This is a genomic window from Bernardetia sp. MNP-M8 (assembly GCF_037126285.1).
GTDB lineage: Bacteria > Bacteroidota > Bacteroidia > Cytophagales > Bernardetiaceae > Bernardetia.
The window spans coordinates 4664631-4895316 of sequence record NZ_CP147012.1; the positions used below are offsets into that span (position 1 = coordinate 4664631).

The 230686-nt window shown below is 31.2% G+C and carries 182 protein-coding genes and 2 tRNA genes (1 of these 184 running past the window's edge); 78 read left to right on the forward strand and 106 right to left on the reverse strand.

From position 1 onward, the window contains the following. The first annotated feature begins 202 nt into the window (after positions 1-202). On the forward strand, positions 203-952 hold the full coding sequence (locus V9L04_RS18875) for a TIGR00730 family Rossman fold protein (RefSeq protein WP_338794214.1): 750 nt from the start codon (positions 203-205) through the stop codon (positions 950-952). Positions 953-1055: 103 nt separating this feature from the next. On the opposite strand, the gene panD is transcribed toward V9L04_RS18875, so the two are convergent. Together panD and panC are read right to left on the reverse strand one after the other, a co-directional pair. Beyond that, positions 1056-1403: an aspartate 1-decarboxylase gene (gene panD, locus V9L04_RS18880; protein WP_338791479.1), complete on the reverse strand. Its 348-nt coding sequence runs from the start codon at positions 1401-1403 to the stop codon at positions 1056-1058. Positions 1404-1580: 177 nt separating this feature from the next. Then, on the reverse strand, positions 1581-2444 hold the full coding sequence (gene panC / locus V9L04_RS18885) for a pantoate--beta-alanine ligase (protein WP_338791480.1): 864 nt from the start codon (positions 2442-2444) through the stop codon (positions 1581-1583). Positions 2445-2856: 412 nt separating this feature from the next. On the opposite strand from panC, the gene V9L04_RS18890 reads away from it, so the two are divergent. The 3 genes from V9L04_RS18890 (at position 2857) to V9L04_RS18900 (ending at position 5338) form a co-directional block, all read left to right on the forward strand. After that, on the forward strand, positions 2857-3963 hold the full coding sequence (locus V9L04_RS18890) for an LptF/LptG family permease (protein WP_338791481.1): 1107 nt from the start codon (positions 2857-2859) through the stop codon (positions 3961-3963). Between the two features lie 17 nt (positions 3964-3980). Beyond that, positions 3981-4682 (forward strand): metallophosphoesterase family protein, encoded by a 702-nt coding sequence (locus V9L04_RS18895; protein WP_338791482.1) that lies wholly within the window; start codon positions 3981-3983, stop codon positions 4680-4682. A 107-nt stretch (positions 4683-4789) separates the two neighbouring features. Beyond that, positions 4790-5338, forward strand: coding sequence for a cyclic nucleotide-binding domain-containing protein (locus V9L04_RS18900; RefSeq protein ID WP_338791483.1), 549 nt, complete (start codon positions 4790-4792; stop codon positions 5336-5338). A 63-nt stretch (positions 5339-5401) separates the two neighbouring features. Here the strand turns inward: V9L04_RS18900 and dnaA are convergent, their stop codons facing one another. Together dnaA and V9L04_RS18910 are read right to left on the reverse strand one after the other, a co-directional pair. Next, the gene (gene dnaA / locus V9L04_RS18905; protein WP_338791485.1) at positions 5402-7321 is read right to left on the reverse strand and encodes a chromosomal replication initiator protein DnaA; all 1920 of its coding nucleotides are present in this window, start codon (positions 7319-7321) and stop codon (positions 5402-5404) included. 1181 nt (positions 7322-8502) lie between these two features. Continuing rightward, positions 8503-9591, reverse strand: coding sequence for an IS4 family transposase (locus tag V9L04_RS18910; RefSeq protein ID WP_338791486.1), 1089 nt, complete (start codon positions 9589-9591; stop codon positions 8503-8505). Positions 9592-9635: 44 nt separating this feature from the next. Between V9L04_RS18910 and V9L04_RS18915 the strand changes: the two genes are divergently transcribed. Together V9L04_RS18915 and V9L04_RS18920 are read left to right on the forward strand one after the other, a co-directional pair. Then, the gene (locus V9L04_RS18915) at positions 9636-10124 is read left to right on the forward strand and encodes a hypothetical protein (protein ID WP_338791487.1); all 489 of its coding nucleotides are present in this window, start codon (positions 9636-9638) and stop codon (positions 10122-10124) included. A 12-nt stretch (positions 10125-10136) separates the two neighbouring features. After that, positions 10137-11192 (forward strand): hypothetical protein, encoded by a 1056-nt coding sequence (locus tag V9L04_RS18920; RefSeq protein WP_338791488.1) that lies wholly within the window; start codon positions 10137-10139, stop codon positions 11190-11192. 83 nt (positions 11193-11275) lie between these two features. Here the strand turns inward: V9L04_RS18920 and V9L04_RS18925 are convergent, their stop codons facing one another. The 4 genes from V9L04_RS18925 to V9L04_RS18940 all read right to left on the reverse strand — a co-directional run bounded on the left by V9L04_RS18925 (position 11276) and on the right by V9L04_RS18940 (position 18326). Beyond that, positions 11276-14134, reverse strand: coding sequence for a T9SS type A sorting domain-containing protein (locus V9L04_RS18925; protein ID WP_338791489.1), 2859 nt, complete (start codon positions 14132-14134; stop codon positions 11276-11278). Positions 14135-14334: 200 nt separating this feature from the next. Further along, positions 14335-15267 (reverse strand): GYDIA family GHMP kinase, encoded by a 933-nt coding sequence (locus tag V9L04_RS18930; RefSeq protein ID WP_338791490.1) that lies wholly within the window; start codon positions 15265-15267, stop codon positions 14335-14337. Between the two features lie 120 nt (positions 15268-15387). Continuing rightward, on the reverse strand, positions 15388-16719 hold the full coding sequence (locus V9L04_RS18935; RefSeq protein ID WP_338791491.1) for a hydroxymethylglutaryl-CoA reductase: 1332 nt from the start codon (positions 16717-16719) through the stop codon (positions 15388-15390). 428 nt (positions 16720-17147) lie between these two features. Next, on the reverse strand, positions 17148-18326 hold the full coding sequence (locus tag V9L04_RS18940; RefSeq protein ID WP_338791492.1) for an acyl-CoA desaturase: 1179 nt from the start codon (positions 18324-18326) through the stop codon (positions 17148-17150). 754 nt (positions 18327-19080) lie between these two features. On the opposite strand from V9L04_RS18940, the gene V9L04_RS18945 reads away from it, so the two are divergent. Further along, a tRNA-Pro gene (locus V9L04_RS18945) sits at positions 19081-19155 on the forward strand. A gap of 92 nt (positions 19156-19247) precedes the next feature. On the opposite strand, the gene V9L04_RS18950 is transcribed toward V9L04_RS18945, so the two are convergent. Continuing rightward, positions 19248-22595, reverse strand: coding sequence for a PAS domain S-box protein (locus V9L04_RS18950; RefSeq protein ID WP_338791493.1), 3348 nt, complete (start codon positions 22593-22595; stop codon positions 19248-19250). 427 nt (positions 22596-23022) lie between these two features. Then, on the reverse strand, positions 23023-25422 hold the full coding sequence (locus V9L04_RS18955) for a hypothetical protein (protein ID WP_338791494.1): 2400 nt from the start codon (positions 25420-25422) through the stop codon (positions 23023-23025). Positions 25423-25643: 221 nt separating this feature from the next. Here V9L04_RS18955 and V9L04_RS18960 point away from each other — a divergent pair, with 221 nt between their 5' ends. After that, entirely contained in the window at positions 25644-25901 is a 258-nt protein-coding gene (locus V9L04_RS18960; protein WP_338791495.1) for a GlsB/YeaQ/YmgE family stress response membrane protein, read from the forward strand. Positions 25902-26555: 654 nt separating this feature from the next. On the opposite strand, the gene V9L04_RS18965 is transcribed toward V9L04_RS18960, so the two are convergent. Beyond that, entirely contained in the window at positions 26556-30329 is a 3774-nt protein-coding gene (locus V9L04_RS18965; RefSeq protein WP_338791496.1) for an AAA domain-containing protein, read from the reverse strand. Between the two features lie 402 nt (positions 30330-30731). Here V9L04_RS18965 and V9L04_RS18970 point away from each other — a divergent pair, with 402 nt between their 5' ends. Continuing rightward, positions 30732-36209 (forward strand): MG2 domain-containing protein, encoded by a 5478-nt coding sequence (locus V9L04_RS18970; protein ID WP_338791497.1) that lies wholly within the window; start codon positions 30732-30734, stop codon positions 36207-36209. Positions 36210-36301: 92 nt separating this feature from the next. Here V9L04_RS18970 and V9L04_RS18975 read toward each other — a convergent pair whose 3' ends face one another. After that, entirely contained in the window at positions 36302-36505 is a 204-nt protein-coding gene (locus tag V9L04_RS18975; RefSeq protein WP_338791499.1) for a hypothetical protein, read from the reverse strand. Positions 36506-37274: 769 nt separating this feature from the next. Between V9L04_RS18975 and V9L04_RS18980 the strand changes: the two genes are divergently transcribed. Further along, the gene (locus V9L04_RS18980) at positions 37275-38498 is read left to right on the forward strand and encodes a BspA family leucine-rich repeat surface protein (protein ID WP_338791500.1); all 1224 of its coding nucleotides are present in this window, start codon (positions 37275-37277) and stop codon (positions 38496-38498) included. Here the strand turns inward: V9L04_RS18980 and V9L04_RS18985 are convergent. Next, positions 38429-39496: a transposase gene (locus V9L04_RS18985; protein ID WP_338791501.1), complete on the reverse strand. Its 1068-nt coding sequence runs from the start codon at positions 39494-39496 to the stop codon at positions 38429-38431. The two genes, V9L04_RS18980 and V9L04_RS18985, sit on opposite strands and share 70 nt — an antisense overlap. A 70-nt stretch (positions 39497-39566) precedes the next feature. Between V9L04_RS18985 and V9L04_RS18990 the strand changes: the two genes are divergently transcribed. After that, positions 39567-43322, forward strand: coding sequence for a T9SS type A sorting domain-containing protein (locus V9L04_RS18990; protein ID WP_338791502.1), 3756 nt, complete (start codon positions 39567-39569; stop codon positions 43320-43322). Between the two features lie 304 nt (positions 43323-43626). On the opposite strand, the gene V9L04_RS18995 is transcribed toward V9L04_RS18990, so the two are convergent. Beyond that, the gene (locus V9L04_RS18995; RefSeq protein ID WP_338791503.1) at positions 43627-46914 is read right to left on the reverse strand and encodes a glycosyl hydrolase; all 3288 of its coding nucleotides are present in this window, start codon (positions 46912-46914) and stop codon (positions 43627-43629) included. Between the two features lie 379 nt (positions 46915-47293). Here V9L04_RS18995 and V9L04_RS19000 point away from each other — a divergent pair, with 379 nt between their 5' ends. From V9L04_RS19000 to V9L04_RS19010, 3 genes are all read left to right on the forward strand, one after another. After that, positions 47294-50362, forward strand: a complete 3069-nt coding sequence (locus V9L04_RS19000) for an amidohydrolase family protein (RefSeq protein WP_338791504.1) — start codon at positions 47294-47296, stop codon at positions 50360-50362. Positions 50363-50584: 222 nt separating this feature from the next. Continuing rightward, complete coding sequence (locus V9L04_RS19005; RefSeq protein ID WP_338791505.1) at positions 50585-50731, forward strand: hypothetical protein; 147 nt, start codon at positions 50585-50587, stop codon at positions 50729-50731. Positions 50732-51063: 332 nt separating this feature from the next. Then, on the forward strand, positions 51064-51972 hold the full coding sequence (locus V9L04_RS19010; RefSeq protein WP_338790429.1) for an IS982 family transposase: 909 nt from the start codon (positions 51064-51066) through the stop codon (positions 51970-51972). A 40-nt stretch (positions 51973-52012) separates the two neighbouring features. On the opposite strand, the gene V9L04_RS19015 is transcribed toward V9L04_RS19010, so the two are convergent. The 3 genes from V9L04_RS19015 to V9L04_RS19025 all read right to left on the reverse strand — a co-directional run bounded on the left by V9L04_RS19015 (position 52013) and on the right by V9L04_RS19025 (position 54650). Beyond that, the gene (locus V9L04_RS19015) at positions 52013-53116 is read right to left on the reverse strand and encodes a type III polyketide synthase (protein WP_338791506.1); all 1104 of its coding nucleotides are present in this window, start codon (positions 53114-53116) and stop codon (positions 52013-52015) included. Positions 53117-53228: 112 nt separating this feature from the next. After that, positions 53229-53609: a CoA-binding protein gene (locus tag V9L04_RS19020; RefSeq protein WP_338791507.1), complete on the reverse strand. Its 381-nt coding sequence runs from the start codon at positions 53607-53609 to the stop codon at positions 53229-53231. Between the two features lie 93 nt (positions 53610-53702). Beyond that, on the reverse strand, positions 53703-54650 hold the full coding sequence (locus V9L04_RS19025) for a DUF697 domain-containing protein (protein WP_338791508.1): 948 nt from the start codon (positions 54648-54650) through the stop codon (positions 53703-53705). Between the two features lie 404 nt (positions 54651-55054). Here V9L04_RS19025 and V9L04_RS19030 point away from each other — a divergent pair, with 404 nt between their 5' ends. From V9L04_RS19030 to V9L04_RS19045, 4 genes are all read left to right on the forward strand, one after another. Next, positions 55055-55264, forward strand: coding sequence for a hypothetical protein (locus V9L04_RS19030; RefSeq protein WP_338791509.1), 210 nt, complete (start codon positions 55055-55057; stop codon positions 55262-55264). 163 nt (positions 55265-55427) lie between these two features. Next, positions 55428-55922: a Dps family protein gene (locus V9L04_RS19035; RefSeq protein ID WP_338791510.1), complete on the forward strand. Its 495-nt coding sequence runs from the start codon at positions 55428-55430 to the stop codon at positions 55920-55922. 305 nt (positions 55923-56227) lie between these two features. After that, entirely contained in the window at positions 56228-56626 is a 399-nt protein-coding gene (locus V9L04_RS19040) for a hypothetical protein (RefSeq protein ID WP_338791511.1), read from the forward strand. 72 nt (positions 56627-56698) lie between these two features. Then, positions 56699-57106 carry a septal ring lytic transglycosylase RlpA family protein gene (locus tag V9L04_RS19045; protein ID WP_338791512.1) on the forward strand — a complete coding sequence of 136 codons (408 nt, stop codon included), beginning with the start codon at positions 56699-56701 and terminating at the stop codon, positions 57104-57106. Positions 57107-57210: 104 nt separating this feature from the next. Here V9L04_RS19045 and V9L04_RS19050 read toward each other — a convergent pair whose 3' ends face one another. The 3 genes from V9L04_RS19050 to V9L04_RS19060 form a co-directional block, all read right to left on the reverse strand. Next, the gene (locus V9L04_RS19050; protein ID WP_338791513.1) at positions 57211-57795 is read right to left on the reverse strand and encodes a hypothetical protein; all 585 of its coding nucleotides are present in this window, start codon (positions 57793-57795) and stop codon (positions 57211-57213) included. 336 nt (positions 57796-58131) lie between these two features. Next, the gene (locus V9L04_RS19055; RefSeq protein ID WP_338791514.1) at positions 58132-58473 is read right to left on the reverse strand and encodes a hypothetical protein; all 342 of its coding nucleotides are present in this window, start codon (positions 58471-58473) and stop codon (positions 58132-58134) included. Positions 58474-58611: 138 nt separating this feature from the next. Further along, positions 58612-59808, reverse strand: coding sequence for an NADH-quinone oxidoreductase subunit D (locus tag V9L04_RS19060; protein ID WP_338791515.1), 1197 nt, complete (start codon positions 59806-59808; stop codon positions 58612-58614). Between the two features lie 396 nt (positions 59809-60204). On the opposite strand from V9L04_RS19060, the gene nuoK reads away from it, so the two are divergent. Further along, a complete protein-coding gene (gene nuoK, locus V9L04_RS19065) occupies positions 60205-60483 on the forward strand; it encodes an NADH-quinone oxidoreductase subunit NuoK (protein ID WP_338791516.1) in 279 nt (92 codons plus the stop codon). A 165-nt stretch (positions 60484-60648) separates the two neighbouring features. Continuing rightward, positions 60649-61911 (forward strand): SAM-dependent methyltransferase, encoded by a 1263-nt coding sequence (locus V9L04_RS19070; RefSeq protein ID WP_338791517.1) that lies wholly within the window; start codon positions 60649-60651, stop codon positions 61909-61911. A gap of 182 nt (positions 61912-62093) precedes the next feature. Here V9L04_RS19070 and V9L04_RS19075 read toward each other — a convergent pair whose 3' ends face one another. Then, on the reverse strand, positions 62094-64319 hold the full coding sequence (locus tag V9L04_RS19075; protein WP_338791518.1) for an OmpA family protein: 2226 nt from the start codon (positions 64317-64319) through the stop codon (positions 62094-62096). 237 nt (positions 64320-64556) lie between these two features. On the opposite strand from V9L04_RS19075, the gene V9L04_RS19080 reads away from it, so the two are divergent. The 5 genes from V9L04_RS19080 (at position 64557) to V9L04_RS19100 (ending at position 70283) form a co-directional block, all read left to right on the forward strand. After that, positions 64557-65999: a DUF2851 family protein gene (locus tag V9L04_RS19080; RefSeq protein WP_338791519.1), complete on the forward strand. Its 1443-nt coding sequence runs from the start codon at positions 64557-64559 to the stop codon at positions 65997-65999. A 105-nt stretch (positions 66000-66104) separates the two neighbouring features. Beyond that, complete coding sequence (locus tag V9L04_RS19085) at positions 66105-67403, forward strand: aspartate aminotransferase family protein (RefSeq protein ID WP_338791520.1); 1299 nt, start codon at positions 66105-66107, stop codon at positions 67401-67403. Between the two features lie 77 nt (positions 67404-67480). Continuing rightward, entirely contained in the window at positions 67481-68422 is a 942-nt protein-coding gene (locus tag V9L04_RS19090) for a DNA adenine methylase (protein ID WP_338791521.1), read from the forward strand. Then, the gene (locus tag V9L04_RS19095) at positions 68419-68970 is read left to right on the forward strand and encodes a PD-(D/E)XK nuclease superfamily protein (RefSeq protein WP_338791522.1); all 552 of its coding nucleotides are present in this window, start codon (positions 68419-68421) and stop codon (positions 68968-68970) included. Before V9L04_RS19090 ends, V9L04_RS19095 begins: the two co-directional genes overlap by 4 nt. A 5-nt stretch (positions 68971-68975) precedes the next feature. Then, the gene (locus tag V9L04_RS19100) at positions 68976-70283 is read left to right on the forward strand and encodes a site-specific DNA-methyltransferase (RefSeq protein WP_338791523.1); all 1308 of its coding nucleotides are present in this window, start codon (positions 68976-68978) and stop codon (positions 70281-70283) included. Positions 70284-70386: 103 nt separating this feature from the next. Here the strand turns inward: V9L04_RS19100 and V9L04_RS19105 are convergent, their stop codons facing one another. Then, entirely contained in the window at positions 70387-70713 is a 327-nt protein-coding gene (locus tag V9L04_RS19105) for an ATP-dependent Clp protease adaptor ClpS (RefSeq protein WP_338791524.1), read from the reverse strand. A 187-nt stretch (positions 70714-70900) separates the two neighbouring features. After that, positions 70901-72088 (reverse strand): histidinol-phosphate transaminase, encoded by a 1188-nt coding sequence (gene hisC, locus V9L04_RS19110; protein ID WP_338791525.1) that lies wholly within the window; start codon positions 72086-72088, stop codon positions 70901-70903. 147 nt (positions 72089-72235) lie between these two features. Between hisC and V9L04_RS19115 the strand changes: the two genes are divergently transcribed. Continuing rightward, positions 72236-72847, forward strand: coding sequence for a ribonuclease HII (locus tag V9L04_RS19115; RefSeq protein ID WP_338791526.1), 612 nt, complete (start codon positions 72236-72238; stop codon positions 72845-72847). A 32-nt stretch (positions 72848-72879) separates the two neighbouring features. On the opposite strand, the gene V9L04_RS19120 is transcribed toward V9L04_RS19115, so the two are convergent. From V9L04_RS19120 to V9L04_RS19135, 4 genes are all read right to left on the reverse strand, one after another. After that, positions 72880-74259: a TolC family protein gene (locus tag V9L04_RS19120; RefSeq protein WP_338791527.1), complete on the reverse strand. Its 1380-nt coding sequence runs from the start codon at positions 74257-74259 to the stop codon at positions 72880-72882. Between the two features lie 198 nt (positions 74260-74457). After that, complete coding sequence (locus tag V9L04_RS19125) at positions 74458-75207, reverse strand: hypothetical protein (protein WP_338791528.1); 750 nt, start codon at positions 75205-75207, stop codon at positions 74458-74460. 155 nt (positions 75208-75362) lie between these two features. Beyond that, positions 75363-77003 carry a transporter substrate-binding domain-containing protein gene (locus tag V9L04_RS19130; protein ID WP_338791529.1) on the reverse strand — a complete coding sequence of 547 codons (1641 nt, stop codon included), beginning with the start codon at positions 77001-77003 and terminating at the stop codon, positions 75363-75365. 126 nt (positions 77004-77129) lie between these two features. Then, positions 77130-77618 carry a hypothetical protein gene (locus V9L04_RS19135; RefSeq protein WP_338791530.1) on the reverse strand — a complete coding sequence of 163 codons (489 nt, stop codon included), beginning with the start codon at positions 77616-77618 and terminating at the stop codon, positions 77130-77132. A 184-nt stretch (positions 77619-77802) separates the two neighbouring features. Between V9L04_RS19135 and V9L04_RS19140 the strand changes: the two genes are divergently transcribed. The 3 genes from V9L04_RS19140 (at position 77803) to V9L04_RS19150 (ending at position 79813) form a co-directional block, all read left to right on the forward strand. Continuing rightward, the gene (locus V9L04_RS19140) at positions 77803-78480 is read left to right on the forward strand and encodes a heme exporter protein CcmB (protein WP_338791531.1); all 678 of its coding nucleotides are present in this window, start codon (positions 77803-77805) and stop codon (positions 78478-78480) included. Positions 78481-78882: 402 nt separating this feature from the next. Then, positions 78883-79437, forward strand: a complete 555-nt coding sequence (locus V9L04_RS19145) for a prephenate dehydratase domain-containing protein (RefSeq protein ID WP_338791532.1) — start codon at positions 78883-78885, stop codon at positions 79435-79437. A gap of 64 nt (positions 79438-79501) precedes the next feature. After that, the gene (locus V9L04_RS19150; protein WP_338791533.1) at positions 79502-79813 is read left to right on the forward strand and encodes a chorismate mutase; all 312 of its coding nucleotides are present in this window, start codon (positions 79502-79504) and stop codon (positions 79811-79813) included. A gap of 95 nt (positions 79814-79908) precedes the next feature. Here V9L04_RS19150 and V9L04_RS19155 read toward each other — a convergent pair whose 3' ends face one another. Beyond that, positions 79909-80652: a DUF4197 domain-containing protein gene (locus V9L04_RS19155; protein WP_338791534.1), complete on the reverse strand. Its 744-nt coding sequence runs from the start codon at positions 80650-80652 to the stop codon at positions 79909-79911. 159 nt (positions 80653-80811) lie between these two features. Between V9L04_RS19155 and V9L04_RS19160 the strand changes: the two genes are divergently transcribed. Continuing rightward, complete coding sequence (locus tag V9L04_RS19160) at positions 80812-83445, forward strand: serine/threonine-protein kinase (RefSeq protein ID WP_338791535.1); 2634 nt, start codon at positions 80812-80814, stop codon at positions 83443-83445. A 16-nt stretch (positions 83446-83461) separates the two neighbouring features. Here the strand turns inward: V9L04_RS19160 and V9L04_RS19165 are convergent, their stop codons facing one another. Next, positions 83462-84034, reverse strand: a complete 573-nt coding sequence (locus V9L04_RS19165) for a DUF3109 family protein (protein ID WP_338791536.1) — start codon at positions 84032-84034, stop codon at positions 83462-83464. Positions 84035-84545: 511 nt separating this feature from the next. Between V9L04_RS19165 and V9L04_RS19170 the strand changes: the two genes are divergently transcribed. Next, on the forward strand, positions 84546-85127 hold the full coding sequence (locus tag V9L04_RS19170; RefSeq protein WP_338791537.1) for a C40 family peptidase: 582 nt from the start codon (positions 84546-84548) through the stop codon (positions 85125-85127). Between the two features lie 65 nt (positions 85128-85192). Here V9L04_RS19170 and V9L04_RS19175 read toward each other — a convergent pair whose 3' ends face one another. From V9L04_RS19175 to V9L04_RS19200, 6 genes are all read right to left on the reverse strand, one after another. Further along, a complete protein-coding gene (locus V9L04_RS19175; protein WP_338791538.1) occupies positions 85193-86410 on the reverse strand; it encodes an OprD family outer membrane porin in 1218 nt (405 codons plus the stop codon). A gap of 19 nt (positions 86411-86429) precedes the next feature. After that, entirely contained in the window at positions 86430-86588 is a 159-nt protein-coding gene (locus V9L04_RS19180) for a hypothetical protein (RefSeq protein ID WP_338791539.1), read from the reverse strand. Between the two features lie 110 nt (positions 86589-86698). After that, on the reverse strand, positions 86699-86884 hold the full coding sequence (locus tag V9L04_RS19185) for a hypothetical protein (protein ID WP_338791540.1): 186 nt from the start codon (positions 86882-86884) through the stop codon (positions 86699-86701). Between the two features lie 239 nt (positions 86885-87123). Next, positions 87124-87945: a purine-nucleoside phosphorylase gene (locus V9L04_RS19190; RefSeq protein ID WP_338791541.1), complete on the reverse strand. Its 822-nt coding sequence runs from the start codon at positions 87943-87945 to the stop codon at positions 87124-87126. A 75-nt stretch (positions 87946-88020) separates the two neighbouring features. Further along, entirely contained in the window at positions 88021-88782 is a 762-nt protein-coding gene (locus V9L04_RS19195) for a SprT-like domain-containing protein (RefSeq protein WP_338791542.1), read from the reverse strand. A 52-nt stretch (positions 88783-88834) separates the two neighbouring features. Next, positions 88835-90652 carry a hypothetical protein gene (locus tag V9L04_RS19200; protein ID WP_338791543.1) on the reverse strand — a complete coding sequence of 606 codons (1818 nt, stop codon included), beginning with the start codon at positions 90650-90652 and terminating at the stop codon, positions 88835-88837. A gap of 386 nt (positions 90653-91038) precedes the next feature. On the opposite strand from V9L04_RS19200, the gene V9L04_RS19205 reads away from it, so the two are divergent. Further along, the gene (locus tag V9L04_RS19205; protein ID WP_338791544.1) at positions 91039-92607 is read left to right on the forward strand and encodes a carbon-nitrogen hydrolase family protein; all 1569 of its coding nucleotides are present in this window, start codon (positions 91039-91041) and stop codon (positions 92605-92607) included. 310 nt (positions 92608-92917) lie between these two features. Here V9L04_RS19205 and V9L04_RS19210 read toward each other — a convergent pair whose 3' ends face one another. From V9L04_RS19210 to V9L04_RS19240, 7 genes are all read right to left on the reverse strand, one after another. After that, positions 92918-93253 (reverse strand): YbaB/EbfC family nucleoid-associated protein, encoded by a 336-nt coding sequence (locus V9L04_RS19210; protein ID WP_338791545.1) that lies wholly within the window; start codon positions 93251-93253, stop codon positions 92918-92920. Positions 93254-93429: 176 nt separating this feature from the next. Next, positions 93430-94416: a lipoate--protein ligase gene (locus V9L04_RS19215; protein ID WP_338791546.1), complete on the reverse strand. Its 987-nt coding sequence runs from the start codon at positions 94414-94416 to the stop codon at positions 93430-93432. Between the two features lie 105 nt (positions 94417-94521). Beyond that, on the reverse strand, positions 94522-96045 hold the full coding sequence (locus tag V9L04_RS19220; RefSeq protein WP_338791547.1) for an HTTM domain-containing protein: 1524 nt from the start codon (positions 96043-96045) through the stop codon (positions 94522-94524). A 453-nt stretch (positions 96046-96498) separates the two neighbouring features. Further along, positions 96499-97104 (reverse strand): imidazole glycerol phosphate synthase subunit HisH, encoded by a 606-nt coding sequence (hisH, locus tag V9L04_RS19225; RefSeq protein WP_338791548.1) that lies wholly within the window; start codon positions 97102-97104, stop codon positions 96499-96501. 57 nt (positions 97105-97161) lie between these two features. Then, positions 97162-99711, reverse strand: coding sequence for an endopeptidase La (lon, locus tag V9L04_RS19230; protein WP_338791549.1), 2550 nt, complete (start codon positions 99709-99711; stop codon positions 97162-97164). A 551-nt stretch (positions 99712-100262) separates the two neighbouring features. Then, a complete protein-coding gene (locus tag V9L04_RS19235; protein WP_338791550.1) occupies positions 100263-102155 on the reverse strand; it encodes an ABC-F family ATP-binding cassette domain-containing protein in 1893 nt (630 codons plus the stop codon). A gap of 404 nt (positions 102156-102559) precedes the next feature. Beyond that, positions 102560-103942: a folylpolyglutamate synthase/dihydrofolate synthase family protein gene (locus tag V9L04_RS19240; RefSeq protein WP_338791551.1), complete on the reverse strand. Its 1383-nt coding sequence runs from the start codon at positions 103940-103942 to the stop codon at positions 102560-102562. 258 nt (positions 103943-104200) lie between these two features. On the opposite strand from V9L04_RS19240, the gene V9L04_RS19245 reads away from it, so the two are divergent. Continuing rightward, the gene (locus tag V9L04_RS19245; protein WP_338791552.1) at positions 104201-105160 is read left to right on the forward strand and encodes a sterol desaturase family protein; all 960 of its coding nucleotides are present in this window, start codon (positions 104201-104203) and stop codon (positions 105158-105160) included. 32 nt (positions 105161-105192) lie between these two features. After that, positions 105193-105852, forward strand: a complete 660-nt coding sequence (pdxH, locus tag V9L04_RS19250) for a pyridoxamine 5'-phosphate oxidase (RefSeq protein WP_338791553.1) — start codon at positions 105193-105195, stop codon at positions 105850-105852. Positions 105853-105930: 78 nt separating this feature from the next. On the opposite strand, the gene V9L04_RS19255 is transcribed toward pdxH, so the two are convergent. The 6 genes from V9L04_RS19255 to mnmD all read right to left on the reverse strand — a co-directional run bounded on the left by V9L04_RS19255 (position 105931) and on the right by mnmD (position 111949). Further along, entirely contained in the window at positions 105931-106317 is a 387-nt protein-coding gene (locus V9L04_RS19255) for a hypothetical protein (protein WP_338791554.1), read from the reverse strand. Between the two features lie 169 nt (positions 106318-106486). Further along, complete coding sequence (sucC, locus tag V9L04_RS19260; RefSeq protein ID WP_338791555.1) at positions 106487-107701, reverse strand: ADP-forming succinate--CoA ligase subunit beta; 1215 nt, start codon at positions 107699-107701, stop codon at positions 106487-106489. A gap of 234 nt (positions 107702-107935) precedes the next feature. Continuing rightward, the gene (locus V9L04_RS19265) at positions 107936-108352 is read right to left on the reverse strand and encodes a thioesterase family protein (protein ID WP_338791556.1); all 417 of its coding nucleotides are present in this window, start codon (positions 108350-108352) and stop codon (positions 107936-107938) included. A 68-nt stretch (positions 108353-108420) separates the two neighbouring features. Beyond that, positions 108421-109176, reverse strand: a complete 756-nt coding sequence (locus V9L04_RS19270; RefSeq protein WP_338791558.1) for a hypothetical protein — start codon at positions 109174-109176, stop codon at positions 108421-108423. Between the two features lie 156 nt (positions 109177-109332). Next, positions 109333-111033 (reverse strand): M28 family peptidase, encoded by a 1701-nt coding sequence (locus V9L04_RS19275; protein WP_338791559.1) that lies wholly within the window; start codon positions 111031-111033, stop codon positions 109333-109335. Between the two features lie 220 nt (positions 111034-111253). Continuing rightward, on the reverse strand, positions 111254-111949 hold the full coding sequence (mnmD, locus tag V9L04_RS19280; protein WP_338791560.1) for a tRNA (5-methylaminomethyl-2-thiouridine)(34)-methyltransferase MnmD: 696 nt from the start codon (positions 111947-111949) through the stop codon (positions 111254-111256). A gap of 341 nt (positions 111950-112290) precedes the next feature. On the opposite strand from mnmD, the gene V9L04_RS19285 reads away from it, so the two are divergent. Together V9L04_RS19285 and V9L04_RS19290 are read left to right on the forward strand one after the other, a co-directional pair. Then, on the forward strand, positions 112291-113073 hold the full coding sequence (locus V9L04_RS19285; RefSeq protein ID WP_338791561.1) for a LexA family transcriptional regulator: 783 nt from the start codon (positions 112291-112293) through the stop codon (positions 113071-113073). A 188-nt stretch (positions 113074-113261) separates the two neighbouring features. Beyond that, complete coding sequence (locus V9L04_RS19290; protein ID WP_338791562.1) at positions 113262-113711, forward strand: hypothetical protein; 450 nt, start codon at positions 113262-113264, stop codon at positions 113709-113711. Between the two features lie 10 nt (positions 113712-113721). On the opposite strand, the gene V9L04_RS19295 is transcribed toward V9L04_RS19290, so the two are convergent. Next, a complete protein-coding gene (locus V9L04_RS19295; protein WP_338791563.1) occupies positions 113722-114648 on the reverse strand; it encodes a DUF2279 domain-containing protein in 927 nt (308 codons plus the stop codon). Positions 114649-114791: 143 nt separating this feature from the next. On the opposite strand from V9L04_RS19295, the gene V9L04_RS19300 reads away from it, so the two are divergent. From V9L04_RS19300 to V9L04_RS19315, 4 genes are all read left to right on the forward strand, one after another. Then, positions 114792-115496: an NUDIX domain-containing protein gene (locus V9L04_RS19300; protein ID WP_338791564.1), complete on the forward strand. Its 705-nt coding sequence runs from the start codon at positions 114792-114794 to the stop codon at positions 115494-115496. A 133-nt stretch (positions 115497-115629) separates the two neighbouring features. Next, positions 115630-116004: a diacylglycerol kinase family protein gene (locus V9L04_RS19305; RefSeq protein ID WP_338791565.1), complete on the forward strand. Its 375-nt coding sequence runs from the start codon at positions 115630-115632 to the stop codon at positions 116002-116004. A 164-nt stretch (positions 116005-116168) separates the two neighbouring features. Next, on the forward strand, positions 116169-117518 hold the full coding sequence (locus V9L04_RS19310) for a UDP-glucose/GDP-mannose dehydrogenase family protein (protein ID WP_338791567.1): 1350 nt from the start codon (positions 116169-116171) through the stop codon (positions 117516-117518). A 213-nt stretch (positions 117519-117731) separates the two neighbouring features. Then, on the forward strand, positions 117732-118040 hold the full coding sequence (locus V9L04_RS19315; protein ID WP_338791569.1) for a hypothetical protein: 309 nt from the start codon (positions 117732-117734) through the stop codon (positions 118038-118040). Positions 118041-118415: 375 nt separating this feature from the next. On the opposite strand, the gene V9L04_RS19320 is transcribed toward V9L04_RS19315, so the two are convergent. The 4 genes from V9L04_RS19320 to V9L04_RS19335 all read right to left on the reverse strand — a co-directional run bounded on the left by V9L04_RS19320 (position 118416) and on the right by V9L04_RS19335 (position 122684). Further along, positions 118416-118739 (reverse strand): hypothetical protein, encoded by a 324-nt coding sequence (locus V9L04_RS19320; protein WP_338791570.1) that lies wholly within the window; start codon positions 118737-118739, stop codon positions 118416-118418. Positions 118740-118838: 99 nt separating this feature from the next. Continuing rightward, on the reverse strand, positions 118839-120098 hold the full coding sequence (locus V9L04_RS19325) for a class I SAM-dependent rRNA methyltransferase (protein ID WP_338791571.1): 1260 nt from the start codon (positions 120096-120098) through the stop codon (positions 118839-118841). Between the two features lie 51 nt (positions 120099-120149). Next, positions 120150-120983: a retron system putative HNH endonuclease gene (locus V9L04_RS19330; RefSeq protein ID WP_338791572.1), complete on the reverse strand. Its 834-nt coding sequence runs from the start codon at positions 120981-120983 to the stop codon at positions 120150-120152. A gap of 99 nt (positions 120984-121082) precedes the next feature. Beyond that, a complete protein-coding gene (locus tag V9L04_RS19335; RefSeq protein WP_338791573.1) occupies positions 121083-122684 on the reverse strand; it encodes an AAA family ATPase in 1602 nt (533 codons plus the stop codon). Positions 122685-123042: 358 nt separating this feature from the next. Between V9L04_RS19335 and V9L04_RS19340 the strand changes: the two genes are divergently transcribed. Further along, complete coding sequence (locus V9L04_RS19340) at positions 123043-123636, forward strand: MarR family transcriptional regulator (RefSeq protein WP_338791574.1); 594 nt, start codon at positions 123043-123045, stop codon at positions 123634-123636. 199 nt (positions 123637-123835) lie between these two features. After that, positions 123836-124900, forward strand: coding sequence for a M42 family metallopeptidase (locus V9L04_RS19345; RefSeq protein WP_338791576.1), 1065 nt, complete (start codon positions 123836-123838; stop codon positions 124898-124900). Between the two features lie 150 nt (positions 124901-125050). On the opposite strand, the gene V9L04_RS19350 is transcribed toward V9L04_RS19345, so the two are convergent. From V9L04_RS19350 to V9L04_RS19370, 5 genes are all read right to left on the reverse strand, one after another. Continuing rightward, positions 125051-126475, reverse strand: a complete 1425-nt coding sequence (locus V9L04_RS19350; protein WP_338791578.1) for a trigger factor — start codon at positions 126473-126475, stop codon at positions 125051-125053. 357 nt (positions 126476-126832) lie between these two features. Continuing rightward, positions 126833-126914: transfer RNA gene (locus V9L04_RS19355), tRNA-Leu, on the reverse strand. A gap of 216 nt (positions 126915-127130) precedes the next feature. Next, positions 127131-128024: a hypothetical protein gene (locus V9L04_RS19360; RefSeq protein ID WP_338791579.1), complete on the reverse strand. Its 894-nt coding sequence runs from the start codon at positions 128022-128024 to the stop codon at positions 127131-127133. 108 nt (positions 128025-128132) lie between these two features. After that, positions 128133-128744: a hypothetical protein gene (locus V9L04_RS19365; protein ID WP_338791581.1), complete on the reverse strand. Its 612-nt coding sequence runs from the start codon at positions 128742-128744 to the stop codon at positions 128133-128135. 110 nt (positions 128745-128854) lie between these two features. After that, positions 128855-129823, reverse strand: a complete 969-nt coding sequence (locus V9L04_RS19370) for an MlaD family protein (RefSeq protein ID WP_338791583.1) — start codon at positions 129821-129823, stop codon at positions 128855-128857. 267 nt (positions 129824-130090) lie between these two features. On the opposite strand from V9L04_RS19370, the gene tsaB reads away from it, so the two are divergent. Together tsaB and V9L04_RS19380 are read left to right on the forward strand one after the other, a co-directional pair. Further along, on the forward strand, positions 130091-130840 hold the full coding sequence (tsaB, locus tag V9L04_RS19375; RefSeq protein ID WP_338791584.1) for a tRNA (adenosine(37)-N6)-threonylcarbamoyltransferase complex dimerization subunit type 1 TsaB: 750 nt from the start codon (positions 130091-130093) through the stop codon (positions 130838-130840). 72 nt (positions 130841-130912) lie between these two features. Continuing rightward, positions 130913-133393: a BamA/TamA family outer membrane protein gene (locus V9L04_RS19380; RefSeq protein ID WP_338791585.1), complete on the forward strand. Its 2481-nt coding sequence runs from the start codon at positions 130913-130915 to the stop codon at positions 133391-133393. A 49-nt stretch (positions 133394-133442) separates the two neighbouring features. Here V9L04_RS19380 and rfaE2 read toward each other — a convergent pair whose 3' ends face one another. Next, entirely contained in the window at positions 133443-133931 is a 489-nt protein-coding gene (gene rfaE2, locus V9L04_RS19385; protein ID WP_338791586.1) for a D-glycero-beta-D-manno-heptose 1-phosphate adenylyltransferase, read from the reverse strand. Positions 133932-134040: 109 nt separating this feature from the next. Beyond that, positions 134041-134556 (reverse strand): hypothetical protein, encoded by a 516-nt coding sequence (locus tag V9L04_RS19390; RefSeq protein WP_338791587.1) that lies wholly within the window; start codon positions 134554-134556, stop codon positions 134041-134043. 297 nt (positions 134557-134853) lie between these two features. Here V9L04_RS19390 and V9L04_RS19395 point away from each other — a divergent pair, with 297 nt between their 5' ends. Continuing rightward, positions 134854-135492, forward strand: a complete 639-nt coding sequence (locus V9L04_RS19395) for a trimeric intracellular cation channel family protein (protein ID WP_338791588.1) — start codon at positions 134854-134856, stop codon at positions 135490-135492. Positions 135493-135611: 119 nt separating this feature from the next. Here V9L04_RS19395 and V9L04_RS19400 read toward each other — a convergent pair whose 3' ends face one another. Beyond that, a complete protein-coding gene (locus V9L04_RS19400; RefSeq protein ID WP_338791589.1) occupies positions 135612-136688 on the reverse strand; it encodes an isopentenyl-diphosphate delta-isomerase in 1077 nt (358 codons plus the stop codon). Positions 136689-137090: 402 nt separating this feature from the next. Here V9L04_RS19400 and V9L04_RS19405 point away from each other — a divergent pair, with 402 nt between their 5' ends. Both V9L04_RS19405 and V9L04_RS19410 read left to right on the forward strand, forming a co-directional pair. Further along, positions 137091-138113 carry an NAD(P)H-dependent glycerol-3-phosphate dehydrogenase gene (locus V9L04_RS19405; RefSeq protein ID WP_338791590.1) on the forward strand — a complete coding sequence of 341 codons (1023 nt, stop codon included), beginning with the start codon at positions 137091-137093 and terminating at the stop codon, positions 138111-138113. Positions 138114-138334: 221 nt separating this feature from the next. Then, entirely contained in the window at positions 138335-138934 is a 600-nt protein-coding gene (locus V9L04_RS19410; protein WP_338791591.1) for a hypothetical protein, read from the forward strand. A 121-nt stretch (positions 138935-139055) separates the two neighbouring features. Here the strand turns inward: V9L04_RS19410 and V9L04_RS19415 are convergent, their stop codons facing one another. Continuing rightward, the gene (locus V9L04_RS19415; protein ID WP_338791592.1) at positions 139056-140012 is read right to left on the reverse strand and encodes a zinc ABC transporter substrate-binding protein; all 957 of its coding nucleotides are present in this window, start codon (positions 140010-140012) and stop codon (positions 139056-139058) included. A gap of 237 nt (positions 140013-140249) precedes the next feature. Between V9L04_RS19415 and V9L04_RS19420 the strand changes: the two genes are divergently transcribed. The 4 genes from V9L04_RS19420 (at position 140250) to V9L04_RS19435 (ending at position 145317) form a co-directional block, all read left to right on the forward strand. Then, complete coding sequence (locus tag V9L04_RS19420; protein ID WP_338791593.1) at positions 140250-141113, forward strand: glycerophosphodiester phosphodiesterase family protein; 864 nt, start codon at positions 140250-140252, stop codon at positions 141111-141113. Positions 141114-141237: 124 nt separating this feature from the next. Beyond that, a complete protein-coding gene (locus V9L04_RS19425) occupies positions 141238-142410 on the forward strand; it encodes a FecR family protein (protein ID WP_338791594.1) in 1173 nt (390 codons plus the stop codon). Positions 142411-142476: 66 nt separating this feature from the next. Further along, positions 142477-144288 (forward strand): FecR domain-containing protein, encoded by a 1812-nt coding sequence (locus V9L04_RS19430; RefSeq protein ID WP_338791595.1) that lies wholly within the window; start codon positions 142477-142479, stop codon positions 144286-144288. A gap of 24 nt (positions 144289-144312) precedes the next feature. Further along, positions 144313-145317, forward strand: coding sequence for an ADP-ribosylglycohydrolase family protein (locus V9L04_RS19435; RefSeq protein WP_338791596.1), 1005 nt, complete (start codon positions 144313-144315; stop codon positions 145315-145317). Between the two features lie 395 nt (positions 145318-145712). On the opposite strand, the gene V9L04_RS19440 is transcribed toward V9L04_RS19435, so the two are convergent. Next, a complete protein-coding gene (locus V9L04_RS19440; RefSeq protein ID WP_338791597.1) occupies positions 145713-146357 on the reverse strand; it encodes a HupE/UreJ family protein in 645 nt (214 codons plus the stop codon). A gap of 200 nt (positions 146358-146557) precedes the next feature. Here V9L04_RS19440 and elbB point away from each other — a divergent pair, with 200 nt between their 5' ends. From elbB to tatC, 4 genes are all read left to right on the forward strand, one after another. Continuing rightward, positions 146558-147256, forward strand: coding sequence for an isoprenoid biosynthesis glyoxalase ElbB (gene elbB, locus V9L04_RS19445; protein WP_338791598.1), 699 nt, complete (start codon positions 146558-146560; stop codon positions 147254-147256). Positions 147257-147442: 186 nt separating this feature from the next. Then, the gene (locus V9L04_RS19450; protein ID WP_338791599.1) at positions 147443-148021 is read left to right on the forward strand and encodes a DUF4178 domain-containing protein; all 579 of its coding nucleotides are present in this window, start codon (positions 147443-147445) and stop codon (positions 148019-148021) included. 69 nt (positions 148022-148090) lie between these two features. Continuing rightward, positions 148091-148888, forward strand: a complete 798-nt coding sequence (locus V9L04_RS19455; protein WP_338791600.1) for a hypothetical protein — start codon at positions 148091-148093, stop codon at positions 148886-148888. 136 nt (positions 148889-149024) lie between these two features. Then, complete coding sequence (gene tatC, locus V9L04_RS19460) at positions 149025-149909, forward strand: twin-arginine translocase subunit TatC (RefSeq protein ID WP_338791601.1); 885 nt, start codon at positions 149025-149027, stop codon at positions 149907-149909. 325 nt (positions 149910-150234) lie between these two features. Here tatC and V9L04_RS19465 read toward each other — a convergent pair whose 3' ends face one another. The 6 genes from V9L04_RS19465 to V9L04_RS19490 form a co-directional block, all read right to left on the reverse strand. Then, entirely contained in the window at positions 150235-150792 is a 558-nt protein-coding gene (locus tag V9L04_RS19465; RefSeq protein WP_338791602.1) for a PAS domain-containing protein, read from the reverse strand. A 56-nt stretch (positions 150793-150848) separates the two neighbouring features. Continuing rightward, positions 150849-151259 (reverse strand): hypothetical protein, encoded by a 411-nt coding sequence (locus V9L04_RS19470; RefSeq protein WP_338791603.1) that lies wholly within the window; start codon positions 151257-151259, stop codon positions 150849-150851. Positions 151260-151289: 30 nt separating this feature from the next. Then, positions 151290-152201 carry a DUF2911 domain-containing protein gene (locus V9L04_RS19475; RefSeq protein WP_338791604.1) on the reverse strand — a complete coding sequence of 304 codons (912 nt, stop codon included), beginning with the start codon at positions 152199-152201 and terminating at the stop codon, positions 151290-151292. Positions 152202-152561: 360 nt separating this feature from the next. After that, positions 152562-153113, reverse strand: coding sequence for a YfiT family bacillithiol transferase (locus V9L04_RS19480; RefSeq protein ID WP_338791605.1), 552 nt, complete (start codon positions 153111-153113; stop codon positions 152562-152564). A gap of 136 nt (positions 153114-153249) precedes the next feature. After that, entirely contained in the window at positions 153250-153858 is a 609-nt protein-coding gene (locus V9L04_RS19485; protein ID WP_338791606.1) for a hypothetical protein, read from the reverse strand. Between the two features lie 169 nt (positions 153859-154027). Then, entirely contained in the window at positions 154028-154282 is a 255-nt protein-coding gene (locus V9L04_RS19490) for a ubiquitin-like domain-containing protein (protein ID WP_338791607.1), read from the reverse strand. Positions 154283-155186: 904 nt separating this feature from the next. On the opposite strand from V9L04_RS19490, the gene V9L04_RS19495 reads away from it, so the two are divergent. The 3 genes from V9L04_RS19495 to V9L04_RS19505 all read left to right on the forward strand — a co-directional run bounded on the left by V9L04_RS19495 (position 155187) and on the right by V9L04_RS19505 (position 158321). Further along, positions 155187-156320, forward strand: a complete 1134-nt coding sequence (locus V9L04_RS19495) for an SPFH domain-containing protein (RefSeq protein ID WP_338791608.1) — start codon at positions 155187-155189, stop codon at positions 156318-156320. Between the two features lie 176 nt (positions 156321-156496). Continuing rightward, positions 156497-157912 carry a CHASE3 domain-containing protein gene (locus V9L04_RS19500; protein WP_338791609.1) on the forward strand — a complete coding sequence of 472 codons (1416 nt, stop codon included), beginning with the start codon at positions 156497-156499 and terminating at the stop codon, positions 157910-157912. Continuing rightward, entirely contained in the window at positions 157902-158321 is a 420-nt protein-coding gene (locus V9L04_RS19505; protein ID WP_338791610.1) for a response regulator, read from the forward strand. The genes V9L04_RS19500 and V9L04_RS19505 overlap by 11 nt, the downstream gene beginning before the upstream one ends. Before the next feature lie 84 nt (positions 158322-158405). Here V9L04_RS19505 and V9L04_RS19510 read toward each other — a convergent pair whose 3' ends face one another. From V9L04_RS19510 to queA, 3 genes are all read right to left on the reverse strand, one after another. Next, positions 158406-159266 (reverse strand): DUF1570 domain-containing protein, encoded by an 861-nt coding sequence (locus tag V9L04_RS19510; RefSeq protein ID WP_338791611.1) that lies wholly within the window; start codon positions 159264-159266, stop codon positions 158406-158408. Positions 159267-159286: 20 nt separating this feature from the next. Further along, positions 159287-159664, reverse strand: coding sequence for a TerB family tellurite resistance protein (locus tag V9L04_RS19515; RefSeq protein WP_338791612.1), 378 nt, complete (start codon positions 159662-159664; stop codon positions 159287-159289). A gap of 146 nt (positions 159665-159810) precedes the next feature. Next, on the reverse strand, positions 159811-160818 hold the full coding sequence (queA, locus tag V9L04_RS19520; RefSeq protein ID WP_338791613.1) for a tRNA preQ1(34) S-adenosylmethionine ribosyltransferase-isomerase QueA: 1008 nt from the start codon (positions 160816-160818) through the stop codon (positions 159811-159813). Positions 160819-161283: 465 nt separating this feature from the next. Here queA and pyrE point away from each other — a divergent pair, with 465 nt between their 5' ends. Further along, entirely contained in the window at positions 161284-161967 is a 684-nt protein-coding gene (gene pyrE / locus V9L04_RS19525; RefSeq protein WP_338791614.1) for an orotate phosphoribosyltransferase, read from the forward strand. A 253-nt stretch (positions 161968-162220) separates the two neighbouring features. Here pyrE and V9L04_RS19530 read toward each other — a convergent pair whose 3' ends face one another. Next, positions 162221-162763, reverse strand: a complete 543-nt coding sequence (locus V9L04_RS19530; RefSeq protein WP_338791615.1) for a hypothetical protein — start codon at positions 162761-162763, stop codon at positions 162221-162223. Between the two features lie 52 nt (positions 162764-162815). Beyond that, the gene (locus tag V9L04_RS19535) at positions 162816-163529 is read right to left on the reverse strand and encodes a hypothetical protein (protein WP_338791616.1); all 714 of its coding nucleotides are present in this window, start codon (positions 163527-163529) and stop codon (positions 162816-162818) included. Positions 163530-163938: 409 nt separating this feature from the next. Between V9L04_RS19535 and V9L04_RS19540 the strand changes: the two genes are divergently transcribed. From V9L04_RS19540 to V9L04_RS19565, 6 genes are all read left to right on the forward strand, one after another. Then, positions 163939-164514: a hypothetical protein gene (locus tag V9L04_RS19540; RefSeq protein WP_338791617.1), complete on the forward strand. Its 576-nt coding sequence runs from the start codon at positions 163939-163941 to the stop codon at positions 164512-164514. Positions 164515-164630: 116 nt separating this feature from the next. Next, complete coding sequence (locus tag V9L04_RS19545; protein WP_338791618.1) at positions 164631-164984, forward strand: PadR family transcriptional regulator; 354 nt, start codon at positions 164631-164633, stop codon at positions 164982-164984. Beyond that, positions 164971-165588: a hypothetical protein gene (locus V9L04_RS19550; protein WP_338791619.1), complete on the forward strand. Its 618-nt coding sequence runs from the start codon at positions 164971-164973 to the stop codon at positions 165586-165588. The genes V9L04_RS19545 and V9L04_RS19550 overlap by 14 nt, the downstream gene beginning before the upstream one ends. 150 nt (positions 165589-165738) lie before the next feature. Beyond that, the gene (locus V9L04_RS19555) at positions 165739-167433 is read left to right on the forward strand and encodes a serine hydrolase domain-containing protein (protein WP_338791621.1); all 1695 of its coding nucleotides are present in this window, start codon (positions 165739-165741) and stop codon (positions 167431-167433) included. A gap of 264 nt (positions 167434-167697) precedes the next feature. Continuing rightward, positions 167698-168780 carry an Ldh family oxidoreductase gene (locus V9L04_RS19560; protein WP_338791622.1) on the forward strand — a complete coding sequence of 361 codons (1083 nt, stop codon included), beginning with the start codon at positions 167698-167700 and terminating at the stop codon, positions 168778-168780. 167 nt (positions 168781-168947) lie between these two features. Beyond that, the gene (locus V9L04_RS19565) at positions 168948-170789 is read left to right on the forward strand and encodes an AAA family ATPase (protein ID WP_338791623.1); all 1842 of its coding nucleotides are present in this window, start codon (positions 168948-168950) and stop codon (positions 170787-170789) included. A gap of 37 nt (positions 170790-170826) precedes the next feature. Here V9L04_RS19565 and V9L04_RS19570 read toward each other — a convergent pair whose 3' ends face one another. The 3 genes from V9L04_RS19570 to V9L04_RS19580 form a co-directional block, all read right to left on the reverse strand. Then, entirely contained in the window at positions 170827-171249 is a 423-nt protein-coding gene (locus V9L04_RS19570) for a hypothetical protein (RefSeq protein ID WP_338791624.1), read from the reverse strand. A gap of 82 nt (positions 171250-171331) precedes the next feature. Continuing rightward, positions 171332-172546: an MFS transporter gene (locus V9L04_RS19575; protein ID WP_338791625.1), complete on the reverse strand. Its 1215-nt coding sequence runs from the start codon at positions 172544-172546 to the stop codon at positions 171332-171334. Positions 172547-172692: 146 nt separating this feature from the next. Further along, a complete protein-coding gene (locus tag V9L04_RS19580; RefSeq protein ID WP_338791626.1) occupies positions 172693-173937 on the reverse strand; it encodes a sodium:proton antiporter in 1245 nt (414 codons plus the stop codon). Positions 173938-174155: 218 nt separating this feature from the next. On the opposite strand from V9L04_RS19580, the gene V9L04_RS19585 reads away from it, so the two are divergent. Then, positions 174156-175052 carry a cyclase family protein gene (locus tag V9L04_RS19585; RefSeq protein ID WP_338791627.1) on the forward strand — a complete coding sequence of 299 codons (897 nt, stop codon included), beginning with the start codon at positions 174156-174158 and terminating at the stop codon, positions 175050-175052. Between the two features lie 2 nt (positions 175053-175054). Here V9L04_RS19585 and V9L04_RS19590 read toward each other — a convergent pair whose 3' ends face one another. The 3 genes from V9L04_RS19590 to V9L04_RS19600 form a co-directional block, all read right to left on the reverse strand. Beyond that, the gene (locus tag V9L04_RS19590) at positions 175055-176185 is read right to left on the reverse strand and encodes an amidohydrolase family protein (RefSeq protein ID WP_338791628.1); all 1131 of its coding nucleotides are present in this window, start codon (positions 176183-176185) and stop codon (positions 175055-175057) included. Between the two features lie 241 nt (positions 176186-176426). Next, positions 176427-177359 carry a hypothetical protein gene (locus V9L04_RS19595; RefSeq protein ID WP_338791629.1) on the reverse strand — a complete coding sequence of 311 codons (933 nt, stop codon included), beginning with the start codon at positions 177357-177359 and terminating at the stop codon, positions 176427-176429. Positions 177360-177642: 283 nt separating this feature from the next. Then, positions 177643-179589 carry an ATP-binding protein gene (locus V9L04_RS19600; RefSeq protein ID WP_338791630.1) on the reverse strand — a complete coding sequence of 649 codons (1947 nt, stop codon included), beginning with the start codon at positions 179587-179589 and terminating at the stop codon, positions 177643-177645. Positions 179590-180021: 432 nt separating this feature from the next. Here V9L04_RS19600 and V9L04_RS19605 point away from each other — a divergent pair, with 432 nt between their 5' ends. From V9L04_RS19605 to V9L04_RS19615, 3 genes are all read left to right on the forward strand, one after another. Beyond that, on the forward strand, positions 180022-180801 hold the full coding sequence (locus tag V9L04_RS19605) for a Stp1/IreP family PP2C-type Ser/Thr phosphatase (protein ID WP_338791631.1): 780 nt from the start codon (positions 180022-180024) through the stop codon (positions 180799-180801). Positions 180802-181257: 456 nt separating this feature from the next. Next, positions 181258-182388 carry an RluA family pseudouridine synthase gene (locus V9L04_RS19610; RefSeq protein ID WP_338791632.1) on the forward strand — a complete coding sequence of 377 codons (1131 nt, stop codon included), beginning with the start codon at positions 181258-181260 and terminating at the stop codon, positions 182386-182388. 243 nt (positions 182389-182631) lie between these two features. Further along, positions 182632-184587, forward strand: a complete 1956-nt coding sequence (locus V9L04_RS19615; protein ID WP_338794215.1) for a SpoIIE family protein phosphatase — start codon at positions 182632-182634, stop codon at positions 184585-184587. Between the two features lie 156 nt (positions 184588-184743). Here the strand turns inward: V9L04_RS19615 and V9L04_RS19620 are convergent, their stop codons facing one another. The 4 genes from V9L04_RS19620 to V9L04_RS19635 all read right to left on the reverse strand — a co-directional run bounded on the left by V9L04_RS19620 (position 184744) and on the right by V9L04_RS19635 (position 189134). After that, positions 184744-186306, reverse strand: a complete 1563-nt coding sequence (locus V9L04_RS19620) for a proton-conducting transporter membrane subunit (protein ID WP_338791633.1) — start codon at positions 186304-186306, stop codon at positions 184744-184746. Between the two features lie 99 nt (positions 186307-186405). Further along, positions 186406-186834 (reverse strand): DUF5684 domain-containing protein, encoded by a 429-nt coding sequence (locus tag V9L04_RS19625; protein WP_338791634.1) that lies wholly within the window; start codon positions 186832-186834, stop codon positions 186406-186408. 281 nt (positions 186835-187115) lie between these two features. Beyond that, positions 187116-187532, reverse strand: coding sequence for a DUF5684 domain-containing protein (locus V9L04_RS19630; RefSeq protein WP_338791635.1), 417 nt, complete (start codon positions 187530-187532; stop codon positions 187116-187118). A gap of 144 nt (positions 187533-187676) precedes the next feature. Beyond that, on the reverse strand, positions 187677-189134 hold the full coding sequence (locus tag V9L04_RS19635) for an FAD-linked oxidase C-terminal domain-containing protein (protein WP_338791637.1): 1458 nt from the start codon (positions 189132-189134) through the stop codon (positions 187677-187679). 281 nt (positions 189135-189415) lie between these two features. Between V9L04_RS19635 and V9L04_RS19640 the strand changes: the two genes are divergently transcribed. Together V9L04_RS19640 and V9L04_RS19645 are read left to right on the forward strand one after the other, a co-directional pair. Next, positions 189416-190225, forward strand: coding sequence for a hypothetical protein (locus V9L04_RS19640; RefSeq protein ID WP_338791638.1), 810 nt, complete (start codon positions 189416-189418; stop codon positions 190223-190225). Positions 190226-190616: 391 nt separating this feature from the next. After that, the gene (locus tag V9L04_RS19645) at positions 190617-191084 is read left to right on the forward strand and encodes a hypothetical protein (protein WP_338791639.1); all 468 of its coding nucleotides are present in this window, start codon (positions 190617-190619) and stop codon (positions 191082-191084) included. A 13-nt stretch (positions 191085-191097) separates the two neighbouring features. Here V9L04_RS19645 and V9L04_RS19650 read toward each other — a convergent pair whose 3' ends face one another. The 7 genes from V9L04_RS19650 to V9L04_RS19680 form a co-directional block, all read right to left on the reverse strand. Next, complete coding sequence (locus V9L04_RS19650) at positions 191098-191931, reverse strand: hypothetical protein (RefSeq protein ID WP_338791640.1); 834 nt, start codon at positions 191929-191931, stop codon at positions 191098-191100. 260 nt (positions 191932-192191) lie between these two features. After that, the gene (locus tag V9L04_RS19655; protein WP_338791641.1) at positions 192192-196166 is read right to left on the reverse strand and encodes a two-component regulator propeller domain-containing protein; all 3975 of its coding nucleotides are present in this window, start codon (positions 196164-196166) and stop codon (positions 192192-192194) included. Between the two features lie 62 nt (positions 196167-196228). After that, a complete protein-coding gene (locus V9L04_RS19660; RefSeq protein WP_338791642.1) occupies positions 196229-200203 on the reverse strand; it encodes a two-component regulator propeller domain-containing protein in 3975 nt (1324 codons plus the stop codon). A gap of 105 nt (positions 200204-200308) precedes the next feature. Next, the gene (locus V9L04_RS19665; protein ID WP_338791643.1) at positions 200309-200899 is read right to left on the reverse strand and encodes a YigZ family protein; all 591 of its coding nucleotides are present in this window, start codon (positions 200897-200899) and stop codon (positions 200309-200311) included. Positions 200900-200956: 57 nt separating this feature from the next. Next, positions 200957-201880, reverse strand: coding sequence for an Rpn family recombination-promoting nuclease/putative transposase (locus V9L04_RS19670; RefSeq protein ID WP_338791644.1), 924 nt, complete (start codon positions 201878-201880; stop codon positions 200957-200959). A gap of 162 nt (positions 201881-202042) precedes the next feature. Then, a complete protein-coding gene (gene hutI / locus V9L04_RS19675) occupies positions 202043-203323 on the reverse strand; it encodes an imidazolonepropionase (protein ID WP_338791645.1) in 1281 nt (426 codons plus the stop codon). 298 nt (positions 203324-203621) lie between these two features. After that, positions 203622-204665, reverse strand: a complete 1044-nt coding sequence (locus tag V9L04_RS19680; RefSeq protein WP_338790635.1) for an IS630 family transposase — start codon at positions 204663-204665, stop codon at positions 203622-203624. A gap of 404 nt (positions 204666-205069) precedes the next feature. Here V9L04_RS19680 and V9L04_RS19685 point away from each other — a divergent pair, with 404 nt between their 5' ends. Beyond that, positions 205070-205579 carry a hypothetical protein gene (locus V9L04_RS19685; protein WP_338791646.1) on the forward strand — a complete coding sequence of 170 codons (510 nt, stop codon included), beginning with the start codon at positions 205070-205072 and terminating at the stop codon, positions 205577-205579. A 7-nt stretch (positions 205580-205586) separates the two neighbouring features. On the opposite strand, the gene V9L04_RS19690 is transcribed toward V9L04_RS19685, so the two are convergent. From V9L04_RS19690 to V9L04_RS19700, 3 genes are all read right to left on the reverse strand, one after another. After that, positions 205587-206549, reverse strand: coding sequence for a DMT family transporter (locus V9L04_RS19690; RefSeq protein WP_338791647.1), 963 nt, complete (start codon positions 206547-206549; stop codon positions 205587-205589). 240 nt (positions 206550-206789) lie between these two features. Continuing rightward, entirely contained in the window at positions 206790-207695 is a 906-nt protein-coding gene (locus tag V9L04_RS19695) for a J domain-containing protein (protein ID WP_338791648.1), read from the reverse strand. Between the two features lie 162 nt (positions 207696-207857). Next, entirely contained in the window at positions 207858-208271 is a 414-nt protein-coding gene (locus tag V9L04_RS19700; protein ID WP_338791649.1) for an Hsp20/alpha crystallin family protein, read from the reverse strand. 155 nt (positions 208272-208426) lie between these two features. Here V9L04_RS19700 and V9L04_RS19705 point away from each other — a divergent pair, with 155 nt between their 5' ends. Next, positions 208427-210013, forward strand: a complete 1587-nt coding sequence (locus V9L04_RS19705; protein WP_338791650.1) for a family 10 glycosylhydrolase — start codon at positions 208427-208429, stop codon at positions 210011-210013. A gap of 261 nt (positions 210014-210274) precedes the next feature. Here the strand turns inward: V9L04_RS19705 and V9L04_RS19710 are convergent, their stop codons facing one another. Then, on the reverse strand, positions 210275-210829 hold the full coding sequence (locus tag V9L04_RS19710) for an acyl-CoA thioesterase (protein ID WP_338791651.1): 555 nt from the start codon (positions 210827-210829) through the stop codon (positions 210275-210277). Between the two features lie 226 nt (positions 210830-211055). Beyond that, positions 211056-211919 carry a phosphatidate cytidylyltransferase gene (locus tag V9L04_RS19715; protein WP_338791652.1) on the reverse strand — a complete coding sequence of 288 codons (864 nt, stop codon included), beginning with the start codon at positions 211917-211919 and terminating at the stop codon, positions 211056-211058. Between the two features lie 395 nt (positions 211920-212314). On the opposite strand from V9L04_RS19715, the gene V9L04_RS19720 reads away from it, so the two are divergent. Then, complete coding sequence (locus tag V9L04_RS19720) at positions 212315-213442, forward strand: DUF4856 domain-containing protein (RefSeq protein ID WP_338791653.1); 1128 nt, start codon at positions 212315-212317, stop codon at positions 213440-213442. Between the two features lie 129 nt (positions 213443-213571). Here V9L04_RS19720 and phbB read toward each other — a convergent pair whose 3' ends face one another. Next, the gene (gene phbB, locus V9L04_RS19725; RefSeq protein WP_338791654.1) at positions 213572-214318 is read right to left on the reverse strand and encodes an acetoacetyl-CoA reductase; all 747 of its coding nucleotides are present in this window, start codon (positions 214316-214318) and stop codon (positions 213572-213574) included. Positions 214319-214896: 578 nt separating this feature from the next. Here phbB and V9L04_RS19730 point away from each other — a divergent pair. Further along, positions 214897-217272 (forward strand): N-acetylmuramoyl-L-alanine amidase, encoded by a 2376-nt coding sequence (locus V9L04_RS19730; protein WP_338791655.1) that lies wholly within the window; start codon positions 214897-214899, stop codon positions 217270-217272. 138 nt (positions 217273-217410) lie between these two features. On the opposite strand, the gene V9L04_RS19735 is transcribed toward V9L04_RS19730, so the two are convergent. Next, entirely contained in the window at positions 217411-218163 is a 753-nt protein-coding gene (locus tag V9L04_RS19735; RefSeq protein WP_338791656.1) for a geranylgeranylglyceryl/heptaprenylglyceryl phosphate synthase, read from the reverse strand. Positions 218164-218452: 289 nt separating this feature from the next. On the opposite strand from V9L04_RS19735, the gene pyk reads away from it, so the two are divergent. After that, positions 218453-219886, forward strand: a complete 1434-nt coding sequence (pyk, locus tag V9L04_RS19740) for a pyruvate kinase (RefSeq protein ID WP_338791657.1) — start codon at positions 218453-218455, stop codon at positions 219884-219886. Positions 219887-220035: 149 nt separating this feature from the next. On the opposite strand, the gene V9L04_RS19745 is transcribed toward pyk, so the two are convergent. Next, positions 220036-221769: a hypothetical protein gene (locus tag V9L04_RS19745; protein WP_338791658.1), complete on the reverse strand. Its 1734-nt coding sequence runs from the start codon at positions 221767-221769 to the stop codon at positions 220036-220038. A gap of 259 nt (positions 221770-222028) precedes the next feature. Here V9L04_RS19745 and V9L04_RS19750 point away from each other — a divergent pair, with 259 nt between their 5' ends. Then, positions 222029-222565 (forward strand): hypothetical protein, encoded by a 537-nt coding sequence (locus tag V9L04_RS19750; protein ID WP_338791659.1) that lies wholly within the window; start codon positions 222029-222031, stop codon positions 222563-222565. A gap of 84 nt (positions 222566-222649) precedes the next feature. Continuing rightward, on the forward strand, positions 222650-223684 hold the full coding sequence (locus V9L04_RS19755; RefSeq protein ID WP_338791660.1) for an iron ABC transporter permease: 1035 nt from the start codon (positions 222650-222652) through the stop codon (positions 223682-223684). A 132-nt stretch (positions 223685-223816) separates the two neighbouring features. On the opposite strand, the gene V9L04_RS19760 is transcribed toward V9L04_RS19755, so the two are convergent. The 7 genes from V9L04_RS19760 to V9L04_RS19790 all read right to left on the reverse strand — a co-directional run. Further along, positions 223817-224197 carry a hypothetical protein gene (locus tag V9L04_RS19760; protein ID WP_338791661.1) on the reverse strand — a complete coding sequence of 127 codons (381 nt, stop codon included), beginning with the start codon at positions 224195-224197 and terminating at the stop codon, positions 223817-223819. Positions 224198-224474: 277 nt separating this feature from the next. Next, on the reverse strand, positions 224475-225767 hold the full coding sequence (locus V9L04_RS19765; RefSeq protein WP_338791662.1) for a hypothetical protein: 1293 nt from the start codon (positions 225765-225767) through the stop codon (positions 224475-224477). A gap of 304 nt (positions 225768-226071) precedes the next feature. Further along, on the reverse strand, positions 226072-226416 hold the full coding sequence (rplT, locus tag V9L04_RS19770) for a 50S ribosomal protein L20 (RefSeq protein ID WP_338764352.1): 345 nt from the start codon (positions 226414-226416) through the stop codon (positions 226072-226074). A 395-nt stretch (positions 226417-226811) separates the two neighbouring features. Beyond that, on the reverse strand, positions 226812-227012 hold the full coding sequence (rpmI, locus tag V9L04_RS19775; RefSeq protein WP_014796322.1) for a 50S ribosomal protein L35: 201 nt from the start codon (positions 227010-227012) through the stop codon (positions 226812-226814). A gap of 409 nt (positions 227013-227421) precedes the next feature. Next, a complete protein-coding gene (locus V9L04_RS19780) occupies positions 227422-228117 on the reverse strand; it encodes a TetR/AcrR family transcriptional regulator (protein ID WP_338791663.1) in 696 nt (231 codons plus the stop codon). A gap of 245 nt (positions 228118-228362) precedes the next feature. After that, positions 228363-229016 carry a carbonate dehydratase gene (gene can / locus V9L04_RS19785; protein ID WP_338791664.1) on the reverse strand — a complete coding sequence of 218 codons (654 nt, stop codon included), beginning with the start codon at positions 229014-229016 and terminating at the stop codon, positions 228363-228365. A 45-nt stretch (positions 229017-229061) separates the two neighbouring features. Then, positions 229062-230686, reverse strand: partial view of a SulP family inorganic anion transporter gene (locus V9L04_RS19790; protein ID WP_338791665.1) — the 3' portion only. 127 nt of this gene lie beyond the right edge of the window; 1625 of the gene's 1752 nt are visible here — the last part of the coding sequence; its start codon lies off the right edge, out of view; it ends in the stop codon at positions 229062-229064.

Here is a 230686-nt window from a genome sequence, read left to right on the forward strand (position 1 = left end):
TATAAATCAAAATAAAAAAGCAGTATTGCAGAGTATTTAATCATTAAAACTACTCATTTAACAAAACTATTTAATTAAACGAATTATTAAAATGCCTTACGAAGAAAATCAAAACGAACCAATAAAAAAACAAAAACTTACTTCTGAATCTATTTCAAACGAAGGAAAATCTGAAAAGCCATATCAACCAGATTTGAATGATATGGATGGAAATACGAATGCAAAAGATATATTAGAAGGTAAAACAGAAGAAGAAAAACGATTAGTTAGAGCTTTTCAGAAACGAGATTGGAGTGAAATAAAATCAGCAAACTCTTGGGTTATCTTTAAAGTAATGGCAGAATTTGTAGAAGGGTTTGAAAAACTAGCTCGTATAGGACCTTGTGTTTCTATTTTTGGTTCTGCTCGTACTTCTCCAGACCATAAATATTACAAATTAACTGAAGAAATTGCAGCTAAATTAGTACGCCATGGTTATGGTGTAATTACAGGTGGTGGCCCTGGTATTATGGAAGCTGGTAATAAAGGCGCAAGAGCAGAAAAAGGTAAATCTGTTGGTTTGAATATTGTTTTGCCTTTTGAACAAGGTGCAAATGCGTATATTGACTTAGACAAACTTATCAACTTTGATTATTTCTTTGTGCGCAAAGTTATGTTTGTAAAATATTCTCAAGGCTTTATCGTAATGCCTGGTGGTTTGGGAACATTAGATGAGCTTTTTGAAGCCTACACACTTATTCAAACAAAAAAAATAGCTCGTTTTCCTATTGTTTTGGTAGGTAAAGATTTTTGGTCTGGATTAATGGACTGGATAAAAACGACTGTTCTTGAAAAAGAGAAAAACGTAAGTGCAGTAGACTTAGATCTAATCAGCATTGTAGATACTGCAGATGAAGCTGTAAAAGTAATTGATGATTTTTATTCTCAATATTTACTTTCTCCAAACTTCTAAAAAAAACATACTCTATTTTATAATGCTCGTGTTGCTTTGTTCAAAAACTAACAATGACATTATAAAATAGAGTGTATATATAAAAAATCAGTTTTGTATTATTCTAATTCAAACGATTATTTTCGTTTGGAAATATAATCGTTGGTTTGTGAGCCTTTGCTTCATCGTGTGTCATGAGAGCGTATGAAATAATAATTACAACATCTCCAACTTGTGCTCTACGAGCAGCAGCACCATTTAAACAAATTGTACCTGTTCCACGCTCACCACGAATGACATAAGTTTCGATGCGTTCTCCGTTATTATTATTTACAATTTGTACACGCTCACCTTCATATAAATTAGCAGCTTCCATCAATTCTTCATCTATGGTAATGCTGCCTACATAATTTAGTTCGGCTTGTGTAATCTTAACGCAATGTATCTTTGATTTGAATATTTGTAATAACATAGTTGTTTTTTGATTAAAATAACAAAAAAAGAAATCTTTTTTTGAAAGGATTTTAATAGTTTCTGCTTAATTATACGAATTTATTAATGTTTAAGTTGTAATTTCTTAATGATTTGGTACTATTCTGATTTTGATAAAAAAATGATTTGCTCTTGTGGGCGAACAATAACTTTCAAATCAATCAATAATAATATTATCAATCAGTCGTATTTCTCCTAGTTTTGCAGCGACACAAATTGCAATTTTTGTGCTAGTATCTAATTTTTTTAATTTTAATTTAGAATCTAAAGGTTGTAGAGTAGTTGCATCTATAATTTCCAAATATTCAGTTTCGAACTCTTTGTATTTATCTAAATGAGAAATGCCTGCTCGCTGTGATTTTTCTACAGATTCTCCTTTTTTAAGCATTTTTTTGGTCAAAATAAGACTTTCATATATTTTAGGAGCAATAACCCTTTGATCTTCGTCTAACCTTCTATTTCTTGAAGACATCGCCAGTCCGTCTTCTTCTCTTTTGATAGGACAGCAATAAAGCTTGATAGGAAACGATAAATCAGTTACCATTTGCTGAATAATAGCAAATTGTTGGAGGTCTTTTTGTCCGAAAAAGGCGTGATTAGGTTGTACTAAATTAAATAATTTTGCCACCACAATTCCTACTCCATTAAAATGTCCTTGTCGATGTTTTCCTTCCATTACATTATCTAATCCATCAAAATTCATCTTTGTACGGACAGGACTCTGATACATAGTATCAGAATTTGGCAAGAAAAGCAAATCGCAGCCTGCTTTTTCTAACATTTTTATATCTTTCTCTAAAGAAATAGGATAATTTGTAAAATCGCCTGTGTTATTAAATTGAAGAGGATTCACAAAAATACTACACACTACAAAGTCTGATTTCTTTTTTGCTGTTTTGATAAGCGAAATATGTCCTTTGTGAAGTGCACCCATAGTAGGCACAAAACCAATCGTTTTTTCTGATTTTGAATACGATGTTAAAGATGTTCTAAGCTCATCAATTTTTTCAACAACTTTCATAGCAAGTAATAACAATTAATAATCCATGATAAACTATAAAAAAACGACTACAACAATAAATACAAGAGGAGAGGTAGCTATTTGCCTGCAAAGGTCGTAATTTTTTTTTGATTCTTAATTCCTTATTTCAAAAGAATATAATTATTTTTATTTATCAAGGTCGTATTCCAATCAAGAGCTTTTGTGCAAAATAACATAACAATTATTTATTAGACATAAAAAAACGAGTCTTATTGAAAATGCTATCAGTATAAATAGAGCTATAAAAACATCATTTATTTTTAAAATATCTTTAAAACTGTTAGAAAATTAGATTTTGATTAAATTGTTATCTTTCAAAATTGTAAGTTTGTAGTAAAATTATAATACAAATATTTTATCCAAAGCTAAGATACTTAAAAATGCTTAGGATTTGGATTCTAAAAATCAAACAACTAGAGTGAAAATACTAGACAAATATATTCTTAAAAAATTTCTTACCACTTACGTTTTTGTCGTTTTGGTAATCTTAGCAGTTATTTGTGCGATTGATTATAGCGAAAAAAGTGACGATTTTATCAAACATTCTTTAACCTTTAAGCAGATTGTGGTAGAATATTATTCTAACTTCATTATGCACATCATCGGACTTATTACGCCTTTGATGGTCTTTATTACAACTGTGTTTGTAACTTCTCGTATGGCAGGACGTACCGAAATTATAGCTATGCTGAGTGGTGGAATGAGTTATTTGAGATTGTTTGTGCCTTATATGATTGGAGCGAGTATTATCGCAATTTTTTCATTTTATTTGAATGGTTGGGTTATTCCTCGTGCTAATAAAATAAAGATAGCCTTCGAAACGGCTTATGTCAAAAAACCTTTTTCTTTTGATGAGCGAAATGTACATTCAAAGATAGATTCGAATACCTATGTATATCTTCAAAGTTATAATAATAATACCTTTAATGGACGAAAATTTACAATAGAACGTATAGAAAATAGAAAATTAGTAGAAAAACTATCTGCTGAAAATATTACTTGGGATACCTTAAAACAAACATGGCACATAGACGATTACAAAATACATACTTTTTTTGCAGAACGAGAGTTAATTCTTAGAGGAAAAGATATGGACACTCTTATGGGACTTCTACCAAAAGATTTTGAGAGTAAATATAGATACAATGAAACCCTAACTTTGCCAGAAATAGATGAATATATTGCAGAACAAAAAGCAAGAGGCACAGCTCTTGAGCTAGGAATCTATTATGTAGAAAAATATCAGCGTTATGCATCTCCTTTTGCTATTATTATTCTTACCTTGATGGGGGTGGTAGTTTCTTCTAAAAAAACAAGACAAGGAACAAGTTTTAATATTGCACTTGGCTTTGTGTTGGCTTTTGTGTTTATTTTGTTTGTAGTAGTAGCTAGAAGTTTGGGACAAAGTGGAGCATTAGACCCTCGTGTGGGAGCTTGGATTCCAAATATTATCTTTGGTATAGTTGCTATTTATCTCTACTGGCGTGCGCCCAAATAAAGGAAGAATTTAGATAAATGAAATTAGAACATACAAAATATTCAAAGTTTATTTCTAAAAACCCAGATGGAAGACAGTTAGTTATTCCTGATATTCATGGTTGTTTGGCTACTTTCAAAACCTTATTAAATCAAATAAAATTAACTAAAAATGACCAACTTTTTTTGTTAGGAGATTATATTAATAAAGGAAAGGATAGCAAAGGAGTTTTAGATTTGATTATAAAACTGCAAGAAAATCAAGATGAAAATGGCTATCAAGTTTTTCCTTTACGTGGAAATCATGAGCAAATGTTTATTGAAGATTACGAAGGAATAAAGACAAGTCAGTTTTTGGATAAAACTGCTGAATTCTCACAATTAGAATATGATTTTGTTTCTACTTTGCCTTATTTCTATGAGTTAGATAATTTCTTTTTAGTTCATGCTGGCTTCAATTTAGAAACTAATAATCCATTTTCAGATTTTGAAACAATGCTTTGGAAAAGAGATTTTGTAATTACTGATAAAGAAAAAGAAAATCATTTTTATGATAAAACTATTATTATTGGACATAACCCTACTTTTTTGGATTATATTTTACAAGACATTAATTTAAAAGCTCCTTCAATTTGTTTAGATAATGGATGTGTTTATACTAAAAAATGGTTTTTAGGAAATTTACTATGTCTTAATTTGACTTCAAATGAAATTTTTATACAAGAAAATACTGAAAATTAACTTCGTATTTTTAGTTAATTTTGACTTTAGAAATAATAATTTCGTAATCTTCACTCCTATTTATCTATTTGAACTCTCACCTCTAAATTTTAACTTCATACTTTACTATGTGGAATCCATTTGCTCGTAAATATTCTTCTCAAGACAAAAAATTAATGGATTTTCTTAGAAAAATGTTGATTTTTTCTTGCCTTACTGATGAGGAATTAATGGTTTTTCTACCTAATCTTTATTTAAGAAATTATTCAAAAGATGAAATTGTTTTTTTTAGAAATGATCCAAGCCAAGCACTTTATATGGTCAAATCAGGTCAAATACGACTAGACTTAGATGTTGGAGAACGATTTGAAGAGTTAGGAAAGGTTACAAAAGGAGAGTTTTTTGGAGAAAATTGTTTAGTGCAAGGAACTCATCGATTATATAATGCAATTTGTTGTGATGCTGTAACAGAATTATATATTCTTCCTCTTGCTAATATATTAGAAATTTTTGAAGAATATCCACGCATCAAATCAAAAATATATGAAATGATGTCTCAAAATCAACAGGAATATATTCAAAATATATTTAATGCTTACCGAGATTCATTTGGTATTTTTGAATTAAGCCATTCCTATTTCAAAGGAGAGAATAAAAATAACCATATAATAGAATAAAATAAAAAAGCCAATAAGAACGAAAAGAACTTATTGGCTTTTTTATGTATTAAAACTTTGTTTTTAAAGTTGTTCTATTCGCTTGATAATCTCATCAAAAGTCTTTTTATAAGATTCTTCCTGTTCCATCTTGATAGGAACAACTTTACAAGCATGAATAACTGTGCTGTGGTCTCTTTTTCCAAAGTGCCAACCGATTGCTTTTAAAGGCAAATCAGTATATTCTTTTGTTAGATACATCGCAAACTGACGAGCTACTGCAATTTCTTTTTTTCTTGTTTTTCCTTTGAGTTGCTCTAAAGTAACTTGAAAAAAAGCTGCTACAATTTCTTCAATTGCATCAATAGAAAGTTCGTGAGTTTCGTTTTGATGTGCCACAACTGCGCCAAGTGCTTGACGAGCGAGGTCTAGTGTAATACTCATATCAGCCAAAGAAGATTTAGCTAAAAGAGAAGTAATTACACCTTCTAGTTCTCTAACATTAGTTGTTACACTTTTTGCTAGAAAATCAATCACATCTTGAGAAACTTGCGATTCGTATCCTTGTAATTTCGTATAAATAATTGCCTTTCTTGTTTCTACATCAGGAACTTTCAAATCTAGGATTGCTCCCCATTTGAAACGAGAAAGTAGTCGTTCTTGCAAACCTCTCATCTGAGCAGGCGCACAATCGCTAGTCATTATCATCTGTTTGCCTGCACTATGCAAGTGATTGAAGATATGGAAAAAACTCTCTTGAGTCTTTACCTTATCACACAAAAACTGAATATCATCAACAATCAAGACATCTAAATGATAATACTGTTCGGTAAACTGCGTAATTTCGTTTTCACGTACAGAAGCTACAAAATCATTGGCAAACTGGTCGGCAGATACATAAACTACTCGCTTTTCTGGATAATGTTCTAAGATTTTGTTGCCAATCGCATGTGCTAAGTGCGTTTTGCCCAAACCTACACCTCCATATAAAACTAAAGGGTGAAAACTCGTTCTTCCTGGATTTTTAGCAATTGCTCTACCTGCTGCAAAAGCAACACTATTACACTCACCTTCTACAAAAGTATCGAAGGTATATCTTGGATTAAGATTGTGAGGTAGTGCTTGTGTTGTCTTGACAGGACGAAAATTAGACTGTTGTTGAACATCTCTTGTTCGATTTTGAGTCTGATTTTGATAATATTGTTGAGAAGACTGTGAAGTAGAAGACTGAAAATTAGACGACTTCTGAACCTGTGGTGCAAACTGATTAGTAGTACTAGTTTGTTGGGTTCTATTATTTTCTTGTCTAATTGGTTGTCTTGCTTCTACTCTATTTTCTAGCTCTTTTTTATATTCTGGTTTATATTCCTGTCTAGTAGATTGCTGAGTTGAGTTATTTAATTGGCTTCTAGAAGTAGCCGTTTCATAATTCGAATTGCCATTTAAAACTATTGGATTGTCTGAATCTATATCCTTTTGATTATTATTTTGCTGAGTTGAATTCTGATTTTGAAACAAACTTGTTTGAATAGAAGTCGTTTCAGAATTATCTCCTTCATGACCATAACTCTCGGAAACATGAGAAGAAGAATTAAAATTATTTTTTTGTTTTGCTTGACCTTGCTGATTCTGATTTGTTGATTCTATCCTTTCGTCAAACGAATTATCAAATAAAGGTGTTTGTTTTTTTTCTGGAAGAAGAGAGTATTCTAATTTTCCATTTGTTCCTAATTGTTCGATAATCGCTTTTCTGAGTACAAGAACATAATGTTCTTCTAAAAATTCGTAAAAATAGAGGCTCGGTACTTGAATCGTCAAAATATTTTGGCGCAACCGCAAAGGTCGGACAGGTATAAACCAAGTTTTGAAACTCTGCTCTGGAATTTCAGACTTTATTACCTCCAAACATTGCTGCCAAACTGTCTGACAATCTTTGTAGCCACCACTATTTGTTGAGTGTGGGTTCAATGAGATAGCCGTATTTTGTTGAGAAAGTGATACCATAATTAATTAAAAAAACTAAATTTCCACACACTATCCAAATTTCTTTAGTATCAATAAGATTAGAAAAGGCAATCTGATTAAAGATTTTACTAGTAGTACTGCCTCTCGTTTCTATTTACTGATATTGATTTATTCTTTTAGTTGTCTTTACTTTTTTACTATTTATTTTCTGTTTATCGTTTTTGATTTGATAACTAACCACAAAATTTAATTTGTAGCTCTACTATTATAAAATCTATAACTTAAATTTCTTTTTCTTTACCTGAGTTTGGAAGCAAAATTTTCACTTCATCTCATAAAGGTTTTTTTTATATAAAGACAAAAATTCCTTAACCCATTTTTTATTAAAAACTTAATTTTACCAAAAACTGGGGGTGCAAAAACTACCCTCTTTTTAAATTATTTTTTTTGAAAATCAATAAAGTTTGTTATGCTTGCTGATTTTTTTAAAAAGACAGAGAGGCTAGTAGTTATCTTTCCGTGTATGTGGATTGTGATAACAAAATTGAGAAAAAAAACTGAGAAAAAAAATCGGTTTTTTGTATAAGAATACGCTACCCTTTGAATAGCAATGTAAGTGTTTTAAAGGCATAATCGCTGTTTTTGATAGTGTAAGTGGGTTCGTGTAGATTTCGGTATTACTTAATCTTTACCAAAATGTTACGTAAGGCAAAAAAAATTTTGTTTTTTGCCTTAGATTACTTCTAACTCTGAAATCCGTAGCTATTAAAAATAATTTGCGTTTCTGCAAGATAAATTTTGAATTTGACATTGTTAAGAATGATTTCTTTTAAGAAAAAAAATGAAGTTTTTTTAAACAATTTGGTATTTTTTTTATAGTAAAAAAAGAGTTTTTTAGAGGACGATTAATCGTAAAGCAGGTATAGAGATTATACAAAAAAATCTTTCAATTTGCTATGAATAAAGATAGTAAAAATGAAGAAAAATTTCTATTATAGAAGGGGTTTCTGAAAGGAGAGTCTCATTTTTTAAGAAATAACAAGAATAAAAATATACACAACTACTAATCTTTCAAGAGTATGAAAAAAATACTGTTTCTTATCGTGGTTTTGGGTTCTATGCTGACTTGCTTGTTTTATGCCTTTAATAGTTCATTGTTTCAAAATAAAAATATTTACAATCAAACAAAAAAGAAAGCAATAAATAGAATAGGAGATTCCTCACTCCATTGACAAAACTTTAATTTTCTGATTGAATTTAGTTTCTTTACTCATTGGATTATTGAGTATTTTTTTGATTTCTAGTAATCCATATCGGAAAAAAGAGTATTCATTATATCCATTTGAACAGACTCTTATTTTCGTTTTTTTATGTTTCCACTCCCCTACTTTGTAACACCAAACAAATGCAATAGAACAAAGAGCAAGTAATTTAGCTATTTTCTCTGGTTCTGTCAATTTTGTATTTTCTAGCTTAAAACCTTGTGTTTTTAGTGCTTTAAACAGCGTTTCTATTTCCCAACGTTGTTTATAAATTTCAAAAGCGTTTTCTAAAAAAACAGGTGAAGCTAGATAAATATATCCTTTTTGTGTTCTGCTTACAGATAAATATACTTCTACACCATTGACTATAAAAACACCCTCTAAATGATACGTTTCTGAAATAGCCAGTCCTCTACACCATGCTGCAATTGACTTTGTTTTACCTTTTCTAGTCGCTTTAAAATTAGACTTTAGTCGCATTACAAAATCAAAGTTTTTTCCTGATAAATAAGTAAACCATTTTTGACCTACAAACTCTCTATCTGCTACAATAGAAGAAATAGATAGGTTAGGAAAAATAGATAAAAAACGTTCTATTAATTCGATGCGTTCTTCAGTAGAAGAGTTTCCTTTTTTTGGAAAAACAGACCAAATAAGAGGCACTGAAACATTCTTATAAGCTGCTGAAAGTAACAAAATATTTATATTTTTTTTACCCACTTTCCAATTGGAACGGTCAAGACATAAAACAATATCCTTCCACTTATCAATACCTTGTAAAGAAACAATTAAACGAGTAATTGCCTTAAAATCAAGGTTATAGTGATTTAAAAAGCGTTCAATACGACGTAAAGAGGAGCTGCATTCTACATTCCGTTCAAAAGCTGTAGCAATTTGAATCAACCCTCCTAATCCTACTTTTATAACAGCTATTACAAAAAGACCTATAAATTGAACTCGTGCAAAATGAAACTCTGTTAAATGAGAAGATAAAACAGTAACTAATTTTGTAACTTTACCACTAGAAGCATACTTTGCTTTTGCCATAATTGAGAAAATTTTGTGAGAAAAATTTTGTAAGAAACTCAATTATGGCTTTTTTTTATCTCGTTTCAAAATCTTTTGTCAGAGGACTGAGAGGAGATTCAACCCATTTTCTTGTTTTTGATACAACATATAATACTGGAATTATTTCAGAAACATCATTAGTAGCTGAACATATCACAGAAATTTTGCCCAATATATTTCATCGTGGTACAACAGACTTAAATAAAAATTATGCTACTTATAAAAATGATTCTTTGAAATTGGTAGCGTATGCAATAGTTGGAGCATCAGTAGAAATAGTAATTACGAAAGATAATGTAGAAAGTACAGCAAAAGTATCTGATTGCACATATAATCATAGTTATAAACCTCTAAAAAGTAAAATTATAATCAATTCAAAAACACTAGATTTTTCAGATAGCTTAGACGTTTATTTTGATATGAGTTTTGTCTATGCAGAAGAAAATGGGAAATATATTGATACAATGGTCGTTAAAGGAACAACGAGAATGGGTAAAAGAAATCACAACTAAACTTCTAAGATTATGAAAAAAATACTGTTTCTTATTGTGGCTTTGGCTTCTATGCTGACATGTCTGTTTTATGCTTTTGATAACTCATTGTTTCAAAAAAAAGAAATTGAAGAAGAAAAAATAGAAGAACCAAAACATCAGCTTATTTATGATGCTGATTATGATTTTAGTGAGCCTTTGGTAGTGGAATTTATGAAAGGAGAGTTAGAAGGAAAAGATACAATAGTAAATAGTTCTTTTATATGTAATTTATGGAAAGATTCTTTGTTTATTTCTATTGGTCAAGGTTTTATGACAGGTATTAATATTGATTTTAAGATGGCACAAGATTCCGTTTTAAGCAGGGCATACATGTACAGTTGTACCTATTCCCATGATTATCAAAACATATACAGTAGGGTTGTAGCAGAGAAAAAAAACTGGAAAGTAGGAGATAGTTTGAATATCTTTATGGATTTGATTTTTACTTGCTATGAAGAAGACAGGGATTTTAGAGATACAGTAAACCTAAAAGGCTCTCTAAAAATGAAAATAAGAGCGAACAATGATATAAGTGTAAAGTGGAGAGAACAACATGTATATGATTTCTTTCAACTCGTTAAAAATAGACCTGATACAGTAACAAATATCAGTTTGCGTGGCTTAGAATTAGATACAATACCAAATGAATTGAAGTTATTCAAAAATTTAAAGAAATTAGATTTACAAGGAAATTCTATTTCGGTAGAAGAATTGTATAAAATTAGAGGGTTGAAAAAATTGAAAGAGTTAAGAATCTCTGGAGAATATTTAGAGACCTTTCCTAATGTTTTAATACAACTAACAGAACTTAAATCACTTATGATAGATGATATTAAGTTTTCTACTCTACCTTCAAAATTTAAAAGATTACAAAAATTAGAAGAGCTTTGGATAAGAAGTAATAAACTAACTAAATTTCCTAAAGCATTCTCTCAAATGCCTAATTTGAAAAAACTCTATATGTGGACGACTGAGATCAAAGACTGTAAAAGCAAAATCAAAGAATTAAAGCAATTAGAAGATTATGATTTTATGTACAAAGATTAATTTATTTTTCTAACTAAAAAACTCCATTCTTTCAAAAAAAAATTGAAAGAATGAAGTTTTACTTGTAGTTCTAAATAAAGTGATTATTTTACTATAAATCGTTTTGTAATTATTCCTTTGTTTGTCATAAAACGAATAAAATACAGACCTTTATTAAATTTACTTATATCAATAGTATTTTGCTCTGATAAATTGCCATCTTTAATAGTTACTCCCAAGGTATTAACAATAGAGTATTTGTTTAATGAGATTTCAGAAGATTTTATTTCTATAAAATCAGAAGCTGGATTAGGAAATAACTCTATTGAATAAGAAAATAGATTATTCTCTTCTGAAGAGAGTATTTTATGACGAGTTGTAATAGGATATATAGCATGAGAAGCAGAGCTAAACGTATTTATTATTTCTTGTAGTTGCCAAGTGCCATCTTTGAGTTGAATCCATGCTGTAGCTTGATTTAAGTCTTCATTTGATTTACCATAAGGAATTGCATATTTCAAATCAGTAGCATATTTTATATCAACAACAATAAAAAAATCAGAAGGAAGAGGTATAGCTTTTTTCCATTTGAACCTTATGAACCCTTGATTTTCAATTGCCTTTTCGATGTAATCAAAAGGCACAGACATCGAATCAATTATTTGATAAGGCTTTTTGTCTATACTATCAACAGACATCAAATATACGGGCAGTGTTCTCTCCCAATTACCATAACTAGGAACACGTAAATAAGATAATTTGACTTCTACTCCTTGCAAATAATCATCTTCTTCATTGCTTATAAAATACTCTCCTTTTGCCTTATACTTTTGCTGTCCATCTTCATATTCTTGATCTCTCTCTTTTGCATAAAGCTGTGTATATGTATTCTTTCTTATAGAGTAATTTTCCAAAACTTTAATATAATTTGGCTTCGAAAGACTATCAGTTCCTGATATATTGCTTGTTTTCAAGGAAACATCATATTCTCCTTTTTGGGAATAAGTAGCTGTAGGATTTGCTATTGAATCAGTGCTGGTACTAGCTCCTGCAAATGTCCAGTCATATGTTTCTGGGTCAGCTTCAGAAATATCAAAGAACGTAACTTCCTCATATTGATATGCCAAATCAAAACTGGCAACAAAATTAGTTTTTGGTTTAGTATGAAATATTGGATTGACTACATAAGAAGTAGCAAACTCAAGCCCTCCAGACGAAATAGGAGCTGACAATGGAATCCACGAACCGTCTAGTTTTCTTTCCCAAGCTCTGTTTTGAGCTATATTACATCTTGCAGACATATAAATAGAATTGCTATTGGCATTTATACTTATATAAAATTGTCTAGGAACTCGCAAAGGCTCATCAAAAATAAAAATATCATCATTATTGAGAATAAACAAACTACTAAACTCACTTGCTTCCATTTCAAACGATTTAATTACGCTACTGGGGGAAGAGTTTGTACCATCAGCATTAAGGATAGAAATTACAACAGGAGTTCTGTCATAGCTATTAATAGAAAAGCCAGATAGCTTGACTTCAATGCCTTTTAAAAGAGAAGACTCTTGGTCTGTACTGACAAATTCTGCTTTTGGAAGTAAATTTCTAGTATTAGGAATTCTGAATAGATTTTCATTTCCGTTTTCTTTCTCAATAAATACAGGTTCACTCTCAACAACACATCCTCTTCCATCTATAACTAGTGTCTTTAACCACTGAACTTTCTCCTCACTAGAGCTATATGTTAAGTAAGATCCACCTATCATAGTTTTTTTGCTCTTATAAACTTTCATTACCTCCCAATCAGTTGATTCATTTGGTAAGTCTGTTTTTGAATTTGTTGTTGTCTTGTACCAAGTCATGCTACTATTCACAACGCCTCCATCATTACTAGAAGAAAGGTAGATTTCAAGGTTAGGACAATAAGAGTCAGAATTTATATAGATTCTGTTTTTAAGTTCAGAGATATTAAATTTTATAGGCACTTCATACGTATCACCTGTACTTGAAGTCATTTTCATAAGGTACTTCTTATTGGGAGTACATATTGGATTAAAATTCAAACTGTACCAACTTGTTCCGATACTTTGTCTTAATGTTGTTTTTCCAACTTGACAGCCATCTTCCAAAAAAACAGTTACATCTAAATCTTTATTTCTATATCTTTCTTCTAAACGAAAATTAAAAACTCCACTCTCATCAGTAGAAATATAATATCTTCCACGACCAGGTTTTATATAAACATAAGTACGACCCTGACTAAGATCAAGTCCTAAATTTTCAATAGGATAAGAAGGCATACAGACATCTCTAATAACTAAATGTATTGTGGAAACAGTAGCACAGGTTTTGTTTTCGTTCCATACTGTTAGTTCATATATTCCTGCATCTGCTTCTTGTAATGAAGCTTTGGAAAATATTTTTTCTGTACTGATTATACTTGGAGATGCTATAGTATCAAGTAATTTATTTTGTATTTTTCTCCACTCGTAGGTATATTCTGCTTTATCAACAGACAAAATTGGAAATAAATTTACGTTATCTCCTCTATAAAGCATACATTTGTCTGAGCCTATTCCCAAAACAACAGCAGCAGAACGCACATTTATTGGAACTTCTACTCCTTCACTTCTATTTCCATTAGATATAGCTACTGCATATATTTTTGTTGTACCGACAGGTAATGGAATTTTATTATCTAAAATCAAATCAGCACCATCTTTTGATGTGGCAAACGGTGAGTGCGATCGTATATCTGAATATATATACCATTCAATACTAGATCCAAAAGTAGGTGAACTAGCTGAAACAACAATTGGACTACCTTCACAATATACATCTGAATAAGTTGCTATTGGAGGACGAGTTTGCCCAAATGATAAAGAAAGGAATAAAAATAAGAATAAAAATGTAAGTAAGAATATGTGTACTTTACTATGTTGGAGTAATTTTGAATTCATCTTATAAGTTTGATTATAATTGTAATAAGACTACAAAATTACATTTTATATTTTGATATTGAAAGTAATAAAATTCAATAAAAAAATACTTATGCTCATTTAAAAGTATTTTCGAAACCCTAAGAACATTGGAGTCCTTAGGGTTAAATACAAATCTGTTTTACAAACTGTTTCCGAAATTCAATTATGAAGTAATATAACTATCCCTTCACCATTTCATCATAAGTAAGAAAAGTATCCATTCCTTTTTCTAAGAAATAGGCTTGTGTTTCTTCTTTTGATTTTTGGCTTGTAACCAAAACAAAATCTCCTCCCCACGCACCGAGAGATTTTACTTCGCCCCAGTAATCAGAAAAATAAGTTTGTTTTACTCTTTCCATTGCCATATTATTAGCAATAATTTCTTCGTGCTTGGCAATTAGCTTTTCAAATTCTTCTAGTTTTGTGGCTGTTACGATTTTGTGTGTAATACCTGAAAGTTCTTTTACTAATTTGTCTTTCTTACTTTTTATATTTTTGAGTTTTTCGTAATACGAAATTCCTTCTGCCGAATTTTGTTTTTTACCTAAATAGACAAAATAAATTTGATTTTTGAAAGGAGGATTAAAATCAACTGGAATAGTACGTGGAATTCCGTCGTGTCTTTCGTACAAAATAGGCGTTTCAGATTCGGCACAAGCCACATCGTAACCCGAACCTCCCATAGTTTTGGCAAGTAAATCAAAAGCATTTATTCCTGCCCATTTTGCAATGGTATGAATAAGCGTTGAGCTACTTCCCAATCCCCAAAGACGAGGAAATTCTAAAAAAGTTTCTACTAAAACAGATTCTTTTCCTACTAAAAAATTCTTTGAAATTTTGCGTGTCGTTTGCAAAATTTTCTGTAAAACCATTGATTTTTGAGAAACATATCCTTCTAAGGCTTCAAAAGTTTCGATATCAAAACGAGCCTCAAACCAAATTTGCCCATTACTATCATAACTTTTCCAATGCAACACACGATGTTCTGAAGGAGCATAAGTCACTTGTAATAACTGTCCTTTTTGGGTAGGAACGGCAAGTGCAATCGCACCATCAAGCACATAATACTCCCCACTGAGGAGCAGTTTTCCATTTCCGTGAAAACGATTCATAAATTAAAAAGGGATTTTGGAAGAGTAAAAAAGTTGTTCAATTTTATTGAAATATTTTGTGTGTTGTTTATCTGATTGAACCCTAAAAATCTAATAAATAAGACTTTTAGGGTTTTTATTTTAGACATGTGTTCTTACAGTTGCCAAAAATTCTCTTACAGCATTAAAAGAAACTGTATTGTTTTTGAAATACTCAACTGCTTGTTTTACTTCTTTTTCTGTTGCTTCAAAGTTACGCAAGATATTCAAAAGGTGCATTTTCATGTGTCCTTTCTGAATTCCTGTTGTTGTAAGTGATTTTATTGCACCAAAGTTTTGAGCCAAGCCCAAAGTTGAAATAATTTGCATGAGTTTTGGTGCTGAGGGATTACCAAGCATTTCTAATGAGCGTTTTGAAAGTGGATGAAGTGAAGTAAGTCCTCCGACAGTTCCGACAGCAATCGGCATCTCTAACCAAAACTTAAAAACGCCATTTTCTATACTACAATCCGACAAACTTCTATACTGTCCAGAACGAGAAGCATACGTATGTCCACAGGCTTCGACAGCTCTAAAATCGTTTCCAGTTGCCAAAACTACGGCATCAATACCATTAAAAATTCCTTTATTATGTGTTGTGGCACGATAAACATCATTTTTAGCTATTTCAATTGCTTTATGAAACTTAAAAGCAAATGTGTTTGGATCTAATCCATCAATGAGTCCATCAGCTCCTCCCAATTTTTCAATTGGACATTCTACCCATGTTTTGACCAAACATTCAGGGGTATAATTAGAAAGAATACACATAATTATTGTAGCGTCTCTTTCTGCGTCGGTAAACATTTCTTTTGAAGCAACCCAGTTTTGAAGCGTTTTGGCAAATTGTTCTAAACAAGAATTAATGAAATTTGCGCCCATCGAATCACAAGTATCAAAAGTAGCCTTGATTTGATAGTAATTATCATCCAAATGACGCATATCCAAAAGCTCAATATCCAAAATCCCTCCTCCACGCTGGCGCATGTTTTTGGTAATATCGGCTGTATCTTTTAGCATTTGTTCTTTGGCCTCATCAAAAACGCAATACATTTTATTGTAATCGCCTTTCCAAAGAAAATGAACTTGTCCTATTTTTTTTGTAGAAATAATTTCAGAGTGAAACCCTCCTCTTGATTGCCAAAACTTGGCTGCCTTTGAAGCTGCTGCCACTACCGAACTCTCCTCAATCGTCATTGGAACAGCAAACGTTTCACCATTCAAAATAACATTTGGAACTACACCAAAAGGCATGTAGTAATTGGTTAGTGTATTTTCGCTAAATTCATCAAAAACTTTTTGCTGGTGTGGGTCGTTGTGCCAAAAACTACTAAATTGGTCTAGTAATTCATCAGATGACTGCCCTAACTGTTCTGCAATCCATTTAATTTTTTCTTCTTTGGAGAGTTTTGAAAAACCTGAAATTAATTCCATACTTGTTTTTTTATTAAAATAAAGCTGTCTTTATGAGCTTAGAAAATCAAATTATCAAGGTAAAGACAGTCAATTAAGTAGTAAGAAATATTTGCAATAAATTCAAAATACTGCTTACTAACTTAAATAGAAAAGATATGTTTTGACAAATTTACTACTAATATCCTTAATTTAAGGAATTTGCCATAAATAAAACGTTTACATTATCTTATACTTTCAAAACTTTCAAAAAGTTTTGAAAATTTGAAAATAATCCATAAAAAAAGGGACTTGATTTATCAAATCCCTCTATTTTTTCTTGAAATTTCATTTCTGCTGTTTTTGCTAAGCTAAAATGCTAAAAAGGCAGATTTATATTTTTATAAAAAATTGATAATAAGTTGTTTGTATTCATTTACCATTTACAACTAATAATTTATCATTTCTATTTAGTGCATTATAGGTCTTTCTTCTCTACCCATTTTCTTTAAGAAACGAACATGAGAAGCTACTGCTGTTGGGAAATCTGCTGTCAAATAAGGATGTCCGTATTCTGCTGCTGTTTGCTTTACAATCTTTGAAAGAGCAGGATAATGAATGCTACATATATTTGGAAACAAATGGTGTTCTACTTGTTGATTAAGTCCACCTGTAATAAATGCCATAAACTCACTTTTTTCTGAAAAATTAGCAGTTGTGTAAAGTTGATGAACTGCCCAAGAATTCTCCATATTTCCTTCTTCATTAGGTAAAAAGAAATGTGCTTCTTCTACAACATGAGCCAACATAAAAATAACTGCTAAGAAAAAACCACTTACTGCGTGCATCAATAAAAATCCCAAAACTGTATTTACCCAACCGTGAGGCAACATAATAAGAGGAATAATAATAAAAAGAGTGTAATTGATAAATTTATAGAAGAATAATAAAAAATATTCTTTCTTAGGATGTTTTGCTCCTGTATAATTTCCAACTTCATTAGCAAAAAACTTCTTATAATCTTTCATTAAAACCCAAGAAAGTGTACTTAAGCAGTATAAGGCAAACGAATAAATGTGTTGGTAACGATGAATAGACCATAAAGGAGCTTCAGAAGAAAGACGAACTATCGGAACAGGCGCAATGTCTTCGTCATGTCCGTCTATATTTGTATAAGTGTGGTGAGCCTGATTGTGCATTCTATTCCACATATAAGCACTAGCACCATTGAAATTAAAAGTGTGAGAAAGCAAATCATTTACCCACTTGTGTTTTGAATACGCTCCATGAATAGCGTCGTGTGCAATATTTACAGAAACCATAGCAATAGAAAAACCAAGAATTGCCCAAAGCAAGTAATTGATTTCTACACTAAATCCACCAAAAATAAGCATACAATACGAACCAATCCAAAGTGTAGCATGAAAAAGGCTTTTCAAGACCATTTTTGTATTGGCATTACGTGAAATATTATTGTCTTTAAAATAACTGTTTACTCTCATGTTGAGTGTCTTAGAAAAATCTCTTTGTTCTTGATTGTCGAAGCGAGGTGGTTTTTTTGTTGCGAGAGGTTTTTCTTTAAATGTATTTTTTGACTGTCTGTTATCAGCTGTTTTTTGAATAGCTTTTTCAGTTATTAGGTTTTCCATAAATAGGGAGATGAGGATTATCTGTAAGGTGAGTTTGTATTAATTGTTTTACAAGCTGTTTATCCTAATTGTTATATTGAGAAGAGTGTAATTTTTATTTGGTCTAAATTAATTATATAAAGTACACAAATTTAGCCTTAAATTGAAAAACAAATTATGATTTTAGTCATATTCTATAAATTTATACAAAAAAAAGGTATTTTAAGTTTATTTTCAAAATAAATTGAAAGTTAATTTAGATTTTTTGAATTTAGGATTTATTAATTAGACGCAAAAGATAGTTTCTACCACTACTTGACATGTTCGAATTAGCTGTTTTTTTTAAATTTAGAAAAATTTATATCTAAAAAATCAAAGAAAAAGTAGCATTTTTATCTCTTTTATTCAATGCCGTTGTTAGTGTTTTAATGAAGCGACACCAACAAATACACTCAAACCTATTCTTAAATAATTTCTTTGTTGTTTTTTATAGATTTATTTGCTTTTTAATATTTAAGTACCTACCTTTGTATTCCCATTTTAAGGAGTGCCAAAAGGAGTCTTTTGCATTTTTATAGAGATTAGAGATTAACAAATAAAAAATAATTCAGCTTATTTTTATAGATTTATTTGCTTTTAGATTTTAAAACACTTACCTTTGGATTTCTATTTTTTAGACACCTCATTATAATATGAGATAATATAAAAAGAGTAGAATGAAACTCATTTGAAGTAGACAATAAGTTACATAATTTAACTTGTAATACATATAAATCGGGATGTAGCGTAGTCCGGTCATCGCGCCACTTTTGGGAAGTGGAGGTCGCAGGTTCGAATCCTGCTATCCCGACAAATACATATACATAAAAAATTGTTAGTCATAAAATTAATTTTATCTTGAATAATATTACTTTTATCTAACAATTTTTTTTTGTTTTAATTTTATAAATCAATGGAAGGTAATCGCACTGTAAAAATAGAACCTGCATATTCTTCACTTTCCAATCTAATTGTTCCTTGTAGTTTTTTGATAGCATTATGAACAATATATAAACCAAGTCCACTTCCTTTTGCTTGATCGCTGGCACGAATAAACATATCAAAAATAGTGGATTGATACTTTTCTGGAATTCCAATTCCATTATCCAAAAATTCCATTTCAATTCCTTTTGCTGTATCTTTTACTGTAATCTGTACTAATGAATTATCGAAAGATCGTTTTGAATATTTGATGCCATTTTCTACAAAATTCTGGATGATAGTATAAAGTAGACTCTCATCAGTATAAAATTCTTTTTTACAATTTACATGTATTCTAAAATCAATATTTTGATAATTTTCATAAAAAGAAAAAGTGGATGTAATGCTGTGGATAAGTTGTTCAAAATCAATGGCTTTTACATTCAATTTTCCTTGTTTGATAGAAGAAACTTTAGTTAGATCTTTAATCAGTTCACTTAATTTTTTGACAGATGTCTCTATCATATTTGTATATTGTTGAACAGTTGGATCTTGCTTTTTCTCTATTCTAAAAAGATTTAGAACGCCCTCTACTGAGCTTATAGGACCTTTTAAGTCATGAGAAGCACGATAAAGTAGTTGTTCCATTTCCTTATTGACTGAAACAATTTCATTTTGAGCAATTTTAAGGGAATTTACATCTGCAACAGCCAAAATAGTTCCTAAAGATTCTATATCTGCTTTTATTGGGTTACTACTTATCCAAGCCCACAGACTATCTCCTGATTTCCTACGCAATTGAAGTTCATACTGCTCTGGTTTTATTTTTATACGATTTTGAATTGCAATATGTGATTCTTCATCTATCTCTTTTGAGAAAAGAAGTTTGTCAATTGTTTTTCCTACAAGTTCTCCCTGTACATGACCTAAAAGCTCCAAAACTCGTTCGTTTACATATACTATTTCATCTTTACTATTTAAGACAATAATCCCCTCACGCATTGTATCGATGAGAGTTCTGTATTTTTGTTCACTTTGTTTTATTTTTCTTTCCGAACGTTTACGCTCACTAATATCACGCATCACCACAGCAATAGAAGTAGCTTCATGGGTTTCATTGAGTTTAATGGGAAAGAAAGAAACGGCAACATCTAAGGGCATGTATTTTCGTCTGTTAATAATTCGGAGTTCGGTTTCCCAAGACTCATGTCTAGGAAACTGAAATACTTCCATTCGGACTTTTTCCTGTGAGGAACGAGTAAAATAATCTAAAATGCTTTTTCCTATTGCTTTATCTTCTTGTTGATTTTTTATAATAGCTTTATCTTCAATCCCTAAAAGATTTTTGCCAGCTTCATTTATAAATTTTATAATTCCGTCTTTGTCAGTCAGACCAATAAACTCATGGCTACTTCCAATAAGAGAAATAAGTCTTTGATTTTCTTCTTTTGCAATTTTTTCATGAGTTATATCTCTAGCTACTCCTAAAAAACCAATTAAATTACCAAGATTATCTACCTGTGGATTAATGCGTTCTTCAAGCCATAAATATTTTTTTTCTGTATGATGCAAAATCCTGAAAATACGTGAAACTTTGGTTTGTCTTAAAATTGCTTGTTGCATAGTTTCTAAGACTTTTCTTCTGTCTTCTGGATGTATAACACGCATCCAAGGAATAAAACCTTTATCAAAAAAATCAAGGGGATAGTTGAGAACAGATTGTAAGTGTTCACTCACAAAAGTAAGTTGATAAGTACCTGTATTTGGATTTATTCCAACAGCATACACAATCTCATCAATATTATTGAGTAATTGTTTGTATTCTTGCTTATTCTTTACAACAGCTTCTTCATTTCGTTTTTGCTCTGTAATATTTCTTACAATCATGAGTACCTCACCTTGTGTACTAAGGTTCATGCGAGCTTCCAAATGAAGTAACTCATTGTTATTTGTTAGATGATTATACTGTATTGATTGTGGTTTTTGTGTCAATAAAGTTTTTTGAATTGTCTGTTCAACTTTATCAGAAACCATCAATAAAAATACATCTCCTATTTTTTTGTCAATAGGATTTTCAAGTTTGTAATAATCTTGTTGATCAGCTTTATAGTCTAGAATAGTTCCATCTTCGGCAAGTAAAAACATTTGGTCTGGAATGGTATCTAATAAGGCTTTATTTTTAGATTCACTCTGACTAAGTTGTTCTTGATTTTGTTTTGCTTTTGTAATATCTGATGCAATGAGAGCAAATCCAGTAACTTCATCATCGGTTACCATAGGAGCAATTCTTATACTAAGCCATGTAGTGCGAGATTTGGTAACATAATTGTAAAAAAGGCTCTCAAAACGTCCTATATCTTTGCTTTCAAAAACATATTTGAATATTTCTCTCAATTTTTCTCTTTCATTGGTCGTAATGAGGTCATAGACATTTCTGCCCATCATTTCTGAAATTGAGGTTTGGTTCGGAGTACGATTGATATATTGAATGTTGCCATCCAAATCTACATGTAAGACATAATCTGGTGCGAACTTAATAAGTGAACGCCATTTATCTTCATTCTGACGGCTTTTTGTAATATCTGCAAATTGAAGTAAAAAATGTTTCTTATCAGCAATTTGCATCATCTGAACAGCCATTTTGACCCAAAAGAATTTACCTTTTTCTTTCCTTCTCATTTTTATCTCAAAAGTTCTTACTATTCCTCTTCTACGTGTACGGCTACGAATTTGAGATAAATCAATATTACTGATAAGGATATTAATAGAGTTGTTTAAAATCTTTTCTTTATCATATTTAAAAGATTTTAAAAAAGGCTCATTTGCTACTTGTATTTTATTATCAATTGCTGAAAAAATAAGAGTAGGGGAAGGCAATAACTCAGCACATTTGTAAATCAAAGCATCGTTAGTAGAGTCAGAGCTAGAATCAATGGCTTTTTCATGAGGTTGTCCTAAATTAATTTGTGTTAGCATTCCTGCTGTTCCTACCAATTTATTTCCTTCTTTTAGAGCTGTAATTTGAAGACGATAAAAATGATTATTATAATTAACAATAGAATAAAAATCATCTCCTAAAAGAACATCTGCATGAGATTGAGCCGAAAAAATCCATTGGTTGTCTTTTTCTTCTAACTCCCAAACAGTTTTTTGAATAATTTGGGAAGTATCTATCTCAAATTCGTTTAGCAAAGCACCAATAATGTTTTCTACTACAAGTTCAGCATTAGTTTGCCAAACTAGCACAGGCAAATGAGCCAGCCAAGCAGTTTGACTAGTATTTGATGTGTTTGGGTTTGTTGAAAGTGGATTGAATTCTGGTCTTTCCATGTTTAAAGAGTGCCTGTTCTACTAAAATTCTAAATTCTATCTAAAATTTTTTACTCTAATACCGTGTAACATAAATTACTTTGCATTTCTTTGTATGTAAAACTGGGTTAAAACCCTGTTCAATTTATATTCAATTTATAATTCTGCCATTGTCGGTGTCCCCACTGACGATAGTAAAATACAAACAAATTTATGTTACAACGTACTAATTTCTCTACTATTTAAATTTTTATCAAGTAGGTTTTAAATTTACTTTTCTAGCTAGAAAGATAAATTAGTCTTACTATTTTATCATAATCATTCTATTAAAAACGAGTTGATAGAAAATACAGACATACAAATTACGTAATTTTTTTTATTATTTTTGTTTTTAAAATTCATAAAATATTTTTTTATAAAAATGAGTTAGTTTATTTGTCTGAATTTATCAAAACTTCACTCTCATTTGAATACGAATATCATTTCTCAAATCTCCATCAATTCGCTCTAATCCAGAGCCAATACTTTCTTGATTTCTATATTTTGTGTATGCCCACTTTGCCCAAATATCAATTTTCTTTCCTGCCTTGAATTGAATCATATAAAAATTGCGAAAACCACGTCCATAATAAGCAGGAATAAAGAAATAATATAAAACATCTTTTTCATATACATACTGACGGTTTTCATAATCATCGGTATCAAAAAGAGCAAAACGAGTAGAAAAACGAATTTTTCCAAAATCTAAGTTTACATCCTGCACCACTACATAACCTTGTGTTGGTGCTGCTTCATGTTCATAGGAACTGAACTGAACTTTGGCACGTAGAGAAACTATTTCCTCTGCTTTATAATCGCAATTTAATTGATAGTTTCTTCGTGTATAAGGTGTAATTCTATTAAAATTTGAAGGATTTGTATCATCATCATTGCTATAATTTTTCTCTCTTACTTCTTGTCTAAACTGTCCATAAATCTGAATTGAACGAGAAGGACGGTAAGTAAGACGAGCCAAATATTCGTGTCCACCTGAAGGTGCATCTACCAAAAAACGCATCCAAGGAAAGCGAAAACGGTCGTAATAGGCTGCAAGTTGCCATTTTTTGGAAGGTGAATATTTCATTCCCCAATAAAATCCTTGTTCGTTTATCGGACGAGACCCTTCTCCAAAAGCTGCTCCATAAAAAGTATGAAAATCTCTATCATATTTACGAAACAACATAGACATTTCTAAAGGACGAGCAAGCGACAAGATTACACCTGAAATAAGTCCCATTCCCCCACTTTTTGAGCGTGCAGCCTCTCCAAAAAAACTCATGTTTCGCCATGCATACGAATAGTTTATACCAAAATTATAATTGTCTTTTCCATTAAATTCGAAGCGATTATAGACTCTATCTGTTCGCTGCAATGTTTTGTCATAAGAAGTATATGCTAAAGTAGCTCCTAATTCTAAGTTATTTTGTTTGTCTCTATAAGTAATATTTCCTCCTGCATCCTGACGAATAAAGTTATCTTTTTTTGCTATTTCGTTAGGTGTTCTGTGAAAACCTGTGGCAATAAGGGAGCTTATAAAATCCCCTTCTTGTCCTTGATTGAGTGAATCTGCAATAACGGCACTTGAAGCTCCTCCATCTTCTCCTACTCTTGAATAATATCCTGTAAAGTCAAATTGTCCGTTAGAATAAGTTGCTGCTGCTCCACGTTGAAAAGCTGTTTCTAAAACGGATGTGTATGGTCTAATTCCTTGTGTACTTCTACGAACTGTATTGATAGTTTCAGAGCCTTTTCCTGCTGCAAAACCTGCTCCCATAATTAATCCTTGTCCAAATTGAAGTTGATAATCGCCTATTGCAATCGCTTTAAATTTTCCTTGATTATACAAAACAGCATGCGCTGAAAGAAAATCAAAACCATATCTATTTGTTTTTGAATCCCAAATAAACTGTTCACCTGCATCTTTTTCAAGTGTAAAACCGATACTAAAGTCATTGAGATGCGAAATACGCATACGTGTATAAATTCTGTCTGGTGAACCCAAATAACGAGTTGCGCCTGTTGTATCACTAGTATAACCTCGTTGAGTTTCTAAAGTACGGCTATAACGAACCAAGAGAGTTTTGTTTTTTTCTGCCAAAATTCGATCAAAAAGACTTCGTGTATCTTGCTGGATGGTGCTTTCTGTAATAGTAATAAATGGCAAAACTCTTTCGATAGTATTGGCATCCCACGATGGAATAGACTGAATTTCATAAATGCTGAGCAGTTTTCCATAATTTTCTCTGTGCTTCAAAAAATCTTCAATTTGTCGTTCAGAAAGTAAAAATGTACTTATCAAATCATTTCGGGTGGCTTGGTTCAAATCCAAAGGCTGAATAAAAAATTGAAATAATGATTCGTATAAATCACTATAATCTAGATCATCTTCTGGAACTGGAAAAAGTTCTTGTACTAAAAGGTCAAAATCAGCTTTCTCTGAACTATATCTTTTCGGAACTTCAAAATCTAATGGTTTATTTATTGGAGGAGCATTGCTAATTGTTGTGTCTTGTGCAGTGGTGTTATTATCTATATTATTTTGAGCAAAAACAGTATTGCCAAAAAGATTAAAAACTAATATAAGCAAGACAATTACAAAAAGAGCCACTCGTATCCAAATTCCTAGTGAAATTTTTGTTGATTGTTCTTCTTTATATTTAGAGATAAACTGTTCGTTGTAGCCATGAAAGCGACTAAAATGATCATCTTGAAAACGCACTTTTTTTCTTTGTTCTGCTTGTCTTTCGCCTGAAATAGAATGGGGTGCAGAGCTTAAATCTTTACGTGGTTGTCCTGCTTGTTCGCTCATTTTGTTTCTATAAAATTGAATCTAAAACTAATACTAAAATCTAAGATAGAATAAATTAAGCTAATTTTTGAAAAACAAAAACAAGAATATTCATTTTGAGCTAATTTTTATTAAATTATTTTTTAAATTAATCTTAATTGATTTTTTTACGTTCAATATTTTATACAGTCATTACTTCAACTAACATTTTACTTATTTTTATACTTCAAATTTTTTAAATTATGGGACTTCTTTGGTCAATTATTATCGGTATTTTGGCTGGCTTTATTGCTGGTAAACTCATGCGTGGAAAGGGCTTAGGTTTGATTGTCAATCTGATTGTCGGAATTATAGGAGCTTCTATTGGAGGGTGGCTTTTTACAAAACTCAATATTATGGTAGAAGCAGGATTTGTAGGAAGTCTTATTACTTCAACAGTAGGTGCAATAGTCTTACTTTTTATAATCGGAATTTTTACTGGAGGAAATAAAAAAAGATAGTTTTACTATTCATAAATTATATTCTCAAAAGCCTTTGTATGGATTTACAAAGGCTTTTTTTAGTAACTTAGAACACTGTTTCATAAAGTGGGTAAGTTTAAAACGAGCTATTTTAGCTTTAGCTCAAATCTATTTATATTTTAAGTAAATAGTTGGACATAATTAGCGAGTGATTTATATGATAATTACAGGATAATACAATAAAAATTAAATATGTGTTAAATAACAATTACTTGTATTTAGCTTCACTGACTTTCAACATTTATTAACCAAAGCTAGGTGAAGCCAACTATGAAGTACTCAGCGAAGCTAAATCACTCGCTAATCAATTATATGAATTATTAATTTTGTATAGGTACTTAAGTGAGCAAAATAAAACATATCTAAGAAAAGAATTAGATTTAAACTGTCAAGACACCTTTGAGGTGTCAGACAGATTCCATTTGCATATAAATGATTTTGCTCAGTTACTTAGTTAATACCTTGTAACAAAAGTAATTTAATGTTTGTTTTGTGTGTTCAACTCCTCAGAGTTGAATATAATGCGTCCTCAGAAGTGTTTCGTTCGTTTTTGAAAACACGAACATACATCATTTTATAATTTCCTTAAATTGTCGGAAGAGCCATAGTTTTTATAAGAAAACCCTAGGGTAATTAGAGTTTTTCTTGTTCTCCATGTGGTTTTATTTTAGAAAGATTTTCTCCAATAGATTCCAAATTTAATGGTCTGTCTAAAAACTCTTCCATAGCTGTCATGGTAGATAAAGATTTTTTTGGCAATTTGTCTTCATCAATAGAATTGACAAAATCAACCAAATTTTTCATTTCTTTTTTCGCATTAATCCACCAGTTTGTAGTCCAGATACGATAGTAATGAATTTTCATTCTTTCAGTAATAATTTTTCCTCTATATATATCATGAATATACGCTTCTTCAGTATTATGATGCATAGCTCCATCACATTCAATAGCTAAAATAGGTTTTCCTGCTTTATGGGCTTTTATTACAAAATCTAATTTCAAACTTCCAAATTGATATTCAGCTTCGACACATTCTTCTCCAAACTGTTCGGAAAGACGATGATATAACTCTTCTTTAAATGGAGAAAACTGGTTTTGTACTTTATCAAAACGTTCTCCTTCCAAGCAGTATTTTTCTAGAAGCTCCAAAATAGCTCTTCTTTTTTTAGATTCATTTTCTTCTATTGCTTGTGCATAAGCTAAGTAAGCATATAAAATAGCTCTTCCTGTATTTCCTCTAAGTGCAAGTTCTTTTGCATAACGATTATAATAAGAAGAAGGAATAGAAGTACAGACATACACCTGATATTTTGCTCTAGTAACCAGAACATTAAGTAATTTGTATCCTTTTGACAGATTTAGAGGTCCAAAATATTGTTTAAATACTCCTTCTTCATTTTTACCAAATGTTGTAGAAATTAAAATAATATCTCGTTCATCGCCTTGCATATTCTCTAAATTTTTGACAAAAAATCCATCTTCTTTTATTTTTTCATAACGTTTGAGAAGTTCTTTATTTCCTTGACAAGTTTTTTGAATTAATTCTATAATCAAATTACGTTGTTCTATATTAAAAGTAGCTATTCCTATTGTTGGACAATCTCCATAGCTATTCTCACAAATATGTCCAAACAGAATATCTACAATCATTTTGGCTTCTGTCATATTGGTTCTGTTTTTATCATAAATACCATCAGCTTGCAGAAAACGGATAGGCTTATACGCAAAACGTTCAGGCATAAGCATAAGCCTTGAACCATAGAAAGCAGAGTTTGAAAACTCAATTAGGAACGGATGACGAGAACGATAATGAAAATCTAAATAAGATTTCTCATAGCCTGCATCTAAAGCAAATTGTAACAATGATTCTTTATCAGCCAATTCTCTTGAGTCAGGTTTTATTACTAAAGGAGCTTCTTCGTGTGTTTCTTTGTCTTCTAAATCAATATCTAATAAAATATCTCTTCCAAAATAATTGGTAGGAGGAGTTTGATGTACATCTCCTGAAATAATTCTATAATTTCCACGCAAATAAGATGAAAAAGTATCTTCTAATCTCAACTGACTCGCTTCATCAAAGATAACAACTTCAAAGAGTCCTTCTTTCATTGGCAGAATCGAACTAGCTACTGTAGGACTAACTAAAATTACAGGGAAGAAACTACTAAATAACTGAAAATCAGTATGGATTATCTTACGAAGTGAATTTTTGCGTTTGTTTTGTTTGTTTTTTTTATAATTATAAAGTGTATTTATATTTCCTCCCTTTAACTTAAATTTTTCTAAAGCCGTTTTTTGTATACTAAGCCAGTGTGCAATTATCTTATCGACTTGCATCTTTTTTAGCTTTTCAGTTAATTGGTTAAGTTCTTCTATTAAATGGTCATCTTGTTGGAAAGGACCTATTTCTTGTTCGTATTTAAAGAGAACATTATCCAAATACCAGCTCTCAAAGGTATTTGCCCAATCATTGGATTTTGCTTTTATGAGCGCAGTAAAAACATTTCTTTGTGGTGTTTTTAATGAAATAAAAAAATGTTTCCACTTATAATACTCTTGAAAATCATCTATTCCTACCAAAATAGATTTCATTTTTTCTTGGTAAGCAAGTATAGATTTGTAAAGTGTTTCAAAATTTTCTACACCTTCTTTATTTGGAAACTCTACATCAAAATATTTTATTTCTTGTTGCTTATCTACAAACTCTTGATATTGTTTGAGAAATTCTTGTTTGAAGTTTTTGACTTTATCATGTTTGCGAGAAACAAAAGAAAAAATCATGATAGAATTATTTCTAAATACTCTATTGTCTTTAAATTCTTCTCCATAAATAGTTTTATGAGTAGTATAGGTATCAATAACTTCTTGAGACTCTCTAATTACACGATTTAAACTTTCTTCTATTTCTATGCGCTGTGTATGCAAAAATGTTCCTTGAAATAGTTGGTCATTTAACTGCTCTAAAGGATGATTTTCGGCAGCAACTTGTTTAAAGAGATAATATCCTTCTTTTATTTTTTTTGTATATAATTCAAACTCTTCATAATCGAATGAATATTCGCTTCTATCTAACAAATGTTTTAAAGAAATATTTTCTCCTATACGTTGGCTGTGCATGTATTTTCCTACAACATCTTTCCAACAATCATCTCCAAATATCTTCTTTAAAACAGCTTTATGTCTTCTATTAATATCTCTTTTGAGTTGATTATAATTATTGAGTGCAATTTCATACTCTTTTTCTCTAAAATTATGACGATATTCTTCTATTTGCTCAGCTGCATTTCTGACCTTTGCAATAACTGTTCGTCTATCTTTAGTAGTATCTTCAATAGAAATACAAAACTCTCCACAGCCTAAATCTTCTAAATTTTGACGAATAACATCCAATGCTGTTTTTTTCTCACAGACAACCAAACACTTAGCACCACTTTCAATGGTATTGGTAATAATGGCTGTCAGTGCCTGACTTTTTCCTGTTCCAGGAGGACCTTGTATGACACGAACAGTTTTTTTTGCAAGCGAATGTAATATTTTTTCTTGGCTAGGGTCAGTAGCTATACTAGATAAAGTAGAAGTCTGATAAGGGTCTGGAATTAGATTTTCGAATCTAAAATTATTAAAATGTGACATCACATAGTCTACATCTTGTATAATTCCTTCTTTCTGAATTCTATAAAGTCCAAAAACACCTGACCAAATTATTTTTGGAAAATGTGTAAAAGCATCTTCATCAATAGTAGGAATAGCATCAATATGTGGCTCTTGAAAATCTTCTACATTTTCAAGATTGAAACGTTCCATTATTGTATTACAAATATTTTTTAGTTGTGTAAAAGTGAGAATGTCTTCATTTAGATATTCTTCTACTGCAGCTTTAAAAACTATCTTTTCCTCTTGTTCCAAATGATTGATTAGAACTTCGTTGAGCAAAATAGGGTCTTCTTCTGTACGAACTATTTTCCATTCATTAATCTGATGAATAGATTTTTCTAAATACATACGCCAAATAATAAGAGGAGCTTTTATTACTTTATTTGGATTATGTTTACTTCTACGAATAACAAGAGGATAACCAAAACCAAATGTACGTACACCATATTCTTGATAATCATCATTGTTTTGATGATTTATGGTATCTAACCTTTTAGCTATCTTATCAAAATTAGATTTTATTTCTGAAGAAGAGTCATCTTGCAAAGAAGTAAGCGAAAGGGTAAATCGCATCCCTTGTTTTTCAAACAACTCTTGTATAAATTTATCTGCCAAACCTTCCTCTATTTGATTAAATTGATAAGCATCAAGACGAGTAGCATGATTTTTAGGTAACGCATTTAGATGAATATATTCTAAATTGCCTGTTTTTAGTTTACGATTAACGTAGCTGAGAAAATTTGGAGTAATCATAGGATTGCAGAAAAACACATGTTTGAATACACTTTTACGCTGCAATTAATCTAGATTTGAATCAAAAAACAACCACTTATCGATAGGTTTGAATGAATACTAGATAAATATAAGTTATTGATAGATAAAGAAATAAATTATTAAAATTTCATTTCTTTATTTATTCATATTTTCTTACTAATTTTAGTTTTTCTTAATTTTATCCTCTTGAATATCAATATATTTTATAAACTATAAAATAAAATTTGAAAGAATCTAAAAAAACACTAACTTTTCGTATGCAATTTTTTGTTAAAAAGCATCGTAGTATTAACAAAGAAGTGAAATAAGATTTTCTACTACTAATTTACCTAAATCATAGCCGTTGTTGATGTCTTACCAACAACATTATACACCAAATTTATGAATCCATCATTTAACAAATCCTACAAATCTATTCTTCCAATAATGGGAATAGTTTTTCTGCTTTGGCTTGTTTCCTGTGCCACAACAGAAAAATTACAAGTAATTGACCAAAATTTTGGAGAGCAAATCGCACTTCAACAAAACCTTACTTTTACATTCAATCAAGCTATTGCAAAACCTGAGCAATTAGATGTTTGGCAAGAAATTGAATATTTGGATATTAATCCGAAAGTAAAAGGGAAATTCAAATGGACAAGTCCTACAATGCTTATTTTTTCTCCTGATGAAGGATTTGCTCCAAATACAAAATATCAAGTTAAGCTCACTCAAAATATAATTGCCGAACTGACAAAAAAGAATATTGAGATTGATAAAGACAAAAAGTTTGAATTTCATACTCCTTATCTTGACCTTTCGACAGCACAAGCCTATTGGAGTGCAGATGCAAATGGTTCACCAGAGCTTCTTCTGAATTTACTTTTCAACTACGACATCAATCCTAGTGCTTTAAATAGCTTACTTTCACTTTCTACTTTAGGAGTTTCTGAAACAGGAAATGGAACAGTAGCAAATTATACATTGAAAAGTAATGAAGTAGGAAAAAATGTTCGTTTGGTTATAAAACCAAATACAAGCGACAGCAAAGAACTAGCAGGAAAAACAATTTCTATCAACATTAAAGAAGGCTTGAAAATGACAAAAGGGGATGGAATTGCTCCTCAAATGTCATTCAAAACAGATATTCCAGATCCACAGACTTTCGAAGTAACCCAAGTAACTTCATATAAAATGAATGGCAAAACGATTGTTAGAGTTTTGACGAATCAAAGTGTGACACAGAATGAAGCACAGATTAAAGACCTTATTTCTATTAATCCACAGTTACGTACAGAAATAGAAAAAACCGATGCAGGATTCTTAGTAAAAGCAGACTTTAAAGACGAAACAAATTATCAACTTACTATCGATCAAGAGTTAAAAGGTGTTTTTGGTACAAAACTAACAGCCGAATATCAACATGTTTTACTTTTTGGAGGAGCAGAAAAAACAATTTCTTTTTCAGATGGAAAAGCAGCTTATCTGACTTCAAAAGGAGAGCGAAATATTGGTGTAAATATTTATGGTTTTGAGAAGGTAGAACTAGAAGTATATAAAATCTATGAAAATAATATTCAACATTTTTTGAGAGAGATGGTCGGATCATATAATTACGACCAAATGGATGAGTATTATTATGGAAATGGAGAAAACGATTATGGAGATGTTATTTTGAAAAAAGAAATGAAAATGACTGATTTCAAAAAAGCAGGAAGTAGTTATGCAATTGATATGCGTGAGATAGTAGCTGCTGATAACCGTCCGTTTGAAGGAATTTATTATGTGGTTGTGCGCTCGCCTGATGACCGTTGGATAAAAGACCGTCAGATTGTTTGTGTATCTGATTTGGGTTTTATTGTTCGTAGAAGTGAAGATGAAATTATGGTTTTTGCTAATTCAATTATGAATGCAACAGCAGAAGAAGGAACTCAAATTCGTTTAATCAGTACAAGTAATCAAACTATTCAAACTACAAGAACTGATGCAAACGGAGTTGCAAGACTAACAGGATTGAAGAAGTTAGGCGAAAAATATAATTTTCAATTTATCACAGCACAAAAAAATGATGATTTTAGTTATATTCATTTAGCTCAAAATGGAATTTCTACCTACGGTTTTGATACAGATGGAATTTATCCAACAGCAGGAAATTATCAATCCTTTATCTATCCTGAAAGAAATTTATATCGTCCAGATGAGAAAATCAGCTTTAAAGCCATTATCAGAAATTGGGAAGACTGGCAAAGTGTCGGACAAATTCCTGTAAAATGGAAAATCATTATGCCAAATGGTAGAAGTTTGGTAGAAAAACAAAATCGTCTTTCAGAAGAAGGAACTTTTGCAGCTACGATTCCACTTCCTAGCACAAGTGTAACGGGAAGTTATACAATTGAAGTTTATACCTCAAATGATGTTTTGTTAGCTTCAAGAAATATAAATGTAGAAGAGTTTATGCCACAGCGCATAAAAGTAGAATCCAAACTAAATGAAGAATCTGTAAAAAGTGGACAAGCTATCAACTTAGAAGCAACGGCAACAAATCTTTTTGGTCCTCCAGCAGCAGACCGAAATTATGAAGTGCGTTTGACGTATGATAAAAAAGCCTTTCAATCTAAAGATGCTAAATATCAAGATTATAATTTCTTCTTAAACATTGGAGATAATCAAATGCCATCTTATGAAGATTATGAAAATACTGGTGAAACTGATTTACAAGGAAAAATAAGTGAAAGTGTAAAAGTTCCAGAAACTTTCCAAAATATTGGATTGATGCAAGGAACATTTTACACAACTGTTTTCGATGAAACAGGTCGCCCTGTTGGCTCTAGAAAAAGTTTTGATATTATTACGCAGCCTTACTTCTTAGGTGTAAAAGGCTTAGATTATTATTGGATTGGTCTAAACCAACCTCTTAATTTTCCTTTGATTGCTCTTGATTATGATGGAAAAGCTATTCCTGCAAATGCCAAAGTACAAGTGATTCGTTACCAATGGTATACAGCTTTAGAGAGAAGATACGACGACCATTATAGCTATGTTTCGAAGTATAAAGAAATAGTTGAGTATGATAATGAAATGAAAATCAATCCTTCTGGCACTTCTATAACTTTTACTCCAAAACATTCGGCTCGTTATGAAGTGCGTGTTTCTCTTCCAAATGCTGAAACTTATGTTTCTACTAGTTTTTATGCTTATTATTATGGTTCTACTTCAAACTCTTCTTTCCAAGTTGATAAAGCAGGACAAATTGATATTACACTTAATAAGAAAAAATACAATGCAGGAGAAACAGCAAAAGTGCTTTTCAAAGCTCCTTTTTCAGGTAGAATGTTAGTTACTTTAGAAAAAGACAATGTAATTACTCACAAATATATTGATGTTCAAAACCGTTCGGCTTCAATGGACATTCCAATTACAGACGAGCATTTGCCAAATGTTTATGTTAGTGCGACACTGATTCGTCCACTTACTAATAATGATGTTCCTCTGACAGTTGCTCACGGTTACATTCCTATTGCAGTAGAAAATGAATCAAAACACAAAATTGAGTTAGAAATTACTGCGCCTGAGCGTATTCGTTCTTCTCAAAAACAAATGATTACGGTCAAGACAGGAAAGCCAATGCAAGATGTAGAAGTTACGATTGCAGCCGTTGATGAAGGAATTTTATTAATTAAAAACTTCCAAACTCCTGACCCTTACAATTATTTCTTCCAAAAAAGAGCATTAGGTGTACAGGCATTTGATATGTACGAACGTTTGTATCCAGAATTTAAAGCAAATATTCAGAACTTTGGTGCAGATGGTTATGATTTGGCAAACCGTACTAATCCGATGGCAAACAAACGAGTAAAACCTGTTTCTTTTTGGTCTGGAACATTAAAAACCAACTCAAAAGGTGAAGTCAATTATGAAATTGATGTACCTCAATTTTCAGGAGATTTGAGAATTATGGCTGTCGCTGTACAAGGTTCAAAATTTGGTTCTGCAACAGCAAATATGAAAGTGGCTGACCCAATTGTAATTTCGGCAGGTTTACCAAGGTTTTTGAGTCCAAAAGATAAAATTACAATGCCTGTTACGATGAGCAACACGACCGATAAAGTAGCACAAGCAACTGTTACTCTCAAAACAAAGGGAGCAGTTTCACCAAACGGAAATACTACACAAACCGTTACTATTCAACCAAACAGTGAAGCAAAGGTAAACTTCAAAATCAATGCAATTGAAGCAGTAGGTACAGCAGAAATTGATGTAGAGGTAGCAGCTTTAGGCGAAAAATTCAATCAAACTACAGATATTACTGTTCGTCCATTTACGTCTCTCTTGAAAGAATCAGATGCAGGAAGTGTAGAAGGTGGAAAAAGCAAAACACTTAGTTTCAAACACGAATATGTACCAACTTCGGCAGATGCAAAATTGGTCGTTAGTAAATCTCCGATGGTTCAATTTGTTAAGTCTTTGGATTATTTGGTGCGTTATCCGTATGGTTGTGTTGAGCAAACGACTTCTAGTGCATTCCCTCAACTTTATGTAAAAGATGTGGCTGAATCTATAGGAAAATCTCTTAGTTACGACCTTAAGCCTGAAGAAAATATCCGTTTTGCGATTGCAAAATTACAGTCTATGCAACTTTATGAAGGAGGCTTAAGCTACTGGCAAGGTGGACATGAAGCAAGTTGGTGGGGAACTGTCTATGCTGTTCATTTCTTGACAGAAGCCAAAAAAGCAGGTTATGAAGTAAGTGATGATGTTTTAGATAAGGCTTATGATTATCTAATGACAAAAATCAAAAGTAAGGATACTGAGCGTCTGTATTATTATAATATAAACGGACAGCTCACTTCAAGACCAATTGCCAACAAATCTATTTTCTATTCTATGTATATTTTGGCTTCGGCAGGAAAACAAGATGTAGCAACAATGAATTATTACAAAGCAAATAAGCATTTATTAGCGATTGATTCTCGTTATTTGTTAGCTTCTACCTATAAATTATTGGGTGATAAGGCGAGTTATGATGCTGTTTTGCCTCCCTCTTTTTCGGGTGAAAAATCACAACAATCTCTAGGTGGAAATTTCTATTCGTATATACGTGACCAAGCTATTTCTTTGAATGTTATGTTAGAACAAGACCCAAAAAACCCACAAATTGGGACACTTGCCAAACAGCTTTCAGAACAGTATAGAGCTGCAAAATACTTAAATACACAAGAACATGCATTTACATTTTTAGCTTTAGGAAAATTAGCACGTAAAGCAAATAATAGTAATATTACAGCACAAATTTCGGCTGGTGGTTCGAATCTTTCTGCTTATGAAAATGGTACAGTTATTCTTACTAAGAATCAGGTTTTGAATAAAGAAATTACTATTCAAACTTCTGGAGAAGGTGATCTGTATTATTTCTGGGAAAAAGAAGGAATCAGCCTAAAAGGCGACTATATACAAGAAGATAAAAATATTCGTGTTCGTCGTACTTATTTGGATAAAAAAGGAAATGAAATTACTGGAAAAGTTAAGCAAAATCAACTTGTTGTTGTTCGTATTGAAGTAATTTCTACTTCGGTAGATGTTATCGAAAATGTAGTTATTACAGATATGCTTCCTGCTGGTTTGGAAATTGAAAATCCAAGATTAGGAGGAGCACAACAATTTGATTGGATAAAAAATGCTTCTTCACCAGAACATTTTGATTTCAGAGATGATAGAGTAAATATTTTTACTGATGTTAGAAAGAAGAAAACGCAATACTATTATTATCAAACTCGTGCCGTTTCGGAAGGAACATATAAAGTCGGTTTAATCAGTGCTGATGCAATGTATGATGCTTCTTATCATTCGTATCATGGAGTTGGTACTTTGGTAGTAGAGTAGATTATATCGGTGTTGGGACTCAACCAACAGTAATTTATTGATTTTATTCGAAGTTTGAATATTGATGATCATCGTTGAGACACCAACAAAGGCTATAACCTGCCGTTGTTGGTGTCCCCAACGACATCACGTTTTTCTAAATACCCTATGTATTCTGTGTCACAATCACAATTATTAACTTTAATTCCTTGAGTATATTCCTTTCCTATCAAAGAAGGTTCGTTTTGAAAAACCTTTCTTAAACTTCTCCAATTATCATAAGCCAATTTTGACCATTTTATATCCTTTTGCTTCATTATTTGTATGATATTCTTGCTGTTTTGGCATTTCTTTTACCAAATACCCAAGCCACAATTTCCCCAGTTTCTCTATGATAAACATAGATAAGTCATAACTTATTAGATTTTTTACTTATAAAAGTCCAAAATTCATCTATCTCTAAACAGCCATAATAAATCTGTTTACAACTTAAAATGGTACAATAATTTAATAAAATGGACAGTATTAAAAAAAACTAATTTCTCCTAATACTGCTATGTCATAAACTTCCAAACCAAGAACGAACATGTTTTATTACATGTTGATTAATAGAAAAATGGTAACCTCTATAATCTAAGCAATAATCACTAATAAATTGACTATAGCAGTATTTAAAAAGATAATTTTGCTTACTTTTATACGTTTTCTTGCCATTTTTCACCAAAAAACTCTCTATCTGCCACAAGTGAAGACATAGATAAATTAGAAAATTGAGTTAATAAAGAGGAATGACAACTCTTTTACATACTACTGAAAGAAGTAAACTATTGATATGTTTACTTTGCTTTTGCCATAATTGAGAAAATTTTGTAAGAGGACTGAACTGATATTCATACTAGATAAAAATTCTTTTTTTTTATAAAAAAGCATGTGTTTCCATAAATAAAAATGTACCTTTGTGTCTACAAATCACCTCTATTATTATTTATTCTATTTCTACACAGAATTATTCAGAATTTATAAATTACATTCTCACTCCCAAGAAAGGTAGTTTTTAATTTTATAATTCGCAATTGAATTTCTTTGATGACAAAATCATATTCTACTTTTAGAAACCAAATCAAAACTATACTATTTGGTTTTTCTCTGCTTTTTACATTATTCTTTTTTAGTACAACAACAGCAAATGCACAGGCTTTTCGTACCACATGGATACCTATTGATGGTACAATCACTATTCCTACAAAGTCCTCTAGTGGAACATATAATTATGATATTACTTGGACAAATCTTACCAATACAGGTAATGGTAATGGCTCAATTACAGGACAAACAGGAAATTATACTATTACAGGTTTACAAAATGGTAGTACTTATGAGATAGCTATTACTGGAATTTTTCCTCACTTTTATATGAATGATGGTAACCAAAAACGAAGACTTCAAAGCATAGAAGCGTGGGGTAGCATTGCTTGGACGAGTATGGAAAGTGCTTTTTTTGGTTGCTATAATCTTACCGACAATGCTATTGATGTGCCAAACCTTTCTGGGGTTAATAGTATGAGTAATATGTTTAGAAATTGTGATGTTTTTAACGGAAACATCGGAAGTTGGAATACTATAAATGTAACAGATATGAGTTATATGTTTTATCTTGCTTTTTCTTTCAATCAACCTATTGGGAATTGGGATGTTAGTAATGTTACAAATATGCGTGCTATGTTTAGTAGTGCTCCTTATTTTAATCAACCTATTGGGAATTGGGATGTTAGTAATGTTACAGATATGCGTGCTATGTTTAGTAGTGCTTCTTCTTTTAATCAACCTATTGGAAATTGGGATGTTAGTAATGTTACAAATATGAGTTATATGTTTTATGTTGCTTTTTCTTTCAATCAACCTATTGGGAATTGGGATGTTAGTAATGTTACAACTATGAGTAACATGTTTAGTTATGCAACTTCTTTTAATCAAGATATTGGAAATTGGAATACAGCTTCTGTAACAAGTATGGGGGGGATGTTTAATTCTGCTACCTCCTTTAATCAAGATATTCGAAACTGGGATGTTAACAATGTTACAAATATGCGTAGCATGTTTAGTTCTGCAACTTCTTTTAATCAAGATATTAGAAATTGGAACACAGCTTCTGTAACAAGTATGCGTAACATGTTTAATTCTGCTACCTCTTTCAATCAAAATATCGGAGATTGGGATATAAGTAATGTTAATAACTGTAGTTACGCAGGAATATATTTTTGTTTGAGTTTTTGCACATTGTCAAAAGCTACTTTTATAGCCTTGATATAAATTTTTTGTTTTAGAGCTGTTTGATTTGTTTTGATGGTTTTAGCAATACATTCCCATTCATAAAACGCAAATAAGCACATAATACAATGATTTTGTTGTGTGTTAGCTTTATGAGCAGGAGATTTTGCATAATTCAAATTAGATTTTATAGAACGATGATGCTCCTCTACTTTCCACCTTCTTTTGTAGATTGTAGTGATTTGAGAAAAATCAAGCCCTTCTTTACTACATACTAGATATAAACAACCTTCACTTTCATCTTTGTTTTTAAAGACTTGTTTCACTAAAGAGAGTGGAAAATCTACTCCTTTTAGATACACCGTTTGGGTAGTCTTATCTTCTATAATGAGTTCAGATAAGGCTTGATAATGACCTTTTTGCTTCTCTGCTAGGCTTAAAGCTACTTTTCTATTTTTTTTGATAGCAAATATGAAATTCTTTTTGTGGGTCTGTTTTACCCACTTCATATTTTCAGCAGAACAAAACCAAGAATCGGCTAATACAAACTCAAAGTTGATTTGATTATACATCGCTTGACTTACCAACTTACGAAACTTAGAATTTTTATTCTCTGGACTTCTTCTTTTTACTACGCCTTTATTTTCATAATATTCTGTTTTGTGAACAAAATCAAATCCTACTGGAATAGAAAAACCACCACATTCAAATAAGACACTTAGCTGATTAATCCCTTTTACACTACGTTTTAAACTATGATCATAATGCCAGCTAATCAAAGCGTTTTCTTGCATATACTGTTTTTCTTCAATGTGGTCATCTAAAATCAGAACACCGTCTGAATGACAAGTGGACAAAGAACGAACAGTAGGTTTTACCTTTAACCAAAGCTCATGAGAGCCGATAGAATCATTTAAAAAACGAGTAAACTCGTCATGACTAATTTCATTATCTAAAATAGACGATAAACCTGTACAAGTAATCTGACCACTACTAGCTAATAAATAGCTACTATACAAATTGCCTAAATAGTTGTTCATAACGTTTTTTTTGCTAATTTAAACCTAATTAGACAAAACAAAAAATAGCTGCGTAACTCCAGTTAATAATATGGAATATATGCTTGATAGTTCTAGAATGGATGTATCTAGATATGATTCTACACTGATAGGTTGGGCATTACAAAATGTCCAACCAAACATATCTTTAGGAGCTAGTGGATTAAATTATTGTAGTAGCGAATTCGCACGAAATATCCTTACTTCAGCTCCTAATAACTGGATTATTACAGGAGACACATTTGGAGGAGCATCAATAAATAACATTACTTCAACACAAAATCAATATGACTTATGCCCAAATGCACAAACTACTCTTGAGGTAAATGGTAATGGAGTTGTTTCATGGTATGATTCTCCTACAAGTAATACAGCTATTCATATAGGAACTAGTTTTACTACTCCAAATCTAACAGCAGACTCTACTTATTTTTATGCTCAAAATTCAGTTGCTGGTTGTGGAGTTAGTAATAGATTAGCCATATTGGTTACTACTTCATCCATGGAAAATATTACTCCACCTCAAAATCAGTTTGGAGTGTGTCTGAATGATACTACCGTTTTAGAAGTTAGTGGAAACGGAACAGTTTATTGGTACGATTCGCCTACAAATACGACACCTGTACACATAGGAAATATTTTTACAACCCCAATTCTTACACAAGATTCTACTTATTTCTATGCTTTTGATTCTATTGCAGGTTGTAATAATGAGAGGGTAGAAATGTTAGTAACTACTTCTCAAATTCTTAGTGCAATAAGCAAAACTAATTATATTGCTTATTTAGATAATACAGGACAAATTGAGGTAGATGCAGTTCTACTAGATAGTGCTAGTTCAGCAGGTTGTGGTAATACGATTGCTTCTTATCTTTTTGATGATACAGGACTTTCTACTCGTTCTTTTTCGTGTGCTAATATAGGAATAAATCAGAATGTAGTTTTAAGAGTTACAGATAACAATGGAAATGTAGAAATTTCTCCTACCATTATTCATCTAAGAGATACAATTAATCCAGTTGTAGTAACAAGAACACTTCCTGTACTTTTTAATTATACTAACCAAGCGAATATTTTAGCAAGAGATTTTATCACTTCTTTGAGTGATAATTGTACAGATTCAGTAGATATAAATGTAGTATTTAATCATACAGGATTAGATAGCTTGCGACTTTATTGTGGGAATAGTTTTACAAGAAACTTTAATTTGCGAATTACAGACCAAGCAGGAAATCAAACTATTCAGCCAGTAATTATCAACCCTTCGGCTACAAACTATGATTTTAATGTAAATATAATTGGTGGAATATTTCGTCCTGCAATACCTACAACGATTACAGTCTTAGCAAATAATTATTCTTGCGCCCCTAAATCTGGCGAGCTAAAAGTTACTTTACCTTCTACCGTAACTTATAATTCTGCTTCCATTGCACCAGATAGAATTGTAGGAAATGATTTATTTTGGAATGTAGTCGATTTGAGTTATGATAGAAATTTTGTAGTTAGAATTAATGTAACCCCAAATATTAGTTTAAATATTGGAGATGAAGTTTGTTTTACAGGACATATTACACCTGAAACAAATGATATTTCTCGTTTGAATAACCAAAAGTTTTATTGCTTCCCAGTAGTAAACTCCTACGACCCGAACGACAAACAAGTCTATCCACAAGGAATCTGTGATGATAAATTCACAAAGCGTTCAGATTTGCCTTTGACTTATACGATTCGCTTCCAAAATACAGGAAATGCACCTGCTTTGAATGTAAATATTGTGGATTCATTGAGTAATTTATTAGATAGAAGCTCTTTGAGAATTGTTGGAAGTAGCCATCCGATGGTGGTTGATACGACAGCAAATAATAATAATATTAATTTTGTTTTCAGTAACATAAATTTACCTGATAGCACTTCTAGCCCAGAACTTAGTCAAGGGTATGTTATTTTTGAACTTGATGAAATTGCAGCACATACAGATACTTCAAGAATTGAAAATAAATCCTACATTTATTTTGATACGAATGCTCCGATTATCACAAATACAGTCAAAAATACAATTTTGGATGTCTTGCCAAACTGTGATCCTGCTGGTGGTTCAAATCCACCAATTGCAGATTGTCAGTTGCCAACGAATTTGACAGCAGAAGCACTTTCTGCAACAAGAGTAAAATTATCTTGGGCAACTCCAACAAATTCAAATGCTATCAATTATGAAATTTGGAGAAATAATCAGTTATTAGAAACAGTTGTTTCCTCTCAATTATCATTTATTGATTCATTAGTTAGTTCAAGCACACAATATACTTATTCTATAAAAGCAATTTGTGGAAATAATACAGCAACTTCAAACTTTGTTCAAGTACGTACAATTCCATCAACGCCAACTTTATTCTCTTTAGAAGCTGCTTGTAAAGGAGAAAGTGGTACGATTGAAGTTCGCAGCAATGGAGCTGTTTATCGTGTTTATGCTTCTCAAAATGCTGCAAGTCCACTTTTTGAAACATCTAATGCAACTATCCAAACGCCTGCTCTGAATAATACAACTACTTTTTATATTTCTGTTATTATAAATAACCTAGAAAGTGAACGATTAGAAGTTGTTGTTCCAATAAAAGAAGTTTTTGAGGCAATTGTTGAGCAAGGAAGTTTGTTCGAATCGTGTACCAATACCTTTACACTTTCAGCCAACGAAGTAGAAAATGCTTCTTATCTTTGGTTTAGAGATAATATTCAGGTAGGAAATACAAGAGCATTAGTTGTTTCTTTTGAAGGAAATTATACTGTAAGAATTTCAAAAGAAGGTTGTTTTGCTGTTTCTGAAGCTACAAAAGTGGTTTTTGTAGATGCTCCAACTGCCAAAATTGAACAAGGAAGTGAAGTTACTTTCTGTGGAAATGGAATGCTAAATGCTCAAGATACAAGCTCAAACGTAATATATACTTGGTCTTTAAATGGAACAGATGTAGGAACAGGAACATCAATTTCAGTTTCAGAATCTGGAAATTATACTCTAACAGCAAGTCAGCCTTCGTGTTTGGATAGCGTGAGTATTGCTGTTACAATTATAGATTTGCCTGTTGTGGTTCTTTCTGCTGATAAAACAGAAATTTGTTCAAGTGAAGAAACAACGCTATCTGTAACAACTGGCACAGGTTTTACTTACAAGTGGTTTAGAAATGATACAGCAATTTCAAATGATTCATCTACTTTAGTTACTTCTGAAATTGGAACTTACAAAGTAGAAATTACAACAACAGAAGGTTGTCAAGTAGAAACAAATGACGTAGAAATCACAGAAACACAAGCTACAAATGCAGTGATTACTATAAACAAAGAGAATTCTTTTGACAAAACAATTACTGTTTCGTCTTCTGATTCTATTGTTTCAGTAGTTTGGTTTAAAGATGGAACTGAAGTAGCTAGTTTCAATAATCAAAAAACGATTGAACCAACTGAGAGTGGAAGCTACAAAGCAAAAGTAACTTACCTTTCAGGCTGTGAATTTGAAACCGAAGAAAAAGTATTTACTTTCGATATAGAAACTGGAATTGAAGAAGAATCTGCAAAAATCTTTACGGTTTATCCAAATCCAAATACTGGGACGTTTAAAGTAGAATTTGCTACCACAACAAATCAAAAGACAAATCTTGTTGTAGTGGATGCACTAGGTAGAACAATTTACAGTAAAGAAATTTCTAGAAACGAAAAAACTACTACCATTACACTTCCAAGAATAAGTGCAGGCGTTTATGTTGTTCAGATTGTTTCGCAAGGAAAAGTATATACAAAACAACTGATTATTCAATAAAAAAGAGTTGTCTAATCCTGAAAAAAGAAAAATCAGGCAATCTATAAGACTGCCTGATTTTTCTTTTTTAGAGATTCTTGAATGTTTTCTTAAAAATATTGGTTCTTCCAACTTTTTAGCGACACATCATATGTTCAGTTTAGCTTCGCTGAGGACTGCGTCGTTCTCAGAACTGAAAAGAACGCTTCTGAGGAAGCATTTCGTTTGTTTTTGAAAAGACGAAAACACAACATTTTATAATTTCACTAAATTGTCGGAAGAGCCAATATTTTTTAGTTTTTTCAATTCTAGTGGCTGTATAAAATTAATCAAGAAAATGAATATTCCCTGGTGTGTAGGGAGCTCCAAACTCTTTTAACTTTTTGCGAAACGCATTAAACTCATTATTAATCAAATCCTTCACCTGCTCATACACAGGATCAAACTCTTCTTTTGCTATAGAAAGCGTACTTTTGTGCGTTTCTGTTGGAGTGCCTGTAGAATGTGATTGCTCATACATCAAATAACCTACACGATTTGCAATTGACGGTGAGGTTTCTTGATCCAATTGATTGGCAATTTGGTCGCCATTTAGTTTGATTCGGATAGCTTCCATCTCTTTCTCTAATCCTTTCAATTCTTTCATCAAATCTACATGTTTGATGGGCGTACGTTTTATAGCTTCTTTCATGTAACGCAATTCATTAGAGAGTTCTGAAAGGGAATTTTGTACACTACTCACTTTTCCAGATAAGTCATTTACTTCTTGCTGAAATTTGGCTAAAGCTTGACGATCATCTGCTGGCATCACAGCATTATTTAATGGGATTACTTCAAATGAAACTGGCTCTGATAATTGTGTTTCTTCATAGTTCACTAGCTTAGAAAGCGTTACTGTATACTTTCCTGACGCAACAAATGCACCTAAACTTTCGCCTCCAAATGGATTGTAAAACGCTGGCTCACGGAAACTAATTGGTTCTCGTGAAGCATAACGTAAATCCCAGTGCATACGATGCAAACCATCTGTTGGAGAACTGAACAGTTTACGAACAATTTTGCCTTGGTTGTTGGTAATAGTAAATACCAATTGTGGACTCATCTCTTCAGCTTCTTCTTTTAGTGTTTTATACGATGGATACGGATTGTTTTTTCCTTCGTCTGTTAACTTTTTTGCAGTGGCTTTGCGTTGCTCTTCTCTACTTTCGATATCTTCTTTTAAATACCAAGTAAAAATTGCTTCAGAGCCTAAGTTATCACCAATATAGAAATTATCACCTTGAAAAGATTTACCTGGTAGACCCAACGGATAGGAAGTTTCGAATTGAAGAGCATCCCGTACACTGAACAAAGTTGCTTCTTTATCTAATTTTTGACTAAAATTTCTCAAGCTTGAATAATCATCCAACACATAAACACCTCTTCCAAAAGTTCCTAAAACTAAGTCATTGTGTTCTTCTTGAATGGCAATATCACGCACTGCAATTGTAGGTAAACCACCTTTTAACTGCTTCCACTCTTTTCCTTGAGTATCTGAGAAGAACACACCAAATTCAGTTCCTATAAATAGTAAATTTTTATCGACATGATCTTCTTCAATCGCATATACCGAACCTCTTTTAGGTAAGTTCCCACTGATTGAAGCCCATGTAACACCCTTATCTCGGCTGATGTACACATAGGGTTTAAAATCTCCGTATTTATGATGATTAAAACAGGCATAAACTATGTTTTCATCGTGCTTAGAAGCAAAAATTGCATTTACATAGGTTCGGTCAGGAACACCTGAAAAGTTTGCGGCTTTGCGCCAGTTTTTACCACCATCTTCTGTAATTTGAATCAATCCGTCATCGGTACCTACATACAATAAATTTTCATTTTTTGGCGATTCTGAAAAAGCTACAATTGTTCCATAGGGCGAAGTTGATTGATTTTTCATTACTGCATCAATTCCCCAAATTCTACCCATCACTGGTAATTCATTTCGATTCAAGTTACGTGTAAGTTCTTCGCTAATTACTTCCCAACTGTTACCTCGGTCATCACTTTTAAATAGTTTATTGGCAGCAAAATATATACGTGTTGATTTATGTCGGCTTACAGCCAAGGGAGCATCCCAGTTCCAACGGTAAGTGTCTTCTCCTTTTCTTTCTTTTGGTTGTATTCCTTTTTCTTCACCACTTATTTTGTCATAACGAACCAGATTTCCATACTGTGATTGTGCATACACAATATTTGGATTCTTTGGATCGACTTGTGATTCGAAGCCATCCCCCCCATGTGTAATAAACCAATCAAAGTTATTCGGTCCATTTCCACTTATAGTACGAGAAGGCCCTCCTAAACTGAAGTTATCTTGTGTTCCACCATAAATATTATAAAATGGCTTTGCATTATCGACAGCCACTTTATAAAATTGAGTAACAGGTAAATTAGGTTTGAAAGTCCAGTGTTTTCCACTATCCCAAGACTCATATACTCCTCCATCATTTCCAGAGATAAGATGTTTGTTATTGTTGGGGTTAATCCAAATTACGTGATTATCAATATGTTTGAAGTCTTCTCCGACATAATCCATAGTCTTTCCACCATCACTGGTTACACGCATCCAGTTATTCATCACATAAACTTTATCAGGATTGACTGGATCAGCAATAATTTCTTGATAGTAGTTTCCACTCGTTGCGTAGCTATTTCGTTTTTCCCAAGAAGTCCCTCGGTTCATCGAAATGAAAAATCCTCCTTTATCTTCGGCTGCTTCTACAATAGCATACAAATATTCTGGATTTGCTGGTGATATTGCTAAACCAATGCGCCCTAACATTACATTAGGTAAACCTTTCTGAATTTTTGTCCAAGTCTTACCACCGTCTTCGGATTTGTGAACTCCAGAACCAGAACCACCACCAATATAAGTAAATACATGTCTTCTTCTTTGGAAAGTTGTTGCGTATAAAACATCTGGATTTCTTGGGTCTATTACTACATCATTCACTCCTGTATGTTCATCAATGGTTAATACAGCATTCCAAGTTTTGCCACCATCTTCAGATTTATACAAGCCTCTTTCACCTCCAGCACTCCAAAGAGGTCCAATTGCAGCTACATAAATAACATTTGAATTCTTTGGATGAACAATAATTTTTCCAATGTGTTCAGAAGTTTTTAAGCCCATGTGTTCCCAACTATCTCCACCATCCAGCGACTTATAGACACCATCACCATACGATACACTACGCTGATTATTATTTTCGCCAGTGCCTACCCAAACGATATGGGAATTATTTGGGTCAAGTGTGACACAACCAATGGAGTAACTGCCTTGTTCATCAAAAACAGGTTGAAATGTATTTCCAGAATTGATCGTTTTCCAAACACCTCCAGCAGCAGTTGCTACATAGTACTCATCAAAATTATTAGGATTTACAGCAAGATCTGAAATTCGTCCAGAAGTAAGTGCAGGCCCTAGACTTCTAAATTTTAAGCCAGAAAGGTTTGTTTTTTCTAATACTGATTTGTTCGCAGTTTCGTCTTGTTTATTTTTTCGCCCCTGTCCTTGGGCAATAACTTGTAATGATAAAAATGTAAATAGTAGTAAGAGAACATGTTTCATAATTAATGTGTGTTTGGATTTAATTTATAAGAAAACTGTAGGATGTTAAAGGTAATAAAAAATATTATTAACAGGCTAAATTTCCATATCTACCTCTAATTCCAAAATACTAGGTTTTCAGCGAGTTGTAAAACAAATCCATTTTTTTTATGATGTATTATTTTTGATAGATGAATTAGGTTTCTACATTCAGTATGCTATTTAAGACATTTAATCCCATGCAAAATCACCAAACAATTTACCCTTATAAAATTTTACAACTTACACACTTTTGCAGACACTCCCTTGATTTATCATTTTTTAAGAAAAATAAAACAATAGGTTTCCATAAATTGCCTGTAAGAATTTTTCAAATTATATTATACTCACTTTATTCCCTATGCAAAACTCTAAAAATCAATTTTTTATAGTCTTTTTAGTTTTGTTTGCGTCTGTTTTTTCTCTACAAAAAACACTTGCACAACAAACATTTTATACTAACGGCATTACTGATGAGCGAAACACTACTGTTTATGCTTTTACAAATGCTACCATTTATACAGATTATCAAACCAAAATTTCTGATGCGACTTTAGTCATTAAAGATGGCAAAATTTTAGAAGTTGGAACAAATATAACTATTCCTAAAGGTGCAGTTGTGGAAGATTTAAAAGGAAAAATAATCTACCCTTCTTTCATTGATTTGTATTCAGATTATGGAATGCCAGCTATTGAAAAGTCAAAGGGACGTGCATGGTTTCAACTACAACTTACTCCTCAAACGCCGTATGCTTTTGGAAATAATGAAGCTGTAAAAGCACATCACAAAGCAAGTGAAATGTTTAACCCAGAAGATAAAACAGCAGAAAAAGAAGCTGAAAATCTAAGAAAATTAGGTTTTGGAACACTTCTTTCTAATCAACAAGACGGAATTGTAAGAGGAACATCAGCTCTCGTCTTTTTGGGTAATGGAAAATCACATGAGCAGCTTTACAAAACTGATGTAGCAGCAGGTTTGTCATTTAATAAAGGTTCATCTTCACAGTCTTATCCTTCTTCTTTAATGGGTTCAATGGCTCTTTTGCGCCAAACTTATCTTGATGGAAAATGGTATTCAACTGGAGCTGCAAAAGATAAAAACCTTACTCTTTCTGCTTGGAATACATTACAAAACCTCCCTCAAATTTTTGAAGTAGATGATAAAATGAATGCTCTTCGTGCTGATAAATTAGGTGATGAGTTTGGAAAACAATATATTTTGAAAGGAAATGGAGATGAGTATCAAGCTGTTGATTTAATCAAAAATACAGGAGCTTCTTTTATTATTCCTCTTAATTTTCCTGATGCTTTTGATGTAAATGACCCTTTAGATGCTCAATTTATTTCTTTTACAGCTTTAAAGCATTGGGAGTATGCAGCTTCAAATGCAGCTATTTTAGAGAAAGCAGGAATCAACTTTGCTTTTACAACAGACGGACTAAAAGATAAATCTAAATTTTTGGAGCATCTTAGAAAAGCAGTGGGTGCAGGTCTTTCAAAAACAGCTGCTCTAAAAGCTCTTACCTATACGCCAGCCAATCTAATTGGAGAAGGAAATAATTTAGGGATTTTGAAAAAAGGTGCAATTGCTAATTTTATTATTACTTCAGGCGATTTATTTTTATCAAAAACAAAAGTTCATCAAAACTGGGTAAAAGGACAAAAAAATGAAATCGTTCCTTTTTCTAACTCTTCTTATGCAGGAATTTATGATTTAACGTTGGAAGAAGATGGAAAACCAAAATTGTATAAATTGGAAGTTTCTGGAGAAGAAGACAATTTAGATTATAAAATTATTGATGGAAAAGATACCCTGAAAGCAAAAGCAACGTATGAAAAGGGAATTTTTGCACTTCAATTTTCTCCTCAAAACCAAACAGAAGCAACTCGCTTAACAGGTTGGTACGATTCAGAAGGTAAATACTGGTCAGGTTCTACACGTACATCTGGTGGAAAATGGGTTACTTGGAATGCCAAAAACTCTGATTCTAATATGAAAATCAATCAAAATATTGGAGATGCACCAAAAATAGATTCTACATTACAAGCCTTCAAACCTATCTTTCCATTTGCACCTTATGCTTTCCAAGCACAACCAAAAGCTGAAACTGTTTTGATAAAAAATGCAACAGTTTGGACAAATGAATCTGATGGTGAAGCAAAAGGAATACTAGAAAATACAGATGTTTTGATTGTTGATGGAAAAATAAGTAAAGTTGGAAAAAATCTTTCTGCGCCAAATGGAGCAAAAACTGTTGACGGAACAGGAAAACACCTAACAAGTGGAATTATTGACGAGCATTCTCATATTGCTATTTCAGGAGGAGTAAATGAAGGCGTTTATGCTAATAGTTCGGAAGTTAGAATTGCTGATGTAATCAATTCAGAAGATGTAAATATTTACCGTCATTTGGCTGGTGGTGTTGTGGCTCTACAACAGTTACATGGCTCTGCAAATCCGATTGGTGGACAATCTGCTGTAATAAAATTGCGTTGGGGAAAAACTGCCGAAGAAATGAAAATCAAAGGCGCACCTGAAAGAATTAAGTTTGCATTAGGAGAAAATGTAAAACACTCAAACTGGGCAGAATATGGTCGTTATCCTCAATCAAGAATGGGAGTTGAGCAGTTTTTAACAGATGCATTTACGAGAGCAAAAGAATACGAAGCAGCTAAAAAATCAAATCCAGCTACTACAAGAACCGATTTGCAGATGGAAGCACTTTTAGAAATCATCAATGGCAAACGTCTTATTTCTTGTCACTCATATATTGCTTCTGAGATTCTTGCTACTATGCGTGTTGCTGAAAAATTTGGTTTCAAAGTAAATGTATTTACACATATTTTAGAAGGCTATAAAGTTGCTCCTGAAATGGCAAAACATGGCGTTGCAGGTTCTACTTTTTCAGATTGGTGGGCGTACAAATATGAAGTAAAAGATGCCATTCCATACAATGCAGCACTTATGAATCAAGCAGGAGTTTTGACTTCAATCAATTCTGATGATGCCGAAATGGGCAGAAGATTAAACCAAGAAGCTGCCAAAACTGTAAAATATGGTGGTGTAACACCAGAAGAAGCATGGAAATTTGTTACACTCAATCCTGCAAAAATGTTGGGAATTGATAACCGTACAGGAAGTATCAAAGTAGGAAAAGATGCTGATGTTGTTTTGTGGTCTGCAAATCCATTGTCTATTTATGCAAAAGCTGAAAAAACGTATGTTGATGGAATTCTTTATTTTGATAGAGAAAATGATGAAAAACTTCGTCAAGATTTAGCAGCCGAGCGTGAAAGAATTATTCAAAAAATGATTGCAGCTAAAAACGGTGGCGCACCAACAATCGGCGTAAAATTTAAAAAAGAACATTTATGGGATTGTGAAGAAACAGATTTTGACTATTGGAATACTGTAAATGATGGAGAATAGTAGCTCAGGAACAATTACGAATTGTTAATTACCATTCCTTATACTTTAGTTTTCGTCTAAAAAAACAAAACACAGATTGAAATTTTATTTTTTCAGTCTGTGTTTTTTAAATTTAGAACTGTCTTGTTTTTAAATGGCTTGAAAAATATGGGAATTTTGATTCTCATATCCTCATTATAAAGTAAAAAAGAAGGTTATGAAAACAGCAAAACAACATTAGAGTTGGAGCAAGAAAATCGCTTACTCAAAAAACAAAAAACAGTCTTAGAAAAAGAATTATCTAATTCAGATAAAAAAGTAATTTTGTTTGATATTTGGAAAGACGTAAAGACTCTTTACAAAGCAGGACTACGTCGTTCTCAGAACTGAAAAAAATACTTCCTTTAGTTTTTTAGTATATTCAAATAGATGTAATTTCTTATCTTGTATTTAAGAATTCATTTATCAGATAAAGAACCTAAGACGCTTATAGATTTATAAATCTATCCTCAAATTTAGTCTTTATCTGCCTTTATTCAATCTCAAACTTAGATAGTTTTCGGAGTATTTTTATTAATTTAAAATAAACTAATTAACGTGAACTCGGTTTTTAACTAATTGACTTTCAGTGTTTTGTTTACTTATTTCAGTTATTTTTGTCAAAAAAGGCTAAAAAAGGTTATTTTTGAATAGCTCTACTCAACTTTAACCTCTTTAGCCTTATGTTTGACAAAACTATAAAATTCGACGAAGACCACCTAATCGGTATTTTTTATTTAGTAGATGAGTTCTGTTTACAAGCTCAATCTTATGTATCTAGTAAATGGGTGGGAACAAAAAGCAGTTCCACTTTCACCCCTTCTCCTACTCGTGTTCCCCAGTTATCAGCTAGTGAAATAATGACTATTTTAGTATATTATAATTACTCAGGTTATAAGAATTTTCAATACTATTATCAACGTTTTGTGTGTAACGATTTAGTCCCTTATTTTCCTAAACTTTGCTCCTATAACCGATTTTTAGAATTAATAGAAAGGGTAAGTTTACCTATGTATGTACTCGCCAAACTCCTGTGTGCTAAAAGTGAAGAAACAGGTACTTACTTCATTGATTCTAAGAAAATAGTTGTTTCTGATAATCGTCGTATTCACTCTCATAAAGTGTTCAAAGACATTGCAAAACGAGGAAAAGGGTCAATGGGGTGGTTTTTTGGATTTAAACTTCACTTAGTCATCAATCATTTAGGAGAGGTAATGGCTTTTGAAATTACAGCAGCAAATAAGGCTGATAATAACCACAATCTACTCAAAAATTTATTGAAAAATTTGAAAGGAAATTGCTTTGGTGATAAAGGATATTTGACAAAACTTTGGGAACAACTCTATGAAAAGGGACTTAAAATGATAACTAAAACAAAAAAAAATATGAAGAATCAACTCATCACATTGAAAGAAAAATACACACTTAGAAAAAGAGCCATTATTGAATCTGTAAATGATATTTTAATTTCCGTTTTTGACGTAGAACATTCTAGACATAGGAAGCCTATAAACGCATTTACGCATATGGCAGCTACAATAGTAGCTTATCATTTCTACCCAGAAAAACCTAGAATATTTGTACCTAAATAATACCGAGTTCACGTTAATTAATAAACTAATTATTTCAAAATTACTTTTCTAGTAATTCAAATAAAGCTGATTCGACAGTCAAACCAGGACCAAAGGCTAGACAAGGAATAAGTTGACTATTTTTGAGGTGATATTTTTCTTTATTATGTAGCAATTCTTTCAAAACAAAAAGGACTGTTACAGAAGACATATTTCCATATTCTTCCCAAATTTTGAAAGGAACATCTAGTTTTGATTTGTCCATAGATAGCTTTTTGGCAAGTGTTTCCAAAATCTTTTTTCCTCCTGGATGAACAGCCCAATTAGAAATGGAATCCGAATTTTTATCTACTTCTAAACCTTTCATTAGTTTATCTAAAATCCCTTCAATTTCGTCTCCCAAAATATCGGCTACATAGGAAGACAAACGCATCTCAAAACCTGTATCTCGTATATACCATGCCATATCTCGTTTTCCTTTTGGAACAAGATCACAATAAAAGTTTTTCAAAAACAAGTTTGTGTTGTTTTCTTTTGGTTTAGATTCTACCAAAACAGCAGCAGCTCCATCAGCAAAAATAGAATTGGCAAGCAAATTATCATCATCAGATTGTTTTTGGAAATGCAATGTGCAAAGTTCTACTCCTACAATCAATACTTTTGCATCAAAAGCCTTACAAAATGCATCAGCTACTTTGAAAGCATTAAAAGAGGCATAACAACCCATAAAATTAATTGCTGTTCGCTGTACAGAAGAATTTAATCCTAAGTTTTCTAGTAGTTCAATATCAATTCCAGGTGCGTACATTCCTGTACAACTAACTGTAATCAGATGAGTAATTTCTTGTTCTCTTCCTTCTATAATTGGTTTTGCAGCTTCCATACCTAATTTTGTAGCCCATTTTTCATACATTTTCATACGCTCAGAAGTAGTAGGAAATGGTTCTAAATCTTCAGAGTTGGGATAAAAATCAAAGTTTTCTTTTTTTGTATAGTCTTCTAAAACAGTATGACGGTTTTTTATTCCTGTTGCACGCTGTAAGATTCTAATTTTTCTTTTTTCATCTTTAGTTTTTCCCATAAAGTGAGCAGAAAAATCAGCACTTTGCTCTTGGGAAATAGTAAAAGGAGGATTTGCAGTATTGATAGCAGTAATATAACTCATTAAGATAGGGAAAGATAAAATAAAGCAGATAGAAAGATAGAAGCCAAAAAATTAACTATCTTTTAGCAAAGATAGTTAAAGAAAAATTTTAGATAATAAATTTTGTTTAAAATTAGTACTGTCCAGAACCAAGCATTACTAAAGTACAAGCTACTTCTACCTCTATTCCTTCTTCTCTAGCCATCTTCATAAGTTCAGGATTTTCAGTACCTGGATTAAAAATGATTCGTTTGGGTTTTGTTTGCAGAATATAATTGTACCACTCAGGTTGATTTCTCACTCCTACGTAGAGTGTTATTGTATCAATATCATTATGAATGGTAAGGTCGTCAGTTTGTGTTTGTACTTCTATAGGTTGTCCAAAAAGTTCTCCTTCTTTTATTCCTACAGGAACAATTTCATGGTTTCTATTGGTAAGTCTCTCTGCTGCTAAATAGGCATAACGAGTAGGATTTGGAGTTGCTCCAAGAATGAGTGTCTTTTTACTTTGCATGTATATAAAATGGTTTGAATTGATTTTCTAGATTAAAAGATTAAAAAATATATCTAGTAAAATCAATTCAAAGCCTATTTTGTTATAATTTTATTATAACTTCTCCATTAACTTGGTTTTAAGACGTTGAAATTCTTCTTCTGTCAAGATTCCTTTGTCTCTCAGACTAGCAAGCTGACGAAGTTCGGCAAGTGCATTTGCTGATTCTTTTGCAGACTGATAAGAAGATGGGTTTGTAGTATTTTGATTTGAAGTTTTGTTTGTAGCACTATCTGGAGGAGTGTCTTCGGTTTTTGGAGCTTTTTGAGCAGAATGTTTGTTTGGATTTGCTTGGTGAGGAGGTTCTTCCGAAAAAGTAGTTTTTGTATTCTGATTGCTAGATTGATTCGAACTTGAAGTAGTTGTGTTAGTCTGTTTTTTATTTTCTTCTTTTTGAAATTTTTCATCAACCACTTCTTCAAAATCCATTACTTCTTCAAAATCAAAGTCTTTTTCTTCTTTTTTAACCTCTTCGCCTGAAAATTCTGCATAAGCTGCCTTTGCACGTTTTTCTACTTCATCTTTCATTTGTTTGGCAAAATCTCGTCCTTTAATAAGCTGCTCATCATAAAATCCTTTTACAGCTTCTGTATCAAAGTTTTCTAAATCGCCTCCTTCTCTAAAGTGCTTAGCAAAAGTTTTTCCTGCTGCATAGGTTGATGCCCCTGACAAAACTGCCATTCCAACACCTCCAGCAATACTTCCCCACCCTGGTATAAGTTTTAGGGCTTGCGCTCCTAGTTTTGATAAAACACCACCTGAAAGCGTTCCAAGCCAAGATTCTATATTTGCATTGTTTGCTTCTACACCATTTATTTCTGCCAATCTTCTGACCATATCAGCCTGTATGACCGTAACAGCAATCATATCAGCTAAAGGAATTGGAATAAGAGAAGCTGCCATTGCCCAAATAACAGAGTTTTCGATGACTTTATCAGCACGCTCATTGTCATCATCAAGGCGCATTTTGTCTTTTAATTTATAAAGAAGATAGTCCCACATAGGTAATTTTTGGTTTTGTTTTTCAAGATATTTGCTCGTAAAAATACAAGCACTATTTTTTTAAATTATAGCTACTTGGTTATACACAGTACGCAAAATTAGTAGATATAGTTTTTAAATATAAATTTATTAACGCTAAGATACTAAAATGGTTCTGTTTTGAATATACGATAAGATTATAATGATAATAGAAGTTCCATTTAATGATTTGGCAATCCAGTCAGTGTTTGGCAGTAATTTATTCATTCTAAATTTATTCAAAGATAATATCTATTGTTTTCTTATTAAAACACAAAATTGCATCTTGCACTTATAAAGTCAAAAGGTCTTTATCTCATTCTTTACCTCATTTTTGATTTCATTCAATTTCTATCAATTTATCTATCTTAAACGACAATTTGATTATGAACAGAGAAAATTTCGAAGAATTATTAGAACAAGCAGCTTACTTTTTTCAGTCTTCTAAGCAAGATGTAGTATATTCTGCTCCAGATGGAAAGTTTTATCGTGAAAAAGATTTATACAGAATAGAAACTAAATTTGGTGCAGCTAGTCTTATCAGAATACATAGGCACGAAACGCTTTCATACATAGAAGAAGCACTCTATTTTTAAATAATAAAATAGAAAAGGAGTATTTCATCAATTTTCAAATTTATCTAACAAAAGGTGAGTTTGAGTGTTAATACTACATAGAAACGCAGGATTTAAAAAAATAAAAAAATCCAGCTATCTCATTTTTTAATTTATAACTCACTTTTAAAAACATATTATTTTTATGGAAACTGCTATGATAGAACTCAATCGAATTGCTTTAGATAAAGACAAATCGGATAAAACTGTCAACCACCTCAACGAAATCCTTTCAAATTATCAAGTATTTTATCAAAATCTAAGAGGTTTTCACTGGAATTTATTGGGTCATCATTTCTTTTCTCTTCATGTAAAATTTGAAGAACTATATAATGAAGCGCAATTAAATATTGATGAAATTGCAGAGCGAATCCTTACTTTAGGACATACACCTCTTCATACTTACGAAGATTATCTCAAAAACTCAACAGTGAAAGTTCACAAAAATATAAGTGATGAGAAAAAATCAGTAGAATCAATTATTACTGATTATTCTATTCTTATCAAGAAAGAACGTGAAACGCTTTCTGTTGCTGGTGATGCTCAAGACGAAGGAACAACAGATATGTTGGCAGGATTTATCAAAGTACAAGAAAAAACAGTTTGGATGCTTTCTGCTTGGTTGGGAAGTAACAAATAACAAACTTATTGGCTCTTCCGACTTTTTACGAAATATTGTGTGTTCAGTTCCTCAGAACTGAAAAAAAACGCTTCCTCAGAAGCGTGATTTAAGCAATATCATGTTTCTGAGGAAGCGTTTCGTTCGTTTTTGAGAACGGTGTAACCCTCAGCGAAGCTAAAACGAACGCACACCCTTTTATAATTTCGCTTATGAACACATTTTAAATGCAAATTTAGAGTGTGTTTTTTTTGTTATTTTCTTTTTACCTTTACATAAAAATATAGATTTCAACACTTCTCCTTCAATACATTTATTTTATAGAAATGCCAAAGCAATTTGTGAGCAATAATTATTATAGTTTAACTATAAATACAGAAAAAAATAGAGCATATTCTATAATAAAAGGTAGTTGTAAAAACTTATCAGCAGTTTTGGAATATAAGAAAGGTTGGGAAAAAGCTATTGAAAGTGGTTTTTTGCTAGAAAGTTTTACCGTTTTGGCAGATGCAAGACTTATGGGGCATATGAGCTTAGAAATAGAACAAGTTCATCAAAAAATACAGGCTTACTTATTAGAAAATGGAATGAAAGCTGTTGCACAATTAGCCTCTCTAAATGATATTGCTAATATGCAGGTAGCTAGAGCTACTACTCGTTCGAAGACTCCTATTACTGCTTTTGCTACATTAGAAGAAGCAGAAAATTACTTAGATACTATTTAAAATTATATTTTCAATAAGTTAGCTTAAAATACCAACACACCTATTTTAAAATAACTTCAATACTATTTTGATATGAAACAAGGAATAAAAATAATTTGCCTATCTCTCTTTTTAGTTTTTTCTTTTTCTTCTTGTACTTCTTTGTTTGGTTCGAAGAAAGATAATTCTAACAGTTCTATTAAAGCTGGAAAACATAGTGAAACAGGAATTGCATCTTATTATGGAGATAAGTATGAAGGAAGACCAACAGCAAGTGGTGAAAAATTCAGACAAAAACTAATGACTGCAGCACACAGAACCCTTCCTTTCGGTACAATGGTAACTGTTACTAATTTAAAAAATGGAAAACAAATTAGAGTCAGAATAAACGATAGAGGACCTTTTAAAAAAGGGAGAGTTATTGATGTTACCCGAAAAGGTGCAGAAAAATTAGATTTTATTCGTGACGGACTAACTAAAGTAAAAATAGAATATGATTGATAGAACAAAAAATGAGGCAACAAAAAAAGCTATTTACCGAATTTGTAAATAGCTTTTTTGAGAAATGAACTTATTATTAAATAACATCAATAAAAAAGAACAAATTATTTGTTGCTTCTAGTTAAAATAAATGAATCATTTTGATCATTTACAATAACTAATCTATTATCTGAATATTCAGTAATTTTAAATTTATTTCTAGTAGATGGTTCTGCTATAATATTTTTATTATCATTATAGTCATAAAGACCACCAAGATATAAGTATAATTCATCTCCTGTTCCATCTACATTCCAATTTCCTGTAGTTCTTCCTCTAGTATAAATTTCATCAGGTGATGCTTGATATGTTCCATCTTTATAGAGTTCTAAATTATAATCAACATTTTGTTCGTTGGTAGAGGTCATATCCCAACTACCAGCTATTTCAATAGCAGCATTATTCGTGTTCTTCTTATTATCTTTATCATCATCAACTAAAGGATCTATTGGATACAATACAGTATCAAAATCGGTAGGAGTTGGGTCAATATTTATTTTGGCAAGATTTTCTGATTGAGCTGATTCTTCCACAAATACTTCTTGACGAGTTTCTTCTACTGCTTCACTAGCACAACTAGATAAACCACCTACGATAATACTAGCTGAAAGAATAAATTTGATTGCGTTTGATTTGATTGGAGTAAACATATTAAAAAAATTTAGGTTAAAAAATAAGTTCTAATTAAATTAATAGAACTATATACATATAAATTACAGAATGATAAAAATAAATTATTTCAAAAAAAAATGAAATAATACATCTGTTATGTATTTTGACAATATAAGTAAATATTAAAAACTTATTGAATATAAAGTATTTAATAAAAATTTATACTCTTATAACGGAACTTAATAAAATTTTGTTTCAAAAAATTTGTATTTTGTTGAAAAAAAACCATGTAAAGTTCAACAAAGGGCAGTTAAAAAGCCCATATCAGTTAAGATTATGGGCTTTTAAAAGACAACTAAGCAGCATCTTTTATATTAGTTAGAGTGGTTATCTCCTCCTAAACTATAATAATTATTTTCTTCATCTTCTGAGCCAATGCTTTCTTGTTGATCATCCAATTCAGCACCAGGAACATCAATAGTTTCTCCTTCAAAATTTGATTTTGCATTATGCAAAGGAGCTTCTTCATAAAGTTCATTTCTATGATTTGGAGTAGGAATTCCTTTATCCACTACTAATTCATCATCATTGTCAATACTGGCTACTTTTTTTCCTTGATTATAAATATCCTCCTTTGGATCATAATCAAATTTGTCTTTAAAGAATTCTTCTGGAGAATCGGTATTTTTATTTTGTTTTTTATCTGGCGTTTTCATAAAAAAAAGTTTTAGTTTAAAAAATAAGAGGTGTGAAAATAAAAGTTATTCACTCTCTTTAAAAATATAAACACTAAAACTTATCTAAATGTTGAAAATAATTTGAAAGAAATAAATCTGAGTTAAAATGAGTTTTGGCTACCTATCGACTTCTCCCAAATTAATATCTAAAGAACCAACAATAGCAATCAAATCAGAAAGTAGAGTATTTTGGGCTAAATAAGGCAACACAGAAAGATTACAAAAGGAAGGCGCACGAACTTTCAAACGAAAAGGAATATCTCCTTTTTTATATTTTGGATTTTGTCTAAAGAAAAAGCCAAGTTCACCTTTCGGACTTTCGCCTCTAAAATAAAAATCAGTTTGAGGTGGTTTTATACGTTTTGGAACAAGTGCTTGTGGGTCAAAATCTCGTGTTCGTTTATGTTCTTTAGTAAGTTTCTCAATACATTGTTCAATTATTTTTGAAGATTCTTTGCACTCTTGAAAGCGAACAAAATTTCTATCCCAACAGTCACCTGTTGTTCCCATTTTTCCCTCTCCAATCGGAATGTCAAAATCTACTTCTTCATAAATTGAATATTTATCTACTTTTCTCAAATCCCATTTCAAACCCGAAGCCCGAAGCATTGCACCTGTAACTCCATAGTTAATAGCTGTTTGCATTGGCAAAACTCCTACATTTGCTGTTCTTGAAACAAATATTCTATTATTGATAAGTAAGTTTTCCAAGTCATCTAATTTAGGTTTCAAATGATTTAGATATTCACTACATTTTTCTTCAAAATCTAAAGGTAAATCATAATATAAGCCACCAATCCAAATATAATTGTATAAAAGACGTGCGCCACTTATCCATTCTAACAATCGTAAAATATATTCTCGCTCTTTCATTAGCCACAAAAAAGGTGTAGTTGCTCCCACATCAACAGCATACGTTCCGATAGCAATAAAATGAGAAGCAATTCGATTGAGTTCTGCCACCAAAACACGAATATATTCTACTCGTTTTGGTATTTTGTCTGTCATTCCTAACATTTTTTCTACTCCCAGTGCATAAATATGTTCCGAGTTCATGGAAGCAACATAATCCATTCTATCTATGTAGGGAATAATTTGGGCGTAATTCAGACTTTCAGCATGCTTTTCAAAACAGCGATGCAGATAACCAATATGTGGAACAACTTCTCTTACAACTTCACCATCTGTAATAACTTCCAAACGCAAAACACCATGCATAGAAGGATGTTGAGGTCCTAAATTAAAAAGCATTTCCTCACTTTTGAGAGTATCAGAAGTGTATTTTGTGGGTTCAGATTGTTGGTGAAAGGACATAGGAATGATTAAAATTACGAATTTAATGTGTTGAATACTAAAGGTTAAAGGTTATCACGGTTATTTTTGTATAACAGTCTTCCAGACTGTTGGATAGGATAAAATACTGCTTTTTATGTTCAGACAAGATGTCTGAACTATCTTAACACAAACCGTGATAAGGTTTACTAATGACTTATAAAAAAAAAATATTTTAATTAATTTCTATTTATTATGAAAAAGTTTCGAATTAAATTTTTAGGAAAACGAATTAAAATTACGATTCAAAAATAAATTGTATTTGGTGAGTTTAGTTGCTAATTTTACAAAAATATGCAATCAAGTTTAATAAACAGATTATAATAAATAATTTTTATAGAATTTGACAGTAATTTATCAGAGTTTAATCCATCATAAATGATACTTTTTGTAGCTGCAATTTTGTTCGGAATTGGAATTTTGATTGTCTTGACACGTAAAAATGCAATGCTTGTCTTGATGGGAATCGAACTAATGCTAACAGCTTCTATGCTCAATTTTATTGCTTTTTCGAAAGGAATGGAAGCGCATTTATTTGTCCTTTTGATTATTGTGGTGGCTGCTGCCGAAATTACGATTGCACTAGCTTTGATTCTGAAAATCTATAACTATTTTGGACACATTGAAATAGATGAAATTTTAGAAAAAGAAGAATAAAGACACTATTTTTGTGTGTTCAACTTCTTAGAATTGAACGAAATGCTTTCTCAGAAGCATAATTTAAGCTAATAAATCACGCTTCTGAGGAAGCGAAACATTCGTTTTTGGGAAAACGAATGCACGAAAGTCTCAATATTAAGAAACAAAAATATAAAAATTAAGATGATAAATCAATTTATAGAAAAAATAGAAGAAAGTTTAGAAAAAAATACGTTTATCAAAATTACCTTATCAAACTTTACTTCAAATCAAGAAAAATCTACACTCAAAAAAATATTGATTCGCAAAACGATTATCAAAAGAGAAGAAAAACTAACTTTTGTTTATCGTCATAAAACGAATGATATTACTAAAAACTATTCTGTCGAAGAAGGAATGAAAGAAATTATAACATTTCTCACAAAAGAAGATAGTAATGAAAATAATGAAGGATTTTTTAATCAAGCTATTTTGTTTACCAATCAGTTTGATTTACATCTTAAAAATATAAATAAAAATCCCACTATTCACTCACAAAAGCCAACTCAAAAACAAGCTCTTTCTACTTCGCACGACAAACAAAAAAAACGAGCTATCCAGACTAAAGACCAAGAAGGAAACTCAAAAAATTATCTGCAAGCTCTCAAAATAACAGACCATACAGGAAAAGTGTATAAGAATGCACAAGATAAATACAAACAAATCAATCAATATATTGAAATTCTGAGTGTTTTGTTGAAGCAATTACCAACAGAAAAAGAATTGCAAATTACAGACATGGGCGCAGGAAAAGGGTATCTGACTTTTGCTCTATACGATTATTTGGAAAATAATTTGAAACTCAAAATAAAATCGGTTGGTGTTGAATTTAGAAACGATTTGGTAGAACTCTGTAACCAAATTGCAGAAGAGTCAGACTTTGAGAATCTTAGTTTTGTAGAAGGAACGATAGAAGAATATAAAATCACACAAGAAAATATAGAAGAAAAAACACACGTTTTGATTGCTTTACATGCTTGTGATACTGCGACAGACGATGCAATTTTCAAAGGAATTGAAGCTGATGCAGAGCTGATAGTTGTTGCGCCTTGTTGTCATAAGCAAATTCGTAGAGAAATGGAAAATGCTTTTAAATCAGACAAATCAGATAAAAAGTCTGAAAATGAACTTTCTCCACTCACAAATTATGGTGTTTTTCTAGAGCGACAAGCCGAAATGCTGACTGATACCATGCGTTGTTTGCTTCTCAATTATTGTGGCTATCAAACAAAGGCAGTCGAATTTATCTCTGATGCACACACACCAAAAAATGTATTGCTCATTGCTACCAAAAAAGAAAGTTTTTCAGATTCAACTAAAAAAGCAGAGAAGTTGAAGGAATTTAAAGATTTAAAATCATTTTTTGGAATTGAAACACATTATCTAGAAAGTTTGATTTTGAAGTAATATGTATTTTTTTAAAAAGGAGGAATATAATTTTTTCTCCATTCTTCAATTTCTGGATAATATTCATTATCAAAACAAACTAGTCTTTCGTTATATATTATTTCGTATTGACTCTCCGAGAGAACTAAAAATGTAATATCTGTATTTTATTTTTACTTCTAAAATCTGACTTCTAACTTTATTTACCAATCTCCATTTTCATTATCCTTAATTTCTTCTTCTACATTTTGTAAGCGTTCTTGTTCTAATTCTTCATTGCTTTTTTCATTTTCTTTATTTGGATTTGTAAGCATCATACCTTTCTTGAATAGTCTAAATTCTACTCTACGATTTACTCGTTTGTCTTCTTCTGTGATTTCTGGAAAAACTAAAGGCTTTTCAGAACCTAAGCCAAATGGTTTTATTCGGTCAGCTTCCAAGCGTCCATAAGACAAAATATAATTTCGAATAGATTCAGCTCTTTTGAGTGACAGTTCTTTATTTTTTTCTTTATTTCCATCGCTATCTGTATGACCAAAAATATCTAAATTGAAATCAGGATGTTCTACCAAAAAATCAATAATTAGATGCAAATCATTTTCCATTTTTGGCAAAATTCCTGTGCTGTTAGGTGCAAACTCAATAGATTTAAATTGTATTGTTTCTATCTGTGAAGCTGGCGAAGAAGCCATTTTTTGACGAACTCCTTGTACTTCAACCTCTCTATACGTATCACCATTTACTTCAAAAAGTTCTTCCAAACGAAAGAAGTTTTCACCACTTACAATCAATAAATATTTCTTTTTATCAATCAGTTCAAACTCAAAATTACCCTCTTCATCGATATATTTTGGTGCAATCGGAATTTTATCAGCAACATCATACACGACTACCACACCACCAAAAATTTCTCCCGTTTGGCTTTCTTTTACTTTTCCTGAGAAACGAACAATTGCTTTAGGCTGTGCTTCCATAGGCAGAGGAAAAGAATACAAATCAGAGTTGGTATAAGGGTCTTGAACAACTGGCTCATTTCGCATCAGACGAACCTCTTTTTCGGCTCGTGCATAATATAAAAGGCGTGCAGAAGCATCAATGGTAAAATAATATTCACTACTTTTTGTATTTACAAAAGGACCTAAGTTTTTGGGTTCGCACCACGTATCACGACTTGTTTTGTAAGACTTGAAAATATCATAACTTCCAAAGGAAAACAAATGACCATTCGAACTAAAATATAAAATATTATCGCTAGGGTGTAAAAACGGACTTAGTTCATTGGCTTGTGTATTGATAATAGGTCCTATGTTTTGAGCTACTGACCAACGTTTTCGTCCTTGTCTGACTGTAAAATAAATATCTGTTCCTCCAAAACCTGTTTTTCTATCTGAAGCAAAAAAAAGTGTATCGCCCGTTACCGAAAAACTAGGATGAGAATCCCAAGTGGTAGAATTTACGGAAACACCAAAGTTTTGAACCTCATCCCAAATTCCATCTCCTTCATTCCATTTAGCAATATATAAATCACAATCTCCAAAACCATCAGGAGCATCACAACGAGAAAAAGCCATATATTTTCCATCTCTACTAATACAAGGTGAGCCTTCATTATAACGAGTATTTAAGCCTTTTAAAGGCAAAGGATAATCCCAACCAAACTCTCCCAAACGAACCGATTTATAAATATTTTCATCAAACTTATCAGCAGGTAAATATTTACGAACAGGGTCATTTACAGTGTCCATTAAAAGTCTTTTTGAAGTAAAATAAATGATAGAATCTGTCTGCCCAATCGCCAAACCATATTCTTCATAAGGTGAATTTATTTCCTCTCCCATACTTGTTCCCATTTGGTCAGGAGGACGCAGCGTATCAACTAATTGCCATTTATCAATCAGTTCATAATAATATTTTAAAGGGACATATTTTGGTTTTTCAGAAGGAGAAGCCAACGAATCAAAAGCCAACTGACTTTTTACAGATGAACCTCTATGATGTTTTAATAATAATCTATATAGTTCTAAAGCTAAAGGCTGATTTCCTGTTTTTTCGGCTGCTTGTGCATACGCCCAAATCAAATCCAAATCTTTTTTGAAATTTTCTATACCAAAATAACGAATATAGGTATCTAGTGCTTTTTTGAGTTCTGGAAGATTATTTTCTTGTTGAAGTCTCTTGATTTCTTTTAGTTGACGAGGGTCATAATAATATCTATAACTTTCAATATTCAAAAATGTAATTTGTGGACAATAAACTGCTCCTGATTTATTGATAGGACGAAATTCTTCTAATTTTATCTTAGAATCTTTATTGCGCTGAGCATAAGTAGGAGTGAAAAAAACAATTAAAATAAAAATACATAGATAGCTAATTTTATATTTATTTTGGTCTAAATTTTTTTTTATTAAAAATAATATTTTATTTTTCATTTTGTTTTTATATAAATCATCAAAAATTTCAAGTTATTTCTTGTTACAAAGTAGCCAAAAAGTATGCAATTTATAGAAATCAAGTGTTTGATTTTCGTTTTATTCTACAAAATTTAACTTTTTGACTGCCAACTCTTATTTTGAAGAGGTAAATTTAATTATCTTGAATCTTGAATTATCTTTTTGTAATACAACGCTAAAATTTTCTGAATCCTTATATTAAATCTTATAAAAAACATGAACGAGCAATTTTTACATTATATATGGAAATTTCAATATTTTGATAAGAATAATTTACTGACAGAAGAAGGAGAAGAATTACAAATTATTTCAGCAGGAATTCATAACCACGATGCAGGAGCAGATTTTGAAGATGCTGTTTTAAAGATAGGAAGTAAGCAAAAACAGACAAAATGGCAAGGAACAATAGAAATCGATACGTATGGGTTTAATTGGGAAAGTCATCATCATGCTACAAATGAAGCCTACGAAAATGTAGTTTTGCATGTTGTATGGAAGAATCCAAAGGAGGTTTTTAGAAAAAACGGTTCGAAAGTTTCTGTTTTGGTCTTAGAAAACAGAATTGATGAGCGTTTGTGGTTGAAATATCAAGAGTTTTTGAGAAATGAACACAAAATTCCATGTCAAGGTTATTGGAATGAAGGTACTATAAGCAATAATAATATAGAGTTAATTGCATCTTTTGAAAAAATGATGAGCCGAACACTTGATGAGCGATTGATTAGAAAATCTCAACATATTCTTTCACTTCTAGAGCGAAATGGTTATGATTGGGAAGAAACAAGTTATCAGGTTTTGTTAGAACATTTTGGATTTAAAAAGAATAATGCTCCTTTTTTACAATTAGCTAAAGAACTACCATTCAAAATTATAAAAAAACATGCGAATCAAATTTCTCAGATAGAAGCTCTATTGTATGGAATGGCTGGGTTTCTATTAGAGGAGAATAAAGACAAAATTAAACTCTTAGTTGAAAATAATTTTGATTGTCAAAGTAAAAACTTAAATTTAGAACAAGATTTATTGCAAAATCAATTAGATAAAGAATTACATTATTTTGAAGGATTACAAAAAGAGTTTCGTTTTTTATCTCATAAATATTCTTTACAAGACAAAGAAGTCAATTTAGCACAATGGAAATTTTTACGATTGCGTCCTTCCAATTTTCCAACAGTCAGAATAGCGCAGGTTATCGGACTTGTATCTCAGCAAAATCATCTGTTTTCTATTATTCTGAATGCAAAGAAACTAAAAGAATTTTATGAGTTTTTCAAAACAGAGCTACCAACCTACTGGAAAACACATTATAATTTTGGAAAGTTAAACAAACAGGAGGAAGATGGGACGTTTAAAGAAAACTCTACATTGGGAAAAGATGCACAGCAAAATTTGATTATCAATGTTGTCATTCCTATCCGTGTAGCGCATAGTTTATACAGGCAAAAAGAAGATGTTTTGCCTAAAATATGGCTTAATGAGTTAAAAACAGAGAAGAATAGCGTCATAAGTCTGTACAAACCTTTAGAAAAAATAAATAATTCTGCTTTCAAAATTAAAACGGCTGCACAATCACAGTCTTTGCTAGAATTGTATAGCCAATATTGTAATCCTAAAAAATGTCTTTCATGTGAAGTGGGACGAGAAGTTTTAAAGAAGTAAGGAAAAATAAAAAAACTATCAGAACTTCTGCTATCAATAAGGTTCTAAAAAAAATAGTAGCTTTGTACATCATTTCATTCGTAATTTTTAATTTGTAATTGATATATGCTTTCATCTCGCCAACTTTTCCTAAATCATGTCGCTCAAACATCTCCTTTTCCTCTTGCCTTAGAAGTTCATAATGCAAAAGGAATTTATATGTTTGGTAGTAAAAACCGTAAATGGATTGATATTATTTCAGGAATTGGAGTGAGTAATGTGGGACATCGCCATCCAAAAGTAATAAAAGCAATTCAAAGACAACTAAGAAAATATATGCACTTGATGGTTTACGGAGAATTTATCCAAACGCCACAAGTTCAGCTCGCCACAGCTATTTCAAAGACTTTTAAGACTACTTTAGGGCAAGACTTTTTAGATAAAGAAGATAAAAGTAATGAAGAAAATAATAATGATAATCTATCTATAACAAATCACGAAAATACGCCTCAAAATGCTGTTTATTTTGTAAATTCTGGAAGTGAAGCTGTTGAGGGAGCTATAAAATTAGCCAAACGATTTACAGGAAGAACTCAATTAATAGGTTGTCACAATGCTTATCATGGTTCTACGCATGCTGCCCTTTCATTAGGAACAAGCAAAGAATGGAAAGAACCTTTTTTACCTTTACTTCCTGATGTAGACCATATTTGTTTTGATAGTAAATCTTGTCTTTCCAAAATCACAGAAAAAACAGCAGCCGTAATTATAGAAACTGTGCAAGGAGAAGCAGGAATCAGAATACCACAAAAAACCTATTTAAAAGCACTTAGAAAAAAATGCAGCGAAACAGGAACACTTCTGATTTGTGATGAAATTCAATGTGGCTTTGGTAGAACGGGTAAACTTTGGGCTTTCGAACATTTTGATATAATCCCTGATATTGTTGTGGCTGCAAAGGGAATGGGTGGAGGAATGCCGATTGGTGCTTTTATGGCTTCTCAAAAAATGATGTCGTGTCTTTCTGATAATCCAATTTTGGGACATATTTCTACTTTTGGAGGACATCCTGTGAGTTGTGTGGCTTCTTTGGCAACACTAAAAGTAATTCAAGAAGAGAATTTATTAGATGCTGTTGAAGAAAAACATGAATTGTTCAAGCAGTTATTAAATCCAGAAAGTACAAAAGCAATAAAAGAATTTCGTGGAATAGGTTTAATGTTGGCAGTAGAATTTGAGAGTTTTGATTTCTTACAAAAGGTAATTGCTCACTGTTTGGAGCTTGGTTTGCTTTCTGATTGGTTTTTGTATTGTGATAATTCGATGCGAATTGCTCCTCCTCTTATTATCACAAAAAAGGAAATAAAAAAGGCTTGCCAAATTATTTTGGAAGCCATTCGATTGACGGAAGAGAGTAAAGTTTAATTTTATTAGAAGAAAATACCGTTTTTTAATTCACTTTTAGCTAAATTTGTTATCAATTCAATCAAAAATTAATAATAATGACACGAAAATTAGCAAAACCCTTTTTGAAGTGGGCAGGAGGAAAGACGCAATTAATAGAACCAATTAATAGTTCATTACCTAAAAACTTTACAGATTCTAACTTTACCTATATTGAACCTTTTGTAGGAAGTGGGGCAATACTTTTTTGGGTCTTGAATAATTTTCCTTCTCTCAAAAAAGCTGTTATTAATGATGTAAACGAAGATTTGATAAATGTTTATAAAACGATTGCAACCCGACCAAAAGAGCTTATTTCTATTTTAGAAATTTTTGAAAATGAGTTTCATTTGTTAGAAGATATAGAAGATTCAGAAGAAAGTAAAAAAGAATATTATTACAAAAAAAGAGAACTTTACAACACTCGTAGTACAGAAAAAAGCATTCAAGCAGCCTTATTTATTTTTTTAAATCGAACTTGTTTTAATGGTTTGTATCGTGTCAATAAAAAAAATGGTTTTAATGTTCCAGCAGGTCGCTATAAAAAACCTACTATTTGTAATGTAGAAAATATTTTTGCTGTACATGAAGCCTTACAAAAAGTTGAGATACTTTGTGGTGACTATGAAAAAACCGTTTCTTTAGCAAGTGAGAATACTTTTTTTTATCTTGATCCTCCCTACAAACCTCTGACAGAAACCTCAAATTTTAATTCTTACGCCAAGGATGAATTTGGAGACGAGGAGCAAATTCGTTTATATGACTTTTGTAAAAAATTAGATAATTTAGGCTATAATTGGATTTTGAGCAATTCTGATGTAAAAGGAAAAGCTGAAAATGAAGATTTTTTTGATGAATTGTATAGTGATTTTTTAATTACACGAGTAGAAGCAAAACGAAGTATCAATTCAAAATCTGAGAAAAGAGGAAAAATAAATGAACTTTTGATTTCTAATTTTACTCAAGCAAAACAACAATCACAACAAATAAAATTAGTATGATTTTAGGTGGAATAGGTGGCGCAAATACACAAACAGGTTTAGTTTTCGAAGGAGATACAGACTTAACTACATTTCTAAATTCTAAAAATGGCTATGAAGTCAAAAATGGAGATGTATTTTATGAAGGCGACCCAGTAGCTAGGATTTTTAAAAAACATGGTTTTTATAAATTTTTAGAAGAATTAGGTATTGACTGGAAAGGCTTAATTTCGAAGAAATTACTCCCAGATGATAGTATTTTTGTAAAAATAGCCAATACATTTTTTGTTATAGAGTGTAAATCTCAACGAGTTGCTGGGTCGGTAGATGAAAAATTACAAACTTGTGATTTTAAAAGAAAACAGTATCAAAAACTTCTTGCTAAAGCAAATATTGAAGTTGAATATATTTATCTTTTGAATGATTGGTTTAGGAAACCTGAATATAAAGATGTTTTAGATTATATTCATAGTGTTCATTGTTATTATTTTTTCAATTATATCCCATTAGCAAAATTAGGTTTGCCCATTCCAAAAGAAGAAGATAAACAAGACAAAAATAAATCTTAAAAATAATGATAGAACCTTTTTACAAATCAGAAGACAAGAATTTTTATCTCTTGAAAGGAGATACTTTTGATTTATTAGAAAGTTTCGAACATAAATTTGATATGGTTTTTGCTGATCCACCTTATTTTTTATCAAATGATGGATTGACGTTTCAAAACGGAAAAATAACGAGCGTAAATAAAGGATCGTGGGATAAATCAGAAGGATTTGAATATGTAAATGAATTTAATCGAAAATGGCTTTCTTTGATTCGTAAAAAAATGAAAGAAAATGCAACTATTTGGATTAGTGGTACTATGCACAATATTTTTTCAATCGGACAGCTTCTGACTGAACTAGATTTTAAGATCTTAAATATTATTACTTGGGAAAAGACGAATCCTCCTCCTAATTTTTCGTGTAAATCATTTACACATTCTACTGAACATATTATTTGGGCAAGAAAAAATGAAAAAGTTTCTCATTATTTCAATTATGAACTAATGAAAAAACTTAATGATAACAAACAAATGAAAGATGTTTGGAAACTTCCTGCAATAGCTTCTTGGGAAAAATCATGTGGAAAACACCCAACTCAAAAACCTCTTTCTTTACTAACAAGAATAATTTTAGCTTCTACAAAACCCAATGCTTGGATTTTAGATCCTTTTGCAGGAAGTAGTACGACAGGAATTGCAGCAAATTTAGCAAATAGACGTTTTCTAGGAATTGATAAGGAAGAAGAGTTTTTAAGAATTAGTAAAAACAGAAAGTTAGAAATTGAAAATATAGAAGCAATAGCAATTTATCAAAAGAAGATAGCAGGATTTATTGATAAACAACAGTTTACAGAATATTTAAAAACAGAAAACATTCAACAAGAAAGTAAAGTAGCATTAGGATTCTGTCGTAAAAAAGACATTGATAATTTGAAAAACTTAAATAAATTTTATTTCCATGCTATTGAAAATCAGAACGTTGTAAAAGATTTTCCTGTTGGATTAGTTGATGCAAAAAGATTGTTGATTTACTCAACTGCAAGAGCAAAACCAATAGTATTGACAGGATATTCAGCCATAATTAAAGATGTTACTCTAAAACATAAATCTAAAATTGAGGGAAAACAAAATTCCAAAACAGAATTTTATTATGAAGTAGTTTTAGAAGAACCCTTTACCAAAAATGATCAACTAGAATTTCAAATAGATACGAAAAAACTATTTACAGATAAAGAAGATAAAAATAAGAAACTTTTAGCTCAATTTTTACCTGCTCTGACTACTTTAAACAGATTGATGGATTCAAAAATTGTTGTTAATGAGGATAAAATATAAAATAAGGCTCACAAAATAATTTTGAAAGCCATCCAATCAACAGAAAAATAGTAAAGTATTGTATTTCCATTCACAACTCACCATTAATAATTCATAATTTCTTTTAATCTACTTCTGCCGAAATTCCACGTTCGCAAATTGCGTTACGCATCGGAACGAGGTCATTCCAAGAACCTTCTTTTACAGAACATTTGCCCTTAAAATGAATAATAAGTGTACATTGTTCTGCTTGTGGTGCTGAATGCTGACAAACCTCAACTAAAGTATCGATAACGTGGTCAAACGTATTTACTTCATCATTAAAAACAATTAAACGATGACCTTCCTCTGTTTTTGTGTCTACTTCTTCTAAAACTTCTGTTTCTGTATTAGAATAAAAATTAGTAGATAAATTATTGGAAAATTTAGAAGAATTTGAAAATTGATTCATAATTGAAATAAGATTGATATAAAAACTTAAAATGAAATATATAGCCGTTTTTGGTGTACTCACCGACGACTTTACTATACAAAAATACGATATTATCAAAAAAATAACTAAATTTTTAAAGGAATAGTTTACAAACCTACCAAATTTTTAAAAATCTGATAGGTTTTAACATTTTACTTCTATTTTTTTATTTATATCTTCCTAATGTGCTTAAAAGCAATTCATTTTCTTCAGGTGTTCCGATGGTTATTCTCAAACAACCTTCACAAAGTGGTTCTTTTGAGCGATTTCTGACCACAATTTCATTTTGCTTTATCAAGAAATTATACACTTCTTCTACTTTAGAAGCATCTTTTAGTTTTACCAAAATGAAATTTGTATCTGATGGATAGACTTTTTCAATAAAACTAAACTTACTTTCCTTATTATTTTCACTTCTGAGTTCTTCAATCAGTTTGTCACGCTCAAAATTCAAAACTTGAATAGCTTGTTCCACATTTTGAGAAAGACTTAAAGCCTTTAAAGCAATTTTTTGAGTAAGCATATTTACATTGTAAGGTGGCTTTGTACGCTTATAATATTCCATTATTTCAGCAGAAGAAAATGCCATTCCCAAACGAACTCCTGCCATTCCCCACGCCTTAGAAAGTGTTTGCAAGACTACAATATTTGGAAAATTCTCTAATTCATTTATAAAACTAGCTTCTTTTGCATTTTCAGCAAAATCAATATATGCCTCATCCACTACAACAATTCCATCAAAAAATTGACATAATTCTTTTATATCATTTTTATCAATCAAATTTCCTGTTGGATTATTGGGGCTACAAACAAAAATAAGTTTTGTATTGGCATCAATTTGCTTTTTTATTCCTTCCAAATCCAATTGAAAATCAGTTGTAAGCAATGTTTTTCTGATTTCTACATCGTTTATTGTTGCCGAAACTGAATACATTCCATACGTCGGAGGACAAACAATAATATTATCTTTTTGAGGAATACAGAAAATTCTGAAAAGTAAATCAATGGCTTCATCGCTTCCATTTCCTACAAAAATCTGATTTTCATTTACATTTTTCAGTTTCGAAAGCTGTGCTTTTATATCTCGTTGGTGTGGGTCAGGATAACGATTGTAGTCCGTCTGAACCATTTCTGAAAGTGGAGAACCAAGTGCATTTTCATTGGCATCTAAAAAGATAGGTGCAGGAGTTTCAAAATTTTCATCTATTTTTGTAACTTCTATATCGCTTTTTTTATATTCATCTCTTGCCGAAGAATAAGCTTTAAGTGTCAGAATATTCGGACGAATGAGTTTTTGTAAATCAAAATTTGTTTTTGATTGTGTATTTTTTGAAGTAATTATATCTTGATTCATAAAGCCGTGTAACTGATTTGCGAGTGATTTATATGATTTATAAGATGAAATACAGGATAATACAACTGAAAGTCAGCTTAGCTAATTTCTTTTTTTTTTACAAATTTAATTCATTTCTCATTAATCACTAACAATTAATCATTATTTATGCAGACTCCTCTTTCTTTCTATTTTTCAGATGTTGCCTTCGAAGCTGGTGTCGATGAAGTAGGGCGTGGTTGTTTGGCTGGAAGTGTGGTAGCTGCTGCCGTTATTTTCCCAAAAGGCTATCGAAACTCATTTTTGAACGATTCGAAAAAGTTATCTAAAAAAGATAGAGAAGAGTTGGATATAGAAATACGAGAAAGTGCGCTTTCTTTTGCTATTGCAGAAGCAAGTCCTGCCGAAATTGATAAAATTAATATTTTGAATGCTTCTTTTTTGGCAATGCAACGAGCTATTATCCAACTAAATCCTGTTCCTGAATTTTTAATTATTGATGGAAATCGTTTCAAAACTGATCTTAAAATTCCTTATGAGTGTATCATAAAAGGAGATTCGAAATACTTATCAATTGCAGCAGCTTCTATTTTAGCCAAAAATTATAGAGATGACTTTATGATAAAGTTAGCTGAAAAATATCCTTATTATGGTTGGGAAACAAATGTTGGTTATCCTACCAAAAAGCACAAACTAGGAATTGCAGAACACGGTTTAACAGAGTTTCATAGAAAAACGTTTAACAGCAGTCTGCAATTGGATTTGAGGTTTCAGAAATAGTTGTAACAAATAAATTAGCTGATTTTGAATTTTTATTCTGTCAAACCTCCTGTAAGTCGTATCAATGTTGTATTTGCATCAATCAAATTGTAAGTGGCTTGTAATTCATTAAAAGCTGCATTTTGAAAAGCATTTTGAATTTGGCGATAATCAAATGAATTTATCAAACCAGAATTATAACGCTCTTCCAAAATCTGTAAATTTTGTTCAGAGACATTTTTACTTTCTGTAGATAAAGCTAATAATTGTCTTCTGACATTATACAAATCAAAAGCTCTTGCCAAATCTCTTGAGAGCGTGAGTTTGTTTTGGTCAATAGTAAGATTGCCTATGTTTTCAGAAATTTTGGCTCTCTGAACAGCTCTTTTTAATTGTCCTCCATTAAAAAGTGTAAAAGATAAATTAAAATTTAGAAAATAATTAGTTGTTTTTGCATTAATAGGCTCACTAGGCGATTCTTGATTTCCTGAAAAAGTAGCCTGACTCAAATCTTGTCTGTTATAATTATATGAGTTTCCTGCTGAAACTGAAAGCTGTGGTATAGTAGCAGCTTGATTTAAGAGTGTTGCATCGTGTAAAATGGCTTGAGAAATTAAAAGACGATTCAAATCTGGGTTGGCTTCAAACATTTGTTTTTCTAGGTCTGCAAACTGATAAGTTTCTGCTGGAGCTTGTAGTTTTTCATTTATTTCATATACTTTTTCTACTTCTTTTTCTCCCATCAAAACATTCAAATCACGTACAGCATTTCGATATACTAATTCTTGATTGATTAAATTAATAGAATCTGTCAGGAAATTAGTTTTGGTAAGAAGTGTTTCGGCAGTTGTGGCAGTTCCTAAATCTACTTGTACTTCTGAATAACGATTTCTATCTCTTGAGTAATTCAATACTTTTTTCAAGACCTCAATGCGTTCTTTTTCCAAAACTACTCTATAATATCCCAAAATAACAGCTTGAATGGCATTTTGAATCACAATTTCTGCATTTCCTTCTGATTCTTCTTGCAATTGTTCCAAACGATGCTTGGCAATTTTGGTTCTGAATCCATTAAAAACTACCCAACTTACATTAAGCGCAGGTTGAATACTATTATTAATCGTGATTCCAGATAAAAATGAGGCAGGGTTATCTACATTATTTACACCATTGTTTTGTTGTAAAAGAAGATTGATAGTTGGATAACGTCCAGTTTCTCCCCAATTATTATTGAGGGTAGCTTGGTTGATGCGTTCTCTTTCTATCAAAATTCCGTAGTTGTTTTTGAGACTTTGAGCTATTGCTTCTTGAAGGGTAAGAGTAGAGTTTGTAGTCTTGAAAACTTGATTGCTCTGAGCAAAAGAAGAAGAGAAAATAAAAACAAGTACGAAAGTAAAGTAAAATTTATAAACAGAAGAGGAAATACTTTTCATAAAATGAGGAGTTGATAAAATGTAAAATCAATAGAAAATGAGAAAAATCAATATAATTTTCTAAGCAGTTACAAAACAACTCAATTCCTTACAAAAGGATAACAAAATAAGAATAGATTAAGAATTTTTAAAATTACATTAACTTATTTTTGCAGCAAATTATTATTTAACTCGCCAATACATTTATAAAAAAGTAATTTACTTGCTCAGCAAAATCTCTTCATATTCTTTTCGTGCTTCTTTATCTATTAGTGGTGTAGATATTTGTGTGGAGTCTTTCATACTTTTAGCCTCTCTAAGCTGTTTTAAATCTAATTTATTGATATAAACAGGGTCTTTCAAATCAAAAACACGATTAGAGTCACTATCAGCAATATATCTAAAGTAAATTTGTCCTTTTTCTCTCTCTACTGTCCAGTCGATAGTTCTTGTATTTTTTGGTGTTACAGCTCTGAAATAACGTCCTCTATTATCTGATACATACATTACAACAGCATCTTTCCAATCATAGAAACCATCTTGATTAGAATCTTCTTGAAGAGTTTTGTATAAAATGATAGTAGAAGACTCTTTATATGTTCCTACCTCTTCGAAAGAAAAAGCTATACGTTTAAATTTTTGTGTAGTCAGAAGATGAGTTTCTTTCGTTTTTTCATCAAAGAAAATTAGATTGTGAGCATTCTGTGAAATATCTTCGGCTGTTTTTCCGTCATCTGTATAACGAGCTTCTGCAATATCTCGCTCATTAACAATTTGCATTGGAATAACTGTAAAATCTGTATTTTTTATAGAAACAGGCTGCCCATAAATTACTCTCCTTGTATCTTTATCAGTTGAGTTGTCTGAAATAGGCTGACGAGAGTTGCAACTACCAAATGACACTGAAAGAATAAATAGAAAGAAATAGCTAAATTTTGAAATAGGAATAAAAGAGTATTTTTTTTTCATCTGTAAAACAGGGAATTATTTTAAATAGAATAATATATAAAGGGAATAAACACACAGTATATTTATTTGAACTATTTTTTCAAACAAATATATTGCACAATTTAGCTAAAAATATAAATAAAGAAAACTATAACTCATCAAAATTTATATTACCCTTACTGTAATATTAAATTATCTTTACTCTCTTTTCCTGAGTTTGGAATTTGTAATGTGAAAATAGAACCTGTCTTATAATTAGATTGTAATTGGAGAGTTCCTTCCAGTTGGTCAACGGTTTGTTTGACTACATAAAGTCCTAAGCCTGCTCCCTGTGAACGTTCATTTCCTCTATAAAACATTTCAAACACTTTGTCTAATTGTTCTTCTTCAATTCCCTGACCATTATCCTCAATTATAATTGAAGCATGCATTCTGGTAACTCGTACCGAAATTTTGACAAAAGATTTTTTTTCTCTTTGTGTTTTATATTCTATTGAATTTGCAATCAGACATTCCAAAATTATATAAAGGCGTTCTGTATCAGAATAAAAATTTATTTCTTGAGTAATTTCTTTTTTAAATTCTACTCCTTCTGCTCCCTCTACAAATTTAGCTTCTTCTATAAGTTGAGAAATAAATCCATCAAAATGAATACGTTCTTTTTTTACTTTAAAATTTTTATTGGCTACATATGCCAAAATTTTATTTACATAATAATCTAATTTGTGCAGACTTTTTCCAATATTTGACACATAAAAGGACAGATTAGTATTTTCTTCAAATTCTATCTGAATAACATTTATCAATCCTAAAGCAGAAGCTATTGGAGAACGTACGTTATGAGAAACGCTATATACAAACTTATCTAATTCATAATTTCTTTTCTCTAACTCTGCATTTTTATCAAATAATAGTTTTTGTATTTTCTGACGTTCTTCTACTTCATTTCTCAATGTTTTTGTTTTTATTCTAACTTGTTTGCGTAGTGTAAAAACCCAACTTCCTACCACAACAATTACTAATAGAAGAATAGCAGCTATCCATTTTAGACGTTTTAATAAAATCGTATAGGCTTCTTTTTCATTGTCAAACCATTTTACATAAAGCTCTGAATAAATTCTGTTTTCTTTTATTCTATTCATTCCCTCTTCAATGTCTTTGGCTAATTTTTTATTTCCTTTCTTAACAACAAAAGAAAGGTTTTTTGAAAAAACAAACTCTTCACTTACAGCCAAATTATCGAAATTATGTTCTTCTATAAACTTATGAGCTGTATATTGGTTAATAATTGCGTAATTACATCTTCCAGAAGCTATTATTTTAAGTGCATGCAACTCAGTTACAGCCTGAATCATTTTTATTGTAGAGTCTTCTTTTTTTATATATTCTTCTGCTATTGCATTAGCAGTTACTACAATAGTCTGATTTTTTAATTGAGAAATTGATTTTACGGTAGGACTTTTTTTATTTCTGACAATGATATAAGAAACTACATCATGATGAGGTAAATAATCTATTTTTGCGACTCGTTCTTCAGAATAAAACATATCAGCTACATTTATTCGTCCCTTTGGCTGTTCTAGTTCTTCTCTAATATTTGTCCAGTCTCCGAGTTGAATCTCTACCTCATATCCCATTTCTTTTCCAATTGCTCTCATTATATCAACATGAAAACCATCATATTCGCCTTTTTTATTAATAAATTCATACGGTGGATAATCATAATCTGAACCAAAAATGATTTTTTTAGTAGAATCATTTTGTCCAAATAGTGAAATAGTATAAAAAATAAAAAAGAGTAAAAATGCGTATCTCATCAAGAATTACAATAATTAAAGGAATAACAATTATTTCTAACTTGTAATAAATCGTAATAAGATACGTATTTTTTTTAAAATTATGGACTTTATAAAACTGATTTTTAAGAGAGACAGTCTAAAGGCTTAAAAAAGGTCTACTATTTTTATCATTTTTCCTCTAAATTCAAAACTTTCACCTTTCTTTTTTCCACTCATTACTTCATAAATAGGAGCAGCAGTAGAAATAGCAAAATAACCACTTGGTTTATCATTAATTTTAAGTTCTGCCAAACTGATAGAAATATAAAATTTTTGATTTGCATCTGTAATAACGACAGCTCCCAAATCTACCGAAGTATTGATTTTTTGAGTAGAAATTCTAGACAAAATTTCTAATTTATCTTTTGCTTCTACAAATTGTTTTGCATACATATCTCTATCTTGTTGCAACTGAGTTCGAAATGATTCAAACTTTTCTTCCATACTTCCTTTTTCTTCGTTAGCACTTTCTTGAGCTTCGTTCATAGCATCTTTAGCATCATTTGCTATTTCGCTCTGTTTCTTGCGAGCAGCTTCCAAAAGCTGTTTTTTCAATAAGATATTAGATTCGGTGTTTGTTGAAGGTGTAGCCATATTTCTAAAAAATAATGCGATTTTAAATAAATAATATAGAAATTCAGAATATCAAAAACAGATTGAATAATAAGATAAATAAAGGATTGATAAAATGACTTTTGATAACGTAAATTTGTTCTAATAGTTTGATTTTACAGAAAAACTAAACAAAAATTTTATAAAAAATAGTCATCTTTGTACTATGAACAAAAAGACAAATGCAGTTTCTCAAATTCTGACTCTACTACAAAAAGAATTTCGCCTAGAATGGCGACAACGAATAGCCTTAAATAGTATTTTGCTTTATCTAGCAGCTACTATTTTTGTGTGTTATTTGAGTTTTCCATTGCAAAAACTTCCTCCGTTGGTTTGGAATGCTCTCTTTTGGATAATCTTGATTTTTGCTAGTATTAATGCTATTGCAAAAAGTTTTGTGCAAGAAAGTGAAGGGAGATATATGTATTTTTATACACTCTTTAAGCCCGAAGTATTGATTATCGCCAAGATGATTTATAATACTTTTTTGATGCTTCTGATTTCATTTTTAGGAATTACAGGTTATATTTTCGTAATGGGTTCGCCTATACAAGACTGGAATTTATTTTTACTTATTGTTTTGCTTGGTTCAATCGGATTTGCCACTTCTCTGACACTTATTTCTAGCATTTCGGCACAAACTCAAAATAGTAGTATGCTGATGGCAATTCTTAGTTTTCCTGTTATTTTGCCTTTAGTATTACTTCTGATTGATGCTTCCAAAAATGCCATTGACGGATTGGCGTGGAGTGTTAGTAAAGATGAAATTATGCTTTTGGTAGGAATGGATTTGGTTTTGGCAGCATTGGCTTATATTCTTTTTCCTTTTTTGTGGAGGAGTTAGAACTAAATTTAGAAGTTTGATTTTAGAAGGTAGAATAAAAAATCAATTTATCTCAATTTTCTAAAAATAATTCTTGCATTATCCAAAATAAGTGTTTATCATTGTGCATTGGTAGTCGCTTAAAAATGGGCAGACTACAAAAAAAACATTCAACTTTGTAAAAAACAGATGACTCTTAACATTTTCTCTTTCAACTTTTATTATTTCTACTTTTTTAGCCCTCTAGTCAGGACAAAGAAGCAGACTAAAAGTTGATTGCCAAAATTTAAGCTACAACTCTAACCCTACAAACTTCTAAACCCTGACTTTAAACAGTCAGGGTTTTTTTTATGCTTTTTTTTAAGAATTGATAAAAAAAACTCTACAACGTTATCCTTAATGATGACATAAATCTAAAACAAAATGAAAAATATCGCTATTCAAGGAAAACTCTTCTCATTCCATCATCTGGCAGCTCAAAAACAATTCGGAGAGAAAAATAACTGGTTGCATTGCCAAAATTTTGATGAGCTATTACATTCAGTGGCTACAAAAAGCGTAAACATGGGAATGATTGCCGTCGAAAACTCACTTATTGGAAATGTCTCTGATAATTATGAAAGAATTGAAGCTATGAATCTCAAAGTGATAGGGGAAATTGATTTGCCTATTCAGCTTCATTTGGCTGCAAAAAAAGGAACGCAACTTTCAGATTTGCAGAAAGTCTATTCTCATCCTGTGGCACTTGCTGAATGTGGAATTTTTCTGTCTAAAAATAAAAAGATTATTGCAAATGATTTTAGTGATACGGCTGGCGCAATTCGTTGGATAGCAGAACAGCAAAAAGAACTCAAATCTTTGAATTCGGCTGCTATTGGAGGTATTGAAGCTATTCGTTATTATGGACTTCAAGCCATTCAAAAAAATATTCATGACCATCATAACAATGTAACTAAATTCTTGGCGATAAGTCTTTAATCAGTTATCACGAAATTGCTTTTAAGTTCTAATTTCTAAAATCTTATTTCTAAATTTATTATCTATGAATGCTACTCAAAAACCACCTATTACTAATACGAATACTTCTTCTTCAATTTGTTTGAATGAATGTCGTCAGCAAATTGACCAAATTGATACTGAACTAATCCAAATTATAGCTCAACGAATGGAAGTTGTCAAAAAAATAGGAGAACACAAACGACAAAATAAATTACAAACTCTTCAACCTAGTCGATGGCAAGCTATTTTAGATTCTCGTCAGAAAATAGCTGAAGAATTAGATTTACCTTCTGATTTGGTTTTAGATATTTTCGAAGTCATTCATCAAATGGCAATTCAAACACAATCAAAATAATAATGTGTATTTTTTATATAAAAAATGTTCTATCAGAAACTAATAAATAACTTTTGATAGAACATTGTATAAAAACTAGGCTTTTAATTTACTTACTATTGTGCTTGTGGAGCTTGAGCAAATACTTTTTTCATAAGATCAGTCGAACGAGCCGAAATATTACTACGAATATTACTTTCTTCTTCTGCTACTAATTTAAAAAGACCTTCAATAGCTAATTCAGTTGCATAATCATCTAAATCTGGATTGACATTTTTTACGAAGGGAATCTGATTATATCTACCTACCAAATCACCATAATAACGAGTTGCATTTACTTTTGATAAATTTCTAGAAACAACAGGCTTAAATTTTGCTTTTAGTTGTTCTGTCGTTGTACGAATAAGGTATTGTGTAGCTGCATCTTTATCACCTTTCAAAATTCCATAAGCATCTTGAATAGACATAGACGTAATGGCAGATTTGAAAATTGGAGCTGCTTCTTTGGCTGCTTCTTCTGCTCCTCGGTTAAGAGTTTTGACAAATCTATCTACTTCTGATCCCAAACCTAAATCACGTAACGTAGTAGCTACTTTTTCAGCATCTTTTGGAAAAGGAATTTTGATAAGAGCATTGTTGAAATAACCTCCATCTTTTGAAGCTAATCCAGTTCCTTTCATAACTCCCTGTACAAGAGCATCTTTTAGAGCCTTTGCAATTTCTTCTTTTGTAAGAGGAACACCTCCAATACTTCCCAAAACACCAGCGATTTGTTGAGAAGTACAACTAGTAGAAAAACCTACTAAGCTAATAATGATAAATAATGATAAAATACGAATAGTTCTACTTGTTTTTTTCATAAAAATGAGTTTTTAAAAATAATATAAAGTTTGTTATTAGGGTAAAGTTGGCATTTTTTGAGCCAAAAAACCTAAAAAAAGATTCAAAAAATAATAAAATTCTTAATTTTAAAAATGCTATTCGTAAATTGACATCAAAAAAAACTACTACTAATTGATATGGACGCAAATCGTTGGCAACTTATTCAAGACATTTTTTCAGAAGCATTAGAGCTAGAAGAACAAGAAAGAGCATCTTATGTTTTGGCTAAGACAGAAGGTGATAAAGAACTCAAGGAAGAAGTTGAGAAACTTTTAGAAGGAGCAGAAAAAGCAAACAGTTTTTTTGGAAACTTAGAAGATAGAGTTTCGGATGCATGGCAAAAAGCAGCTGAAACAACTCTTCTTTCAGAAGGCGAAAAAGTAGGTGTTTATCAAATTGAAAAAGAAATTGGACGTGGAGGAATGGCAGTCGTCTATTTAGCAAAGCGTATTGATGGCGAATTTGAACAAAAAGTAGCTATCAAAGTGATTAAGCGAGGAATGGATTCAGATGAAGTTTTAAGGCGTTTTATGGCTGAAAAACAAATTTTGGCATCACTTAATCATCCTAATATTTCTAAAATATTGAATAGTGGACTTGCGCCAAATGGTCTTCCTTATTTTGTGATGGAATATGTAGAAGGAATGGATTTAATAGAATATTGCAACCACAATAAACTTTCTATAAAAGAGCGTTTAGAAATTTTTATTCAGATTTGTCGCACTTTACAACATGCTCATAGAAATCTAGTCATTCATAGAGATTTAAAACCTTCAAATATTTTATTAGAAAATACTCAAAATATAAATCAATCATTAAAATTATTAGATTTTGGAATTGCTAAATTATTAGGAGAAGAAAATGATTTGAGAACCAAGACAGCTATGCGCCTTCTGACTCCTGAATATGCAAGTCCAGAACAAATCCAAGGAGCAGTTATAAGTACATCAAGTGATATTTATCAATTAGGAATTTTGCTTTTTGAATTACTTAGTGGTAGAAGACCATTTATTTTTAATAAAAATGAATCTGTTTTGGAATGGGAAAAGAAACTTACCACTTCACAAACACCAACACCTTCCAAAATCTATGAAGAGTTTTCAGAAAAAGAAGCTCAAAAAATAGCCAAGGAGCGAAAAACAGATAAAAAACAACTTAAGAAAGTTTTGAAATCTGAATTACAATCTATTGTCTTGATGGCTCTTCGAACCGAACCCGAAAGGCGTTATCAATCAGCTGAACAGCTTGCTGAAGATATTGAACGTTATTTGCAAAAACGCCCTATTATAGCAAAACCTAACTCGTGGGGATACAAAACACGCAAAGCATTCGAACGAAATAAGTCAGCTTGGATAGGTTTCACTTTACTATTTTTAGCTCTCATTGGTGGAATACTTGGAACAACCTATCAAGCCTATAAAACAAAACAAGAAAAACAGAGAGCTGAACAAACATTAGCTTTTATAACAGATTTATTTAAAAGTCCTGACCCAAGGCTTTCAGATTCAGAAGGAAAAGATATAAAAGTAAGTGAGTTTTTGAAAGCAAGTGAAAAGAAAGTATTTAGAAATTTAGAAAATCAACCCACACTTCAAACAGAACTTCTTACTATTCTATCTGATTTGTATGATAATATGAATTTGGCAAAAGAAGGAACTGAGCTAGAAGAAAAGCTATTACCAAAATTTATTAAAGAATATGGTAGAAACTCACCACAAACAGCCGAAAGTATTAGAAAAATAGCTGCGTGGTCTTTTGAAACAAATAAAAATGTGGATAAAACAGATTCTATATTTAGAGAAGCCTTTGATATTTTTGAAAAAACATATACAAAGGAACATAATAGATATGCCGTTTTACTCAATGAATATGGCTTGTTTTTACAAATATCACGTGCTGATTTGGAAAAAGCAGATTCTGTTTTACAACAAGCAGGAAAAATTTTAGTAAAAAATGATACACTTACAGCTGATTATGGAAATAATTTATCGTTTCGTGGACTTATTGCCAATCAAATGGGAAGACTAGATGAGGCTCTTTCTTTATATGAACGAGAATTATTTATCAAACAAAAAATAAATCAAGATTCAGTTGGATTAGCATTAGTAAAAGTAAATATAGCCTCTGTTTATTTCAAAAAACAAAATCTTATTCGTGCTGAAACTGTAAACAAAGAAGCTCTAAAAGTGATGGAGACAGAATTAGGAATGGAACACAAACATACACTGACTGCTCTCAATAATTTAGCTGCTGTTTATGCAGCACAGGGAAGACACGATTTGGGAAAACCAATTGCACTTCGTGCTTATAATGGCTTTTTAAATAAATATGGAGAAAAAAATGATAAAACAGCAGCAGCAGCATTAAATGTAGGTTTTTATTATATCAAATTAAAAGAATTTGATTCGGCATTGGTTTTTATCAATCAAGCAAATCAAACCTATAAACAGCTTTTTGGAGAAAATCATTATGTTACAGGCGTTCCTCTTTTATCAAGAGTAGAAATTTGGCTAGGAAAAAATGAAATTCAAAAAGCGATGAAAGATGCTCAAAATGCAGATGAATTACTTTCTTCCCCTCCTATTCCGACTATTCACTATTATAGAGGAATGGTTAATTTCCGTCTAGGAAGTTGTTATATAGCTATGAAAGACAAAGTGAAAGGTAGAGAATATCTTCAAAAAGGTATAGATATTTTGATACAAAGTAATGGAGAAACACATTATGCAACTCAAGCAGCTATGAAACAGCTTGCAGAAATTGAAAATTAATAAAAATATGTAAATCTTATAATAATTCTTTTTCAATAAAATTAGTTAATTCATTGTACCAATCCGTTCCATATTTTCTTATTAAAGGTATTTTTAAGAATTTATAAACAGGTACTTTTAACTCTTTTCCTAAGCTACAAGCAGGTGTGCAAATTTCCCATTCATCATAATTTATAGCATCAAAACTAGCGTATTTTGTTATACGAATAGGATATAAATGACAGGAAATAGGTTTCTGATAATTTATTTTTCCAGCTTCGTATGCTTTTTCTATGCCACATTTTGTAATTCCTTTTTCATCATAGGTAACATAAGCACAAGCTGTATTTCTTTCTATCAGTGTTGTTGAAAATTCATTATCTTCATCTAAAACGTATTTTCCTTGTTTTTCTATGGCTTCAATGCCTTCTTTAGTCAAAAACGGCTTTACATCTTCATAAATATCTTCTAAAATATGTCGTTCATCGTCTTCTAAAGGTGCGCCCATTTCGCCTTCTACGCAACACGCCCCTTTACATTTGCTTAGATTGCACACAAATTGAGTAAAGGCTAAATTATCACTAACTAGAGTATTTTTTATAGGAATCATTTGTTCAATTATAAGTTAAAACAGCATAATTATAAATTATCTTGTTTTAAACATTTTTGCATAGTTGGTTATATAATCAAGCAAAAATACGATGATTTATTCTATTATAAAATCTTTTCTGTAAAGTTTTGAGATTGGACTCAATTAAAATTAATTCTAATTAAATAATACTTTTTGTTTCAAAGTTAATAAATAGCTAGTATCTTCTTCTCTCTTCTTTTTCTTGGAGCAATACTAAAATGTATAATTGTAAAAATGCGCTCTAATACTACTTAATTCAATAAAATTTGATAAGCAAAGTAAAAACACATAAAATTATATTTATTTCATTTAAAGAGGGTTTTGAAAAATGAGGAGTGAAAAAAAATAAAAATTATAACTTCTTGTAAATTATTATTTGTGAGATTTGTTATAAACTGATTTTAATCAGTTTGGAATAGTTTTAGAATAGTATTTTGTAGATTTATAACCAAATAATTTATTAAAAGAATACTCTAAAACAATTATTCTAATGAAAATATTAAAATTTACTTTTTTACTTCTTATTTCTGTTATCTTGTTCTCTAGTTGTGGAAAATTCAAAATTGTTACAATTAATGATATTAACAAGAACGAAAATAATGATAAAACTTTGAATTCCAAAGTTGAAGCATCAAATCAAGGTTCAGAATCTGTTTCAAAAGCAGAAAAATACAGAGAATCTCTATTGAAGGCTGAAAAAGTTGTGGATGCAGCTCGTGAGCAGCTCGGCACTCCTCATTTACTCAAAAATCCTAAGAAAAAAACGGCTGTTGATTGTTCTGGAATGACTTGTAAATCGTATGCTGCTGTCGATGTAAAATTACCTCCTACTACTACTGGTCAAGCAGAAATGGGTAAGTTTGTGCCTAAAAAAGCTCTTCAAAAAGGAGATTTAGTGTTTTTCTCGTCTAAAAAAAATAATGGCAGAATTTCTCATGTAGGTCTTATTAGCCGTGTAGAGGATGGAAAAACTTATTTTATTCATACGTCTACATCTAGGGGTGTGGTGGAAGATGATTTTTATATGCAGCACTGGCAAGATAATTTTGTTACTGCTCGTAGAGTTTTATAAAAAAAATATAATATATTAAAAATAAGTTATGTTTTTATACTTTTAGGATATAAATATAACTTATTTTATTTACCAAAATGATAATTTATAACAAAATTGTAATTTGTAAGATTGTTTTTATTAAAAATATACTTTTCACCTTCTTGATGTGCTGTACTTTCTTTTCTGACAATTAAGCATTGCATTTCTAATCCTTCAAAATATCCTTCAAATTTATATCTTATGTCAATATTAAATTGATAATAGGACGGCAGTTCGTATTTATTTAATCTATATTCTGTAACGCTTGGTAAATTATAATAGCCATATCCAAGCGTAAAAGAAATTTTATGATGCAACCAAAACGAATGATACTGTGTACTAAATGCATGTAACTCGCCTGTCCCTTCATTGCGTTCACGAGGCATAAAAGTAAAAAACGGTTCTCTGCCCCATTCTCTAGGCAACAAAAAACGACCATCTTTATTAATTCGTGTATAATTTAGAGTAAACCAATGCTTATAATTTGCAATTCCCAAACGAACACTAAAAGCCTGTGCCTGTTTTTGAGATTCATAATAAGCCAATTCTGAAGAAGGATTTCCTCCGTTATTTAATTTGTGTTGATAATGATATTGCATACCAAATAAAGGCGAAAAGGCGACACTATCCAAATCAATATATTCTACACTCAATAGCGAAGTATTAAAAATATTTTCAACATATTGATTATGTAAATGAAATTTGACTTTGTCAAAATCAAATAAAATATCTGACGAAAAGATTCCTTTTGTGTGTTGATGTTCAAAATAATCAGCTTCTGAGCCATCTGTACGAATTCCTTGCGAATAAATTCCTAACGAGTGTCCCACAGATAAAAAATCAATCGTACTACGTGGCGAAACTGCCCAAACCCAAGCTCCTTCAAACTGTAATTTTTTAACAGGATTCCATTGTAGATGCAACCCTTCCTGTACTGCTGGACGCATACGTCCGTCTTGAGGATTTATATAAGGAGTATGAATACTAAAACGACCGATTCTTGCAGCAAAATGTTTGGAGTCATATGCCAAATACAATTCTTCTAGTCGGTCTAAGTCGTGATGATTATCTGGGTCTTCAATATCAAATAAATCAAGTTCGTATCTGCTATTTCCTAAATGATTTGAAAGTAAATTGAATTTAAAAAAACCTCCTACACCCATGTGCAGACCGTGCCAATTTTTACTTTTGTAGTGCAGACCCATTCCAAAACCGTTGGCATAGTAATCATTCAACCCTCTTTGATTATCTGTAAACATCATGAAATTACGGAGCTTTGCACTAAAAAATCCTTTTAAAAGAAAAATGAGGATCAGGTGCTTGTTCTCTTTTTAGTGTATGATGATTTTTTTCTTCTTTAGTATTATGCTCTTGTCCGTAAACTGTCGCAGAAGAAAACAAAAAAGCATGTAAAATAAGTGTGTAAAAAGTGAATTTCATTCTCTGTCTTTTATGTAAACTGACTGGATAAAAATAATAAAACAAAATTAGTTCTTCTGTTTATCTATGTCAGTTACAAAAGTTACAGTCTTAGCAAAATGAGTTCACTTTTAATTCTCTTTTGGAGAATAGTCTTCACAGTAATAAAGGTTTCTCAAATTAATTGATGAATCTCTATCATTATTCTTAACTCTCAAAATGAGAGATTTAAGTTCTTTATTTAATGTGTCTCCAACATTTATGTAAGAAGCTGGGTCTTTTTGCTTCAAAAAGTAAAAAGAAATTTTTTTTTGCATTGTCTAGTATTAAAATATCACCTCTTACCTCAACTCTGTGTGGACGCTTTGCAATTACCACTTGGTTATCTATTGTTCTATTGTACCATTCATCTAAATTGACACAGGCAGGTAAAACAGGAAATCCATACTTCTCTATGTAATACCAATTTTCATATATGTGATAAGAAAAAATAAATATTGGAATGAATATAAATAAAATAATAATGGTATTCATTATTTTTTGCATCAATTATTAGTTATTTTAATTTATTAATCATTTTTTTAAACAAAAAAGCCATTTTAGGTTCTGCAACAGCAGCAGCAGTTAATACTTCTTCTAACGTAATTGGCTTTACATTTTCGGGCTGACACAAATCTGTCAGAACAGAAACAGCAAAAACAGGCAGATTCATATGTACGGCTGCAATCACTTCTGGAACAGTCGACATTCCGACAGCATCTGCGCCTATCGTTCTGAGATAACGATATTCTGCTCTCGTTTCAAGATTAGGACCCGAAACGCTAACATAAACTCCTTTATGAAACTTTATATGATGATTTTCTTTTATAATTTCGTCAGCTAACTGAATCAATTTGCTACAATACGGCTCAAACATATCTGGAAAGCGAATACCCAAGGCAGGAATATTTTTTCCAATCAAAGGATTTGAAGGCAAAAGATTGATGTGGTCTTCCAAAACCATCAGTTCACTCAATCCATAAGCAGGATTCAGCGCACCAGATGCATTCGAAACAAAAAGATAATCAATTCCCAGCATTTTCATAACACGAACAGGGAATACAATTTGTTTCATCGAATAGCCTTCATAATAATGAAAACGTCCTTGCATAACGATTACATTCTGACCAGAGAGTTTTCCAAAAATAAGTTTTCCTGCATGACTCTCTACTGTTGAGAGTGGAAAATGGGGAATGTCTTGGTATGAAATAGTAAGTTCAATTTCTACCTCATCTACCAATGCACCCAAACCAGTTCCCAAAATAATTCCTACTTTTGGCTTTTCTTTATAAAAAGAACGAATAAAAGTAAGTGCTTCATTGAGTTTTTCGAATTCCATAGGTTTTTAGGTTTTAGGGATTAGTTGTAAATGATAAATTAAATACTATTTATACTTTGACTTTCAAATATTAATCTAAATCGGCTTTTTATCCAATTTCTTCAAATATTTCAGTAAGATATAATATTTTTTAAATCGATTTCCTTTGTTGTCTTTATATTCTCCGTTTTTATCTAATGCCATTACGGTTGCTCGTTTTGTGATTCGGTGTATCACTCCTGTATAAGTCTTTCCGTCAAAAGTAAACTTTACCCAATCGTTAACTCTCAAATCATATTCTTTTAGAGCTTCCATTTTCCCAGTCAGAAGTTGGTGAGTAAAAGCTGTATGTCCGAAAATAGAATTAGCTAATTTCTTAAAATTATCCTTCTTACAACTAGAATCATTAAAGGCTATGAATTCTATCAAATGAATAATTTCGTGTTCGATGACATGCATGAGGGCTTCTAAACGATTTTTGGTTTCAAAACCTGCTAGATTAATAGTTTTATTACTTGTTTGATCTTTGAAAGAATTAAAAATTAAATATGCAGAAATACGCATTCGAAACTGAATCGGGTTTTGCTTTGTAACTTTATAATACATTAGCTTTCCACCTGCCGAAGTCATTTTTTTAGAAAAATCAAAAGCCATTCTGTCAATTACTTTGTTCTCTTTAAAGTAATTATCAAAAAAATAAGTATCGTACAATTCAAAAATCAGTTTTATATCATTATTCGAAACGACTTGAAAATTATCCGTTTTTATTTGTTTGGATTGAATAAAAACTTGCTGACGGACTTTTTCAAATCGTTCGTTTATTTCCTTTTTTGAATAGTTGTAGGTTAGAAGTTTCATAATAGTTTAAATCCTCAACGACGGTTAAACCTCGTTGAGGATTAGATAAAATTTACATTTCAATTCCCATTTTTTGCATCAAAAATACAGCATTTGTATTCTGACAAACGCCTTTTTTAATTTTATAAGGATAATGCAGACCTGTTTCCATATTTTCTACTTCAAAGGCGTAGTTTGTAATTTTGTCTGGAAACTCAGCTTCTAATTTTGAAAGTTCGATGTCGTGAGAAGCAATAAAAGCAGTGGCAGGAAGTTTTAAAAGCTGTTTGATAATTGCTACTGAACCCAAATAACGGTCTTTTGAATTTGTTCCTCTCAAAATTTCATCTAAAAGAACTAAATTATATTCTCCTTTTTTATCTGCTTCTTCCAAAATATCAAGAATTTGTTTTAGTCGTTTTAGTTCTGCAAAGAATGAAGATTCTCCTTTTTCTAGTGAATCAATAATACGCATACTACTACTAATAAGCATAGGAACAAAATCAAATTTTGTAGCACAAACAGGCGCACCAGCGCATGCCAAAACCATATTTATTCCCAATGCTCTCAAAAATGTACTTTTTCCTGCCATATTTGAGCCTGTAATAAGTGCAATTTCACGTATATTTTTAGCTGTAAAATCATTTGCTATTCTAACTTCTTGTTTTAGAAGTGGATGCGACATTTCTACAATCTCAAAAGCATTTTCTGTTACTTTTTGTTCGCTTCCATTCATATTCAAAACAGAAATGGTAGGAAAAATATATTCTTTATGATTGAATGAAAAAGAAGCCAAACTAAATAAAGCCTCAAATTCTGCCAGCGTTTCTACCCATTTTGGCGTATCGTTTTTATGTTCTTTTCGCCATTTTTCTAGTTTTATAGCAAAATGAATATCCCATAAAAAAAGTCCATTTAAAAACATAAAAGCAACTCCATTCATACGGTATTCAAACAATTCTAATGTTTTGGCTAATTCTTGAGCTGCCTTCGAACTTCCTTTTAGGTCATTTTGTAAAGTCTTGGTCTCCTCTTTTTGAAAAGTAGCATTTTCTATAATTTCCCATAAAGAAGCGTACTTTTGCAGAAAAGGAATGTTTTTTCCTACGGTGTCATACGTCATTTGTAGTTTAGGAAACATACTTCCCACAATTCCGAGTTGAGCTAAAGAAAGAAAAACAGGTAAAATATAAGTAACAAATCCCATAAATGTAGCTACCCAACTCAAAACAGTAATAAGAGGCAAAACAAAACGAATAATATTTAATACTTTGCTTTCCAAAAATGAATCTTCTGATTGAAGCCATTTTTTAAGTTGAGCATATTCTTTTGGTGTTTCTTCGCTTAAATGCGCTGTTGTTTGTAAGTCAAGACGTAATTCTGTGCTTTTTTTTGAATCTTGTGCTAGTTCTTTTACAATTTCTTGTCTTTTCGTAATTGTCTTTTCATCTGTTTTTTCTGAAAGCCAATTTGCTAAAAAACTTCTTCCTACACTTGTGTGGGTGCGTGATATATAAGAGAAAAGACTTGTTTGTCCGAAAATATCCAAATCTTTGATGTAAGCGTGCAGAACATCATAAAATTCCATTCCATCATCTAGATTTTCGAAATTATACTCTAATCTTTCATTTTCTTTTTCTAAAAGAGTAATTCTTGTTTTCCAATAATTTCTTTTTTGTTCGGATTTTTGATATAATTTTACTAAAAAAATAAATCCAAAAAACAAGAGGAAACTAGAACCAGTTACGATTTGCCAGCCTTCATTAAGCAAAAAATAAAGAACTACTAGAGCAGCAAAAAAATAAACCAGTCTAATTGTTGCAATCAAACGAGATTGATTTTTAAATTTTGAAAAGATCTGATTAGCTTCTGAAAGATAAGATTGATACATATTAGAGTAGATAATTGTCAGTTAATAACTATTTGTATTATAAAACATTGTTTAAAAAATGTAATATTAAAAGTAATAATTTGTATTTTAATCACTTAATAATTATTGAAAACAATCTGAAATAATAAAGGTTTTATTTTAAATAAAGTGTACTTTTGCGTGCTTTTATGACTGCACTTAATCGCTCAATTACTCATTAATCTATATTTTCTTTGGAGAAAACGAGTCTAAAAAATGAGATTGCAAATATACATAATACTCTACAAACAGACTTCAAAAAAGCACTTGTTTGTAGAGTGATTTTACAGAACAATTCTTAGTTCTGTGTTTTTTAACCTAAATTAGTAGCTTTTACTAATTAAAAATTTAATTTTTAACTTACTTTTATGTCAATAGATAAAAAAGAAAATGTTATATCGACTTTCGAAACTGAACAACACGTATTAAAACTTCGTACTGTTGAGCCAACCGATGCAGCCGATATTGAAGAAATATCAAAACTGATTTATGCAAAAGATCAAGCGTGGACGAAAGAGTCAATTATGAAATTGCTTGAAATGTTTCCAGAAGGACAGATTTGTATAGAAGACAAAGGAAAAGTAATTGCTTATGCGCTTAGTATGGTAATTGATTATTCCAAATTTGGAGATAATCATACTTATCATGATATTGTAAGAGATAATTTTATAAATCACGACGACGATGGAGATGTTATTTACGGAATTGAGGTAAGTGTAAATCCAAATAGCCGTAATATGCGTTTGGGAAGACGTCTTTATGATGCTCGTAAAGAATTATGTGAAAATCTAAACCTAAAAGGGATTATTGCTGGAGGACGTATGCCAAACTTTAGTAAATATTCTGATTCGGTAACACCTAGACAATATCTAGAGAAAGTACGCCAAAAAGAAATTTACGATCCTGTTTTGACATTTCAATTGAGTAATGGTTTTCACGTAAAAAAAGTATTGCGCAATTATTTACCTGATGATATAGAATCAGAAGCATACGCAAGTCTTTTAAAGTGGGATAATATTTATTATGAAGAAAAACCTGCTCTTGTAAACCAACCAAAAGAAGTTATACGTATTGGTGTGGTTCAGTGGCAGATGCGTAATGTAAAATCAGTAGAATCGTTTTTTGAGAATGTTGAGTTTTTCGTAGATGCGCTTAGCTCATACCGTGCTGATTTTGTTCTCTTCCCTGAATTTTTCAATGTTCCTTTGATGGCAGAGTTTAATGAAGAAGATACAGCAAAGGCAATTCGAAAACTAGCAGAATATACCGAAGAAGTTAGAGATAAACTTGTGGGTTATGCTGTTTCTTATAATGTAAATATTATTGGAGGAAGTCTTCCTTTATATGAGAATGGAAAGCTCTATAATGTTTCTTATTTGTGCCGTCGTGATGGAACGTGGGATGTTCAATACAAAATTCATATTACACCAAGTGAAGTAAATGATTACGGAATGGTTGGTGGAAACAAAGTAAAAGTTTTTGAAACTGATGTAGCAAAAATTGGTATTTTAATTTGTTATGACTCAGAATTTCCAGAGCTTTCTCGTATGATGGCAGAAGAAGGAATGCAAATTTTGTTTGTTCCTTTCTCTACTGACATGCAGAATGGTTATATGCGTGTACGTGTTTGTTCTCAAGCTCGTGCTGTTGAGAATGAATGTTATGTAGCCATTGCAGGTAGTGTAGGAAATCTTCCAAAGGTAAAAAATATGGATATTCAGTTTGCTCAGTCGGCTGTTTTCTCACCTTCAGATTATTCTTTTCCTAATAATGCCATTATTGCAGAAGCAACTCCAAATACAGAAATGACAATGATTGCTGATGTAAATCTTGATTTATTGAAAGAATTACATAGTCATGGTAGCGTTCGTAACTTAAAAGACCGACGCACTGATATTTATTCTTTGAAATGGAAGAAGAAAAGTGAAGATAAGTAAATAAAATAGTTATTAGTGATAAATTGTAAGTGATAAGAAATAGTACATTTATAATATTCAATAACTTTTCTTTTTCTATTATCATTTTTTCATCAACATAAAAAAGTCTATTTCAAAATATTTTGAAATAGACTTTTTTAGTTTTAATAAAATAAGGAGAGAAAACACAGGTACAAGCCCGTCAATGAATGACATCCCTGCCCTGATCACTTCTCCTTTTGCCTTTGTATAAAAAACAGGGTTAAAACCCTGTCCAATTGAATGTAGTTGCTAATAATTTAATTTACAATTTAGCATTTACAATTCAATACTACATTCCCATTCCACCTAAATCCATACCAGGGATATTAGGCATCATTCCTTCTGTGCTTTTTTGCATGTGTTCTTTACTTTTTTCTTCTGCGCCTTCTAATGCCTTGTTTACTGCTGCTACAATTAAATCTTGTAACATTTCTTTATCATCTGCTTTTATAATATCAGCATCGATATCTAGTTTAATGACTTGTTTTTTTCCGTTAGCTACTGCTTTTACCATTCCACCACCTGCTTCTCCTTCGGCTGTAATATTTACGAGTTGTTCTTGCACTTCTTGAAGTTTGGCTTGCATTTCACGCACTTTACCAAACATTTTCATCATGTCTTTCATATCGAATAGGTTTGTTAGTTAATTCTTATCAATTTTTATAATTCGTTTGAATGAAAGTAAAATTACAAAAATTATTGTTTAAATTTTATTTTTTCACTTTGACTTTCAAATTTTCAATTCAGTTTTATCTTAATGGAACGTTTAGTTTATTAAAAAGTTTAAAATATACGCTACATTTAAAACCATAGTTCTAAATCTTGTTCTATAAAACCAATTGGTAAGAGAATTTTTTCTAACTCTTCTTTTTTATAGATTTGATTTACCAACTGTTGCAAGCTATCATTTAAGAAATTATCTTCTATACTAATTTCTTGAATAATTGCGCCTCTGCTTAATTTTATTTTGATTCTATATTCTTGATTTTTGAACGTAATTTTTCTAGTAACTTCACTCGCTGGCGAACGTCCCCAAATCCACTCAAAAGATTTATACTTTTCTTGTGCTAATTTTTCTATTTCAATTATCTCATCTTCTGTTAGTCTATGCAAATGAAAAGGTATATTAAAATACAATAGAATAAAATGAGCCAACTTTTCTTCAAACTCTTCTATTGTTAGAATATCTTCATTATCATTCTGTTTTAAAATATCTTTGATATTCATTACTTTACTTCTTACTGATTTAAGACTTTTTGAATTAACTTCGATATTTGTAGGAATTGTTATAGCTTTTTCTAGTTTTTCTAAATCTGTATCAAAAAGAAGTGTTCCGTGTGTGATAAAACGGTGTTTGTTGGTATACTGAGCTGTACCTGTGATTTTTCGTTTTTCTCCTTTTTCATTTTCTAGCCAAATGTCTGAACGCTTACCAATAGAAGCATTTAGATTTACTGTTTTCAAAAACTCTACAATAGGAACTAGCAGTGAATCATAATTAGCTACCATTTTTGTGTCTAATGGCTTTATAAAGCTAAAGTTTAGATTATTCAAATCGTGATATACAGTTCCACCACCCGAAATACGACGAGAAAGAAAAATATCTTGAGCATTGAGATAATTAAAATTCATTTCTTCCCAAGCATTCTGATTTTTTCCCATGACTAAGGAAGGTTCATTTCTGTAAAAAAGTAAATACTCACTTTCTTTATCAGTAAAATTAGATAGATATTCTTCTAAAGCGAGATTAAAAAATGGATAGTGAGAGGGTGAAAAGATTAGTTTCAAAATGAGTTAAATTTTATATAGGATGGTAAATAAGCTCAAAAATAGTTTTGCAAAAATACTCTAAAAATTTATTTCTTTATTTTCTTTTAAAAAGAATAAATAGTGTCACTTCAGTTTATTAATCCAATCTTTCTCTAAAAAACCATCCTCAATTTCACTCAAATCAAGGTTTGGGTCAAAAAATAATTGACTTCTACGTCCATTCAAAGTTACATAAACTTCTGCTCTAATTATCGGATTTGGATTTTCTTTTGTGGTATATTTCTCCTCCAAAAAATGAGCATATTGTAAAATCATATCAGACTGAAAAGCCATTTGTTTTTCTTGATGTTTATTCAAAAATTCACTATTATCCACAACTCCTTCTTTTCCTGTTTTCGGATTTTTGACATAGAATGTAGCACTTCCAAACTTTTCCATAAGCATTACTCGCCACGAAAAACGATAGCCTTCTTCTTTCCAAAAAAGTGTTTCATTATAGGGCTGACTTGCATATAGCATAAAACGAAAAGGAAATAAAAACTGAAAGATGAAATAAATAGTTAAAACATACAGCCATTTCTTAGAAATGAATTGAAAATTTTTGAGTGGATTTAAAAGTAAATGAGAAGATTGTTTTTTGTTAGAAGAATGAAAAGTAAAATATTTGGAAGTTGTCAGTGAGGACACCGACAACGGTAAGAGTTTATTAAAAAATAAAGAAATAAAATTTAATACTGCTTCGTGATACTTTGCTTCGAAGAAAATCAAAGTTAATGCAATCATAACTACTGGAAAAACGCCAATTTGAAATAAATATCCTGTCATAGCGTGAAAACCAACTACTGCAAAATAAGCAAATAGGCGAGTTTTTCTATAAAATAACGCAAAAGGAATTAATAAATCATACAACATTCCTGTCCACGAAAAAATATAAGCTGTAATTTCATACGGCATCAAAAAACCAAAAATCGGCATATCATAATGAGGAGGAAGCCAAATTTTGAGGGGCATTGCATCAAAAAGCCATTCAGAATTAAGTTTTGCTAATCCTGCATAAAAATAAGTAATGGAAAGTTGAAGCTGAAAAATTAAAATCCAAGCACGAGAAATAGAGAGTGAAGGCAAAACATAAAAAAGATTGAATAAAAAACTTTTTAGATTATACTTACTTTGTCTTTCAAACTTAACTTTCTTTTTGCTTTTGTACCTACCAACGCCAAAAAGTAAACAATCCAATGAATAAAAACGATTCGCAGGAGCAAAAATGAGCAGAAATGCCACCAAACTCACAAAATAATAATGATTGAGATAATAAGTAAGGTCGATAAGTTGGCAATACGTGAAAGTCAGAAATAATAAAATAGCAGAAAGACGATACAAAAAACCAAATGCAACGCCCAAACTTGCCAAAATCAAAACCACATGAACAGCATACATTCCATAACTATTCAACGGCTCAACCCACTCAAAACCAAAATACTTAAAATGAAAAACAGGCTTGATATAATGTTTTTCTATCCAACCCATATACCAAAAACGAAGCGTACTAAAAAAGATAAGTAAACCAAATAAGATTCGGAAACTTACTAAAGGAGCTATTGAAATGGGTTCTTTGAGGAAGTTTTTACCATAGTTTTCGACTCTCATTTTTTATTTATTTTTTAACAGCCGAGGCACGACTAGGGTAAAAAATAGCCATATTATTGTTAGTGTAGTATTCATAAAAATCATACTAGTGGCATAAAAATGATATCCTGTATCTTCAAAAAACAGATATAGAAAAAATAAATCAGATATCAATAATATAAATATAGGTATATATATTAAAAATTTTATTTTAAAAATCTTAGACAAAAAAGAAATTGATAAAACTATAAAATATATTATATGAAAAAATAAAATAAGTAAAATAAAAAAAGAATGTAGTTGTTTACCTTCATTATTACTAGGTGTAAAATATATATTCAGAGTAAAAAGACTTAAAATAAAATTTGTCAAAATTGTTTTGACTTGAGTTCGGAGTATTTGTTTTGATGTATACATATATTGATATGAAAAAATAAGTTCTGTAAAAAAACCTTTTTCATTCTAAAAAACAAACTACACTTTCAAAAAATTCTTCAAAAGCTCTTCTCCAGCATCTGCACTTTTTTCTGGGTGAAACTGTGCTGCATAAAAATTATCTTTTTGTAAAGCTGCCGAAAAAGGTAAGATATAATCACAAGTGGCAACAGTATCTTTGCATAGTTCTGCGTAATAGGTATGTACAAAGTAAAATTGAGAAGGATTATTTACTTGATTAAATAAATTACTATCAAATAATTTTCCTTTTAAATCTTGCGTTGTATTCCAACCCATGTGAGGAACTTTATCAACCGAATTAGTTGGTTTGAATTCTTTTACGTTTACATCAAAAATCCCTAGTCCTTTTGTGTTTCCTTCCTCTGTATGCGAACAAAGAAGCTGCATTCCAAGACAAATTCCTAAAACAGGTTGTTTGAGTGTTGGAATAAAAGTGTCTAAATCTGCATTTTTGAGTTGTTGCATAGCAGATTCTGCGTGTCCAACCCCTGGAAAAATAACTTTGTCAGCCGAACGTAGTGTTTCTTTATCAGCACTTACCACAGCATTTATTCCTAAACGCTGCAAAGCAAAATCAACAGAACGAATATTTCCTGCTTTATAATCTATGATTACTATTTTCATATCTTATTATAAAACCCTAAGGGTCTCAGAAGCCCCTTAGGGTTTATTAAATTTGTTTTAAACTCCTACACTTCCACTTTTTCCTTTTGGTGGATTTGTTGGAATGACTCTTATTTTTTGATTTGTTTTGTCTGATTTATTTTTTGGAGTTATATCTTGTACTTCCAAAGGTCTAGCTGTTTTGTCTTGATCTTTGACTAATGCCAATTTTAAAACTTCTCCAGCTTTTTCTACAAAATGAAACTTCATTCCTTTAATATAATGCTCTTCAATTTCCTCAATGTCTTTTTGATTGCGTTTGCTCATCACAATTTCATTGATTCCAGCACGTTTGGCAGCTAATATTTTTTCTTTGATTCCACCCACAGGAAGCACTTTTCCATGCAGCGTAATTTCGCCAGTCATTGCCAACTGATTTTTGACTCTTCTACGAGAATAAGCAGAGACCATCGCTGTAAGCATCGTAATACCAGCCGAAGGACCATCTTTTGGAACTGCTCCAGCAGGAACATGAACATGCAAATCGTATTGGTCAAAAAGTTGATGGTCAATTTCCCATTCTTCTGCATTGGCTTTCAAATAAGAAAGTGCTGCACTAACCGATTCTTTCATTACATCTCCCAATCGTCCAGATAAAGTAGTTCTGCCTTTTCCTTTACTCAAACTGACTTCGATAGACAAAATCTCGCCTCCATATTGAGTCCAAGCTAGTCCAGTTGCTACACCTACTGTTTCATTTTCTTCAAAAAGTTCTTTATCAAAAGAAGGTTTTCCTAGTATTCTTTCTACTTCTTTTGGTGTAATTTTCTTTTGATAGTCTTCTTCCATAGCCACTGATTTGGCTACACTTCTACAAAGAGAGGCAATTTGTCTTTCCAAACTTCTGACACCTGATTCTCTTGTATAACCTTCTACTACAAAACGCAGTGTTTCGGCAGTAAAACTAACATCTTTTGCTTGAAGTCCGTGAGCTTTTCTTTGTTTGGCTATTAAATGTTGTTTGGCAATTTCAATTTTTTCTTCAATTGTATATCCAGAAACTTGAATAATTTCCATTCTATCACGAAGAGCTGGCTGAATAGTATCTAATGAATTTGCTGTAGCAATAAACAAAACTTTAGATAAATCATATTCTGTTTCTAGATAATTGTCTACAAAAGTATCATTTTGCTCTGGGTCTAAAACCTCCAATAAAGCTGAAGAAGGATCTCCACGAAAATCGCTACTTACTTTATCAATTTCATCTAAAACAAAAACAGGGTTTGAAGAACCTGCTTTTTTTACATTTTGCATAATTTTCCCAGGCATTGCACCAATATAAGTACGACGGTGTCCTCTAATTTCAGATTCATCGTGCATTCCACCTAACGAAATACGCATATATTTTCTACCAAGTGCCTTTGCAATAGATTTTCCTAGAGAAGTTTTGCCCACCCCTGGAGGTCCATACAAACACAAAATAGGACTATCTAATGAATTTTTGAGTTTCAGAACAGCTAAATATTCTAAAATACGTTGCTTTATTTTTTCTAATCCATAATGCTCTTTATCTAATACTTTTTTTGCATTATGTAAATCTAAATGGTCTTTTGTAGTAAACTGCCAAGGCAAATCTAACATGAATTCCAAATAAGAAAGTGTAATGGAATAATCAGGAGAAGCTGGATTCATACGAGCAAAACGTTCTACTTCTTTCAAGAAAAACTCTTTTGTTTCTTCACTCCACTGTTTTTCATCTGCTCTTATATGCAGTTTATTTATGTCTTTATCATTTTCATCTCCAATTTCATCTTGAAGAGTTTTGATTTGTTGGCGAAGAAAATACTCTTTTTGTTGCTGGTCTAAATCTGAATTTGTTTTTTCTTTTATATCACTTTTGAGTTCTAAAAGCTGAATTTCACGGTGCATAATCTTTAAAAGCTGCACAGCTCTGTCCATTACTTTTGGAAGTTCTAGTAACTTTTGTTTTTCTTTTACCTCTACATTTGTATTGGCAGATAGAAAATTAATTAAGAAATTAGGACTTTCAATATTTTCTAAAGCAATTTGGGCTTCTGGTGGAATATCCGAACTCAAATGCAAAATTTTAAAAGCTGCTTCTTTTATAGATTCTATAAGAGCTTCTTTTTTACGTCCGTCATTTTTCTTACTTCCTTTTGAGTTATCTAATGAAAAATCCGTCAGATAATTTACTTTACCAATTAAGAATGGTTCTTCTTGTGTAATTTCATGAAGTTCAAAACGTTGCTTGCCTTGTACTATGATAGTTGTATTACCATCAGGCATCACAATCTTTTTTACTATTTTGGCGACTGTTCCCACAAAATGCAAATCAGTTTTTTGTGGTTCGTCTTCCCCCAAGTTTTTTTGAGAAATTACACCAATATAACTCTCGTCTCTATATGCTTTCTTTATTAAACGTAGAGATTTCTCACGCCCTACAGTAATAGGCATAATAATTCCAGGAAATAAAACAGTATTTCTGACAGGTAAAATAAATAATTCTTCAGGCAAATCGTCTTCTAGTTCACGAGCTGAATTTTCTAGTTCTTCCAAGTCTATTTGAGGAATATCATCTTCGGTAAAAGGCACTTTTATATTTTTCAAAAAATGTATATGATTTTAGTGTATTTGAATATCAAAATTAGAAAGAATAACTATAACAACAAAAAAGTGTCAGATTGTCAGTGCTTGATTAAAAAAACACCTGTAAATCTGAATGAAATTGTTATAAAATTATACGAATTACTCTTAAAATATCTATAAATATAGTCTAAGTATAAATCGCAATCAAAAACAGATAAAATTATTTTTGATTACAAAACTATTTGCAAGCTATGTACCAAGCCTCTTTTTTGTTTTTACGAAAAAATAATAGGGCAAAATGGCAGATAAATAAGTTATTTGGTTGTTGGTGTCGCTACACTAAAACACCAACAAAGGCGAGTAATACCTTTTATCATGTCGTTATTAGTAATAAACCTTATCACGGTTTGCATTAAGATACTTCAGATTTCCAGTCTGAACATCAAAAATAGTATTTTATCAAATTTAATAGTTTGGAAGACTGTTATACAAAAATAAATGTAATAACCTTTAATAAAAATACCAATAACGACATATATACTAGAATAATTTGCCTTTTTTGAAATGACTATTTACTCTCTTTCAGAAAGTTCTAACCAACGCATTTCTTTTTCATCAAGCGCATTTACAATGACTTCCATTTCAGCACTCCATTTTGAAATTTTATCATAATCAGTTTCTCCACTATTCATAAGAGAAACTAATTCTTCTTTTTGCTTAGTAAGTTTTGCAATTTCTTTTTCAGTAGTTTCTAATTCTTGCTTTTCTTTGAAACTAAGTTTGTTAGAAGTATTTGTTTTTACTGGTGCAATCGAATGAGCATTTTTGTTAGAAGGTTTGTTTTGAGATTCTTTTATTTTCTCTAATTCCTCTTCTCTATAATCAGTATAATTTCCATTAAAATCTCTAATTTCTCCTTCGCCTTCAAATACAAAAAGATGTTCTACTAGATTATCTAAGAAATACCTATCGTGAGAAACCAAAATCAAACAACCACCATAATTAGATAAAAATTCTTCCAAAACAGAAAGCGTTTGTAAATCTAAATCATTGGTAGGCTCATCAAGAATCAAGAAATTAGGCATCTTTATCAAAATCTGTAAAAGCTGCAAACGTCTTTTTTCTCCTCCCGAAAGTGTACCTACGTTTTTGTATTGCTGTGCTGGTGGAAAGTTAAATTGAGTAAGCAGTTGCGAAGCCGAGACTTGATGACCTTCTGAGACTGTCGCCATTTCTCCAATCGCTTGAATGACTTCAATAACACGCATAGAATCATCAAAAGAAGGAGGCATTTGGGTATAATATCCAAAGTGTGTATTTTCTCCTTTTTCAATATGCCCTTTTGTTGGTTCTAATGCACCTGTCAAAAGAGAAAGGAAAGTCGATTTGCCTGCTCCATTTTTTCCTATAATTCCAATTCTTTCTCCTCTTACAAATTTGTAATTAAATTTATCAAGGATTTTCTGTCTTCCTTTTTCACTTTGAAAATCAAAACTCACATCGTGAAGTTCAATAATTTTCTTTCCTTGGCGTTTTGCACCAAATTGAATATCCATGTTATTTCCTTCTGGACGTGTACTTGCCTTTTCTTTTATACCTTCAAAGGCTTCTACTCTATATTTTGCTTTTGTGCCTCGTGCTTTTGGCTGTCTTCTAATCCAATCCAACTCTTTTTTCATAAGTTGGTGTGCTTTATCTGCTTCGGTGTGCGCTTGTGCAATTCGTTCAGATTTTAATTCTAAAAATTGTCCATAATTTGCCTCATAACGATAAATATGACCGTTATCCAACTCAAAAATTCGATTACAAATTTTATCTAAAAAGTATCTATCGTGAGTAATAAGGAGTAAAGTCGTATTGGAAGAAGCCCAATAATTTTCTAACCATTCGATAGTTGCTAAATCCAAATGGTTGGTAGGCTCATCCAAAAGCCACAAATCTGGCTCGTCTAAAAGGAGTTTTGCAAGTGCAACACGCTTTTTTTGTCCCCCAGAAAGTTGAGCAATTCCTTTTTCTGTATCTTCTAAACCTAACTTTGAAGTAACTTCTTTTATTTTGGCATCATACGCCCAAGCATCTAAACGTTCCATTTCGTTCATTGCTTTTTCCATTCTTTCAGCATCTTCTATATTTTCAGGCAAAATAGAATTTTCATAATTGCGAATAGCCGTAATGGTTGGACTATCAGCCTGTACAATCGCTTCCCAAATCGTTTTGTTGAGTGGCAAGTCTGGGTCTTGAGCCAAATAACCCACTCTCACACCTTGACGCAAACTTACATCGCCTTTATCTGGATTGACTATTTTTGCTAATATTTTAAGAAGTGTAGATTTTCCTGCTCCATTTTTACCTACTAAAGCTACTTTTTCGCCTTGTGAAATTCCAAAATTCAAATCATTGAAAAGGAATCTATCTCCATAAGTTTTGGAAAGATGCTCGCCCGAAATGAGATTGATTGCTGCCATTTTATATATAAGTTTGCTCGTTTTGTATCTAGTTTATTATCTTGCTTTTTGTGGCTGCAAAGGTAGTGTTTTTTTGTTGCATTTATTATAAAAGCCATTTTTTTTAAAAAAGGTGATAACGGTTTTCAAGAAATAAGGAAGGCTCTTTCTAATAAAGTATTTGAAAGTAAAGAACAAGTGAAAGAATGTTTACAAAATGGGTAGAAGAATAAAAAACCAACCTCAAAGAGTAATAAAGCTAACTTTACTTGGATTAGGGAAGAATAGATTTTATTACAAGCTAAATGAGCATCTAATGAGTCTTCTATTATCTTTTCAATACCACGACGAATAACTCTTCTAAAAAGACTATTTAAATCTCTTAAACTGTTTCATAAAAGCATTTGTCCGAATTATACCCTATTTTACACTACTTCTGCTACCACAAAAGCACTTCCACCAACATAAATAAAATCTTTTTGATTTTCAATTGCTTCAGAATCTTTCTTTGCAGCATCTAAAGCAGCTTCTACACTTTCATAAATATCTCCATTTAGCCCAAAACCCTCTGCTTTGTTTTTCAAAATAATTACCTCTAAACCACGAGGTACATTGGGTTTACAAAAATAAAAAACTGTTTTTTGAGTAATTTTTTCTTGTAATTCTTTACTTAAAAGATTAAAAATTTTATCTAAATCCTTATCATTGACTGCTCCAAAAACTACTCGTAAACTAGAATAAGTTCCTTTTGCTAATTCTGATTTAAGTTGAGAAATAACTTGATTGATTCCGTCTTCGTTATGAGCAATATCACAAATTATAGTTGAGTTTTCATTTTCTTTGCTTAATCTATACCAACGTCCTTTTAGTCCTGTTTTCTGAGCAGCATTTCTTAGCCCTTTCATTAAATTTTCTATTGTAAAAGTAAAACAATCTTCTTTTCTAGGAGATTGTATCTTTTTAAGTTTTTCCAAAGCACAGATAACACCTACTAGATTTTGTTTTTGATAAACTCCTTTCAAGTCTAATTCTATACCATTACGCATATATATAAAAGGTTTTCCATCCATACATTTTCCTTCCTTGGTACTGATATTAAAAGTTCCCATTTCATTTTGTTCAATACCATATTGATCAGTTGCAAAAATAAGTTCAGCATTACTTTTTTGAGCAATTTCTTCGAAAACAGATGTCGTTTCTTCTTGTTTTTGATTAATAATTACTGGCGTATTTGGCTTGATAATTCCTGCTTTTTCGGCTGCAATTTTCTCTAAAGAATCTCCTAGGAACTGTTGATGATCAAATCCAATATTTGTAATTATAGAAAGCAAAGGAGAAATTACGTTGGTAGCATCTAATCGCCCTCCCATTCCGACTTCAATAATGGCAATATCTACTTTTTTATACGCAAAATATTCAAATGCCATAGCAACAGTAACCTCAAAAAAAGAAGGTGAGATAGATGTAATAGTAGTTCGTATTTTTTCTACAAAACTGATAACAAATTCTTGTTCTATTTCTTCTCCATTTAATCTAATTCGTTCTGTAAAATTTTTGAGATGAGGTGATGTATAAAGTCCAACATTGTACCCTGCTGATTGTAAAACAGAAGCAATCATGTGGGAAGTGCTACCTTTTCCATTTGTTCCTGCTACATGAATAGTATCAAATTTCTGTTCTGGATTACCCAACTGTTTACACAGAATTTTAATATTATCTAAATCACTTCTATAGGCTGCACCTCCTACTCGTTGAAACATAGGAAGTTGTGCAAAAAGATAGTCTAGGGTTTGTTGATAAGTAAACAAAATATAAAGTATGAATTAAATTATTCGAAATATTTAAAAGGAAACAGATTGCATTTTCCAAATAAGCGATAACAAATTTAGATAGAAAAATAGTTAATTCAAGCTATAAAAAATAATTTATAAGAAAGTCTAACCAATATCTTTTTTAGAATGATTAAAAATAGGTAACTTTGTAAAAGCAAAAAACACTTATTTACAAATAAATATTATTACTTCCATTCAAATAATAAATTAGTTTTTATACAAAATAAGTATTATATGTTCATACAGTATATTTTTTCATCTGCTTTTACCAATAAACCTATCTTTGATTTTGATAATTTAGAAACCTTCAATAATCAAATCAATGAATTAAACTTACCCCAAATAATAGTTTGGGCAATTCCTGTGATGCTTTCTTTGGTCGCTTTAGAATATTATTTAGAGAGAAAAGAAAAAAAAGAACATCAAGACTCACACCTAACTTATAACAATCACACTTTTTGGTCTTCTGTATTGATTGGTTTGGGCAATTTGATTTCTACAGCACTTGCTAAGGTATTTACTTTTGGTGTAATTCTTTTCTTTTTTAGTATTTCACCTTTTTACGTTGAACCTTCTTGGTGGTCATTTATTGTTTGTTTTGTAGTTTTAGATTTTTGTAGATATTGGGCGCATCGTGTGGCACATCGTCAGCGTTTTTGGTGGGCTACTCACGTTACGCATCACTCTTCAGAAGATTATAACTTCGCTGTTTCGTTTCGTCTTTCTTGGGTTCAACAATTAAAAGTTATCTTTTTTGTGCCTGTTGCTCTCTTAGGTTTTCATCCTCTTACTTTCTTTATTTGCCATCAAATAGCAGTTTTGAATCAGTTTTGGATTCATACCGAACAGATTCGTAAAATGCCAGCTTGGTTTGAATATATCTTTGTAACACCTTCACATCATAGAGTTCATCACGGAACAAATGAACATTATATAGACAAAAATTATGGTTCTACTTTTATTATTTGGGACAGAATTTTTGATACTTTTGAACCCGAAGGAGAAAAAGTAAAATACGGAATTACGACACCAATTAACACAAAAAACCCTGTTCGTTTGGTTTTTCATGAATTTGTAGATATTGCAAAGGATTTGAAAAAGGTGCGTTCTCCAAAGCAGGTTTTCAAAGTTCTTTTTAGCCCTCCAGGGACTTATGAGCCTAACAAAAAAACTGATAACTCGGATACGTTATAATTTTATTAAACAACTCTATTGATTACCAATTTATGGATTTAGAAAATCTAAGACAAAACTATACTAAAGCAGAGTTTGATATAAAAAACGCTTTAGAAAATCCTATTCAGCAGTTTGAAAAATGGTTTCAAGTAGCTTTAGATGCAGAACTTTCAGCAGAAGCTAATGCTATGGTACTTTCTACAATAGGAGAAAATAATCGTCCCTCAGCTCGTGTTGTTCTTTTAAAAAGTATTGATGAAGGATTTGTTTTTTACACCAACTATGAAAGTAGAAAAGGAGAGAATTTGGAAACGAATCCTTATGCTAGTCTCACTTTTTTTTGGGCAGAGTTAGAAAGACAAGTTCGAATAGAAGGAAGAGTAGAAAAAATTAGCGCAGAAAAATCTTCTGAATACTTCAAAAGTCGTCCTATTAAAAGTCAGATTGGGGCTATCGCTTCTCCTCAGAGTCGCATCTTGAATAATAGAGAAGAGTTAGAAACATTATTTCATTCTATTGAAAAAAACTATGAAGAGACTAATTTTATAGAAAGACCTAAAAACTGGGGAGGCTATCGATTAGTACCTGATTATGTTGAGTTTTGGCAAGGAAGAAGCAGCCGTCTGCATGATAGAATTGCTTATCTTTTGAAAGAACATGGAGATCAAAGGTATGGTTCTCTGTGGGAAATTGTTCGTCTTGCTCCTTAGAAACATATAAAACCCTTTCAACATTGGAAAAAATGATTGAAAGGGTTTTATTATCTGACATAACTTAAAGTAAACTAGCTAAAATAAGACAGTTTTTATTTTGGTATAAAGAACCCTTATAATATTAGTTCCTCCAAAAAATATAAAAAAAAGCCACATAAAAATGAGTATATATTCTTTATCGTGGTTAATAGGAAGGAACATATCTTTATCTGGGCTATAAAGTACCATTACAGAATCTCCAATATCATATGGTACGCCATACTTTCCCCAATGGTACACTTTATCTTGATATTCTATACTACTGATGGTCATCTTATTTCTATATTCTTTGTCTATTAACACTGCCTTTACCTCTATTCCATTTTTTAAAATATATTCATTATCTAAATAGTCATTAACTGTAAAGAAAGAAAACAACAAACCCATAAAGAGACTGACAATATAACTACTTATAATAATCAAGTCATTCTCTTTGGGAAAAAGAGTGTTTATTATACTTTTATACAGGTTTTTCCAATATCGTTTTTTTATAATTTTCATTTGCTTAAACGGTCATCTTAAAAAAAAATTCCTTTTACCACTCTAAAAAGAATAATAAAAGGAATTTTTGCACTAATTAAAAGTCAGCTTATTAGTTAGCTAATACTTCTTTTACTCTATCAGCAGCTTCTTTCAAAACAATTGCTGAAATTACATTCAAACCAGATTCTTTAATAATTTTTGCACCTTCTTCTGCATTTGTTCCTTGCAGACGAACAATAATTGGCACATCAATTTTACCAATATTTTTATAGGCTTCTACCACTCCGTTTGCAACTCTGTCGCAACGAACAATTCCACCAAAAATATTAATCAAAATTGCTTTTACATTTGGATCTTTCAAGATTATACGGAAACCTTTTTCTACTGTTTCAGCAGAAGCTCCACCTCCAACATCTAAGAAGTTAGCAGGCTCACCACCTGCAAGTTTAATCATATCCATTGTAGCCATCGCAAGACCAGCACCATTTACCATACAACCAACGTTTCCGTCAAGTTTTACGTAATTTAAGCCGAATTTACTTGCTTCTACTTCTAATGGAGATTCTTCAGACTCATCTCTAAGTTCTGCCAATTCTTTATGACGATAAAAGGCATTATCATCCAAATTAATTTTTGAATCTACTGCCAAAACTCTGTTGTCAGATGTTTTGAAAGCAGGATTAATTTCCACTTGAGAAGCATCAATACCAATGTAGGCAGCATACAAAGATTTAATGAACTTAGTCATTTCTTTGAGTGCTTTTCCTTCTAAGCCCAAAGCAAATGCTACTTTTTGCGCTTGGAAAGATTGCAAACCTAATTTTGGATCAATCCATTCTTTAATAATTTTTTCTGGGTGATGTTCTGCTACTTCTTCAATATCTACACCACCTTCTTGGCTTGCCATAATCACGTTACAATTTTTGTCTCTGTCTAAAAGAACAGCTACATAAAATTCTTTGATTTCAGACTCACCTTTGTAATAAACATCTTGTGCTAACAAAACTTTATTTACTTTTTTGCCTTCTTCACCAGTTTGGTGAGTTACAAGTACGTTTCCTAGAAGTTGTTTTGCTTTTTCAGCAGCATCTTCAGGAGACTTTCCTAGCATTACGCCATTATAATCTGTACCTACAACTTTTCCTTTTCCACGTCCACCTGCGTGAATTTGTGCTTTTACAACAATCCAGTCTGTGCCAGTTTGTTCTCTAAGTTGTTTGGAAGCATCAGCAGCTTTTGCAGCAGAATCAATTACGATTCCTTCTTGAATTGCAACTCCGTATTTTTTGAGTAGTTCTTTACCTTGATACTCGTGAATGTTCATATAAAAAATGATGGTAAAATGAAAAACTATTTAATTTTGATTAAAATTACAATGAAAAGAGTAGAATTACAAGCCAATTTAGAATTTAGAAGTCAGAATTGATAAGTAAATCAAAAACTGAGGAAATAGCCTGTCTTATTAACGTTCGTTTTTAATAAAAAATCTTCTCTAGTGTCATAAAGCAATAGAGAAGATTTTTGAAAGATAATTATAATAGAGTTGAATTATCAAAAATTAATTACTTAACTCTCCTACAAACATTTCTCTTATTTCTTCTGTCGTTGCAATTGCTCGTTGTGTTTTTCCATCAAAAAGAACAAAAGTAACCACAGCATCACAAACTACTGTATCTGTATTTTCTAAATAAATAGTTTGTTTGAATGTACTTGTTTTACTTCCTACTTCAGCTAAAGTTTGTAATTTGCTTTTAATGACAATAGTTTGTCCAACAGAAGCAGGATAACGGTAGTTGATGTTTACATTTACCACCACAAACATAATGTTTTTCTTTTGTAGTGTCTTGAGCGCATCACTTTCTTCAAAAAATGCCCATCTAGCTTCCTCAAAAAATTCTAAATAACGAGCATTATTAACGTGCTGATATCCATCTAAATGATAACCACGTACTTTTATCTTTATTTCTTTTGACATTGCAATTATTTTTTCTGAATAAGTAAAAACTAAATAATTAGTATTTGTGTGTTTGTATAACTGTGAGTTTATTGAACTAATTTGAATTTCCTTTCTATAATAAAAGTACCATCAAGAGTGGTTAGAACAATTGAAAATTTATCTCCTGTAAAGTCTTCAAATTTATATAATTCTTGACTTGTACCTAAACCTAACACCATTGTATTATCCTCTTGGTTATATTTCCATACATTAAATCCAGCAGGTTTTTCAGGTGATGTACACACATTACTTTGAAACTTTTGTATCCTTCCATCAATATCTTCTTCAGAAGTTACCTCTGAACGACGAATAAAATTATGGTAAAGTTGATTGAAACAGTTAAGATTGGATGGATTTCCATTAATTATATGAGCTGTTTGTTGCCAACGTTTTTCATATCTTCCTGTTAGCTGTGCTTGTATAGAATTTTTGATTGTAACTGTATTTACATTTTCAATAAGCAAATTAGGTGTTTTTACAATAGTTGTAGTATACCAATTATTTAAATCCTCTTTTTCAATATTTACATAATAATCAAATATCTTAAAATCTAAAGCAACTTGTACACGTCCTTCTTTATCTGAATAAAAAGATTTCATTATTGGGTTTTGATCTTTCATCAAATCGTTCTCATTTAAAAAAAAATCCACTTTTGCATTAGGCACAGGCAGACCTGCTGTATCAACTACATATAAATCTAAAAGACGGATAGGCTCTTCAATCCCTTCTCTACCTTCACAAGAAGTCAAAACAAGTAAAGATGAAAAAACTAAAACAAAAAGACTAAAATATTTATTTTTCATAACTTTGCTTCTATATTTCCTATTAAACATTTTTTTATAATTCTATTTTGATTACAATTAAAGATGCTTAAAAAGCTCTTAAAAAAATAATTGCACAAAATTAGATAATAATTTATACAATTGCTTATCTAAAACATTGCAAAAGGCATCAAAAAGCTAGTTTTGGTCTTCAAATATATCTTTTTCTATTTTTTTAGGACTTTTTTCTTGATTAGCAAGCTGCCAAGTTGTGTGAAAAATAAGTTTTGTTACTTTTTCTACTCGTTCAAAATCTATTTTTTCAGCTGTATCACTTGTTTTATGGTAATCTTTATGGTCAGGACTTGTATAAAAAATAACAGGAATGTCATGCTTTGCAAAACTATATTGGTCAGAGCGATAAAAAAACTCTTCAGGATGTGATTTTGAATTATAACTATAATCTAAATGGAGCTTTGTAAATGTTTTATTTGCTTGCTCATGAGTTTGATGCAATACAGGAGATAACCAATCTGAGCCTACAATACTTATATAATCATTAGATGAATAGTTGTTTTTTGGAACATATTCTCTTCCAATCATATCAATATTTAAGTTAGCAACACTATTTGAAATAGGAAATAAAGGAGCAATATCAGTGTAATAAGATGAGCCTAACATACCTACTTCTTCAGCAGTAGTTGTCAGAAACAAAATACTCCTTCTAGGTGCAAACCCTTCTTCTTTGGCAAGAGCAAACGTTTTTGCTAGTTCCATAAGAGCAGCTACTCCTGAAGCATTATCATCTGCACCTGCAAAAAAATTGGTTTTGTCCTTACTTTGTCCCAAATGATCATAATGTGCTGAAATTATTATTATTTCTTCTTTCAAATCTGTTCCTTCTACAAATCCCACTATATTTTCAGTTTCTAAAGTAACTACATTTTCTTTTTTTACTTGTATAGAAATTGTTGCATAAGGAAGGTTTGAAGGAACATTATTATTTTTAAATTGATCTACCAATTCTTCCCATTCTTGTTTTGGATACTCAAACAATTGTGCTGCTGTTTCCATAGAAAGAAAATAAACACCAATACTTTTTTCGGTCTTTAAAGTATATATTTCTCTATTGAGATACTTATTTTTTTGAAGTCTTTTGGAGTTGGTCTTAAAATTATCCGAATTTGTCAAAACAAAAAAAACAGCTTTTGCTCCTGACTTTTGCGCTGAGAGCATTTGTTTTTCCATTTTTTCATTCCAATCTTGATTCGAATAAAAAATAGATTCTTTATCATCAGTATCTAATAATAAAGCTATCCCACGCCCACTAATTTGTTCATTTGGCAAAATAGAATACCCTGTTAAGACAACATTTAACTCATTTTCATTATGTAAATAAGTCAATGGATTAGCCAAAAAGTCCTCTTGGTTTTGATAAATGCTATTTTTCCCTTGCAGATTTGTTTTTATAGTTACAGTAGAAATTTTGCTTTTTTCTACTTCAAATTCTTGCAAATAACGTTTGCCCAAATCAGTCATAACAGCTGACTCAAGATTGTTTTTTATAAAAAAGTCTTGAATATATAATCCTGCCATTTTTTGCCCACGTTCTCCTATTTTACGTCCTTCAAAACTTTCTGACGAAAGTAGTTCAATATGGTTTTTCAGGTTAAGAGCTTCTATTTTATCAGCATAATAGATTTGTGTGCTTTGTTGCAGTAGAGATAATGTTTCTGAAGTGAGTGTATCTTCTCTAACTTGTCTTTGAGTTTGGGTTATATCATCTTTTGGATATTTTGTTTTATTTTGTTTTTTAGAAATACAGTTTGTAGAAGAAAATAAAATTAATAGAATAATTAAATTACAGAATAAATTAATTATTGTAGAATAGTTTTTCATAAATTATAAAATAAAATGCTTTTGTTTTTATACTAGAAAGTAAAATTAAAATATTTTTCCGAAGGAAGGCTAGGAAATCTATTATTTCAGATAGAATGAACAACTAAATAAAATACTTTCTGTTTCAAATTTTGACAAGTCGTGTCTATTAGAGTAGATAAAACTTAGTTGCAAGAAGTATCCAAAGTCAGTGTTACAAAATTTTTTTTTTTCATTGAAGTCAGGATTTAATAGCTCTTACCATTTCTCGTTTTGGTGGCGCACCATCTAATTTTTCTACTTTCCAGCTTGCTGTCTTGAGGTCTCTTTTAAATTGTCCTTGAGCACAATAAGTAACTAAAATCCCATTTTTACGAGTAAAATCAAATACTTTTTGAAGATTAGATAATTGCCATACTTCGGCTTGTTTGCTAGGGGCAAAAGCATCATAAAAAGTACAATCAAAGTAATTTTCATCCATCTGATAATTTTCTAATGTAGATTCAACTTTTTGTATTGAAAAATAAGGAGAGAGTTGATACATTTCTTCCCAATTAACTTGATGTAAGTTACTAAAGATAGCTTTGGTGTCTTCTTGTAAGAAATCTATATAGTTTAATTTTTGAGCAATCTCTAAAGGGATAGGAAAAGGTTCTAAAGTAATATACTCTACTTTAATTTTGTTTTGCTGAGCAAATTCATACGCCAAAATAGCATTCAACCCTGTACCAAAGCCAACTTCTAGTATTTTAATTGTATCATAGTTTTGTTGCTTCAAATAATTTAATCCTTTGTCTATAAAAACCCAAAGTGATTCTTGTATTGCGCCATTATGAGAATGATAGGTTTCAGAAATATCATGACGAAGAAGTGTATGTGAGCCATCCTTACTTTCTAACAAGGATAGTTCTATTTTTTTGTTTATAGTATTACTCATTTTTGTATTCAGGTTTATATTTTTATATTCATGGCTGGTTAACTCATTGGAGATTTACTAAAAAGACAGTTTGAAAGGCATTTTTCTTGTAAAAACATAAAAAGCAACTATTTTTAGCAATTTTTTAGCTAAAATATTTATATATTTCAAAATATTTTGGTATTTTTGATAAATTTAGTTACTTTTATTAGATAATGCTAAAAATAAATCATATAAGTGTACTATAGATTTACTAGAAGCATTCAAAAAATAATTAGAACTTGTACCTATATGACTTGTATCTATAAAGGTATCTAAAAAATTACTAAAATACTGTTATTCAAATAATTATCAATACTCTTATGTTTCTAAGCCAAAACCTACGTTATTTACGTCGTAAATCCAAAAAAAGTCAGCAAGCATTAGCTAATGAGGCATCTATTTCTCGTGGTGCATATTCTTCTTATGAAGAAGGTAGAGCCGAACCACGCTTACAAACACTACAACGATTAGCACAAATTTTTGAAGTACAGATAGATAATTTGGTAACCAAAAACTTAGAAGAAGAAAGTCAGGATACGCCAAGCAAGCGACTTGCTCGTTATGTAGCTGCTGATTCTCTACGAGTTCTTGCCATTACAGTAGATGAAAACAATAATGAAAATATTGAAATGGTGCCTGAAAAAGCTGCTGCGGGTTATACCAAAGGCTATACAGATGTTCAGTATTTGAAGGATTTACCAAAGTATAGACTTCCATTCTTACCAAAAGACAGAACATACAGAGCCTTCGAAATTACAGGAGACTCAATGCTTCCTTTACAATCAGGAACTATCGTGATTGGTGAATATGTAACTGATTGGCACGAAGTAAAAGACGGACAAGTCTGTGTAGTTGTCCTAAAAAATGAGGGAATTGTACTCAAAAAAATATTCAATAAAATTGAAGAAAAAGGCACTTTGCTTCTCAAATCAACTAATCCACAATATGACCCTTATGAATTAGAAATTGCAGAAGTAGGAGAAGTTTGGCGTTTTGTGGCATATATTGGAAAAACTCTTCCTCAGTCTGATTTGGATAGTTTACGTACTGCTGTACAGCGTTTAGAAGACCGTTTTCAAGAATTTACCGTAACAAATCAGTAAATACAATAAATAAAAAACTAGAAATTAATCTTATTTTATAAAAATAACAGTAAAAGTAAAAAAGTCTAATTCTTTGAGTTGGGCTTTTTTTATGCCTAAATTTTTCACTGTTATTTTTTTTTGATAACTTGCTTTGCTTAGAATTGAGCTATTACTCTTCCCCTTTATCAAAAAAAACAACGTAATCTATGGATTTACCAGAACATTTGACTGCAACAGAAAATGAATTAATTTATGATATTAATGTTAGTGAAAACGATGCGCTTCGCATTTATTACAATGAAAAAGCAAATTGTATCATTACTCGTAGTATTGGTTTTGTATATGATGCAGAACTAAGGACATTTTTAAATCAGATTATCTTTTTTTTGAAAGAAAAAAATACAAATAAACTGATTGTAGACTTAACTTATAGGCAAACTTATACAGATGAAGATCAAAAATGGATAGATACAGATTGGTTTCCTCGTGCTTTACAAGCTGGACTTTCTTTCTTTGGCTATGTTATACCTAGTGATTTGTTTATGCAACTTTCAGCAGATGAAATTTTGGTAAAACAAAAAGGAAGTGTAAATGTAATTCCTTTTGGAAATTTAAATAAGGCTGTTGAATGGATACAAATCCAAGAAAAAGTTTGATTCTTATTGCTTAAAAAGCTAAAAGACTAGCATTAAATCCTTTTTTTGTATCATAATAAAGTGCAGGAAAAGGAATTTTTATTCCATTAAAAATAGTAAATAATAATTGTAAGCCTTTTCGATGAGTTACAATTGAAGCAAAATTTATATCTAAAGACAAATAAAAAATTCTTGAACTCTGATAGCCATTTTCATTATTTTGCTTTTCACTTCCATAAATCATATTATTTCCACCATAACCAACTGAAAGAGCTAACCATTTTGGAAATTTAGTTTTTTCATTTGACCACATAGCAGGACTAGAAGAAAACCAGTACGTCTGTCCGTTATAATCTTTTATAATTTTTGTAGGAAGATTTTCTCCCAAAGTATTCGGACGCAAATCAGAGTAAGATGTTGGAAAAAATGAAAATTTGAATTGGATACGCTGCTCTTTAAAAGCTATTTGTTGAGATAAAAATAATAAAGAACCTGTTCCATTTGCAATCAAATCTCCATAACTTGCGCCATACGTTGGAGAAAATCCATCAAAAATTTCAATAGGAAGCATTAGCCAAAAACCAACAGTAGAAGACCAAAGAGCTGTTTTTTCTGAATAATTTAGTTTTTTGAGAGAGTTGTAACTTAGTTTTCCTAAATGATAAGAAGTATAAGCATGTCCGAATTTATCTAACTGATTCCATTGTTTATTATCATTAAAAAAATGAAATGAAGTTTGATTTTCATTTTTGTACCAACTTTGATATAAAAAAGTCATTCCACCTATGTAGGTTGTGGTAGCCAGAGTTGGAAAAAGCCATTTTTTTCTTGTTGAGATTTTGTAAATAGTATCATTTTTTAATGTATCCTTATCAACTAGAATATCTTGAGAGAAACAAGGAAAATAAAACAATAAAAAAAGAAAAAAGGCAAGAATCTTGAACTTTAAATAAAACATCAAAACTATTTTTTAGGAAATTTGTAAATCAAGCTAATATACATCTATTTTTAATCCAAAAATTGGTTTATTCAGAAAAAATAACTTACTTTGTGTACAAAAAACACTAAGAAATAAAAATTCATTTATTTAACTTTCATCTTATGTATAGCTACGAATACCCACGCCCTTCTGTTACTGTCGATTGTGTCATTTTTGCTTGGGATAGCGAAAACTCTGACTTAAAAGTGCTTTTGATAGAACGAGCACACGATCCTTTTGCAGGAAAGTGGGCATTTCCAGGGGGGTTTGTAGATATGGATGAAGATTTGGAAACGGCAGCACGAAGAGAATTAGAAGAAGAAACAGGTATGAATGACCTTTTTATGGAACAACTCTACACCTTTGGAGCTCCTGATCGTGACCCAAGAGGACGAGTAATCAGTATTGCATATTATGCTTTAGTAAGTTTGGCGCATCACGCAGACCAAATAAAAGCTGCCTCCGATGCTGCTGATACACAATGGTTTAGTATAAAAGAACTTTCAGAAATTGAGCTTGCCTTTGACCATCAAGAAGTTATGAAAATAGCTTTAGAAAGATTGCGTGGAAAAGTACGCTATCAGCCTATTGGTTTTGAGCTTTTACCTGAAAAATTTCCTCTTTCTCAACTTCAAATTCTTTACGAACACGTTTTAGGAATGACACTTGATAAGCGAAATTTCAGAAGAAAAATATTGAAAACAAAACTTGTTCTTCCTTTAGATGAATACCAACAAAATGTATCACATCGTGCTGCCCAACTCTACAAATTTGATAAAGATAAATACGAACAACTTGTAAAAGAAGGATTTGTATTTGAAATTTAATTTTTTTTTATTTGAAGAAATTGAAGTAAAAATCGTTGATGAAACACCGAAAATGGTGATGGTTTGGCTATAAAATGATTCTTTTTTGCCGTTGTCGGTGTCTCACCGACGACACAGACAGTGATTTTAAATTATGCTTTCTTATTTTAAAAAGCAATTTCATAGTTTTGGGTATGCCTTCAAAGGGTTGAGAATAATGCTTAGGGATTACAATGTTTTTATTCATATTCCTGCTTCCATTTTAGCCTTATTGCTCAGCTTTGCTTTTCAAATAAATCTCTTAGAATGGATTTCTATTTTATCAGCAATTTGTTTTGTTTGGGTAACCGAAATTCTCAATACAGCTTTAGAAAAATTAGTTGATTTAGTAAGTCCAGACAGAAATAAATTAGCAGGTCAGATAAAAGATTTAGCTGCAAGTGCTGTTTTGATAGCTACTATCTATGCTATTTTGGTGGGAATAATCATATTTGGAAGGAGAATTCAAGAGTTTATACTTCTTTACTAAAGTGCTTAGACAAAATATTTACTACTTAAAGCCATTCTTAAAACCTACTTTTTGTATCTTTGTAATTATACAAGTAAAATGGCATAGCTATTTCTCTAATTTGAAAAGCTAAAATTCTATTTTATTCATTTCTTTTTTAATTATTTCACAATTCTTTTTTATATATGAAATTAGCAGTCATTGGTACAGGATATGTAGGTTTGGTATCAGGAACTTGTTTTGCCGAAACTGGGAATCAAGTTATATGTGTCGACATTGATGAGAATAAAATCAATCGCCTAAAATCAGGTAAGCTAACTATTTACGAACCAGGTTTGCAAGTTCTTTTTGAAAGAAATATCAAACAAGAACGTCTTTTATTCACTACCGATTTAGAAGAGGCAATTAAAGATGCTCAAATTATTTTCTTAGCTCTTCCAACTCCTCCAGGGGAAGATGGTTCTGCCGACCTTTCGTATGTATTAGGAGTTGCCGAACAATTAGGAAAAATGATTACAGACTATAAAGTAATTGTTGATAAAAGTACCGTTCCTGTAGGAACTGCTGAGCGTGTTCAGGCTGCTATTGCTCAAAATGCCAAAACAGAATTTGATGTTGTTTCAAATCCTGAGTTTTTGAGAGAAGGTGTAGCTGTGGATGATTTTATGAAACCTGATAGGGTTGTGGTAGGAACTTCTTCAGATAGAGCTAAAAAGGTGATGGAAAAACTCTATAATCCTTATGTAAGACAAGGAAATCCTGTTATTTTTATGGATGAGCGTTCGGCTGAAATGACAAAATATGCAGCTAATTCTTACCTTGCTACTCGTATTAGTTTTATGAATGAAATTGCAAATATTTGTGAGCTTGTAGGCGCAAATGTTGATTTTGTGCGTAAAGGAATGGGTTCTGATAATCGTATTGGACAGCGATTCTTATTTGCTGGTGTTGGCTATGGTGGAAGTTGTTTTCCAAAAGACGTACAGGCATTAGAAAGAACAGCCAATGAAAATAAATATGAATTTAAGATTTTGAGTTCGGTAATGAAAGTAAACGAACGTCAGAAAGTGGTAATGGTAGATAAAATTAAATCTTTTTATGGCGAAGATTTGACAGGAAAGCATTTTGCTATGTGGGGACTTGCCTTCAAGCCAAATACAGATGACATTAGAGAAGCTCCAGCACTTTATATTATTGATGAGCTTTTGGCAGCAGGCGCAACAGTTTCTACTTTTGACCCAGAAGCAATGGAAAATGTATTGGAACAATATGAAGGAGATGAGAGAGTTTCTTTCGAAGAAAATCAATATAATGCTCTAAAAAATGCTGATGCGTTGATTATTGTTACCGAATGGAGCGTTTTTCGTACTCCAGATTTTGAAAAAACATTCTCTATCATGAAAGACAGAGTTATCTTTGATGGAAGAAATGTATTTGATTTAGCTCAAATGGAAGAATTAAAAACGTATTACAACAGTATCGGAAGACAAGTTGTAGATACAAGAGAGAAAAAACAAGTAGCACAAGAAGCTTAATTTTTAGCTCTTGAAAATTTATCTCATTTAATACCCTATTTTTTTATAGAAATAGGGTATTTTTATGATTATAAGCAATTAGGCAAAATTACATATAACAAAACCCACGATTTTAAACTATCCCATAACTAAAGTTATGGATTTCATTCTAAAAAAGATGCTTAATAAATAAGTTGTAAATAATTTAGCTCAATTACTTAGTCTCAAAAAAATATGCTAAAATTTCTTTTCAAAGTAACTTTTCAATCAGTTATTTTATTTTTTGCTGTTTCTTTTCTGACTATTTTATATGACATTCTACCTGACTGGTTTAATCTTCCAAGAGAAAAATCCTATCAAATAAGCATCGGTTTTCCATTTGAATACTATTACCAGTTTTGGCTAGACAGAGTATCTCCTAATCACGGTTGGAATTTTAATAATTTAATTTACAACTGTGTTTTATTTTGGTTATTTACTTTTGTAGTTTATTATTTCAAAGATAAATCAAAATTAAATGACACCAAAGAAGATATTTTTTAGATAGATAAATAGTTAAAATTATATTTTTTGGTTATCAATGTATTACATTCACCCTTTATAATTGTTCTTTAAGTAAATGGTAACGCAAAATTATTTATATGCAATCGCCTGACACCTTAAAAGTGTCTTGACAGTTTAAATTTCCACTTTCTATTTTTTTTGGCTCTTCCGACTTTTTAGCGAAACATCGTGAATTGAAAAAAACGCTTACTCAGAAGCGTGATTTAAGCAATATCACGTTTCTGAGTAAGCGTTTCATTCGTTTTTGAGAATGGTGTAACTCTCAGCGAAGCTAAAACGAACGCACACCATCCTATAATTTCGCTAAATTGTCAGAAGAGCCTTTTTTTATTAGATATGTTTTTGCTCAGTTACTTAGTTTGCCTTCAAAGTAGTATCATTATCTAATAATTTCTCATTATCAGCATCAGCTACTTGTACAGCAATATCAAATTTTTCTTGAAATAGCTTTTCAAATTCTGAAATACTCATTTCTGATGGCATTTCAAATTCACCTAAACCAGCAAGTGATTCACGTTCATCAGCTACTTCTCCCAAACGAGCTTTATCATCTGCAAAGCGTGCGCCACGCCCTGCATTATTGCCTTTATAGACACGTAATGAATAACCAAAAGTTTCTTTGAACTTATCTTTAAGTGTGTTTACAGTCATACGACCATCTACTTTAAATGTTCCCATAAATTTCTAATTTTTGAGTGTTAGAATTGTAAATTGAGTGATAATTAAGCATTAATTAAATTTTATTGAATAAAATTAATGAACTTCAATTTACTAAAATTATTCTACTTGCAAAACCAAGCCTTTCAAATATTCCCCTTCTGGATGATAAATATTTATTGGATGATCTAAAGGTTGTGTCAGTTGATGAACAATTCTTACCTTTCTTCCTGCTTCGGCTGCTGCTGTAAAAACTACTTTTCTAAATAAATCTTTGCTTACACTTCCCGAACACGAAAAAGTAAATACCAAACCACCACTTTTTACTTTCTTAAAACCTAATTCATTCAAATTAATATAACCTCGTGTAGCCTTTGGAAGTGAACGTTTATTTTTAGCAAAAGCTGGTGGATCAAGGATAATAATATCAAATTGTTCCTCTTCATTACTTGCATCTAATCCTTTTAAATACTCAAAACAATCTTGTGCAATAGCTTCATGATTTTTATTAGCTCGCATCAAACTATTAAAATTAAGGGCAACATTTTGGTTAGCTTCTTGAGTTGCTTCTTTCGAAATATCTACTGAAACTACTTTTTTTGCACCTCCATCAATTGCATAAACACTAAAACCACCTGTATAACCAAAACAGTTCAAGACAGATTTATTTTTTGAATATTGTTTTACAAGCTCTCTATTTTCTCGCTGATCTATAAAAAAGCCTGTTTTTTGTCCATCTACTACATCAACTTTGAATTTCAGATTATTTTCCAAAATTTGAACTGGAATTACTGGAATATCACTTTCTGTTTGTCCTTCTTCTAGCTGCCAACCTTGTTGTATTTCATTTTTTTCATCTCCAAAACCCTCTATATTGCGTGTGCTTTCTTTGATATGAAGATAAATATGTTCGATTCCAATAGCACGAATTCCACTAAAAATATATTCTGCAATGCGCTGAGTTCCTTTTATTAAAAGTTGAACTGAAGCTATATTATCATAAATATCTACAATTACGCCTGAGAAAAAATCTCCTTCTGCGTGCAAAAGTCGGTAGGCATTTGTACTAGAATTTATCAAATATTTTTCACGTAAATTATACGCATTTCTTATTTTTTGATGAAAATAGGCTTCGTCTGCTACAAATTCTACTTCTTTATCATGAAAACGAGTAAACTCAAAAATACGACACGTAATTTGACTATTTGTATCAAAGAAACCATATCCTAAAATACGCCCACTTGCATCTTGAACAGCTATGATTTCGCCGTTTTGAGCCTTTGGCATCTTCTGAACTGCTCCTGAAAATATCCAAGGATGCTGATTTAAGATTGATTTTTCTCTATTTTTTTTGAGTAAAAGAATTGGGTAAGATGTCATTGATTGATTTGATACAGTTTAAAAAGTTAAATTAGAACCTCAAAGATAGTATTATTTTTGATTACTCTGACCAAACGCACTTTTAATAATCTGTTTCATGATTCCTTCATTTACAACATAAGTTCTGAATGCTAAAAAGTTCTCATCAGAGTTTTGTATATCTGCTTTTTCTCTCAACATTTCCATTTCATGCATTACATGTCTTCTCAATTCTCCTTTGTCTTTTACTTTTTTGCCTATTACACTTTTTTCAAAATCATCAATAATTTTCTTTCTAGCTATCTTTAGACTATCTCTATTTAGCTTTATAACATCAATCGTTTGTTTTGCTTGTTCATCATTTGAATTTGTAGGACAAATTTCTCCATTTCTATCAAAAGAAAATCTAAAATGTAAATCTTCTTCTTGCTCTGGATTCAGCAACAGAGGTTTTTCTAATTCATCATATTCTTTACAAAAGTTATTTATTTTACTCAAATCTATATCCGAACAATCAATTTTTGGTGAAACAATAGCCGTATTTTCAACAGGAAAATGAGATGCTTTATTTCCACTACCATTGCATTTTGCACAAGCCAATAATAAATTATCCCAAGAAAAAGCTAACCAATAATATTTTGTCTTTGGACGATAATGTTCTACGTGCATAATTTCTTGATTCTGTTCACAAAAAGCACATTTTTCTTTATAGATTCTACCTAATTCTTTTCTTATTTCTTTGTGTTTGTATCTGTCATTGAAATTATCATCATACTGCTCATTTTCTATAACAGTCTTTCTTCTGTCTTCATTTGTTGTTGCAGTTCTCTCTTGTGTTCCATTTTCACAATGCTCTTTTGACAAAGGATAAGGAATATTCTCAAAATCTTTTTTTACAGAAATCATCTTTGAAATAGTTTTTATAAGGTTTTAGGATTATAAGTAATACAGACTTCCTAGTCTGTATAAAGAATTACACAGACTGGGAAGTCTGTGGTACATAAATTATTCTATTTCATCGTTTTCTATTTCTGAATCTAATGCTTCATCAATCATTGCATTGATTTCTTCATCAGAAAAATAAACTTCGCCTTCTTTCTTTCTTTCTGCTAAACGCTGACTAATTTTTTTATGAATTCTGTTGTACAAATAATCCTCACTTGTATCAATTTCTGAACTATCTGTATGTCGCATAAAAGGCGTTTCCAAATCAAAAAGCATAGACGTAACTATTTGATTAGCAGTCATTTCTTTAATTTGAGAATAGTTTATTTGCTCTGAAAGTTTTGCAATTCCTTCTTCTTTATACAATCTATAAAAAACGGCATCTTCTGACGCTCCCAAAACACAAATTGGGCTGTGTGTAGTAAAGAAAAATTGAATATTTGGAAACCACGAACGCAGTTTTTGTACAATCTGAATTTCCCATTTTGGATGTAAATGAAGATTAATTTCATCTACCAAAACAATTCCTTTAAAATCTTGAATTTGCTTTACAGTCGGTTGAGATTCTGCCAAACGAGAAACCAAATCAGCCACCCAAATAAAAACACTTCGATAACCCTCTGACAAATGTTCGAATTTGATTTTTGTATCTCTTTCTTTGAAAACTACTTTTTCTTTTGAAGATAAATCCACTTCAATATGAATATCTTTTGGATTCTCTCCAGAGTTTATAATGTCTTCTAAAAGACTTTTTGCAATTTCTAAAGTTAGAATATTTTGTTTCTCATTATTTTTTTGGTCTTTGCTTTCATTTTGGACTTTTAGTTCTAGTTCTTTTCCACGCATTTCGACAAGCCAATCAACAGGATTTCGCAGATGATAACGAGGACTAAAAAGTGTCATAAAACCATACTCATCTTCTGTTTCACTTAAAATATTTCCTCTATGTGTTCCATACGCATATACATCTGAATGATAAGACATATTAGTTTTTGAAAGGATAGTTTTATCATCTAATTCTATTTCATAACTCGCTTTTTCAAAATCTTTTTCAAAATCTAAAAATTCTCCTACTAAACTTTTACGAGCTATATTTTTGACAAAATGTTCTTTAAAAGCCAACATTAAAGCCTGTAATAAAACCGTTTTGCCATCGCCATTTTCGCCTAGAATGTAAATTTCTTTTTTATTTGATAGATTGTTTAATTCTACTTGTTTTATGAACTGAAAGTTTTTTAATTGAATATTTTGAATCAAATTTTTACAAGTTGCTAACTTTATATTTTCTTTAACTTTATCTTCTTTAACAGACTTTGAATTTTCAAAGTCATACATTATATTGGTAGCTTCAGTAACTAAATCAATCCATTGTATAAGTCGTTTAACTATTCCCTTTGTATCTACCCAAGTCGCACCTGATTCTAAAGAGTAGCCGTCAGAAGGATTACTTATTACTTCGTAGTATTCTTTACTTACAAGTTCGGTTACAAAGAAGTTATATTTTTCAAAATCTCCTCGCCCCCTTACTATAAATAAGTTATTCGTGAAAATTTCGCTGTCAAAAAAATTTTCCAAGTCACGTTTATTTATAATTGATTCAAATTCTTCCTCTAATGCTTTTACATCTCTAATAACTTGTAAAGGATATTTTGATAACTCCATCTTTCTAAAATTTTAATTTTCATACTAAAAATAACGTCTTTACAAATCTATACATATAAATTGAAAAACAATAGAACTATTCACTTTGAATTACAGATAAATTTTAAAAAATAAGAAGTATTATGGAGGGGAGAGAAAGTAAAAACATAAAAACAGACTAAAAAATTCTTAAAAAATTATGCACGCATAACAAATTTTACTTATCTTTGTTTGTAAGCTCATACTTCAAATTTACCAAATAAAAAACTGAATAAAAAAGAAAAAGGGTGTTTTTGAATAAAAAAAAGCAAAAAAAACAAGACATTTTTAGTGCAAAAGATAATTTACACAATATCAGCTAAAACAATTCTATAAAATAATGAGTAGTAGCAAAACCAAGATAATGACAAATGGTAGCAAAACAAATTCTGATAAAAAATCTGATTCTTTTTCAGATAATTCTTTAATAGATAGAAAAAAAAGACGTTCTGTCGATTTTGCCATCAAAGCATCTTGGTTATCGATTGCCAAAATGTACAATATGATAGGTGGCGAACACGGAATTACACACTCAACAGGATTTGTTTTATTAAATATAGACCAAGAAAAAGGCTCTCCTGCTACCAAAATAGCTCCCCTTATGGGAATGGAAGCACGTTCATTGACACGTATACTCAAATCGATGGAAGAAGAAGGTTTAATTGTTCGTCAAAGTGATAGCGAAGACCGTAGAAAAGTAATGATTTGTCTGACCAATGAAGGAAAACTAAGAAGAGAAGCTGCTAGACAATCTGTAAAAACATTTAATCAACAGATTTTTGATAAAATTTCTCCAGAAAAAATGGAAAACTTTTTTGAAGTAATCGAACATATCAACCGAACTGCTGAAAGAAACCTTTCTCAAAAAAATGATTTTATACAAGATGTTCGTACAAAGGTAGAAGATGCACAAAAAAATAATTTTCAGAAATAGAGTTTCATCTCTTTAAATTATTAGCTTTTTGAAAATTTAGAAAACCTCTCTTTTTTACAAAAAAAAGAGAGGTTTTTTGCTATTATATTTTTCTATTTTAACTAAAACTTTCTAACAAACGGTTAATTTTAAATCCTATTATTTTAACTTTGAGGTAAATTAATTTTTACTAAAACCAACTACTAAATTAACAAGTCACATGAATATTGAAAAAATAGATATTGAATTATTATCTCGTCTTACAAGTGTAGCTGGCGCACCTGGTTATGAAGACCGAATTCGTGAACAAATTCAGAAAGAAATAAAAGACTATGTCGACGAAATGAGTGTCGATAATTTGGGTAACTTGATTGCTCTAAAAAAAGGAACACATTCAGATTCTTCTGAAAATAAAAAAGTAATGGTGGATGCCCACATGGACGAAATTGCTTTTATGGTTACTCATATCGATAACGAAGGCTTTGTTCGCTTCCATCCACTAGGAGGTTTTGACCCTAAAACTCTGACAGCTCAACGTGTTATTGTTCATGGAAAAAAAGATATGTTAGGCGTTTTGGGAACAAAAGCAATTCACATGATGACGGCTGAAGAGAGAAAAAAATCGGCTGAACTAGATGATTATTTTGTTGATTTGGGTTTACCTAAAGAAGAAGTAGAAAAATTTGTTTCTATTGGAGATACTATCACTAGAGAAAGAGATTTAGTAGAAATTGGAAATACAATATCGACTAAATCATTAGATAACAGAATTGCAGTTTATATTTTGGTAGAGACTTTGAAAAATTTAGAGGCAACTCCATTCGATGTCTATGCTGTTTTTTCTGTGCAAGAAGAAGTTGGTTTGCGTGGAGCTTTGGTAGCAACTCGTAATATTGACCCAGATTTTGCCATTTGTTTGGATACAACAGTAACTAATGATATGCCAAGTGTTTCTCCACAAAAACGAGTAACTGAACTTGGAAAAGGTACAGGAATTAAAATCATTGATTCTCAAACAATTTGCGACCCTAGAATGGTAGATTTCTTGAAAGCAACGGCTGACAGAGAAAGTTTGAAATGGCAAGCTGAAGTTTTACCTGCTGGTGGAACTAACACAGCTTCTTTGCAACGTGGAGGAAGTGGTTCTATTGCTGGAGCAATTTCAATTCCTACCCGTTATCTACATCAAGTAACTGAAATGGTTCATAAAGAAGATGTTTTGGCAAGCACAAGACTTCTTATGGCTGCTTTAGAAACTATGGATAAATATAATTGGGACAGATAAAATTAGAAGTTAGATTTTAGAAGTCAGAAGTAAATACAAAATTCCGATTTCTTTCTAAATCACAAAAAAAGTCCTCCAAACTAAAAATAGTTTGGAGGACTTTTTTACATTGTCATTATTTGTATCTTCACAATTAACATAAATCAATTCTTAAAGTGATTCAGCAATTTTAGCAAATTCTTCTTCAGTCACTACTTTGTCTTTCAGAGAAACTGATTCACGAATAGCTTGCATAGAACGATTACGCATAGCTTGAGTAGCAATTTGTTGATAATGTTTACCATCCTCAGCTTTTAAGAAACTCTCAGCCATGTTATCCATTTGAGCTTCTGGAAGTTGCATTCCACCACCCATACGCATCATCATGTTCTGAACTTCTTTGCGAGCTTCAGCCATAATATCTTCTCTAGTAATCTCTACTTCTTTTTCTTTCAAAATACGATTCTGAATAAGCGACCATTTCATTTCTTTTATGAATTCTGGATACTCTTCTTCAATTTGTTCTTTACTGAATTTGCCTTCATTAGCAAAAGCCAACCAACGCTTCAAAAACTCGTCAGGAAGATCTATTTTAGTGTTTTCAATCAAATCTCTACGAATATAAATATCTGTAAGTGCTTCACCTTCTTTAGCATAATCTTCTTTCAAACGAGTCATAATTTCATTACGAAATTCTTCTTCATTCATTACTTCAGGTTCGTTTTGCTCTTCTAATTCTTGTTGAGCTTCTTCTCCTTCTGTTACTAATTTTGGTTCTACTGGTTTATAAGCACCTACTTTTTTGAAAAATTCTTCATCCATTACAGCAGGAATACGACGTGTAATACTTTCTACTGCCATTGTAAATTCTCCTGAAAGTTTGGCTGCGTCTTCTTTTTCTAATCCTAATGCAAAGCCTCTTTCTCTTTCATTTGGAAGTGCTTCTTCCATTACAAAAGTAAATGTATCACCACCTTTTACACCAATAAATTTATCTACTTGAGATTCAGCTAATTTATTTGTTGGTATAAGTGTTTCTACTGAAAAAGATTTTGTTTCATTTCCTTCTTCATCTTTACTCATTTGGAAAATTTCTCCGTATACAAAATCATCTTTATCAGATTCTTCTGGGTTTTCTACTGTTCCAAAACGAGTACGAAGATTATCAATGTATGTATCTACTTCTTTTGTAGTAATATCAATTTTATAATTATCAGCTACCACTTTTTCAGAAATATCATAATCAAAATCAGGAACTAAACCAATTTCGTAAGAAAACTCAAAATCTTTTGATTTTGCAAAATCTACATCTTCGGCTTGTGGAATTGGTGCGCCCAATAAATCTAATTTTTCTGCTTGAATATAATCACTTACTCCTTTAGTTACTACATCATTCACTTCGTCCATTCTTACTTCTTTTCCTATCATCTTTTTCACTAAACTCATAGGAGCTTTTCCTGGGCGAAAACCTTTAATAGAAGCTTGTTTACGATAATCTTCTATTTTTTTATCAAATTTAGCCTTGTAATCTTCTTCTTTTACCGAAACATGAATAAAAGCATTTGTTTCGTTCTTTTTTTCTAACTTAATTTCCACGATAGTCTATAAATTTGGGAATTACTTTTAGTTCAATTACGAATTACGAATTAAAAATTACGAACTATTTACTTGTTTAAAGTAAGTACATAAAAGCTAAAACAAATCGTAATTCACAATCAACCTCTAGTGATTCTGCGTGATGAAATGAATTATTTTTTAAAATCTGAAAAACATTGACTCAAAGGAAGAAGGATAAATCAGAATTCCCTTTTAGCAAAATTTTTTATAAACAAAAATTTCTCTTATTTAGGCAATCAAACTAGATGCAGTTTAAAAGAAATAAGAGAAATTTTGCTTTTATTAAACCCAGTTTTTTTATATTTTTTGTATTGCTACAATAGTATAAAAAAGTAGTGCGGATGGAGGGACTCGAACCCACACACCTTACGGCGCTAGATCCTAAGTCTAGTGCGTCTACCAATTTCGCCACATCCGCTTGAATCGTGATACAAAAGTACTACAGGAAATTGATATATGCAAACTATTCCCTACTTATTTTACTAACTTTTCTAACTTTTTTTTGAGCTAATTTATTAACTATTGATTATCAATATCTTACGAGACAAAATTAAAAAAAATAAATTTGACTTTTTTTTAATTATTTATTCTAGTTATGCTTTCAAGCTCTAAAAACATGAATTTTGACTCTTCCTTAATGAGGAACATTTACATTATTCTCTTCTTTTTGTTCTTCATTTCCTTGCCTAGCTTTTCCAAAACGATAAACCAAACCTACATGATGTGAGTAACCAACTTGAGGAAGGGTTGTAAAAGCATAATCTACACCAAAACTTCCTTTATAATACCCTACTCCAAAATGCGCTAAAAACTCGGCTGTTGTGATTCCTGTTCTGATAAAAATTTCATTTTCATTAAAATTAACTACTTGATACTCTAAACCTGCCTTAAATGAAGCTGGATATTCCGTATCTTTTTCAGTTTCAAAATTTACAGTTACACGCTGGACAGGTTTATAAGAAATTCCAATTCGCATAATAGTAGGGATTCGTTCGTCTTCAAAATCAGAAACTTTTGCTTGATTAATATTAAAAATGTGCATTCCTAAAGTAAGCGTTTCAGAAAGCTGTGCTACTCCTCCCATTTCTAAAGCAAAGTTTCGACGAGTTCCGTATCCTTGAATAGAAGTTTGTAAATAATTGGCTTGAATTCCGATGCTCATATTGCTGATTTTGTGAGAATAACCAACTGCCAAACGGTGTTCGTTGTACAAATCATCTCCAAAACGAGTAACTCCAATTCCCATTTTACCATCAAAAAAAGCATCAAAGGTAGCTCCTGCCTGTAAAGTATTGAGTCCAGAAAGGGTAAAACGATTGGAATAACCTAGAAATGTCTCTGTTCCTTTTACATTTGAAAGTGCAGCTACATTATTAAAAACTGCCCAAGAATCTGCAACAGTTAGGGAAGTTCTGCCCATTCCGTAGGTTCTTGCACCTGATTCAATTTGTCCGAATTGAGCAAAACAAGGAGTTTGTAGAGAAATAAATATAAAAAGAGTAAATAAAAAAGCGTAGATTTTTTTCATCAGTAAATAGAGTTTGAAATTCTTTTATAAAACCTGTTTGTCAGAATCAACCCTAAAATACGAATTTGAATTTAGAAATAAAGTTTTCGTTAGAATAATTTTAAAAACCTACCTCACATCAAAAACCCTACAAAAACTTTTAAATATGGGAAACTTAGTCAGTTCTAATTTTGCGCCTATTTCCAATAGTTTTTTATATTCAACTTGTGAAAGCAAAGGTGTTGTAGTAATTTTTTCTTCTTCCAAAAAAAGCAAAACTAAAAATTTGACCAACACATAAGGTGCATTCAAAGCATCATTTTTCCAATTCTGACTAACTGATTTTTCTTCATGTAAATGTAGCCAAAGAAGTTCATTTTTTCTAAGAGAAGAATACATAGCTGTTTTGATAGCATCATAAAAACCATCTTCCCATCTTGAAAAATCTTTTGTGAGTTGCTTTAAGGCTGCCAAAAGTGGGTCATTGGTACGAAAAGCATCTTCCTGACGAGAAAGCATACGAGCTTTTTTAGTCAAGCTAAGTTCCTCAAAAAGACTAATACTTCCATTTGCCAGCGCAATCGCTATCGAAGGAGCGAGCAGAGTAAGCGCAAAAAAATCTTTTTCATCTAAAGGGCGAATTTCTGTATAAGCAGAAAAAAAATTACTTCGGAGAGAATCTAAAGGTTCTCTAACAGATGGATTTTGCAGTAAAATGGAAAGTTCGCTTTCGTTTAGCATTAGTTGTGAGTTGTTGGTGTCGCTGTCGCTAAAACACCAACAACGGCAAAGTTGGAGACTTTATTTTTTAATAAAACGGTAATTTAATTAATAATTTATCATTCAAAGATTTATTTACCTTCTTTGTCTTTGTCTTCATCTTTTTTATTATTTTTATTTTCTTTTCTTCCAAAGACAGACAAATGGACATATCGTTGTGGGTGTTCTCTCAAATCAATGAGTAATCTATCCAAATCTGAAACAGTATAATTGAGCTGTTGATAAAGCGAATCGCTATGAATAAGTTTTCCTAAAGAACCATCAGCATTATTTATAGCTTGTGTTGTTTTATTTAATTCTGCTAGAAGTTCATTGCTTTTCTTGCTAATTTCACCAATCTCTAATTCATTAAGAGATTCTGCAAATGTATTTAGTTTTGCAATAATTGGTTTGAATTGCGCCTCTGTATCTTTCAATGAAGAAGTAAGTGCTGCTAAATTGGCTGTAATATTTCTAAGTTGCTGACGATTATCTTCCAAAATACCATTAATACTTGCTGTTGTCATTTTTGTATTATCTAATATTTCTGCAACACTTCCACTCATAGCTTCATACTTTACAAGCATATTTTTTAAAACTAGAGCTGTTGAATCTATATTTTGAGCCAAAGGACCTGCTTTTTCTGCTACCATAGCTGCCAAACCTAATTCTACATCACTTTGTAGTGTATCTCCAGACTCTAAAACTTTTCCTTTTCCTAAAATAAGATTAATTTGCTTTCCACCCAAAAGACCTCCATCAGCAAGTGTAGGAATAGAACCCTCTGTAACTCCAATATCTTTTTTGATTTTTAGTGTAACCATTAATTTATTTCCTTGATTGGGAAGTAGTTCGATTCCATCAACACGTCCAACAGCATAGCCATTTACAATAATCTGATTAGAAATAGTCAGCCCATCAATATCATCATAAAAAGTATAGAAAGTATTATCGCTACTAAAAAAATCACGCCCTTTCAAAAAATTAAAACCTAAATACAACAATGCGCCAGCTACTACTACGAGCAAACCAACTTTAAATTCTTTGGATATATTTTTCACAAAAAAAAGTAAAAATTTTATGTACAATTAAAAAAATAGATTTTACAAACCTTTAAGCCTTGTTTTATCTTTCTACAAAACGCTTCTTTGTTAATTTTGTTTGATGTAGATTAAAACTAATGTTATTCTGAGTACAAATTTAGAAGTTAAATAACAGAATGAAAATTATTTAAGCAAATTTAGTTCATAATTTTCTTATCGCTTTTTTCTACCTTTGTTCTTTATAAATTCTTTTCTATTAAATTATCTATTTTTGATTTTGAATCTATGATTTTAAGTATCGAAACTTCTATCCATATTTGTTCAGTTGCATTGCATGACTTGGAAGGAAATTTACTTGCCTTACACGAACTCCACGAGCAAAGAAAACATGCCGAACGCCTTACTCTTTTAGTAGAAGCTGTTTTGAATACTACTCAAACAAAATTTTCAGAGTTAAAAGCCATTGCAGTAGGTTCGGGTGCAGGCTCTTATACAGGCTTACGAATTGGTGTTTCGACAGCAAAAGGGCTTTGTACAGGTCTAAATATTCCCCTTATCGGAATTCCTTCATTACAGGCGTGGTCTTTATCTATGATTGATTTGGCAAATGATTTGGAGAATCAGGCTTTAGAAAAAGTTGAAAAAGAACAAAAAATAAAAACAAAGTATCTACTTTGTCCTTTAATGGATGCTCGTCGTATGGAAGTTTTTACTGCTATTTTTGATACAGAATTAAATTATATCTTAAATGATACAGCTTTAGTTATTGATGAGGATAGTTTTGGTAAACAACTTTCTGAAAACAAAATCTTATTTTTTGGAGATAATGAAGAGAAATTACACAAGTGTAAAGCAGTCATAAATAATCCAAATGCCATTTTTATTTCCAATAAATTGCCTTCTGCTAAAGAAATAGGGAAATTAGCAATTAAGAAATTTAATCAACAAGATTTTGAAGATTTGGCTTATTTCGAACCTAATTATGGCAAAGAATTTTATACAACAGCCAAACAGTTACCAGTTACCAATTATTAGTAACCAGTCAATTTCTGTATTTTTCTGAAAAATATTCTCCGTTCTCTAAACTCTAATTTCTATTCTGCAAAAGTGAAAAAAAATCTTCTTCTCTTTCTTATTTTCTCATTTTTTATAGGTTTGGTTTCTTGTGTTCCCACAAAAAATCTTGCGCCCAATGAAAAGCTATTATATAATCAGAAAATAGAAGGAACTGATAAAGTAGATTCAGATGAACTAGCTGTTTATTATCGTCAGCAGCCTAACAGACGAATTTTATCTTTACCAATTACTCCTTATTTATATTTTTATTATTTGGGGAAAAGTAATTATACAACTCAAGACTCTTTAAACTTTATAAAAGATAAGCAAGAATTAGAATTAAAATATGATAAAAAATTAGCAGAATATGAAAATGCGACTACTCAAAAAGAAATCAATAAAAGAAATAGAATTAGGAATAAATATGATAAAAAATTACTCAAAGCCAATGATAAAATAGAAAATGGAAACTGGTTTATGCGTTCGTTAGGGGAAAAACCTACTGTTTTTGACACAACTTTAATGCAACAGACAGCCGACCAAATGAACTTAGCATTGCGTCAGAAAGGTTATTTTTCTAATACTGTAACTCCCCAAATTTCTTATCATAGAAATGATTCTCAAAAAGTAGTTGTTACTTACCAAGTACATGAAGGAAAAGCACAGCGAATTCGAAATATAGACTATCAAATTCAAGATTCTACTATTCAACAACTCATTTTTTCAGATAGCAGTAATCGACTCTTTAATCAAAACACGAGATACAATGAATCTAAATTAGCAGCAGAAAGAGAACGCATAACAACTCATTTGAGAAATAATGGATACTTTGATTTTACAAAACAGTTCGTTTTTTTTGATGTAGATTCACTCATACAAGATGCTCCCTTTCAATCTGATATTACGATTGCTATCGAAAATCCATTACCTACTCTCAAAGATAAAAACAGAAAACATATACGTTTTATAGTAGATTCTGTAAAAATGATTATTGATGGAAATGTATTTGGAGCAGTTCAGAGTACGCCCAATCGGTCAAGATATGATAGCATAAAATATGCAGAATACAAGCAAAGCTATTCAAAAAGGGTTTTGAATAATAAGATTCAGCTTCGTCCGAATGAATATTATAGCCAAGAGCATGAAGCACAAACACAACGTTCACTTACTCAACTAAACATGTTTCGTTTTGTAAATATGCGTCATGACACAACAGGAGGAAAGTTTGTTACTACCATTTTTGCTAATTCGCATACCAAATATAATCTTTCTTTGGAAGGAGGAGTAGGGCTAAATGTGAGTCAGATTATACCAGGTCCTTTTTTTAGTGTTTCATTGCTCAACAGAAATACGTTTGGAGGAGGTGAGTTGTTAGAGTTTAATGGACGTGGTGCTATCGAATATCAAGCAGCTATTCAAGGATTAGATATAAATTTAAATCAGACACTTCGAACCCAACAGTTTAATTTTAGCACCAATCTTACTCTTCCTCAATTTGTATTTCCTTTCTCCAAGAAAATACAACAGCGTTTTGGAAAGTACAATGCAAGGACACAGTTTCAAATAGGTTTTGCCAACACAGACAGACCCGAATATACACGTACAAATGCTGAATTTGCGATGCGTTATAATTGGAATAAAATACCTTATAAAACTTATCAAATTGATGCTATTGATGTTCTGCTTACCAATACCACACGAATAAACGAGGTTTTTTTAGAAAATTTAGAAGAATTGGCTGCTAATGGAAATAATTTGATATTTAATTTTAGCCGTTCGCTTACTACTACTGTTGGTGGAAGTTATACCTATAATGATAATTTATTTGATAGAAAAGTAGCTCGTTATTTTAGACAGTTTGCTGAATATGGAGGAACTTTTCTGAGTTTGACTAATAGAAATAGATTAGATTCAACTCAAGTATTAAGTGATACACTTACATTTTATCGTTTTTTTAGAACAGATACAGATTTGAGATACTATAAGCCTATAGGTAAAAAAAGTGTTTTGGCATATCGTGCTCGTTTGGGAATTGCCAAACCATTTGGTAGAGAAAGTATATTGCCTTATGAACGCTACTTTTTTGTAGGTGGGGGAAATAGTTTGAGAGCATGGAGACCTAGAAGATTAGGACCTGGTTCATATTCTCCACGTCTTGCAAATGGAGATTATGATACTCGCTTCGAACAACCAGGAGAACTTTTGTTAGAACTTTCCTTTGAATGGCGACGAGATTTGATGAAATATGTTGAAACGGCTGTTTTCTTTGATGCAGGAAATGTTTGGATGATTTCGAATGATAATGCAAGACCAAATTCTGAATTTGCTTTTGACCGTTTTTGGAAAGAAATAGCACTTAATACGGGATTAGGATTACGACTAGATTTTTCTTTTTTGATTGTTCGTGCTGATGTCGGAATTCGATTGTACGACCCTACACTACCACTTTCTGAGCGTTGGGTAGGCAATAAACTCTTTCAAAGTCCTTTTCAAAACTCTGCTGTAAATATTGCTATTGGTTATCCTTTTTAAAAAAAATCACACTAAAGACTATTTATAATCCCAAGTTCACGTTAGAGTATTATCCTTTCAAAATTTTATCAATAATTTTTGTTGTAGAATATCCTTCTACAAGTTCTATTGTTTTGACCTCTCCTCCATTTTTCAAAACTACATCAGCCCCAACAATATTTTCTATTGTATAATCATTGCCTTTTACCAAAATATTAGGCTTAAGAGCTGTAATAATTTCTAAAGGTGTTGGTTCTCCAAATAAAATAACAGCATCAACAAAACTGAGGGCAGCCAAAAGTCGCATTCTTGCATATTCATCATTAATAGGACGTTCTTTTCCTTTATTTAAAGTTTTGACTGAAGCATCTGTATTTACTCCAATAACCAGCTTTTTACCTAATGCAGCTGATTTTTCTAAATAGTCAATATGACCTAAGTGTAAAATATCAAAACAACCGTTTGTAAAGACTACATTTTGATTATTAAATTTCCATATCTCAACCTTTTTTTGAAGATTTTCGATAGAATTATAAATTTTACTAGAAGTTGGTTTCATTTTCACTAAGGTTATTTTATATATAGTTTCAAAATTTATCTAAATCTAAAAAAAAATAGACAAGAAACTGTAAAATAGTTGCTTGCCTACTAGAAAAAAATAGATTTTATTACTCTTTATCTTTAAAAACTCTCAAAAAATGAACTTTTCCATCATTATAGCCTTCAAACTTTATTAAAACAGAATCCTCTTCAATTCCTTTTATCATTCCTTGTCGAAAACGAATTCCATCACCAAATAAAGCCCAAACTCTATCATTTTTCTGAATATCTACAGTATCTAATTTCATAAGTTCGACAAAATCCCTTGAATCTGTGTCATTATCCATATATCTTAAATTGGTCTTTCCACCATCAAAAGCTACAATTTGAGCTAAATACCAACTATCTGTTCCTTGATTAACAGCAACATATTCGCCTTCATAAAAACCGTTTAACGTATCAATAATAGGATTATCTATACCATCAACGATTTCAGTTTCCTCAGGTGTAACAACAACTCTGCTTAATGTATCTTTTTCATTTTCAGCAAAGGAGGCATCTTTTGTGGGGCTACAAGAGCTAAAAATTACGAAGAAAGAAAATAAAAATAACAAAAGTGATTTTTTGAAAAAATGTGTCATCATAAAAAATAATAAGTGTTAATAAAGGTATTTTAATACTATACTATTTTGATAGATAAATTGTTGGATTTAATTTAAAATTTCTTCTTAAATAGGCAAGTTTACAACTTGTCAGGTTAGATAATATTATTTTCTAATTGTGTCTAAAAACATGTTTTACTTTTTGGAGAGAAGTTATATTTGAGATAATTTTGCTCTCATTAATAAATACTGAAACAGTATATCTTACTATTTTAAATAACAAAGCTGTGGTAGGTCTCATATCCTAAACATAGCTGTAAAACAGAGTAAAAGCAATAAATGGAAAATATTTCACAAACTGATTTCACTATACTATTAGATCTTTTTGGCACATTTGCCTTTGCAATTAGTGGTATTAGATTGGCATCAGGAAAACAAATGGACTGGTTTGGAGCATACATTATTGGACTGGTAACTGCAATTGGGGGAGGAACATTGAGAGATCTGCTGCTTGATATAACTCCCTTTTGGATATTGGATGCAAAATATTTTCTAACTACAGGAATTGCTCTTATTGCTACATTATTATTTAAAGATAAATTATTCAAATGGGGCAGTGCTTTATTCATGTTTGATACGATTGGACTTGGCTTGTTTACTATAGTTGGTATAACCAAAAGTATTGATGCAGGACTTCCTATTTGGGTGTGTATTGTCATGGGAAGCATCACTGGTTCTGTAGGTGGTATTATTAGAGACATACTGCTAAATGAAGTCCCTTTGTTATTTCGTAAAGATATTTATGCGCTTTCTTGCATTGCTGGAGGTGGAGTGTATTTCATTTGCGACTATTTTAACCTACTAACTGGAGTAACAGAAATAATAGCTGCTTTGACAGTGATTATTGTCCGATTGATAGTTGTAAAATTTCATATTCACTTGCCACAGTTACAGCCATTAGATACTAAAAAAGAATAGAAAAATTATTTTCTAAGTTTCATTTTTCCATAGAAGTTGTTTAAGAATGGATTTTGTGGATATGTTTGTTGGTGTCGCTACGCTAAAACACCAACAAACACATAATTTATCTAACTAGTTTATCTAATTCTCAAAAATTGTTTTGCTACTTTTAACCCGTTTAACTGTCCTTCTGTATAGGCTTGCAATTCTTCATAACTTCCTCTAGCGTGCTTCAAAAATCCTGATGCTTGTCCATAAATTGCATCAAAATTTATTTTCTCTGTCAGATAATATCCATCCAAAAATGTTTTTACTCCTCCAGAAATAATAATTTGATTACATTTTATGGATTTACTAGTATATTTTACTTTGCCTTTCAGATTATTATCATAATCAGACTTAATTTCATTACAAAAACCAACCATTTCTTCTGCGCTGTGTCCGATATGAGCAAGAGGTTCAAAAAGACTTTGTGAAAGCTGACTACTTCGTTTGAGTTCTAAGAGAGCAAAATTTGTTCCTCCACTAGCTGCAAAATCTACGGCTGCAAGAGGTAAGTTTAATAATTCTTCTAAGCTCTCTTTTCCAAATCCTTGTCCTACTTCTTTTACAATAATTGGATAATTTGCAGTCTGTAACAATTTTTTAATTGTTTCTAAAGGAGATTTTTCAAATCTATCACCTTCTGGTTGTAGCCATTCTTGTAAAGGATTTATATGAATAATTAGTCCATCAGCTTGTAGTTTTTTTAAAAGCTCATCTATTTTTGGAGTTTGTTTTGTTTCAATGAGTTTTTCTAGCTGAGCAACTCCCAGATTTGCATACAAAGGTTGGTCACCAATAAACTTTCTCACATCAAAATCAGGCAAACATTCATCATCAGTAAGCAAGGCTCTACATGACCCCAAACCCATTCCAAGTTTATATTCTCCACATACTTTCGCCAAGTTCTGATTAATTATTTTTGCCCATTCTGTTCCTCCTGTCATACTAGAAACCCACAAAGGCGCATTCATTTGCTTTCCTAAAAACTCAAAACTTTCTGTTTCTATTTTTGGATGTGCTGCCAAAATAGGCTCATAATAAAAACGATTATCTAATTGATTTTCGAAAACTTGGGCATCAAATGCAAGTTCGATATGGTCTTGTTTACGAGAAGCTGCAGTAGCATCAGAATCAGTATAATTTCTTGAGGCGTTAGATAAGTTTTCCAAGTGAATTTATTTGGTTTTGGAATCGCTCATAAATAAATAAACGATATAATTAATAAAGGTTATCACGGTTATTTTTGAATAACAGTCTTTCAGACTGTTGAATTTGATAAAATACTGTTTTTGATGTTCAGACTGGAAGTCTGAACTACTTTAATACAAACCGTGATAAGGTTTAATTTAATGACAAAAATACTAAATCTTAGTTTCTGACAAACCTTATGTTCTCAAAATTGTTAGAAATGAAAAGAGAAGAATTTTGCATTTTCATCATTTTATCAAAAAATCATTTTAATTCATTTTGTAGAATAGCAAAAAACCACGTACTTTACCATTTGGAATAAGAAATTGACTTTCTTATTTCATTCTTATTTTATTCTATTTTTTCTACTAAAATAAATTACTTTGGCAGCTTTTGGTTTTTCAGATAGTGGTGCGCCTGTTCGTATTGGCGTATTAGGTGGAGGCAGTTGGGCGACTGCAATAGTAAAAATGCTCTCCGAAAATAATGTTCGTATAAATTGGTGGATGCGTTCGAAAGACGATATTGATTTTATCCGTAAAAATCACAGAAACCCACGTTATTTGAGTTCGGCTTTACTTAATATAGATAAAATTACTCCTCTGAATGATGTAAAAGCTGTGATTGCAGATTCAAAATACATTGTTTTGGCTGTTCCTTCTGCTTTTATTACCGATGTTTTTGAAAAACTAGACCCCACTATTTTTAAAGATAAAGTCATTGTCTCGGCTATCAAAGGAATGATTTTGGATGAAAATGTATTGGTAACAGAATATGTACAAAAAGTATTTAATGTTCCCGCTGACAAACTACTTACTATTGCAGGTCCTTGTCACGCTGAAGAAGTAGCACAAGAAAGACAAGCCTACCTCACTATTGGAGGAGATGAAGACGAAGGGGATAAATTCGCAAAACTTCTGAGAGGACATTATATAAAATGTCGTACAAATCCAGATTTGAATGGAATACAGTATTGTGCAGTCATAAAAAATGTTGTGGCTGTGGCATGTGGAATGGCTCGTGGTCTGAATTATGGAGATAATTTTCAAGCTGTTTTGGTTTCAAATGCTGTACAAGAAGCAAAACGTTTTTTGGATAAAGCCTATCCTTTGAAAGAAAGAGATGTTAATGCTTCTGCATACTTAGGCGATTTACTGGTAACTTCTTACTCTCAATTTAGTAGAAACCGTACCTTTGGAAATATGATAGGACGTGGTTATACTGTAAAATCTGCTCAAATTGAAATGGGAATGGTAGCCGAAGGATATTATGCTGTAAAAGGTCTATATGATGTTACCAAAAAACATAAAGTAGATATGCCAATTATTAAAGCTGTTTACAATACACTTTATGAAAAAATTTCGCCTGCAATTGAGTTTAGGATTTTAAAAGATTCTTTACAGTAGATTTAGATTAGTTCACTGTTTCAATTTTGTGTGTTCAACTCCTCAGAGTTGAACGAAACGCTTCTGAGGAAGCGTTTCGTTCGTTTTTGAAAACAGTGTCCTCAGCAAAGCTAAATCGAACGCACAAAATACACAGTAAAAAATAGTCTAAAAATTTTGTTACAAGGTACTAGTATAAACCAGTCGTAATCCGTAATTTTTAATTCGTAATTGAATAGTATATGTTTAAAATAACAAAAGAAACTCCTCCTTATTTTCCCAAAAAAGCTAAAACTATGCCTTTTTGGGAATCTTTTTTTGAAGAAAATTTAAAAGACCTTTTTAAGAATCAACCTATTTTAGATTCTATTTATCTTCATAAAGAAGCATTTGAAGTTATCAAAAATCATATTGGATTTGGAAACGATACAGAAGATAACCAAGTAGAACAAGGAGGTTTGCTCTTTGGAGAAGTCATAGAATATGAAAGTGAACAAGTTAATAAAGAAAAACCTAAACTTATAGGAATTGTCAATCATGCAATTGCTGCCAAAACGGCTGAGGGTTCGATGCGTCATTTACACTTTAATCATTCTACTTGGCATTCCCTTTTAGAAGAACAAGAAAAGATAGATGATAAAGAATCTAAAAAACAACTTATTGGTTGGTATCATACACATCCAAAACACTTACAAGTCTATTTTTCTCATATTGATAAAGAAAATCATCTTACTTTTTTTGAAAAGGATTGGCATTTTGGATTGGTACTCAACCCACAACGAGAAGAAATAAAATGTTTCTTAGGAAATGAGTTTGAAGAAGTGTGGTGTATTGTAGAGTAAATTTTGTAGGGTTAACAAGTAATACTAACTAAAATACAATGGAACACGAGTTTTGCAGATTAAACAAACAAAACACAGATTTCTAAAAATAGCTACATATTCACTACTACTCAAATTTTCTTTACTTCAAAGCCTCTACCATTTTATTAGCATTAAACTCTATCATTCCGATATAACTTTCTTCTGCTGTTCCAGTAGCTCCCATAGCATCAGAAAAAAGAGTTCCACCAATTTTGACTTCAGCACCTTTATTTTTTGCACCTTCCAAAACAGCATTAATAGCCTGTGGAGAAATAGAACTTTCTACAAAAATGGCTTTTATTTTTCGTTCTACAATAAAATTAACCAGATTATTCATATCTGAAATACCTGCTTCTGAAGCTGTCGAAATTCCTTGCAATGCCTGTACTTCCATTTCGTATTCCTTTCCAAAATAATAAAAAGCATCATGGGAAGTAATCAAGACCCGTTGATTTTGAGGAATTTCTAAAATTTGAGCTTTTACTTTTTTATCTAAATCTTCTAATTTTTGAGCATAAATTTTAGCTTGCTTTTCAAAATAAGCTGCATTTGAAGGTTGCTTTTCAGATAATGCTTTTACAACCGAAGGAATTGTTTGTTTCCAAAGTGCTACACTCATCCAAATATGAGGGTCGTGTGTATTTTGTCCTACTTCTCTCAAAACAGATTTATCAATTGCATCTCCCAAGGCTGTAACTGACTTTTGAGAAGCAAAATTTTCTAAAATCTCTGCCATTTTTCCTTCTAAATGCAATCCATTATAAAAAATCATATCTGCTTCTGTCAATCGGCTAACGTCATTTTGAGTAGCTTTGTAAAGATGTGGATCAACTCCCACGCCCATCAGAGCTTCTACATGTGCAGAATCGCCTACAATGTTTTTTACCAAATCGGCAATCATTCCTGTTGTACAAACAATTTCTAGTTTTTTTGAGCTGTTTTGAACTTCATTAGAAGTCTGTTCTGATTTTTTTTCTATGCAACTACTCAAAGAAAAAGTAAGTAAAATAAAAAACAGAGAAAATAATTTTGAAGAAATAGTTTTAAAAGAAGTCATAAATTTTAATAGATTATTTATTTGATAAATCAAATCACTACCTTTAAATTTTGTAGTTGCTTGATTTATCAGCGAGATGATTTACAAAAGTAAAAAGAATAGAATCCAAAACTATTAAATTATTATTTTTACTTCAAAATTTCTCTTTACTTCGTATTACAGACTTTATTAGTCCATACATAAACATAACTATTTTCAAACAGACTAGGAAGTCTGTTATACTTTAATTCTAGATTTATGAAAAATGAATCATCAAAAACTACTTTTCAAGGACATAGGGGAGCTAGAGGTTTAGCACCCGAAAATACTATCCCTTCTTTCAAAAAAGCATTAGAACATGGCGTTCAAGGATTAGAATTTGATATTGTACTGACAGGGGAAAATCAGTTTTTGGTATCTCATGAACCTTATTTTTCTCATGAATTTTGCTCAAAACCCAATGGAGCAGCTATTTTAAAAAAAGAAATTCTACATCATAATATTTATAGAATGGATTACGAAACTATAAAAAAATACGATTGTGGAAATCGGGGACATTCTCGTTATCCAGAACAGCAACCTCTACCAGCCATAAAACCTCTCTTAAAATCTTTTTTTGAAGAAATTGAAAAATACGTTTTAGAAAAAAGAATAAAAAAGCCTTTCTACACTTTGGAAATAAAATCTGATTTTGCGTGGTATGGTTTTATGCAGCCTTTACCCTCTGAAATGGTTACTTTATTTATTGAAGAAATTACGAATTATCCATTTTATGATAAAATAAAAGATAGATTATTGGTAGAGTCGTTTGATGTAAATATTTTGAATGAACTTCATAAACAAACTCAAAATACAGAAACAAAATTTGAAATCGGTTTTTTAGTAGAAAATAAACTTTCGATTGAAGAGAATTTAAACAAATTAGATTTTATGCCATCCGTGTATGTTCCTTATTACCGATTACTGACAAAGAAAAAAATAGAGGAGTTACATCAAAGAGGACTAAAAGTTTTTACGTGGACAGTAAATGACACTGAAACTATGCAAAAACTCAAAAACTGGGGTGTAGATAGTATTATTACAGATTTTCCAAATCGAATACCAACATTAGTAACTGCCTAATTTAATTAGTTTAGGAATTAAAATCTTTTTTTTCAAAATAAATAGGGGTAAACTATTTTTTATGCGTCATACGTTTAGACACTACGTAATGGTATAAAAAATAAACTTCTTTTCAATCAAAAATATGAGCAAGAGCAATCATGAAATAAAACTTACCGACCAGCAAATAGAATATATTGCAAGGTACATTTCGAAAGAACCTAGCGAACTAAGCGAAATACAAAAAATACAAGTAGAAAAATGGCGTAAAGAAATTCCTTTTTTTGAAAAAGAATTTCAGAATTATTCTCGGTTATGGGAAGAAAGTAATCGTTTTGGACAAAAAATAAGTAAAGATTTTTCTCCTAATGTAGAAAAAGGTTGGCAAAAGCTGAGTAATCAAATAAAAGAATATGAAGCCAATAAAACAATTGAAGCACAAAAAACAAAATGGGTCAAACCTGCGCCTGCTTCTCAAACTACAACAAAATCTATTTCTATTTGGAAAGAGGTTTCGAAAATTGCAGCCGTTTTGATTCTTGGTTTGGGATTAGGTTGGTGGATTAATTCTATTCAAAATAATTCTAATTCTCTAGCAAGTTCAAATCAAATTATTGTTCATCAGCATTCAGACACACCTTTGGTTTTGCCTGATGGTTCTAAAATTTGGCTCAATAAAAATGCAACTGTTTCTTATAGTAATGATTTTGGAACATTTAAAACGACTCAAAAACGAAATCTAAAACTAGAAGGAGAAGCCTTTTTTGATATTGCTAGAGATGAAAAACATCCTTTTATGATTGACATAGAAGGAAAAGCAGAAGTTGAAGTTTTGGGAACATCTTTTAATATCAATCCTTCTAATGAAAAAATTGAGGTTACAGTAGCTTCTGGAAAAGTCAGTTTTAAAAATAATAGTGTTTTTAAAAATGACAATACAGATAGTTCAGAACAAACTTCTATTTTACTTACAAAAGGCGAAAAAGGAATTTTGTATGAGAAAACTAAAAACCATCCAGATTCTTTACCAACTTTAGTGCGTTTTGAGAGAAATGACGATGTAAATTATTTAGCTTGGCTCAATCATCGTTTGGTTTTCGAAAACATGCAAATGCAGGAAGTGGTAAATAAAGTGGAAAATTATTACAATATTCGTTTGAAATTGGAAAATCCAAGTTTGAAAGAATGTCGTTTTACAGGAACTTTTGACCAAACACCTTTAAATGATGTTTTGGAAACATTGTCTTTTGGTGCAAATCTTCAAATCAAAAAATCAGATTCTACTACTTATTTACTTTCGGGCTCTGGTTGTAGATAAAATATATACTAGACCTTAAGTTAAGAGTCTAAAATTTAAAATACTCACTTATCAATCATCAAAACAATGAAAAACTATTTCTTTTTCATACTTAGCTTCCTTTGCCTTTATTTTAGTGGTTCTGAAAACTCAATCTTTGCTCAAACTAATTCAAAAAATATCTTAGAGCAACCTGTTACATTATTTGCCCAACATGAAACCTTGGAAAATGTTCTTTCTGATTTATCAAAAAAATATAATGTTCGTTTTTCGTATAGTAATTCTCGCCTTCCACTTCAAAGAAAAATTAGTCTCAATGTTGTAAATATTCCACTCAAAGAAGTTTTAACACAGATTTTTGAACCTTTAAATGATGAGAATACACAAATTCAGTTTCGTTTGATTAATGGACAAATTGTAATTCAGGCAAAGTCAAATTTAGCAGAAACGGATATAAAAAAAGAAGAGTTAGAAAAAGATAAGAAGCCTCAAATTGCATCACTTCCAAAAGACCCTTTAGTAATTGATAAAAAAGATAAAACATCCAAAACAGCTAGTGTTTCGACAAACAAAGACAAAGTTGATAAAGATGGAGTAGAATTAATTGAAAAAAATGCTATTCTTGATAGTTTAGAAAAAATTAAAACAGATTCTCTCAAAAATATAGCAGACAAAGAAAGTTTAGAAAATCAATTACTAGACAGCACTCAAATAGAAAATATAGATTCTCTTTCTAGCAAAAAAAATAAAGTCTCAGAACTTGCAAAAAATGATTCTCTTCTAAGTGCTTTTCTTGATTCTACTGCTTTACAAATTACCTTAGTTTATCCTTTGGGAACAAACGGAGCTAAAAGTCCTTATAAAAACAATCGTTTTTCTCTCAATCTTTTAGCTGGCTATAATGGTTCGGTAACAGGTTTTGAGGTAGGAGGTTTTGCAAATATTCTCAAAAAAGATATAAAGGGTTTTCAAGTGGGAGGTTTTGCGAATATTGTCGGAGGAAAAGCCACAGGGTTTCAAAGTGCAGGTTTTGCCAATATTACAAAGGATAGCGTTTTGGCTTTTCAAGCAGCAGGTTTTATGAACATTAATGGAAACACTACAAAAGGATTTCAGGGAGCAGGTTTTATGAATGTTGTCAATGGAGATTTTACTGGTTTTCAGGGTGCAGGATTTGCAAATATTGTAAATGGCAATGTAAAAGGTGTTCAAGCTACAGGTTCTATGAATATTGTTAAGGGAAATGTAGAAGGAGCGCAAATTACGGGAGGTATAAATATTGCAAAAAATGTAAAAGGTGTTCAGATTGGAATTATCAATAGAGCAGATACTGTGAGAGGTTCACAAATTGGAATCATAAATATTGCAGATAGTGTAACAGGTGTACCAATTGGGCTCATTAATTTTGTAAAAAATGGCTACCGTTCATTTGATGTAAGTGCAAGTGAAGGATTTCATACAGCTCTTTCTTATAATATTGGCGTAAATAAATTCTATCAAATCGTTTCAGCAGGCATTCAAACGAGTAACAAAATGCGTTGGGGATTAGGGGTTGGCTTGGGAACTCGTTTTCCAATTACTAAAAACAAAAAAACTCATGCAGGTTTTGAGCTGATGGCATATCATATCAATGAAGAAAATTGGACAAATGAACTAAATCTTTTAGGTCAATTAAAATTCAAACTTCATTATCAAGTTAGCCGACAAATAGGAATTTTTATTTCTCCTACTCTCAATGTTACCGTTTCTCAAATTTATAATTCTGAAACTAATACGTATGGGACTAATTTTGCACCTTATTCTTTTATAGAAGATACCACTACTACATCTAATTCATTAAACAATACGACTACAAACACTAAAATTTGGGGTGGTGGGTTTATTGGAATTTCGTTTTAATAAAAATTGATTTATATTGTATGTATGAAACAAAAAATAAAAGATGCTTTTTTCGGTTTTGCTATTGGCGATGCTCTAGGTGTTCCTGTGGAATTTCGAAGTAGAGAAGATATTGCTAGAAATCCAGTAACAGATATGCGAGAATTTGGAACGCATCATCAACCAAAAGGAACATGGTCTGATGATAGTTCAATGGCATTTTGTTTGGCTGAAAGTTTAGCAACTCCCAAAAACTCAAATAAAAAGGCAATTTATGATGTAAATGATATTGCAAATAATTTTGTAAAATGGAAATATGAGAGTTTTTGGACTCCTCACGGAAGAGTTTTTGATATTGGAATCGCTACAACAGATGCTATAAAAAGACTGAAAAAAGGAGAAAATCCACTTCTAGCTGGAGGAATGGACGAATATTCGAATGGAAATGGTTCTTTGATGCGAATTTTACCACTCGTTTTTTATAATGGTTATTTATTTGAGGATTCTATAAAAAAGCGTTTTGAACTGGTTTCAGAAATTTCATCCATTACACACATGCATTTTCGTTCTGTTTTTTCGTGTTTTATCTATACTGAATTTGCTAAGATTTTATTGGAACAGATTCAAAAAAATGAAAAACAAGATAAGTTTGTAGCCTATCAAAAACTACAAATTTTACTAAATGATTTTGCAACAGAATTTAATTTTAACAAAACTGAAATTGCCTTTTTTGATAGAATTCTGAAAAATGACATAACTACTTTTGAAGAAGAAACTATCAAATCTTCTGGCTATGTTTTACATACTTTGGAAGCTAGTTTCTGGTGTTTTTTAAAATATGGCTCTTATTCTGAAAGTGTTTTAAAATCTGTAAATCTAGGAGAAGACACTGACACTACAGGATGTGTAACAGGTGGAATTGCAGGACTTTTTTATGGAATGAACACAGAAAATTACACAAAAGGAATTCCAAACGAATGGCTAGAAGTAATTGTGAAGAAGGAAGAAATTAATGATTTGTGTGAAAGGTTATATGATTTGAATTTCTGATTTGCCTATATTTTTTTTTAGAAAAAAACTAAGGGTAGGGTGTTCAGAATTAGTTTGTTTTTTTCCTACAGTTTTGTAATTATGATTTTCAAAAATGTAGTGTATTTTAGCTGCGTAGCTGCGTTATATTTGTAGTAGATTAAAATTGAATTTCCGTATTTAGAGTTGCGTAGCTGCGAAATGTTGAAATTTTACAGTTTTCAAACATCAAACAACAATATTACGCAGCTACGCAGCTTTTTGAACTTGATATTTTTTCGTTTCTACCCATATTTCGCAGCTACGCAGCTAAATTTCAAAATGATTTAAAATAATCATTTTTTGTAGGATTTTTTTGAAATTCAACTAACCGTTGTTGGTGTCCCCACCAACGACAAATACCTCCATTAAAATTTTTACTCAAAAAGTGCCAATGTCTGCATCACAAAAAGATGCAAAGCAAAAATTAAAACAATAGCTGAGAGAACAACTTTCCAACGGTTTTTAGTAAAATCAAGATATTTCATCATTACAAAACCAACAACTAAGCCTATCATAACCACAAAAATTTGAGCTACTTCTAGTCCAATATTAAATCCTAAAAGAGGAGAAAATAAAGAATTAGGTAGCATCTGACGCAAATAATTAGCAAAACCCAAACCATGTATTAATCCAAAAAGTAAAGCAATACTATAACGACGAATCATTATAGAAGACATAATTTTTTGTTCTTTATTTGGTAAATCTAAAATACCTAAGTCTGTATTTTTTGGTTTATCTTCTGTTTTAGTAAAAAAATTTAAGATACAAACCATAATAATTGTCAGAGGAATCAGCCATTCAATCACAGAACTAGGAATCGGTGAAATATCAGAAACTGTCAAAAGAAGAGTAACCGAATGTCCAACTGTAAAAGCAGTAACCAATAAAAAAACTTTTCTCCATTCTGAAAAAGTATAAATGGCACTTAATGCTAAAATAAAAAGTAAGTGGTCGTAACCCTCAGGAAATTGAAGAATATGCTCAATTCCCATTCCCATAAAAGTAAAAAATTCGTTCATAGTTAGTTGATGAATAAATAGCTTTATAAATTAATTTTCACTACAAACTTATTACTTTTTTCGACATAAGTTTTGATTTTCAATTTATTTATAAAATGATAACTGTTCAAATCAATTTATATTTTCTAATCTAACTTGATTTGTCTATTTTTGAAATATTATTTTAAGAAGATTTCTCACAGACTAAAACAATAATAATTATGAAAATAGGTGTTTTATTATCAGGCGCAGGTGTTTATGATGGCGCAGAAATTCAAGAATCAGTTTTGATTTTATTAGCTTTAGACCAAGCAGGTATATCTTATTTCTGTATCGCTCCAAACATAGAACAACATCATGTTATCAATCATCTGACGGGCGATGAGATGAATGAGAAAAGAAATGTTCTTACCGAATCTGCACGCATTGCAAGAGGAAAGATAAAAGATTTGGCAGAGATAAGCGCAGAAGATATGGACGGACTTGTAATGCCAGGAGGATTTGGAGTAGCTAAAAACTTTACAAAATGGGCATTTGAGGGCGCAAACGGAGAGATAAATAGTGATGTAAAGCGATTAGTAAATGAGATGATAAAGCAACATAAACCTATTGCAGCCGTTTGTATGTCACCTACTACAGTTGCCAAAGCATTAGAAGGAAGTGGAATAGAAGCAACTTTGACTGTCGGAACAACAAATAAAAAATCGCCTTATCAAATTGCAGACATTAATGAAGAAATGAAAAAAACAGGGGCAAATCCTGTCATGTGTACAGTAACAGAAGTAGTTTCAGATGATGTAAATAATATTGTTTCCTCACCTTGTTATATGATGGAAGCAAGTATAAGTCAGGTAAATGAAGGCATACAAAAAACAATTGCCAAATTAGTTGAAATGGTTGCTTTACAGAGAGAAAGTTAAATTTAAAACAAAAAATGTAAAATGAGTTTGACATTAATTAATGATAAAAATCATTTACCTTAACAAAATCAGTTCAGTTTACGTTTTAATAAAACTAAATTCATTAATTTTAGAACTTGACTTAAAACTATCTAAAAATAGAAGTAGTCACAAAGAAATTTTTCCAACTATACAATCACTAACTATATGGCTTTCGGATTTTTTAAAAAGAAGAAAAAAGAAGAAGATAATGCTCCTCATTACGACCCAAATCATATTCGAATTATAGATATTCGTGTGGGTTTTTTCTTAGAATATGATGCAAAAACATGGGAAGTAGCCGAAGAATATGAGTATGACTGGGGCGATAATGAATTTTCATATTCCTATTTATTACGCAGCTCTAATGATGAAATTTATTTGAGTTTGGAAAACGATGGCGAATTAGAAATTGCAGTAACAAATAAAATTCGTCTAATGAAATTAGGCGAAGATTTGGATGACCAGATTGCAGAAAACGAACGCCCTCCCAAAACAATTACTTATGAAGGTGTAAAATATTATCGTGATAATGAAAGCCCTGGATATTATAGAAACACAGCCACAACAGAGCGTGAAAAATCTGTTGAAATGATTACGTGGGATTATTACGATGACGATGAAGAGAAAGCTCTTTTTATAGAACAATTTGGCGAGCGAGACTTTGAAGCCTACATTGGAGAATATGTAGAAGAATATGAATTTTCTAATATCATTCCTTCTAGTGAGCCTCCTGCCATTCTATAATTTCAAAATAATTCAAACTAACATTTACCAAAATTTATCTTATTAGTTTTAAATCAATTTTATAAAAACATGAAAATTCAATATCTTCAACATATTTTAATTGCTTTCTTAGTCGTTTTTTCTTCTTTCCTGACTTCTTGTGGAAGTTCTGAAAAGGTTGTCAAAGACCCAGTTGATAACTACACTCGTGATTTGGATAAGTATAAAACTTATTCAGTCCTTTTATATGATATGGACTTGGAAGAGAAAACATTTGGAAGCGACATTCACAAACATCAATACAAATTTATTTTGCCTGCTAAAGACACAACAGGTGGAAAAATAGTGCGTGATTCTCTTTCAACTTGGGTGACTGTTTCAGAAGAAACATTTAACAAAAACTTAGATAACATGGGAATGGAACTTCTGTCTAAAAATGAAGATGGAAAAGTTTCAAAAATCCCTTCTCCTCCTGGTTATAATAATTATGTAGGAAATCAGCGTTATGGTTCTTGGCAAACAAATAGTTCAGGAAATAGTTTTTGGGCGTTTTACGGACAATATGCTTTTATGAGCAGTATGTTTGGAATGATGAGTAGTCGTCCTATTTACAGAAATTCATACAATGACTACAACCGTAATTATAGAGGTTCAAGACCTTATTATGGAACTACTTCAAGTGGAACTCGTGCGTATGGTTCTGGTTCGGCAACATCACAAGCAATGAACTCAAAGAGTAGATTCAAATCAAATGTAGCTAGTAAAGTTTCTCGTAGTAGTACAGGTTCTTATACTCGCTCTAGCCGTTCTAGTGGATCTTCGTCTCGTTCTAGTAGAAGTACAGGTTCTTCTTCTCGTTCTCGTTCATCTTCAGGTGGAGGGAAATAAATCCCTTATTTAGATTTTTTATAATTAAATCCTTTTCTAATTTTACATTGAATTAGAAAAGGATTTTTTTTAATGTGTATATTTGCAGAATAGTCAGTACAACGACAAAACCAGCATAGTATAAAGATAATATTCAATGAATAACTCAGAAACAACTTTAGTACAAAATACAAATACTTCTTTGCCTTCAACTTCTTCATCTGCTAATAGCTCAAAAGAAATGGGTATTTTAGACCATTTGGAAGAATTGCGTTGGCATGTTATTCGTGCTGTATTGGCTATTTTGGTTTTTACAGCAGTTGCTTTTATAGCAAAGGATATTGTTTTTGGTAAGATTATTTTAGGTCCTTCAAAAAGTAACTTTCTTACCTATCAATTTTTTTGTCAGCTTTCTAGCCTTACTTGTATTGATAACTTGCCTTTTATTATTCAAAACCGTGTAATGACAGGACAGTTTACCATGCATATTGCAGCTTCAATAGCCTTTGGTTTTATGTGTGCATTTCCGTATGTTTTTTGGGAAATTTGGCGTTTTGTTGCACCTGCTCTATATAATGAAGAGCGCAATGTAGCACGAGGAGCTACTTTTTTTGTATCTCTTTTATTTGCTATTGGTGTTCTTTTTGGCTATTTCTTAATTACTCCTTTGTCTATTAACTTTCTTTCTAATTATCAAGTTGATGCAACTATTCTCAATGAAATTGATATTTCTTCCTATGTAACTACAGTAGCTATGCTGACCTTAGGCTGTGGACTTATGTTTCAACTTCCTATTGTAGTATTTTTCCTATCACAAGTCGGAATTGTTACACCTGAATTAATGAGAGCTTATCGAAAACATTCTATTGTTGTTATTTTATTTATTTCAGCTCTTATTACTCCTCCAGACGTAATTAGTCAGTGTTTAATCGGAATTCCTATTTGGATTTTGTATGAAATAAGTATTCTTATTTCGGCTTCTATTCAAAAGAAAAGAAATATAGCAATTGCAAAAGCTGAGAAATTAAGACAAATGGAATAAAATAATTTCTAGTTTTATTCGATTTTTTATTTCTTCTAGCTTTTTTATTTATGAGATTCAAAATCATAGCTAAATAAACAAAAGCCTTCACAGATTATCTACGTTGCTATTTCGTGGTCTGTGGTTTTCTCGTAATCACCCTTTCATTTTTAATTGAGCCAAGTAAAAAGGGTATGTCTAATATGCCAAACTTTGAAGATTAAAATGTATCAGAATCTTGAAGAAATAATAATTTTAATTAAATCACAAACTTTATTTGGAGCTATTTTTTAGGAATTTAAAACCTCATCTTTTAAATTTTCAAAAGATGAGGCTTTCTGATTATTTATCTTATTTGTGTTTCTAGAGCCATAAAATGAGTGACTTGATTAGAATAAAGAGGAAAAATTTGAACTTGACAAGTATAAGGCGTTTTATCTTTTTTATAATTGACAACTGATATTTTAAAAGGTTTTCTTTTTTGAAGATTCATTTTGACTTCCTTTCTTGATTCTTTTGAAGTCAATTCTCCTTGTAAGAAAGAAGGTTGTTTATTAATAGCAAATTTTTTTGAATAGCCTGTCATTTTTGTAAAGCCTTCATTTACCCACAAAATTTTTTCTAATGAATCAGTGAGTACAATAGCTTCAAAATGATTATTTAAAAATATTGCATCTATATCATTTTTCCACTTATACTTTTCTGCAAACACTTTTATTTTTTGTATGTCTAATTCTTTTTTAGTAACATCAAAAGAACTTATAATAGAAACATCCCAACCCAAAAGAGGCTTAAATTCTGTAATTGAAGGTTTTATTTGATTTCTGATTTTGTCAGACTCTTTTCTATCTAAACTTGAAAGATAAATATCCAAACCCATCATATTCGATAATTCTTGCTTCATTTTATTGACTTATTAGTTATCTGTAAAAAAGAAATAAATTGGTTTTTAATTCATTTTTAATCATTAAAAAACCATTTTTTGGCTTCTTCTATATCACTAAACAATTTTGATTGATGAGAGTGTTTTGAGCTTTCTACATCATCAATAGTTTGTTCGATTGATAACTGAGCTATCAGTTCTTTTGGAATAATCATAGCTTGTTTTTCAATTTTAGCTTCTGTAAACTGTGGAGCAATAACTTCTAAAACCCAATTTTGTAACTCTGGAGTTATTGGAAAGTTTAGGTCTTTAGTAATAGATAAAATAAATTTTATGTTTTTTTCTTTTATTATTTCTACTAATTTTTGCATTTCTTCTTTAAACTCCTCATTATTCATGTCTTTGGTAGTTTCCAACCATGTTGAAGTTAAGATTTGTTTTTCTTCATCAAGAGAACGTTCTACATATTTACTTTTATAATCTTTCATTGTAATTGAGGGGAGGGGATTTTTATTAAATTAATTTATTTTCGAAAGCCAGTTGTCAATTTGTGATTGAATAGTTTGAGCATAAATAAAATTGGTGTCATCTTTTCCTGCTTCTAATGCTTTTTGGGCACTTTCTACTGCCCCTTTGTAATCGTTTTGTAGAGCTAAAATTTCAGATTTTACCCAGTAAGGTAAATAATGGTCGTTTTTGAGTTTGATAGATTGGTTTGCCCATTCTAAGGCTTGGCGAAGTTCTATATTTTCACTTTTGTAATAAGATGCACTTCTTACAAGCACTTGCCAATCGTTTGGATATTTTGAAATGGCAGAAGCAATATTTTTCTTTGCTTCCTCTACTGTATTTACTTGGATTGTAATTCGTGCTAATTTACATTCCCAACGCAAAATAAAAGTAGCTTCATTTTCTAATATTTTATCAAAATCATAAGCTAAAGTTTCCTGAAATTTTGATTTTTCAACGGTTGCATTTACTCTCAAAACATCATTTTCTTGATTATAGGCTTCTTTTCCCCAAGAATCTATAGCTGTATTAAAAATGAAAGTCCAATCTCCCCTTTTTTGTGGAATAACAAAAATAGCATACTTGCCTTTTTTTAAAGGTTTACCATTTATTTTGACATCACTAGAAAATTCTATGGTTGTAGCTTCATTTGCTCCTGCTCTCCAGACTTTTCCATAAGGCACTAGTTCGCCCCAAATATGTTTTTTACGTCCTTTTACACTCGGACGACTATAACGAACAAAAAATTCTGTCAAGCCAATTTCTTGCATTAATGTAGAAATCGAACTCTTGCGTGGAAGTTCTAGTTTTTCTTCCTCTTCCGAAATATCATTGGCTTGTCCCTTCTCTTGTGCTAAAGCAGAAAAAGAAACTAAAAAAAAGAGAATGACTAGGGCGTTTTTTATGAAATTACTTTTCATTTTGATAAAATTACGATTTTTCTTTAATAGTTATAGCGAATCAAACCTATTTTTTGAATTGATTGTTTTATTTTTATCAGACACTTTTAACTTCATTAAGAGCTAAAGCTGTTTAGAAGTAGAAAACAATAAGTCAGCTAGTTTAGATCCCTTTTAACTTTAACTCTGTCGATAATGGGCAAAAACAGTACAGTTTTTATTTTGTTGTGCATTGGAAGTGTTTCATTTAACTTCTGAGGAGTTCAACACAAAAAAAACGTTAAATTACTTTTGTTACAAGGTACTAAAAAAGCAGCTAAATTTATTATGCTCTTTAGTCCTTGATTTTTTTGAATTGAATAAGTTTTAAAATATAAATTTTTAATACTTTCCTTCTGATTCAATAGCCTGTTTGATATGTGCCAAATGATGATTTGAATGCCAAGCATAATTGGCAACAAGTTCAAAAAGTGTAAAATAAATTTGATGTTCTGGATGAAAAAAACGTTTTTCCAAATCAGATTCAGACAAAGATTCAATAATTATATGCAGCTTTTTATGAATTCCTTCCAAAATAGAAATTGAAACTTCAACAGGTAAAGTCATGTCTTGCAGTTCTGCCCATTTATCTTCTAAATAGGGCTTTATAGTTGGCTCTTCTTCAGTAAGAGTTAGCTTGAAACGAACTAAGGCATTAAGATGACTATCTGAACAATGATGAATAACTTGTTTGATTGTCCAACCTTGAGGACGATATTTCCAGTTTAATGTTTCTTCAGGCAAGTTAAGAATTGCTGCTTTTAGTCGCATCGGAAAACTAGCAATATCATTTTTCCAATCCAAAACTAAATCTTTAGCTTCTGGGTATATCAGTATTGGTTTCTCAAAGTCTCCAATTGGATATTTGAGGTTGTCTAATTCTATTTTGTCCATTTATAAATAAAATTTAAACACATAACGCAGACTTAGGAACAATTACGAATTTAATTTATTGATTACCACTTAATTGAATGTTTGAAAATAGTAGTTTACTTAATTCTTATTCCTTAGAGTCTGCGTTACATATAATTTAATGAATTCTGAATCCACCTCTTTTATCTTCTTGTGTAGACGGAGTTTCTTGTGGTTTTTCTGCTGCATCTATACCAAATCCAGTAATTTTGAATCCTGAGCTTTTCTTTGCTGCACGTTCTTTAGTTGGGTCAGGCATTTCTTGTTTATCACATGGAAAAATACCACTATTTCGCATACGCAAATACCAATTACGAGCCTCTTCGTTAGCTGGACTGTGTTCGTTGGTAATTTCCATATCGTATTGTAAGGTACGAATCATGCGAATCATGTGTCTTCCCAAACCTTCTGACATTTCCCAAGTTCCATAACACCAGCGTCCATTTTTAAACCAGTTGGGATGATAAACAAATGGTTCATCAAGCAATTCTAGTTGTGGTGGAGCTTGTGGATAGGCCTCTGGAAGAGTGATTTTGAGTTTATGTTGATTACGATAAGTAGGCTGTGTATCAATAATACTTCGTACAAAAATTGTTACTTCATATTCTTCTACATACGGTGGATTACCCACAAGTGGCTCAAAAGAAAGCAATGAGCCACTAATATTTTCCATTTCTTTATAATCATTCGCCAAACGACGATTTCGTATTTCTTGAGGAGTAGCCATTTTTCAGTTATCAGTTATCAGTTATACAGTGACCTATTGATTGTAATGAGCGTATAACCTAGATTATTAATATTTTATTTAAACTTTGAGGTAGGGTCTTTACTTCTAAATTAGTTTTTCCAATTTTGAGTTTCGACTTTTGAATTTGTATTCCTGCTAAAATCTAAATTTATCTTCCTGCATCAGTTGCTGGAATTACTCTAAAAGTAGTTCCGTGAGTGATACCTGCCTGTCCTAATGTTTGGTGGTTAAGCATACGGTTTCCTCCTTTTATAGCCAGATTATATCCTTGCTGACTATTTTTGATAAAATCATGTGTAATAAGTTCGCCTATAATTTCCTGTACACTCATTGTGTCATCTAAAGTTGCGCTAATCATGCGTCCATCAGTTGGGTGTACAAAGTTTACGTTTACGTCTGCCATGTCTGGAATTATATATTTTTGTAAGAATTTTTTTTATGAATTTGTCTAACTAAACCTTAAACCATTAGGTTTATTCTGCTCATTTTATATAAGCTACTAAGAAAATGAATTGCTATCAATTATGCAAAAATAGTTTGTAAAATATTTTTCTATTGCTTATACTAATTCTAAATAGAATAAGTTCTACTAGATAGACAAATTTACAGATTTACAGTTTCAAAATCTATTTTCAAACGTAAGTTTTTAAGATTTTGTTTAGTTAATCTGAACTTGTGCTGCTTAATCAATTGATATACAAGTGATTTAGGGTTTTTATATTTTGTTTGTTGTGCTAAAACAGAGTCTTTTTTATTCTAAAATGCAGCATTTTGCATCTAAGAAAATACTTTGTTTTAAATGCTATTTTTCAAAAATAGTCACTTTTTTAAAATCAATACCAATTGGAAGTAACATTTTTTATAATAACTTTTGGCTTGATTTTTCGTTCCTATAAAAATAAACCGTATATTTAATTGTGTTTTTAGTAGAAATGCAAAATTTTATACTGTTTAGTATTTATATTAGTATTTAGAAAAATTATTGAAACTCCGTTCAAAATCTATACATCAACTCATAACACCATACCATTATGTTAAATCTAATTTGGCTTATCTTAAAGCGCATCGACTGGAAAAAAATTATTATAGGAATCATTATACGTCGTATCTTGAAAGGTATTTTTAAGTAAATCTGTAATTCATTTTTGCTCAAAAATATAATACAAAAAGAGCTATTGAATAAATCCCTTTTTTGAAAAACTATTTCAGAAATGGGATTTTTTATTTCTTTTTTGTAAATTAAGAACTGATTTTGACAAATCAGTTTATAAATCAAATTTATCAATTACTAACTAAATTACTTTTTTATGGGACTTTGGGATAAAATTAGTGGACAATTTATCGATGTCATTGAATGGATAGACAATAGCAGAGATACAATTGTTTACAGATTCAATAGAGATGGAAACGAAATCAAATATGGAGCGCAACTTACTGTTAGAGAAGGTCAGCAAGCTGTTTTTATTAATGAAGGACAATTAGCAGATGTTTTTCCTCCTGGGAGGTATGAGCTTTCAACACAAAACATGCCTGTTTTGACAACCCTAAAAAGTTGGAAATATGGATTCAATAGTCCTTTTAAAGCAGAAGTTTATTTTGTCAATATGCGCCCTTTTGTGGATAATAAATGGGGAACTCGCAATCCAATTCGTGTTAGAGATGCAGAATTAGGCTCTATGGGAATCGAAATTCGTGCTTTTGGTAGTTTTGATTTTAAAGTTATTGAACCAAGTCGTTTTCTTATTGATATAGTAGGAACTGATGGGCATTTTACGACAGAAGAAATTACTACTAAACTAAAAAGTTTGGTTGTCAAGCAATTTACAGATGGGTTAGGAGAGAGCAAAATTCCATTTTTAGACTTAGCTGCTAATTATGATGAATTGGGAGCAATGATTAAGAAAAAATTAGTATTAGACTTTGACCGTTATGGTGTAGATATTACTGATTTTCTAGTAGAGAATATGTCTTTGCCAGACCATGTACAGAAAGTTCTTGACCAAAGAAATGAAATGGAAATTATGGGACGTTCTATGCAAGGAAATCTTAATAATTATACGCAGTTCAAAATGGGACAAGCTATGGAAGATTCTGCCAATAATCCGAATGGAGGAAATGAGGGTCTGAGTATGGGAATGGGGATGGCAATGGCAAACCAAATGTCTAACCAAATGCAAAATCAACAACAGAACCAAAATCAAGGTCAGCAGCACAACAGCACTCCACCTCCCATGGTGTCCTTTCATGTACATCTAGATGGACAACAAGCAGGTCCTTTTCCATTAGCAGAATTACAAAAGATGATACAAAGTGGACAAATTACTCGTACTTCTTATGTATGGAAAGCAGGAATGGCAGAATGGGCAGCAGCCGAAAAAGTAGCAGAACTACAAGGCTTTTTTGGAAGTGTGCCACCACCATTGCCACCACCACCTATGTAAAAAAAGGTTTTTAATAGTAGAGCTTAAAATTTAACTGTAAATTTATAACCAAAATATATTTTTTGAGTTGTATCTGAGAGTTCCTATTTGTTGTTTGTAACAAATAGGAACTTTTTAGTAAATAGCTATTTTTCTATCTCATTTTTTAGACTTATTTTTTAATCTACTTTATTTTTATGCCCTTTCAAAAGCCTCAACAAGACAAAAAAATTCATAAGAAACAAATAGAAAGCCGTAGGATTGTCCGTACTTTATCTATTGGTTTAGGACTTATACTTATTCTTTTAGTAGGATATTTTGTTTCTCAGAATATTGAAAATAATGTTCAAAAAAGATTAAATGATATTTTAGTTTTAGAAAATGAATTAGGTGATCTCTTGTCTTCTATGCAAGATGCAGAAACAGGACAAAGAGGATTTGTAATTACAACCGATAAAAAATATTTAGAACCTTATTATGAATCTATCGAAAAAACAGCTAAAGCATTAAAAGAAATAGAAAATTATCCCAGTCAAAATCCTAATTTTAAAAATAATTTAGATAGTGTAAAAATACTCATAACTAAAAAATATGATAAAATAAAAACAACTATTTATTATATAGAAAATAATCAATCAGAGAAAGCTATAGAAGTAGTAAAGACGGGAACAGGCAAAAGAACGATGGATGGAATAAGGACTCAAATCAAAAAATTAGGTAAAGAAACGTATGAAGATTTTCAAGAAAGTAGAGAAGAAATTATTATTCTCAATAAAATAATTTTAGCAATACAAATTGTTGCTTCAATTGCTATGTTATTTATCTTTTATAATATTTATTCTATTCTGCGTCCTCTCATTGATAATTTGGTGGCATCAAATACAGAATTAGAGCAAAGAAGAGAGACTTTAAAAGAAAAAAATGAACAGTTAGAGCGTTTTGCTTATATTGCCTCTCACGATTTGAATGAGCCGTTGCGTACTATTACAAGTATGATAACTATACTTGAAGAAGATTATGGAGATAAATTTGACGCAGAAGCAAAGCAAAATTTTAACTTTATTACTTCGGCTGCTGAAAGAATGAAAAATATGATTGATGGAATTCTTAATTATTCAAGAATTGGAAAATCTAGTGAAATTGAAAAAATAGAATTAAATGTTCTTTTATATGATCTTAAAAAAGATTTATCATTATTAATTGAAAAAAAACAGGCTACTATTTCTTATGATAGACTTCCTACTATTGAAGGTTTTAGTTTAGAAATAAGGCAACTTTTTCAAAATCTTATAACTAATGCTCTAAAGTTCAGTAAAGAAAATACACCTCCAGTAATAGAAATTTCAGTAGAAGAACAGTCCCAAAGATGGAAATTTGCTGTTAAAGATAATGGTATTGGTATTCCAGAAGAACATCAGAAAAAAATATTTGGTATTTTTGCTAAATTGCATCGTAATTCAAAATATGAAGGACAAGGAATTGGACTTGCATTTTGTAAAAAAATAGTTTCTTTACACAAGGGTAAAATAGGTGTTAGGTCTCAAATTGATGAAGGGACTACATTTTATTTTACTATTTCTAAAAACCTAAATCACAACAACTATGAAATCTAAATTAAATAAAATCTTGCTTATTGACGACTCTGAAGCTGATAATTATATTCACAGCAGAGTAATCAAGAAAGCTGACGTAACTAATGAGATTGTAGTAAAATTGGGAGCGCAAGAAGCTCTTGATTATTTGCAAACGAAGGAAAATGGAGAATATCCTAATCCAGACCTTATCTTTTTAGACATAAACATGCCAGGTTTGAATGGTTGGGACTTTTTGGAAGAATACAAAAAATTAGATAAAGAACAGAAAAAAGGAGTTGTAGTTTGTATGCTTTCTACTTCTGCGCCTGACATTGAACGTCAAAATATAACAAAATATGAGGAAATAAAATCATATTCTCAAAAACCTCTTACCAATGAAGCTTTGAAACATATTATAAGAGAAGTATATCCTGAGAAGGTAAAATAAGAAAATAGAATTAGATGTATAAAATCAGAAGTAAAATCCTGCTTTGTAGTTTTTAGAAACCTATCAAATATATTTTTTTTAATATTATTGGGTAGATTTTTCTACATTATAACTATCTTCAAAACTATTTTCTTTCAAATTTTCAATCAATTGTAAAAGTCCTTTTTGTCCTTTTTCAGTATACCAACGAGCAACTTCTTCTTGTGATAAAAAGTAATGTATTTGAGCATTTTCCGTAAAAAACTGCTCTGTTGTTTGAAGGTTTTGTAATTCAAAAGATGAAAGAGACAAAGAATCTGAGTCTAAAGGAGTAGTAGAATAAAAATCAGAATTTGAATTGATATTAGAATCATTTTTTTCTATATCTATAAGATTTCGCCAATCTTGTTGTAAAGTTGTCCAATATTCAAAGCGTTTATCTACAAGCATAGCCAAACCTTCATCAAACCAAATAGGTATTTTATTTCTTCTTGTTTGCCAACCTAATCTTTCAATAAGTTCAGCATGAGAGAGTTCGTGACTCAAAACATCGATATTTGTTCCTTCAGGAGAAAGAATAATGTAAGTTCCAAAAGGAGTCAGATGAGTCATTCCTGTCTGTCCTTGAGCATTGGAATTACCAAAACGTTGCATTACTTCATTAGTAGTTCCTACTAAAATAGAAGGTCGTGCCCGACTACTTCCAAAAAGTGAATCAATACGAATTCTTGATTTTTTATAAAGAATAATGATATTTTGTCGTTCCTCTTTATTCATTGCAGGATTTACATAAATATCAGTCTGTTCGAATTTTAATTTATCTAAATACAAATCTTTCAAAAAGATACTTCGAATTAGTGTTGGGGCATAAAGAAAAGTGAGTAGAATTAGCCAAAAAATGAGTAGTAAAAAAGCAATGCCTATCCATTTTTTTAGAGAGATAGGAGGTTTGAATAAATTTAGCATCACTTTTTAGAATTATTTTTTTAAACTAACTGTCTTTTTTCCATTTCAATAATAAAATTTTCTTTCAAGTCTTTTTGAAAAAGCTCAATTATCTCTTGTTCTACGGCATCAATTCCATCACTTGCTTTAGCTACTTTTTGCAAAATTTCTATTAAGTAAACATATTCCTCATCTTGTCCGTGTTGTGTAAATGTATCTAAAGCCTTTTTATAAACCTCTTTCAAGTCAAGTTTTTTACTGGCTTCATAATTAAAAGACCATTTTATTTGAGAAGCCCAAGGATGTCCTTGTAAAATAGTATTTAAGGCGTGTATTTCTTCTGGTTGGATAAGTCCATCTGCCATAGCAAGTGCATAAATCAGCTCGCCAAAAGCATCATATAAACGTTCTTTGTTCATTATTATAAATTTAAAATTACTAGTGATTTTATCAAATAAAAAATCCTTTTATTATCATAAATAAAAGGATTTTTGTAGATTTTGTTTCAATTTCTAATTAATTAGTTGAATTAAATAAGAAATTGAGTTTTTCTGCTTAATCTAGTTTATATAATAAGCATTGCATCACCATAACTAAAGAAACGATATTTTTCTTTAATAGCTAATTCGTATGCTTCCATGACTAATTCGTAACCACCAAAGGCACAATTCATCATTAGTAGAGTAGATTGTGGATAGTGAAAGTTAGAGATGAGAGCATTACAAATTTTGAATTCGTAAGGAGGAAAAATAAACTTGTCTGTCCAGCCTCCATTTGGTTTCAAATGGTCATTTGCAGAAACAGATGACTCTAAAGCACGTAAAGAAGTAGTACCCACGGCACAAATTTTCTTCTTGGCATCAATTGCTTCATTTACAGCCTTTACAGTTTCTTCTCCTACTTCAAAGTTTTCAGAATCCATTTTATGTTTTGTCAAATCTTCTACTTCTACTTGACGAAACATTCCCAAACCCAAATGAAGAGTAATTGGATGAAAACTTGTTCCTTGTAATTGTAATCTTTTTTGAAGTTGAGGTGTAAAGTGAAGACCAGCCGTAGGAGCTGCAACTGCACCCTTTTTGTTTGCAAATATAGTTTGGTAACGTTCTTTGTCTGATTCTTCGGCTTCTCTACCAATTTCACGAGGAAGAGGAGTTTCTCCTAGCTCTTCTAATGTTTTATAAAACTCTTCAGGCTCGCCATCGTATAAAAAACGAATAGTACGACCTCTTGAAGTAGTATTATCGATAACTTCTGCTACTAGTTCTCCGTCTCCAAAAAATAGTTTGTTACCCACTCTAATTTTACGAGCTGGATCAACAAGCACATCCCAAAGGTGTGATGTCGAATTTAATTCTCTCAATAAGAAAACTTCAATTTTGGCATTTGTTTTTTCTTTGTAGCCATACAAACGAGCAGGAAAAACCATTGTGTCGTTCATAATCATTTTGTCGCCTTCCCCAAAATAATCTAATACATCTTTGAACATTTTGTGTTCGATAACGCCTGTATCCCTATGGACAACCATAAGGCGAGAGTCATCACGATTATCAGTAGGGTATTTCGCTGTCAATTCTTGAGGTAAATCAAACTTGAATGACGATAATTTATAGCGTTTCGTAGATTTGTAACCAGGTGCTTTGATAATAGTTGTAGGTTTTGGGTTGATGGATTATACTTTATATACTAAGTTTCAAAAAATAAAAGTGTGTTTTCTAAGATGAATAAAATAAAAATACTAGAAAAAAATACTTTTAGCTTGCTTCAAATTAGATAACAATTATCGAAACTAACTACAAAAATACAGAATAGTTAGTTTATGCTCAAATTATTTTTCATAAAAATATAATACAGAGCCAATTTTTAGATAAAAATAATCTTCAAATTTTAATTTTCTTTTTTTAATGTATTGAGAAATGAAGTTATACTTACTTAAACCAATCTTAATTTCTAATTGATTTATCATAATTGTGGATTTTTAATTGAGTTTGTTATCTTTTCAGTTTATAATTACTTATTGAATAATTATCTTTGTGTTATGAAAGAAACCAATCCACAATCAGAATTACAAACAGAAAACTTTTCTTCTGTTGCTCATCAAATTGCTTCAATGCTTTTAGAAATTGAAGCAGTAAAATTACGTCCTCATGAACCCTTTCAATGGGCTTCAGGCTGGAACTCTCCTATTTATTGCGATAATCGTCTGACACTTTCTTATCCGAAAGTAAGAACTTTTATTACTAAAGCATTAGTAGAGATGATAAAAACGTCATTTCCAAATGTTACTGCAATTGCAGGAGTAGCGACAGCAGGAATCCCACAAGCTGCTCTTGTGGCTCAAGAAATGGATTTGCCAATGCTGTATGTACGTGCAAAACCAAAAGAACATGGAACACAAAGTCAGATTGAAGGAAAACTCAATGCTGATGATAAAATTGTTCTGATTGAAGATTTGATTTCAACAGGACAAAGTTCTCTTGCAGCTGTTCATGTATTGCAATCTACACGAGCAAAAGTAATCGGAATGGCAGCCATTTTTACATATGGTTTTGACCGTGCAACACGTAATTTTTCACAAGCAGCTATTGATTTAAAGGTGCTTTGTGATTATTCTACGCTAGTTGAACAAGCTATTTCTCTAAATTATTTGCAAGAAGAAGACCATGCAATTCTTACAAAATGGAGAGATAAACCTGAAAACTGGATGCCGAAAAAGAAATAAATTGTTTTGTTATTTCAAATACAATCTTGACGGTTGGCAAGGTATAGCAAAAGCGAAAGATATTTTTATAAAATGTCTTTCGCTTTTTTTGATTAAATTGAGTAGCACCCAAATTATTTTATACTAAATTTATTGAAATGATTATTCATAATTCTATAAAAAAATAGAAGTATTTTGAAGCAAAAAAACCTAAGAATAAATATATATTCTTAGGTTTTTTGATATATAAAACTATTAGATAAACTCAGTATAATTATCTTAGTCGCAAATAAGCAGCTTTAATTTTTCCTCTCGTAAACTCAACAGATGTAGTATCTATTGTAGTGTCAGATTCTGTAATTTTATCAAAGCTAAAGTTAAAATCAGCTTCTAAAATATAACGAACAGTATCGAAACGAGTAATATTAATTGTGCCTGAGGGAACATCTTCTCCTTTATAACGAATAATTGGTATTGGAAGACCAATAGTATCTGTAGTATCACGAGGTGCTACTATAAAAGAGCCAACAGCAGGATAAGGAATGAATAAATAAAGTTCACTTCCATCAATTAATGAATTTCCTTCTACTGTCAAGATAGTGTCCCTTCCCAATGAATCTTGTCCAAAGCTTTGTACTTTGGGTATATTTGTATTCCAATAAAGGCAATCGGCTACATATCCTTCCATTGTAGAGACGGCTAAAGGATTATCATCATTGTCAGACTCACAAGCAACAGCAAAAAAAGCAAAAAGAGCTAAAAAGGTGTAAGCAAATTTGGATACAAATTTATTTGTATTTCTAATTGAATGAAACATAGAATAGGCTATTATTTTATATGAATTGATTTTTTTATGAATTTCTAATTGTTTATTGAGGACCACCACCAAAAGGAATACGAACTCCAAAATTAGCTCTCCAAAAATGATGTAAGTGAGGTGTATAAGCTGTTACATTCGAAACGTAGTCTTTGAAACGATAAGAACCACCACCTTCAGCAAAAATATAAAAAGAACCTGTATAAACTTCTGCACCAATTCCAGCATTCAAACTCAAAAGCCAAAACTGTTGGTCTTGAAAGTAATTACCCTCTGGAAAAACACGAAAACCGTCATTAGGCTCATAATCTTTTAATGTCCAGTCAATTGTATACATTCCTCCACTCATTCCACCATAGGTATAAAAGCCTCCTCTGTCATTATAAGCTCCAAAAAGATAATAACGCAAATTAGCACTTAGTTCAGCACCTGTACTTTTGCTAGTAATAATATCAGAGTATACAAATTCACCACGTTTTGTTCCTAACATATATGAGCCTTCCAAAGTAAGAGCTGTTTTGTAGCTTATCCCTATATTTAGTCGTGCCTCTAATCCAGCAAAGGGAGGGAAGTCTTCTACTTTTCCAAAAGGAAAACGATCTTCTTCACCTGCAATAAATTTTTGATAACGTGCAGCCACACTCATGCTAACTTGAGCTTGTAGTTGGTTAGTAGAAAAAATAAGAACTGCTACAAAGAGCATCAGAAATATCCCTATTTTTTTGAGAGAGATAGAAAAAGGAGTTGAAGTCATAATTGCAAACATAATATGGAATATGGATTGTTTTATTTTGTTTTTTGTAGTGATTTATTTTTTGTATTCTAAACAAATTCTATAACAAAAGATTTTTAAAGGTTGTTTTTTATAATTAACAAAATTAGTTTGGTGTAGTAAGACCATTCAAATTAATCGTAGTTTTATAAAATATTTGGTAAAACTAATAATTTTCTTTCATTTTTCTGTCCTAATTATCAAAATTTGCTCAAAATTTGCTTCAAAAATAACAAAGCAGTTTTGGCTATCTTATAAGTTGTGTCTTATTAAAAAGCCTTAATAAAAGAACGTCATTTATCACAATTTATTGAAAACGTATTACTATTAAACTATAATATAAATTATTTCTCTATCAATTTGTTAGTTTTTACATCAAATTTATCTCAAATCCTATACCTTAATGAACCATCCTAAAAACATTTCTAACACAACTTTGACAAAAGCAACCTCTATTACAGCAGAACAAGAAATAAAAGCACAAAATAAAAGATTACGAATTTTATCTTTAGGATTCATTTTTAGTGTTTTCTTAACTTTATTGATTTGCTTTTCTAGCCAAGCACAAAGTGCAGATAAAAATAAATACCTAGCTACTTTTCAAGACAAAACTTATATTGGACTTGCAACAGAAGACAATATAGAAATTATTTATACACAATGTGGTGAGCCTATAAGCACTTTCTATTTTGATGTCAGCAATGGAGAACCTATGTTTGTAATGGCAGGTTTGTATGATATTATGATGTATCAACTTACTTCCGTAAAAAAAGAAAATAATAAGTATATTTTGACTTATAATGATACAAAAGGACAAAAACAAGTGGCGCAATTAGAAACAGAATCTAATAATGAGAAAATATACATCATCTTTGAAGGAATGAAAATGGGCTTTGCTGTAAAAGAGAAAATGAGCATATATAAACTCTCTAATGATTGTGAGGAGATGAGATTATCTAATCCAAACAAGAAAAAATAGAGTTTTAAAAAAAGAGATTTGAAAAAAAATAAAAAAGTTGCAGTAAAAATGCAACTTTTTTTTGTGCTTTGAGTATAAATACATAGATTTACGATGTATTAAAAATCTATGTAAAAATGAAGACAAATCCAACCACCGAATTACTCAAAGGAACACTAACCACAATCATTCTTCGTTTGCTTTCCGAAAAAGGCAAAATGTATGGTTATGAGTTAGCACAATGTGTCAAAGAAACTACTGATAGCAAAGTATTGATAAAAGAAGGTTCTCTTTATCCTGCTCTTCACAAACTAGAAGCTGATGGCTTAATTGAATGTGAAAAAATGATGATAGGAAAGCGAGTGCGAAAATATTATCATCTTACACCAGCAGGAGAAACAGCAACTGCCAAGGCAATCAACGAACTTTTAGAGTTTTTGAGTACAATCCATCATCTAATTACTACTGAACCAATTTATGGTAACACTTAATGAAAATCAAGTAGAACTAATTTGTGAACGTGTTTTTAAAAACTCTCTTCAAGATACTGATTTGCAAGACAGTTTGCTAGACCACTTTTGTTGTTTTGTAGAAAGCAAAATGAGTGAAGGCTTTTCTTTTGAGGAAAGCATCAAAGAGGCTTCTGTTTCTATTGCTCCCAATGGAGTTGGCGAAATAGAAGAAGAATTATTTTTTATTATCCATTTCAAAACCCAACTTACTATGAAACGTATCTTGTATTTTTCTAGCTTTATTACAGCTTTTACGCTTTCTATTTATTTGCTTTTCAAGCATTTAAATTTACCTTATGCTAATACATTATTACAGATAGGTAATATTAGTTTGCTCTTTTTTGTTTTACCTAGTTTGGCTACTTTAGCTTTTCGTAATCGCACAAGCCTTGTAATGATGGACAAAATCAGACTTTTTATAGGTCTTTTTGCTGGAAGTTTGATAAGTATCGGAATGATTTTCAAAGGATTACATTTCCCTTACTCAAGCATTTTATTTGCTGTTGGTTGTGGTATTTTTGCCTGTATTTTTCTGCCTATTTTCTTTTATCAGCTCTATCAAAAATCAGTTCGGTTAGCTTAACCTAATTCTATTAGTAGCCTTCTAAAATGTGTTTCTCAAAAGAGTAGAAGGCTATTTTTTACCTCTTTATTTTCTAATAAAAATTTCTCAGAGTAATAATCAGTTTATTTCTTTGGCTAGGATACTATTGTCTTCTAAAAAATACTTCTAATGAAAAAATTATCTTTAATCCGTCTGGTTTACCTTTTTCTAATGCTATTATTTTGTTTAGTTAGTAGAACTACTTTTTCTCAAAATTATCCACTAGATTGGAAATCAAGAGTTGATTCTATCCTCCAAAAAAATACTCAAAATCAAGATTTAGGTGTTACTATTGGGATTACTCAACAAGGAAAACTCACTTATCACAATTATACAGGTTTAGCAAATTTAGAATATCAAGTTCCTTTTAATGACAGTACCGTTTTTGGTTTGGCTTCAGTTACTAAGCAATTTACGGCTGCTTGTATTGCAATTTTAGAAAAAAAACAACTTTTGAGTGTAGAAGATGATGTTAGAAAATATATTCCAGAACTCCTTTTTTATAGAGATACTATTCGTATAAAGCACCTTCTGAATCACACAAGTGGAATCCGTAATCACAATGTACTTCTGAGCTTACAAGGATTTGATTATCAACATAGAGGTTATACTAACAAAATGATTCAAGATTTGATGTTTCGCCAACGTGGAGTGAATGATATTGCAGGAAAAAAAATGTTGTACTCAAATACAAATTATGTCTTTTTGGCTCTCATTATAGAGCGAGTTTCTAAAAAAACAATTTCAGAGTTTGCAAAAGAAGAAATTTTTGAGCCTTTAGAAATGAAATCTACATTTTATAAAAATGATTTGGAAAATATTGTTCCTAACAAAGCCTGTGGATATTATTTTGATGGAGAAACGTATAAACACCCAAAATCTCTAACATTATGTGTAGGAGCTGGAGGTGTAGGGAGTACCATTTCAGATATGGCAAAATGGTCAAAAATATTTTTAGATGATACTCATGAGTTTGCTTATATTGCCAAATTTTTAACCACAAAAGATGCTCTTAATGATGGTTCTTTCATAACACAGGCTCGTGGTGTTTTTGTGTGGCAGTTTGAAGGAAATAATTTGGTAGGACACGGAGGAAGAGATGTAGGAATGCGTTCTTATTTTGTTTGTGTTCCCAAAAAAGAAATATCTATTATGGTTTATACCAACTCTGAACATATTAATGCTCAAGGAATTGCATTTGATATTTTGGAAAAATTAGTTACTCAAAAAGAAAACAAGAATAAAATAGAAAAAGCTGATTATCAACATTCTAAAGAAGAATTAAATCTGCTTTTAGGTTCATATCAAGAACTAAATAGTGATTTATTGATGAATTTTTTTATAGAAAATGACACTTTAAAAGTAAAAACCAATATGGGAAATAATGCAATTTCATTACTGACAGAATCAAAAAATACTTTTCATCGTATCAATGCTAAAAATGTAGTCTATAATTTTTATAATATTTCAAAAGAAAATAATAATAAAGACATGGATTTGACTGTGAATTTTGGAGGAGGAGTATTTTATTTTGAAAAAATAGATTTATTTAAAAAAGAGAAAGTCAATACAAACGACTATATAGGAAAATTTTATTCTGATGAGCTAGATGTTACTTATCAAATTTTTCAAAAAGACAGTAAATTAATTCTTTCTTTTCCAAATAATGAAAACATACAATTATCTTCAAGAAGAAAAGATGAGTTTGGAACAAATCAAAGAATGAGACTTTCTTTTCAAAGAAATAAAAAAGGAAAAATAGATGCTTTTGAGGTAGCAGCAGAAGGAACAGTAAAAGAAATTTTATTCGAAAAGGAAAAATAAAAGAAAGACTAAAAAAGCAAGGTTATTAATAGTGATTTTTTTTCTTAATTTTGAAAGATTAAAACTATTCCTCGAAGTCGTTTAAGAACTGTAAGTCAGCGAAGCTAATACTCATTTTTCCTTAGAACTGGGTTTGCAAACTCAGCTCTAAGGAAAAATGACACAGCCTTTGTTGGTGTTTTAGCGTAGCGACACCAACAAACATACCTGTAAAACCTATTCTTAAACAACTTCCTCTTCTATTTCAAGAAAAAGAAAATTTATATGTTCATTATAAAAGATACTACTCTCAAAGAATTTGTAATTGATGTTTTTATTCAAATGGGTTGTCCAAAAGATGATGCTCTTTTGGCTGCTGACGTTTTGTTAGCTGCTGATTTGCGTGGGATAGATTCTCATGGGGTTGCTCGTCTGACTGGTTATGTGCGTTTGTGGGAAGCAGGACGCATAAATCCTACTCCAAATTGGAAAGTTACTTATCAAACTCCAAGTACGGCAACCATTGATGCAGATGCAGGTTTGGGATTGGTTGTTGCGCCAAAAGCAATGCAAGTAGCTATTGAAAAGGCTGAAAATGTAGGCTCTGGATGGATTTCTGTCAAAAATTCAAATCATTTCGGAATTGCAGGCTATCATTCCATGCTTGCAGCAGAAAAAGATATGATAGGTTGGGCAATGACAAATGCAAGTCCATTGGTTGCTCCTACACATTCAAAAGAGCGCATGTTAGGAACAAATCCGATTGCAATAGCTGTTCCAGCAGGAGAAGAAAATGATTTTGTAGCTGATTTTGCCACAACAACAGTAGCAAATGGAAAATTAGAAATTTTACAACGAAAAAATGAAGATGCTCCTAATGGTTGGGTGCAAGACAAAGATGGAAATACTACCAATAATGCTGCTGCTTTAAAAGAAGGTGGCGCACTTTTACCTTTAGGCTCTGATCCAATGCGAAGTAATCATAAAGGATATTGTTTGGGTTCGGCTGTCGATATTCTTTCGGCTGTACTTTCTGGGGCAGGTTATGGTCCTTGGGCACCTCCATTTGTTAGCTTTTTGCCTTTGCCATCTGACCCTGTGGGACAAGGTTTGGGACATTTTTTGGGTGCAATGAGAGTAGATGGTTTCCGTCCAAAAGAAGAATTCAAATCTCACATGGATAATTGGATTCGTCGTTTTAAAAATGCTACTCCTATTGATGAGTCTCAAAGAGTAATTATTCCAGGAGAGCCTGAATTAGAAAATAAAGCCTATCGTCTTAAAAATGGAATTCCTATTTTAGAACCTGTCGTAAAAGATTTGGAAGAAGTAGCTAAAAAGTTGAAGTTAGAAAAGTTGAAATTTTGATAAAATAATCAATTTTAAATACACTATTTTATACCACAAACTATTGTCAGAGTTGTTTCGGATTACCTTACAACTACTGACAAAGTTTTTTATATATTTTTTATCTTTAAACAAAAATATAGAACTTTTGAAAAAAGTGTACTAATAAAATTGAAAGAAATAAAAGAATGATTGTAGATAACATAGAATTAGACAGAGAAAATATAGAGTTTAATAATGCCTTAGACCTTATTAAACATACAGAAAAGACTATTTATCTGACTGGAAAAGCAGGAACAGGAAAAACTACTTTCTTGAAATACCTCAAAACGACCATCAATAAAAATATGGTCATTGTTGCGCCTACAGGTGTGGCAGCTATCAATGCAGGTGGACAAACGATACATTCATTTTTTCAGATAGCTCCTAGTTTGTATGTTCCAAATGACAAACGCTTGAGAAAAGACTCCAAAATGGGCGATGAGGATAAAAGCACTATTTTCGAACACTTTGTTTACTCTAAAGAAAAGCGAAAAATTATTACTAGTTTAGAGATTTTAGTTATTGATGAAGTTTCGATGGTGCGTTGTGATTTATTGGATGTAATAGATCGACTTTTACGTATTTTTCGCAAAAAAGAAACTGTTCCTTTTGGTGGTGTTCAGGTTCTTTTGATTGGTGATACCTTTCAACTTCCTCCAGTGATGAAAGATGAACACAAAGAAATTTTGATGGAATATTATGAGAGTGAGTTTTTCTTTAGCTCAAAGGTAATTCAGCAAATAGAACCTATTTACATAGAACTCAAAAAAATATACCGTCAGAAAGATCAGCGTTTTATCAATCTTCTCAACAAAATAAGAAATAGTAATCTTACTTACGACCAACTGCAGGGTCTGAATACAAAATATGAACCTAATTTTGATTTTGAAAAATATACAAACTGTATCATGCTTTGTACGCACAATGAAAAAGTAAGTGAAATAAATGCTGAAAAATTAGCTCGTCTGACTACTTCTTTACAAACCTTTAATGCTACTGTAGAAGAAGAATTTCCAGATAAAAACTTTCCAACTAATAGAAATCTTGAACTAAAAATTAATGCTCAAGTGATGTTTGTCAAAAACGATAAAGACAAAAAATATTACAATGGAAAAATTGGGAAAATAATACGAGTAGAAGGTGAAAAAATAATTGTAGAAGATGAAGCAAAAAATCAAATTGAGGTAGAACAACAGGTTTGGAAAAATATAAAATACAAATGGAACGATGAAAAAGGAAAAATAGAAGAAGAAGAACTAGGTTCATTTACGCAGTATCCTATAAAACTAGCGTGGGCAATCACAGTTCATAAAAGTCAAGGACTTACTTTTGAAAAAATAATTGCAGATGTAGGAAATGCTTTTGCAGCAGGTCAGGTTTATGTTGCGCTGAGTCGTTGTACTTCCTTTGAAGGATTGGTTTTGGCTTCTCCCATTCCTCACAGAGCTATCAAAACCGATAAAAGAGTGATGGCATTTGCCAAAACAGAAACATCAAAAGCTGCCATTTCACAAGAAATAAATGATGGAAAAGCAGATTTTTATTATAAAAAAACAAGACAAGCAGCTAAAAACAAAGATTTTGAAGGTGTTTATGATAACTTTATACAAGCCTTAGACTATCGAAACGACATCAAAACGGAAGATTTTAGAAAACACTTTTTATTTTGGGCAGAAAAACTGACTGCACCTCAACCAATTCAAGAGAAAAAAGAAGTAAAAGTAAAGCCTATACAAGAAAAAAAGAAAAGGGAGCAAGAAGTTCATCAAAAAATCAAACCTAAAAAAATTGTCCCTGTAAAATTATCTACTACCAAAGAAGTCAAAAAAACTAAAGAAAATACTTATAAACGTTGGACTATAAAAGAAGAGGCTCAGCTCAAAGATTTATTTCATTTAGGACATACTATAAAAGAAATAACCAAAATAATGGGAAGAGATAAAGATGCAATTATTTCTAGGTTACATAAAATAGATTTGAAGAAATGATATTACCTTTTCGATGAAAAACATGAAATTGATGAAGTTAAACAAGTTCATTAATAAAAACTAACCATGATACTTCGATAAGTTTTCTTTCTTTTGATTGCGTAAGTTCTTTATATATAGTCTCTAATTCTAAATCAGGAGGATTAACAACCCAATAGGCACAATAACCCTTTACTACAGAAGTAAGAAAAAATTGGAGAGTAGATTTAGGATTTTCAACTAAGAAAGTTGAAAACTGTCTATCAACACAATCAAAATCTAATATAACTTTATTATCTATTTCTTGTGAATATAAAGAAAAATAGAATTTCTCATCTTTATACTTTAACCACAAATCAGAACAAAATTTGTTATTAGTAACTACAGGAGGTTGAATAAAACTAACCGAATCAATGAGTTGAGTAATTACTTTCTGTAAATCTTGTTCATCTACTATTATAAAAATTGATTGATCTATCATTTTTGATAGTTATATTAATAATTGGTTTTTATTTTTCTGATCGCATATCCAAAGGTACGCCATTTTAAAATATCATTTAACATTATTTCCCCCTCAAAGCCACCAAACCCAAAAAAGGCCCTAAAGCTAAAAACACAAAAATATACTTTTCATTGATAAAATTAGGAAAATCAGAAAGCATATTTATAAACTGAATACTGACAATCGTAATAGCAAAACCAATACAATTTACAATCGTGAGTGCTGTTCCTTTTAGTTCTGAAATGGCACTTTGAGCCACCAAAGTAGAAAAAAGGGGAGAATCTGCAATCACTACCAAACCCCAAAAAATGAGAAAAGTAATCAATAAAAAATAAGAATCTGCATAAAAAATAAGAGGAGAAACAAGACAACAAAGCGTAGAAAGCGATAAAGATGCAAAGGCAACTTTCTTAGTTCCGAAACGCTCCGAAAGATAGCCACCAATTACACAAGCAAAACTTCCTAAGCCAATAATTAGAAAAGAAAGAAAGGAAATATTCAAATTTATTTCTGGGTGTAATTCAGAATAAGTCAGTAAAATAATAGGAATAAATGCCCAAAAGGTATATAACTCCCACATATGCCCAAAATATCCAAAGGCTGCCAAACGAAAATCAGCACTTTTGAAGACTTGAAAGAAAGCTGTAAGTTTTATTTTTTGTGCTGATTTTCCAGAACGATTGATGGAATGGTTTGGAACAAAAGCAAACATCAAAACTCCTCCCAAAACAGCAATCAGCGAAGTTGCTTGTATAACCAAACGCCAAGAAAATATACTTTGTGAATATTGAGAGTTGTGAAAATAATCCAAACTTTGAATGCTTTTCAAAAGATGAGGAAAAGCCGTTCCGATAACTAAAGCTCCCACTAAATAACCTAGTGATTTTCCTAAGCTCTTTTGATAATAATCTGATGCTATTTTCATTCCTACTGGATAAATTCCTGCTAAGAAAAAACCAGTTAGAAAACGAAATAATAAAAGAGTAGATAAATTATTCCCTTCAAAAATTGTAAAATAATTACACAAAGCACCCAAAATAGCACAAACAAAGAATACTAATGAAGGCGAAAAACGATCAGCCATCATCAAAAGTGCAAAAATCAATGTTCCACTTATAAAACCAAACTGAACAGCAGAAGTAAGCGAACTCAAGGCATCAGTAGGAAGACCAAAAGCGATTATTAAATCACTCATTACGGCATTTCCTGCAAACCACAACGAAGTACAGCAAAATTGAGACAGAACTATGATTGGTAAAATTACACGTTTGGTCATGTGTTTTGTTTTTTCTTACAACTCAAACTCAAAAAACTACTTTTATATCTTTTATCAGAGATATATTTTCAAAATCTACTATATATTATAAATTGGACAGGGTTTTAACCCTGTCTTTCCAAACTAGCAAGAATGATTTTTTATAATTAATCCTCCTTTACAATTTCTTGTTTTACTAATTTCTTAACAGTCAGACCTTGAACCAAAATAGAAAATACTACAACAACGTATGTAATTGTTACAAATAAATCCCTTCCCATATCTGGCGTAAGAGAAAGCGCAAGAGCTACCGAAATACCTCCACGAAGACCTCCCCAAGTCAGAATCAGAATTGTATTTGGAATAAAATCTCGTTTTAATTTCATAAACGAAATAGGCAAACCTACCGAAATAAGACGAGATAAAAGAGCCACCACAATCGCAATAACACCAGCAATTAAATATTTACCATCAAAAGTTAGCACTAAAACTTCCAAACCTATCAAAACAAACAAAACAGCGTTTAGTACTTCATCTATGAGTTCCCAAAATTTATCTACATAATCTCTCGTCAAATCTGACATCGCAAATTCTCTTCCTTTTGCGCTCATCACAAGACCAGCCACCACAACAGCCAAAGGTCCTGAAGTATGCAAATACGCAGCAAGTGCATATCCACCCATTACAATTGCCAAAGAAATCAAGACTTCAACAACATAATTATCAATCGAATACATCAGTTTGTAACATACCCAACCTAAAGCCAAACCAAACGCAATTCCTCCAATTGCCTCAACAGCAAAAAGCTCTACAACATCCAAAAATTCAGTATTTTCTACTCCTTTTTCTGCCATTTGAAAAATTGTCAGAAAAACAACCACAGCCACCCCATCATTAAAAAGTGATTCTCCTGCAATCTTAACTTCTAAATTTTTAGGAACTTTTGCGCTTTTCAGAATCGATAAAACAGCAATAGGGTCAGTAGGTGAAATCAAAGAACCAAAAAGCAAACAATAAATATAATCTACACCAAGTCCTAACCAGCCCAAAATGAAATACATTGCCGTTCCAATAATAAAAGTAGAAGCTGTAACTCCAATTGTAGCAAAAATAATAATTGGTGTTCGTTCCTTAGCAAGAGTAGGTGTATCTACGTGAAGCGCACCAGCAAAAAGCAAGAAACTAAGCATCACTTCCATCAAAACTTTAGAAAAATCTACACTTCTGACAAGCTCTTGCGCCTTTTGAAAAATAGCTGGATTAAACTGTCCCAATCCAACAATAACGAGTGAAGCCAATAACGCAATAAGCATCAAACCAATTGTAGTGGGAAGTTTCAAATATCGATAATTGATATAAGCAAAGGCAGCAGAAAGCACAATAAGAACAGTAAAGGCGTGGAATAAATCCATAAAAATAAATTTAGAGGTAGGAAGTTAGATTTTAGAGTTAAATACAAATAAAAAAATTGTAGGTTAAAGGCTTGTCTTTGACATCAGACTTAACAAGTTTAAAAAATGTAAATACAATTTGATATAAATAGTTTTTGAGTTACTATTGTTTATAAAAGTGAAAATTAGCAATTTTAGGGTAATAATACTAGTCTAAAACACACTTTCTATTTTTAATTATGAAAATCCAGTATTCAATCAACAACATAACTTATACAGCCGATTTATCAAAACCACTAGACATTTCTATTCCATTGCAAGCAGGAAATGCAGAAAAGACAGTAAATCCAAATTGTTATCATGCTGAAGAACCTACTTTTAAAACTATTAGTTTTGAAGATGTTTTTATTGGAAGTGTTGCAGAAGGAGGAGTTTGTAATTATCAAAGAGTAAGTCTTACACCACACGGAAATGGCACACATACAGAATGTTATGGGCATTTGAATAACCAAGAAAAGGAAAATGTTACAATTAATCAATGTCTACAAACATTTTGGTTTGTCGCTCGTATGATTAGTATAGAACCTACCAAAATTACAGAAGAATACTTACAAAACGAGGAGCTTAGCCAATTAAGAGAAATTGCAGAAATTGATGATGAAGTAGTTTTGAAAAAACATCTTGAAGAAAAATTAGATGAATTAGAAAAGATAGATATTGAAGATACTAATTCTATTCCTTACGAAGCTCTCATCATTCGCACTCTTCCAAACTCTGATGATAAAAAAACTAGAAATTATTCAGGTCAAAATCCTCCTTATTTAGATCCAAGTATAGGCAAGTTTTTAGCTCAAAAAAATATCAATCATTTACTTTTAGATTTGCCTTCAGTGGATAGAGAATGGGACAAAGGAAAATTATCAGTGCATAAAGGGTTTTGGAATATTCTTACTAATAGTTTAGATAAAAATAGCAAAAATGACTTTTCACAAGTCCGAAAAAACGCCACTATTACCGAACTTATTTTTGCAGATAATAAAATTAAAGACGGAATTTATTTATTAAATATTCAAATTCCGTCTTTAGAAATTGATGCTGTTCCTTCAAAACCTGTTTTGTACGAACTAAGTAAATAAACCTAAACTACATCCCAAGATTGCATAAAAGCAAAATCTGATTTTTTGAGTCCAAGCCATTCCAATGCCGAACCACTCAATAATTGTTCTTTTTGTTTATCATCATAATTCATTGAATGAATCAACTTACCTGGTTGAAGTTCACCCAATGGAAAAGGATAATCTGTTCCCAAACAAACTTTATCAGCTCCAATTAATTTGACTATATAATCCAACATTTCAGGACTATGAACCAACGAATCTAAATAAAATTTACCTAAATAATCTTTTGGTGCAATCGGATTATCGACAGCACACAAATCTGGGCGAACATCAAAACCATGTTGAATACGTCCAATAGTCGCAGGAAAAGAACCTCCACCGTGAGCAAAGGCAACTTTTAGATTTGGTAATTTTTCGAAAATACCACCAAAAATCATTGAACAAATTGCAAGACTTGTTTCTGCTGGCATTCCGACAAGCCAAGGAAGCCAATATTTAGGCATTTTGCTTGTTCCCATCATATCCCATGGATGCACAAAAATAGCTGCACCAAGTTCTTCTGCTGCCTGAAAAATTGGAAAAAGCTCAGGTGCATCTAAATTCCAATCCATAATATGTGAACCAATCTCTACCCCTGCAAGTCCTAAATCTTTTACACATCTTTCTAGTTCTTTAATAGCCAAATCAGGTGCTTGCATAGGCAAAGTTCCCAAACCAATAAAACGGTCTGGATAATCTTTTACAATTCCTGCAATATGTTCATTGAGCATTTTAGATAAATCCCATGTGTGTTCGGGCTTTGCCCAATAGCCAAACATCACAGGAACAGTTGAAAGAACTTGTACATCTACATGTTGATGATTACATTCTTGCATACGACGTTCTGCTGACCAACAATTATCTTCTACTTCACGAAAAAAACGATCATCCATCATCATACGAGCGCAACAGGGTTTGTGATGGTCTAAGTGAATAAAACCACCATAACCATAACGTTCACGTAAATTGGGCAGACGTTCAGGCAAAATATGCGTGTGAATGTCTATCGTAAAAAGTTTAGATTCAGGTGTAAAAATCTCTTTTTCGTTTTGTTTCTGTAATGTGTCTGGAATATTCGGATTGTGTGTATTTGGCGTGGAGTCTTGTGGCATTATTTTTTGTAAAAATCTTATTGTAAAATCTTAAAAGTAGGCTAAATTAAAGAATTACAAAGGGTTTTCAAAAAAAATGTTTACATCAGAAGATAAACAAAAATGGCTATCCATAAAAAATGAATAGCCGTTTCTCATTTACTATAATTTAAAATATCTTTTTTAAGTCTTTTAAATATAATATAAATAAGCCCAAGAAGCTGTATTTTATATTTTCTTGTAAAATTTTTCTATTATTATTTTAATGTCTATTATCACATCTTATATATACACAAGGTGTGTTTTTATCTACAAAACAGACAGAAGGACATCCAAATGATACACTTTCAAAGCCAAATAAAATAGAAGGTTTATTTTTAAATATGTTGCCTGTCCATTGATTTGTATAGTAGTTCTCTTTACTATCTTTTTCTATTACATGCAAAGGACTAAAGTCTATTGATTCTCCGTCACGAAAAGAAATAGTGGAAATCACTGTTTTATTAGAATCAATAATTACTATTATTCTATAACGACCAGTATCTTTAACAAAATAATCTAGTTTATTGACAGCACAATGATAGGTGCGAGTTTTGAGTTTAGAAGAAGATAAATGTTTTTTTAATTCATCATCATTTGTTGAAAAGTCAGGAAAAAGGCTTTCATCAATTTCTTTCCATATCATACTTTTGGCTTTTCCTTCTCTAAATGGATTGTGTTTGCCTACACAGACAAAAAAATCATTCCCCTTACTTAGCAAATTCAATTCTGTTTTTTCTAGCTCAAAGCCAATCATAAAATCCCATTGTCTCAATGGCTCTGAGCCTCCATAAGGATTTATAAAAGCCACTAAATTAATATCCTTGACATTGAAAGCAAAAACAGAATTTTGAGATAAATCATAAATATATATAATATCTGTTTCTTTGATATTCACTGATTCAAGAAATCTTTTTCTGTGTTTTGCATCTAATTTGTGGTAATTATTTTCGTCAATAGTAGGTTCATTACTTAAATACTTTTTTGCAATAACAGAGGAATCTGGATGTTCATTGTATGCATAACTGTCTGTCAAGACAATAAATCCTGTAGAATCATAATTATAAAAATCATAAATAATTAATTCTTCAGATTCCTCAGTAGGAGAAATGAAAGAAAATAATAGAAGCAAAATAAAAAAGAAATTTATTTTCATAGTAGTATTAATTTGGTGTAATAAAATTTGCTTCAATGCCATTGTTAGTGTTTTAGCGAAGCGACAACAACAATCAAATAACAGTTTGGAACTTGATGAGCTACTATCTCTAAATGGAAAATAGAAATTTTAGTCCAAAGATAGATGGAACAACTCCTTTTCTAAAGAAGAGGATGCTAAAAGTTTTATGCAAGAACACAATGGAAAAAAAATCTATTCTTTTGAAGAGATTAACAAAGATGTGGTTATCTTGGAGTTGAAGTAAAATGACTTGTCTTATTTTTTACTTTTCAAATTTTGTAATACCTAAATCCTCTTTCTGTGTTTGTGATATTTTCGGAATTTGATTACCTTTCAATAGATTTTTAGCATTTTCATAGATAGAGATATTCTTATTTGTAGGATAATTTCTCATAAAATGTTCTCTATAAATATTCTCAATTGCAGTTTGGGCATTTTTGCTAGGATAAATTTTATTTGCAGTTTCTGCCAAACGAATAGCATAATTTGGATTATATTCTGCCTTTAATAATGCGTCAGTTAAGAGTTCGTTTGCCTTTGCTTTTCGTTCTATTTGCTCTTGTAATTTGTTTTTTGTGTCAATACGTTCTTTGAGAGCATCTACTGTAACACCTAATTGGTTAATTTCTTTATTTTTATTTTCAATAACTCGGTAAGTGCTTTTATCAAGTTTCAAAACCTCTTCTAGTATTTTCTCTTTTTCTACTAATTTTCCCAGTTGATCATCTAATTTTTTACTAATTTGTACAGAATTATTGAGTTGTAATTTCATTTGTTCGTTTTGCATTTCTATTTCTTCTTTTCTATCAATGGCAATACTTCTTTCACGTAATGCCCAAGCTGCTAAAATACCAAGCATGAAAATAATAGCTATCAAAGAAACCGTTTTGATAATCTTATTTGCTTTTACTCTACGCTTACTTTTTGTTATTAACTCTTGTTCGTTATGAGTAAGTTGAAGTGTTTCTAAATGAGGTTCTATTAAAGAAAGACTATTTTTACTTAATACTTCACCTGTATTTTGGTAGGTTTTAAGTCCTGTTTGTAGAATTTCTTTTGCTTTAGATAGATTTTTTTCTTCTGTTGTGAGCCTTTCTATAATCTTTAAAGCAAGACTGTCATGAGCCAATTCAACACGCTGCTCTGAAAGATGAATAATTCTAACCTTGCTAAGTTCTTCTAAACAAAAAGTAATATTTTCTTTACTTGCACCATGCGAATACATCAAGTTGGTAGCTTCATGCAAGTCCATCGAAACACGAGTTCCATCATCAGTTACAAGCAAATTTAAAATTGTCCAAACTTGTCGTTCTTCAGTTTTGGGTAAACGATTTTGAACTTTCTTAACTTGTTCTTCTAAATATTCTCCCAAAACATCGCCTATGGTACTGAGTTCTTTTACAAGTTCTGGATTGAAAGTCACACGTTCTGCCCAACTGTCATTTACAGCATTTGTATAGCCAGCCAGTACACCTTGTTTGTTTTTTGCAAGCTCATAAAGACGATCTAAATAAATTTGAAGATAAGTAAGTTCTATCAAACTGCGCTCTTCTGCAACCTGTGAAACAATCAAATCAGCCGTTTCTTCTGGATATTCTACTTCAATATTGAATGCTTCTGCTGATTTCAAAATAACCTCTTTAGCATTGGCTCGGCGCATTTTTTCTACACGTACTCTATAATCAAAAAGCTGTGGAACACGTTCTTCAAACTCCGATAAATCAGCTAAGTACTCCTCACGCATCACCAAAATAACCTTACAGTTGTATTCACTAGACAAAACAGTCTGAATAAAATCATAAAACTGGTTTTGTTCTTCTTTACTTCCTGAAATATATAATTCTTCAAATTGATCGATGATTACATAAATTGGACGAAAAAAAGTCATGTGAAGTGCCTTAATGGCAAGATGCAAAGGCGTATGTGGTTTGAGTTTTCGTTGAAGGTATTTATTTGTCTCTTCTAAAAGTGCTGTTCCGATATGATCTTTTCTACGAACGTGAAGAGGTAGCCAGTCGTCAGAAGAAAAACAGATTGGCAAACCACAATGTACCAAACTCGTTTTTCCTGTACCAGACGCACCATACACCAAGACTAAATTACTTTCTGTCGTTTTTTTGAATAGTAATTGAATCTCGGCATCTCTACCAAAAAAAATTTCTTTGTCCTTGCGTCCATACGCTTCCAATACCTTAAATGGACTTGTCATAGTTTTGATGAACAGCTATTGATTAGTTTATAGGATAATTATTATTAGGAGTAATTATAAATATAATATACTAGATTGATAACAAATAAATTAAAGTTTTAATCTTGTTCACATTAATAAATTTTTCCTTATTAGAAGAAATATAAAAATACGATTTTTTAATAAAAATACCTATTGTCTACTCTGTTTTTAGATTTTTAATTTGTGTTATACTATTCTTTTTATCGTATAATATGAAACGAAGCAAAACCGTTTTTGGTTTTTTGAATCAAAAAATACTTGATAAAAAATAATTAACTCATTTAATTAAAAATAAATAAAAAAACGCTGCAAGCCTAATATTTTTTAATCTTAATAGTATTTTTCGTATAAAACAAATTATATTTGTTGAAATAAAAAATCACCTACAAACAATTTTGCCTACTTGGTTTTATGCCACTTTCTACTTCAAAATCTGCTCAATTTGCCCAATTTGTTCATATAGAACAAACGCATACAGGAAAAATCCGTAAACATAATGAAGACGCTTGTGCTATCTTCGAAACTCCAAACGGTCTTTTGTGTGTTGTTTGTGATGGAATGGGAGGGCATTTGGGAGGTGAACGAGCCTCAAAACTTGCTTTAGAAAAAATAGGAGAATATATGTCTTCCAAGCGTTTTGATTTGGCAAAACTAAATGATGCTTTAGACCAATCTTTTGCGTCTGCTCATGCAGCCATTGCTTATGAGGCTGAAACAAATCCTTTATTAAAAGGAATGGGAACAACATGTGTTGCTATTTTATTTCACCCAGATGCTACTTTTTGCGCTCATGTGGGTGATAGCCGTTTGTATATTTTTAGAAATAATGAACTTATTAGACTAACAAAAGATCATTCTTTCGTTCAAAACCTGATAGATGAAGGCATAATTACAGAAGCAGAATCGTCTTATCATCCAAAAAGAAATTTGATAGAACGTGCCTTAGGTTCTGATGATGCTCAACCAGATATTGCTAATTTAGGCAGAGTTTTACAAAACCTTAGAGTAGGAGATGTGTTTTTACTTTGCTCTGACGGACTCTCAAATGAATTAGATGATGTAGAAATCAAAAATTTTCTTGAAAATGAAACCCTTGCTTTAGAAGAAAAAGTAGAAAGAATGATGGAATATGCTCTTAAAGCAGGAGGAAAAGATAATATAACAATTCAACTCATTGAAAAAGTAGAGTAAAAATTAAATATTGAAGTATTTAAAAATTTAAAATAGAGTGTTTTTTGAAGTATACATCTGTTTAACTTTCTTAGAAATACTTTTTAGTACCTCATAATATCTATGAAGTTGTTTAAGAAATGAATTTTTCCATAAGATAGGGTTTGCAAACCCTATCTTATGGAAAAAAACATCGCCTTTGTTGGTGTTTTAGCGTAGCGACACCAACAAACATATCCACAAATCCATTCTTAAACAACTTCTATTATAACTTTCTAGATAGGCTATACTATTCTATGCTGCTTCTGAGCAAAATACACGCAAAAGTATAGCTTCTACACAAATAACTTTTAGAGCATTTTTCATTATCTATTACAAGCTATTAGTATTTTCACTATTTTTGCAGATAAATTATACTCAAACTTATATTTAGAACTGATTTTGATTGAGTATAGAATAAAAAAACAAAAATATAAAATGAATACAGAAAAAGAAGATCAAACAAATAACGATTTTGTAAAAACTAACACTCTTGAGGAAGTTGAAAATACGGAACAAATTGAAAAGGTAGAAATTGAAATGGCAGAGCCTTTAGATGAACCTTTTGATGATGATGAAGATGAAGAAAATCTTTACGAACATTATCGTATAAAAGTAGATGGAAAGCAGTTATTATTGCGTATCGATAAATACTTAATGGAGCGTTTGCCTAGAGTTACTCGCAATCGCTTACAAACAGCGATAAAAGGAGGATATGTAAAAGTAAATGAAAAACAAGTAAAACCGAGTTATAAAGTTTTGCCTCATGATGTAATTACGGTGCGTTTGCCTGACCCTGTTCGTGATTTGAAAAAGGTTGAACCTGAAAACATTCCTTTAAAAGTAGTATATGAAGATAAAGACTTGATGATTGTTTTCAAACCTGCAGGCACAGTTTCACACCCTGCTACGGACAACTGGACAGGAACGCTTGCCAATGCAATAGCGTATCATATGGAACAAAATGGTGAGCAGTTTTTAGGGCTTTCTCATAGAATAGACAAAGATACCACAGGAATTTTGGTAGTTCCCAAAACAGCAGAAGCAAGAGATTTTATAGGAAAACAGTTTTTTCATCATACTATTGAGCGTACTTATTTGGCTTTAGTTTGGGGAGAAGTAAAAGCCGATAAAGGAACAATAAAAGGAAATATTGCAAGAGGAAAAAATGATCGTCGTGTGATGACTGTCCACCCAGATGGTGAACGTGGCAAGCATGCCGTTACGCATTATAAGGTAATTAAGCGTTTGCGTTATGTTACTTTAGTACAGTGTAATCTTGAAACAGGACGTACACATCAAATCAGAGCGCACATGAAACATATTGGACACCCTCTTTTTGGTGACTACATGTATGGAGGAAATAAAATTTTGCAAGGCTCTGTGTTTTCAAAATATAAAACTTTTGTAGACAACTGTTTTACAATTTTGCCTCGTCAAGCTCTTCATGCAAAATCCTTAGGATTCGAACATCCGACAACGAAAAAATGGATTCAGTTTGATTCTGAACTACCAGAGGATATAGTACAAGTAATTGAGAAATGGGAAAATTATGTGAAATATACTTAAAAAGTTATTTTGCATTTGCATAATTTATTTGGTGTTATTGGCGTTTTATAAATTAATGAACAAATTATTGTGTATTTTTAGTTTGTCTTTATTTTTATGAATTTGCGCTAAAGAGTTTTAATGCTTATTTTTAAGTTATAAAGTGAATAAAAAAATCAATCCTACTACTCTAAAACTAACGCTCACCCCATCCCTGTGAAGTTCCTTTTTTCCATAAAATCCAAATTGTTTCTCTCCTTTTTGGTGTTCCTCTTTGCAACTATTACCTTAGCAGCAATGCTTCTTTGGTATGATGCTCAGATGCACCGAATAGAAAAACTGACGGCTACACTTTCTCAAGTTGATTTAGATATTCGTCAAACTGATAAACTAGAACGTGATTTTTTTAGTTCAGAAGCTCTAAATTTAGATTTTTACGAAACAGGAGATAGTTATTATGTATTGCAGCATCAAGAGCTTACCTCAAAACTACGAAATGATTTATTAGACCTCCGAACTCATCCTCTTATTCCTTCTGCCCATTTGCGTCATCGCATTGATACATTGCGTCGTTCAGTCATAAAATATGAAACTACTTTTGATGATTTAGTTACAAAAATTTATCAAAGAGGATTCAAAAATCAAGGGTATGAAGGAAAAATGAGCGAACATTTGGATTCTCTTCTCAAAACGCCATTAGATAAACTTTATCTTTATAGAATCAGACAAGCAGAACAGCGTTTTCTTTTATATAAAGAAGAGTCTCAAATCGAACAAGTAAATGCACTTTTAATAGAATTTCAAAACCATATTGAAGAATTTACTCAAAAGGAGTATAAGAATATAGCTATAAGAACCGAAAAACGTACTGAATGGAAAGAATTAACTAATAAATATGAAACTTTGTGGCGAAGGTTAGCAGGAACAGAACGAAAAATAGGATACAGAAGCAAGCTAGGTTTGAAAGGAAAACTCAATCAATTATCTAATCAAATCGAAGTAGCAATTGAAGATATAAACAAAGAAGTACACAAAGATAGCGAAGAGTTTAGAAAGAAAAGTAGGACAAAATTAATCTGGGTAGTAAGTGCAAGTATTTTTTTGAATCTTATTTTAGGATTATGGATGATACGAAAATTAGGAACACCTATAAAAAGAATTTCTGAGGCAATTCATAATGTAATTGAAAATGATTTTTCGGTAGAATGGCAACCCATTCAGATACGTCATAAAGATGAAATAGGAAGGCTTTCTAAAGATGTAAATTTACTTGTTAGCAGGATTTTGGAACGAACAGCCGAAGTATTTCAGCAAAATGAGGAGTTACAAGCACAAAAATCTGAATTGGAACAACAAACCGAAGAAATTTTGGCGCAGCGTGACTTGGTAGAATCGAAAAACCAATCTATTTATGCACAAAATGAATATTTGGAAAAACAACAAGAAAAAATTCAGCTTCAAAATAAAAATATTACAGCAAGTATCAATTATGCAAAACGCATTCAGAAGGCGATGCTGCCAAGTCAAAATCGTTTAGAAGAAATTTTACCAAAATCCTTTGTTTACTTCAATCCTAGAGATATTGTTTCAGGAGATTTCTATTTCTTTGCAGAAAAAGATGATAAAATTGTTATTGCTGCTGTCGATTGTACAGGACATGGCGTTCCAGGGGCGTTTATGTCTGTGATTGGAAATGATTTGCTTACTCAAATTGTTATTTGGAGAGGAATTACAGAAAGTAATTTGATTTTGAATGAATTACATAACGGAATTGTACAAACACTAAAACAAGAAGAAACTGAAAACCGTGATGGAATGGATATTTCTCTATGTGTGTTGGATAAGAAAACAAATGAAATTCAGTATTCAGGTGCAAAAAACTCTTTGCTTTTCATTACACCAAATGGAAAAGTAAATCAAATAAAAGGTGATCGTCATCATGTTGGTGGAGTTGCTAGACAAATAGAAAGAGATTTTACAGCACACAAAATACAACCCGAAAAAGGAACTCGTTGTTATTTACTTACTGATGGATATTTAGACCAATTTGGAGGAAAACACAGTAAAAAATATTCTACCAAACGTTTTCAGTTATTTATAGAAAAACTAAAAACCTTTCATATTTTCGAACTCCAACACGAAGTAGAAAGAAATTTTATTGAATGGAAAGGAAGTGAAAAACAAATTGATGATGTTCTTGTGATTGGTTTTGAAGTGTAATTAGGGAATGAGAATTGGAGTTTGGAAAACACACAATCTCTGATTGAGTTTCATTTTGGATTGTTGGTGTTTGGTGTCGCTTCGCTAAAATACCAACAACGACATTGGTCTATTAATAATGGAGAGTTAATCCTATCTAGTATTCGAAAGTAGTTTTTACAAAAAACGAATCGCATAAATAGCCAAAACTACATTTATCAAAATTAATAATCCTGTCAAAAAAAGTGTCAGAGTAGAAATTGTATTTACCTCAAAATCTTTTTCTCCTGTCATTGTCCCCACCGACGATTTGATAAACAAATAATAAGGAATTTTGAGATAATAAAAGAAACCTATTAGAGTTGCTAGTCCAATTCCGATAAGAGAAAATAAAAATGTAGGATTAGAATGATTTTGATAATTCTGAAAAGCAACAAAAATCACAATCATTTTTACCAAAAAACCACCAAAAGGAGGCAAACCAGCTAAAGAGAGAGAAGCAATAGAAAGAATTATTTTTGGAATAAAAGAAAGGTTTTTTAAGTTTTTTATTGATAAATCAGTATTGGTTATGCTTTCTAATTCTGCACAAAACTTCCAAATAATAGCATTTGATAGGATATAGAAAATCCAAAAAATCAGAATTCCGTTGGTAGAAATAACGGCATTTTGAAAGTTATAAACTAAAAGGAGAATCAAAAAACCTACTTGAGAAACTCCTGAATACGCAAAAAAACGTTTGAAATTGCTTTGTTGAATAGCTAAAAAACTTCCAAAAAGAGCCGATAAAACTCCCAAAATAGAAAGCGTGGAAAAGATAATTTCTTGAAGGTTTGAAGGAATACTTATTAAATAATTCAGAATAAAAAATAAGATTCCACTTACAGCAATTTTGGGAATAGTTGCCAAGAAAAAAATAGTTCCAGAAGAAGCATTCTTATAGACTTCACTTATCCAAAAATGAAGAGGAAAAGCAGCCAGCTTGAATAAAAAACCAATTCCTATTAAAAGAAAACCAATCAGAAAAGTAATTTGATTTGATTCTGTTGAAGAAGCATTGAGAAAAATATCAGAAATATTAAAACTAGCATGAAAAATAATAGGAATAGAAAAAGAGCCACTCATTCCATACCACCAAGAGAAACCGTAAAGCAAACAAGCCGAACTAACAGCACCAAAAACAAGATAATTGAAGGAAGAAGCAATTAGTTTTCCTTTACTTTTTTTATTTTCACTTGTATCAAGAATTTGCTTATCATAAAAAACAACTAATAAATACCCACAAATAGACAGCATTTCCAAACTCACATAAATTCCAAAAATGTTAGCTGAAATAAGTAGAAATTGTGCGCTCAAAATTCCTCCTAAAAGAATGACAAACCATTCTGAAACTGTTTTTTGTAAAAAAGAAGAGGACTTATGAGAAGAATATTGAATCCAAATAGCAAATAGTCCAGAAACTGAAATTAGAATTTTGAGATAGTACGTAAATCTATTTTGATAAAATAAATCATTCCAAAAGAAAGTAGTTGTATCTGTTTCAAGTTTGCCTAAAGAAAAAATAAGCAAACCAATATTTAGCAAAACAGCAGAACTACAAACAAAAGGCACAAAAAAGCAAGTTAGTTTTTTAGGCAAAAGCAAACCACAAAAAGCAAGCAGCCAAGCCAAAACTAAAAGCAGTTCTGATTTAAGAAAATTTACATCTTGCCAAGAAAAAAAATAAAAAGTATCATTCATGTAGTGTACACTTTAGTGTGCAAAAAAATGTACCGTACCCTTTAGGGTGCGAGAGAAATAAGACCACAAAGGTAGAATAAATACAAAAAGAATAAAAGACTATCCTCTATCTAAAACATCATCATCATAAAAAATTTCTTTTTGCCCTTGAAATTGTGCATCTCCAAAAGCAAGCACTGGAAGAAATATAAATGGCAAAAGAACCATTCCTACACCAAACCAAGCATTTTTATCAAATTTTTTGGCAAGTTCTATATAGATATAAAAGTATAAAACATAGTTCAGGAGAGGAAAAAATAAACCAATTATCCAACCTTTAGGCTTTTCTGTGATGTCTAGCAAAATGATAAAATTAAGAATAGGAATAAGACCAATCCAAGGCATTTTTCCAGCTTTTTTAAAAATTCCCCACAAACAAATTCCACGCACAACATAAAACAAAAAAACTATTCCAAGAGGAAAAATAAACTCTATAATTAAATTGACAGGAATATCTCCACCAAACGAAGAAGCAATTAAGTTAAACATACAAGGAAGTTTATGACAATAAGACAAGTTATTTTCTAGCAAAAGTTTACTTACGCTTTTTTCTTTTTATAAAATATCTAATTAAAAAGAAAATAAGGATTACTGCTACAATAGCTATAACAGCAAGCACACATAGAACAATAAAAACTCCTATCATTCCATCATAGGTCACATACAAAAATACTCTATTCATATTTTTTTTAAGTAAAAACTTCTCAAATCTAAGTTTTAAACAAAGATTGGAGAAGTTTATTATTTTAGTTTTTCAGAAAAAGAAAAAATTATCCTCTATCTAAAATACCGTCATCATATACTTTTTCGCCTGCCATTGTGCCTTGATATTGGGCATCTCCGAAAGCAAGCATAGGATAAAACACAATAGGTAATAATATCAATCCGATAGCAAAACCTGTATCTTTTCCAAATACTTTGGCAAACTCTACAACTGAAACAATAGCTATATAAATACCATAAAAAGGTATAAATAAATACAAAACCCAAATGGCTGGTTTGTTAATAATTTCCATCATAATGACTAAGTTATAGATAGGAACTAAGGCAGTCCAACCAGGTTTGCCTGCTTTTTCATAAATTTTCCATAAACATACATAAATAAAAATTTGAATAAGGACAACAATTAACATAAATGTTCCCATCATTGCCATCATTCCTGCCAAAGCAGCTTCATTCTGATCCATAAGAGTAAAATTAAAATTAAGTGAGAGATAAGTAAATTTGTGTGATAAATAATGCTTCAAAATTCTAAATAAATCTTAAAGCAATAGCCAATAAACTAAATTTTTATCAAAAAACGAAACTTTATATCATTATTTAATCAAAATTTAAAATATCTTACCTGCGTTTAATATTCCATTTGGGTCAAATACTTTTTTGATTTCTCTCATCAATCTTAGATTTACTTCACCTAACGCAATAGACATATACGGACGTTTGGCAATTCCAATTCCGTGTTCGCCTGAAAGCATGCCACCCAACCGAACGACTTCTTTAAAAATTTCTCCAATTCCATCTACTACTTTTGTGTTCCAATCTTCTTCCGAAATTTGTTCTTTCAATACATTTACATGTAGATTTCCATCACCTGCATGCCCAAAACAAACTGAACGAAAACCATACTCATCACCAATTCTTTTGATAGAAGTAATAAGCTCAGGCAAATTTCCACGAGGAACAACTACATCTTCTGCTTTTGTGAGTGAATAAGCATTTACGGCAGGCGAAATATTTTTACGCAATCTCCAAAGTTCTTCCTTTTGAGCTTCCGAATCGGCAAACAAAATTTCTCCTATTTTAAAGCCATTTTCTAATGTCTCAACAATTTTTTCGGCATCTTGCATCATTGATTCTTCGTTGTTTCCATCCAATTCGATAATCAAATGCGCTTGTATAGTAGAAGGCAAATCAATATTTGTCTTTTGATTCATTTTATCTTCTAGGTAAAAAGCTGTTCTTTCAATAGCTTCTCGTTCCATAAATTCCATCCCAGAAGGAGTAACTCCTGCAATATAAATGGCTGAAATAGCTCTACATGCTTCTTCATTACTTTCAAAAGGAACTAGTAAAGCAATATTTTTATGAGGATAAGGACGAAGTTTGAATACAATTTTAGTTACAATTCCTAAAGTTCCTTCGCTTCCAGTGATTAATTGCGTAAGATTATAACCAGTAGAGTTTTTCAAGACATTTGCACCTGTCCAAATAATTTCTCCTGTTGGCAAAACAACTTCCAAATTCAAGACATAATCACGAGTGACACCATATTTTACAGCTTTTGGTCCTCCTGAATTGTGTGAAACATTGCCACCAATAAAACAACTTCCTTTACTTGCTGGGTCAGGTGGATAAAAAAGATTTTTTTCTTTGACTGCATTTTGGAAAACTTCAGTAATTACGCCTGTTTCTACAGTTGCTTGGAGATTTAATGTATCAATTTCGATAATTTCATTGAAGCGTTCCATAGAAATTACCACACCATGATTGGTTGGCAATGCACCTCCACTCAAACTTGTTCCCCCACCACGAGGTGTAACAGGCAAAATATGCTCATTACAAATTTTCATTATTTCACTAATTTCTTGAGGTGTGCGTGGTTTTAAAACGACATCAGGTAAAAAAGAATAATCTTCAGTATGATCACGAGAGTAAGTATCTCGGTTTTTATCGTCTGTAAAAATGTATGCTGCACCTACAATTTTCTCAAAATCTTGAAGAATTTGAGGAGTAAGTTTCCCAAAATGATTTTGTGACGTTTCTTTGAAGTTTGCAATATCTAAAGACATAATAATGGAGTTGAAGTTTTTGATTAGTAGGATTACAAAAATACGATTTTTCTGTCTTTTCTCTACTTTGTTATCTAATTTACTGTTATTTTGTCGTTATGCAGAACAAATTGTGTAATAAAAAGCACTTTTTTTTACTGTATTGGTATTGTTGTTGCATTTTTATTTGAAATTTTGAATCAAAATATGCACATTTGCATGTCTGTTTTAAAAAGTAAAGAACCAATTTTTAATTTTATCGTTCTTACTAAAAAAAACCACTCTAAAAAAGCTAACTTTCTATGAATCAATCTATTTACAAAGATATAAATACTTTACAATCAACTACACCAAAAGTGATTGTTCTTCCCCAACCAACTTTAAGAAGCATTTTGGTAAATTATCTTTCAGAGTTATTTTCTTCAAACCTAAATGAGGAACGTGTAAGAAATAGTAAAAAGCTATTTTTTGGCTTATTTTTGATAGTTATTTTTTTTACTTTGGGCATATCTTCTGCTTTCGCTCAAGATGATTTTGTAGAAGACCCAATGGGGAAATCATCTATTTGGCAACAACTTACCGAAAACCCTACTGATTCTACACTTTGGGAAAATTATTATGGTAAGCCTTTTAGTGCCATGAATCAAAAAGAAGCTGAAAAAGTGAACGGGTGGAAACAAGAATTAATGCTTCGTAAACTAGCTAGTAATGATGCCGTTATTGGTTTTGTAATTACAGATGAGATTGATGAAGGGTTCTTTATTGATGAAGCTGCTTTTAGAGAATTTGAAGCACAGATTCAGGCAGCTAAGGCAAGTGGACAAGCTGCAACCATTACCTTTAAGGACATACAAGGGTTAGAAGCTATTATCATGCCTGAGTGGGAAGGCATGTCGGATTTAAAACAAAATATTGCAGAAAACTTTGTTATATTAGAAGATATGTATAAGGATATTTTTACTGAACAAGGAATTGATTTTCAAAACTATACAGTAGCACATCCAGATGGAAAATATAGCCAAATAAAATGGATTGAGGAGTTAGATGGAAAACTTCGTAAAGCAAAAGAAAATCAACTCAAAGAACTCAAGAAAAAATATAATATGAATTAGCTAACACTTAATATCGTGTGACAAAAGTTTATTTGCATTTTGAGATTGTTTTATTCCTATCAGATACTTTCAGTGTCAGATATTTTAGCTCTTTTAACTGTCACTTATGAAAGTGTCTGACAGTTATATTTCATTATTGAGAAAAAATGAAATATAGGATAATTAATTAAACGCTGTACTTAAAAGAAGAAGAATAAAGTTTTTTCAAACTTATTACTTGTTTTTAGGTTACTATGAAAAGGTAAGTATTCTTTCTTACGACTTTTTTTGTAAAATTTATCAAAAGTCTAATTTTTAGAGGAAGAAATTTTTAGCTTATTTTATTTTTTTTAGAATTTGTAGTTCTTCAAAACTAGAACAAAATTCTTACATTTTTTTATCTTCTTTTATTATGCAATCATTCAATCAGAAAACCAACAATGTTATCTTAAATGACATTGAAGTAATAGCTAATACAGAGTATTACACTATTTCGTATTCATATTCAAAAAACCGTTTTTATCTTACCATTACAGGCTTTTGGAAAAATCCAGATGTAATTTCAAGTTATGTAAACGATTGGAGGAAAGCCATGCTTTTGGCAGTTCCTAATTTTACATTACTTACTGATGCTACAAATGCAAAAACTTACCCTCCTTCAGTAATGGCTGTCCATAATGAAGCACAACAAATAGTTGTAGATGCAGGACTTATGCAGGTAGCTGAAGTTCTCCCAAAGAGTGCGTTTTTAAAATTTCAATCTGAATTATTAACTGAAAATAGCCAAATGCCTTGTTCAAAATTTAATAATTTGGAATTAGCTGAAAGATGGTTAGATAATTTGCAAAAAACTCTTTTAAGTAAAAAGCATAGTGCTTAAACCATTTTTTATTTTAAAAAAGATGTTCAGTTGGAGATTCTAAAATACTTACTTTTCCTTTGTACTCTTTCTGTATTATTTTTAGAGCTTCTCTTTCTTTCTTGTTTTTTGTGTAAAAATGTAATTGTACAAACGGAGCAAAACTAGCCAAAGCAAACAAAAACAATTCAGTTTCTAAATGTGATTTAGTAGGTAGTTTGTGGCGAATAGTTATCTTATTTTTTCTGATGATATACAAACTATTATCAGAAGCATTTTTAGATTTATCTATTAAATTTCTGCTTTTTGGATAGGTAGTTTCATAAGTCTTTACATATTCTATAGCTTCAATTTCTTGAAAGGAATAGAAATCCTCTCCTTTTAACTCAATTCCTTTCTCCGTAATTTTTACTTTTTTAGTATTTGCACCAAAGGTTTCTCTAAAACTCTTTGTTTTTGCCAAAAAGCCAAATACTATTGATAAAACTAAAGTTAAAATGGTTTGAACATAAAAAGGTATTTCTGAAAATAACTTAGGAAAAATAATGAGTAAGACTGAGGCTGAAATTGTTGTAAATATAACTTGTAACGTTTCACTAGAAGAGTAATCAGAAAATTCAAAATTAAATTTTTCTCTTTTCTTGGCAAAAAATGAAGTCGCTTGTGGAGGAATAAAATCAAGAGTTTCAGATTGCTCACAATGTTTTGAGTTCATATATTCCCAACTCTCTTTTAAAAAAACAGATTGACAATTAGCACAAAAAACAACAATATTATCTGCTTCTATGCTATCTCCAGTTACTCCATCTAGTCTTCCAATTATATGAGAATGCCTTTGAGAATCTAATTTATGTATATGACTATTCATTTTATTCAATGTTTGAATATCCAATTTTGATACTAACACAAGTATTTATGCTAATAAGTAATTGAGCTAAATTATTTACAGCTTATTTATTAAGCATCTTTTTTAGAAATAGTTAGAGCGTATTTTCCACCTTTCTGCTCCTCTTTTCTCACGATTAAAATCGTGGGTTATATGTAATTCTGCCCAATTACTTAATTTAGAATTAAAATTAATAAATAGGAAAGAATTTGACTTGAATCATCAAAACTTAGATTATTATTTTATCCTATTTTGAATCCCATTACAAGGACATCATCTACTTGTTCTTCGTCTTTTTTCCAATCCAAAAAGTAATTTTCTAGCTTTTCTTTTTGCTTAGTATCATCTAATTTAGCTATTTCTACGAAAAGAGATTTCATTTTTTTCTTCATCAATTTCTTTCCTTTATCTCCTCCAAATTGGTCTTGATAGCCATCAGTACATAAAAAAATGGTGGTTTCTTTTTCTATTTTCAAGATGTGATTTTTATACACTCGTTCTTTTTCTACGCCCCATTTTCCAGCAATAGGAAATTTACTTCCTGCAATATCTTTTAGTTCTTCATCTTGAACATAATATAACGGACTTTTTGCTCCTGCAAAAGCTAATTCTTTTGTTTTTGTATCATATATACACAAAGACATATCCATTCCATCACGATTTTGAGTTTCAGACTGACGAAGAGCCGTAGAAACTTGTTGATGTAAAGTAGATAAAACTAAAGAAGGATTCAGAATTTTTTTCTCTAAAATAATATTATTCAACATATCGTTTCCAATCATGGACATAAATGCCCCTGGAACGCCATGACCTGTACAATCTATAGCAGCAATGCAAATTTTATTTTCCGTTTTGGCGAACCAATAAAAATCACCACTTACAACATTACGAGGAAGCCAAAGGACAAACGCAGAGTCAAACGTATTTTTAATTTCCTCTATGGGTGGTAACATCGCTCTTTGGATACGACTTGCATAATTTATGCTTGATTTTATATTTTCATTTTGAATACTTATGGCTTTACTCTGCTCTGTAATTTGTTCGTAAGATTTAGCATTAACTAGCGCAATTGCTGCATAAACAGCAATATTTTGAACTAAATTAAGATGATTTTGAGTATAACTATTTTTTTCAAAGCTCTGAACAGTCAATACACCAATAGTTTCATTTTTATAATTAATTGGAACATAAATGAGTGATTCAGGTATTTCTCCTTCTATTGCACTTATTTTTTGATTTGGTATATACTCATTAAATTCTTTTTGTAAATCTTTGATATTAATTTCCTTGTTTTGCTTAAAACAGTAAGTTGGTAGATTTTCTTCATTCAATGATGTTTTATGAATAAAAAGTGTTGTTCCATTTTCTTTTGAATTAATGAAATCTAATGAGTTTTCTTTTTCATTATAAATTCCGATAGCAAAAATAGAAGCATCTAAAAGCCTATTGACAGATGAATATACCATTTCTACAATCATTTCAACGGAAAGGTGAGAAGTAATTTGTTTGCCTACTTCACTCAAAAGACTTACATTTTGGTAGGCTATTTCGACAAGTTTCTGCTGTTTTTCTAATTCTTGATTTTGCTGTAAAATCTCTTCGTTTTGCTGATTAATTTCTTCATTTCGATTATTTACTTCTTCATTTTTTTCTTTCAACTGTGAAGTTCGTTCATTTACTAGACTTTCAAGTTTAGTGTTTTGAGCTTGTATAGAGTTTAGTTTGTGTTTGTAAAAACCTATTGCAGTACTCAATACAACTACTCCACAAAGCATAATAAACCACCATGTTTTCCAAAAAGGAGGCAAAACACTTATTTTGAGTATTGTTTCTTTACTTTCTATATTATCACTATTGATTACTTTTACTTTAAAGGTATAATCTCCTGCTGGCAGGTTGGTATAAGTTGCTTGTCTGACAGATTTTGTTTTGTTCCAATCCTTATCAAAACCTTCTAATTTATAGAGATAAGTATCATATTCTGGTTTATTAAAATTAGGCGATACAAATTCTAATGTTATGATTTTGTCTTCATAAGTCAAATCTAGTTTATTTGTGTTTTTTAGAGCCTTAGATAATAAGATTCTATTATTATATTCTTGATTTACTTTGACAGTATTTCCAAAAAGTTTGAGTTCTGTCAGAATTACTTTTCTCTTTGCTGGGTTGGGCTTAATATCTTTTGGATAAAATGAATTAAAACCATTAATTCCACCAAAAAATAGTTCTCCATCATCAGCTTTGAAATAAGCTCCTGAATTAAATTCTAAACTTTGTAGATTATCTCGTGTGTCATAGACAATTATTCGTCTGTCATCAGCTAAATTTTGGCTTTCTTTGTCGTTCAAAAACTTAAAAATACCTCTGTTGGTACTTATCCATAAATTATCTTTTTTATCTACCAAAATGGCATAAATAGCATTGTTTGCCAGTTCATTGCGTTCTCCCCAATACTCAAAAGTTTGGGTTTCTTTGTCCATTTTATTGAGTCCATTGGTTGTTCCGAGCCATAAATTTCCTTGTGAATCTTCTGCTATTGTACGAATTACATTACTACTAATAGACTTTAAATCTTGAGAATCATAGGTATAAAAAGTAGTTCCTATGATATTATTTTGCTCATCTCTTTTTGTTTTAACTAATCCATCATTTGTTCCTAGCCATAAAATTCCTTCTTTATCTTCATAAACTGACCAAATGATTAGTGTTTTTAAAAAACGTTTTGTTTTATAGCCAAAATCATTTTCTGTTGTGGGTTCTAATTTGTAGATTCCATTAAAAGTAGCTATCCAAAGGTTTTCTTTTTTATCTTCTATAACAGCTAAACTTGTCGATTGAAGTGTTGTTGTATCTGTAATACTGCTTTCCAAACTAACAAATTTAGCTCCTTCTTTTTCAGAAAAATCTATCAAACGAGAAATAGTAAAGTTTCCCATTACCCAAATACTCTTATTTTTAGTTCCGTAGAGGCTGGTAACGCTATTTATTTTAAAGTCATTTTTATTGTTTCCTTTGAAAATATTTGTGTACTCGTCTGGTTGTCCGTTTGGTTGTCTTTCTATACGAGTAATCCCTGCTTCTGTACCTACCCAAAGAATATTATCTTTTGTCTTAGTAATTCCCCAAACATTTGTGTTAGGCAGTGAATTAGGGTTGTTTTTTTCTTTCGTATAAAGCTGAAAATTTGTTTTAGAAGGATTGAAATATACAACACCTAAATTTAGAGTAGCTACCCAAATTGTATTTTCTTGGGTTTCAATAATAGATGCTGTTGTACCAATAGAGCCAAAATTAGTTTTGAAGCGAGTGAGTTTTTGGTCAGAAGGAGTTAATGTATAAATATAATCTGTACTAATTCCATATAAATTTCCATTTTGAGTTTGTGTAATGGATTGTAAATTATAGAAAAGTCCATTATAGGAAAAATGTTGAAAATCATCTGTTTTAGAATTGTATTTATTTAATCCTTTTTCAGTTGCTATCCAAACTTGATTGTCTTTGTCTATTAGAATATCATTGGCTGTATATCCAGACAATGAAGAAGAATCAGCTTGATTGTAACGATATAATGTTTGCTGTTTTCTATCAGCACTCCATTTATTGACTCCTTTTTTATATGTTCCTATCCAAAGATTATTATTAGCATCAATGGCTAAGGATTTTATATCATTTCCTCCTAAAAGTAAAGAATCATTTTGAGTTGCACTATAATTTGTAAATGTATTATTTTTGGTATCGAATTTTGATAATCCTTGTCTTGTTCCTATCCATAAAAAACCTTCTTTATCTTCTGTAATGGCTTGAACGGTATTATTTACCAAAGAAGAATTATTATTTTTATTATTTCTAAATGAAATAAACTGATTGGTATTATTATCATAAAGGGCAAGTCCTGCCACTGTTCCAATCCAAACACGCCCTTGTTTGTCTTGATATAAAGACTGAATTTGATTGTCAGGAATGGTGGTTGTATCACTACGAATGTGTTTATAGACAACTACTGTTTGTCCATCGTAGCGATTTAAGCCGTCATCTGTTCCTATCCACAAGAAACCATCTTTGTCTTCCAACAAAGCATTTACTGTATTTTGAGAAAGTCCATTCTCTATATCTAATGCTTTTGTTTCAGAAGTAAGTTCTTCTTCTGTAAGTTTTTGAGATTGGGAAAACCCAAACTGATATAAAAATAGTAATATAATTACTAAAAAATATTTCATTACTTTCCTTCTTGATAATAGAATTAGTGTATTAATTTCACACAAAAATAGTCAATTATTAGCTATATATTACTGTTTCCAATTTTAAATCCCATTACTAAAACATCATCAACCTGTTCTTCATTTTTCTTCCAATCTAAAAAATAGTTTTTTAATTCTTCTTGTTGTTTTGTGTCATCTAAATCAGCAATTTCTACAAAGAGAGACTTCATTTTTTTCTTCATCAATTTTCTTCCTTTTTTTCCACCAAACTGGTCTTGATAGCCGTCTGTACATAAAAAAAATGTAGTGGGTTTGTCTACTTGGATAGTATGAGTTTCAAAAACTCTATCCTCTTCATTGTTTTGCCAACGCCCACCAATAGGTGATTTTGCACCTGCAATTTGTTTTAGTTTTTTATCTTGAACATAATACATTGGATTTTTTGCTCCTGCAAAAGCCATGGTTTTCAAATCATTGTCGTAGACACAAAGTGCCATATCCATTCCATCTTGATTTTGTGTTTCAGACTGACGCAAAACTAGAGATACTTGCTCATGAAGGTACAATAAAATAAGAGAAGGATCTGTAATTTTTTTCCCAAGTACAATATGATTGAGCATATCGTTTCCAATCATAGACATACACGCCCCTGGAACGCCATGTCCTGTGCAATCAACAGCAGCAACGAATGTTTTGCCTTTCATTTGAGTAAACCAATAAAAATCGCCACTTACCACATCACGAGGCATCCAAAGCACAAAAGCCTCTTCGAAAGCATTTTTTATTTCTTTAAGTGGTGGAAGCATAGCACGCTGAATACGACTAGCATAATTTATACTTGCTGTTATATTATCATTCTGAATACTGATGGCTTTACTTTGCTCTGTAATTTGTTGATACGACTTTGCATTTATGAGTGCAATAGCTGCATAAACAGCAATGTTTCGAATAATATTCAGATGATTTTTATTATAACTATACTTTTCAAAACTCTGAACTGTCAGAACTCCAATAGTTTCATTTTTGTAAATAATGGGAACATAAATCAATGATTCAGGCATTTCACCCTCTACAGTTGCTACTTGTTGATTGGGAATATAATTATTATATTCTTTTTGTAAATCATCAATTTTAATTTCTTGATTTTTGTTAAAACAATAAGCAGGTAAATTATCCTGATTTAAAGATGTTTGATGAAAAGGTAGCGTTTCACCTTTTTCTTTTGCATTAATAAAATCTAATTTGTTTTCTTCTTTATTATGAATTCCGATACTAAAAACCGATGCATCTAAAAGTTCATTTATAGATTCATACACCATTTCTATAATCATCTCAACAGAAAGATGAGACGTAATTTGCTTTCCTACTTCGCTCAAAAGACTGACATTCTTGTAAGCTGTTTCAACTAATCTCTGCTGCTCTTCTAGCTGTTCGTTTTGTTGTAAAATCTCTTCATTTTGTTGGTTTACTTCTTCATTTTTTTCTTTTAGTTGAGATGTTCTTTGATTTACTAGTTTTTCTAATTTTTCATTTTGAATTTTTACGGTCTTCATTCTATGTTTATAAAAACCTACCGAAATTCCAAAAACAACCAAAGCACAAAGTGATATAAACCACCAACTTTTCCAAAAAGGAGGTGAAACACTTAATTGCAGCGTTTTTTCATCACCTTCTATATTATCACCATTTATTACCTTTACTCTAAACGTATAATTTCCTGCTGGAAGATTGGTATAAGTTGCTTGCTTAATAGTTGTTGTTTTGTTCCATTCTTTATCAAATCCTTCTAGTTTGTATAAGTATGTATCATATTCAGGTTTGTTGAAGTTAGGTGACACAAATTCTAAAGTAATGATTTTATCTTCATAAGTAATATTAAGTTTTTCAAGATTATTTAATGCTTTGGGAAGTAATACTCGTCCTTCTTTTTCTTGGTTTACTTTTATTTTTTCTCCGAAAACTTTGAGTCCTGTCAAGATTACTTTTCGTTTTTCCTTATTCGATTTAATATCTTTTGGATAAAAAGAATTTAACCCTTCTATTCCTCCAAAAAACATTTCGCCATCTTTTGCTTTATAAAATGCCCCTGTATTAAATTCTAGGCTTTGCAAACCATCTCTAGTATCATAGACAATTATTCTTCGGTCATCATCAAGGCTTTGACTTTGAGTATCATTTAAAAATTTAAATAGTCCTCTATTTGTGCTTAACCATAAATTATCATCTTCATCTGCTAATACTCCATAAATAGCATAATTAGCCAGTTCATTTCTTTCTCCCCAATGTTCGAAAGTACCTGTTTTTTTATCCATCTTATTCAAACCGTTATTTGTTCCTATCCAAAGATTTCCTTTCGAATCTTCTGTAACAGAACGAATAGTATTGCTGCTTATGGACGTAATATCTTTAGGGTCTGAGGTATAAAAAATAAAATCAATAGGTTGATTTTCTACATTTCGAATTACTTTAATTAATCCTTTATTGGTACTTAGCCAAATTATATTTTCAGAATCTTCAAAGATATGCCAAACTTCAAGGTCTTTTAAATATGCTTTTGTAGTATAACCTAATTTGTTTTCTTTGGTAACATCAGTAGGAATAAGTTGATAAACTCCTTCAAAACTAGCGACCCAAAGTGTATTTTTGGAATCTTCATGTATATACAAAAGAGTGCTTTGAACAGCTGTAGAATCCTCATTAGAAATAAGAGACGTAAATTTTGCGCCTTCTTTTTCTGAAAAACTATCCAAACGAATGATAGTAGTTCCGACAACAAACCAAATTTGTCCACTATCTGTTTGTGTTATAGAATAAGCTCCTTCTCCGTGGTAATCTGTTTCTTTTTTTCCTTGAAGAATATTATAATAGGAAGTTTTATTATTTGAAATTGTATCATTGCGATTTATCCTTGAAACGGCTTCATCTGTTCCGACCCAAACTATTCCTTTATTATCTTTCAGAATCGTCCATATATTTCTATCAAATAAAGAATTTTTATTTCCTTTTTCAGCCTTGTATAATCGAAATCGATTAGAAGACGAATTATATTTTAATAAGCCAGCATCTCTAGTTCCGATCCACATTGTGCCATTTTTGGCAAGATATATAGTTTGTACCACTCCTATTTGACTTATAGAAGTACGATAGACAGATAAAGAAACAAGTTGAGGGTTTACTTTATAAATAAGTTCGTCTGATGATACCCAAATATCTCCATTTTGAGTTTCTCCAATTTTATAAACGATATACTTATTGCCATTTGAAAGTGTAAAATGTTGGAAGTCATCTGAAGATGGATTATAAAGATGAGCGCAATAATTTGTTCCTATCCAAATTCTATTATTAGTATCTTGATAAATGGAGCTAACTCGGCTACCCAACAGTTTTGTAGATGTTTTATTAAAACTGCAATTATAAACTTCTTTTGGTTTTCTATCAGCCGTCCAAACATTTATGCCCTTTGCTGTTCCTATCCACAACTGATTTTGATTATCAATAAGTAAACTTGTAATTTCATTACTTCCTAAAAGTAAGCTGTTTTTTTCTTGAGTAGAATAATTTGTAAATGTTTCTTTTTTTGTATCAAATTTACTTAAGCCTTTCAATGTCCCTATCCAAAGAAAATCTTGGTCTTCCTCAATGGCAGTGATATAATTATTGATAAGAGAGTTTGAGTTTTTTTCATGATTACGATAACTTTTAAATTGATTTGTGTTTTTATCATATACACACAAACCACTTACTGTTCCTATCCAAATTTTTCCAGTTGCATCTTCATATAATCTTCTTACTTCATTATCTGGAATAGTTGTCGAATCACTACGAATATGCTTATAAATTGTGAACTTTTGTCCGTCATAACGGTTTAGTCCGTCATCGGTAGCAATCCATACAAAACCATCTCTATCTTCCAAAATATCATTAATTGTACTTTGTGATAGACCGTTTTGAATATTAAGAGCCTCTACATTTAGTATTTTATCACTTTGGTTGTGTTGAGCAAATCCAAAATTAATAAAGAAAAGTAAAGTAATTGAAAAAAAAAATCGCATCATATAATCCTATTTCATAAGTGGTAGTACCTATAAATATAATTGATTGTTTGGATGCGAGCAAATTACTTTCTGAAAAACCTTAATAAAATAGAATATAATTTTGATTTAATCCATTTTCACTTCTTTTATATCCTGTAGTTTTGCTTCAACTTCTTCTTCTATGGCTAAACGAACAGAAAGTTTCATCTGACAGGTATTTGTAAACTCTTGGTTTATTATCTCTAAATCATAATCTTTTATTAGTTTCATCACATCATTCATTCCTAAATAATCAAAGGAAAATGAAATAATTTTTGTGATAATTTTCTCTTCAATTTCTGCATTTTCTAAGGCTTCTTGGGTAGAGGTTTTGTAAGCATTGATAAGTCCACTTACCCCCAACTTTGTTCCACCAAAATATCGAATAACGACAACCAAAACGTCTGTAATATTAAACGATTTTATTTGATTTAGAATAGGAGTTCCTGCCGAATGATTGGGTTCTCCATCGTCGTTTGCTCGCCAAAGTTCTCCATTTTGTCCTAACTGATAGGCGTAACAATGATGACGAGCATCATAGTATTTTTTTCGTAGTTCGTCTAAACGTTCTTTTATTTCGTCTTCGGTTCTGACTTGAAAGGCAAAAGCTAAAAATTTACTTCCTTTTTCTTTGTATTCTCCTTCAGAGGGTTCTTTTATTGTTAAAAATGTATCCATAAATAAAGTATAAAGTAAATAGTATAATTTAAGAAATAAATACTAATACATCTTTAATTATTTGTGTTTTTGTCTTATTTCTTCAATTTCTTTTTCAGAAAAATCAGTAATAGAACTTATCGTTTGATTATCAAGTCCCTTTAAAATAGCATTTTTTACAACCTCTTCTTTTGCTTGTAATGCTCCTTGTTTTACACCTTCTTCTCTGCCCTGCTCTCTACCTTGTTCTATGCCTTGTTCTATGCCCTCTTTTCTACCTTCTTCTATTGCTGTTTGCATCACACTTTTTTCTATCCTTCTATTTTCTTGAAAACGTTGATAAACTTTTTTATCTGTTTCATCTAACTTTTCATACTTTAATTTTTCTTCTACAAGTTCTAATCCTTTGGCTTTGAAATCTTTCTTCACTTCACTATTTTTTAAGAAATAAATCCATTCGTCTAAGGTGTTTTTGGCTACATCATCAAAATTATTTACTTTCAAAATATAATATTTAGGAAAAATATCAGATACTTTTTCAACATCAAATTTTTCTTTTTGATTTTTACTTGCTTGTAAAGTATCACCTAGATTTTCTCCAACAAATTCTCCTACATATTTATAAATATAATCATCTCCTTGTCCGAGTTGAAAATAAATAATATTGATAGAATATACTTTTTTGATTTCTCCATATACTTCGCCTTCTCTTATATACTCTGTGACAAGCTTCGAAACTCCATAAAGCATACGTTGAAAGTAATCTTGTTCTGCAGTATTTTGAAGTTCTACCAAAACAAGTTCGCCACTTGTAGTTCTGACTAGAATATCAACTCTATTGAATTTGTCGTATTCGTCTTCTTTATTTCCTTCACTTTCTAAAATAGTTTCAATAGTTAAATCAAACTTTAAAAGTTCGGTCAAAAAACCTTCTAAAATTCCAAAATTTGCCTTATGGCGCAGGATTTTTTTTACTGCCCAGTCGAATCGTATTAGTTTCATAGTAATAAAATATGAGGTAAGAAATAAGAATTTTGAAATGAATTGTAAAAATACATTTTTTAAACACAAAGTTATAGGTAATGAAAAAGAAAATACATTTTAAACACAGAGAATGAAAATAAGAATAAAATTTCCTAACCCTCACTCTCCATGTTCCAACATCTATTTACTAACACCATTAACAAAAACCTGTTCAATCAAATTACTACCAAACGAATAAGGAAGAAATGCAAGTGACGGAATCTTTTTAGTTAGAATAAAATTTGCATCTGAATTATTGCGAATAACTCCGTGTGTTTTTTCTAATTCAATGGCATAGGCTGCATTTAAAGTGGCTGCATTAATTGTTTCTTCAGGTGTCATTCTCATGTGAATACAGGCAAGTGAAAGTACAAAAGGCATATTTCCAGACGGAGAACTCCCTGGGTTATAATCTGTTGCCAATGAAACAGGCAAACCACTTTCAATTAATTTTCTAGCAGGTGCATATTCCAAACGCAAGAAAAAGGCTGTACTTGGTAAAAGTGTAGGCATGGTTTGATTATTGACTTTGGCAGAGTTTAAGAGAGAATTTATTTCATCTTCTCCCATGTGTTCCAAATGGTCAACACTTCTTGCGCCATGTTTTACCCCAATCTGAACCCCTCCAGAAGTATCTAATTCGTTAGCATGTAGCTTTGCTTTTAAGCCGTATTTTGTTGCTACATTTAATATTCTGTCAGTTTCTTCTACTGTAAAAAAACCTCTATCACAAAAAACATCACAATAATCGGCTAGGTTTTCTTCAGCAACTTGTGGAATCATTTTTTGAGTGAGCAAATCCATATAACTTTCTCTTGAAATTTCTTTTGGAAAGGCATGTGCGCCCAAAAAAGTAGCTTTTATTTCTATGGGAGAAACCTCTTTTAGTTTTCGGATTACTCTGAGCATTTTTAGTTCGTCTTCTAAAGTAAGTCCGTAACCACTTTTTATTTCGGCTGCACCTGTTCCAAATCCTATCATTTCGAATAATCTTTGATGAGCAGCTTCGTATAGTTCTTCTTCTGAGGTTTGTTGTAATCTCTTGGCAGAATTCAAAATTCCTCCTCCTCGTTTGGCTATTTCTTCATAAGTCAAGCCGTGTATTCTATCTTCAAATTCTGTTTCTCGGCTTCCTGCATAGACTATATGTGTATGAGAATCGACAAAGGAAGGTAAGATAAATTTGCCTGTTGCATCTATTTTTTCTACTGAGGAAGAATCTAACCAAGCTGATTTTTGCTCGTCGTTAATGTCTTCCATTCTACCAAACTCCTTTATTTTGCCACTTTCTATGATTAAAAACGCATTTTCTATGCTTGGCAAGTCTTGCATTTCTTTTCCTGCACGAAAAGAAGGTATTTTTTGATTTTGTGCTTCTACTTGAACTAATGATTTGATATTTAGGAATAATGTCTTCTTCATGGATTGAATAGAGTTTGTGTATAATTTATATATTTGCGTAAATGAGTATTACAAAAATACAAAAACTATATTACTCTAGTGTTTTCTAAAGCAAGCCTATCAAAATTCTTGGATCTGCTATTGATTTTAGAAACTGATTATTCTTAGCAGCTTTTTTGTTTAAACTAATTTTAGGAGCTTTTTTTTGATTAATATAACATCCATTTGTTTAGCTATTATTTTAAATAAATTACTGATATAAAGACTTTTAGTTGTTTTAAATTCTCCATTTTTGTATACTATGTCAATACTTTTATACTCAATAGAAATTGGTTTTCGAAAATTGGACGTGAAAATTAGGTGCTAAAAGTGTTTCTAGCTCATCTTTATAATCAACGATATATTCAAAAAATGCAAGGACGTTAGTCCTAAATTTTTCAAATGTATTGTAGTATTCATAATCAATTATTTTCTTTCTCATCAACTTCCAAAGTCTTTCAATTAAGTTTAAATTAGGCGAGTAGGCAGGCAAGTAAATGAGTTCTATTTTAGAGCCATATACCCAGTCTTGCACCAAATAAGATTTGAAATAGGAGGCTTGGTCTAAGACCATATACACCTTGCTTTTATCTAAATAGGCTGCTTCTACTTTATCTAAAAATTCTCTTACACTCTCTGAATCAACTGTTTCTGATTCACTAATGAGTATATCGCTTGGATTTTGAATGTTTACTGTACCTGTCAAATTTATGCGCTTTCTACCACTACTACTTTTAATTTCTCTTTCCTCTCCTGTTGGAATCCAAGCATAATTACTTCGGGTATTCCATTGAGGATGAACAGCATCTGCGTAGAGTAGAACAGCATTTTCTGAATCTAAACGCTCTATCAAAGCCTCTATATCTTCTATAAAGTGAGTTTGAAGTTCTTTATCAGCTTTAGCAGGAACTGTTTTTGTCTTTTTATAAGAAAAACCTAGACGTTTCATCAAACTAGGAAGACTTTTAATAGCGTAATCAATACCTAAATTTTCTTTTATCCAATAAGCAATAGACTGGCAGTTTTTATGCAAGTGAGAACGAAGTTCTTTATCTAAAGCTGCCAAATCAAAACTATCCAACTTACCCCAAAAACCTAAATAATTAGAAGAAATAAAACCAGAAAGACCACAGGAATTATAACTTTTTACATAATTATAAAAACTACTTAAATCAACACCTAAAAGCTCTGACAACTCTTTTGCTGACTTACCTTGGTCAAGACCTAAAAGAACAGTACAACGAATATAGTCCTTCTTTCCTGAAGAACTTTTACGATAATCTTTTAAAATATCTCGTTCAGAAATACTAAGTTGAAAATTCATAAGCTAAAAATAATCAAAATTTAGATATTTTTGAAATCTAATTACGGATGAGTATAGCTCTTTCCATGCTTTTGTCATTCTTTAAAATATAAACCTTCTAAAAATAAAACTTTTCGTTCTTTTTTATCAAAAAAATAGATTGTGTACGTTACGTAAAGAAATATCTACTATTTATTATTCGCTTTGATTTCTTGTGCTTTCATCGAAAAATTTTCAAAAACTACTAATGGTTTATTATTTATTAATAAATTTGGTGTAAATATTGTTTTGTAATAAATAATATTTTAATAAAAAAAAACAAAATATCTAAACTACCAAACCTGCCTATACACCTATTTACATAAATCCTCTTTCAATCATATTATATCTTAACTTACTTTTATTACTTGATTAATAATTAATTTATGCAAAAGAAAGGCTTTTTTGGTGTTACTAAACGTTCTGATTTTACTCATCGTTTAGATGTTTTATTTTATTCTTCTGTTTCTGCCCCTCTTATTCTGCTCTTTTTTGGCTTAGGACGTTATCAGAAACCAAATAGTTATGCTTCTCCCTATGTTATATTTCCAGATTGGTTTGTTTGGTTATTAGCTATTTCTTGTATTGGAGTAGCACTATCAGGAATTTTTTTATATAAAAAGCGCATTCCAGATGCTAAAGCGCAGGTGCTGTTACGTTGGAAAATTCAACGTTTTCTTCGTGCTTCTAGTTATAAATATACACTTCCTGCTTTTTCAGGAGTTTTTGCTGCTTTGGGATATTATATGACAGGTGAAATAGAATTTGCTCTTGTTGTAATGAGTATCCTTACTTTATTTTTTCTACAACGCCCAACTACAAAGGCTGTTTGTAAAGAACTATCACTTCAAAATGAAGAAATATCTCTTTTTAGAAGTGAAAAAACGTGGGCATAGTAGTATTTTATTCTGTAATAATTATTTCTTTTTCTTTGCTCTTTTCTTGTTCTTTTAAATTTTCTATCTGATTCTTTTTATAATTTTTCATATAATCACTCAGTATCGGATAAGTAAATACAGAAAGAAGCAATAGCCCAGTTCCGATATAAAAACCTGTATTCATTACTGTTTCTTGAAAAAGTAAAATTGCAGCAGCCGTTCCATAAACAGGATTTAGATTACTAACCAATGCCACTGTAAAAGGAGGAATTGATTTCATTATACTTATAAAAATAGAATAGGCATAAATAGAAAATACAAAAGCAAGACCTAAAATGAGCATATAATCCGTAGGACTTGCTTCAAACTGAAATGATTTGCCCTCGGGAACTAAGAAAAAATAATAGTAAAAAGGAAGAAAAATAGTAGTGCTGATAAGTGCGCCACCCATTTGATAAAAAGTAACAACATAAGCATCATGTTGATGAGCTAATTTTGCATTATAAATAGTGAGTAATGCGCCAAATATTGCTCCTATAATTCCAACAGCAAGTCCCCAACCATAATCAAAATCAGAGTTGAAGATAATATAAATACCTAAAATAGCATTCATACCCACCAAAACTTGAAAAGGACGACTTTTGCGTTTGGATAAAAGAGGATCTAAAAAGCTAATCCAAAGAGAAGTAGTTGCCATTCCGACCAAACAAACGGAAGCTGTTGAGATTTTAGCAGAAATAAAAGATAATCCCCAATAAAGGAAAACTAATATTCCAGATCCTAACATATGAAAAATCGCATTTTTTGTAAAAAGGCTAGGTACAGCTCTTTTGTTAATCAAAAATAATAACATAACAAAGGCTGCCAAAGTACGTAAAAAAAGTAGTTCGATAGCAGGCACATCAATTAGAAGCACTATTGAGGGAATGAAGCTACTCAATAATACAATCATGTGAAGCATGACATATGTACGTACATTAGAAGACATGAAAATTTCTAATTAGGGTGGCAAACATAGAGAAAATAGAAGTTTTATTCTATCTATCTCTGTAAGATTTGTTAAAGATAGCAAATAATGATTTGGTTTATTAACTACTTTGTGTTTAGAATATTACTTACCAATTACAAATCTTTGCAAAATACGCACTCTTATTCAAAACTCCAATAAAAACAATGCTTTATCACACTTTAATTACATTGAAATATAAAATTAATATCTGAATGCCTATTAATTATTCAATCTACTAAGTTCTTTAAATAAAGATTCTTCTTTATCACTAAGTTGTGTTGGAATTTCAATGCGAAGTTTGACAAACATATCTCCAAATTTATCTGATTTTCCATACAAAGGCATTCCTAAATTTTTGAGTCTTAATTTCTGTCCATTTTGTGCGCCTTTAGGGATAGGAATATTTATAGGACTTCCTTTAATAGTTGGTATTTGTACTTTTCCACCTAAAACAGCAGCATATAAATCTACTTTTACATTACAGTACAAATCATCTCCTTTTCTTTCAAAGGTAGGATGTTTTTCAACTTTTACATAAATATACAAGTCGCCACTTTGTCCATTTGAGCCTTTTTCGCCTTTTCCTTTTAGTCTTAGTTTTTTATTGTCTGTTGTTCCTGCTTTTATATTGATGCGAAGTTGCTGTTTGTTTACACTGATTGTGCGAGTAGTTCCAAAATAGGCTTCTTGCAATGTAATTGTCATTTCAGCTTCCAAATCTCTTCCTGCTGAAGCAGCTGAGCCAAAACCACTAGCACCTGTTTTTCCTCCAAACATTTGCTCAAAAAAACTACTAAAGCCTCCTTGCCCAAAGGCATCATCAAAATTAGTTTCGTATTGTGCATATCCACCTCCATTTCTGTTTCCACTAAAGTCATAGTGTCCACCACCAGAACCTGCACCTTCATATTTCTGATAATCTTGACCAAATTGGTCATATTTTTTGCGCTTTTCTGGGTCTTTTAGTGTTTCATAGGCTTCATTTATTTCCTTAAATTTTGTTTCTGCTTGTGGATTGCCTGTATTTTTGTCTGGATGGTATTTGACAGCAAGTTTACGAAATGCTTTTTTTATTTCGTCTGCTGTTGCAGTTTTTTTTATTTCTAATGTTTTGTAATAATCCATAATTAATTATCTTGTTTTATCGAATCAAATAAAAAGTGTAATAAAAAAATATTCAAAAAATAAATGCTTATTTGTATTTTATGAATTTACTAGAAACAAGAATTATGAATTACATTTTTTTTATATAAATCGTAATTCATAATTCCTCATTCGCAATTGAATCTAATCAATTTTTACTTTGCGAATTTCTGTTTGAGTTTCTTTGTTTATGAATGGCAAAATTATTTCCAAAATTCCATCTTCGTATTTGGCTGCCACTTTGTCTGTATTGACGTGAGAAGGAAGGGAAAAGGTGCGTTTAAACTGTGAAAAACTATATTCTCTACGAGTAAATTTCTTTCCAGTAGAAGCTGTAGTTTCATGTCCTTTATTTGCAGAAATAGTCAGGTTTCCTTCAGAGAGGTCTATTTCAAAATCTTCCTTTTTTAGTCCAGGGGCTGCAAGTTGAACACAATAAGAGTTTTCAGTTTCTGAAACATTTACAGCAGGACGGCTAATAACCATTTGATTGGTTAAATATTCATTGGCTTGTCCGACAAGATTATCGATGAGTTGAAGTGGATTTTTGTATTCCATAATTGTAAAATTTTAGGTTTAAAAAGGTAAATTAGTGATAAATTAACTTGAAATAAAGAAATTGAGTAAATCAAAAAAAACAGAATTGAAAATAATGTAATACCTTTGAATGAAGTTTAATCTGTATTATTAAATTATTGAATTCTATCCAAAAAATGAAAATTTCAACCATTTCTATAAAAAAAGTATCTGTCTCTTTATGTTTATTCATTTTTTTATCTGTTTATCAAACTGTTTTTTGTCAAGATTTGTTACTAAATCCTTCTCCAAAAAGAGAATTTAGAGCTGTTTGGATTGCTAGTGTCGGAAATATTGATTTTCCTTCCAAGTCAAATCTCAACTCAAAAGCTCAACGAGAAGAGTTTGTTAGTTTAGTCAATCTTCATTCTCAAAATAACTTAAATGCACTTATTGTGCAAGTGAGACCTTCTGGAGATGCACTTTATCCATCTGTTCGTGAGCCTTGGTCATCTGTTTTGACAGGCAAAATTGGTCAAATGCCAATGCCTTTTTATGATCCATTAGCTTTTATGATAGAAGAAACCCATAAAAAATCAATGGAGTTTCATGCTTGGTTTAATCCCTTTCGTGCTATTATGAGTCTGTCTCAAAAAATAGATTTACCAGCTAATCATATTACAAAGCTACATCCTGAATGGTTTATGCAAGCTGGAAATAGTTTGGTTTTTAATCCAGGCGAACCTGCTGCAAGAGAATTTGTAAGAGAGATTATTATTGAAGTTGTGATGCGTTACGATATTGATGGCGTTCATTTGGATGATTATTTTTATCCTTATCCTGATGCAGGAATTTATGATGATAAAGCTACTTTTGAGAAATATGGAAAAGAATTTTCTTCTATAGAAGAATGGCGAAGGGATAATATCAATACATTCATTAAAGAAACAGCTTTGGCTATCAAAAATATTAAACCTTATATCAAGTTTGGAATTAGTCCGTGTGCTGTGTGGCGCAATCAAAGCAAAGACAAAATGGGTTCGGATACTAAAGGAATTTCGGCTTATGATGATTTGCATGCTGATACTCGTCTTTGGTTGCAACGTGGTTGGATAGATTATTTAGCTCCCCAAGTTTATTTTAGTACAAAATCTAATGCTGTTCCTTATCAAAGAATGCTCAATTGGTGGCAAGAGAATAGTTTTGGAAGACATATTTACATAGGTCATGCTGTCTATAAAATTCAAAATGATAAATATGATGAAAGATGGAATAATCCTTCTGAAATGAGTGAACAGATTAGAATAATGAGAGAGAGAACAGGAATGGCAGCAGGAAGTATTTTTTACCGTTCTCGTTTTTTGCAAGATAACCCTGCCCATGTTCAGGATTCTTTAAAGGCTAATTTTTATCGTTTCAAGGCATTGCCTCCTGTACTGACTTGGATTGACCAAACTCCTCCTCCTCCTCCTATGAATCTGACTATTTCAGGTTCAAGAAAAGGAGCTGTTCTGAACTGGCAAGCACAAGAAACCTCTGACCCTTTTGATCAGCCCACTTATTTTATTGTCTATCGCTTTGAGGATGGAAAAGAAATTGACATCGAAAATCCTGAAAATATTGCAGCTATTTTGCGTCAAAAAGAGTGTTTTTATATTGACCCAAATGTTCGTAAAAACTGTAAATATAGGTATCTAGTTACAGCAGTCGATAGATTGCATAATGAAAGTATTGCCACAAAGTCAGATGTTTTCAAGTATAAAAGACGTTATTTGAAACAGTAAAAAGATAATTTTTCTTGTAATAAATCTTTTTTCTGGCGCAAGATTCTATCTTGTGTCTATCTATTCTGTCAGCATATGCTGACGAAACAGAGCGTCCAAGCAAAATGCTTGAACGAGTATATCGTGCCCTTATTATAAGGTTATCACGGTTATTTTTGTATAACAGTCTTCCAGACTGTTGTATTAGGATAAAATACTGCTTTTTATGTTCAGACAAAATGTCTGAACTACCTTAATAAAAACCGTGATAAGGCTTATTCTTTACTTTTCTTTTAATTCAATTTTGGAATTACTATTTTCAAAGAGATGCAGATAATCATCAACTTTGAAAACTTTACTGTTAAATCTTGAAGTTCTGTTTGTGCCTTCTTGTTGTCTTGTAATACTTCTAGCAAAACGTCGTATTTCCTCTTTTGTGGTCAGAATAATTCCGGGGACAGGTGTGCTTTTCCCGTCTTCATCTTTTGCAACCATCGTAAAATAAGAAGAATTACAATGTTTGGTAATACCAGTAATAACATTTTCAGAAATGATTCGTAGACCAACCACCATAGAGGTTCTTCCTGTAAAATTAACTGATGCTTTTAAAGTAACTAATTCGCCTACTTCTATAGGATTTAGAAAATCAACTCTATTTACAGAAGCTGTTACACAATAGTTTTCTGAATGTTTGGAAGCACAAGCAAATGCAATCTGATCCATCAAGTTGAGAATATGCCCTCCATGAATTTTTCCACTAAAATTGGAATGAGAAGGCAACATTAATTGTGTAATGGTCACTTTAGATTCTTTGATGTGTTTGAATTTTTTATTCATTTTTCTTTTTTTGAGCTTAAAAAAATAGGTTCTCTGACAATTTTTGTACTATGTTGTAGGTTTTACACCAACAACGGCAGGTTATAGCCACTGTTGGTGTCCTCACCGACGACCATCAATATTCAAAATTCGAATAAAATCTGCAAAAATTGTCAAACAACCAAAAAATATCTCTTACTGGTAGTTTCTGAGTAACTTGTAGGTATTGGGCAATAGTATTAGATCATTACTTTCCAAAAAATTCTTCAATAATAATTGGAACAACTCTTAAAAAAGCAACAATAAAAGGAGCTGCAATTAAAAGTCCATCAAAACGGTCTAAAAAACCTCCATGTCCTGGTAAGACAGAACCAGAATCTTTTATACTCATACTTCTTTTAAAGAGAGATTCGACAAGGTCACCGTATGTTCCTGCGACGATGATAATGAGTGAAATTCCTATCCATTGCCATAAAGCGAGTGTTTCTTGAAAGAAATATCCCCATGTAGTACCGACAATCAAAGCCAAAATTCCTCCTCCTATACTTCCTTCCCATGTCTTTTTAGGAGAAATACGAACAAACAGCTTGCGTTTGCCAAAGTTTTTACCAGAAAAATAAGCTCCTGTATCGTTTGCCCAAAGAATAAATAGAGAACCTAAAATAATTTCATAATAATATTGTTGGTCTTTAAAAACAGCAATATTTAAGAGTGCAAAAGGTAGAGCAACATAAATAATTCCTAGAAAAGTAAAGGCAATGTTATGAAAAGGTTTGGTTTCTCCTTTTTTGTAAAGTTTGATAAAATAAGCTCCCGAAAGACTTACCAACAAGAGAATATAATAATTTGGATTGAGTGCAAAACGTTCTATCAGAAAGGATAATGTAAATAGAAAAAGACCATTTAGTGTACCGAAAGTACGCAAAGGTGAGTTTCCGTCTAAGCCTAAAAGTTTGTAAAACTCCCAAAGCGCAAACATACTAATGAAGAAAAAAAGCGAAAAATAAGTCCATTCGCTCCACATAATCGCTGTCAGAATTGTGATTGCTCCCAAAATTCCTGTAATGATGCGTTGTTGGAGTTCGGAAAACTTGTCTAAGTTTAGGCGCATTCTTTATGGATAAGTCGTAGTAAATTTATGATATTTTTTCTGTACTGAGTACAATAATGACTGCAAGAAAAATTATAAACACTAAAACTACATAAAATTCAGAAAGCAAAAAAATGATATTCTAGTTTTTCCTATCTAACTTCTTTTAAGAATGCTTTTTTAGGTGTTATTTGTAGTTATCTGAGAGTTTTTAAGGTAAAAATCCGACCAATAATAACTATATGAATTTCTGAAAATATTATTTTGTTGTCATTGTGAGTGTCTTAGTAACAACCATTAAACTAGAAAAAAATAGACTGCTACTTGTAATTTTGAAAATAGTACCGTACTTTTGATTCGTTATTTAAAATAAGTCTAAATAAACGTAGTTAAAAATTACTAAAACAAAACACAATATGAAATTTAACTGGAAAAACTCATTTTTTCTTTTAGCTCTTTCTTTTTCTTTCTTTTCTTGTGAAGAAGAAACAACAGACGTAACTTTCCCTACTTTGGAAATACCGACAAGTTATGAGAGTACAGCTTATGAAAGTAATGCAAGTACAGAATTAGCTATTCGTACAAATCTGTCAGAATTAGCTTCTAAAATGCAAGTTGGAAGAACTGGCGCACGAGTAGATGAAACTGAACTTTTAGCAGCTTTTAGTCAAGGAAATCCATCTTTGAAAGACATTACCACAACTTATTATGCTGATAAAGTTACCAGTTGGTTGCCTGAATTAGCAAAAGCAAGTGGTGGAACTTTTGACCCACTTACTGCACCAATTGGTGAAGGTGGTGTGTATGGAGGTTATTTATTTGATGAGAATGGTCTAGAAATAGAACAAGTAGTAGAGAAAGGTCTTTTTGGTGCAGCTCTTTATAATCATGCTCTTACAATAATTAAAGGAAATGAAATTAACGCTGCTGATATTGATCGTTTGGTGGCTATTTTCGGAGCGCATCCTTCTTTCAAAAATAGTGATGCAGCAACAGAAAATAAAGATATTTTTGCAGCAAAATATGCAGCTCGTAGAGATAAAAATGATGGAAATGGTCTTTATACTTCTATCAAAACCAATTTGATTACAGCAAAAGCAGCTATCGAAAAAGGACAAGATTATAATCAAGACCGTGATAAAGCTCTTTCAGATTTTCGTTATAACTGGGAAAAATCAAACATGGCAACTGTTATAAACTATCTCTTAGGAACAATTTCGAAACTCAATAAAACAGATGTTAATGATGCAGATAGAGCTTCTGCCTTACACTCATATAGTGAAGCTGTTGGATTTGTATACGGATGGAAAGGTATTTCTGAAAATGATAAATCAATAAGTGATGCTGATATTGACCAAATTTTGGAATATATGAACGTACCTGCAAATGGAAATGCTACTTCTTATACTTTTGTTACAGATTCTTTTAATCAATTGCCAAAACTTCAATCAGCTATCGATAAGTTAAAACAAGTCTATAAATTTACTGAGCAAGATATGATTGATTTTGAATATAACTGGGTAAGTGAGCAAGACAGAAAATAAAACTGTGTATTTCTCCTTTGCTTCAGTATAAAATCCTTGAGTATAAAAAAGACTTTCAAAACAATAGAGTTTGAAAGTCTTTTTTAGTTATTCTGGTAATTCAAATGATATATTAACTCTCATTATTCATTAATAAACATGCTGTCCACCATTAATAGCAAAGTTTGCGCCTGTAACAAAACCTGCTTTATCCGAAACGATATAAGCAATAATTTCTGCAATTTCTTCTGGCGTTCCTAATCTTCCCATCGGAATCTCTGCAATAATTTGATTACGAATTTCTTCTGGAACAGCCATAACCATATCAGTAGCAATATACCCAGGGGAAACAGTATTGATAGTAACTCCTTTACGAGCCGTTTCCATTGCCAAACTTTTTGTAAATCCGTGCATGCCTGCTTTGGCTGCACTATAATTTACTTGTCCAAATTGTCCACGCTGACCATTCACAGAAGAAACATTGATAATTCTGCCAAAACTATTTTCTAGCATTGGATTAATAGCATGACGACAACAATTAAAAACACTTGTCAAATCGGCATTAATTACAGAATTCCATTGCTCAAAAGACATTTTACGAAATGAACCATCACGAGTAATTCCAGCATTATTGATCAAAATATCTACTGTGCCAACTCTACTTTCAATGTCTTCAAACATCTTTTTTACTTCATCAAAATCAGCAACATCTGCCATTACTAAAGGCAAATCATATCCATCATCTTTGAGTTTTGTATTCCACTCTTCAGCTTTTTCTCTGTTGCGATAATGCGCTACAACAGTATAACCTTCATCGTGTAGTTTCTTGCAAATTGCTGTTCCAATTCCACCTGTTGAGCCTGTTACTAAGGCAATTTTTTTATTGTTTTTGTCCATGATATAAAATTTATTGTGTGTTTGTATGAATTTTTATTGATAATCCATTTGATTCAAAGCTACTATTTTTTTTGTTAAATCTGCTCTTAAAATTGAAAGTTTAATACAAACTTAAATAACAAATTTTAAGGAAGAGATTTTTTTGTCCTAAAAATTAAACTATATGAAGCCTTCAGTAAAAATTAAAATACTTTTTTGAGAAGTTTTATGCACACTAAAAAATAAAAAAAACGTTATCAATTAGATATTTTTAGGGCAAAGATAGTTAATCAATTTTTACCCTATAAATCCTAAATACAAATTTGTTACACCAGTTTTACAGTAATTTGTTTGAAAAGTTCAAATTAATATTTTTATATCACAATAATTAATACTTATCTTTGAAGGATAGAAAGTGTTTACCAACATCATTCATCTACATTGGATTTATACTATTTATGAAAAGAAATAGTCCTGAAATTTAAAACACACAGTTTCATAATTAAATCATTTATATGAAAATTTGGTTAAGAATATTAATTATATTCTTGTATAAAGTCCCAAACAATCCCTTTATCTTATAAAATATACACCAACCGATGCAGAAAATTGTTTTCTCGTTAGCCTTATTTTTCATTCTATCTTTTGTTTCACTAGTATGTCCTACTTATTTAGTAGCACAAGATTCAGAAAATACAGATACTACTGCAACTCAAAATTTTGAAAAAAATACTTTTCCACATGAGGGAAGGGTGCAAGTTAGTTTTTTGCTTTCGAACGCAGAGAGCCTTTTAGAAAATCAAAATCTAGTTTTTGATGAAAGTGAAAAAAGTTTTACACTTAAAGACATCCTACAAAAAGGAAATTTTATCACAAAAGCTATCAAAATTGAACTTAAAAATCCAACACCTTTTATTTCTGCGTATACTACTTGGAAAGGTGAAAATTTGCATGATGAGTTTTTGACTATCGAACAAAGGACTTCTATTGATGGTGAAAAATGGAATACTTGGGAACAAACAACTTTTGATGGACATGTAAACATTGAAAATCAAAAAGAAGCAAAACGAATCACTTCCGTAGCTAGTTTTTTGCCAAAAGAAACTCGTTTTATACAATATAGAATTTCTTGGAAGACAGGAAGTAAAGAACCAGCAAGCATCAAAGATGTAGAAGTGTCGTTTTATAGTCCAGGGGAAACTCCAAAAAAAACACTCAAAAAGGCACAAGAAGACATCATAAATTATATTCAAGATGGTGATTGTTCTCAACCTCCTATAGTTTCTCGTAGCAGTTGGGGGGCAAACTCACCAAAAAATAGTTATTCTTATACAAATGTTACTCATTTGATAGTACATCATGCTGACGGATATGATTGGAGTGATGGTGCAGCAGCAGTTAGAGCTATTCAAGACCTGCATCAAAACTCAAATGGTTGGTCAGATATTGGATATAATTATTTGATTCACAAATCAGGAGTAATTTATCAAGGAAGACCTGAAGACGTAATTGGAGCGCATTTTTGTGGATATAATGCACATACACAAGGTATTTGTATATTAGGAAGTTTCAAAAATCAAAATCCGACTAATGAAGCCATGATGAGCTTGAAAAAATTATTGGCTTGGAAAGCAGACAAAGAAACTATTAATGCGTTAGGTTCTTCTTATCATCACTCAACAGGTGGAAATATCAAAAATATTGCTGGTCATCGTGATGGTGAATGTAGTTCTTGCCCAGGTAATTCGCTTTATTCTCTTCTTCCAATAGTAAGGGCCGATGTAAACTCAATGATTCAAAATGATTGTGATGGCACACCTCTTCCTCCAACAGGAGATACAATTCCTCCAACAACAAGTATTTCTGTGCCAAATAGTGCAACTGATAATTTTACAGCAGTTTTTACAGATACAGATAATATGGGTGTAGTTGCTCGTTTTTATCAAGTCTTGGAGTCTGTAGAATCTGAATGGAGAGGTAATAAAAATAAAGGTTTTTTTAATGATAATTTTGATAATTTATCTATTCATTCAGATTATACAAAAGGCTTGGATGACTGGGAAGGTACTTGGAAAGAAACCTCAGAAGGACGTTTAAGACAATCTAGTTTAAATTCAAATACCTCTATTTCGACGGAGCTTTCTCAGACACAAGGAAATGTCTATCTCTATAATTTTGCTGCAAAAGTAAATAACATGTCTGGAAATCGTCGTTTTGGAATACATATTATGGCAAGTTCTCAGACTTTAAGAGAGCGTGGAAATTCGTATTTGATTTGGTTTGCTACTGATGCAAATAAGGTTTATATCTATGAAACGATAGATAATGTGCTTTACAGTCGTATAGATGCTACACTTTCGACAGACAATAACTGGGCAGATTACAAAATTGCTTATAATACCAATTCTGGCAAAATAGAAGTTTTTAAAAATGGTCATCCTATTTTGGATTGGATAGATTCTAGTCCTCTTACTTTTGGTTCTTATATCTCTTTGCGTACCAATGATGCGTCTGTAGATTTTGACGATTTGAAAGTCTATAAATCTCGTGATACAAGTCAAATAATTACAGTAGGCTCACACACTTCGAATGATGTACGAGTAAATGGAAGACCAGCAGCAAAAATAAAATCACTTGTAAAAGATGCTGCAAATAATTGGTCTTCGATAGGAGATGCAGAAGTGAATATTTCAAACATTTCTGTAAAAGAAGAAGAAATTAGTTCTTTGTTTCCAAATCCGATGATGAACTCTCGTTTGCATGTTGTTTATTCTTTGAAAGAATCTTCTGAGGTTAGTATTCGTTTGTATAATGTTTTGGGAGAAGAAATTTCTATACTTTATCAAGGAAATAAAGAAGAAGGAACACAGAATGAAGAGTTTGAACTCTCTAATCTTCGCTTGAAAGCAGGAACATATATTGTCAGAATTTCTACTAATGAAGGAACTAAATCACTTCGCTTGGTAAAAATTTAGAATCTAAACTTATTTTTCAGCCGTTTTATAAATCAAAAACCCTTTATTTCTAATTAGAAATAAAGGGTTTTTGATTAAAATTTTATAGAATTTTTACTTTACAAATAGTAATTATAATTTGATTTTTTTTTGATTCAACTATACCTTTTTCTTATTAAATTGATGCAAAACGGCTGCAAAATCAGCAATTAAAGCAGGTTCTTCTTCTAAGCGTGTTCCTACCACAACTACATCAGCACCAGCAGCAAAAGCCATATGTAATGCCTCAGGAGTTCTGATTCCTCCTCCAATAATTAAAGGAATGTTTATACTTTGTTTTACAGTTCGAATCATTCTTGGAGAAATTGGTTTTGCTGCGCCACTTCCACCATCCAAATAAGCCAAACGCATTCCTAAATACTCACCTGCAAGTGCTGTATTGGCTGCTACTTCTGCTTTCTCATAAGGAATTGGCAAAGTCTGACTGACATAAGAAACTGTTGTTAGATTATCACACAAAACAAGCATGTAACCTGTCGGAATTACTTCTAAATCCATTCTACGCAGTCTTGGAGCTGCTGCTACGTGTTGTCCTATCAAATATTCTGGATTTCTTCCTGAAATAAGAGAAAGTAAAAATAGGCTATCAGCCTCAGGAGCAAGATGAAAATAATGACCAGGAAACAAAACAACAGGCAATCTAGCATGTGATTTTATGAGTTTGACTGTTTGAGAAACTTCACCTTCTGTCAGAAGACTTCCACCAACCATAAAAAAAGAAATTCCATAATGAGCAGCTTGTGCAGCCAAAAGAGCCGTTTTTTTAGGGTCTATACGGTCAGGATCTATCAAGACAGCTAACATTTTTTGTCCTTTAAGTGCTGCTTCTAAAATTTGAGGATATACATTCATGCAGTTATCAGTTATCAGTTAATTTCAAATTACCATTTGAGTTTTGTGTCATGTACTTCTGATTCTGTTTAAAAACTCTTTATGTTCTATAAGGTATGGAACAATATCTTTTCAGAATTTCTCATACAATCTAATAATGTTTTTCAATAAGAAAAAAGCAGTATTAAAAAATAATTCAAATTGAATTTCAAGTTAAATATCATAATTCTTAATTCGTAATTCGTAATTGAACAACGAATGTTGTAAGTTTATACAAAAATACATATTCATAACCGACTTCACAATAAATATGAAATTTAGCTTCAACAAAACAAAAGTAATTGCAACTGTAGGTCCAGCTTCTTCTACTCGTGAGCAGCTTTTAGAGCTTATGGTAGCAGGAGTAGACGTTTTTCGTCTTAATTTTTCGCATGGTTCTTATGACGATCACAAAAAGGTATTAGACATAATTAGAGAACTCAATCACAAATTTGAATTTAATGTTTGTATTCTCCAAGATTTGCAAGGTCCTAAAATTCGTGTAGGAGATATTGAAGGAGGACAAATAGAACTCGTAAAAGGAGAAAAAATCCGTATCACAACTGATAAAGGAGTTATGGGGACAAAAGAGCGCATCAGTTGTGCTTATGAAGACTTTGTTAGAGATGTAAAGATTGGAGAACCTATTTTGATGGATGACGGAAAGTTAGAATTAGTCGTTTCAGATAAAGATCAAAACGATGTCATTGCAAAAGTAATTGTAGGAGGAACTCTAAAGCCAAGAAAAGGAATCAATCTTCCCAATACAAATGTTTCTGCACCTTCAATGACAGAAAAAGATTTGAAAGATGTGATGTTTGGAATTGAAAATGAAGTGGAGTGGGTAGCTCTTTCCTTTGTTCGTAATGCAAGTGATATGATTCGTTTGAAAGAAATAATTACAAAGCATGACAGCAAAATGAGAACGATTGCCAAAATCGAACGTCCAGAAGCTGTTGCCAATATTGATAGTATTATTGAAGAAGCAGATGCTTTGATGGTAGCTCGTGGAGATTTGGGAGTAGAAATAAATGCCGAAGAAGTGCCAGTAGTTCAGAAAAGAATTGTCAGAAAATGTAATGAAGCTGCAAGACCTGTTATAATTGCTACTCAGATGATGGAATCTATGATAGAAAATCCTCGTCCTACTCGTGCAGAAACAAATGATGTAGCTAATGCAGTGATGGATGGAGCAGATGCGCTTATGTTAAGTGGAGAAACAGCAGTTGGAAAATATCCAGTTGAGGTAATCAAAAGTATGGTCAAAACGATTAGTTCTATTGAAGTAAATGTAGAATCGGTTTATCATCAGTATTATCCAATTCCTACTTCAATGGTAGATTATACTAGTAAAAGTGTAATCACGACGGCTTGTCGCTTGGCTCAAAATGTTCATGCAAAAGCTCTTATTTCGATGACCCAGTCAGGATATACAGCTTTTCAGTTGGCTAGTCATCGTCCAAAAGCAGGTATTTTTATTTTTACTTCAAATAATAATTTGCTTACGACACTCAATTTAGTTTGGGGAGTTCGTGGTTATTATTATGATAAATTTGTTTCGACAGACCAAACTTTTAAAGATACTCAAGAGATTTTATTTGAAAAAGGACATATTCAGAAAGGAGATTTATTTGTCAATACTGCCAGCATGCCAATTGATGAAAAACAAAGAACTAATGTATTGAAACTTAGCAAGATGGAGTAATACCATTTTTTGTCCAGAAATTAGATAAATAAAAAAGCCTTTATGACTCGTAAAGGCTTTTTTTATTTATTGCTGTTGTTGGTGTTTTACCGACGAGACATAGACTATTTTTAATCTCAAACTCACGTTAAACAACTGCCTATCACTTTCTAATATTCTAAAGTTTCAAAAATAATTTCTTCTTCAGCTATATTTCCTAATTTATCTTTTACTTCTACCAAAATTGTATAGCTTTTGTTTTTTGCAAAACCACTTATTTTTCCATTGTAAAGGCGTTTTCCACTTCCATTTATACGGTAATAAATCTGTTCAGTATTGGTCTGTCCGTCTTGCGCCCCCAAAAATAACTGTACATAAGAAGGATAAGCTGTATTTCTACTTTCATCTGGCAAGGTGCTAAAATGATAAAAAACAGTAGGTGCTTCTCCATCGACAGCAAAAGAAGTGCTAATTGTATTTCTATTATTTACATTGTCATAACCAATAATTTCAAGACTTTGGAAACCTGATTCACGAATATTAAAAGGAGAATTATACTCAATTTCTTCACCTTGTCCATTTATTTTATAAGTTACTCGTTGCAAACCAGATTCGCCATCAGTAGCTGTCAATTTTAAATTTGTTTCTGGACTAATATAAAGAACATCAGCTTTTTGAAAAGTTTTTCCTTGATAATTATAACCTAATTTTGGTCCTGTCAAATCTACATAAACGGCACTTACATTATGTCTATATGTATCAAAACGTGGGTCAATAGCTCCCTCAACACCTATATTTTCTGTATTATCAACAGCATAATAACGAATAGTATGGGTTCCTGATTTGGATGGCAAGTAAAAAGGGTCGTTATATTGTGTCCACTCTCCACCATCAATCGAATACCAAACTTCTTTTACACCTGATTTATTATCAACTGCTGTAAGTTTTAGTTTTGTACGACCAGAAAAATAAACTTGCTGACCAACAATAAATTTATCTCCCAAAACATCAGCAGACATAATGGGTGCAGTTCTGTCTAAGTAAAATGAAAAGCTTTGTGCCGTTTCTTCATTTTTTAGATAATCAGTAGAATAAAAATGAAGTGTGTGATTGCCATCACTTAGAGCTTGCAAGGGTAAGTTTCTTTTATTGTAATAGGGTTTCCAACTTTGTTCATCAAAACGATAAAATGTGTTTTTTACCCCAACACTATTATCTTCTAATGTAAAATAAATTTTTGTACCTAATGAAATTACATTTTCAGAGTTAATTCCGACAACATTATACGTACTTATAGGAGGAGAAACATCAACAACAAACTCTTTTGTATTTTCTTTTTCTACATTTCCCACTTTATCTAATGAAAAATAACGCAGTAAATGGTCACCTTCCGAATCTACCGAAATTATATTTGTGTAAGGCTGATTTCCTAATCCATCAAGATTAAAATAAAGACCTTCTACACCCGACATTTGGTCTTTTACATCCAATGTAATCTTCAAATCTTGTCCATAAAAAGTAGTTCCTTGTTTGCGATATACATAAGGAGTTGCAAATTTTGAAGTAGAATTTGGTGGAAGTCCATCAGCATAAATAATATATTCATAACTATTTCTAGGATTTTTTCCATCACTGTGTTTTAAGATATGAATTCCATGTCCATCCAAAATAATAGGCTTAACAGAAATTTCTTTTTCTCCTACTTTTTTTCCAGATAAAGGGATTTTTTCTCCATTTGGGGTTGTAGAAATATGAAGATAAACAGGTAAATCTGCTTGCTGATAATATTTACCTTCTTCATCTACATAAGTTCCTGAAAGGGAATCGGTTTGTGCAGATACATTAAAGGATAATAAAAAAATAAATAAAAATGGAATAAGTAATAAAAAGTATTTTTTTTTCATCTGAAAGAGTAGAATAGGAAAATTAGTAGTTGTAGTGTGCCACAAATTAAAAAATTGAATTTTATCAAGAGTTAGAATTAATAAATCCAAACAAGAATAATTTGTCAGTAAAATAGTAATGTAAATTAATGAATTTTAAGTCATTTATGCAATTACAAAGTGAACATTTATATTTTTCAAATTATTTTATTAAGAATGATTCTAAATTCGTACTTTTGTGAATTAATAAAAAATGACTCACTATATATTTTAATCAACTATGAAAATTGCCTTTGCTATTCTTGCTACTTTATGTATTGTATTTTTTGGATTTCAACAATTCAGAATTAGTTCTTTACAAGATGATTTAAAAATTTTGGAATCAAAACAGCAAGATTTACCAAAAACAACCCCAACTTCTGATAAAAAAGAAACAGAAGAGGAACATTACGAACTTGCTCTTGCAATGGCTAGGATGCAAACTTATATGCAAAAACTTCATTTTGCAGGACAGAATGAAAATTGGAAACTAGCGCAATTTTATACACATGAACTAGAAGAAACAATGGAAGATATTATTGACCATAATGTTATTGATGAAGGAACAGAAATTAGTGGACTGGTCAAAACAATGGCTTTCCCAAATATAGAAAAACTAGAAAAAAACATTGAATCAGAAGACAAAACTTCTTTTGTAGAAGGTTATCAATTACTTTTGCGTTCTTGTAATAATTGCCACGTTGCGAGTAAGCACGAATTTATTAAAATTATGACACCAAAAAATGAAGATTTTATTAATCAAGACTTTAAAAAATAGTTGTAAATGATAAGTGGTAAATTGTGAATGAATAATGTATTTTCATTTCCCACTATCTAATTTCCAATCCCAATCCTTAGAAATTTGAAAAAACAGAATTATCTTTTCATTTTTAGTACACTTTTTATAGTCTTGACTTTTTTATTTGGATTAAATCTGTCTTTGGGTTCTGTATCTATTCCGTTATCTGAAATTTGGACGATTATTTTTCAAAAAACGGCTTCTAAGTCCTCTTGGGTTACTATTATTTGGGAGTTTAGATTGCCAAAAGCTCTAACTGCTGTTATTGTTGGAATGGCTCTTTCTGTTTCGGGACTTCAAATGCAGACACTTTTTCGTAATCCTTTGGCAGGTCCTTTTGTTCTTGGGATTAGTTCTGGAGCAAGTTTGGGAGTAGCTATCTTGATGCTTTTCGTTTCTGGACTTTCTGCAAATAGTTTTCTAAATTCCTTATTGTCTCAAAATTCACTTTGGCAAACAAGTATAGCTTCTACTTTGGGAGCTGCACTTGTTTTGTCGTTGGTTATTATTGCATCAATCAGAATTTCAAATAATATGGCTCTTTTAATTGTAGGCCTAATGTTTGGAAGTGCGACAGGTGCAATTGTTAGTATTTTGCAATATTTTAGTGATGCTGAGGCTATAAAATCGTATCTATTATGGACATTTGGCAGTCTCTCGCAGGTTACGTGGGATAAACTACCATTTCTTTTTGTACTGAATTTTATGGGACTTTTGATAGCTTGGGCAATGCACAAACCTTTAGATGCACTGCTTTTGGGTGAACGTTATGCCCAAAGTATGGGATTGAGTTTGCAAAAAACTCGTTTAGGAATTATTTTCACAACAAGTATTTTGGCAGGAAGTATTACTGCTTTTTGTGGACCTATTGGTTTTATTGGTCTAGCAGTTCCACATCTTACCAAAATTTTGATAAAAACGGCTCGTCATCAAGTTCTTATTCCTGCTGTAGCCTTAGCTGGAGGAATTTTACTCTTGATTTGTGATAGTGTTTCTCAGCTTCCCATGTCTTCAAAAGTATTGCCTATCAATGCTGTAACAGCACTTATTGGTGCGCCTGTCGTGATTTGGGTCATTCTAAAAAAACGAAGTCTTTGAAATCAGTTAAGTATCTATAAAAAATTAACTATACATATAACTGATAGCTCGGCAAAGCCAAATCACTCGCTAATTAATTTTTAATTTGCATTTAATTTTACTTTGGTATTTACATCAGAAAACAAACTTTGATTAATCTAAATCTGAAAGAGAAGGAATATCGACATGACTTAAATAAACACTTTTTGCTTCTGCGCAATCTATAGTTTTGCTATCTTCTGAACGATAAGTAATATTGACAATTTGGTTGTGAGAAGGGTCTTCTAAGAAAGTATTCAAATTAGTTGGAAGAATATAAGTCCCATCTTTTAATAAAAAAGCCACTTTATAGCCACATAGTCTGTCAGCATCTTGGTCTACACTATTTTCATCAAAAATTTGAATAGTTGCAGTACGGACTAATAAACTTCCTTGAGAGTTTTTTTCTTGTGGACTAATTTTTTGACAGGCTGTAATTCCTGCTCCAAGCATCAAGATAATCATCAAGATAAATGGAATATTGTGGGCTTTCATGAGAATACAAATTTGAAGTAGATAAGTAAATAATAATAAAAATGGAAAAATTAGGAGTTTAGTTAGGTGTTTTTAACTTGTTAACTAAATATAATTACATTAAATTCCCTTTATTATCATGACCCAAAAACTTGCAAAAAGGTTGCAATAAAGCTCAAAATAATTGATTTTTTCTATATTAATTTTATTTTAATGGATTGTTTCCTATAAATTAAGCAAATAAAAATCATTTTTTAGGAATAGTACGCATGTAATTTTAAAATAAAGATTCCAAATTTTAAACCAATCCAAAATACCACATTACTACAAATTGTAATATACCTGCAAACATCCCTAAAACAGCTCCTACCAAAATCAGAATCCATTCATCTTCTTGAAAAACAGGACGCAAAAATTCTTCAAATTCTTTAAAAGAAAGATTTCCCATTCTCTCAGCAAGTGTGTTTTCCAAATTGAGAGCCTCTTCTGCATATTCTTCTGTTTGTTTGACGACAATAGGAAGTTCTCTCATAAAATGGAACATAACAATGTTTTTGGCAATATCCATTCGCTTTCCTGCCACAAGTGTAAAAATAGGACGAGATGCCCCAGCCATATCTTCTACTACATTATCAACCAAATTACTAACTTCTTTATTTATGATAATGGCGAGTCTATCTGAAGCAGGACCTCTTACCAAATATTCTGTCATAACTTCAGTAGGAAGTATTTTTTCTGTAATTACTTTTGCATATTCTCTAGCTACTTCTTTTTGACGTTTTAAAAATAAACCCTGAAATTTATAAATTCCTAAAATATTAATAGGTTCTAAAGGCTCAAAAATCAGTTTTAAAGCTAAAACATTGGTTAAGTAACCCACTATCAAACCACATCCAGGTAAAATAAACCAAGAACCAGAAGAAAAATTATAAGAAAGAACCATCTGAGCCAAACCAAAAAGACCTCCAAACCAAAAACCTGAAACCTCTATAAACTTAAACTCTTTCTCACCACAACGCAAAAATATTTCATTAACAAGCTGTTTGTCAGCCATTAGAGTTTCAATAGCAATCCGTTTAAGGTCTAATAACTTGTCAATTTGACCATTTACCTCAAGCATAATATCTACTACTGCATTCGGAATTTCTTGTTTTGCACGCTCATAAATTTGCTTTTTGATAGGAATTGGTGTGTTTTTCCAAATCACTCCTGCTTGTGCTTCCATTGCTTCATTGATAATCTTGACACTCAATGTTTCTAATTCAGGTTGCATTTGACGAGCAACAATGATAGGGTCAAGTTGTTGAAAGCGTTCTTCTATACGTAAGAGTTTGGATGTCAGCATTTCTACCGATTTGGTAGCCATTTTTTGCGCTTTTGAAGGGATAATTCCTTGCCAACCAAAAGGTTTAATTCCTATATACTCAAGAGGATAAAAAGTCATTAAGAGAGCCATCCAGTTGGTAGCCCAACCAATAATACCACTTGAAATAGGAATAGATAGATACACCAATAAGACCTTGATTTGTGCCCAATCTAGGTTTGAGAAGAAGTCTGAAAAAAAGGCTGAAATAGTTAAAACGATTTCCACTTAAATGGTTGAATCAAGTATAAAATTAAAAATTACGAATTCAAAAAGATAAAAATATACGCTCAGTAAGAAAAAGTAATTATAATATTAAAAATCTATTAAAATATTTGTGTGTCAAAATTAAGTAAGTACGAAAGATAAAAAAACTCTTGACAACTAAAAATAGTTTTGCTATTTTTTATTCTTTTAGAAGAGTTTTTTCTATAAAAAACAAAAATCCTCTTTTCGCTAGAACTAAATCATAGAAAAGAGGATTTTTTAAAAACTTATATAAGAAATTATAGTCTTATAAAATAGATGGTATCTATTTTACTTTTTCTACAATCGACTTAAATGCTTCAGGATGATTCATAGCCAAATCAGCAAGAACTTTACGGTTTAACGTAATTCCTGCTTTATGAATTTTGCCCATAAATTGAGAATAAGACATTCCATGCTGACGTGCGCCTGCATTGATACGTTGAATCCAGATACTACGGAAATCACGTTTTTTGAGTTTACGACCTATATAGGCATATTCAAAACTCTTTTCGACAGCATTTTTTGCTACTGTCCAAACATTTTTACGACGACCAAAGAATCCTTTGGCGTGTTGCATTACTCGCTTACGACGAGCACGGGAAGCTACATGGTTTACCGAACGAGGCATAATTATAACAATTTTTGAGAGTTGGCGACAAAAGAAAAAATCTTTTATACTTGTTCTTATTGAAATTAGAATTTTTTAAAGCTACTGCTTTCAAGTCACTTATCATCAATGAAATTTCAACTGTGCTGAATTTTCATTCATAATTCGTAGTCTTTAATTCGTAATTTATACTAAGAGCCTATTCTCTGGTAAAAGAAACCTAAAATTAAAAAAGGTGCATACACGATTTGTATGCGATAGTTGTCTATTCTATACTTAGTTAGGTCTAATTATAGAAAAATTAAAAACAATTTGCTTAGAAATAGAAATAAGATATCAATTTGAAAATTATAAACTACTTATCATCAGAACTTAATGCTCATAAGTGGTAGTTTTTAATTCGTAATTGCTATTTATTACTTCATGTTGATAAGCAATTTTTTGATACGCTTCTCGTCAGTTGAATGAACGATAGCAAATTGAGCAAGACGCTTCTTACGTTTGTGTGACTTCTTAGTAAGAATGTGGTTCATAAATGCGTGTTTACGCTTTATTTTTCCACTACCAGTAAGTTTGAAACGTTTTTTTGCGCCTGAGTTGGTTTTCATCTTAGGCATAATTGCACTGTTTTATTGAATTAAAAAAAAGCAACTTAAATCAAATGAATGGTATACAAAATTAAATAAATCAAATAATCCTTGACAATCATCTAAATTTAATCATCTCTATACAGGTTAATCCATTTGAGCCTACAAAGGTAGCACTTTTTAAATTACTTTCTAAATTATTTTTTACTATATTTTACATTAATATCTAGTCCTGAAATAGTGTTACAGATTTCTTAGATAAATTATACATAAATCAGGCAGTCTATTTTAAGTTTGACTAAATTTATAAACTCTGTATTCAACTTCCCTAACTACTTGTAGTCTGAATTGCATAATCTTTTTGTGTGTTATTGCCCAATAAAATTAGTTGTTTAAAACTATGTTAGGAGAGCAAAACTGGTATAAAAACACATAAAATTTATTTTTTCCTTTCTACCTTCAAGGCATTAAAAATCAAGTCGGTCAAAAATTCTATCAAACTCTCTTCATTATCATCTCCTTTTACTTCTGTTAGTGTAGGTAAATGTTTAGCAAAATAACTTTGCTGATGCGAACTTTCCATAATAATAGAAACGATGGCATTTGGAAATTTGTATTTTGGATTCAGTTTCAAAATCATTTCAGCTACTCTATGTGTAAGTCTTTTATAGCTTGCAAAATAACCTTCTTTATTATCATTATCTACCTCTTTTGTTAGATAGGCTTTTGCAGATTCTGAAACTACAATTCTATGTAAAGCTGTTGCATCAATGTTATCATACTGATTATCTACTTCGATAGGCTTTGCAAGCGTAGAAATAGCTGTTTCAAGAGCTTTTTCAGGAGATTCTAAATTACTAGTCTGAAAGACAAGCTGATATTCCATCCAATTCCAATACCATGAAACTAAATAAATAAGAAGTTTGTGTTTGTTTTCAAAATAACGATACACTGAGGCTTCTGTCGAACCAATTTCTTTTGCTAATTTTTTGAAAGTAAAGTTTTCCAATCCTATTGTATCTATAAGTGAAATACTTTGACGCACAATTTTACGTCCAAGTTCAGAACTTTCTGGGTCTTTTAAATAAACTCGTTCATTTATTTTTATCTGTATTTTGGATAGTAGAGTTTTCAATATTTTAACTAGTTATGATTGTAATTATTTTAAATAAAATAGTTTTGTTTTAAGTTGTGTTATATGCTATAAAATAACAAAGGTGATTTTATTTTTCACGTATCTTTCGTTTATATTTGTTGAGTGAGTGTCTGTTAAATCTAAACAAAATACTCTCTCTCAAGTATAATTTTGGATAAATCATACTTGAGAATAAGCGCAAATTTTATTTTAAGGATACAAAAGTAATCAATAGTAGGCTTATTTTAGAATATTTTACTTGTCTTTTCACTAAACTTAAAAACAGATTCCAAACCTTCTGTGGTATTGGTTGTAATATTCAAATCTTTTAGAATTCCATCCTTCAAGCTATATACCCAGCCGTGGATATATGGAAACTCACCTTTTTCCCACTCTTCATTTAAGAAAGAAATTTTAGATAAATTAAGAACTTGTTCCATAACATTTAATTCTACATACTTGTTTGCTCTCTCTTCTTGATTTTCAATTTCATCTAACTCTGTTTGGTGCAAACGATATACATCTTTAATATGACGAAGCCAGTTGTCAATAAAACCAAATTTTTCTTTTTGCATGGCTGAAATCACGCCACCACACCCATAATGTCCACAAACAATAATGTGTTTTACTTTCAAAACTTTTACAGCATAAAAAAGCACACTCAGCATATTCATATCTGTATGAACAACCATATTTGCAATATTTCTATGTACAAAAATTGACCCTGGAACTACTCCTGTAATTTCTGATGCAGGTACACGACTATCAGCGCAACCAATCCAAAGATAATTTGGATTTTGTCCTTGTGATAATTCATCAAAAAAAGTAGGGTTATACGTTTGGACTGTAGACGCCCATTTTTTATTACTTTCTAATAAGTCTAAATAAGATTTTGGCATACTCTATTTTTGTTTGTGTTAAAGATTTACTTGGTTTTGTACTGTTCATAACGACGATTCTGTTTCTTCAAAAAAATCATCATTACCATTTTTCTTTTCATGTTTTTTTATAGCTTCTTCTGAACTTGTAAAAGTTACATTTTTTAAAGTAACTTGAATGTCATGTTGCTCAGAATCTTTTATAAAGTTTTTGATTGTATCTTCAATATCTTTATCTATAAAATGAGCCTTTGTTCCGTCTACTATCACTGAAGTATGATTAGGAATTCTGGCAAAAATATCTCTTAAAAAGGCACGATTGACAAAAGATAAATCTTTATTAAAGACAATTTCAAAATGATTTTCATCTCTTCCAACTTGTTTGATAGAAATAGCTGTTTTTACATTTGCACGAATTACAAAGAAAAAACCTACGACAATTCCTACCATAATTCCGATAAGTAAATCAGAGAACAAAATAACTACTGCTGTTACTATAAAAGGCACAAATTGCTCTCTTCCTTTTTGATAAATTTCTTTTACTGTAGAAGGTGTAATTAATTTATAACCCACTACTAAAAGAATAGCTGCTAAACTAGCCAAGGGAATATGATTGAGATATTGACTAATGAAAATAACAGAAATAAGCAAAAGCAATCCGTGTATAATGGCAGACATACGAGTGCGTCCACCTGCACCAATACTTGCTGTACTTCGGACAATAACAGCTGTTACAGGAATTGCCCCTACCAAACCAGCAATAGTATTAGCTATACCTTGCGCCAAAAGCTCACGATTAAGAGGCGAATTTCTTTTGTAAGGGTCAAGTTTATCAACAGCTTCAACTGTTAAAAGGGATTCTATACTTGCCACGACACCGATAGTAAAAGCCAATACCCAAATATCCCAGTCTTTAATATGCTCAGCCCAAAGCGAAAAATTGGGAAAAGTAAGCTGTTGCCAAAAATTAGAAAGAGATATTTGTATAAACTCTAAGGTAGGGACAGATTGAGTAGAAAGACTTTTTAGTTCATCTGTCATGGGCAAATCAACTAAATGAGAAGAAGCCAAAGGAGAAAAAATTGAAGATTCAAAGTTATAATATAAGTATGCTTCATTGATTAATGTTCCTATCACAACAGCCATTAAAGCAGCAGGAAGAAAAGATAATTTTCTAAAAAATGGAATTCTATCCCAAACAATTAATACAAATAAACTGATAACACTTATAACAATTGCATTTAGGTTTTTAGAAGCATTTTTAAGAGCTGCCAAAATCATTGTAACGGCATTTTGATCTGTTCCCCAAATCCAAAACTCATCTTCACTAAATGCTTCCACATCATAGCCAAGAGCATGAGGGAGTTGTTTTAAAATCAGAATCATACCAATTCCTGCGAGCATTCCTTTCAAAACAGAAGAGGGTAAAAAATAAGCTATTGTTCCTGCTTGCATAAAAAAAAGAACAAGTTGAACAAGTCCCCCCAAAAAAACAGCTAATAAAAATAACTCAAAACTACCTGTGTCTGCAATTCCTAATACTACAATAGCAGTCAGACCAGCAGCAGGACCACTCACTCCCATAGCTGAACGGCTAATAAGAGGAACAATTAAGCCTCCTAAAATTCCTGCAACAATACCAGAAAATGCAGGGGCATCTGATGCCACAGCAATTCCAAGACAAAGAGGAA

What these genes read in the sequence shown, in the direction of transcription:
- rplT (WP_338764352.1), bottom strand. Translation starts at nt 226,416, where the DNA reads ATGCCTCGTTCGGTAAACCATGTAGCTTCCCGTGCTCGTCGTAAGCGA.
- V9L04_RS19285 (WP_338791561.1), top strand. Translation starts at nt 112,291, where the DNA reads ATGTTTCTAAGCCAAAACCTACGTTATTTACGTCGTAAATCCAAAAAA.
- V9L04_RS18940 (WP_338791492.1), bottom strand. Translation starts at nt 18,326, where the DNA reads ATGGAAAACCTAATAACTGAAAAAGCTATTCAAAAAACAGCTGATAAC.
- V9L04_RS19105 (WP_338791524.1), bottom strand. Translation starts at nt 70,713, where the DNA reads ATGAATCAATTTTCAAATTCTTCTAAATTTTCCAATAATTTATCTACT.
- V9L04_RS18950 (WP_338791493.1), bottom strand. Translation starts at nt 22,595, where the DNA reads ATGGAAAGACCAGAATTCAATCCACTTTCAACAAACCCAAACACATCA.
- V9L04_RS18990 (WP_338791502.1), top strand. Translation starts at nt 39,567, where the DNA reads ATGGAATATATGCTTGATAGTTCTAGAATGGATGTATCTAGATATGAT.
- V9L04_RS19420 (WP_338791593.1), top strand. Translation starts at nt 140,250, where the DNA reads ATGAAAAATGAATCATCAAAAACTACTTTTCAAGGACATAGGGGAGCT.
- V9L04_RS19495 (WP_338791608.1), top strand. Translation starts at nt 155,187, where the DNA reads ATGGGACTTTGGGATAAAATTAGTGGACAATTTATCGATGTCATTGAA.
- V9L04_RS19125 (WP_338791528.1), bottom strand. Translation starts at nt 75,207, where the DNA reads ATGAAAAAAAAATACTCTTTTATTCCTATTTCAAAATTTAGCTATTTC.
- V9L04_RS19605 (WP_338791631.1), top strand. Translation starts at nt 180,022, where the DNA reads ATGCCACTTTCTACTTCAAAATCTGCTCAATTTGCCCAATTTGTTCAT.
- V9L04_RS19160 (WP_338791535.1), top strand. Translation starts at nt 80,812, where the DNA reads ATGGACGCAAATCGTTGGCAACTTATTCAAGACATTTTTTCAGAAGCA.
- V9L04_RS19340 (WP_338791574.1), top strand. Translation starts at nt 123,043, where the DNA reads ATGAGTAGTAGCAAAACCAAGATAATGACAAATGGTAGCAAAACAAAT.
- V9L04_RS18930 (WP_338791490.1), bottom strand. Translation starts at nt 15,267, where the DNA reads ATGAATCGTTTTCACGGAAATGGAAAACTGCTCCTCAGTGGGGAGTAT.
- V9L04_RS19120 (WP_338791527.1), bottom strand. Translation starts at nt 74,259, where the DNA reads ATGAAAAGTATTTCCTCTTCTGTTTATAAATTTTACTTTACTTTCGTA.
- V9L04_RS19165 (WP_338791536.1), bottom strand. Translation starts at nt 84,034, where the DNA reads ATGATTCCTATAAAAAATACTCTAGTTAGTGATAATTTAGCCTTTACT.
- V9L04_RS19580 (WP_338791626.1), bottom strand. Translation starts at nt 173,937, where the DNA reads ATGGATTTATTCCACGCCTTTACTGTTCTTATTGTGCTTTCTGCTGCC.
- V9L04_RS19735 (WP_338791656.1), bottom strand. Translation starts at nt 218,163, where the DNA reads ATGAATGTATATCCTCAAATTTTAGAAGCAGCACTTAAAGGACAAAAA.
- V9L04_RS19190 (WP_338791541.1), bottom strand. Translation starts at nt 87,945, where the DNA reads ATGGAATTCGAAAAACTCAATGAAGCACTTACTTTTATTCGTTCTTTT.
- V9L04_RS18920 (WP_338791488.1), top strand. Translation starts at nt 10,137, where the DNA reads ATGAAAAAAATACTGTTTCTTATTGTGGCTTTGGCTTCTATGCTGACA.
- V9L04_RS19245 (WP_338791552.1), top strand. Translation starts at nt 104,201, where the DNA reads ATGTTCATACAGTATATTTTTTCATCTGCTTTTACCAATAAACCTATC.
- V9L04_RS19095 (WP_338791522.1), top strand. Translation starts at nt 68,419, where the DNA reads ATGATTTTAGGTGGAATAGGTGGCGCAAATACACAAACAGGTTTAGTT.
- V9L04_RS18985 (WP_338791501.1), bottom strand. Translation starts at nt 39,496, where the DNA reads ATGAACAACTATTTAGGCAATTTGTATAGTAGCTATTTATTAGCTAGT.
- V9L04_RS19145 (WP_338791532.1), top strand. Translation starts at nt 78,883, where the DNA reads ATGAAAAATATCGCTATTCAAGGAAAACTCTTCTCATTCCATCATCTG.
- V9L04_RS19290 (WP_338791562.1), top strand. Translation starts at nt 113,262, where the DNA reads ATGGATTTACCAGAACATTTGACTGCAACAGAAAATGAATTAATTTAT.
- V9L04_RS19465 (WP_338791602.1), bottom strand. Translation starts at nt 150,792, where the DNA reads ATGAAGCAAGAATTATCGAATATGATGGGTTTGGATATTTATCTTTCA.
- V9L04_RS19170 (WP_338791537.1), top strand. Translation starts at nt 84,546, where the DNA reads ATGAAAATATTAAAATTTACTTTTTTACTTCTTATTTCTGTTATCTTG.
- dnaA (WP_338791485.1), bottom strand. Translation starts at nt 7,321, where the DNA reads ATGGTATCACTTTCTCAACAAAATACGGCTATCTCATTGAACCCACAC.
- V9L04_RS19075 (WP_338791518.1), bottom strand. Translation starts at nt 64,319, where the DNA reads ATGAAAAATAAAATATTATTTTTAATAAAAAAAAATTTAGACCAAAAT.
- V9L04_RS19680 (WP_338790635.1), bottom strand. Translation starts at nt 204,665, where the DNA reads ATGAATTTTCAACTTAGTATTTCTGAACGAGATATTTTAAAAGATTAT.
- V9L04_RS18900 (WP_338791483.1), top strand. Translation starts at nt 4,790, where the DNA reads ATGTGGAATCCATTTGCTCGTAAATATTCTTCTCAAGACAAAAAATTA.
- V9L04_RS19410 (WP_338791591.1), top strand. Translation starts at nt 138,335, where the DNA reads ATGTTTAAAATAACAAAAGAAACTCCTCCTTATTTTCCCAAAAAAGCT.
- V9L04_RS19550 (WP_338791619.1), top strand. Translation starts at nt 164,971, where the DNA reads ATGGTAACACTTAATGAAAATCAAGTAGAACTAATTTGTGAACGTGTT.
- V9L04_RS19505 (WP_338791610.1), top strand. Translation starts at nt 157,902, where the DNA reads ATGAAATCTAAATTAAATAAAATCTTGCTTATTGACGACTCTGAAGCT.
- V9L04_RS19325 (WP_338791571.1), bottom strand. Translation starts at nt 120,098, where the DNA reads ATGACATCTTACCCAATTCTTTTACTCAAAAAAAATAGAGAAAAATCA.
- rfaE2 (WP_338791586.1), bottom strand. Translation starts at nt 133,931, where the DNA reads ATGAAACCAACTTCTAGTAAAATTTATAATTCTATCGAAAATCTTCAA.
- V9L04_RS19305 (WP_338791565.1), top strand. Translation starts at nt 115,630, where the DNA reads ATGCTTTCTTATTTTAAAAAGCAATTTCATAGTTTTGGGTATGCCTTC.
- V9L04_RS19530 (WP_338791615.1), bottom strand. Translation starts at nt 162,763, where the DNA reads ATGTTTCATTCAATTAGAAATACAAATAAATTTGTATCCAAATTTGCT.
- V9L04_RS19345 (WP_338791576.1), top strand. Translation starts at nt 123,836, where the DNA reads ATGAATATTGAAAAAATAGATATTGAATTATTATCTCGTCTTACAAGT.
- V9L04_RS19515 (WP_338791612.1), bottom strand. Translation starts at nt 159,664, where the DNA reads ATGAACAAAGAACGTTTATATGATGCTTTTGGCGAGCTGATTTATGCA.
- V9L04_RS19570 (WP_338791624.1), bottom strand. Translation starts at nt 171,249, where the DNA reads ATGATAGATCAATCAATTTTTATAATAGTAGATGAACAAGATTTACAG.
- V9L04_RS19710 (WP_338791651.1), bottom strand. Translation starts at nt 210,829, where the DNA reads ATGAATAAAAAATTCAAACACATCAAAGAATCTAAAGTGACCATTACA.
- tsaB (WP_338791584.1), top strand. Translation starts at nt 130,091, where the DNA reads ATGATTTTAAGTATCGAAACTTCTATCCATATTTGTTCAGTTGCATTG.
- V9L04_RS19455 (WP_338791600.1), top strand. Translation starts at nt 148,091, where the DNA reads ATGAAAATTCAATATCTTCAACATATTTTAATTGCTTTCTTAGTCGTT.
- V9L04_RS18915 (WP_338791487.1), top strand. Translation starts at nt 9,636, where the DNA reads ATGGCTTTTTTTTATCTCGTTTCAAAATCTTTTGTCAGAGGACTGAGA.
- pyrE (WP_338791614.1), top strand. Translation starts at nt 161,284, where the DNA reads ATGAAAGAAACCAATCCACAATCAGAATTACAAACAGAAAACTTTTCT.
- V9L04_RS19020 (WP_338791507.1), bottom strand. Translation starts at nt 53,609, where the DNA reads ATGCAAAGTAAAAAGACACTCATTCTTGGAGCAACTCCAAATCCTACT.
- V9L04_RS19360 (WP_338791579.1), bottom strand. Translation starts at nt 128,024, where the DNA reads ATGAAAAAAATCTACGCTTTTTTATTTACTCTTTTTATATTTATTTCT.
- V9L04_RS19660 (WP_338791642.1), bottom strand. Translation starts at nt 200,203, where the DNA reads ATGATGCGATTTTTTTTTTCAATTACTTTACTTTTCTTTATTAATTTT.
- V9L04_RS19760 (WP_338791661.1), bottom strand. Translation starts at nt 224,197, where the DNA reads ATGAAAGCCCACAATATTCCATTTATCTTGATGATTATCTTGATGCTT.
- V9L04_RS19310 (WP_338791567.1), top strand. Translation starts at nt 116,169, where the DNA reads ATGAAATTAGCAGTCATTGGTACAGGATATGTAGGTTTGGTATCAGGA.
- V9L04_RS19060 (WP_338791515.1), bottom strand. Translation starts at nt 59,808, where the DNA reads ATGTCCTTTCACCAACAATCTGAACCCACAAAATACACTTCTGATACT.
- mnmD (WP_338791560.1), bottom strand. Translation starts at nt 111,949, where the DNA reads ATGAGTAATACTATAAACAAAAAAATAGAACTATCCTTGTTAGAAAGT.
- V9L04_RS19180 (WP_338791539.1), bottom strand. Translation starts at nt 86,588, where the DNA reads ATGAAATTCACTTTTTACACACTTATTTTACATGCTTTTTTGTTTTCT.
- V9L04_RS19040 (WP_338791511.1), top strand. Translation starts at nt 56,228, where the DNA reads ATGCCAAAGCAATTTGTGAGCAATAATTATTATAGTTTAACTATAAAT.
- V9L04_RS19555 (WP_338791621.1), top strand. Translation starts at nt 165,739, where the DNA reads ATGAAAAAATTATCTTTAATCCGTCTGGTTTACCTTTTTCTAATGCTA.
- V9L04_RS19330 (WP_338791572.1), bottom strand. Translation starts at nt 120,983, where the DNA reads ATGATTTCTGTAAAAAAAGATTTTGAGAATATTCCTTATCCTTTGTCA.
- V9L04_RS19590 (WP_338791628.1), bottom strand. Translation starts at nt 176,185, where the DNA reads ATGCCACAAGACTCCACGCCAAATACACACAATCCGAATATTCCAGAC.
- V9L04_RS19090 (WP_338791521.1), top strand. Translation starts at nt 67,481, where the DNA reads ATGACACGAAAATTAGCAAAACCCTTTTTGAAGTGGGCAGGAGGAAAG.
- V9L04_RS19140 (WP_338791531.1), top strand. Translation starts at nt 77,803, where the DNA reads ATGAACAAAAAGACAAATGCAGTTTCTCAAATTCTGACTCTACTACAA.
- V9L04_RS19220 (WP_338791547.1), bottom strand. Translation starts at nt 96,045, where the DNA reads ATGAGAGTCGAAAACTATGGTAAAAACTTCCTCAAAGAACCCATTTCA.
- V9L04_RS19665 (WP_338791643.1), bottom strand. Translation starts at nt 200,899, where the DNA reads ATGGATACATTTTTAACAATAAAAGAACCCTCTGAAGGAGAATACAAA.
- V9L04_RS19235 (WP_338791550.1), bottom strand. Translation starts at nt 102,155, where the DNA reads ATGGCAGCAATCAATCTCATTTCGGGCGAGCATCTTTCCAAAACTTAT.
- V9L04_RS19270 (WP_338791558.1), bottom strand. Translation starts at nt 109,176, where the DNA reads ATGAAAAATAAATATTTTAGTCTTTTTGTTTTAGTTTTTTCATCTTTA.
- rpmI (WP_014796322.1), bottom strand. Translation starts at nt 227,012, where the DNA reads ATGCCTAAGATGAAAACCAACTCAGGCGCAAAAAAACGTTTCAAACTT.
- V9L04_RS18925 (WP_338791489.1), bottom strand. Translation starts at nt 14,134, where the DNA reads ATGAATTCAAAATTACTCCAACATAGTAAAGTACACATATTCTTACTT.
- V9L04_RS19655 (WP_338791641.1), bottom strand. Translation starts at nt 196,166, where the DNA reads ATGAAATATTTTTTAGTAATTATATTACTATTTTTATATCAGTTTGGG.
- V9L04_RS19600 (WP_338791630.1), bottom strand. Translation starts at nt 179,589, where the DNA reads ATGACAAGTCCATTTAAGGTATTGGAAGCGTATGGACGCAAGGACAAA.
- V9L04_RS19365 (WP_338791581.1), bottom strand. Translation starts at nt 128,744, where the DNA reads ATGCTAAACGAAAGCGAACTTTCCATTTTACTGCAAAATCCATCTGTT.
- V9L04_RS19185 (WP_338791540.1), bottom strand. Translation starts at nt 86,884, where the DNA reads ATGCAAAAAAAAATTTCTTTTTACTTTTTGAAGCAAAAAGACCCAGCT.
- V9L04_RS19435 (WP_338791596.1), top strand. Translation starts at nt 144,313, where the DNA reads ATGAAACAAAAAATAAAAGATGCTTTTTTCGGTTTTGCTATTGGCGAT.
- phbB (WP_338791654.1), bottom strand. Translation starts at nt 214,318, where the DNA reads ATGGACAAAAACAATAAAAAAATTGCCTTAGTAACAGGCTCAACAGGT.
- V9L04_RS19210 (WP_338791545.1), bottom strand. Translation starts at nt 93,253, where the DNA reads ATGAAAGACATGATGAAAATGTTTGGTAAAGTGCGTGAAATGCAAGCC.
- V9L04_RS19635 (WP_338791637.1), bottom strand. Translation starts at nt 189,134, where the DNA reads ATGTCTTTAGATATTGCAAACTTCAAAGAAACGTCACAAAATCATTTT.
- V9L04_RS19295 (WP_338791563.1), bottom strand. Translation starts at nt 114,648, where the DNA reads ATGTTTTATTTAAAGTTCAAGATTCTTGCCTTTTTTCTTTTTTTATTG.
- V9L04_RS19510 (WP_338791611.1), bottom strand. Translation starts at nt 159,266, where the DNA reads ATGCTAAATTTATTCAAACCTCCTATCTCTCTAAAAAAATGGATAGGC.
- V9L04_RS19150 (WP_338791533.1), top strand. Translation starts at nt 79,502, where the DNA reads ATGAATGCTACTCAAAAACCACCTATTACTAATACGAATACTTCTTCT.
- V9L04_RS19620 (WP_338791633.1), bottom strand. Translation starts at nt 186,306, where the DNA reads ATGAATGATACTTTTTATTTTTTTTCTTGGCAAGATGTAAATTTTCTT.
- V9L04_RS19645 (WP_338791639.1), top strand. Translation starts at nt 190,617, where the DNA reads ATGCAATCATTCAATCAGAAAACCAACAATGTTATCTTAAATGACATT.
- V9L04_RS19670 (WP_338791644.1), bottom strand. Translation starts at nt 201,880, where the DNA reads ATGAAACTAATACGATTCGACTGGGCAGTAAAAAAAATCCTGCGCCAT.
- V9L04_RS19080 (WP_338791519.1), top strand. Translation starts at nt 64,557, where the DNA reads ATGAACGAGCAATTTTTACATTATATATGGAAATTTCAATATTTTGAT.
- V9L04_RS19535 (WP_338791616.1), bottom strand. Translation starts at nt 163,529, where the DNA reads ATGTTTGCAATTATGACTTCAACTCCTTTTTCTATCTCTCTCAAAAAA.
- V9L04_RS19175 (WP_338791538.1), bottom strand. Translation starts at nt 86,410, where the DNA reads ATGATGTTTACAGATAATCAAAGAGGGTTGAATGATTACTATGCCAAC.
- V9L04_RS19700 (WP_338791649.1), bottom strand. Translation starts at nt 208,271, where the DNA reads ATGGAATACAAAAATCCACTTCAACTCATCGATAATCTTGTCGGACAA.
- V9L04_RS19055 (WP_338791514.1), bottom strand. Translation starts at nt 58,473, where the DNA reads ATGAAAACGCCAGATAAAAAACAAAATAAAAATACCGATTCTCCAGAA.
- V9L04_RS19595 (WP_338791629.1), bottom strand. Translation starts at nt 177,359, where the DNA reads ATGAAAATAAATTTCTTTTTTATTTTGCTTCTATTATTTTCTTTCATT.
- V9L04_RS19450 (WP_338791599.1), top strand. Translation starts at nt 147,443, where the DNA reads ATGGCTTTCGGATTTTTTAAAAAGAAGAAAAAAGAAGAAGATAATGCT.
- V9L04_RS19705 (WP_338791650.1), top strand. Translation starts at nt 208,427, where the DNA reads ATGAAAATTTCAACCATTTCTATAAAAAAAGTATCTGTCTCTTTATGT.
- panC (WP_338791480.1), bottom strand. Translation starts at nt 2,444, where the DNA reads ATGAAAGTTGTTGAAAAAATTGATGAGCTTAGAACATCTTTAACATCG.
- V9L04_RS19335 (WP_338791573.1), bottom strand. Translation starts at nt 122,684, where the DNA reads ATGGAGTTATCAAAATATCCTTTACAAGTTATTAGAGATGTAAAAGCA.
- V9L04_RS19690 (WP_338791647.1), bottom strand. Translation starts at nt 206,549, where the DNA reads ATGTCTTCTAATGTACGTACATATGTCATGCTTCACATGATTGTATTA.
- V9L04_RS19025 (WP_338791508.1), bottom strand. Translation starts at nt 54,650, where the DNA reads ATGTGGGACTATCTTCTTTATAAATTAAAAGACAAAATGCGCCTTGAT.
- V9L04_RS19630 (WP_338791635.1), bottom strand. Translation starts at nt 187,532, where the DNA reads ATGGATCAGAATGAAGCTGCTTTGGCAGGAATGATGGCAATGATGGGA.
- V9L04_RS19010 (WP_338790429.1), top strand. Translation starts at nt 51,064, where the DNA reads ATGTTTGACAAAACTATAAAATTCGACGAAGACCACCTAATCGGTATT.
- pyk (WP_338791657.1), top strand. Translation starts at nt 218,453, where the DNA reads ATGAAATTTAGCTTCAACAAAACAAAAGTAATTGCAACTGTAGGTCCA.
- V9L04_RS19035 (WP_338791510.1), top strand. Translation starts at nt 55,428, where the DNA reads ATGGAAACTGCTATGATAGAACTCAATCGAATTGCTTTAGATAAAGAC.
- V9L04_RS19470 (WP_338791603.1), bottom strand. Translation starts at nt 151,259, where the DNA reads ATGAAAGATTATAAAAGTAAATATGTAGAACGTTCTCTTGATGAAGAA.
- V9L04_RS19195 (WP_338791542.1), bottom strand. Translation starts at nt 88,782, where the DNA reads ATGAAACTTCTAACCTACAACTATTCAAAAAAGGAAATAAACGAACGA.
- V9L04_RS18955 (WP_338791494.1), bottom strand. Translation starts at nt 25,422, where the DNA reads ATGAGCGAACAAGCAGGACAACCACGTAAAGATTTAAGCTCTGCACCC.
- V9L04_RS18875 (WP_338794214.1), top strand. Translation starts at nt 203, where the DNA reads ATGGATGGAAATACGAATGCAAAAGATATATTAGAAGGTAAAACAGAA.
- V9L04_RS19000 (WP_338791504.1), top strand. Translation starts at nt 47,294, where the DNA reads ATGCAAAACTCTAAAAATCAATTTTTTATAGTCTTTTTAGTTTTGTTT.
- V9L04_RS19560 (WP_338791622.1), top strand. Translation starts at nt 167,698, where the DNA reads ATGTTCATTATAAAAGATACTACTCTCAAAGAATTTGTAATTGATGTT.
- V9L04_RS18970 (WP_338791497.1), top strand. Translation starts at nt 30,732, where the DNA reads ATGAATCCATCATTTAACAAATCCTACAAATCTATTCTTCCAATAATG.
- V9L04_RS18895 (WP_338791482.1), top strand. Translation starts at nt 3,981, where the DNA reads ATGAAATTAGAACATACAAAATATTCAAAGTTTATTTCTAAAAACCCA.
- V9L04_RS19300 (WP_338791564.1), top strand. Translation starts at nt 114,792, where the DNA reads ATGTATAGCTACGAATACCCACGCCCTTCTGTTACTGTCGATTGTGTC.
- V9L04_RS19485 (WP_338791606.1), bottom strand. Translation starts at nt 153,858, where the DNA reads ATGGCTACTCCTCAAGAAATACGAAATCGTCGTTTGGCGAATGATTAT.
- V9L04_RS19575 (WP_338791625.1), bottom strand. Translation starts at nt 172,546, where the DNA reads ATGACCAAACGTGTAATTTTACCAATCATAGTTCTGTCTCAATTTTGC.
- V9L04_RS19545 (WP_338791618.1), top strand. Translation starts at nt 164,631, where the DNA reads ATGAAGACAAATCCAACCACCGAATTACTCAAAGGAACACTAACCACA.
- V9L04_RS19490 (WP_338791607.1), bottom strand. Translation starts at nt 154,282, where the DNA reads ATGGCAGACGTAAACGTAAACTTTGTACACCCAACTGATGGACGCATG.
- V9L04_RS19500 (WP_338791609.1), top strand. Translation starts at nt 156,497, where the DNA reads ATGCCCTTTCAAAAGCCTCAACAAGACAAAAAAATTCATAAGAAACAA.
- V9L04_RS19540 (WP_338791617.1), top strand. Translation starts at nt 163,939, where the DNA reads ATGAACCATCCTAAAAACATTTCTAACACAACTTTGACAAAAGCAACC.
- V9L04_RS18935 (WP_338791491.1), bottom strand. Translation starts at nt 16,719, where the DNA reads ATGGAATTAATTTCAGGTTTTTCAAAACTCTCCAAAGAAGAAAAAATT.
- V9L04_RS19565 (WP_338791623.1), top strand. Translation starts at nt 168,948, where the DNA reads ATGATTGTAGATAACATAGAATTAGACAGAGAAAATATAGAGTTTAAT.
- nuoK (WP_338791516.1), top strand. Translation starts at nt 60,205, where the DNA reads ATGATACTTTTTGTAGCTGCAATTTTGTTCGGAATTGGAATTTTGATT.
- V9L04_RS19415 (WP_338791592.1), bottom strand. Translation starts at nt 140,012, where the DNA reads ATGACTTCTTTTAAAACTATTTCTTCAAAATTATTTTCTCTGTTTTTT.
- V9L04_RS19695 (WP_338791648.1), bottom strand. Translation starts at nt 207,695, where the DNA reads ATGGATTATTACAAAACATTAGAAATAAAAAAAACTGCAACAGCAGAC.
- V9L04_RS19425 (WP_338791594.1), top strand. Translation starts at nt 141,238, where the DNA reads ATGAGCAAGAGCAATCATGAAATAAAACTTACCGACCAGCAAATAGAA.
- V9L04_RS19440 (WP_338791597.1), bottom strand. Translation starts at nt 146,357, where the DNA reads ATGAACGAATTTTTTACTTTTATGGGAATGGGAATTGAGCATATTCTT.
- V9L04_RS19200 (WP_338791543.1), bottom strand. Translation starts at nt 90,652, where the DNA reads ATGTATCAATCTTATCTTTCAGAAGCTAATCAGATCTTTTCAAAATTT.
- V9L04_RS18965 (WP_338791496.1), bottom strand. Translation starts at nt 30,329, where the DNA reads ATGATTACTCCAAATTTTCTCAGCTACGTTAATCGTAAACTAAAAACA.
- sucC (WP_338791555.1), bottom strand. Translation starts at nt 107,701, where the DNA reads ATGAACATTCACGAGTATCAAGGTAAAGAACTACTCAAAAAATACGGA.
- V9L04_RS19685 (WP_338791646.1), top strand. Translation starts at nt 205,070, where the DNA reads ATGCAAAAGAAAGGCTTTTTTGGTGTTACTAAACGTTCTGATTTTACT.
- V9L04_RS19315 (WP_338791569.1), top strand. Translation starts at nt 117,732, where the DNA reads ATGCTAAAATTTCTTTTCAAAGTAACTTTTCAATCAGTTATTTTATTT.
- V9L04_RS19275 (WP_338791559.1), bottom strand. Translation starts at nt 111,033, where the DNA reads ATGAAAAACTATTCTACAATAATTAATTTATTCTGTAATTTAATTATT.
- V9L04_RS18995 (WP_338791503.1), bottom strand. Translation starts at nt 46,914, where the DNA reads ATGAAACATGTTCTCTTACTACTATTTACATTTTTATCATTACAAGTT.
- V9L04_RS19650 (WP_338791640.1), bottom strand. Translation starts at nt 191,931, where the DNA reads ATGAATAGTCATATACATAAATTAGATTCTCAAAGGCATTCTCATATA.
- V9L04_RS19720 (WP_338791653.1), top strand. Translation starts at nt 212,315, where the DNA reads ATGAAATTTAACTGGAAAAACTCATTTTTTCTTTTAGCTCTTTCTTTT.
- tatC (WP_338791601.1), top strand. Translation starts at nt 149,025, where the DNA reads ATGAATAACTCAGAAACAACTTTAGTACAAAATACAAATACTTCTTTG.
- V9L04_RS19045 (WP_338791512.1), top strand. Translation starts at nt 56,699, where the DNA reads ATGAAACAAGGAATAAAAATAATTTGCCTATCTCTCTTTTTAGTTTTT.
- V9L04_RS19070 (WP_338791517.1), top strand. Translation starts at nt 60,649, where the DNA reads ATGATAAATCAATTTATAGAAAAAATAGAAGAAAGTTTAGAAAAAAAT.
- V9L04_RS18980 (WP_338791500.1), top strand. Translation starts at nt 37,275, where the DNA reads ATGACAAAATCATATTCTACTTTTAGAAACCAAATCAAAACTATACTA.
- V9L04_RS19395 (WP_338791588.1), top strand. Translation starts at nt 134,854, where the DNA reads ATGGAAAATATTTCACAAACTGATTTCACTATACTATTAGATCTTTTT.
- can (WP_338791664.1), bottom strand. Translation starts at nt 229,016, where the DNA reads ATGCCAAAATCTTATTTAGACTTATTAGAAAGTAATAAAAAATGGGCG.
- V9L04_RS19480 (WP_338791605.1), bottom strand. Translation starts at nt 153,113, where the DNA reads ATGGACAAAATAGAATTAGACAACCTCAAATATCCAATTGGAGACTTT.
- V9L04_RS19205 (WP_338791544.1), top strand. Translation starts at nt 91,039, where the DNA reads ATGTCAATAGATAAAAAAGAAAATGTTATATCGACTTTCGAAACTGAA.
- hisC (WP_338791525.1), bottom strand. Translation starts at nt 72,088, where the DNA reads ATGAATCAAGATATAATTACTTCAAAAAATACACAATCAAAAACAAAT.
- elbB (WP_338791598.1), top strand. Translation starts at nt 146,558, where the DNA reads ATGAAAATAGGTGTTTTATTATCAGGCGCAGGTGTTTATGATGGCGCA.
- V9L04_RS19015 (WP_338791506.1), bottom strand. Translation starts at nt 53,116, where the DNA reads ATGAGTTATATTACTGCTATCAATACTGCAAATCCTCCTTTTACTATT.
- V9L04_RS19130 (WP_338791529.1), bottom strand. Translation starts at nt 77,003, where the DNA reads ATGAGATACGCATTTTTACTCTTTTTTATTTTTTATACTATTTCACTA.
- V9L04_RS19320 (WP_338791570.1), bottom strand. Translation starts at nt 118,739, where the DNA reads ATGGGAACATTTAAAGTAGATGGTCGTATGACTGTAAACACACTTAAA.
- V9L04_RS19115 (WP_338791526.1), top strand. Translation starts at nt 72,236, where the DNA reads ATGCAGACTCCTCTTTCTTTCTATTTTTCAGATGTTGCCTTCGAAGCT.
- V9L04_RS18975 (WP_338791499.1), bottom strand. Translation starts at nt 36,505, where the DNA reads ATGAAGCAAAAGGATATAAAATGGTCAAAATTGGCTTATGATAATTGG.
- V9L04_RS19640 (WP_338791638.1), top strand. Translation starts at nt 189,416, where the DNA reads ATGAATCAATCTATTTACAAAGATATAAATACTTTACAATCAACTACA.
- V9L04_RS19745 (WP_338791658.1), bottom strand. Translation starts at nt 221,769, where the DNA reads ATGAAAAAAAAATACTTTTTATTACTTATTCCATTTTTATTTATTTTT.
- hutI (WP_338791645.1), bottom strand. Translation starts at nt 203,323, where the DNA reads ATGAAGAAGACATTATTCCTAAATATCAAATCATTAGTTCAAGTAGAA.
- V9L04_RS18910 (WP_338791486.1), bottom strand. Translation starts at nt 9,591, where the DNA reads ATGGCAAAAGCAAAGTATGCTTCTAGTGGTAAAGTTACAAAATTAGTT.
- hisH (WP_338791548.1), bottom strand. Translation starts at nt 97,104, where the DNA reads ATGAAAATAGTAATCATAGATTATAAAGCAGGAAATATTCGTTCTGTT.
- V9L04_RS19050 (WP_338791513.1), bottom strand. Translation starts at nt 57,795, where the DNA reads ATGTTTACTCCAATCAAATCAAACGCAATCAAATTTATTCTTTCAGCT.
- V9L04_RS19610 (WP_338791632.1), top strand. Translation starts at nt 181,258, where the DNA reads ATGAATACAGAAAAAGAAGATCAAACAAATAACGATTTTGTAAAAACT.
- V9L04_RS19030 (WP_338791509.1), top strand. Translation starts at nt 55,055, where the DNA reads ATGAACAGAGAAAATTTCGAAGAATTATTAGAACAAGCAGCTTACTTT.
- V9L04_RS19475 (WP_338791604.1), bottom strand. Translation starts at nt 152,201, where the DNA reads ATGAAAAGTAATTTCATAAAAAACGCCCTAGTCATTCTCTTTTTTTTA.
- V9L04_RS19730 (WP_338791655.1), top strand. Translation starts at nt 214,897, where the DNA reads ATGCAGAAAATTGTTTTCTCGTTAGCCTTATTTTTCATTCTATCTTTT.
- V9L04_RS19430 (WP_338791595.1), top strand. Translation starts at nt 142,477, where the DNA reads ATGAAAAACTATTTCTTTTTCATACTTAGCTTCCTTTGCCTTTATTTT.
- V9L04_RS19625 (WP_338791634.1), bottom strand. Translation starts at nt 186,834, where the DNA reads ATGTTTAACTTAATTGCTTCTTCGTTTGGTGGAGATATTCCTGTCAAT.
- V9L04_RS19715 (WP_338791652.1), bottom strand. Translation starts at nt 211,919, where the DNA reads ATGCGCCTAAACTTAGACAAGTTTTCCGAACTCCAACAACGCATCATT.
- V9L04_RS19155 (WP_338791534.1), bottom strand. Translation starts at nt 80,652, where the DNA reads ATGAAAAAAACAAGTAGAACTATTCGTATTTTATCATTATTTATCATT.
- V9L04_RS19100 (WP_338791523.1), top strand. Translation starts at nt 68,976, where the DNA reads ATGATAGAACCTTTTTACAAATCAGAAGACAAGAATTTTTATCTCTTG.
- V9L04_RS19390 (WP_338791587.1), bottom strand. Translation starts at nt 134,556, where the DNA reads ATGATGACACATTTTTTCAAAAAATCACTTTTGTTATTTTTATTTTCT.
- V9L04_RS19585 (WP_338791627.1), top strand. Translation starts at nt 174,156, where the DNA reads ATGAAAATCCAGTATTCAATCAACAACATAACTTATACAGCCGATTTA.
- V9L04_RS19085 (WP_338791520.1), top strand. Translation starts at nt 66,105, where the DNA reads ATGCTTTCATCTCGCCAACTTTTCCTAAATCATGTCGCTCAAACATCT.
- pdxH (WP_338791553.1), top strand. Translation starts at nt 105,193, where the DNA reads ATGGATTTAGAAAATCTAAGACAAAACTATACTAAAGCAGAGTTTGAT.
- V9L04_RS18960 (WP_338791495.1), top strand. Translation starts at nt 25,644, where the DNA reads ATGGGACTTCTTTGGTCAATTATTATCGGTATTTTGGCTGGCTTTATT.
- V9L04_RS19265 (WP_338791556.1), bottom strand. Translation starts at nt 108,352, where the DNA reads ATGTCAAAAGAAATAAAGATAAAAGTACGTGGTTATCATTTAGATGGA.
- V9L04_RS19135 (WP_338791530.1), bottom strand. Translation starts at nt 77,618, where the DNA reads ATGGCTACACCTTCAACAAACACCGAATCTAATATCTTATTGAAAAAA.
- V9L04_RS19750 (WP_338791659.1), top strand. Translation starts at nt 222,029, where the DNA reads ATGAAAATTGCCTTTGCTATTCTTGCTACTTTATGTATTGTATTTTTT.
- panD (WP_338791479.1), bottom strand. Translation starts at nt 1,403, where the DNA reads ATGTTATTACAAATATTCAAATCAAAGATACATTGCGTTAAGATTACA.